Raw genomic sequence first — 230686 nt, 5'->3', positions numbered from 1 at the left:
TACAGACAAATTCCTTTTCATTGACTGTCATATTAAAATCCTTTACGGCAATAATCTCATTGCCGTTTTTAAGTGGGTAACTAATTGAAACTTGATTGGAATGGAGTTTTGCTACTGCAGTCATCTGTTGCCCTCCTCATTTTGTATTAGTGGGGATTTATTTTTTGTATAAGCTCTCAATAAAACCAGACTCGTCTAATTTCTTGACTATACTCATATCTACAATGTCTGATGGTTTCATTTTTCTAACTTCCTCATTGTTTGAGTTATCTAAGAAAAATTGTGCAGATTTATCAGAGACATACGGCTTTTTCGGAATCGTATCAACATTGACATCATACGTTTTTTCAGCCAGCTTCGGATCGTCAATCCCTGTCCATTTGGAAATAGTCTTAATCGTTTCCTCTTTATTGTTAAGTATGAATGCGTTCGCCTCAATTAGTGAAGCAACAAGAATTTCTGCCAACTTCGGATTCTTGTTATAAAAGTCTTTCTTCATTCCAATCCCCGAGCTCAAGACCTCTTTTTGTTTAAAATCATAAATTTGCGGATAACCCATATCATCCATTTTAAAAGACGTTGGAGGCGCAACGACATAGAATGCACCGTCACCTTTTATAAAGGCACCAGTCCGGTCACCTTCTCCAGTCATATAAATAAGTTTTGTATCCTTTTTAGGGGTTAATCCATTATCAGCGATAAATGATTGTGTTAAATAATCATAAAGTGATCCCTCTGCGCCGGTAATAATGGTTTTCCCTTTCAAGGCTTTCGCAAGATCTTTTTTATCAGTACCCTTTTGTCCGTATACGTACATCGCATTTCGGTCTGCTACAGCAGCTATAATAACTGAATCAATTCCGGCAGCTTTTGCCTTTCCTACAGGGTCAATACCAGTTAACCCCACTTCAATACCGCCTGCATTTAAGGTTTCTTGAACTTTAGGTGTTCCAGCGATATAAATCAATTCGGCATCCACACCATATTTCTCAAAAATCCCCTTATCCTTTGCAACCCATAGAGGCAGCATGGATGCCCCCTGTGTTGGATAGCCAAACTTAATTTTCACAGGCTTTTCCAATGGTTTAGGGGCATTTTCAGTTTTAGGAGCCGACGTCGTTTTAGTTGTTTGGCTTGATGCTTCGTCTGATCCACAACCAGTTAAAAAGATACTAAAAACAACTAACAAGGTTAACAGGCATTTCATTTTTCTCATATTACACCTCTTTTAAAGTTTTTTAGGTTAGAGAAATCGCTTACAAAAGAATGACTACTAGTGTCTACTAAATTCCTTTATAACAATTTCCGGGCTAACCCTATTTACAAGTTTAATATAGTATTAAATTTAACATATTGCAAAAATTCTGAAAAATATCTATTTTATACACTATTTAGATGTTAAAAATATAAATAAACCTATACAATGGTAGATAATAGATAAATTCCATTTGAAAGGAAGATCAAATAATGGATATTCGGCACTTGAAATATTTCATTGCCATTGTAGAAGAAGGGAAAATTTCACAAGCTGCCAAACGCCTAAACATGGCTCAGCCCCCATTAAGTCAACAACTAAAGCAATTAGAAAGTGAATTAGGAGTTACTTTGTTTGAGCGACATACCAGAAAACTAATTATTACCGAAGAAGGAATGCTCGTTTATAAACGTGCTAAGGAAATAATAGAATTAATTACAGGTATGACAGAAGAAGTGACAGAACTATCCCAGGGGACAAAAGGGACATTATCGATCGGAACCATTGCCTCACTTGGAGCACAACTTTTGCCGAAGAGAATTCGTGATTTTCAAGTTCACTATCCAGATGTTCAATTTCAAGTATGGGAAGGTGATCCTAATCGGATTATGGAATTAGTCGAAAATAGGATTATAGAACTAGGAATTGTTAGGTTTCCGATTGATAGCAACATTTTTGATATGATTCATTTACCTAATGAACCTATTGTTGTTGTGATGAGTAGAAAATGGTATAGTGACAGCGATAAACCTTATATTAATCTTTCAGAACTTGAGGGAAAGCCATTGATGTTACTGCGTAGACAGCAAGGTACTTCAATGTATAACCAAGATATCTATACGGTAGATGTTGTTAAAACAGCTTGCTTGAACGCCGGGTTTGAACCGAAGATTATTTGTGAAAGCAGTGATATCATGACACTGTTAACTTGGGCTGATCATGATATTGGAATTGCTGTAGTCCCCATATCTGCAATGAACCTTATCCCGAATACACAGCTTATTTTTAAAGAAATTAAACGCCCTTCTATCATGGCGCGGCCGCCAGCATTAATCTGGTTGAAGGGACGGTATCTTTCTTCTATTTCACGAAAATTCATGGAATATTTTACTATTGATCATTCAGCCACATAACTAACATTGATTATTTTGGACGAATAAGTCCATTATAGGCATTAAGAAGACTGATAATGTAACCAAGGTGCAAAAAAGGAGGCCATTCTAAATATAGAATGGCCCCCTTCCCTTTTAAATGAACGGTTTGACACATAAGAACCGTCCCCCTTTACCAAAATTCATAGAGCTATGCTAATATAGGGATAGGGTTTATAGGAGGATGAATATGGAAGAGATAAAAAAAGGTACAACCATCCAATCATTACAAATTGGAATGGGAATTATAGATATGATTGCAAAACAGGGAAGGCCGTTAAAGTTTACTGATATCCAAGACTTAACACAGATTACAAAAAGTAATCTTTATAAATATTTAAATACCTTTACACAATTAGGAATCCTGTATCGTAACAAGGAAACAGGTGAATATGTATTGGGAAGTAAGTTAATTGAATATGGGATGGCTGCCGTAGATCAAGAAAATATTATTGACCGGATTTCCTCTTATCTGCATGAGATAAATGTAAAAAGTACGAGTACTGTTCTATTTTCTAGTTGGACCCAGAACGGTCCCATGATCGTGAAAGATGTTAAAACTAATCGGGGATTTAATATCGGCGCTCAAATAGGCACCCTGCTTCCGATTCGGTCTGCATCAGGGAAGGTGTTTATGGCCTTCATGGATGAACAAATCATTCATGATTGGAAGGAAAAAGAATTTAGTCAAATTTCCCAGGCAGAAGTCAGCCAGCTGGAAGATGAATGTAGATTTGTGAGGGAGAAAGGCATTGCCTTTGCAAGGGAGCCACTTGTTTCGTCCGTCTCCTCTGTATCCTTTCCCGTCTTTAACTATAAGAAAGAACTCCTTGGTACCGTAACGGTTGTAGGCTTTTCGGAGTTAATCCCTACAAATGAGAATGTTGAACTCAGTCAGTATTTAATTCAAATTAGTAAAGAAATTTCAGGCAGTTTCGGGTATAGAGAATAAGAATAGCGGGGGTCACTTCCCCCGCCTTGAGGCAGTTTCTCCATTATCCCCCTTAAAATACTTTGGTAATCTCCAATTAAAGATCACCGAAAGCATCCTTAATAGTACAATTAGAATTAATAAAAGGGTTATTCCAAATGGTCCATGCAGCCAATCAAGGCCAATAATAAGGCCCGTTAATAGCCCCCAGGCAGCGTAAACTTCTGACCGAAAAATCATTGGTTTTCTTCCGGCTAAAATATCCCGTACCATCCCCCCGCCAGCTCCGGTTAAGGTAGCTGCAAGCATAATTGCCCCTAGCGGTGCTCCACTTTGTAAGGCATACCTCGCACCCTGAATGGCAAATGCCGCTAAACCAATTGCATCAAAAAATGTTCCCCACCTATTCCAGAATTTCAGAATGAACGATGGCAATAAAAAAACAATCAGAATGACAAAAAATGCAATATTAAATAAATGGGCTTGAGTCCAAAAAGTCTTAATTGGGATTCCAATTAACAAGTTGCGGACCGCACCGCCACCAAATGCTGTTGTTAATCCCAAGACAAAAATACCAAAGATATCATAATCTTCTTCCATTGCAATAACGGCACCACTTATAGCGAAGGCGATGGTTCCAATAACGCTTAGCACTTCCCATGTCAAAACCTTCACCCCATTTCCACAAAAAATAAGGGTTGTCTCATATAAGACATACCCTAACTTAATCTAATCTAAATCAAAATAACCGCAAACAACATAACCAACTGCCTTTGCTGCCACAAGGAGAGCATCTTCATCGATGTCGAATTTAGGATTATGATTGAAATAAGGCTTTTCCACGCCCTTAGGTGTACAACCGATAAAGAAGAAGCATGAAGGGAATTTTTCAGCATAATAAGCAAAGTCTTCGGATGGCGGCATAGCTGGCCACTCTTCTACTTTTGTAATATCTTGATCATTTGCACTCTTTAGGAATTGAGAAACTTTCTCTGTTAATTCCGGATTGTTATAAAGTGGTGGATAATCATTTTCGTAAGTTAGATCACATGTTACACCAAATTCCACTTCTAGTCCTTTTACAAGACGCTCCACTTCTTTTTCAATGGTTGCTTTTGTTTCAACTGTCATATAACGAATATCGCCTTCAAGCTCTACGCTGTCTTTAATGACATTAAATGTTCCTTTACCATCAAAAGAACCAATCGTAATGACCCCAATATCAAATGGACTTAATCGGCGGCTAATAATCGTTTGAGCCGCTGTAACAAAATGAGCACCAGCTACAATGGCATCATTCGCTAGATGCGGTGAGGATCCATGCCCGCCTGTGCCCTGTATTTTTAATTTCATATAAGCCCTGCCGTTAAAGGAATATCCAGCGTGATACCCAACTACCCCAGCTGGTCCCATTGGCAATAAATGAATACCAAAAACATTATCTAAATCGTCAAGCAAGCCGGATTCTACAATACTCTTTGCTCCACCTGGAGGAACTTCTTCCGCATGTTGATGAATAATTTTTATTGTACCTGGAATATCATCTTTTAATTGAATGAGACAATCTGCTAAGACTAACAAATAGGCGGTATGACCATCATGCCCACACCCATGAAAAACGCCTTCATTTTTTGATTTAAATGGTAAATCTGTTTCTTCGACAATTGGGAGCGCATCAAAATCAGCACGCAATCCTATGATTTTACCTTGCTTGCCACCTTTAATGGTCACGATAATTCCGTTTCCATTCCCTACCTTGGTTTGAACTTCTACGTCCTTGCCTTTATAAAAATCAATGATATATTGTGCTGTCTTTTCTTCTTTAAAAGAAAGCTCTGGATTTTCGTGTAAATGCCTGCGGATTGCAATCATTTCATCCTTACGGGATTCCAGCATATCTATTAATTTACTTTTCATTATTTCTCCACCCTCTCTTTATTCTTGCTCATTATTCTGTAATCGGATTCCGGTTGCTGCCCACAAGTGATTTTTTGGTAACCTTAGTTGTTTTACCAGCATCTCCCGGCACCATAAAGATAATCGATAAAATGGAAAGTATTCCGAAGATAACATTTACAATAATTCCTACAGAAGCCGCTGCTTCTAGATTTCCGATTGCTGCCATTGCCCCATAAACTGCTGCAGAAATCGCAACGCCGAAGGCACTGCCAAGTGAGCTTGCCATTTTATAAACCCCAGCTGCTTCACCGACTTTGTCAGCAGGAGCATTAGATACAGATGTATCAGTCGATGGAGTGGCATATATGCCAAGTCCAAGACCAAATAGGGCAAATCCTATGAAGACGACGATTGTATATGTAAGGTCAGGTAAGAAGGTTAAGCCCATCATGGCTACACCTACTGTCGTAATGAGAGCACCCCAAATCATAGGTGATTTGGCACCAACTCTTTGTAAAATTTTCTCTCCGACACGAATCATTGCAAGTACTGCAACTAAGTAACCCAGTGATAACATACCTGATTGAAATGAATTAAATCCACGACCTACTTGTACATACGTATTGGCTACCACTAGTGTACCAGCAATTGCATTCAGCAAGAAATTGGACATTGTTGCACCCGTATAGGGCTTATTTTTAAATACACCAAAATCAATCAGTACGATCTCTTTACTTTTCTCAACTTTAATGAAAGCAATTAAACCAATGATTGTGACAATGAGTAAACCGATTGTAAGTGGACTTGTCCACCCTAAATCTGAACCGTAATTAATAAAAACATTCAATGCAATCATGGTAATGATAAAAATAATTAAGCCTGTGTAATCGAATTTAAAAACACCTGTAGATTTTTGTTTACTTTCGGGGGTAGCTTTTAGTAAAAACATACCAACAAGAGCAAAAATGATAGAAAAAATGAAAATCCATCTCCAACCCAAGTATGTTGCGATTGCACCACCGGCGAAGGAAGCAATTCCTGATCCACCCCATGAACCGATGGACCAGAAACTAAGTGCACGCTGACGTTCTTTCCCTTCAAAGTACGCTTTCATTAAGGCAATGGTTGAGGGCATAATGCATGCTGCTGAAAGTCCTTGAATAACACGACCAATAATTAACAATGCAGACCCTTGAGCTATAACTAGACAAAATGATCCAATTATACTTAAGATAAACCCAATATTAGCCATTCTTTTACGTCCGATTTTATCGGCAAGTCCACCAGCTGCAACGATAAACATTCCTGAGAATAAAGCCGTTAAACTAATGGCTATGTTCACTGTTCCAAGTGAAATACCCAAATCTTTTTGAACAGCTGGCACCACATTGACCATTGCTTGTGCAAATAGCCAGAATGTAATAACACCAAACACAATCCCTACGATCATTTTATCTGTACCCTTATAAGTTGATTCCATAACGAAAAACCTCCTGATCATTCAAAATACTTCGATTAATAATGTTCCCAGTCTTGGAAAAACTATAATAATAAAGGGCCGTATATAAACTGTTGAAACTTCGATACGGGAGAGCTTTCAAATCTTTTACAAAGGGTAGAGTCTTTTTCCAGGAAAGTATGCATAACCAACAAAAAAGTCCTTCCTAAAAATAAAAAAAGCCATTGAGGACTCATCGCTACAATGGCTTTTTCAAATAATTACTTTTCTAGAATCCAAAAAATGAACAGCATTAATAATTAAATAGGAAGAAAGTGACCTGCCATAACCAATGGTTTCGCCATATCTAGTTGGTGAATTAATGTTTACTTATCAATTAGAATCCGAGTGCTTTCTTCGTTGCCGTTCCCACAATACCATCTGCGGTTAATCGTTTAGCTTTTTGATATTGCCGGACAGCACTTTCTGTGCCAGGTCCAAAAATCCCATCAATCCCATTCGTACTATAGCCAAGGGAAGTCAGCTTGCGTTGAAGCTCTTGAACTTCAGTCCCGTGGCTGCCCCTTTTAAGGATCTGACTATCGGTATTAACAGAAACTACTGGTATACTATTATCCCCTTTTCCTTTATACCCATTAGCAGCTGCAATAACGTCAAAGGATTTCGACGAGGTTGTGATGATCACGGGCGTATTAATTGGCACCTGATTAAATAGCCACTCCACTTGATCATCATACATCCGAATACAGCCGCTGCTTACATATTTGCCAATAGAGCTAGGATTGTTGTTTCCATGAATCGCATAGGTGGTTCCCCATGTACCACGAGCATTCAGTCCAAGCCATCTATTTCCAAGAGGATTTCGGGGATCCCCTCCTGGAATTTTCCCTTTATAATATGGCCGATTCACAATTTTATTAACAATCTTAAACTTTCCCTCTGGTGTTAACGATTGGCTCCTTCCAGTGCCTACTTTAAATTTTTTGATTAACACACCGTTGTTATAGTAGGCCAGTTGATTATTTGCCTTGTTAATGATAATTAATTTTCCACCAGCAGCCGCTGCAGAACTTTTGGGCACATTTACAATAAAACTAGTCAACAAGAGAAGGGTTACCACGAAGAAAGCAAACCATTTTCTTGCCATTTACATCCCTCCATTATGACGTTTAAATGAGTAATCCGTGTATCTTATGCGCAGGGAGGTTTTCCCCATTACTAATTTACTAACAATATGACGGAAACGAGGGAGAAGTTCTCATTCTTTACTGTTATAAATAAACCCCTCTTTCAATCTATTTTTTCTTGTTCTTTTGGTTCGTTTTTTTGGAATTATTGTTTTTACTATTGTTATTCTTTTGAGCTGCGGAGTTTTGTTTGTTTTTGTTCGATTTATTCGCCAATATCATCACCCTCTAAATTTGAAATGGATAGTTCTTTTTACTTATTATAGATTATTCAGCATTAGAAAATAGGACAATGAAAAACGCAGCGATGAAGCGCCTTTTTATGTTATAAGAGTTTTTAAGTTTCATAGAAAATACGGGTGAAAATTTTACGGGACTTGGTATTGCGAAAAGGTCATAAAGGCGATAATAGAGAGAATGAACCAAAATAAGAAAAAGCCAAAGAAGGAATTCATGTTTGAACGAGTGGAACGACTGATTTAGGAAGGTAAAATTGTGTTCTTGGAGGAAAGACAATGACGAAAGAAGAGGTAGTCAAGCTATTAATATTAATTGAATCCGTTTACTCCAACTGCATATTGAAGGATGAAACAGTTCAGCAATGGTTCAAATTTTGTTCGGAAATGGATTATGAGAAGGTGATGACAAAGCTGAAACACCACATTAGAAAAAGTCCTTTTCCTCCAGCGATTGCCGACATTGCCTTATTCCCTTTTGAAGAAAATGATTTTCCAGCACCACTGCAAAAATGGATGAGGGAAGGACATGAAAGAATGGAATGCGAATGGGATCCTGCCAAACGAAATCGACTACTACCTAAATGGCTTGCTGAATATTCAACAAGAAAGCCTGCTAAAGCACAAAATTAGGGCAAGGAATATGTTGCCTTCTCATCATTATCATAGCGTGTAAAAAAAGAATAACCGTACAATCGTTGGCAAATTGTACGGTTATATATGAAAAAAAGATTTGAATAAACAGGACTGTGTGGGAATCAACTCCTGCTGTCCTGCCCTAGGATTAAGTTCTCTTACAATTATGATCCGTATCATTTAAGGAATATGTAGAGATTACCCAAAATAACTATTTAATGTTTGCTGCAAAGTGGCTTTTGTTTCTGCAAAACTAGTAAGATCAATTCCTAAATGCACCATTTTTCTAACAAGTTCTGGCCGTAACCCTGTAATGATAGGTTTAGCCCCCATTAACGTTAAACCAATCAACACTTTTTGAAAATGAGATATGGTTATTTCGTCCATGTCAGAAATTCCTGATAAGTCGATAATGAGTGTTTGAATCCTTAACTTAGATATTTCTGTTAATGCTTTTTCTTCAATAATATTCATTCGATACGAATCAAAAGTACCAATCAACGGCAAGACCGCTACCGTTTGGCTGACAGGGATAATCGGTACAGAGAGATGTTCGACTAATTTCCTTTGGGAAAGGATTAATTCATCTTTATATTGTGAATAGCTAAGGAAAAACGAATTGAGGAACTCATCGATTCCATCATTAACCTTTAGCTCCAAATCGTAAAAATCAGCAGCAAAATTAATATTCTCATGGATTTCATCATAAAGTCTGATAAAATGCCATAGAGCACGTCTGATGGCATGGACCCATTCTACTTTGAACGCTAGTGTTAACGAATGCCTTGCCCATGCAATTCCTTCCTCTTTAGCAAAAGCAATGAGTTCATCTTTTTTATTTTCCACTACATAAACAACTAACCGTTGTGCATTTTTTAATAAATCTATATTACCTTCTCTTAAAATACCTTCAATATTAGAGGCAACATTAACAGCCTCCGATAATAGTTTATTCTGAAATTCTTCCTTATTCTTGGTAATATATTCCGAAATACTTTTAGCATCATAGACCATTTCCAATTTTATTCCTCCTAAGACATTACAAAGGGACTTCTATCTTAATACCCATACCCGTTTTTTTGAATAAATAAACATTCTTTTAGGATAGTTGACCGACAATATAGGTCAAGTCGTCTTTTCCTGTTCTCGCAAAAGTCTCTAAATGGTTGGCCATCTCTTCAATTGAGCATGAAGAACTTACCACTGATTTAATACTGGGAATCGCAAGACCGTCCGTATGAATAATAAATTTTGATCCCTCTTCATAAGAAAACGTTTCGCAACGGTATTTTTGGGGTTTTCCAGATAAATAACCTAGGATAGGAAGTGGATAAATAAACCGACCTGAGGGGCAAGAGAGAACAAATTGAATATTTCCCACCGAGCTATAGGTGAATGTCTTTTGTAAAAAAAAGACCTTTAAAATCGAAATCGTTGCCCCCCGTTTATTCTTGAGAACCTGGTTGCAACGGTTGATTAATACCTCAACCTCTTTATGATGATTTTTTTCCACTTCTTCACGAATCGCGTTTGAGGAATGATAGGCATGCTCCCCACTCCCTAAACCATCGGCTACCGCACAAATAAAGTAATCTTCTGTTACCTTCATAAAATAACTATCCCCGTTAAAAACGTTACCCTCTTTTGGAATTTGATAGGCAATTGCCTGAATGTGTTGGTTCAGGTCAAGTTCAAGCATTTTTTTACCTTGCATTTTACCAAGTGCCTTTCATAAATTATTGTTTGCTTTTCATGTGTCTCATCAAAAACTACCCTATTAAGATAGTTTTAAACTCTTTTTAATATGATTAGCGTAAAATCATCCCTTATCTCAAAATTCTGCAGTCTTTCGATATCACGATATATGTTTTCGACCATTTCTTGTGCGGATAAATGCATATAGGTTTGAATTAAATCGGTAATGACCGACCGTTCAATAAACCCTTTTTCCGTCCTGGATTCAGTTACACCGTCCGATAGCAAAACAATGAGATCTCCAGGTTCCACCTTTTTTTCATATTGCTCATATGTACTATTTTGTTCTACACCCAACACGATCCCTCTAGTTTTAAGATCTTCAAAAGAGTGAGATGAAGAATGATAATAGAATCCTTGTTCATGTCCAGCTGCAGCATATGTAAATGAATGCTCAATAACATTATAAATTCCATAAAACATGGTGATAAACATACTAGAATCCACATTATTTTCTACAACTCTATTTAAATTTGTTAACACATCGGTCGGATTTATTCTCGACATTGGTAAACTATCCATAGCATACTTAATCATCGACATACAAAGTGCCGCAGGTATTCCTTTACCAATTACATCCGCTATAGCAATACTAATACTTTTTTCATCCTGAACAAAGCGGTAAAAATCTCCATTGATCTTTTTTGCGGGTATACTAATGGCGCCAATCTCTACTTCATCCAGCTTCGGAATAGGCGTTTCTAATAAATTTTCTTGGATCCCAGCAGCAATTTCAATTTCCGTTTTAATTTCAAATTGCTTGTTCCTCAAGCTTTGATGCTCTTGATAGGCCAAGCCATAATTCATCATAAATTCGATCAAGAAATCAAACGAAGCTAAAATCTCCTCTTTAATATCGGGAAATAGCTCCTTTAAGACTTTGCAATGGATACTAATAATTTCTTCAGGGGATATTTGCTGTTTAATGGATTTTCTGCTAAACATTTGTGCTTGATACAGTGCTGCTTCGGAAGATTCTTCTATATACCGTCGAAGTATTTCCCGATAACTTGATTCTAAAATTTGTTTGAAATCCATTATTAACCAACCCTCCTATCTCGAAGCCATTTTATTGTACAAATGGTTGTCCCTTCCCCAAGTGTTGTGGTCAGATCAAATTCATCCATTAACCGTTTTACACCGGGCAAACCGGCACCTAAACCGCCAGAAGTCGAAAAACCATCCTCCATCACTTGTCTAATATCTTGAATCCCCGGCCCATTATCAACAGCTGTTATTTTTAACCCTCTTTTTTCAAAATCATTAATTGGCTCAAAATGAATCTCGCCCTGACCGGCATATAAATATATATTACGTGCTAACTCAGAAATGGCAGTGGTGATTCTTGCTTGGTCAACTGTTCCAAAACCCAGTTCCTTGGCAATGTTTCTTCCTAATTGCCTCGCTGCAACGATATCCCATTCTGATAATATTCTTACAAAGGATTCGGTCTCCATACTTAATCCCCCAATTCCCTTTGTAGTGTTTCTAACCCCTTTTCTAGATCTAATGCTGTAAGGACATCTTGGAGGTGAATTCCGAGTTCAACCAATGTAATTGCTACAGCTGGTTGAATACCAGTTAAAACCACTTTTACACCCATCAATTTAGCCATACTAATGACATCACCTAGAACCTTAGCAATAAACGAATCAATCATATCGACAGACGTTAAATCAATCACAACACCTCTAGCACCGGTTTCATGAATTCTTTGAAGCAATAATTCCTGAAATTCTAATGCCGTTTTATCATCAAGCTCCCACTGAATCGAAACAAATAGATAGTTATATAATTTTAGAATGGGTATTCTTGTAGTCATTTTCTTCCTCCATTGATACAATCTTTCGATTTGTCATTTCAAATGCAGCCATAATTCCCTCTTGTAAACTACCTTTTGTCATAACCCGATTTAGATTAATTCCTAAATTAACAATGGTTTGAGCGATCTCGGGCCTAATCCCCACAATTAAGCATTTTGCCCCCACTAACCTTACAGCTTCAGCGGCTTGCATAATATAATGGGCCACCATTGTATCCACTACAGGGACCCCTGTTATATCAATTAAAACAACGTGTGATCTATATTTCACAACACCGTTTAGCAAATTTTCCATGATACTTTTAGCTCTTTCTGTATCAATGGTTCCAATAAGAGGCATGACGGATATATCCTCAAAAATAGGAATAAGGGGTGCAGATAATTCTTCAAGAGCAATTTTTTGTAGTGAGATGGTCTTTTGCCAAGAAGCAGCAAATTGACTTAATAATTGGTTGTTAATTGGACTAATCCACTTATCGTAATCCCAGACAAATTCCATTTTCTTTTTTTCTGAGTCTTTTTTAGTTATTTGGAAAAAAACAATTTTACCAAATTCGGTTAAACCGTCCATTATAAAAGTTAATGACCACCCTAAATCTATTAATTTTTGAGTGAAATCGCTTATTTTGATACTCACTTTTTCCTCGTTGTTATAGTAATAAATCAATAGATTGATATATTCATTACAAATATTGAGGTACCTTTGGTTTGGAAGTAAAGTTGAAACATTTTTTCCATCTAAAGTGTTAAGTTTATCAAACCACTCATGGACCAGATGCTCCCTGTTTTTTTGGATATATTCAAGAATATAATTAGACTCTTCCATTTTTGGATGCCTCCTTTACAATAATTATTACGCTTTTCCTATTATACCAATAATACACATACTAACAAAAGTGTGTGCTCAAGTAGGCTCAGTATTAAAAACTATTACTATTATCAAAATGTCGTTATTCTATTAAGTTACCATATTTGGACTGTCTTTAGTATCTCTTCATACTTTTGCTTATTGGGAAAAATCGGTATAACCATTGGTTGATATGTTTTTAATTTCGCCAAGCGGGTAAACGAATAGTAAAAGATTACAGAAAATTGGAGGTAAACTGATGGCAAATAAAAGTGAACAAAATGACCGTGATCAATTTTTTCAAGAACGCGCAGGGACCGATCATGCAAGGTTCCATGTCGTTCCATATGAAGAGGAGAATTGGGCAGTGAAGGTAGAGGGAGAAGACGAACCCGCCTACACAAGTGATACAAAAAGTGAGGCTATAAAAGAAGCGAAACAGAGGGCAAAGGAAGCCAAAACGATGGCATATATCCATGATGATGACGGTAAAATTGAACAACAGCATAATTACATGGAATGAAATAACCTGACAAGTTAGTAAGTAATATGGTAAAATGAATTTCCTTGGCAGGGGCATCAAAATAGTATGAAGAAGCAGGGAATTTGGGGCATTTCCCGAATTCCCTGCTTCTTCAAAATCTGTTATAAAAGTCTATGTCCTAATAATGTAAACCCGTTCCGGTCGGCCAACAGTTCCATACGACAAATCCGCATCAATCTTTTCCTCGGAAACAAGATGCTCCAGATAGCGTCTTGCTGTGGTCCTGCTTACCCCAATTTCTTTGGCCACTATTTCAGCAGTTAATCCTGGGACTACATTTCCAAGGACATCCATTACTTTATCGAGTGTTAACGGGTCAATTCCTTTCGGGAGGTAAGGTTTAGGAGTCCCGCTGCCGTCAATTTCTTTTCGTAAAAGCTTGTCTACTTGCTGCTGAGTAACATAAACATTTTCTTTTCCGAATTCTACTAATCTTGTGTGGAACTCTTGATATCTTTGCAGTGATTGCTTGAACCGTTCAAAAACGACGGGCTTAATAATATAATCAAATACCCCAATACTGATTGCTTCTTGAACACTTTGAATCTCTTTTGCCGCCGTAATCATGATTACATCCATTTGTTTTTCTTGCTGTTTTGCCTCCTTCAGCAAGTCTAATCCGTTCATATCAGGGAAATACATATCCAGCAAGAGAAGGTCTGGCTGCAATAATTCAATGTAAGTCTTTGCCTCCCGATAGCTTGCGGCAATACCGACCGTCTGAAAACCTTCAATTTGTTCAATAAACCGTTTTTGTATTTCGGCAATCCTTAAATCATCTTCAATAATTAACACTTCGATATCCTGTTTCATCTTCATGCAATATACCCCCTACTTTCGGTATTGCTATCGTAAAAATCGTTCCTTCCCCTGAATTTGATGAAAATGTAATCAAACCATTTAAATCGTCTATTGATTTTTTAACTAGGTTCAACCCAATTCCCGCATTGGTCTGATGGTTTTTTGTTGAAAAGCCTGCCTTGAAAATCTCTTCGTTTGCTGTCGTTTCGATTCCGTTTCCATTATCTTCTACCTCAATAATCAAGTCTTTTCCTAAGTCCGTTAAAAAGAGGGAAACTCTTTTTTCTTCTTTTTCATTATCCCTAACTGCCTCAAAAGCATTGTTGATAATATTTCCAATTATCGTTACAAGCGAATCTCGATTAATTCCTGCAGGTATATCCCGGAAGCTGCTCTCCCGATCTATAGTAAAATTAATTTTCAGCTCACTTGCTAAACTGACCTTGCCTAAAATAAATCCCGCTATGATAGGGTCAGGTATTTCCTTCATTAAAAATTCAATGAACCCCTGAGCTAAATCGACTTCCTTGGAGATAAAATCGATTGCGTCTTTATAAGATCCTAACTGAATCAAGCCTAAGAGTGTATAAAGACGATTAGAATATTCATGTGTCTGCGCCCTCAGTCCCTCCGCATAGGCTTTGATGTGTGACAATTCCTTCAGAAGACTAGTAAGCTCAGATTTATTTCGGAAACTCACCACTGCCCCTATTACTTCTTTCTTATTATTAAAAATAGGGATTTTATTTGCCAGGTACACATCACCAAAAATCATAAATTCCCGATCATACTCGGCTTGACCCGTTCTAACTACCTCTAGAAGCTGCGTATTTGCAATGAAATCATCAATTCTTTTCCCACGCAGCAGAATCTCATTCGGCACCTGAAGAATTTTATGAGCTGTATCATTAACCACCGTCATTCGTCCCTCTGTATCAATTGCAATAATTCCTTCATGAATCGATTCAAGAATAGCGTGTTTCTCTTGGTACATCCAGGCAATCTCCTTAGGTTCAAGTCCGAACATCGCCCTTTTAATATTCAAAGTAATTAATAGGGCAGAAAGCAAACCAGCTACTAAAACAATGAAAGTAACAATAAAGACTTTTTGCCTGACCCTTGAAACTTCTTTTTGAATATCTGTCTGTAGATAACCGACAGAGACGACGCCAATTACCTTTCCATCGCTAGTAAAGATTGGCGCTTTCCCTCTCAATGAGGGCCCGAGTGTTCCGGTGGATTCTGAAATAACTGCTTTACCTTTAAAAGCCTGTCCGTTATCACCGCCAACCATCTTTTGACCGAGGCGTTTTGGATTAGGATGGGAATAGCGAATTTCGTTTCGATTTCCAACTACAATAAATTCAGCTCCCACCTGTTTACGAATACTTTCTGCAATGGGCTGAATGATTGACGCAGGGTTCTCCTCTAAAAAAGCATCTTGAATGGTAGGCATATTGGAAATGGTTTGGGCAACAGATAAGGCCTTCGTACCAATTTCATGTTTAAGGTTGGATTCGATAATATTTTTAAAAGTTAACTCAAAAGAAATACCTATCAATATGATGAGAATAAAAATTCCAAGCATTAATTTTGTATGTAAACGCATGCAGTCACCCCTACTTCTATAATAGTAAAAAAAACCCCTTATAAAAAGGAGTTTTTGAAAAATTAAAAATTTTTAACCTTCAACATTGATCACGACTCGTTTTCCTCTGCTTTTCAACACGAGTGGAACAATTAACCACAAAAGGGTGATTAATAGAAATGCCAGCGAAATGGGACGTGTGACAAAAATACTATAATCTCCATTTGAAATAGTAAGGGCACGGCGCAAATTATTTTCCACCATCGGTCCCAAAACAAGTCCTAGCACAAGCGGGGCAATCGGATAATCGTTTTTGCTTAAAAAGTAACCCAATACACCACATGCAAGTAACAGCAAAAGATCGTACATCGAAACCTGAACTGCATATACCCCAAAAATAGAGATAGCAATAATCATAGGAATTAAGAATTGCTTCGGTGTTTGAATAATTTTTGCAAAAACTTTAACGAGCGGGAGATTGAGAATTAGCAGCATGATGTTGCCGATAAACATACTGGCAATTAATCCCCATGCTACTTGCGGATGATCTTCAAATAATAACGGGCCCGGCTGGACATTATACATCATCAAAGCACCCATTAAAATCGCGGTTGTACCAGATCCAGGTATTCCCAACGTTAATAATGGAATCATGGCTCCACCGGATGCGGCATTATTAGCTGATTCCGGTGCTGCTACCCCTGCAATGGTTCCAGTTCCGAATTTTGAGGGATTTTTTGAAATCTTTTTTTCGAGAATATAAGAAAAGAAGGATGCCAGCGTTGCTCCCGCACCGGGTAAAATCCCGATGAAAAAACCTAGAAGGGACCCACGGGCGATTGGTCCTGCGGATTCCTTAAACTCTTCCTTTGAAGGCAGTAAATTGTTGATTCTTGCCACTTCGCCGTCTTCCTCTTCCTTTTCCAAAATCGTCTTGAATACTTCACCAAGGGCAAACAAGCCAACAGCAATGGTTAAAAATTCTAATCCCTGAAAGAGCCATGGGACTTCGAAGGTGAATCGGGCAATACCGGAAACACTGTCAATGCCAATGGTTCCAAGCAATAAACCGCAAACAGTCATAATCAACGCTTTTGTTACTGATTTTCCTGCTAGTCCACTGACGGCACCCAGTCCTAATAGCATGAGTGAGAAATATTCTGCAGGACCAAATTTTAGAGCCACATTGGATAAGGGTTTGGCTAAAATGATGAGGGCAAGGATGGTGACAACACCACCTACAAATGAGCCAATCGCTGCAATGGATAGTGCACTCCCCGCTCTCCCCTTTTTCGCCATCTGATAACCATCCAATGTCGTCACCACAGACGAGGATTCCCCCGGTGTATTTAATAGAATGGAGGTAGTTGAACCGCCGTACATGGCTCCATAGTAAACACCCGCCAGCAAAATGATCGCGCTGGTCGCTGCTTGTTCAGGAGGAAGCCCCCCCGTTATTGAAGCCGTTACGGGAATAAGCAAAGCGACACCGCTCATCGGACCAATCCCTGGAAGTACTCCAACAGCAGTCCCAATTAAGACCCCGACAAAGGCAAAGATTAAATTATACCAAATAAGTGCTGTCCCAAAACCGTTAAATAAATAGTCAAGTGTACTCATTTTTCGTCCTCCTTTCGATTAGACTTGATTAAAACCAAATTGGCCAGTCTGGAAGTGTGCCTTTTAGCACTTCAACATATAAGTAATAAACGCCCCCCGAAAATAAAGCGGAAATGATCAAGGATTTCAGGATATTGGCACGTTCCATAGTCTGAAAGCAAACAAGCAGAAAAAGAAAGGTAGTAATCACATAGCCAATAGTCTCCAGGGTCAAAATATAAATCAGGGTTGCCGCAAAGATGATTAAAAATGGCTTGTACTCCAATTTTTCTTTCTTCCCTCTTGGTCCACGTGTTAAAAATGTTTCCCAAAATAAGCGAATGCTCAACAATACCAAAATGATTCCTAAAATTAACGGAAAGATATCGGGTCCAACGACACTTCCATACGAGGAACTTGAGATATGCTTGGAGCCGATAATGAACAGGATCCCAACTGCTAAAAACACTACCGATGCAATACGATCAAATTTAATGTCCATTCAGTTTCCTCCTTAGAAAAATAAATGAAGGAAGGAGAATTTTGCTCCTTCCTCCCTTTTTTACTTCTGCATGCCCAATGCAGTTAATAATTGCTGGACTTGTTTATCCTGCTCGCCTAAAAACTTTTTGAAATCCTCACTGTTTTTATATTCTAGTTCCCAACCCTGTGTTTCGACTTCTTTTTTCCATTCTGGAGATTGTACTAGCTTATCGATGGTTTTACCCCAATATGTTTTTGCTTCCTTAGACATTTTTTCAGGTCCAAATACTCCGCGCCAAATGGTGAACTCTGCATCAATTCCTTGTTCTTTTGCTGTAGGAACATCCTTAAAATCACCTGATAAACGCTCTGTTGCCGTAATTGCTAACACACGGATCTTACCAGCTTTTAAAAATTCCTTTACACTGGAGGCATCTGTACCGATGACATCAGCATTTCCTCCCAGCAATGCTGTTATGGCTTCTCCACCGCCGTCGTAGGAAACATATTTTATTTTGGTGGGATCGACTCCGTATTTATAGGCTGGAAGAATTGAAATCAAATGGTCCATTGAACCTGGTGCAGATCCCCCTGCAAAGGTAAGTTTGGTCGGATCCTTCTTCACTTCTTCTAATACAGATTTTAAATCTTTAAATGTTGAATCCGCTTTGACAACAATCGCACCGTAATCCTTTGTCAGCTGTGCTAATGGTGTTGTATTTTTGTATCCGTAGGGGCTGTTTCCTTCTTTTTTCAGATTGTTGATGACAATCGGCGGTGAATTAACGAAAAGCATATCGTTATTAGCGGCATGCTGTGTTGCGTACTCTGCCATAAATACGGCACCGCCTCCGCCCGGTTTATTTTCAACCGTTAAAGGCTGACTGACAAGTTTCGTTTCAGCGAGTACCTTTGTAAATGAACGGGCTGTTAAATCCCACCCTCCACCTGCACCTGATGGGGCAACAACGGTGATGGCTTTGGTTGGATAGCCTGTCGCTTCCTCTTTTTTGCCGGTACTTGCTGTTTCTTTACTACTGCATGCCCCTAAACTTAATGCCAATGCCCCAGCACATACCACTGCTGAAAGTTTTTTCACTGAAAACATTTCTTTTCCCCCTTTGTGAACTTTTTGTAAACGTTTTCTTAATTTTACAAAGAATTTGAAATTTTCATATATTGTGCATTTAAACAGCATTAAAAACTTTGCATCCATTTTGTTCATAAAGTTCACGGGTTATAATAAGGCGGTAACCCCTGTCAACTTCGTATTCCGAACATACAAAATGGAGCTGCCCAGCAGTATGAGCAGCTCCACTAAAAAAATATGTATTTGAATTCTCTAAAATTCCCTTACCACATATTAGACAGTCAATTCTAATAGATTGCCTTCTGGGTCTTCTATCACACTCTCATAATAGCCGTCCCCAGTAACACGAGGCCCATTAACAAGGCGGTACCCATCATTTTGCAGGCGAGCTGTCATTTGGTTGACAGACTCCCTGCTTCCTAGAGAAATGGCAATATGAGCCCAGCCAATCTGATCATCCTGATTTGGCTTATCTATGCCAGACTTACACATAATCTCTAAACGTGCCCCCCCGGCAAACGTAAGAAAATACGATTGAAATTGCTTATCTTTATTATGATACTTGGAGTTGGCGGTCCCATTAAAGTACGTTTCATAAAACTTCTTCATTGCTTCTATGTCTTTGACCCAGACGGCCACATGCTCAATTTTCATTTCAATGTCACTCCTCACATGTTCAGTTAAAGACAAAGGATTCTACAAAACCAAGAGTTATTCAACAAATAATGAGAAGGATTCTACAATTGTTCTCATTACCCCTTATATGCTTTCTGTAATTCCACAAGATCAAATTTCTTCATTTTAAGAAATGCTTTCGTTACGCGGGCAAGTTGCTCAGGTGTCCCCTTGCTCATCATCTCGTTCATCTCACTAGGCACAATCTGCCAGGATACACCAAACTTATCTTTTAGCCAGCCACATTGCTCTGATGCAGGAACCGCAGAGAGTTTTTCCCAATAGTAATCAATCTCTTCTTGTGTGTCGCAGTAAACCATAAAGGAGATTGCCTCGTTAAACCGGAATTTATGATCGTGCGCACTATCCATTGCGGAAAACCACTGATTATCTAAACTGAAATCCGAGAACATGATGGTTCCTTCTTTTTCAGGTTCCATCCCTTTAGGATAGCGCACGATTAGTCCTTGCTTGGAGTTCTTAAAAATGGATAAATAAAAACTAATCGCCGCTTCCGCGTTACCGTATTGATCACCGACAAACAAAAGGGATGGCACGATTGCAGGCCGCTCTTCACCTTCTGGATTAGTTAGCATTAGCTGCCATGACACACCATACTTATCTTGAATCCAGCCAAACCTTTCACTGAATGGATATTTATCAAGTGGCATTAAAACTATCCCACCGTCAGACAAATGATTCCAAACCTCATTTATTTTTTCACTTGCGTCCTTTTCCCGTGATGGATCAAAATTAACAATGAAAGAGACCGACGGATTGATTTTGAAATACGGGCCTGCGCTAATGGCCATAAATTTCTGCCCCCACAGCTCAAATGTGACCATTCTAGAGTCGCCTGAAGGTGTGTCATGGATAGTTGTTCTATCTGTAATTTTCGAGTCTGGGAACACGGTTACGTAAAACTCGGCTGCTTCCCTTGCCTCCTTGTCAAACCATAAATGCGGAACGATTTTTTGCTCTGCCATCGTTATTCCTCCTTAATTTTCTGATCATGTTTATAAGACAAGAATGGACCAAAATTCCAGTCAAGATACTCTAGCAAGTTGTCCAAGCATAAACTTTATGATTACAATCCTTATATTCTTCAACAAAGGGAATAACTCCTTCTTTAGTTCCTGCACATCCTTCAAGCATTCCGAGGCAAGGATGCTTCCTATTTCATGATTTTACCGACCGTATTTTGTTAATAATATAAAAAAGACAGCTAGGGGCTTTGTACAATGCAAGTAATGACGAGCGACCAGTGGGATGAAACGTTATGGCAAAAAGTAAAAAGTATGTATGTTGAGGCATTTGGAAATCATGGCGGCAAGCCGGAGAAAGTTATCCAAAATATGTTTAAAAAGCAACTGTGTTCGCTTCACCTTGCAATCATAGGAAATGATGTAGTGGGGATGGCTTTGACTGGTTTCATTCCAGATTCACGAATTTTACTGATAGATTATCTAACTATCAAAAAGGATGTACGAGGTCAAGGAATCGGGAAAGAGTTTGTACGTAAATTAACAGGGTGGGCTCTTGAAAAGGGCACTTTTGATTTTGTCTTGCTGGAAGCGGAAGCTGAGCCCACGCCTAAAAACATTTCCCGAATTCAGTTCTGGGAGAAGTGTGGATTTAAACGGTTGACCGACTATACACATCAATATATTTGGGTTCCCGAACCCTATACGGCGATGGTGCTTGGCCTCAATACCGGTCTCAATATCCCAGTTTCCGGAAAGGGAATGTTCAGGTACATCGAAAAATTCCATAAAAAATCCTACCAAAAGCAATAATCTACCGTTCCCACGGCAAATTTTCATCAAAAATTCCACTGACCCTTTGCAGAACCTTGGTACTAAGCAATCAGAATCCCCCACTCCATATTGGTACTAATAGAACAGTTCCATTCATATTTTTATAGAAATAAACAATATGAGGGAGTTGAAAGTTAGTTGAAAAAAGTGAAGGTTCGGTTACGGCCCATTGTTAGTAAGATCAATTTACCCACTGTTGTGAAAACAACTATACTTCCCGGTGACTCAATGGAAAGCTTATTTATTGCAACCCAGGTAGGTGAGATCTTTTACATACACAATGGAGTTATACGGACTTTTTTAAATATCGGTGAGCGAATCCTAAAACTAGGCGGTTCAGGCGGCTATGATGAACGGGGATTGCTGGGATTAGCTTTTCATCCCCAATTTTATTATAACGGTCTATTTTATCTTCATTATTCAGCAGCTGGAACACAAGGACCTACTGCTCTTTCTGAACATTTTAAGCCTAACCCGTGTGATCCCAAAACTTTACACATGAAGTGGAACAATAGAGAAACACAATATGATCATATTGATACAGTGGAAGAATGGATGTTACAAGCGAATGGCCAACCTCAAAAACGACGGACCTTACTTAACTTAAGAAGACCCTTTCTGAATCATAATGGTGTCAATAGCTTAAACTTTTCACCTGAAACAGGAAAACTTATTTTAACAACTGGAGATGGCGGGTCAGGATATGATCCATTCAATTTAAGCCAGGATAATATGGAAATAGCCGGAAAAATTATTGAAATTGACCTGATGAAGAATACATCTATCGATACTCCACCAGTTGTCACACGTTTTGATGAACTTCCCGTACCTATTCAGGAAACCCTTACGGTAATAGCCAAAGGTGTTCGCAATATACCAGGTATCTCATTTCAAAAGTTTTATAACCAATATATCAAATATGTCGGAAATGTCGGACAGGATTTGGCAGAGACCATTTTTTCATTCGTTCAATATAAACCCATACCGGTTACGCAGCTCGTTCAAGCCACTTTAAGAAACATCGAACCTGATCAAGAAGGATTTATTAACTTCGGCTGGCGAGGGTGGGAAGGTGCTTTTCCTACTTCGATCATACGTGACTGTTCAGGTAATCCAACTTACGATGAGAAATCCATTGCTTATTTCAACGAAGCAGTAGAATCGTCAGTGAAGCGTCTTCAGCCTTTAACTAGTTATTTTCATAAAGACCTCCGCCCCGATAAATTTGGAGGAACTGCCCTGACTGGAGTACAAGTCTATATGGGGAATGGAATCCCCGCTTTAACTGGAAGCGTTGTGTTTTCCGATCTTGCGAGACATGAAGAATCTCGACCTCCGGTTAGAGGGGTTTTAGCTTACACCAGGGTAAGAAATGATGGGAAACTAAATGATTTTAGTATGATTGAAACCGATGATCATTTTGGTTCTCAATCAGCTTATTATGTTAGTTTGGGAACGAATCTGGATCAAACAAGATTATATTTAGGAGTGCATGGCTCTATGAAAGTGACTGATTTTAACCAAGGAACTGTTTTTGAAGTTGTTCCTTAAGATTCTCCTAACTAAAGTTAGGGGTGTTTCGAATGACAAGACTTAAGTGTCCATTGTTTTTATGTGAGCAAAAAAGAGTAAAAAAATACTGACCCAAAAGAGTCGTCATCCTTGACGACTTTTTGGGTCAGCCTTTGTAAATAATTATTGAAGACTTTGAAGTGTAAAATAATCAAAGGTCATCGGGACTAGCTGCCCGCTTACAGGACTAGCTCCATAAATTCCTACCTTGCTTACATTTATATTTGTTGTAATCGGATCTGCTGCTTTTTGCCATTCCCCATTTGCCCAGAAAAAGGTGGAAATGACATTTCCGGTTTTCTTAATTTTCAAGTAAACCGTGTCATCACCAGGATGTTGAGAAATGTTTTGTGCTTTACTATACTTTGCATTTTCTTCCTTAGCGGTTTCTAGCTTTAAGCCATTATCCCATACGTGACCAAAACGGACATAATTATCTGCATTCTGCCAAATGTATAAACCGCCTTGCTCATGGTTATTTTTTACAGAAGCGTTCAGTTTTGTCGTAATTTCAAAGTCGCCAGAAGGAGCATCCTGAAGGAAAACATTCTTAATGGAATTGTTCCCCTCATGTGAGTCGCCTTGTTGTGCTGTAATCAATAATTTACCTGGATTTTTTGTTAGACTCCATTTCGAAACATCCTCTTGGAAAATCGACCAAGCTTGTGACAATGTAGAGCTATCAAATTGATCCACTTGAGCCCCTGCTTCAATTGGAGGAATAACCATATCCTTAAACTCCGAGAGCTGTTTGGTTAAAGTGTTAACAGCAGCAAATTGCTCCTCAGACGTAGAACGTGGATTGTGGTAAACCTTGTTTGCTGCTTTTATCGAGTCTTTCAAAAACTCAATGGCTTCTTTTGAATATTCTCCAGGCTTATCTCCTTTTTTCGCATTCTTCTTAGTGGCATCAGCATTGTCAATTTTTTCTTTTAATACCACTTTTGCAGATGATAACGCGATTAAGGACTGGTTGGCTTCACGTACCCGGTCTTCATCCATCTTCACAATCTTTCTGTCATAGGTCATTAGCCCATTCAATTCACCTTCTACGTCGGTCGTTTGAGTGTAAACTGCTGCGCTTAGACCATTCGCATACATATAGTGTTTTAACGATTCAATATAATTGACATACGTTTTGGTGACTTCTTCCTTATCCTTCATCATGACGTAATTCCAGCCGGTTGTGCCCCACTCATGTCCTGGTGTTGCTAAACCAAGTCCGCCATATTCCCCAATAACAGCCATTCGTTTTTCTTCTACTTGCGGTGATTTAGGAGCGGTATAGGTATGCCAGTCTAATACATCGCCTGCCCCTGCATCCGTCCAACCGCTGGCATTGGAGACCAGCCGAGTTGGGTCTAGACTCTTCACCCAGTTTGTCATCCGGACCGTATCATATTGGCCCCAGCCCTCATTAAAGACAGTCCATAAGAAAATGGATGGATGATTGTACCTCTCTTGAATCATTTCGTTAAATTCCTTTTCATATTGCTTCCGATCGGCAGCCGTGGCTCTTGCCCCTGCGCCCGAACCTTCCATGCTTGGCATATCCTGCCATACAATCATTCCTAATTTGTCTGCCCAATAGTACCAGCGCTCAGGCTCCACTTTGATATGTTTCCGGATCATATTGAAACCAAGATCTTTCGTCTTTTCAATATCAAATTTTAAGGCCTCATCTGTAGGTGCGGTTAAACCACTTTCCGGCCAGTATCCTTGATCTAATGGCCCCATTTGGAAAATAAATTCACCATTTAACAATGGACGAAGCTGGCCATTTACTTTTCCAAGAGAAATTTCCCTCATTCCGAAATAACTCTTCACCGTATCTAAAACTTTAGTATTCTCCTTTACATGGACTTGCAAATCATATAAATACGGGTCAGTCGTCGTCCATAAGTGTGGATTTGGTACAGAGACAGCAAAGGTTTCCCCCGCTTTCCCAACAGCCGTTCCGACTTTCTTTCCTTTTTGATAGACAACGGCCTCGATTGTTTTGTTTTCCAGGTTCTGACCACCAACCGTTACATTCACTTTATCTTCATGAATATCTGCAGCCGTTTTGATTGATTCAATATGTGCCTTTGCAACCGGTTCTAACCAAACAGATTGCCAGATTCCTGAAGTAGATTCATACCAAATACCTTCCGGGTTCGTTGTTTGCTTTCCTCTTGCCTGCCCGCCGGAAGTCTCGTCATAGACTTCAACGATTAATTCATTGCTGCCTTTTACTAATTGATCGGTAATATCGAAGCTGAAGGAATCATAACCGCCAGTATGCTCCCCTGCCTTTGTTCCATTTACATAGACAACCGCCTTATAATCAACGGCATCAAAATTCAATTTGACTCTATCGCCGTTCCAATTGGATGGTACTGTAAAGCTTCGCTTATACCACATATGTTTCTCTTGCCGGTCAATTCCGGATAACTCAGATTCGGCTGCAAATGGAACCAAAATCGATTCTTTTAGTTGTTTACCGGTCGGAACGGCTTCTCCTGCTGCTGCACGCTGAAACTCCCACTTCCCATTAAGGTTCATCCAATTGTCCCGTACTAACTGGGGACGCGGATATTCCGGCAAGACATTAGCAGTGTCCACTTTTTCCGCCCACGGTGATTCAATGTTAAATTGAGAGAGGTTCTCCGCCCTGTTGATAAATAGAGCTACCTCTTTCCCCTCTTTTGTTACGATTTTGCCTTTGCCATCGTAACTGACTAACACATTATTTGCCGATCTTTGATAAATTGACGCAGTGGTCTGAAGGACAATTGTTTTAGGGTCACCTTGCTTTAATGAAACCTGATCAATTTCCCATGAACGTCCGCTTAGGTTCACTTTAAAATGTTCCTGAAGCCCTTTTGGCAATTCAGCCAGTTCCTCTTTAAAGGCCAATTCCACATGTTTCCCATCTTCTAAAACTTTTATCGTTTGGATATCATCACTTACACTGTACCCATCAGGAAGGTAAAAGGCACTGTTTGGGACAATTTGTTTTTCTGTACTTGGACTGGCCCAATAGAGTCTAAGATTCGAGCCGCCGTAGTTTTCAAAGTATTCCACTTTGATATCGTATTCTTTTCCGGCTTCTAATGAAATAGGTGCACTCTTTTGTTCAAGATCCCATTTATCCTGCCAAAAATCGATGGCTAATTTGCCGTCAATCCAAACCCTGAAACCATTGTCCCCAATCATATAAAATGTGTAATCTTCGGTATGCTCTGGGACAATTTTACCTGTCCACCTAACGTTCACGTCATCCTGTTGACCCGTAAACAAATTTAATGATGGTTCTAAATCTGGAAAATTAATATTGTAATCGACTATAGTGGTTTTTAATTCATTAAAGTCAAATTTTCCAGGACCTGAAGAGGTATAATATTCTCCTTTTAGTCCATGAGCTTTTTCAATTGTTTCTGCGCTTGCTGATGATGCTGGTGACCCACTAAGTCCAACCGCCTGTGAAAGACCAATGGTCATGACAGATAAATAGACTAATAACTTTTTCTTCATTTTCTGCTCTCTACCTCCATTAATAGTAGTTTTAGTGATGAACACGCTTACAAATGATGGTAATAATCTCCCCCTCTTATACTTGTTTACACTAACAACTTTACCAAGAATTTAAAGAAGAGTATTTGCAAATTGACGTTAAGATTTGCAATTTTCTGATATAACTGTTTTTTTGCCCCTGCTTAATATAAACCAGAAAAAAGTAGAAGGAGAACCTTCTACTTCACTCATATACTTAAAACTAGTATTTCTTCTAGACGCTTTTTAACCTCTAACATGGAACGTCCTGAATGATAGCAAGCCTTCCACGGGTTACCTAAGTCTCCAATCAGAATATTCCCTTCCCTATCTACTAATTGATGCCATTCACCCTGTTCCCAATTAATGAGATATTTCTTGGAAAATTCCCATGTTTTCTGAAAAGCTTCAAGGAGTTTCTCATCATGTACGATTACATAAGCATCCAAAAAACCGACTAATACTTCTTGGTTCTGCCAGAATTCTTTATCTTGAATATAGGCGGTGCCCTGATGTGGACCGTCTCTGTATACACCGCCTAATTCGCTATCGTAACCATAGGTTAACGTGTGGCAGGCTATTTTTCTCGTTAGTTCATAAAAATGGTTCGCAGGCAGGCCAAGAACTTCCCCCGCTCTATTCAATAGCCATACTAGCTCTAAATTATGTCCGTAAGAGGTAGTATCTCTTGGTTCTTCTATCGTTTGAGACCCCTGTCTTTCCGCATTCCAAGTCCTTCTAATGGATATGGCAGGTATTGGCTTAAATGTGAGATCGAACTGATTGCGGCCACATCCATCCTCATGATTGATCATATATTTCATGATAAGGTCGATAATTTCTTGTAATTTTCTCTTGTGGTGTTCTTTTTGGGTGCATTGAACCAGCACAGTATACGCCTCAAGGAGGTGCATATGGACATCAAGAGATTTTCGGCCGCCTCCACAAAATCCTTCCGGAGAAACTTGCCAATCATTTTCAAGGTTTTCATAATATCCGCCGTTCAATGTATCGGTACAATAAATTTGTAAAAGATTAAAGGTTTTTTCCGCACACTCAAGCGCTAATGGTTCTTTTGCTGCCTGGTAGTATTGTGATAATGCATAGATAGCAAAACTTTGACCGTAAACTACTTTACCGGGGTCAATAAGTGTACCATCTCTTTTGACCTTCCAATACCAACCTCCATGTGCATGATCCCAAAAATGATCTAAGAGAAAGTTTACTCCCTGCTCGGCAAAATGGAGAAGATTTTTCTCCTCCGGATATAATTGGGAAAATGCTGAAAATCCCCAAATCATCCTGCATTGGGTTACCAAATATTTATCCGTATCCTCACCATATGAGCCTTCTGAATCAAAACAGGTGAAATATCCGCCATATTCTTTGTCGTACCCCCTGTTCAGCCAAAAAGGGATAATGCCATTTTTTAAATGGCCGGTCACTTCATCTACTATTTGTTGAATACCAGTTACGCTAGTCTTCACTTCTGTCATCTCCTTTTTCAGATAAAAGGGACAGCAGTACACCGCTATCCCTCTACATCTATTAATCTTACTTCCTAAACTACTCCCATAAATTGATTAACGACCTTGCGTCTTCATTGAGGATTCGTTTCGCTTCTTCGGTAATGAATTTACTCATCGCTTCATTGTTTAGATGCTTGAGTAAATCGTTCATTTTCTTAATTGCTTGTTGTTTATCTCCCAGCTTCAGCTGATGGGAAGCTTGATCAAGGCTGTTCGTTAATTGGGCGGCCAATGGCTGACTGATGTCTTTCTCCTTTTCGTATCCTTCAACCAGTTGTTTGATAGAATTGATACTGGTGGTTACTTCAACCGTTAGAACGTTCGATTTTACGGTTCGGCCGTTTATTTTTACCTTCACAAAAACCTCAGCAGTCCCTGTATGATGTGCCACCAGCTTTCCTTCCTGGATACTGATGACTTCTTCGTTACTAGAAACATAGTCAATGGAAGCTTTCGTCAAGTCTGCCGACTCCCCATTTCTATACTTGCCGCTTACTTCGAGGATAGCTGTTTGGTTTCGGGTCAAGGTTGTAAGATCTGCTTTCAGGTTAACCGACTCCAGCAGCCATTTGTCCGATGGCATTGGCTGCGGGGTGATGGTCGGGCCCCAAACCTCCATGATGTCTGGTCCATTTACCTGTGGAACAAAATGGACTCGGTCAATCGCCAGTTTTCTCGGTTCTGTCGCTTTCGTACTATTATGTGTATGGTAAACCATAAACAATTCGGTCCCATCTGGTGAATGGATAAACGAGTGATGACCCGCACCCGGTACGATAATGTTCGATTTCATAATCGGGTTGTATTCGTACTTAGTCCATGGTCCCGTTGGCGTTGGGGCGGTCGCATAACCAACCCCATAATCCGGACTTTCAAAGTGATTCCCGGAGTAGGTTAAATAATAGGTACCATTATGCTTGATGACAAACGCTCCTTCATTGATTGAAGCGGAAGGCTGTTTTGGACTCTTTTCCCATTCCTGTGTAGCACGCATCACAAACTTCACGGTATCTTCTTTAATTGATTTCATATCATCATTTAACTCTGCCACATAAATGACATTGCCACCTTCAAAGCGGACAAAATACATATAGCGTTTACCATCATCGTCCGTAAAAATGTGCGCATCGATTTCTGGCGTATTCGGATGAATCGGTTCCATGGTCTCCTGGACAAATGGTCCTAATGGCGAGTCGCTGGTCGCAACCGCTAACCGTTCTTGTACGGCGTAATACATGTAGAATTTTCCGTTTTTCTCTATGACTTCTGGAGCCCAGAATTGTTTTTCTCCCCAGGAATTATCCCGGTGCAGCGCCCATTCATCATGTTCCTTCCAGTTCACCAGATCGGTGGAAGTATATACCTTGATTCCATTTTGCATATTCGGCCAATCCGCCGTATGTGTGCCGTATAGATAATACGTGCCTTCATAATAAAGCACATATGGATCGGCAACTCCTGGCATGACGGAATTCGTATAAGTCGGGCCGGTGATTTTCTCCACATAAGGCGTCACCTTTAAGTTATCGAATGTGGCATCGGCATTAAATGTCCTAAAACCTACTTTTCCCGTACTCAAATGGGTATTGCTGACTAAATCGAATTTAGGATATGGATTCGTATTTAACGGGTTGTCGTTAATAAACGCTTGAATATGCCCTTCAGATAAAACCACTTTCAAGTGGTAGGTTTCATTATATTTAACCGGAATTTTTCTTTGGGCGATCTCCGTCCACTTACCATCCTTGAATTGCCCAAGAACAGCATACTGGTTCTTTGGATTAATTCCGAGGAAATAGCCTTCAAGCGCATCTGCTCCTACAGCCAAATCAGATGCTCTGAAAATCAGTCCTGCCTCCGTCCCGCTTGTAACTTGGACATCAGCTTCTAAAATATAATCCGTGAATTCAGGGTTTTCTAAAACCGCTTTATAGCCTGGGCCGCTTTTCACTGTATATTTTCCTTCATTGACAGACCATGTGCCGCCGTAAGTCTTCCAACCGTCCGCTTCTTGGTCATTAAAATGATCTTCGAATGCAGGCTGCTGTTTTTCACTCGCAACGGTGACCACGACCTCATCCGCATAGGTGCCTGATTCATCTGTTGCCTTAATCACCGTTCTTCCAGGGGCTTTGGCTTGAACCAAACCATTTTCCGATACGGTCGCAATCGAAGGATTTTTCGAACTCCATTTGACCTTTTCACTTGGGCCTGCATTCTTTAATTGCTTTGATTCCGATACGTTTAAAGTAAGCTTATCTTCTTCCAGCTCCACTCCCCCGGTCATGGTCCGGACGGCAAAGTACTCAAATACCGCATCGATTCGGTCATTCGTGGCTACGATATTGTTGGCATAAAAACCGACTTTGATATTTTTTAGGTCGGCTGTTAGGGAATCAGCCGCTTGAATCCATTCATACCCATTCCAATAATAGGTCGTATACAGGCTGCCTACTTTCCTTATTTTCAAGGTCATGGTATTGCCGCCAGGATGGGCCGCAAAGTTACCAGGCTTTTGGTATACCCTCTTGATTTCGTAAGCAGTTTCAATGGTTGGTCCATCCACCCAAACATGGGCAAGCTTGACTAAGTTATCCGCATCCTGCCAAACGAACAGGCCTGCCTGCTGGTGGTTTTTCGCAATCGGAAGTGTCACTTTGGTGACAATCTCAAAATCTTTCCCCTGTTCTATATTTTGGAGAAATACATTGTTCTGGCTGTTATTATCTTGATAAATGTCTGTCGGTGTCGTACGAATTGTCATCTTGCCAGGGTTCTTCGTTAAACTCCAGTCCTGCTTGCTTTCCTGGAAGATGCTCCAGCGATTATCTAAGGTGGTTTGATCAAATTGGTCGACTGTAAAGGCAGATAGATCGGGTTCGCCTGGTTCTCCACGGACCGTTACGGTCAGCTCGGCTGCCACTTTTCCATCGGCTGTTTCTGCCTTAATGACGGCTGTGCCAGCTGCTTCTCCTTTAATGGCCAATGAAACTGTTCCTGTAGCAGAGTCTCTCCCCAATTCGGATACGGTTGCAACCTTCGCATCGGAAGTTGATAGCTTTAGATTTTTATCCGTCCCGGCAATTGGCCGAATGCTGGCTTTAACGGTAACGGTTTCTCCTTTTTTGATAGCAGTTTCTTTATTCGTAAAATTGACGGTTTCGACTGCTGCCTTGGTATCTGTCGTCTCTACTGGCTGCAGGACAATCCGGTCGAGCTCGGCAAAGTTCGTTTTCTTTGAAATCTTGATCGTGTTTTTTCCAGCATTTAAGCTGACATCCATCGATGTTGGATTATAATTCTCCCAGCCATAATTCTGATATTCAATGACTTGAGCGGGTCCGCCGTTGACGATAACATTGTGTTGTGTCGCAGCACCTGCTGCTGTGCCATTGGCTGCCATTACCACAAGTGTGTATAGACCTGAATCGGCCACCTCGACATCAAATTGAACAAAATCGGTTTCATTATCGATTCTGCCAACTACTTTACCGCCTGATGCATTCGCGGAGTTACGCACAAAAGCAATCCCGCCTACTTTTGCGTTTTCTGCTTCGTATTCATACCTTGTTACAGCTGGTGTGCCTGAAGGTTCCAGTATATCCGCTCCATAGGCCGCTGGGGTACCTAGGTTCGGTGTTCCATCCTCATTCCAGGTGAATTTCTGCGCTCTCACACTGCGGTTTCCCCACCCGCCATTGGAATTCTTGAAGGCATGATAAACAATCCAATCTTCTTTCCCATCAGGTGACTTTACAAAACTGTGATGTCCCGGACCAAACACTTCGCCTTGTGGATTCTTCACAAATACCGGTGTTTTTTTCTTGACCCAAGATGCTGGGTTTAACACATTGCCGTCTGTATTGGTTAATTGGCCTAACACATAATCATCCATCCAGCTTGCATTGGCTGAATAAATCAGGTTAATCGTTCCATTCTTGATGATGACTTCCGGTCCTTCCTGGAGCGTCCCTTCCCACGGTTCTGTTGGCGATGAGATTTCCACTCTCGGTCCGCTGATGGTCCAAGGATTGCTCATCGGAGCAATATAGGTGCGCTGCGGCATGCCATCATTGGCGTTACGCCAGCCGGACCAGACAAAATACAACGAACCATCATCCTTCTGGAAGGCCATTCCATCTATCGACCAACTGTCAGTCGGATCGCTGATTTTCCCTTTAAAGGTGTAGGTGCCTTGCGGGTCTTGAGAATTCCCTTCGAGGACATACATGCGATGATTCTCATTTCGCCCATCATCCGCTGCAAAATAGATATACCATTTTCCATTGAGGTATTGTATTTCAGGCGCCCAAATCTCTTTGGAGTACTGGGTCCCGCTTGGCGGCGTGTACACCGTCACACGTGGTGCCGTTCCAATATCTTGGAGCCGTTTGGCCTTTGCCACAATAATCGAGGCATCCTTATTCGATTTCACGTAATAATAATACCCATCCTTATAAACCAGACTTGGGTCAGCCGACCCCCCACTTCCTGAAACCTGTACAATCGGGTTTTTAAAGGTGCTTGGTGTATCCTTTTCCTCGACAGCCGCCGCCCCTGCTTTATCCTGGGATAACGCTGGGAAAATAGTAAAAAGTACGAGGACAAACACCAAAATCCTGTGAAGCATGGATTTTCTTTTTGGCTTTTTTCTTCTCATTGTGAACACTCCCTGTTTTTCAAATGATGAAGCCTATAAAACTATCAACCTTGCAAATTCTTACTCCTCAATCACTCCCCTTAGCTTAATGAAAAAGTTTATTATTATGAATGAGAATCACTCGAAACAGGCTGTGAATGAACAGGTAAGGGAGCAAGCTGTTTTTTTAACCGAATGACTTTCTGTCTTCTTCTTCTCATCACAATCAAACGTTGTAAGAGGATGAATAGAAAAAGCAGAAAACCGACAGCAATCTTAGTCCACCAAGAACTAAGGGTTCCTTGAAACATAATTAATGTTTGGATGATGCCCATACTTAGTACACCCAGTGTCGGTCCTATTAAATAGCCAAATCCACCTGTTAACAAAATCCCGCCAATGACACATGCAGCAATGGCATCCATTTCCATCCCGAGTAAATGTAATCCATATCCTGACAGCATATAAAAGGTAAACACTAGTCCGCCTAAGGCTGCGCAAAAACCTGATAGCGTATAAACCATGATAATCGTCCGTTTTACCGGCAATCCCATTAATTTAGCTGATTTTACATTTCCGCCGATGGCATAGACATTGCGTCCAAATTTTGAAAACTTTGCGATATAAATCGCAATGATTACTACTATAATCGCAACAATGGAACCGATTGAAACATAACTATCTGCTGTGATATAGACTTTTGCCCGAGAAATTGCACTATACGTTTCATTGGTAATGACGATACTATCTGTACTAATCAGAAAGCTTGCCCCTCTCGCTAAAAACATCCCTGCAAGCGTGACAATCCAAGGATGTAAATCAAAACGGTCTATCATATATCCTTGAAAGGCACCAAATATAATCCCGATCAGCAATGTCAGCAGGATGACAATATAGGCATTCACACCCTGCTCCAATAATGATGCGGAAACCATGCTGACAAAGGCTACTAAGGCGCCGACCGATAAATCAATTCCACCTGTAATAATGACAAAAGCTAAACCGGTAGCTACGATTATTAAATAGGCATTATCAATGAAAAGATTGAGAAATACCTGTGTGCTGAAAAATCCGGTAAAGGAAAAGGAACCATATCCATATAACAGGAGAATGAGGACAGTAGTAGCAAGGATAAAAATATGATTCTCCTTCAAACTAAAGGTAAACGGTTTCATGAGAAGGACACCTTCTTTTTATTAAACTTTAAAAATATCTTTCTAAATTCTTGAGATTGGAATAAGCAAACGAGAATGACCACAATTGCTTTTACAATCATCACAATTTGAGGATTAATTCCCACTGAATAAATGGTAGTTGAAAGCGTTTGAATAAATAATGCACCCACTATTGTTCCTCCAAGAAAGAATCGGCCGCCGCGCATGGATGTTCCCCCAATCACAACGGCTAAAATCGCATCTAATTCAATCCACAAACCGGCATTATTCGCATCCGCACTGCTAACATTAGCACTCACGATAATACCCGCAATGGCCGCACAAACGCCGCAAATGCTGTAAACCAATAAGATGATTTTCTTTGGCTGGATTCCTGCAAACTTACTGGCTGTTATGTTGTTTCCAATCGATTCAAGAAAAAGCCCCATTGCTGTCCTTTTCTTTAAATACATCATAATGAGAAATATCACAGCACCGATATAAATAGGAAATGGCAGTCCCAACAGAAATCCTGAGCCGATATATTGATAAAGCTCATTGTCAATGGAAAGAATCTGCCCGCCAGTAATTAATTGGGCAATCCCCCTTCCGACTGTCAAAAGAATCAAAGTTGCTACCATCGGCTGGATTTCAAAGACGGATATTAAGATTCCATTCCAAAAACCACAGATGATTCCGACTGCAACAGCGGCCAACAGTGCTGTCCAAACAGATGAATTTTCCATCATGGAAGAAGCCAGCGCCCCCGAGATTGCTAAGACAGAGCCAACTGAGATATCAATCCCTTCTTTAGCAATGACGAGTGTCATCCCAAGAGAAATGATTAGTAGCGGCATGACCCGATTTAATATGTCGATTAAACTTCCAAATAAATGTCCGTCTTTAATCTTGATCGAAAAAAAACCCGGGATAAAAAAGAAGTTTAATAGAAGGAGGATCCCCAAAGCCACCAGCGGCCAAAATATTTTCATCTGAGAAAACCTGTATATGTTATGTTTCATGGATTAGTTCTCCCTCCGCAATCATATCCATAATTCTTGATTCACTCATCTCAGACCGATCTAATTCCCCGATTTTTTTCCGATCACGCAGTACAATTACTCTGTCACAACAGGCAACCATTTCTTCCAGCTCTGCGGAAATAAACAGAATCGAAATCCCCTTCGCTGCTAAGTCTAGAATCAGCTTACGGATTTCTACCTTTGACCCGACATCAATCCCTCTTGTTGGTTCATCTAAGATTAATAGTTTAGGATTTGTTGCCAGCCATCTTGCAAGGATGACCTTCTGCTGATTTCCGCCACTCAAATTTTCGATTCTTTCTTCCATACTAGGTGTTTTAATACTTAGCAAATCAATGTATTTTTGAGCAATCTCCCTCTGCTCTTTCATGGGAATAAACTTAAATAATCCTCTCTTTGTTTGCAGGCCTAAGATAATATTTTCTCTAATCGATAAATCATTCACAATTCCTTCGACTTTTCGGTCTTCTGGACAAAAGCTTAGTCCATTGTCCACTGCGGCCTTTGGTGTCATGGACCGAATATGCTTGTTATCTATGGTCAGCAACCCTTCGTCGGCTTTTTCTATTCCGAAAAGAACCTTGGCCAGCTCGGTTCTTCCTGAGCCTAATAACCCGGCTAAGCCCAAAATTTCCCCTTTCCTCAAGTTAAAATCAATCGGGTTAATCATCCCTCTTCTTCCTACTTTTTGTGCACTAATTAACACCTGTTGAGGTCCTTTTCTAGCCCTCTTATTCACTTGGTTCGAATCTTCTCCCCATTCCCTGCCGATCATTTTTGAGACAAGTTCGGTTCTTGAAATCTCACTGGTTAAATATTCACCGATTTGTTCCCCGTTTCTCAAAATGGTGATTCTATCCGTAATTTCAAATATTTGATCTAAAAAATGACTAATGAAGACAATTCCCATTCCCTCACTTTTTAAGTTCTTCATTACATCAAACAATTGCTTCACTTCATTTTTATCTAAGCTGGATGTCGGCTCGTCAAGAATCAGCACACCGCTCGATATATCAATCGCCCGTGCAATCGCTACCATTTGTTGAATCGCAGTTGAATATGACGATAATATTTTCGTTACATCAATATTGATTTTCAGCCGTTCGGTTAGGATCGTTTCTGCCCTTCGATTCATTTCTTTCCAATCAATACGTCCACGTTTCTTTGGTTCCCTGCCGATAAAGATATTTTCCGCAACCGAAAGGTTTTCACATAAATTGATTTCTTGATACACAGTACTGATCCCTAAGTGCTGTGCATCTTGGGGTGAGACCGGATTGATGGGTTTGCCATCTAAATAAAACGTGCCCTCATCTTTTTCATATACTCCGGTTAATACCTTTATTAACGTTGATTTCCCTGCCCCATTTTCACCCATGAGTGAGTGAATTTCGCCTCGTCGCAAATTGAAATTTACGTTCGACAATGCTCTTACTCCTGGAAATCTTTTAGAAATCCCTTCCGCCCTTAATAATATTTCAGAACTCATACCCAACACCTGCTTTATCTCAATTTCTTCTCATAACTCCTAGTCAACATAAGCATAGATTTAGTATAAAGATGCTAAATATATATGTATTTAAAATAAAGAGTTTTTTTTTATAATTTTCAGTTAAATGTAAGGAAAGCGGAGGGTGACTAGGCGCTAGGGCGCTGGAGCTGGCCAATTCACAAAGTTAATAAATTTTATGCGATCCTATCTTCGAACAAAAAAAGCCAAGTATTTCGCAATACTTGACTTTTATTCCCCTAATAGTTTCTTTTCTTTATTTCTTTCCTTGCTTCTTCTTGAGTAAACGTTCGTTCTGATGTAATGATTTTCATGGGGATTTCTTTTCCAAGCACTAAGTCTTTTGCCGATTTCATTATCTGCGGTCCTAATAGAGGACTACATTCAACTGAGAAATTTAGTTTACCTGTGCTTAATGCACTAAACGCTTTTTTAGTAGCATCGATGGAAATGATTTTAATATCTACACCAGGCTGCAAACCAAATTCTTCAATTGCTTCAATTGCCCCAATGGCCATGTCGTCATTATGGGCATAAACCACATCAATTTCTTTGCCCCATTTTTCAAGAGCGGTCTTCATCATTTTTTTCCCTTTTTCCATGGTAAAATCCCCTGGCAGTGTTTCAAGGATGGTATAGTTTGTATTTTCAGCAAGCACTTCTTCAAAACCTTGTTTTCTCCCTTCAGCGGGTGCAGAATTCTTCGTTCCCTCTAGTTCGATAATCTGCATAACCTTGTCTGCTGTTTCTTCATTCACTAACCACCTTGCAGCCCTTCTGCCCTCCTCCACAAAATCAGAACCAATAAAGGATGTCCATAATGATGAATCTTTTACATTAATTTCTCGATCTGAAAGAATAACAGGAATTCCAGCGTCCTTTGCTTCTTTCAGAACCTCTTCCCAGCCATGCTCTACTTTCGGGGAAAAAGCAATGACATCTACTTTCTGCTTTATAAACTCCCTAATGATCTCTATTTGCTTTTCTTGATTATTTTCTGCATTTTTCAGAATAAGTTCAACACCTGCATCCTTTGCTGCTTTTATAATGGATTGAGTATTGGCAGAACGAAATTCACTTTCATTCCCTACTTGGGCAAATCCAAGCGTTAGTTTACTATTTTTCTCTTTTGTGGACTTTGTTCCTGCCGCCTTTTTATAGAGATAGTCCATAATATTTTTTTCATTGACTTCATGATTTCTTAAGATGATTTTTTTAGGTATCACTCCTTTTTTTCCGAGGATCTCCATGGCATATTGGATTGCTTCCCTGCCGCCGGTCGGGGTTATGAAGGTCGTTTTAATTTTTTTCTCTTTCACTAATTGTAATCCGCCATTTGGCTTATTAACCCCATCACTTCCTATGATGGTAATGTCATGAAGTCCTAATGATTGGATCGCCCGATATGCTCCGAGAGCCATTGCATCATTATGGGCGTATACCAAGTCAGGCGGGTCTTTTCGACTCTGCAGTACTACCTTTAATTTATCTTCGGCAAAATCTCTTTGCCAGTTAGCTACTAGGACATCTCGAATTTTATACATAGGATTTTTAAGAAGAGACTCTTGAAAGCCTTTACTTCTCTCTTCTGCCTGCAAGGCATTGGTTAGCCCTTGGATTTCAACAATGTCACCACCCTTATTACCCAGAAGATTCATTGCCGCTTCTGCTGCCATTTCTCCAATAAAGTAATAATCCGATCCTATGTAGAGCGAATAATCGTATCCTGTGACACCTCTTCCAAGAACAATGACAGGAATTTCTTTGTACATTTCTGAAATAACGGGTGTTAATTCGGAGGAATTATCAATAGAAACAATTAATAAATCAATCCCAAATGATTTTAACGTTTGAATATCTTTAATTTGTTGTTTTGTACTTTGAGCAGCATCGGTATAAATCACCCGGATATTATCATGTTTAGCCACTTCACTTTTTAATTCTTCATTCATGAGCACCTGCCATGGTTCATGTAAATTGGGCTGTGATACACCAATCACATACTCCACTTCTTTATCGTGGTCAGATGCGCTTCCAATTAAGCTTGTCTGACTGAACATATAGAGGAGGGCAATGCACACACTAGTCCCAATAAATAAGGTTCCGTAGACAATTTTCTTATTCATAACTTTTTGCACCGCTTCTATATACCGTTGGAGAAATACCTGTTACTTTTTTAAAAGTGTTACAAAAATAATGCTGGGTACTATATCCAATCATATCCGCAATTTCATAGATCTTTAAATAGGGGTCTTTCATTAGCATCAATGCTTTATTAATTCGCACTTTTGTTAGATAGTTAATAAATGAAACTCCAAGTTCTATCTTAATTCTCTTGCTTAAATAAGTTGGACTTACCTGAACCTTCTCAGCCACCTCATTCAAAGAGAGACTATGCTCGAAATAATGATGATCAATATAGTCCTTCGCAAGGATCACCATTGGCGATAAACTAATATAAGAAGAAATCTCTTCTCTTAAAACCCTGTAAACAGAATCGAATTCTAAATAATGGGTTATCTTTCTTTCGATACAGATAATCACTTTACCTAAAAATTTTTCCGTGTAATCCTTAATCTCCCTGTTCACACGAATGAGTTCTTCCATTTCAATATTTGGCAGAAGAATGACCATATTCCCCAAAGAATCTTCGAATAACTCCGAGGATGGATGCGCTTTCAAATAATCCCGAATAATATTTTTCAAGGAAAAGGTCATAAGGGCGTCACTCCATGGCTCCTGGGAGCCGCTTTCATCGATTTCTCTAACAATTTTAAATAGGCTGATTCCTACTTGATTGTCTAATTGGATATTTAATAGCAGGCTGCGTTTTTCCACTTCTTCAACTGGAACCTTACCTGCTGCCCATTCTTGCAGGAATTTTTCCTTTAAAATAAGTTTATTATCTTCTAACTGTAAATCTAGCTGTTTACTTCTATTAGTCTTCTCTAGCATCTTGGTTGCATTTTGTACTGTCTTTACCAATTCTTCTTTATTTACTGGCTTTAATAAATAATCGAACGCATCCATTTTAATAGCTTGCTGTGCATAGCTAAATTCATCGTATCCGCTAATCACAATAAATATCGCTTCGGGAAGATGTTCTCTTAACTCTTTCATCAATTCCAGTCCATTTAAAAATGGCATATTAATATCCACAAATAAAATATGCGGCTGATGTTCAATTGCCAATTCTAATGCGACTTCTCCATCTTCCGCCTCACCTACTACCGTAATAGAGTAATCTTCCCAGTTCGCTGCGTACCTAAGCCCTTTTCTTATTGTTGTCTCATCTTCGGCAATCAATAATTTCCACAAGATGAACCCCCCTCAACAAAATTGGAAACACCTTATATTCTTATTACTGGAAGTAACACAATAATTTCTGTTCCTACTTGATATTCACTTTCAACCTGAATGCCAAAATGTGGTCCATGCGTCAACTTAATCCGTTCATTCACATTATATAAACCATAGCCTTTTCTTTGTTCATCTTTCATGGTTGCTAACGAATGATTCAATTGAACTAGTTTTTCATTGTCAATCCCAATCCCTGTATCTTTAACAGATAAGAAAAGCTTATTTTCATCTTCCTGCCAAATCCTTATCGTGATTTTCCCTTTTCCCCGTTTATTCCGAATACCATGGTAAATAGCGTTTTCTACAAGCGGCTGTAATGTTAGTTTCAGAATTTGATAATGTTTCAGTTTGTCATCTACTAGGATTTCATAATCAATTTTCGATTCATAGCGGGTCATCTGAATAATTAGATAGCTTTTCACATGTTCAATTTCTTCTTCTACTGTGATAAATTCGTTTCCTTTATTCAAGCCAATTCGGAATAAAGTTGTCAGTGCATTCACCATTTCTACGATTTTATTAGCTTTGTATTCCTGTGCCATCCATTGAATGGTATCAAGTGTATTGTACAAAAAGTGCGGTTTGATTTGAGCTTGCAATATTTTAAGCTCTGCTTCTCTTTTGCTTTTTTGTTCCTGATAGACCAAATCAATCAGCTTTTCAACCTGCTGGATCATCTTATTGTAACTGTTGCCCAACTGACCTATTTCATCTTTATATTTTGCCTCAAATCTCAGGTCGAACCGGCCTTCCTCCACTTTCTCCATTAAATTCATGAGTTTTTTTACAGGTTTTGTGATGGTACTCGCAAAAAATAATGATACGATGGAACCAATAATCAATGTCACTATGGCAATGATGAATGTGTAGCCTTGAACCTTTGAGACAACCTCCGTTGTTTCGTCCAATGAAAACACACCCACAATCTTCCAATCTATATTAGGTATCGAATTATATATAATTTGGAATTTATGATGATCAATCTCTTTTTCTATTGGCGCTGACTTTTTTTGTGCAATCCAAGAGGGATGAATCCGATATACCGTAGAGTTGACAGGAGAATAGACAACGTTCCCATCTTTGTCTGTAATAAAAATAAACCCACTTTTTCCAATCTTGATGGATTCAATGACGTTTTTAATGAAGTCTAACTTTAAATCAATTAAGATTACCCCAACCACTTCATTGGTTAGTGGATCTTCGACAGCTTTCACAAGTGATAACACATTATTAACTTGATAGTTATTTTGGTTTTTAAGGTTCCTGCCAATCGGGTTACTAATTAAGTGAATTTTTCCAGGTGATTTTACAGCCTTTATGTACCATGACTCTTGTATAAGTGGATCTCTAGAAACACGTATTAATTCATTACTTATAAATTGGTCGTTTTGACTAACTAATATAGTGCCAGCTATTTCAGGATGCCGCTTCTGATAAATCGCAATTTGTTCTTTCACATCCGTAATATTAGTTTCCGTGGTGGTGGGATGTTCCATAAATTGTTGTACAGATTCTTTATTTGCTAAATAATACATAATATTATCATTTTCTTGAATTGTATTTTCTATCGATTTCCATACTTGCTTAAGCATCTGGTCTGTATATGAATTGGCTTCATCTTCCATCGATTGTCTATAAATATTGCCGCCTAAAATACTTAAGGTTGAAACACATAAGATAATAATGACGATAAAGTAGAACAAAAGTTTAAATCGAATACTCACACTTTTTAAATTGGATAGGAGTTTTAATACAATATGTCTCTACCTCTTTTCCATTCATTTATTAATAATATTAACAAAGTTTAAATAAATTTAAAATATTTTTAATATTTTAAAATCTATTAAATAAAAAAATCGAAATTGTGGGTGCACAATTTCGACTTTCCCCATTCTATTAATACTTCCGTGATGGTAACGCTTTTTCTGCGGCGTCTTTTCCAACGAAAACTGTTTCCTCTGTCTTAATCCATCTTTCAATTTCTTTTCCATCTTGTAAATCCTGTGCTGCTTGTGCGAGCTGCGGTCCAAGTAATGGATTACATTCCACAATAATATTTGATTTTCCTGCAGCAACTGCTTCAAAAATAGCTTTAATTCCATCAACTGAAACTACTTTAATATCTTCTCCTGGTTTTAATCCGTATTCCTCGATGGCTTGAATCGCACCTAACGCCATGTCGTCATTATGGGCATAAACTGCATTGATGTTCTCTCCATCTGATTTCAAAAATGCTTCCATTACTTCTTTGCCTTTTGCACGAGTAAAATCGCCGCTTTGAGATTTAAGAATCTTGTAGTTTGGGTTTTCCTTAATGACGTTTGCAAACCCTTCCATACGATCATTTGCTGCACTAGCTCCAACCGTTCCCTGGAGTTCTACGATATTTACTTTTGAATCTTTACCCATGAGATTAATTAATTCTTTGGCAGCATTTTCACCTTCAAGGATAAAATCAGAACCAATAAAGCTTGTATATAATGATTCATCTTTTACATCGATACCGCGGTCTAATAATATAACAGGGATCTTGGCATCCTTAGCTTCCTTTAGTACTGTTTCCCAGCCTGATTCGACCACAGGTGCTAATGCAATAAGATCTACTTTTTGAGCGATGAAACTTCTAAGTGCTTTTATTTGATTTTCTTGTTTTTGCTGTGCGTCAGAGAATTTCAATTCAAATCTTGGATCATTCCCTAGCGTATCTTTGATAGATTCTGTTTCTGCTGTTCTCCAGCCGCTCTCCGCTCCTATTTGCGAGAATCCAACCACAATTTTTTCGTCTTTCTTTCCATCACCTTTACTATTATTACCTGTGCTTGATGATTCACTGTTACATGCAGCAAGTAATAGAATCAGCATGATGGAGGATAATAAGTACATAAGATATCTTTTTGACTTCAACAATTTCTTTTCCCCCCAACTAGTTTTGTCTTCTTAAGAATACAAAGAAAAGAAAAAAATGTATTTATAATAAAACATAATTATTTGCAATTTTCAGTTTTCGTTTTCTGCACATCGACCTACATCCATGCAAAATGAAAGAGTGTACCAAAAGAAACACTTCTGGTACACTCTTTCGAAAAATTACCTGGCTGATGCCGCCGATCCACCTTTATTCCAAAGATTCTAGTAAAGCAACGACATCAGTATTTAGCATTTCCTTCACTTCACTTGTAATATATTTATCCATCGCCTTGTTATTTAAATGTTCGCGGAAATCGATCAATTTCTTAACCGCTTGCTTGTCATGACCTATATCGCGCTGATGCTTGGCTTGTTCTAAATGATTGCTTAATTGACTTGCAAGCGGGTGCTGGATCGCACCGCTTTTTTCATAACCTCGAAGCAGTTGTTCAATGGTTTCCATGCTCGTTGTCACTTCTACTGTAATCGTATTTGAAGTGACGGTTAAACCGTTTAAAGTGACCTTAACATAAACAGCTGCCGTACCTGGATCACGGGCTGTCATTACTCCATCAGCTACAGTGATCACATTGCTGTTACTGCTAACATACTCTATGTCGGCTTGACTTAAATCAGCTGCATTTCCATTACCGTATGTTCCGCTGATCTGCAGGCTGGATTGCTCATTTCGATGCAGTGTTAAATGCTCAGCCTTCAGGGTAATGGAAGCTAAACTTTGTTTTGTTTGAACCGTTACTTTTGAAGACACTTTCAGGCCGTCTATGACTGCGGTGATGGTGGCAGTTCCTTCGCTTTTACCTGTTACAACACCTTTTGAATTCACAATGGCTACATCGGTATTATCTGATTTCCAAATGATTGAATTTGTGAAATTCACGGGTTTTACGTCTACAGTGAGCTGCTTTGTTTCACCTAAATAGACGATTGTTTTTGCATCAAGAGTTATATCGACCGCCTTGACAGATGGAAGTGCAGGATTTGGCCGATCTGCTTTGTACATCGTGATATAGTCCATATTCACATTACCTATGGAGCCTTTATCAATACGGTAACTGATTACATTTTTCCCTTTTTGCAGGTTCAAACGTTCGGAAGCTGTAAACCATTCTTCCCAGCTAATAGCGGTTTTATCTGGCGTAATGGTCTTTACAAAAATTCCATTTACATATACATTGACCTTTGCTCTTGCAGGCAATTGAGTGGTCGGATTATGAGTGGATTCACCATTAACCGCTTCCCCGTATGCGTATCTCATCCCAACGATATAATCACCTGCTTCTTCTGCATTCACAACAAAACTAGCTTCTGCACCGGATGTTTTTGGCAGGTTAATATAACCCTCTCCTTGATAGTTGGCATTCGTATTGCCTTTTGTAGTGTCACCATAGTGAATTGCACCCTCTGCTTGATACATCTCTCCCTGCCCTAAATCTCCTGAAGGCAGTTTCTGCCATTCATAAGGTGAAACAGGCTTACCAAAATTAGGGGTTCCATCTTCATTCCAGCCAAATTTCTTAATATTTACTTGCCGCCACCAGTTACGTCCTGTATCTTTGTAGACGCGTGAATGATAGATCATCCAGTCTTCCTTACCATCAGCCGATTTCACAAAACCTGCTCTGGCAGGCCCAGATACATCGTTAGTAGCCACAAATACATCCTCTGTCCGGCTCCATGAATCTTTGTTTAAAATATCACCATCTGAATTCATAAAATAGGATAAACGATAGCCATTGGATTGGTAGTCACCTTCTGATACAGTGATAAAAACCTTTCCATCTCGTTGTAATACTCGGGGACCTTCCCCGCCTCCGCCTGGCAAAAACGAACGATCTGCTTTAATAGTATAAGGATTAGCCATTGGTGCAATGGCAGGCCCCTCAGGTTCTCCAGAGCCTAATGTTCCCCAAACAGCGTATAATTGTCCGTTATACTCAAAGACTGTAAAATCGTTAGCTTGTTTATACTCCCCTTTTTCTCCTGTATAAAGGGCACCCTTATCCACATATTCACCAAGTGGATCATCGGTAACGGATTCCAAAACCGTTGCCATATGCCGGTAGCCATACTCCTTCAAATCAGCACAGTAATAAATGTACCACTTACCATCAAAGAAGAAGATTTCCGGAGCAAAAATACGCGTTTGTGTTCCTTTCGAATCAAATACCATTACCTTTTCACCCTGATCGGTCAGTGTACGAGATTTGGAGACATAAACTTTATTATTGGAGTCTAAGTTACTCGAGGACACAAAGTAATAGAATCCGTCCTTGTATGTTACAAATGGGTCTTGACCTTGATATAAAGGATTGTTAAATTTTTCAAAGGCAGAAGAGCTTGTGACTCCCATTTCCTTCATAAAATTGGAGCGAGCAATGGATAAGGTTTCCGCCTCGTTTATTAGTACCTCTGCATTCTCCCTAGTGTTTGACTCCTGATCATCCATCGTTTGAAGCAATTCCTCAGCTTTTAATTTTGCTTCATTTATAACATCCATCGCATTTTTTGGTACTTTGTCAGCAAAGTTCCCAGTTAAATAATCTGCCTTTTGGATCTCTGCTGATAAGTCTTCTTTTTTAGCGGTAATCAAACGATCAATAGGCAAGTACAGTGCTGATTCCGGCACCGTTTCTCTTTTCTGGCTTGCACTTTCCCAGTCCATTCGGAGCCAAGAACCGCCCCAGCCTTGTAAATATTCCACTTTAATATCGTAATGTTTTCCAGCTTCTAAAGAAATTGGCGCACTCACCTGTTCGATTTCCCATTTTTGCTGCCAAAAATCAATGATTAGCTTATCATTAATCCAAAGTCTAAAACCGTCATCCCCAATCATGTGGAAGGTATAGTCTTCGCTATATTTCGGTACGATGGTTCCCGTAAAACGGGCCGTATTATAATCCGGCGTACCTGAAAATTCGTTAAAAATGCTTGTAAAAGAATCACCATTTAAATTTCCAATATCTCTTTCTCCTCGAAAGTCATTGAAATTAAATACGTTGATATCTTCCCGATTATCTGGATTCCGCTCCACCTTAAAAAATTCACCCAATAAACCATGGCCATCCATCGTTGGATCGGCTGCATGACTGGCGTTCGGCGGGCTGAACATCGCAGCTAAAAGAAGAATGGTCATAAAGATTCCTATCACTCTTTTCATATCTGTTCCTCCTTAAGATATTAAACTCTCTTAAGCTTACAGACATTGAAAAAAATTGTATTTAGAATAAAACATCCTCTTTTGCAATTTTCAGATTTTCTTAATCACAAGGTTTAGTTCCCCTCAACTTTAAATTAAGCTAGAATTGAAATATCTTTGCTTTCTTTCATTCTTTGTTTTTTAGTTCTTTTAGTTTGTAAGAGGGGTGTTTTGAATATGTGTTATTTCTGCCAAATGGTACTCTCTTGTTTTTCTTTGTTGACTACCAATTTAAAAACATCCGGTCTTGAATAATGACCAACTGGATCAAAGTCAAAGTGGCTGTAAGCAATTTGTTTCAGATCAAGGTCAGCCATTATGATCTCTTCTTTTCCCCAAACAGGTTCAGATATGTATTCACCCAAAGGTCCAACAATTGCACTTCCTCCATTACACATCACTTCGGGAGCAGACTTTAAATCATCATAACAAGCTAAATCTTCAGGATACATATCTTTCGTAACATATTGATTGCAGGACAGGACAAAGCATCTTCCTTCCATTGCAATATGGCGGATGGTTGACTGCCAGGACTCCCTAGCATCGGCAGTTGGAGTAATAAAAAGCTGAACGCCCTGGGCATACATGGCAGCCCTCGCTAATGGCATATAATTTTCCCAACAAATCAATGCACCAATCTTTCCATACGGGGTTTCAAATACAGGGAGTGTACTTCCATCGCCCTCACCCCAAACGATTCGTTCCGCTGCAGTTGGTTTTAATTTACGATGTTTTCCTAAAAGCGATCCATTGGGACCGATGAAAATGACTGAACAATAGAGAGTGCCCCCGCTATTTTCATTATCGCGTTCAATTACCCCCATAATAAGGTAAACGCCAGCCTCCCGTGCGGCTTCCCCAAGTATGTTTGTTGCCTCACCAGGTACAGGAATCGAGTTCTCCCAATATCGATACCAATCTTTCCTTCCGTCTTCCGTACGGCTACCAATAACCGTTCCAAATGATAAGCCTCTCGGATAGGCAGGGATAAAGGCCTCTGGAAAAACAACAATATTGGCTCCTCTTTCACCAGCTTCTCTTATTAATCTTACCGATTTCTCCAGGGTTGCATGAAGGTCCATTAGTACGGGAGCCGCTTGAATAACAGCAACTCTCACACTTTGATTCGTTTTCGTCATATTTAAAACACCTCTAGTAGATTTATATGATTAATTTTTATACATTATGGATATTGAGATTCATAGCTGTTAAGTTTCAAAAAAACCTATCTTACTAGGCGATAGGTTTTTTGGGGATATTAGTTAAAAAATACAATAAAAACTCCCAGTGCAATCAAAGCTGCAGGAATAAAGATGGCATAAATTAAAGTTAAATTAGTAGTGTTTCTTTTTGCCGAACCACTATAGTTTTCGTCCCCTTTTCCCGCAACTAGTAATGTAGCAATAATAGCCATAGCGATTACGAAAATTACCAAAAAGGATAAAATCTTCATATAACACCTCAAATATCTTCTTATTTCCAACATTCATTTTCTAATACTTATATATTAATAACTTCGATACTCAAAGAAAAATACCTGTTTATAGTGTGAACTTTCATTATTAAAAATAGCGTGAAGGGCGAAAATTAAAAAAATCTTCCAAGATGGAAGATGATTTTGCTTTAATATTCACCTTTAATGACAAAATATGAACCCCTAATGGTGCCAGCTAGTTTAGACTTCTGCCTAGCAAACTTAAACTTCCCTTCTAACTCCTTTGGTACCTCCATCCCCTCAGAAAGCTTAAAACCAACAGCCCGCTTTGGCTTAGGGCCATCAACCGTATACAGGACGTTGACCGAAAGACCATCTTCATAAAAGACGTAAGTCCAATCGATATTTTCCACTTGAAAACGCGACGTTTCCAATGGTTTGGCCGCAAACTCAATATTACGTTCTTCTTTCAAAATTCGGTTCACATAATCAAGGGTCTCGCCGGATTCGCTAGCTGGGACAACCGTAAATTCATGCTTGTATTTATTCATAAAATAGCGGGCTTCATTGGCACGTAAACCGGCAAGTGCGTTTGCTACTGGTGAAGACTCTAAACCAACCGTAGACACATTTTTAAAATCAACGATATAAGACATTTCCAACTCTCCTTTTATTTCTTATTTCCCCATATTAATTATTGAGAAATGATCTTCACTGCTTGGATATTTGCAAAATAGGGTGCTCAGCTTACACTCTGACCGAGCGCCTTTATCCCATCTTCATCAAATATAAGCAACCGTATGATTGCTTGTCAAATAGAGTTATGCAGTGTGCGAATAAAAAAATCTTCCTAGAAGGAAGATTTTTACTTTAAATTAGGAAATCCTTGCTGGCGCAAAGCCTCATACACCAATATAGCAGCTGTATTCGAAAGGTTCAGTGAACGAATATTACCACTCATTGGTATTCTCAAAAAGTGATCCTTATTTTTTCTCAGTAAATCTTTAGGTAAACCTGTTGTTTCTTTTCCAAACATAAAATAATGTTCCTTTGATTCATCACTGAAATCAAAGGATGAATGTGCTTTTTCGCCAAACGTCTCAATATAATAAAACTCACCTTGATTTTTTGAAAAAAAGTCATCTAGGGAGTCATAATACGTTATGTTTACAAACTGCCAGTAATCCAACCTTGCTTGTTTGATCATTTTTTCATCTGTCGAAAAGCCAAGGGGGCGAATTAAATGCAAGGCTGTATCAGTTCCTGCACAAGTACGTGCAATATTTGCAGTATTAGCCGGAATTTCTGGTTGATATAATACAACATGTAATGCCAAGAATGGTCACCTCTATCTTTATATTACCATTCCCATTATAGCATAAGAATGTAATGGTTAGAGGCAGGTTCCTTTATCATCGATGTTAATCTACAAGGATTTGATTTCCGTCTGAATTTTCGACGAAGAAATGTGTCGGACCATTCCGTCATTTACTTTTTAGACTTATTACACAACAGTTATTATTTCATCATTTGAATTACTTAATTTGAACTTTTTTATCTCCAATTTGGATATACCATTTACCTTTAGCATATTGGTCTTTAGATATCTCATATACATCTGTGCCTGTTACAGTGATCCCTGGATTTAGGTCAGACATAATCTTTGAATTATCAATTCCAGTTTCTGTTGCATATGCAGCACTAGCATCCACATCCGGATCGTACTTAGTGCCTTTTTCATCGACTAAATTAATGGATGGATAATCAAACGCTCCAACAGGTTTGTCAGATACATTTTTCATTTTATATTGTACAGCCACAAGAGTCGCACCTTCTGAGGCTTTTTTACCGAGAAACTCTGGGTCTCCAATGACATCCTTTTCTTCGGATTTTGTGACTGTTACTTCCAGGTTATCGACTTTAACAACTTGCCCAACATTATAAACTGTTTCTTTTGCTCCTTGATTACTAGTGGAATCTTTAGCTGTATCATTTCCACCCGATAAAGCAGACCCAATAATACCTAATAAAATGATGGCTCCAATAAACGTCATGATCTTGTGTCTCATAAACCAGTTGCGTTGATCTTTACCACAATGAGGGCATTTTTTAACCCCTTTAGCTATTTCCTTACCACATGCTTTACATTTGACTAATTCAGCCATAATGAGATCCTCCTGTTTTGAAAAATCATCTTAGTTCAGACGTTGTTACAAATTAATGTAAGTTATCATATTGCTTTATAGTTTGAAGCAAAGATAGGATTTTATTCTTAAGCATTTCTTTATCAGGCTTTAGGCTTGAAATGAATAATGACAAAAAAATTGATCTCATTTTTTATATTGGATAACAAGTATTGTACAATTAAGAAGAATGCCAAAACTACTGTTCGCATTGAAGTCGGTTTGGTAAAAGGGAGGCAGAATAATGTCCAATAACGGAAGACCTAGGAGAATCATATTAGATTTGGCCGTTACCTTAGATGGTTTTATTGAGGGAAAAAACGGGGAAATTGATTGGTGCATTATGGACTCTGAAATGGGGTTTATTGATTTTTTAAATCAAATTGATACCATTTTTTATGGAAGAAAAAGCTACGATTTATGGGGACAATTTACTCCAGAAAATGAAGACTCTGATAAAGAAATTTGGGAATTAGTTCATAGTAAAGAAAAATATGTATTTTCCAGAACGAAAAAAGGGGCCAATAATAAAGCAATCTTCATCAATGATCATATTCTTGAAGAAGTAACTAAATTAAAGAGTAAGCCTGGTAAAGACATATGGTTATATGGCGGGGCAAGTCTTATAACATCTTTTATCAATTTAGGACTTGTTGATGAATTTAGACTATCTGTTCACCCTGTTATCTTGGGAGAAGGAAAACCGTTGTTTATGGATATAAAACAGAGGATGAATTTAAAATTGGTTAATTCAAGAACGTATTCTTCAGGCGTTGTGCAACTAATTTATCATATGAGTGGTACATAATAATCTAGTGCCTATTAAAGATAAAATGAAATAAATATCATAAGGTTGTACTTGGTGGTAATTGTCATTTTCTCAACGAGTGCTTTAGTTGAGGATGAACTAGAACACCGTAATAAGGAAACGAATGGGGTGGGAAATATAAAAGACTTACATTCAATCAAAGAGGTAGAACATTTCGTAAATGATCACCAGCTTAGTTTTATCTATGTGTTAAAACAGAGTTGAAGCGTTTGTCACGCTTTACTCCCTCAGGTTGAGGAAGTTTTAAATGAGTTTAGTCAAATTCATTTTGGGATTATTGATGCAGGTGAGGTACCAAAAATAGCCGGACACTTTGGAATTTTCACTGTCCCGGTTCTCCTCTTGTTTGTCGATGGAAAAGAATCCTTGAGAGGAGCACGAATGGTCCATCTAGATCTCTTTCAAGAGAAAGTAAAAAGAATTTATGAGTCTGTGCTAAATTAAAATACTTAAACCTTCACTTGTGTTTTTAAATTTGTTTTACGGTGTGAGGCAACGCTTATTGTAATTCGTGCGTTGCCTTTATAACTTTATTTTCGCAACTAGTTCTTCTAATAGATTGGACAAGTGGAGTAACGAGCTGTGAACCTGTATCTTAATCGGTACCCAAGTTGTCATTTGGTACAGTTAGAAAAAAGTGCTCATGATTATGGTTTTAGTCTCAGGAACCCGTAAAATCGTAGCTTACCCCCGTTAACATTTCGGAAACATCCCATAATTTTTTCATCGTTTCCGAATTATATACACCTGTTGCAGGTGTTTCTAACGCTGGGTTGCCTTTGCGGTTTCCCCTTCCGTCTGGACCTATATATTCCCCGCCATTTAGGCTCGTTTCCGTTGCAGCATAGATTGTTGGAAGTGCGCCCATTTCAGCAGGCTGTAAAAATAACTTCATTAATGCTTTTAAATACCCAGGAGCATCTTTCTTACCTAGTTTAAAAAGGTTGGTGGAAGAAATGCCTGGGTGACAAGCGATACTTTTTGTCTCAATTTTGTATTGCTTTAATCGGTTATCCAATTCTTTAGCAAACAACAAATTTGCCAACTTGCTTTGACCGTAGAATTTCATAGCTTTGTAGCCTTTGGTGCCGTCCAAGTTATCAAAAAATATTGCAGCTCCTCTGTGGGCAATACTGCTAAGTGTCACAACACGAGAATGGGGTGTTTTCTTTAGTACCGGCAGCAATAAACCTGTTAAAGCAAAATGGCCTAAATGGTTAGTGCCAAATTGTATTTCAAAGCCATCTTTCGTTTTTTGATATGGCGGACCCATAATGCCTGCGTTATTGATTAAAAAATCTAAGGATTCAAACCGGCTGCAAAAATTTTGCACAAAATTTCTTATGCTGCTTAAATCAGCTAAATTAAGGTCCATTACCTCTACGGAACCCATTGGATTTTCCTTTAAAATGGTTTCTTTGGCCATTTGCCCTTTCTGCTCACTTCGAACTGCTAAAATGACTTCTGCCCCCCTGTGAACGAGAACCTTAGCAGCCTCTAAGCCAATCCCACTATTCGCTCCGGTAATAACGGCTCTTTTACCCGTCAAATCTTGTTCCAGCATTTCGAACACCTCCAACAAATTTTACTGATTTCATTATACATCAATGTGATTTAACGAAACCTACCTTTCATCTATTAGAAGTTGCAAATAAGTATCTAACTTACAAAAGCTGCATTCCTCATCAAGTGGAATGCAGCTTACTTGTTAATTTTGAAATTTTTTTATTAAAATCGGTTAATCTGCCGATTATGACGAAATCGGTTTTAACATCTGAACATGATGTTTGAGAACGGTAATATGACTAGGTGTCTTGGTATACACTTCGCCATCCATATCGGCGTCCATTTCCTTTTCTGTAGAAATGGAGATGGACTTCCCAGTGTAATGGATGATTTCCTGACTTAGCTCATTCGATTGAACCGTAATATCTGTCGTGAAAAGTTCTTTCAACAGCGCCAAATTTGTATGTTTGATAATAAATAGGTCCGCGAGTCCATCATTATACGTAATCGCTTTAAATGGCAGCATATTGGTTCCTATGTAATTCCCATTGGCTGCAATCATCAATAGCGCCTCTCCTTCAAGTCTCTCCCCATCTATATCTAATGTATAGGTAAAGGGATCCATATTTTTCATGGTCCTGATTGCACTGAGAAAATAACTAATCTTCCCTAAATGGTCTTTTTCCGTTTGTCTAATATGATTGGAAGTTTCTGCGATTAGACCGGTGCCCCAAAAGTTTAAAGAGTATTGTTCGTCCACTTTGAGAACATCCACAGGTATACTTTCCCCATGAATGATTTGGTCCGCAGCGCTAGCAATATCCTGGTCAATCAGTAAGGTCCTTGAAAAATCATTACAGGTACCGGCAGGAAGTATCCCAATGACAGGACGATGATCCAGGGTGGACAATCCATTAATACATTCATGGACAGTACCGTCTCCGCCAAGGATAATCACCAAATCAACATCCGCCCCATGAAGCTGACATAGCTCTTTTGCATGGCCGATTTTTTGTGTTGGTACAATCATTAAATTTGAAATATGGGAGGACAATATGGGGACGGCGCCCCCTAGAGCCTGTTTAATATCCTTTTTCCCAGCATTTCCGTTATAAATTAATAAAGCACGTTCGAACCGCATATCAATCACTTCCTAATTAGCATCTTTTTGCTTATATACCCTATCCTCGTGCTACCTTCACCGCCAAATTCTAGTAATCTAAAATTCTTAGGCAATAGGGTACGTTTATTTCCCCATATACAGGGTAAAAAAAGACAAAAGAATGAGGAGTGATTGGATGGAAACGAAAAAGAATAGCGAAAGTTACAAAACTGGTAAAATGGATCATCCTGAACAATATGAAACAACCAATGAAAGCTTATTTGATAAATTTGAAAGTGAAAGAACGGTAGATCCCATTCCGATGGAAGACCTAAATGAAGAAAAACAAGAGGAAAAACATAAGAGGGAAACCAAGAATACTTCTTCTAGTGAAAAAAAGTATGGTGGTGTATAATCTCAGTCTAATCTAAAAAAAGAGACTTTTGAAAGTCTCCTTTTTTATGTTTATATATCTATTTAATTTTCTCATCCAATTCTTTCAACGCACCTGTAAGTTGGTCGTTTAAGGTACCTAATGCTTCTTTATCAAGTGTTGCTGCATCTGATCCAGCTATTGTTGGATCTAAGTATTTTTCAATTTTCTCATATAAATCTTTGTTATCCTTTTTAACATCGTCTTCAAAGGAAGACCATTGATCTTCTAGTTTTGGGCCAACTTCCTTTACCTTTGCTTGGTCTTCATTATCAATAGCTTTTGATAACTGTTCCGTTGTATCTAACATTTCATTTACACCTTCAGACACTTTATTATCAGCGGAACTACAACCCCCTAATACTAATGCACTTCCAAAACCGATAGCTAAGACCATTGCTGTTAACTTTTTCATGATAATTTCCTACTTTCCATCTTATGATTGTTCACCGCAATAAGTTTTTTGTTTTTAGATCTTTTGAATAAAAGTATCATAACTGCACCAAGAACTAGTATTATTTGAGGAATGGTACTTTCCCATGATGGATAGACCGCAAAAAAGTCTATGCTTGGAATGCTTTGGGAATTGGTCGTCTGAATTAATCCAGCTAATTGAAGACTGTGAATCCCCATTCCTGTAAACTTAATACAGAGGTAAAATACGATAATGCTAGATACCGTAAAGAATGGGCGCAGTGGCAATTTCAATCCTACATAAATCATCAAATAGGCTAAGATTCCAAGAATGGCTGCTCCAATGAGGAAACCAATTAATAATGACTGAAGTTTTATTTGACTGGCCATTCCAATATAAAACAATACGGTTTCCGTCCCTTCCCGAAACACTGCAAGAAACGCAAGAACCCCTAACGAAACAAGTTTACCTGTTGTCAAAGCTGTTTGGCTTTTTTCACGAATATATCGATTCCAATCGGCGATATTGGATTGACTATGAAGCCAATAGCTCATATATAATAACATTACTGCAGCAAATACCCCTGTCCATCCGCCAATTAGGGCATTATTATTACCAAACGCTCCTGATGAAATAACAAATTTTACAATGAGTGCAAGTATTACACTAACGCCTAAACCCGATAAAACCCCAGTCCAAATCCAACCTTTTCCCTTACCTTCTCCTGATTTCTTTACAAAAGACAGAAGAGCAATGACTACTAGTAAAGCTTCTAAACCTTCACGAATTAGGATCATTGCTGCATCCCAATAGGTGTACTTGGATTTTCCAGCTAAAGGAGTCAGGTAATTAACCATGTTATCGATAGTTTTATTAGCTTCCTTAAAATCTGGCGGACTTCCTGCAAGCATAGCTTGAACGGTAACCAAATCTCTTTCAGAATCACTATAAACGGAGGCTGATTGTGCAACCACTACTCCTTCTACGCTTAACCAGCTGCTACTTGCCTTTTTAATGCCTTCAAGTGCTTGAGTTTGATTTTGCTCTTTAACTTCCTTTTTTGTTTCTTGAAGAAGGAAGATAAAATCATCTAAAGAAATCTCTTCTTTCTTAAAACCACCTTCTTTTGGGTATCCACCACTTGCAACTTTTTCATTTACAGCCTGTAAATCTTGTAAAGCCTGTAAAACTTGGTCTTGTTTTTTAAGAGTAAAAGCATAAACTACCCTTCCCATATTCGACTCAATATCTCGGTAAGCAGTAGCTGAGTCAGCTTTTATTCCTTCTTCAATTTGTCTCCAGGTTTTGTTAAATTCCTCATAAGACTTTTGAGCATTCGAAAGGTTCCCTTTAGAAGCAAAATCGATGGCTTGATCAATTGATTCTTCAGCTTTCTTCATTTCCTCTTTGGAACTTCCAACTGCTAGTACAGGTTTTTGTATGCCAAGTCCAAATATTAATACAATAATAGATAATATAAACAACAGATTTTTTTTCATAAGGTTCCCCCTGTTGAAGTCAATCAATTGATAATGAATTTCAATATCACTTATATTTATCATTGTATTTTGATTGATAACAATTGTCAATTAGAGATTTTTTTAATTATTAAAAAAAGCCGTTCACACGAACGACTTTTTTGCACATTCTATTTACATATTATGTCCCATCGTTGGCATGTCAGAAACGATGGTTGGATCAATCATTCCTGCTATCATGGCTATGTGGGCGGTAATTAGGAACATACCCACGAAGAACACGTGAACTTTTAGTTTTTCTTCTTCAGATCTATTTTTATAGAGAATATTTAAATCCAAAAGTGCCATGCCAAGCAATGGGACTACTCCTAATAAGTAAAACCCTACTGCCACTACATCGATCCAGCCATGCCATTCGCCTTTTGAGGTTATCGGAATAACAGCATTAAATAATAAGTAGAAGAAAATGCCAGTAAAATAAATCCCAGCAAAAATAGATGTAATTTTGTTCACCAATCTTAAGGTACCATTTAGGTTTCGCGTAAACAAAATGGCTAATTCAGTTATAGCAAGTGTTTCCGCACATATAACCGGAATAGCCATAAAAATAATCAGATTCCATGGCTGATTATCGGCTAGTAAGCCCATATAATGTGTCATGTTCATCGTTTGTTTCCTCCTACATCGTCTTTGTTTTGATACAGCTAGATTGTATGAATAAGATATAAAGATGCGATGAAGAATCTGTGACGGAACCATGACATTATCTCTAGGAACCCGACTATTTGGATAAGCCCCCAGTGATATTTCCATTATTAATTTGCCTGAAATTACCCGGTGAGTCTTGTTCCCCATAAATGTTCTAGAAGAGACAAAAATTTCACTTTTCCCTGATGCTAATGGTCCATACTGGAACTCACAGTGGAACATTCGTCATTTAACTAACAAAGGAAAATCGTTTAATATTGAGACAGGCGGTACGGAAGCAAATGGAAAGGTTACTCAAAAGGCTATATAAAATATCTCGAACAAGGACTGTATTCCATATCTAGATCCAACCTTAAGGAAGTGCAGTATAAGTTATTGAAATAATATCAAAAAGCCGCACTAGTGAACATTCCTATGCGGCTATTAAAACTCATATGCTTCAATCATATCACATATTCGAATTTGAACTAACTAGTCCATAAACTATAAAAATTACCTCTAAAATTCATTTTAAATTATATTTATGTTACTCTTTGCGCCACTTAAGCAAATTCTTTTCCATTCTTTCCATAATAGAAGTTAGTAACATTGCCAATAAAGCTAAAATCAACAGAACAGTAAACACCCCGGTGGTATCAAAAGCTCCAGCAGCACGTGCAAGGACAAATCCTAATCCATATTGTGCAGCTAGCATTTCCCCGACGACGGCTCCTACCAGGGACATCGCAAGCCCTATTTTCATTCCCGAGAAGATCCAAGGCACACACCATGGCAGTATTACTTTTCTTACGATAAGGCTATTACTTCCCCCCATTGTTCGAACGTTATTAACCAGATCCTTATCCACACTTCTTACTCCGGAGTAAGTATTATAAAACAAGATGAAAAAGACGATGGAGATTGATAAGATAACTTTGGACATGATTCCAATTCCAAACCACATAATAAATAAAGGTGCCAAGGCCACCCTTGGCAGACTATATATAGCCGTCAAAAATGGCTCAAGGGCTGTATAAAGCCACTTCCATCTGTAAACTACGAAAGCAAATCCTACCCCTAATACGGTACCAAGAAGAAAACCCAGCAAAGTCTCAACCATGGTAACAGAAGTATGCAACCATAACTCTGAAGTAAGTACATACTCTATAAACTTCTTGACAATTGAAACTGGGCTGCCAATCCAAAACTCTGTTGTCAAGCCCATCCAGAGAACACCTTGCCAACAAATTACTATGAGGAATAAAGCGACTCCCCTTAAGCCCCATATTTCTACAAACTCCTTCTTTGGCATGAGTGTCTTTTCCCCCCCTTAAATAACTATTTGCAAGCTTTTTCGTACTTCCTCTTTAAGACCGCCCCAAATATCCATAAATAATTGATTGAATTTTGCATTATTCATGGCATGTTCCAGCATCCTGGGTCTTGGTAAATCAACTGGAGTAATGGTTTGTACTCGCCCAGGCTTTGCCGATAACAGTACTATCCGATCGGAGAGGGTGATGGACTCCTGTAAATCATGGGTAACAAAAATAACCGTCTTCCTCTCCTTTTCCCAAATCTTTAAGAATTCCTCCTGTATTACTAACTTGGTTTGGGCATCTAAAGCACCAAATGGCTCATCCATTAGCAAGACTTCCGGATTCTGAGCAAGAAGCCTTGCTAACTGAACCCTTTTTCTCATTCCTCCAGAAAGTTCCTTTGGAAAATGATGTTCAAACCCTTGCAGACCAACCATCTCTAGATAATGGAGAGCAATCTCTCGTTTTGCACCTCTTTGGATTTCAAGTGGTAACATAACATTATCCAAAATTGTTAGCCATGGAAGCAAGGTATCCTTTTGAAACATGTACCCAAACTTAGGGTGTATTCCCTTTACTATCTCGCCATCTACATAGATCGTCCCATCGCTAGGATTAATTAGACCAGCTACAATATTGAGTAAGGTAGATTTGCCACAGCCGCTTGCTCCAATTAAGCTGCAGAACTCCCCTTCAAAAATATCTAAATCAATATTTTCGAGGACAGAATGGGATTTGCCCACCCCATTCTGTGCCTCGAAAGTCTTTCCAATCCCTCGAATCGATATTTTAACCTTCAATTCATTCCCTCCAATATTAATATTATTCTGACTCCTTCCATTCCTTATCAAATTCAACAGCCGTAATATCTTTATGTGATAGGTTTTTTGTTACTTCACCTGAAGTTTTCATTGCTTGAATGATATTTTCACTCATATTCTCAGTAATCGCAGCGTGATACATTCCTTTTTCCTTTTCCATAATTGATTGGAGTAGTTTTTCATCAAAATCTTTAAATAGCTTTTTGGCTGAATCTACACCAAGTTGGGGATCCTCACGCATCGCTTTTTGTGCTTTTGCTATTGCTCGAACGACCCTTCGAGTTAACTCTTCATTATTCTGAAGGTATTTATCAGTTGCTTGTAAAGTAGGGAAACTCATGGTTTGTACAGATTTGGGTCCTTCACCATTACGTAAATCTACTACGGATTCAGATATTTCTTTCAAAATTCCCATTGATGTTGCAGGCTCAGCACCCATGCTTGCGTCTACGGCCTTGGACTCCATGGCTGCCATCCCGCTGGTTATTCCTCCTGTTGCTACTATCGATACATCTTTTTCCGGATCCAAACCAGCGTCTCTAAGCAGAGCCCTTAATGCTTGATCCAATCCACCCCCCAAACGTGTTACCCCAATTTTCTTCCCTTTCAAGGCTTTAACATCACCAGGCTTTATGTCTAAGTCAGGTCTGGCGACCAGGGTAAAGGCTAATTTATTTTGCAAGGACATTACATTTTTAGCAGTCATCCCTTTTTCAGCTAGTACTGCTGGACGCTCGGATAATGAACCTCCGAAATCAATACTGCCACCTAACATGGCAGATGTTACTTCTGCTCCACCTTGGAATTCTACAAATTCGGCTTTTACTCCTTCCTCTTCAAAGAAACCGGCTTCTTGTGCCACATAAACAGGAAGAAACAAAAAGGATGGAGTGACCCCAATCTTTACAGTTAACACCTTCTCAGGCTTTGATGATTCAGTTGCTTTCTCCTTATTTGAGGACTGAGTTGTAGCACATCCTGATAAAATTAAAACAATAGCCACCAACCAAAAGGTAACCGCTTTCATTTTGACTAATTGCTTACGTATCATTCACCATTCCCCCTAAAAATGTATTTGACTAGATAATCTGTTGATTCCTGTATTCTTGAATCTCATCATCTAGATATCCTAACTCTTTAAGAATAAATTCTGTATGTTGGCCTAAAAGCGGGGGGTGTGTCACGTCCTGACATACTGTATCTGATAACTTAATTGGATTGGCCGCCATCTTCACTACCCCAGCCTCCGGATGCTCAATTTCCATTATCATATTACGACTAAGTACTTGCGGATGGGTGACAACTTGATTAATTGACTGGATAGGCCCACTAGGAATGCCTGCTTCTTCCAAAAGAATATGCCAATCTTCCGTTGTCTTTTGTAAAAATACTGGTTTGAAAATTTTTTGAAGTTCCTTCCAGTTACTTGTACGATCGGCATTTGTCATGAATCTGTCATTATTAATCTTTTCAATATTTAGTAGTTTACAAAACTTTTTCCACATTGAGTCATTGCCTATAGCTACAATGATATATCCGTTTGATGTAGAAAATGAACAAAAGGGTGTTATCGAAGGATGTCTGTTGCCAATAGGACTTGGTACTTCACCACCCACAAAGTAACGAGATATAGCATTTTCTAGGATGGCAACTTGACTATCGAGCATAGAAATATCCACATGCTGTCCTTCACTCCCCTTCGAGATAGAAGCGAGGGCGCCTAAAGTACCGATAGCAGCAAATAAACCAGCAGTGATATCCCCGATAGAAGCTCCTGCTTTCATCGGAGTCCCTCCTTCCTCGCCTGTGATACTCATCATTCCTCCTAAAGCCTGCACAATAATGTCATAAGCAGGTTTTTGACTAAAAGGACCTGTGTGTCCAAATCCAGAGACCGTTGTATAGACTAGTCCAGGGTTTAATTCTTTTAACACTTCAAAAGGGTAGCCTAGTTTTTCCATTGTACCCGGCCTAAAATTTTCTACTAAAACGTCTGCCTTCTTAACAAGTTTCTCGAAAATCTGCTTTCCCTCATCGGTCTTCAGGTTCAAGGTCATACTTTGTTTATTACGGTTTATACTCATAAAGTAAGCGCTATGCCCATTTTGAAATGGTCCATATCCACGGGAATCATCTCCCGTCCCAGGTACTTCAATCTTAATGACCCTTGCCCCCAAATCCCCTAGAACCATCGTGCAATATGGTCCAGCAAGCACTCTTGTTAGATCCAATACCAAACAACCTTCCAATGACTTCATGATTATCCTCCTTACCAATCCCGCTCTGCAGTCTTTCTCTTCTTAGAAAAGGAAGAGAAGGTCTCGCGTTGGCTTGTGTGTGTCTTTAAGTAAATTGTTGCTTCACCCTCAACCTGCTTTCGGGCTTCCTTGGTCAACCCAACAACATGATTGAGGACTTCCTTTGCCTTCAACACGGGTTGGACTGTATTTTTTAAAATACTTTCTGCATACCTATAGGTAACCGCCTCTAATTCTGTGTCATCAACAAGCTGGTTTAAGAGACCAATTCGGTACGCCTCTTCGGCTTCAACGATACTTGAAGCAAAGAGAAGTTCCTTTGCTTTTGACAGAGAAACAATTGTTGAAAGGGTTGCAGCGCTTAAAACAATACCATATGAAGCCCCTGGAAAGCGGAACTTTGCTTGAGAACTGCCAAAACGAATGTCACAAACACTAGCTAATTCTGCCCCTCCTCCAAAGGCAAAGCCATTGATCATGGCGATGACTGGCGCGGGAAATTGTTCAACAGCAGTTAGCATTTGTGAAAATCTGGTCATATAATTCTCGTATTCACTGTTTTCCATTTTTTCTACTGCAGTAGTATCTGCTCCTACTGTGAATGACCTCCCATTCCCAGTTAGAATGAGTACTCTGCAATCCTCATTTTTTTCAATCAACTCTAAGGCATCCAAAACCTCTTCTGCTAATGTGAAGTTAATTGCATTTAAAACCTTTGGTCTATTAAAAGTAATTTGATAAATACCATTTGTTTGTGTTACTTCAATTTCCTTATACATTTCTATCACTCCTTATATAACTAACTCCTCTTTTAATTGACGAATTTCTGCTTCACTATAGTGAAGTTCTTTCAAAATTTGCTCGTTATGCTGTCCAAGTAATGGAGCAGAAGTTTTGAATTGTGCTGGTGTCTTAGACATTTTTCCAGGGAAGCCCAACATTTTCATAACTCCTCCTCGTGGATGCTTTCCTTCTATAACCATCCCCCTGCTAATAATTTGTTCATTTTGCAGTGCTTCTTCATAGGTGTTAATTGGACCACAGGGAATCCCAACTGATTCTAACTTCTGTAACCAGATTTCAGAACTCTCTTTTGAAAGGATATTTTCAATCAGATGTTCAAGCTCGTTAACGTTTTGGACGCGATCCTTCCCCGTGATAAAGCGATGATCAGTAATCCATTCTTCTTTTTCTACAACATGCTTGCAAAACAATTCCCACAGCTTCTGATTTGCAGCGCCTACAAGGATGTAACCATTTTTGGTTCGAAAGCCTTGATAGGGAGCAATCAATCTATGTCGTGTACCATTTGGTTCTGCTACCTGCCCATTACTAAATAACGCAGCTGCTTCCCATACTGTCCAAGCTAATCCGGATTCTACTAGGGAAATATCGATGTACTGTCCATCCCCTGATTTCAATTTATAAATATAAGCAAGAAGAATATGATAAAGAGCAGTTACAGCTGCAGCAGTATCATGTAAAGCAATACCCACTTTGACTGGTCTTCCGTCTGGCTCACCTGTCATGCTCAAAATTCCTGACATCCCCTGAGCCATAATGTCATACCCTCCCTTCTGGCTATAAGGTCCGGTCTGACCATATCCCGAAATGGAACAATAGATTAATTGAGGGTTTCGTTTCTTTAGTGTTTCATAATCAACTCCTAGTTTCTTTGCTACTCCTGGACGAAAATTCTCAACGAAGACATCTGCTGTCTCCACCAACCTATAAATAATCTCCCTTCCTTTCTCCATGGTTAGATTAACTTTTATTCCTTTTTTATTTCGATTCAACATGTTGAAACCGTAGTTGTCCTTATCGTCAATGCTGCCCATTCTTCTTGTGTCATCACCATTTGGAAACTTCTCTACTTTGATGACTTCTGCCCCCATATCACCAAGCACCATCGTACAATAAGGTCCGGATAAAACCTGAGTTAAATCAATAACCTTTAAACCTGAAAGTGGCTGCACTTCTACCCCTCCTTTTCATAACCAATGATTGCTAAATTGATGCCCCAAATAACACTATCAGTTGAATGTTTTGGAGCTTAATAATGTTAAATGCAATTTCTGTGCCAATTCCTTAACCCAAGTATTTATAGCTTTCCTATAATTGTTATTCTGCAAAGTTGTTTCAATTGAAACAATAAATGTTTAATATGTTTCAAAATATTCAAAATTATGTTATTATTCAACCAATAATATTAAGAATGGAGATTGTTGCATAAATGCTGCCAAAAATTGTTTTACTTGGTTACACAGTCTTTTCTGATTTAGCAAAAAGGGTAATTGAAGGTTTTGATATTCCAACATGGGTAGAGTATGAAATCAGAGAAATCCCTTCACATTTACTAGCAGTTGATTCCGTCCAACACTTACAGTCGGACTTTGAGCCTGCTACTATCGTCATTAGCGGGGATCGAAGTGCTCTAGCGCTAAAGAAATCCTTAAAAAATTTGGTCATCCCAGTTAAAGTAACTGGTTATGAAGTCTTAAAATCAATAAAGGAGTTAGGTTCGAGGGATGTAGTAGTGGTTAATTTTCAAGAAAATATGAAAGAACTCTCCCAGGTATCAAATTTACTTAACGTTCGAATCACTCAATATTCATTCAGAAATAAAGAAGAGGGATATGCTATATTGGAGAAAATCCAGAATAAAGGTTACAGTCATGTAATTGGCGGTAGCTGGATTTGCGCAATGGCACCAAACTATGGATTGAACGGAGTATCTTATTATTCCAATCTTTCAATGAGGGCTGCCTTTCAGGATGCTTTAAATATTTTAATGGCTTATCGAAATGAACTGGAGCAAGCAGTTCTGTTTAAAACAATCGTCGACATGAATCGTAATGGGGTCATTTCCACGGACCGAGACCTTCGTGTTAATGTAATGAGTATGGCTGGAGAAAAATTACTTGGTATGAAACGAACGCAAGTTATCGGAAAGACATTGCACGAGGTCATACCCACACTTGTCAATGAAGAGGATGAAGCCCAATATAATATCATTTTTGAACATAAGCAAAAAAAACTTGTTGCAGATATCGCTCCCGTCATATTAAACGGAGAGAAGATGGGATATATTCTTGCATTAAATGATGTAGACCAGGTGCAAGAGACAGAAAGAAGGATTCGCAAAAAAATTTCACAAAAGCAACTGGTAGCCAATTATTCATTTGACGATATCATTGGGACTTCCCCTCTTATGCAGGAAGCGATTCAAAAAGCTAAAAAATATAGTAAAAGCAACTCTTCTATTCTCATCCATGGTGAGTCCGGAACAGGAAAGGAACTTTTTGCACAAAGCATACATAGGGATAGCCACCGAAGTACTTATCCCTTTGTTGCGGTAAACTGTGCAGCACTTCCTGAGAGTCTTTTGGATAGTGAACTGTTTGGTTATGAAGAAGGAGCCTTTACAGGGGCACGGAAAGGTGGAAAGCCGGGACTTTTTGAGATGGCACACCAGGGGACCATTTTTTTAGATGAAATCAGTGAACTTCCCCTCCATCTTCAATCAAGGCTTTTGCGTGTTCTCCAAGAGAAGGAAATAATGCGAATTGGCGGTGATCAAGTCATCCCAATAGATATAAGGATTATCGCAGCCTCCAATAAAAATCTAATGGAAGCTGTAAAAAAGGGTATATTCAGAGAGGATTTATATTTTCGAATTAATGTTTTGCAGCTATTCATTCCACCTTTACGGAACCGGAAAGAAGATATTTCCTTATTATTTAAGTATTTTATCAATAATGAAGTTCATCTTTTGAAAATTCTTACACAGGATCAGCTTGAATGTTTACAGTATCATTCCTGGCCGGGCAACGTGAGAGAATTAGAGAATGTTGCTGAACGTTTTACTGTTTTAATTAAAGGAGAAAAAATTACCCAGAACTCTATCCAAAGTCTTCTTCAACAAGCCCTTTATCCCGAATATGAAAGACCTGCTGAAGATAAAGAACTGACGGAATCACAACTAATTCAACAAGCATTAGACAAATTTAGCGGAAATAGAAATATGGCCGCAAAGTTTTTAGGAATCAGTAGAACAACACTTTGGAGGAAAATTAACGAAACACAATAGGGGCAATTTTTATTATTGCCCCTTCTAATTAATCAAAGATGGTTATTTATGTGGCAGAATATTTTATTTCACAGCTTACTTACCACATTTTGCAATGTGCTTCATTTTTACAGTACAGGTGCAGTATATTTTATCGTAGTATAATGGAAGTAAATTTGTACTCAAGGAATTGGCTATCCCCCTCTTTTAATAAAGTCTTCCTATTTGGAAAGGGAATCTACTTTATAAGAATGGTATTATGGGTGGGGAATGCCTTTGCAGATATCCCCACTCTCTTTTTTTATTAGTCTTAGTTATCAACCATAACCTTTTGCGCACCGATGTATTCAATCTGCGTTTACTTTGTTATATTCCTCATCTGATACTGGTTCCAACCATTCAGGCGTACCTGCAGTGATTGCTATGTGCTCAAACCAACTGTCTTTTGCAGCACCATGCCAGTGTTTTACACCATCATGGGTGACAATGACATCACCAGCTTTTAAGAATTGAGCAGGTTTTCCATCTTCTTGGTACCAACCTTCGCCACCAGTTACTAATAAAATTTGAAATCCATCACGATGGATATGCCAGTTATTTCGACATCCTGGTTCGAAGGTCACATTCCCAACACCGACATTCACTTTAGGATCAGCAACTAATCCTTTAAGATAACTCTGTCCCACGAAAAATTGGGCATATGCTTCATTCTTCTCGCCCACTGGGAAAATAACGCCATTTTTTACTTCTTCATGTTTTGCCATTTGAATTCCTCCGGTAAACTATATTTTTAAAATTTGAACCAAACTTGAACGGTTGTGGATAATCATATCATTGTTCCAATTACCTGTTTATTTTAACTTACCGCCAAATACCGGGAAGAAGCTATGCTCACCATAATTCTGAAGGTGCTCTACATTTCTCAAAATCTCCATATCTGTATCTAGAATTACAAAATCAAGTTCTGCATTGTTTCTCATGTGGTCCGGATTTGCTGTCTTAGGAATGACGACAAGACCAAGCTGTAAGCAATAACGCAGGCAAAGCTGGGCAACAGATACTCCATACTTAACCGCTATTCCCTTTATCTCTGCATGATTGAGAACTGCACCGTGTGCAATGGGTGAATATGCTTCTACCAAAATGTCATTCTTCTGGCAGAAATCAATTAGTTCAAAAGGGGTATTGCTCACGTGTGCCAATACCTGATTTACCATAGGCTTGATCTCACAGTTCGCAAGAATATTCTCAACATCATCCTGAAGGAAGTTAGAAAGACCGATTGCCTTTACCTTGCCTGCCTTATAGGCATCCTCCATTGCTTTCCATGCTTCTTTGTTTTCCTCGAAGTAACGGTTCTCCTCACGGAATTCCATCCAAGGCTGTGGGCTGTGAATGATCAGAAGATCAATGTAAGCAAGTCCCAACTTTGCTAAAGACTCATCAATAGACCGTGCAGCTGCATCATAGGTCTTGGCTTCTGCAGCAACCTTTGTCGTAATGAAGAGTTCTTCTCTTGCAACACCGCACGAACGGATTGCTTCGCCGACACCAGCTTCATTCATATATGCCTGAGCAGTATCAATATGACGATATCCGATCGATATTGCATCACGCACGGCCTGTGCTGCCTGCGCATCGTCAAGCAGCCAAGTACCAAGACCTAATTTGGGAATTTCTACACCATTTGATAATTTGAAAGTTTCGTTAAACATACTTTTGTCTCCTTTTCTTATTCTTTCTTTTGTTCTTCATTCCTGCCAGATCAATGTTTTATACAATTATGTGGCATCCCCTATTCTACTTCCTTAATTTTCAGGAATAACTTCATTAACACAAGCTAATGCGTTCAGTGTTCTCGGGAAGCCCATATATGGGAGGCAGTGAGTGATGGCACTAATCAAGGTTTCCTTGTCATTGCCCACATTTTTGTTACCCGATACATGTGATTTTACTTGGCTTTCACAACCGCCAAGCGTACTGATTATACAAAGTGTTAACAATTCCCGTGTTTTCAAATCAAGTCCCTCGCGAGTATAGATATCTCCGAAGCAAAAAGCGGATAGATATTCCTGTATATGCTTTTGATTTGCTGGGGCACCCTCTTGCATTTTTGCAATCACATCACCAAAAATCTCTACCTGTACGGACAGTCCCTTCTCAAAGCGATTTTCTTCATCTACCGTTTTTTGGCTTTCTATTGGTAAAGCGATATTCTTTGCTTTGAAAACCTCGTTGACCCCATTGATAGCATTTAATGTTTTGGGAAATCCAATGTATGGAGCACACTGGTAAACAGCCTCTTTAATTTCTACGGGTGTCAGTCCAACGTTTAATGCAGCAATTACATGTGCTTTTAGCTGAGGCAACGTTTGGTTAGTAGTAAGTACAACCAAAGTGATAAGTTCACGTTGTTTATCATCCAGGTTTCCCTGATAGAAAACTTCTCCAAAAATAAAGCGGCTAAGGATGTCCTGAAAATCAGGATCGGTTGCGTATGCGGCAGGTACTCCATTTCCAAATAGCTGTTTGTATTTTTCCTCGCTCTTTTCCACACGGTCCATAAATAAGCCCCCTGTTTGAGTTTTTTTATTTTTCCTAAATTTTGTTAAAGGTGCTGCTTTCAAAATTAATATTGATTGATTAATCAACATCTGTTTATAATTATAAAAAAGCCCTTGATACTTTCAATGGTTAAATGAATTCAATTCGTTGATTACTCAACAAATCTAGTAAAATTGTTGATTATCTTTAGGAGAATGGTGAAATAAGATGTCTAAAGTAGATAGAAGAATAGCCAAAAGCCAAGCGGCAATAAAAAATGCAGTAACTGAATTGATGTCAGAAAAAAGCTTTGATGATATTACCATTCAGGATATTGCGGATAGAGCAGATGTGAATCGAGGAACCATTTATCTTCATTACACGGATAAATACGACCTTTTGGATAAGATGATTGAAGAACATATGGACAATCTCCGAGAATTATGCCAATCCGCAGCTGAGATGACGTTTGAAGAAGGAAATTATGTCTGGTACGAATACTTTGAGCAGCATTATTTATTTTTTTCAACGATGTTAGCAAGTAAAGGGGCACCCTCTTTCCGCAGTCGTTTTCTTGAGTTAGTCATTCAAGAGTTTAAACAAGAGGTGGTAATAACCGAGGGAAAAAATCAAGGATTAAGCGAAGAGGTTATTCTTCAGTTTTTTGGTTCAGCGGTCGTTGGCGCTGTAGAATGGTGGTTCAAGAATGGAATGCCGTTGCCGGCCCGTGATATGGCAGGACAAACGGGTGCATTGTTAGATAGGAACCTAGAATAGTTGAACAAACAATTTTAAAGAAATGAAATAACCTGAGTCTCCCATTCTAGTGGACTCAGGTTATTCTAGTTTTTATCTATTAAGAATCTCATTTTTACTAATTACCAGAGGGCAAGCCTTTGTTTTGATTGAGGTTTTCTGAAGACAGAGTCAATTTTAGAGAGCTCCAATTCATTTAAAGTAATATTGACAGAATCAGCATTTTCTTTCATATGCTGGGAATTTCCCGATTTCGGGATGGAAATAGTATGACCGTCCCGCATTGTCCAGGCCAATAAAATCTGAAAAATACTTGTTTGATGATGATTTGCGATTTCCTCCAAAATGGCTTTTTTCTTATGATTCAAATCCGAAACATTTCCTTTTAAAATGGGGGAATATGCTATAAGCGGCATATTCATGTTTTTCATAAATGGAATTAAATCATATTCTATCCCGCGGTCAGTAACATTATATTTTACTTGATTAGCCGCACAATTTTTTCCGAAAGGCAGTTCCAGTAGTCTTTTTAAGTCGTTTGTGTCAAAGTTTGAAACACCCCAAGCTTTAATTTTACCGATTTTTTTCATCTCTTCCATTGCCATAACCGTCTCTTCTATTGGAACACTGCCCTGCCAATGCAATAAATACAAATCGATCTGATCCACTTGAAGTCTCTTAAGTGTTTGATCCAAGCTTATTGGTAATTTATCTCTTGATGCATTCTCGGGTAGTACTTTTGAGATTAAAAATAGGTTTTCACGTGGGAAATTTTTAATTGTTTTTCCTACTAGAAGTTCCGATTTTCCATCTCCGTACATTTCCGCGGTGTCAATAACGTGAACCCCTTTATTTAGACCTAATGTTATTGCATCCATTTCCATTTTCTCAATTTGGGCATCATTGCCAATATTCCAAGTCCCCATTCCAAGAGGTGATACTTTCCTTCCAGCGATATCTACTAATTTCAAATCATCAGCCCCTATTCTGTCTGAATTATTTAATTCCCTCATGTATGCTTAAATTCCAGCAGTATTTCTTAATTTTAGAATCATTTCAATACTTATGCACTAAAAGAACTTTTTCATCTCGATTTTTTATAATTATAAATAGAAATACACTGCTTACAATCGTTAAATTCGCGCAATTTGTTGTTTACTCAACAAATCAATCTAAATTGTTGATTAAATAAAAAAACCGCATGAGTGAAATATCCACCCTTGCGGTTAAATAATTATTTTGTGAATTAAATGGTTTCGTGGGATTAGAGCCCACCAATCAATTACCATCATACACCAGCAGGAATCCAGATCACAAATTATATATGTCAGGTTTTAAATCCCGAAGAAATGGATTTCTTATTCTATATTCGTTTACCAATTCCAAATCAATTTCTTCAATTTGTAACTCTTCTTTATTCATATTACCTTCTAAAAGAATCTCTCCATTCGGATTTACAAGTTTATTATTCCCAAAGAGCTGTTTTCCAACACAATTGACAGAAGCAACGAAACAGGCATTTTCTAAGGCACGCGATTTAAAATAAATGTCCCACATATGTTTATCCCTATTAGGGAAGGCTGAGGGGCATAAAATTAGTTCTGCACCATTAAGTGCTAAAGTTCGGGAAACCTCCGGAAATCCCCCATCGTAGCAAATCATAACACCAATTCTACCAAAATCTAAATTAAATACAGGTATTTCAGTTCCCTCTTTGAAGAAAAACTTCTCCCCTGCCCATAGGTGAGTTTTATGATATACTCCATTCAATTCACCGTTTCGATTTATCACTACAGCACTATTATAAATCACTCCTGGTACTCCCCCATGAGTGGCTATTGGTGCCACAATGTTAATATTGTGCTGACGAGCCTGTTCCTGAAAAGTAGAAACAGTTCGCTCTGTTAATCCCTCTGCTAATTTATAATATTGATTTCCGATCAAATCTAGATCATAGCCTGTTGAAAATAATTCTGGAAACAAAATCAGGTCTGCCTTCTGTTCTGCAGCTTGTTTAATAAATTGAAGTGCTTTGGAAATGTTATATTCGACATCTGATATTTTGCTTTCAAATTGTACCAACGCTATTTTTATATTTCTCATCTTCCCTAGTCCCCTTTCACTCAAAGCGAACAGTGAAATATCAGTTACCTATAAGATGGTAAATCTTAAACAATAGTATCCAACTCACTTGGCTATGATTTCTGTCTTTTTTTCAAAAAGAGGACTCCACCTAGATAATAGATTAGACCAGATACAACCAATGAATTCAGTGATGTAATACCCCAATGTATAAATTGTCCGGCTAAAACACCACCAATCCATGCAACAATGCAAACAGGATTCCAGCGTTCTGTCACACTTGGCAGAACACCCTTCTGGCGCGATTCATCCAGTAAACTACGTTGGCGACGTAGTATGAAGTAATCAACAATCATAATGCTGGCAATTGGTGGAATGCATACACTTAACAAACTTAAAAATCCAATAAAGTGGTCCAAAATACCTAATGCTGAGAAAAGAACACCAAGTCCTCCAATGATTAAAGTGATTAGTTTTCTACTAGGTTTTTTTCCAGTGATAATCTCTACTGAGTTGATGACACCCAAAGTACTATTATAGAGATTCCAGTCATTAATTTTCACAGTAGATGCAATTAATATAATTGTGCCAATAATTCCACTGGTTGATAGAACTATGCTGATCACGTCTGCTGTTTTAATCGCATGTGCCAATAAAACACCAATTAAACCAACAGCGTACTCACCCAAGGTAATGCCAATTAAAGTTTGCCTGACAACATCACCAGCAGAACGATTGAATCGAGTCATATCTGGAGTTACTGCTCCACCGACTATAAACGCTCCAGCAACCAGTGTTGCGCCGGCTGTAATACTTAAATGAGGACCGGGGGCTGAACTGGCAATTAATTCTCCTAATGAATGTCCTGACAAAGCCTCCCCTATGGAATAAAAACAGACTATCAGGAATAAAGGAACCGTGATATAGGCTACTAGCCCCATCGAAGAAACACCGAAGTAAACAATGGCTATAACTAGGGCCCCCGAAATAATTGCCCATACCCAAAATGGCAGAACACCAATCATTTGTTCAAGACCTGAGGCAAATACTGCATTTTGCACCCCAAACCAGCCAACATTAGAAATCCCAATTATTAACCCAAGAATTGCAGAACCGAAATAACCAAACCCAGTCCAGCGAGATAATAGTGACGTCTGCAAACCTTCTTTCATGCCTATAATTCCCACTAAAATCATTACGGCTTCGAGCACAACTGCACCTAATGTAAGTGCCCAAAATGCGTCCCAAAAGGTCATTCCAAACCCTAAAGTTGCACCCAAAAGGAATTGAGATAACGCTGACATCTGCCCAAACCGAATTACGGTAATCGTCAGCCAGTGATATCGTTTTTCAAAAGGTACTCTTTCTGATGCAAAGTCGTCCCCTTTATCTTGCTTTGATCGATTCAAAGTTTCCGCCATGTAATTATCCCCCCGTATTGTTTAATCAAAAACGAGCTGTCCACGACTAGTATTTTTTGATTATCGAAATAAACGTCAAGATGTTCTACCCATATCCTCTCCAAGCAAGCAGTACCCTTTACCCCATCACTCACTCTATTAATTCTTTACCATTTAGATAACGTGCAGATCGACCATTTTCTAATTTACCGCCCTTCTACAATATAATTTCAGAAATGAGTTTAGCTATAATAGCATTAGAAAGAATTACAGGAGTTTTAGTAATTTCTTTCAATGAATTCCTCATTTCCTCCATATATCCCATGCAATCCATCAAGATAATCTCTACATTTTCTTTTTTCATTTGCTCAGCTGCCTCTTGCAAACGTTTATAATCAAAATCATAGGGAGATACTGAAGCACAAATTGGTTTGAGTGAGACATTTGACCATTTATCCGCCAAGTCCCTTTCTTGCTCTGCCAAAGGGACAATTAAACCAAACTTGCGATTTCCAACTAATGCGTTTACGGATGGTGGTATCACATGATCTGGTTCAATTAAACGTGCATTTTTTGTATAAAGGCCAGGAAAAACACCAGTACAAAGCAAAAGTATAAGCTCATACCCATTCTCTTCTAACTCGTTTATTTTTTGCTGTAAAATTGGGGTAATTTTTTTTCTCGACAAAACAACAGAGTCCTCAGATAATAAACGTGTTGTTAGTACATAATCATCTCTTTCTGGATAAAGTGACCTTTCGATGTATTCCTTCGTCATCCCATCTAACACACCCACTTGTTTTATTTCCACATGATTCCCAATATATTTTTCAAGAATGGGACTGACATCACTTCGAGGTGCCTGACCAATGGTTATGACTCCAAGTTTTTTCAAGAGATACTCACTCCCGACGTTTGTAAGTGTTTTAATGAACCATACAATGATACCAAGAGATTAAACTCTCTTCGATTAAAAAACTGCATTTTTCCATCCCCAAATAACTTGGCAACTTCTACAGAAAACCGAGCAGCTGCCTCTACATCTTGAAGCCTTGAAGAACCAGTTGCACACCCAGCAACAACAGCTCCAGCAGTAATTGCAATTCCTACAACTGGGGCTGAAGTCGCTATACACGGCTGCAAGATGCTATTTAAATGATAAATCCCATTTCCGTAGGGAGTAATATCTTGTGTAGTAATAGGTAGTACAACAGGCAGATTCCCTGTTACATTTTGTAAAACACCGAGAAGGTCTTCACTAACACGTAAAATATAGCCCTCTTTTACAGTTGGGGTAATAGCCACCCCCGTATGATTGACAATCCGATTTCCTTTAGTTGTATCAATAGAAAGGATGGCATCCATTTCTTTATCTACCTCGTACAGGTTCATCGTTTTAATATCAACAACTGAGTCCATAAATGGAACGGGCTCATGTGGTAATGTCGGTGCATCAGGATCTATGTGGGTACAAACAATAACATCTCCCTGGAGCTTATCCCCTTTTAAATTCATATCAACAATTTTCAATCCAGCAGAAAGTGCAGCTAATGCTCCATCGCCATCAGAAACAAAACTGACCATTTCAGGACGTGCTCCAATTCCACCTAAGCGACCAATAATACCAAGTGTAGGAGCGTTTCCACCTTTTCTTTTTCCATTTATACCTGGAATAACCAACTTGATAAAATCAGTGCTCCCTCGATCCTCTTTAACTGTTTCAATATCAACATTAGAGAAACCAGTACTTTCAAAGTGTTTTTTCACACTTCTTCCACTCGCATTAGGCCTATCCAACAGTTCAAATAATTCTAACACCTGTTTATTCAACATAAATTAACCTCCAACGTTTAAATCAGAATGATAGATAATTATTTTGCTAATAAACTATGGGACCGCCACATACTATCATTTTATCAATACGATATTTTTTAATATTTTCTTGTATTTCCTCCCCTCTTTTTTGAACTTTTCCAAGTACAGAGGGAACCTTACTACTTGGTAAGCGATATTCTGGTGCTCCCAATGTCAGGGATCCTATAATATCTCCTTTATAATCAAAAATTGGAACTGCAATTCCTACCACATTTTCGCTATATTCTCCTACAGAATAGGACCATCCATTCTTTTTAATTTGTTCGAGATTGGTCCAGAGGGTTTCAGGTTTGGTAATCGTTTTATTTGTCCATTTTACTAAACCTCTTTCTAATATTGTTTGCTGCTTCTGTTCCGCTAAAAAAGCCATAATGGCCTTTGCAGAAGCACCGGCATACAAAGGGGTTCGGCTGCCCAAAGTTACCTGGCATTTTATATTTTGAGGACTTTCAAAAATGGATACACAAATCCCTTCGAGATTGTCTAACCATGTTAAATAAATAGATTCTCCTGTTTCATCTCTTAACTTTTCCATTACCGGATTAATAATTTCAGAGATACGAAGTTTTTCTTGGACAATTAATCCATATTCTAGGCATTTAAGCCCTAAAACATATTTATTCGTTTGTTCATCTTTTTTTAAGAAACCATGTTGTTCAAAGGTTGATAGTATTCGGTAAACAATAGAGTGATTAATTCCTATTTCTTTCGCTAACTCACGAACCCCCCATTCAGATTTTTCTTTTGTAAAATAATTAAAAACTTCTAACGAATTATCCAACGTTTTTAGAGCCATTTATTTTCCCCCCTTCAATATTGTTTCTATATTAGAACCACTATCTCTATATTTGAATTTATTTATACTTATTTAGAAAATTCGAAAAAAATACTACTTCAAAACAATAAAATTAATATCACTTTTAAAAGCTGCGGAGGGACAAACTTCCACTTGGTATATTCTTAGTCTAATGACAAAATACTAACTCCATCCAAAAATCACCAGAGTTATACCGCAAGGATATTGTTAATCTCCGCCAATCTTTCCTGTCAAAAAACGATTGATGGATAGGAATGAGGGGTATTAAAATATAGAATTTTAAATGCGAAGAGGAGGATTTTATGTTTCGACACCAAAAGCAATTACAGTTTGAGGTTAAAGTAGAACGACCAGATCCAATGCTCGCCCGACGAGTACAGGAAGTACTTGGCGGTCAATTTGGAGAAATGACGGTTATGATGCAGTATCTTTTCCAAGGGTTTAATTGTCGTGGTGAAGAAAAGTATAAAGACATGTTGATGGATATTGGGACAGAGGAAATAGGGCATGTTGAAATGCTCTGCTCCTTAATCAGTCAATTGCTGGATGGGGCTTCTCCAGATGATCAGGCGGAAGCAGCAAAAGACCCTGCTACTGCTGCCATCATGGGCGGGATTGATCCACAGCATTTGCTCGTTAGTGGTCTTGGCGGGCTGCCGACTAATTCAAATGGAGTCCCTTGGAACGGTGCATACATTGTGGCAAGTGGAAATTTACTAGCAGATATGCGTTCTAATTTACACGCAGAAAGTCAAGGCAGGCTTCAAGTAGCTCGTCTCTACCATATGACAACTGATGAAGGGGTACGTGCAACATTTCGCAAAATGCTTGCTCGTGACCGATACCACCAATATCAATGGATGGCTGCCATCGCAGAGCTGGAAGAGAAAAATGGTGTGGTTGTGCCAGCTTCCTTCCCTCCTGAAGCTGAAAAGGAAGCCCAGCCTCATGCCTACGAGTTTTGGAATCTCTCAGAAGGCAGTGAATCTTCTGAAGGTCTTTGGGCAAAAGGAAGTGCACCAGATGGCACGGGAGATTTTATGTTTATTGAAGAGCCAATTGCACAAGGTCAAGTACCGAATCCAACTATTCCCTCTGAAAAAGTACATCATGACTTAGATACCACTAAGTTAACTAATAGATACTAATGACTTAACAGAGCTATTGCAGATACTGCGCACAAAGGGCGGTGACACACTGCTGTCATCGCCCTTTTTTTTGCATATCATCATCCCAGCTATATACAACTCGCGTCCACTACCTGACCGGATACCGCCATAAGTTCATTGATGTTCACCCATCCTCCAATATTTTGAGATTGGTCAACATCTTGTATGGTAAAAGTTAGTCGAATACTATTGGAGAGTGACAAAGTGGATCTTTTGCCTATGCATGTCTGTGCTTTTTGCAATGAATCCACCCTTCCACCTTCACACGAAATGGTATACCTTTGCATCGGTACATAAATTAATACTCCCCTTGAAAGGTCATAGGTTTTAATAAACCCTTCAGCAGTGGTGCCATCTCGGAAAGATAATCGGATCCATCGCTTTTGCTGATAACAAGCAAATATTTTTTGAAATAGCCCTTGTCTGTAGTCATAGTATGGATAGAAAGGCTGAAACGGATTATTTGGATACAGTGCAGCCTCCCCCTTTCTTTCATCACTAAATCCTTTCATGTATATGAGAAAAAAAAGGGTTGGTGCTTGTCATCACCTGGTGTGGTTATAAGAATGAATTACATTCTTTCTATAGTTCCCTTAACGAGTTTGATAAACTTATCTCTTACCAAAGCAGCCACTTCAATGACTTCATCATGACTTAATGGCTGATCTAGAATCCCACAAGCCATATTGGTTAAACAAGAAATACCTAGTACTTTCATTCCTCCGTGAATCGCTACAATCGCCTCCGGGACTGTTGACATACCAACAGCATCTGCTCCTAATGTGCGAATCATACGGATTTCAGCTGGAGTTTCGTAAGCTGGTCCGCTCCACCAAGCATAAACGCCCTGTTGTAAGGTAATGTTTTGTTCGTTTGCTACATCAGCGGCAATAGTTCGTAATTCACGATTATATACTTGAGAAACATCAGGGAACCGGGTTCCTAATTCAGGATTATTGGGTCCAATCAATGGATTGGTACCGACTAAATTGATATGATCAGTAATTAACATTAAATCTCCTGGGTTAAAGCTTGTATTGATTGCACCGCATGCATTGGTGATGAGTAGATTCTCAACGCCGAGGGCCTTCAAAACACGTACTGGAAAAGTAACTTCATCTAACGTAAATCCTTCATAATAATGAAAACGTCCCTTCATTGCCACTACTGATTTTCCCATTAATTCCCCAATTACTAATTCATTCGCATGGCCGATTGCTTCAGATTTTGCGAAGTGAGGAATCTCGCTATAAGGTATGGTAACTGGGTTCGCAATTTCATCTGCAAGAGTTCCTAATCCGGATCCTAAAATCATCCCAATCGTTGGACGATGGTCAGTCTTACTTAAAATGAAATCTCTAGTTTCTAAAATATCTTGCATTTTATGCATAAATTATATCTCCTTTTTTTTAACAGTTTTATAAAGTAAGTGTAATAGATATTGTACCTATTGTAAATCACTAAAAACCAATTTGAAAAAAAGTATCTTAAAAAATCTTCAAATAAACTACTAATTACTATTAATCAGGTTTCTTTTTTTCAAAAATAGAATAAAGTTCGTTATATTACCTACTCCTTTATGAATGAATCAGCTAAAATATATAAATAACCCTTATTCATTTTGGAGGAAGTATATGTTAAAGCAATTTGCAGGCTTACCATCACCTAAAACAAAGAGCCTAAAACTTTTATATAGCCTTGTTCGTAAGCTAGGACCAGTCAGAATTAATACACTTACTGAGATAACTGGATACAAACATGTAACATGTAAACGATTACTGGACGAGCTTGTTCAAGAAGGACTTATCTACGATAGTGGAATTGGGGAGTCTAGTGGAGGACGTAAACCATTGATGTATGTCATCAAGCCTGATGCTTATTATGTCATTGGCGTAGAAATTACCAACTTATACACTACCGTGCTTCTCCTTGATCTAAACTTAGACATCCTAGACGTTGAAAAATTAAGAATGGATTCACAATGTACGGGAGAATACACATTAAATTTTGTATCCCGGTGTGTTGATGAATTACTGGCAAAACACAAAATTCAAAGAGATAAATTCCTGGGAATTGGCATTGGGGTTCTTGATTCAATTGACAAAGAAACTGGATTTTTCATAAACCCACAACTGTTCCCTGCAGGTGGCTGGGACACCCTAAACATTGTCGACTATTTACAAAAAAGTAATCATACTTATGTATTCATCGATAATGGAACCAATCTAGCAGCCTTAGCCGAATACCGTAAAAACTATTGGAAAGAAACAGATAATTTGGTTTTTGTCTCAAGTGATATGGGAATTCGTTGCGGTACTATCTTACAAGGTAGATTGGTTCGTAATAACATGGAGATGGATGATGCTCTGGGACATATGGTAGTGGATCTGCACGGACGGCGTTGCTCATGCGGATCGTATGGTTGTCTGCAAGCCTATAGCAGCTTGCCTGCTATCCGTAACGAAGTCGTCCGTCGGATGAAGCGTGGTTATGTTTCTATCCTTCGAAAAAGTATTAATGATGTAGAAGATATCGATTTTCATCATATATTAAATGCTATAGAGCAAGAAGACCCTCTTTGCCTTGAGGTAGTAAAGGATGCAGCTTATTATTTTGGCATCGGACTGAGTAATCTTATTTTACTTTTGCGACCGGATATTGTGATCTGTGGAGGAACATTGGTGCCAAAACCTCTATTTTACGAAGCGGTCTCTGAAACCGCACAGAGCCGACTCTTGCACTACCCTAAAAGTCATGTTCAGATTATAAAGTCAACTGCAGCCTACAACATCGCAGCTCAGGGAGCTGGGTGTATGGTTCTGGATTATTTCACTGAAGAGAACCTGCCTTGAAAAATTGTTGATTGACATTCATGGTGAATCATTTTAGAATAAACCAAGTAATATGGAACCAAAAAAAACTTGTTTGTGGACTTTTCTAGAGATATCTCTATTTTCGCCACACAGCTAATAATAGCTGTGTGGCTTTTTATGTTTTATAGAATGAAAGGGGTAGAAGAAATGAAAACTTGGCAATACGCACTACTTGTATTATTGGGGGGATGCAGTTACGGTGCCTTATCGACTTTTGTAAAGTTAGCTTATGCTGCTGGTTTTACCAGCGCAGCGGTGACAGGAAGTCAATTCTTAATGGGGACTCTCTTAATCTGGATCGTAGCTCTCTTTTCGAAAAAGAAAAAACTTACACTGCCGAAAATAGGTAAATTACTTTTATCGGGAATTCCACTCGGATTAACGAGTCTATTTTATTACCAATCACTTCAATCACTAAACGCTTCCCTTGCAATCATCTTTTTATTCCAATTTGTCTGGATTGGCAGCTTATTTGAATGGATCTTCTATAAAAAGAAGCCAACAACGGGGAAGGTCGTTTCCATTGGTATTCTGGTGATTGGTTCCATACTTGCTTCAGGAATTATGGCCGAAGGCAGCGGGGAAATGACGTGGCAAGGTACCATTTGGGGAATGCTTTCTGCACTAACCTATACCACTTTTATCTTCCTTAGCAGCAGTGTGGAGAAAGATACACCGGTTGTGCAAAAAAGTGCACTATTTACCACTGGGGGGATGATTACCGTTTTCCTCCTCAGTCCGCCAACAGAGTTACTCCATTTACCAGTTTTAATGGAAATTGCACCGTATGGTTTGTATCTTGGTTTATTAGGAGTGGTCTTGCCCCCAATCTTATTTACCATCGGCATGCCGCACATCGGACCAGGTCTCGGGACCATTTTAACCTCATCTGAACTTCCGATTGCTGTTATCTTATCATCGCTAGTCTTAACAGAACATGTAAGTATGTCCCAATGGATCGGAGTGGTTTTCATTTTAGGCGGAATTCTTGCAGGAAATCTGAAGAAATCCAAGACTAAAATAAAGCCTTCCTATGTGGAAAGGGAATCTACTTTATAAGAATAGTATTATGGGTGGGGGTTTTCTTTGCAGAAACCCCCACCCACTTTTTTATTAGTCTTAGTTTGCGCACTGATCTATACAATGTGCGTTCGCAATCCTAGTCAGAGGGTTTCAAGCAGTCCCTGTCTGTAGTCATATCAAACAAAATCTTCCCGCTGCGGTGTAAATACGTCTAATATAATCGAATTGTCTTCAAGGGCTTTTACCCCATGCAATGAATTTGAGGGAACGTATATGCTGTCTCCTTTTACCACTCGTTGGGTCTTTCCATCCAAACGAAACTCAAAACTTCCTTGAACAATATAACTAACCTGTTCATGAGGGTGAGAGTGAATGGCACCAATTGCATCCTTCTGAAAACTCACCTCTGCCATCATGAGGCTGCCGCCTCTTCCTAAAAGTTTCCTTTTAACACCTTCTCCAGCATTAACGATTTCCTCTTTCTTTCCAAAGAAAAACAAGTCCATTACCTCTTTTCAATTAATCTATCAAATTAGTTAATCCACAACGTTTACTCTAATGATTACTGCAATCCCCGCTTTTTTCTTTTTTATCATTTTAATTCTTTAGAACCCTCTTACGGTATTTAGATGGAGTTACTCCAATTTTACGTTTAAACATGTTACTAAAATAGGCGATATCGGAATAACCAAGCCTGTCAGCTATTTCACTAACTCTTAAGGAGGTCGATACTAGCAGGCGCATTGCTTCGTTCATACGCATTTCAAGAACGAAATCTACAAAGTTCTGCTCTGTTTTGTCTTTAAAAAGCTTACTTAAGTAACTTGGATTCAAATTGACGTAGTTAGCAGCTTCCGTTAATGTAACTTCACCTGGAACCTTGCTTTTGATATAGTGAATAACTCGCTCGACAGTGGATAATTCAGAGGGATCTGACTCTTTTACCAAACTGTTTGTTGAACGTTTACTTTTTTCTTGGTGATGAGTCACCCAGTTCTCCAGGCATTCCTTTAGTTCTTCCAATTCTACAGGCTTAAGCAGATAGTCAAATATACCTGAACGAAGGCCATGCTGTACATACTTAAAATCATCGTACCCGCTGACCATGATACAATCTGACTGATATCCACCGTCTGCCAATGCAGTTACAAACGATAACCCGTCCATCACGGTCATCCTCACATCTGTCATGACCAAATCAACAGATTGTTCCTTTAAAAAATCCAAAGCTTCTAATCCATTGGAGCATTCACCAATTACCTTAAAGGAGAGTCCTGTTTTAACTATCGTATGCAGAAGTGCAGTTCGAACCCATTTCTCATCATCGACCAGAAGTATCGTGTACATGCTATCACTTCCCAATAAAGCAATAATTTTTAAACTGCCATCGCGAATATTCCATTTGTCATGAACCGGCTTGTCCAATGTGCCTTATTAACGGCAGGCGAATGGTAATAGTGGCTCCGATTCCCGGACTGCTATGTACGCTGATTCCATACTCTGCTCCGAAAAGGTTTACAATTCTTCGGTGTACATTCACCATGCCAATCCCTGGTCCCCCTTCCATTACATCCTTCTGACATAAATTTCGCCGAATTTCTTCCAACTTGTCTGGAGAAATTCCTATCCCATTGTCCTGAATTTTAATAATATAAGCATCAACCGAAATCTGCATTGCCGATATACTGATTTTAGAAACTCCACCTGAAGGTTCAATCCCATGCTTAAAGGAGTTTTCAACAATCGGCTGAATCGAGAATTTGGCAATCGTTTGTTTTTTCGCCCATTCTGGTATTAAGAATTCATACTCCAATTTATCATCAAAACGGTATTTCTGTATTCGAAGATATACATTCGTATGGTAAATTTCTTCCGCCAGAAAAAGAGTTTGAGAGTTATTATTTATATTATAACGTAATAACTTTGCCAATGATGCGGATATATCTGATATGTCGTCCACTCCGTATTCCAAGGCCATTCCACGAATGGTTTCAAGGGAATTAAACAAAAAATGTGGATTGATTTGTGCCTGCAATGCCTTAAGTTCAATTTCTTTTTGACGGAACATCATTTCCGTTTCCCTAATTTTCGAAAAATAAACTTCATTTACAAGTTCTTTTAAGCGTAACAACATTTTATTAAACCCCTGGGTCAGTTCCCCAATTTCATCCTTCGATAATACCTCGACTTGTCCGTTGAAATCACCTTTTTCCACACGTTTCATCATTCCTTGCAGCCTTTTTATCGGCTTAATAATACTGCTTGACAAACCTACTCCAAGAATGAAGGCGATCAACAAGGTAAAGAGAATGGTAATAAAAATAGTGTTTCTGATATAAATTGAACTTTTGATTAATTCGTTATAGGGGATGGATGTAATGACTGTCCATCCGAGGAATCCAGAATGGGTGTAAGTGAGCAGATCTTTGTCCTCTCCACTTGTTACAAATGACCCGCTTTCCCCAAAAAGAACCTCTTTCATATTTTCAAGTGAGGCTTTTTTTCCTAATTGGGAGAAATTTGGATTATAGACGTAATTCCCTTGTGAATCAACGATATACATAAATCCCGAATTACCGATATTTACCTGGCTGGCTATTTCCTTAAAGCGCTTAAAGTTTACATCCATCACTATATACCCAATTGGTTTGAGAGTCTTCGGGCTAAACAATCTTCGGGCAATCGATATAACATAATCCTTGTTCTCACCGTCAGAAAGTGTCCGAGTGAAAATAACAGGCTGAGCGTTCTCCGGAAGTATTTTTTGAAAGAATTTCGGATCAAAAGACTCTGATGGCTGGAAACGATTGTATCGGATATCGAGAGCATCGATTGTGGCTACATTGTTGACCGATATAGTAATATTCGCTATATCCGATCTGGAATAGGCCGCATTTTGCAGCATTCTCTTGATGGTATCCTCCATTCCACTAGATTCAGATTCCTCATGGGTATCCATTTGAAGGAATTGATTAAGGGTTTGATGGTTTAAAATCTTTAATATATCAATCTCAAAATCGCCCACATAGTACTCGATATTCGTGTTTACTTGCCTTATAATCTGCCAGCTGTAGGAGCGTGCTTCATTTTCAAGCACATTAACAGATTTTTGATAGAAAAAAAAACCAATAAAACCAATTGGGACAACAACAAGCAGTGCAGAAAAAAAACAAACAGCTTTCCAACCAGTGACAAATCTTTCATTAGTAGTATGTTCGATAGCCGTTCAAAAGCATTTCTTCCAAACCGTTGCATAATTCACCTAATTCCTTTATGTAAGATAAAAAGAAAGACCATGCTTTAATGATATCATTCCCAGCATAGTCCTTCCTGTTATTTTCCTTTTGGGTCCCAAGATAATTTATTTTCTTGCCTTATCGATTGCATCAAGAATGTCGCCATAATCAGAGCGATACTTATCGATTACAGGTTTAACTTTTTTCTGCCAAGGCTTAAGATCCTTCACTTCGACAATAGTTACCCCAGCCTCTTTAATTTTCTTCTCGGATTCTTTCTCCATACTATCCCATTCTTTACGTTCTGTTTCTACAGATTCTTTAGCGGCTTCTCGAATAATCTTTTTATCTTTGTCGCTTAATTTATCCCAAATAGCCTTACTTGCAAGCAGAGCTTCAGGCACACGCTGGTGGCCATCAAGTACTAAATTCTTTGCTACTTGATAATGGTTTGCAGAAACGTAACTTGGCGTATTGTTTTCCGCTGCATCGATAACACCCGTCTGTAGGGAACTAAAAACTTCCCCGTACGCCATAGGAGTGGCGTTGGCACCAAGTGCTCCCATCAAGTCTATATTAATCTGATTTTGTTGAACGCGGATTTTTTGTCCTTTTAAATCTTCGACACTCTTTACAGGTTTAGTAGAATAGAAGCTTCGGGCGCCAGAATCATAATAGGCAAGTCCAACCATTTTTGATGCTTCTAAGTCTTTTAACAATTGTTGGCCTTTTTCACTATTCAAGAAATTCCATTCGTGTTCGGAATTGTCGAAGATATATGGCAGACTGAATACACCTAGAGGCTTACTAAATTCAGCCAGAGGTCCTGTACTAACACGTGTGAATTCAACTGCTCCCAATTGTACTTGTTCAATGACAGATTTCTCATCGCCCAACTGACTATTTGGAAATACAGTAATTTTAATACGGCCATCTGATTTTTCGTTAACTAGCTCTGCAAATTTCTTATCTCCCAATACAGTAGGATAATTGTCCGGATGTGTATCAGCTAAACGAAATGACAAGGTTTTTCCTTCCGATTTTGAACCTTTTTCAACAGAAGTATTAGCTGTTTTCCCGCCTCCGCATGCGCCAAGAATTAAACTTGACCCAAGGATTGCACTTAACACAAAAGATAAACGTTTTTTTGATTTTTTCATCATAATCCTCTTCCCCCAATTAAAAATTTGATTTAATTTATTTAATATTACTTTCATAACGACTGTTTAGTTACCTATTAAGCGAGGCAGCCACATCGTAATAGAAGGAATATAGGTTAAAACTAGCAACGCTGCAACGAGTATCAATCCAAACGGCGCCATTGCCTTTGCACCTTTCATAATAGGGATGTCGCTGAGCGCACAGCCAATGAATAGAACTGTTCCAACAGGGGGGGTTAAAAGTCCGATCCCCAAGTTCAACATTAAAATGATTCCAAAATGGACTGGATCCATGCCTAGTGATTGGACAACCGGAAGTAGGATTGGCGTCATAATTAAAATCAACGGGGCCATATCCATTCCACATCCAAGGATGAGGAGCAAAACGTTGATAATCAATAAAACAATAATCGGATTATCAGAGAACGTTAACAATGCATTTGTCACCATTGATGGGATTTGCAGGTATGCCAGTAAATAACTTAACGCGTTTGAAGCCGCAATTAGGAATAAGACCATGGAAACCGTCCGGAATGTCCGGAGCATAATGCCCCCCATCCGACTGAATGGAATTTCCTTAAAGTAGAAGAATGTAACAATAACTGCATATAATACAGCGATTGCGCCTGATTCGGATGCCGTAAACCAGCCTGAGAAAATTCCACCCAGGATGATCACAACCGGCATAAGCGAAATGATTCCTTCTTTGATTACCTTGGGAACATCTTTTTTGTCAACGACCTGAATTTGAGTGTACCCTTGGCGAATAGCCATGATACGGCTTGCAATCATGAGAGCGATACAGATTAGAATTCCTGGTACCACCCCTGCCATAAATAACGTGGCAATCGATACACCGCCAGAAGCAAGAGAATATAAAATTAAGTTGTGACTTGGCGGAACAACAACACCTTGAATAGCTGCTGCAGTTGTTAAACCTGTGGCAAATTCCTTGCTGTATCCTTTTTTCCTCATCATTGGAATCATAACGGATCCAATCGACGATACGTCTGCTGCTGCAGATCCAGAGATATTTCCAAACAGCAGGCAGGCGAGGACGTTGACCATGGCCAATCCGCCGCGAATCCGGCCTACTACCAACATAGCAAGGTTAATTAAACGAATGGCCAAACCGCCCTCATTCATCAACTGTCCTGCCAAAATGAAAAATGGAATCGTTAATAGTGCGAAAGAGTTAACTCCTTGAATCATCCGTTGTCCAACCACTTCAAGTGGAATGTTCAGATACAGTATAGTGAGAATGGTAGAGCCTGCTAAGGAAAGGGCTACCGGGAACCGGAATACTAACATGAGGACAAAGCTTGCCAGTAGAATAATTATAGCGATCATTGATGTATCCATCGTTAGTGCCCACTCCCTTCAATTTTATGCCGTTTTGTATCAATGCCAATTAACTGCAAGAAGGCATAAATCATAATCATGAATCCAGTAATCGGCATAACTGCATATGCCCAGCTATTTGATAATTTGGTTGCTGGCAGAGTGGAATCCTTCATCAAAACAGTAAAATCCCAGCCGTATTTCAGTAAATAGAGCCCAAAGGCTATCGTCGCAAGCAGCACTACTTTATCAATCACCTTAATGGCCGCAGGAGGCAGTTTTGAGGTAAAGGATTCAATCGACAAATGTAGCTTTTCACGAATGCCAATAGCAATTCCCATAAAAGAAAACCAGCAAAGCAATAATAGAGTTACTTCTTCGGACCAAGAAATAACATAATTAAATAATTTACGAGTAAAGACTTGAAGAGTTACGATTAAAATCATGACGATTAGTGAGCCTAAAGCAACTTTTTCAAAAATAGTATCCAGGAGTAAAAAAAATCGTTTCAGCACTTTCACAAGTAAATCCTCCCCCTTTTTTATCTTTTCTAAATTTTCAGTTTTGTAAGTGCTTTCTAAATCTTATTGTAAGGGTTTTCATTCATTTAGAAAACCGTGCTGATTTTAGGTTTTTTTATATTTTTTTTAGGTTGGCCTATTAATTTATCAAAAAACAAAAAAATGGGAAATATCAGATTCCCCCCCATTTCACTTTATATCCTTTTCATCCATTTTGCATGACGCGATAATTTCACAATTTATAAGTGCCTCGTCAAAAGATGTCGCAATACCTGTGATTCTTGCCGATCCATAAAATTTGCGGCCAAATTCTCTGGCTATTAATTTTAATTCTTCATTCTCAGGATCTTTTTCTAATTCTTCTAAGGCACTATAGTAATTGGATTTGCTTCTTAGAATTATGGGATTTTTATAGCGAAAAAAGCCGCCAAATACGATAAACGCCGTAATGAATGGTGTAGCATAATAAAGTAATTGAACCATTCCATTTCTCCTTTTTTGTTAGTGTTTGGAGCTGCATTTATGGTTGGATTTTTTTTAGGTTGACCATTTTTAGTATGTACCAAATTCAACTTTTTCTGCCTCAACTTTAAATATCAAAAGGAAAAAGCTCCCACTTCATAAAAAAAGGGGAGCAAAATATGTCTGTTACCTAATCTAGTTTTCTTTTATTTTTCTGACTCATCATGAGGTACCCGTACAATAACAGTAGTGACTGACTGGTTGCCTGCCTTATCCAATGCTTTATACGTTATGCTATAGGTAAGATCAGCCTTTTTTCTCGCTTTTTTAGCGAGCAATGTAAACGTCTGATCTAGCGTACCGTACATAGCATCTCCCACCAATGGTTCTGACTCGTCTTCAAGTTCACTTGGAATTATCGAGGACAGCATAACGGAATCAACCCCCGACAAACTGTCACTTGAATCAACGACAGCCGTTACTGAAACAGGTTTATTGTTGGCAATCCTGAGTATCGATTGATCCAAATCGACCTGAAGCGATGGTGCGGTTTTATCCAAATAAATGGAAACTGTTTTTTTCTCCTCCACATTACTGGCGTTATCAACACACCAATATGTAAGGCTATGAATGCCTTCCGCAGTAATTGTAACCGATTCGCCCGTTTGTGGAGCCCCGTTATCAATCATGTAATACGTTGCTTCGACACCTGAATCCATATCCCTGGCAATAAAGTTTACCGTTACATCTTTATTGACCCAGCCATTCGGCGCATCGTCCGTGGTTACGGGTGCCGTCTTATCAATGTTATTGACGGTAGCAATAACACTTCCTGCATTCCCCGCCGCGTCTTCAAACGTAAAAGTAAAGCTTCCATTTTGACTAAAAGTGTACTGACCTAGCCCATTATTGTTCGTTACCGTAACAGGCTCACTTGGTATAACCGTCACAATCACATCTTTGTTGGTCGGATTGACAGCACTATAGCTGATTGTCGCTGTTGGAGCAACGGTATCTGTTGGTTCTGATGCTCCCTTTAAAGCTACTTCCATATAAAATAGATTTGCAACATCCGTTTTTCTAATGGTATGTGAACCCGGTGCAAGCGGCACCGTTACAATGCCATCTGTCATTGCAAAACTGGTTCCATCTATGTTGATTTTCGATGTGTCTCCTGTATTAAACACTAAGGTTAAGGTTGAATCTACAGTAGTCGTAAAGCTAACGCTGGTTGCACTCTCCATTTTTAAAGCTTGAGTTAAGGTTAGACCATTATAAACCACTGTTCCCTTACTTGTTGAAAGGTTCCCTTGAATCGTGAAGAAGTTGCTTTCTTTTCCATCTGTGGTAAAGTTTTGTACATTTACTTCAGTTGGTCCAGTGGGATCCGTTGGGTCGGTTGGATCGGTTGGATCGGTTGAGTCTGTGGGAATTGTATTACCCCCTACAGATACAAGTTTGGTTTTGTAATTTTTTATTTTAGACATCAATGCTGTATTAATGCTAGACGATTTATCATCAACCGCATCATCAAATTCCCATGTAAAGTCTCCATTATTTAGGCGTCCGGCTTTTGCAGAAACAAATTGTCCCACAAGGCTTGCATCATCAATATCAGATGCAGTTACTCCCAAATTGATGCGAGTATCAAAGTTATTATAAGTTGTTCCGCCTACTAAGGTTTTGTAAGAGCTTGGAACGGTTTCACTTCTTGACGAAGCTAAGTAAGCATCAAATGATGCAGTATTAGCTGGAGTTGTTCCTCCATCGGAATTAGCATAGATAAGACTTGCAGCATCAACTATTATATTGTTGTACGCTTTAATCATTCCTCCATCTTCATCTGAGAATGTACCTTCTCCTAAAGCATCAGTACCTTGCAAGGAACTCATCATTGGATATTTCGCATTTCTAAAATAGTTTGATTCTACAAAGGATGAACTTCCTGTTGTTACACCCACACCATATTTCGAAATTCCATCAAAGAAATTATTATATACATGAACAGTTCCTGTTCTTATGCGTGGATGACGAGAGTCTGAATGATCAAACCAGTTATGGTGAAGGGTTACAAAAAATTCTGATGATTCATTCAAACCGATTAAAGAACTTTTTCCAGAATCCCAGTAATGATTGTAAGAGAGTGTAATATAGGTGGATCCACCTTTCAGGTCAGTGGAACCGTCACCTTTTGCCTGGTCGGCATCTCCTCCTGCAGTTCCATAGAAAATATCATTATTATGAATCCAAACGTTAACATTGCCAGTATCCATTGAAATGCCATCATCAGGGAATAACGCCATACCTAAGTTTCTTACTTCTACATTACCGACATATCTAAGCAGGATTCCCCATCCATAAGCATAAGCATCTTCCCCGATGCCTTCTAATGTCATATTCATTTCCGAATAATTGGATTTACCTTTTACTTGAAGATATCCGCTGCTGTTAAGCTGGCCATACATGTCAGCATCTGTAATTTTTCCAATAAATCTGATTGCAAGCGGTGTTTTATCATAGCCTTTTTGTCTCAGGTTCAGAATATTACCTATACCCACACCTGTTGTTACAGCTCCTGAGCTGCTGGTTATTACATCATGAGTTACGGTTTGTGCATTCTTTGATGTTACATAAATAACCTGAGCGCTAGCCTTAAGTGTTCCATCATTATTATAAGCACCTGAACCTGTGCCGTATGTGGAGTTTGATGCAAAAGCAAATCCAGATCGGTCATGTGCCGTTACTGGCAGCGTATTAGAAACCATACTTTCTATCGAATTATCTGACAGTACTGCTTCAACTTTCATGATATAATTTCCAGCTGCAAGCCCTACAGCATCAGCTCTCCAATACGATCCGTAGCTTCGAATTAATTCCGTATCAATTTGTTTGTATTGAGAATCTGGTGCACTCGCAGATTTAACATAAACGTTATATCCTACCGCATCACCTACAGACGACCATTCTATATAGGCAGATTCATTCCAACCTCCACTATTGATTATTGAAGGGCTAGCTGCTTGTACCGTAGTGTTTGCGAATCCACCTGTTAGTAAAGATAGTACAAGAGAACACATAAAATAAATTCTTAATATTTTTTTTCCAACCATCTGTTCCTCCCTAGTCAATTTGTCATAGGTAATTTGAAACCGCTTACAATTCTTATTTTGGTTTATGCAGCAACCTAGATTATTTAGTTGCTACAACGTCCCCCTTTCACCCCCTGCAACGAAGATCTTTATTATTAGAAAGAGATAATCCATTTGACCTCCATACCTCTTTTAATAATCCGTATTTTGAAATTACTTTGATAAATGACTTCTCCTTCTTTTGAAAAAAAACGCGCATTTACCATGACATTCGACAGAAAGCCAAGAAGTTTTTTATGTTCTTCCATGTTAAGGAAACCGAACAAGATGGCATAGGGGTTTTTCCAACATTTATAATAATCTGAAATATCTGATAAAGATATATAAAAACTTACTCTTTTTGTTTAATATTTTTAGGAAAAAAAGATTAAGTGATCGTATTTCGTTAGCGTCAAATAGCCCACACCTTAAGATAAGATGAGGGCTGAGTTATGCTTATTTAATACGGCAAGGAAGGTTACCATGAAACCATTATGCTCAGTGTTTCTCAATCGAAAGAATCGGTGAGCTGAGGCCCCTCACGAAATCCAAATAATTAGTGTTAAATATTTAAATTTCGTGAACATTGCTTAGATGATTTCTCTTTAGGTACTCATATAACTTGCCCCCTAACAATATACTTCATTATAATGGAAATATAGGCAGATTCTGAAAACACCTTTTTCATCCATTTCCATTCTATCTTCCAATTATTCTTCTTACATTTTACTCACTATACACCTATGAAACTTCAAAACTCTGTATTCCATTTCAACAGCATTCTCCCTCTTCTTGTCACTTTAAATATTTTTTTGCCCATTTTTATAGACTTTTTATTTTTAATAATTTATTATAACGTCTAGATAATAATTATTATAAATACTATTTAATAATTATTATAATTATAGTGTCTAAGTTTTTTACTAGATACATAATTATATATAAATAAATTTTACATAAAAGGAGAGATAAAAAATATGGATGCTAAGCAAAATGGCAACATCGAGGGATGCCCGTTTCATGGCGGTGCAACTAGTGTTAAATCTAGTGGTACGACAAATCGGGAATGGTGGCCCAACGCGTTAAACCTGAATATACTCCGTCAGCATGACAGAAAATCAAACCCAATGGGAGAAGACTTTGATTATACAGAGGAATTTAAAAAGCTAGACTATCCTGCGCTTAAGCAGGATCTTCGTGATCTGATGACAACCAGTCAGGATTGGTGGCCTGCGGACTATGGCCATTATGGTCCTTTCTTTATCCGTATGTCCTGGCACGCTGCTGGTACATACCGTTCTGGGGACGGCCGCGGCGGCGGCGGAACTGGCAACCAGCGTTTTGCTCCACTTAACAGCTGGCCTGACAATGCCAGCCTGGATAAAGCTCGACGACTTCTTTGGCCAATTAAACAAAAGTATGGTAACAAGATCTCATGGGCCGATTTGCTTGTTCTAGCTGGTAATGTTGCGATTGAAGATATGGGTGGTCCGACAATTGGTTTTGGAGCAGGACGCGCAGACATTTGGCATCCGGAAGAAGATATTTATTGGGGTACTGAAACGGAATGGCTCGGGGATAATCGTTACACAGGCGATCGTGACCTTGAAAATCCACTTGCTGCAGTTCAAATGGGGCTTATCTATGTGAACCCGGAAGGTCCAAATGGTAAACCAGACCCGGTGGCAAGTGCCAAGGACATCCGTGAAACCTTTGCCCGCATGGGAATGAACGATGAAGAGACAGTGGCCCTCATTGCCGGCGGTCACACTTTCGGTAAGGCACATGGTGCAGGTGATGCTGCTCATGTTGGTCGAGAGCCGGAAGCAGCTCCAATTGAAGAACAAGGCTTAGGCTGGGTCAACTCCTACGGTTCCGGTAAAGGCCGTGACACGATCACAAGCGGTATTGAAGGAGCTTGGACCGCGAACCCAACACAGTGGGATAATGGTTACTTTGAGCTATTATATGGTTATGAATGGTGGCTGACTAAGAGTCCTGCAGGGGCATGGCAGTGGCTGATTGTCGACCCTGCTGAGGAGCATCTTGCCCCAGACGCAGAAGATTCATCGATTAAAGTGCCAACGATGATGACCACGGCTGATATGGCTTTGCGTCATGACCCTATCTATGAGAAGATTGGTCGTCGTTTCTACGAGAACCCGAATGAATTTGCTGATACATTCGCCCGCGCCTGGTTCAAACTGTTACACCGTGACATGGGTCCTAAAGCAAGATATCTTGGTCCGGAGGTTCCGGAAGAAGATTTCCTCTGGCAGGATCCGGTTCCGACCGGTAATTATGATTTATCAGATGCAGATATTGCCGAGCTTAAAGCAAAAATCTTAGACTCAGGATTGACCGTTAGCAAGCTCGTAACCACGGCATGGGCTTCTGCAAGTACCTACCGCGGCTCAGACCACCGCGGCGGTGCCAATGGCGCCCGTATCCGTCTTGCACCACAGAAGGATTGGGAAGTCAATCAGCCAAAACAACTGGCCCAAGTCCTTCAGGTACTGGAAGGCATTCAAAAGGAATTCGAAAAAGAAGTCAGCCTGGCCGATTTAATTGTCCTTGGCGGTTGTGCCGCAATCGAGAAAGCAGCCAAAGATGCAGGCTATGAGGTAAGAGTTCCGTTTGCTCCTGGGCGTGGTGATGCAACCCAAGAACAAACAGATGCAGAAAGCTTTGATGTACTTGAACCTGTCGCTGATGGTTTCCGCAACTATCAAAAGCAGCAGTTCAGTGTAAGTCCGGAAGAGCTGTTAATCGATAAAGCTCAACTGTTAAATCTTACTGCACCGGAATTGACCGTTCTAATTGGCGGTCTGCGTGTACTAGGTACCAACTATAGCGGCACGGCACATGGCGTATTCACCGACTCTGTCGGTCAACTCACGAATGATTTCTTTGTGAACTTGCTTGACATGGGTGTGGCGTGGAAGCCTGTCGATGGAGTGGTCTATGAAGGACGCAATCGCAAAACAGGTGAAGTGGTTCGTACGGCTACTCGAGTGGACCTCGTGTTTGGTTCAAACTCCGTCCTCCGTGCCATTGCAGAAGTATATGCGCAAGAGGATAACAAAGAGAAGTTTGTTCGTGACTTTATTGCTGCTTGGGTGAAGGTGATGAATGCTGACCGCTTTGATCTAAAGGCAGTTGAACAGAAAAAAGCTCAATTAGCAGGTAAGTAAGTTTTAAGAAGAAAACCGCCGTTGATGTAACGGCGGTTTTTTGGCTTTGGTGCCAGGCACCCTCCAAAAAAACATGTTGCCTACCTGCATATGTCTAGCAAACGGGAAAAACTCATATATTTAGGAAAACCTTTCTCATTCCTAAAAAAATCCATGAACAAAGTACAAATGGCATTGTTAAAGCAGGTATTCCATACGGAGATAGTAATGTATTGATACCTGCAGTGATTGGTATTGTTAAACAAGCTGCGAATAGACCCAATAATAGTGCAAAACGATTATGATTATTAAAAACTACTGAAACAGCTAAAATGGTTAGTATCGCATTATATCCATAAAGTCCTGCTGTTATTAAATGGTGTTCTCCTCCTAGAGCATATGAAAAAATAACAGCAGCAATACACCCAATAACTGCATAGCATCCTAGTTTTCTACCTGCTAAAAACACTGCAATAAATAATAATGTCCCAGATATTTTGCCCTTTAAGAAAACTATTTGGCCAATCCCGTTAAATAGTGAATCTATGAAATTGACATCTTCTATATTATTTATTTTCAAATTTGATAAATCATGTGGGATGAATCCGGAGACCATGGTAATATTTCCTAAATGATAAGTAGATAACAATATAAGCCACGTTAATACGATAAAGGGAAAAGTAAGAATAGGAATTTCTGTTTTTTTCATAAAATGGATTAAGGAAGCTGTGAAACATGCTGCTATTACAGCCCCCACTAAAGCAATAAGCCAAACAAAAGGTCCTTGTAAAAATAGTGCGAGAGCCATTCCCGTTACAACCGAGTTATATCCGAATAAACCTTGATTGATACTATTTTCATCAGCCCCACCAAGTTTCGCAGCTAAAGTTCCTATAAAAGAAGATAATAAAGCAATCATCCCTAAATAAAAAGAAGATAGTGTAATTGCTGCAAGAATGAGTAAACCAGTAGTGACCTTTTCAATTAAGAATACTTGAGAAATTCCTTTTAAAGAGGCCGATATAAAAGAGAAAAACTCAGCCTTAATTCGTCTATATTTTTCCATAATAATCACCTTTAAAGTATTCAAATAGTTAGGTGTTCTTCTCAAAAAAACACCTTCAAGAACCACGAACATCTAAATAACATTCGTATTTATGAAGGTGTTTAAATTTGATTTTAAGTAATAACCCCACTAAGGAGATGTATTCTTTACTGATTTGGTAAACCCTTTATATTTTTGAACTTTTGCAGAATACCTGTTTCAATCAAATAGTTGTTAGGTTCCTGCAATTCTGGTAGATTTACAGGCTTATATCCACCGTTGAAATATTCTTCTACGTTTTCTTTTGTCAGAATAGTCTGAGGGGACAAGGTAACTTTAGGCGGTTGAGTGCCATTTAACATGGCTACCCCCATTGCCATAATATACTGCCCCCAGTTTCCTCCAAAGAAACTTCCTTCAGCAACCCAATTCGGATTTTTCCGTAACTCATCCAATCCCTGCTGCGTTCCGCCCAATCCTGCAGTCAGTGCTTTCTCTGAGCGGTTAGCGTCTTGAATGGCGCGCCATGCTCCGATCGTAGCATCATCGTTGATGGAATAAAGAAGAATGTGGCGATCTTTTGGAATCGATTGAAGCGCATTTTTTACGACTTGGTAGCTTGACTCCATCGTAGCTTCGGAATCAACTTGCACTAAATGCTTCCCAATCGTTGTCGTCATCGGGGTAATATCTTTCGGCTTAACAGCCTGCATGCCCATTTCTTCCGCTACAGTGGCATAGAAATAGCGGACACAACTGTTCAATTCCTCGCCTGCTTTGGAACTTTGCACAATAAGTACGGTAGTATCATCAGCCGTCCACCCTTTTTTCTTTGCGGCATTTGCGACTATTTTACCAGTATCGATACCAAAATCTTTGTTGCTCAGATTAAAAAATGCACTTCCGGGAACTGGAATGTTTACAGCAATGGTCGGAATACCAGACTTTTTAAACTCGGCTTGAAGCGCCTTTCCGATTCCTTCTTCAGGACTATACTCAATGATTAAATCCGGTTTGTCCTGAACCATGAGTTTTGCATTTTGCAGGGTCGTTTTTGTATCAAAGTTATTATTGTATGTTTTCAGTTTAACGCCTGCTACTTCCGCAGCCTTTTTGACGCCATTGCCCACTTCCACAAATAATGGACCCGATTCCGTTACATTTGCAAATGTGAATAGATATTCTTTATTTCCTTGTTTGGTTTGGGTTTGTTTTTCCGTGCTGTTCGCGCTTTTCGATGTACTATTTCCACCACATGCTGCCAATAAAACAATCATGGCGATCAGAATAAGAACAGATAACTTCCTAATAATAAATTTCATAGGTTTCTCTCCTTTTAAAATTAAAGTCTCCATCTTATTTGTCATTCCGAAGGCGACTGGAAATGACAGCAATTAATAGCACGATTCCTGTTACAATTTGTTGATAGAATGCTTGAACCTGAATGATCGCCATTCCATTTGATAGTGTTCCAAGAAATAAAACGCCTACAAGGGTTCCAATAATTCCGCCAGTTCCACCTGCCAATGATCCTCCACCCAAAATGACCGCCGTAATAGATAATAAGTTTGTATCAATTCCCATCGTCCCTGATCCAGCCATCAATTGGCTCGCGACAACAATTCCTGATAAGGCAGCCAATATACCACAAATTACATAGACTAATATTGTGATTAAATCAGTTCGGATTCCAGCAAGCCTGGTAGCTTCTCGATTTCCCCCAAGAGCATAAAGAGCGCGGCCGAACAATGTATATCGCAGTGTAACAAACCCCAAAACACTTAGTACTAGTAAGAGCCAAACATAATAAGAAATTCCACCTATTGAACTGCCGGCAAGAAATGCAGCATTCGGATTGTTTAAAGTGGTTGTCAACCCGCCAGTAATAACATTCGCCAAACCTGCCGTGATTGAAAAAGTACCGAGCGTCGTAATTAATGGATTAATACCTAATTTACCGATCAATAATCCATTGATTAAACCTACGATTCCGCCTATCGCAAGTACAATTATGATTGCAAGGGGTAAACTAACTCCCGCATTAGTAACGCTTGCATACACAACAGCCCCCAAAGGCACGATCCCGCCTACTGAAAAGTCGAAGCCTCCCGAAACGATAGCAAATGCTTGACCAATTGCGACAATTCCAAGAACAGCTATGTTATCAAGAATATTTAATGAATTGGAAAAGCTTAAAAAAGAATCGGTATAGGCCATAAAAAAAATGATAATGATCGCATAAAAGAGGATCAGCAAGGTAACATCGTTTAACCATTGTTTCTTCTTCTTAACCGACTGTTTCGTTACGACGATGGATTCTGAATTAGCCTTTATTTCCATAAGTAATTCTCCATTCTATTTAAGAATTTCCCGCGGCAAATCGAAGAACTGCTTCTTGTGTGATATTTGACCCTATTAATTCGGCAACTAAGACACCGTCCCGCATAACCAGTAAACGATCACTTATAATCACAGCCTCCTCTACATCGGAGGTGACAACAAGAATAGCCGTACCTTCAGAAGCAAACTCTCTGATTTGCCTGTGAATTTCCAAACGTGCTTCAATATCTACTCCACGTGAGGGTTCTTGGAGAATCAGCACTTTTGGATTTAAAGCAAATCTTCCAGCTAAAAGAACTTTCTGCTGGTTCCCTCCACTCAGCTCCGATACCTTTTGTGAAACACTCTGACATTTTGTATTAAAACGCGAAGTGTATTCTACAGCTGCTTTACGTTCTTCCAAAGAGTTCATGAATCCTAATTGGGATAAAGATTTAAGGATAGGAAGCGTGGCATTATTTTTGATTGACAAATCCAATACCAAACCTTGTTTCTTCCTATCGGCAGGTACATAGGCAATGTTAGCCTTTTTAGCTTCTAAAGGTTTACGAAACAGCTTGTGTTTTTCCCCTCCTACGGCTATCTCTCCTTCAATTTCTTTTCGGAGTCCTGCAAGTCCCTCAGCAACAAGTTCTGCCCCACATCCACGGACCCCAAAAATACTGACGATTTCTTTTTCCTTTACATCAAATGTCACATTCGACAAACTGGGTAATCCTTGGCTAGACCAATTTATTATGGAAACAGCAGCTGGGGTAGTTGAAGATTCTGCTTTCTCAAAGGTAAGCTTTTCTCTCTTTTTTCCCAGCATATAGGAAATTAACTTTTCGTGATCACTCTCTGCTGTCAATTCGGAGGCAACAAGCCTTCCATTTCTAAAAACATCTATCCGATCACTAAATTTAAATACCTCTTCCATTCGATGAGAAATATAAACGATACCGACATTTTCTTCTCTCGCAAGCTTCCCGATAATTGAGAAAAGATTTTTACTTTCATTATCAGATAACGAGGCTGTAGGCTCATCCAGTAAAATGACACTGGCTTTTCTAGATAAGGCCTTAAGAATTTCTACGATTTGCTTGTCTGCTAATTTTAATGAGGACATCTTACAATTTGGGTCGATATTCAATCCAAAACGCGCCGCCTCTAGTGTCGTTTGTTTAACAATCTCTCTATGAGATATAAAGCCTTTACGATGTGGGAGACGTCCTAACATGACATTTTCAGCCACGGTGAGTTCTGGCACATAAGCGAGCTCTTGTGGGATAAAGGCAATCCCATTTTTAAGAGCATTTCTTGGAGGAAATAATGTCGTAGTGCGGCCTTTTACATAAATTTCACCTTCATCGGGTTGGATGGAACCTGCAATAATTTTTGCAAAAGTAGATTTACCTGCTCCATTTTGTCCGATCACTGCTACAGTTTCTCCTGGTGCTAACGCGAAATTAACATCCGATAGAGCCTGATAGGATCCATATTTTTTCGATACTGATTTCACTTCAAGCAAATAATCCTGATTTAATGACACTTCCCACCCTCCCATTTTCAGCTTATCTATTCATTCATCTACTATTAACCTGAGTGGATATCCTAATTCGGTATCCATTAGATTAGTAACAGTGCCAAGCAATATAAGTTCCTATTAAACAATCAGCGAGGATTAATCGGGGTGACAACCTCTGAGTGAGCTTCGATAATTTCAGCAGCTTCAAATAAGGTGTCCTCACGGAACCGCCTGCCAAGAAGCTGGACTCCTACAGGCACTCCATCTACAACTTTGGTCGGTAAGGAAAGAGCCGGGAAACCTAATACAGGTATTGCTACCATTGACCACTGTGCTGCCGTAACTCTGCGCATACTCTCTTCACTTTTTATATCGGCATTCTGTTCAAAAGCTTGTTCAGCTGAAACGGGAAGCAATAATAGCGGATAATCCTGTAAAAATTGTTGTAACTGATTAATCAGTGTTCCCCGACGTGCATAGCCGTTCATATAATCTTCCAGACTAGGAGAAGGTCCCCACCAATCCTCTGAAACCGCATAATAGTGTTTTGCCGCTAGCTTCATACCTTGATCCCCAATTTGTTCCACAAGAGGCATCAACTGGCGGAACTCCTCCATACACAATAAAAACCAAAGCCTATAAGCCTCATCAAACAGGGGCAGCTCTACCTCCTCTACTACATAACCTGCATCACGTAATTGCTTTGCAGCAGTATCTAAGCCCTGGTTAACCGCAGGGGTCGGTTCAGCAATGCCTACGCCCCGCAATAGCCCGACACGAATTGGCTTTTGTAGAGGCTCACCCACTAAAGGAACCGGTGCATAGAAAGGATCACGCGGATCAAAGTCGCACATAGCGGAAAGTCCCAGCCGGAGATCGGCTACTGTACGTGCCAAAGGACCTTGAACTAACATTAATTGATTTGATAAAACCTGATCTAAACCTCCCAAATCGTTCCATTGCGGCACTCTTCCAGATGTAGGACGTATTCCCGTTACTCCGCATGCATAGGCCGGGTACCTAATCGAACCACCACTGTCATTCCCATGGGCAATCGGTACCATTCCTGTTGCAACAGCTGCGGCTGCTCCTCCGCTTGAACCACCTGGGGTTCGTGAGACATCCCAAGGATTAAGTGTTTGACCATGCAAATCATTATTTGTGAACCATCTAAAATTGAAGGCTGGAGTGTTGCTCCTTCCAATAAAAACAGCCCCCGCTTTTCTTAAGTTATGAACTGGCGGACTATCCTCACGAGCAATATTGTTTTTATAGGCAACAACACCGTTAGTGGTTGCATGATCTGCCTGATCAGTATTTACCTTAATGGAGATTGGCACCCCATGGAGCGGACCCAGTTGTTCCCCATTCGAGACGGCCCGATCGGCTGCATCAGCCGCTGATAAGGCCTCTTCTGCTGAAATCTCCACAAGTGCATTCACCAGTGGATTTACCTCCTCGATTCGCTTTAAGCAGCTTGTCACTGCTTCACGAGAAGATATACGTTTCGTTCGGATTCCATAAGCCATTTCTGTTGAAGTCCAACGCCACAATTCAACTTCAGTCAATTTTAAATCCCACCTTTGCGAAATTATTGCAAAAACAAAATATTGATAATATTATTAATATTATCAATATTTTTAATATTATCGATATTATAGAACTAGAAACCGTTTACAACAATGACCCAAATATGTGATTTATAAATGAAAAAGGTACATGAACTAGTACCTATTCTAAAAGGGGGACTATCCTATGCTTACTAAAGTCAACTTACCTAAATCGGATTATGAGCGTCTTTTAAAATTTAGTTCCGCTTTAACGGCTAATGTAAAAAACGGGACTCATGGATTGCAGGATATGTTGGCCCAACATTTCGGTTATAGATCGTCCATTCTTTGGAAGATTGATCAAGAAGGCAATTTATCTAACCCAAGCAATCACTTTCTCAGTGATTATTTAGTAGAAGACTATGTTAGTGATTTTCATAACTATGATTATTTGCACCCCAAAAACCACTTAGATTTATACCGTGAAAAAGTTGCGTTAAGATTGGAAGACATAATTTCCTTAAATGAATACGATTATTCCGTTTATTATAAAGATTTTATGAAAAAGCACGGACAATACCATAAAATGACTGTGACATTTTATTCCCATGATAAGTTTGTAGGCGTCATTGGTATAGCCAAACCCTTGTCAGAAAATGGATTCACTAAGGCTGATCTTAATAAATGCCAACTCTTGGCTCCGATTGTGTCCAATATTTTATATCTGGAAAGTGAATATGAGGAACTGCGTCAAGAGCATAAGATATTAGAGTCTTTTGCTTCTAAAAGTGATACGGGCTTTATACTGCTTGACCAGAATCATGAAGTTATTTATATGAATCGGGCAGTATGGGATATTTATAATGAAACTGCTGTTTATAAAAATATTGAAGGATTAGTAGAAGATGCAATTTCAGCCTTGTTAACTCGATCTTCCCGTTCATCTAAGCTGAAGCTATTAGGATATAAAATTAATGTTATTGGTCACCAGGAACTTTTCTTATCAAAGGTAAGCCGTTTTGCTATTCTGATAGAAAGACATAAAGGAGAATCCTTACAGGACAATGAAAACTTTAAAAATCTTACGGTACGTGAAATGGAGGTTTATCGCTATTTAAAAAAGGGGAATACGTATAAGGAAATTGCTGAAAAACTGTTTATCAGTATCAATACAGTAAATAAGCACATTAAAAACATTTATCGGAAGTTAGGGGTCAACAGTAGATCCTCATTACAAGCTCAGCTATTTTTGAACGAATCTTGCAGCAAGGGTAAGTAACATCTGCTACAAGATATAGTTAAACCGCCTGTTAATTGAGAAGTTGGCAGTTGTATTTACACCTATAGTAAAAAACGCTTGAATCTTTTTTGATTCAAGCGTTTTTACTGATTATTTGATTTTCTGTTAATCTACTGGGCGGTCTTCGAAATTGTATTCCACTGACGCTGGATGTACATGGGCACGCTCAAGAGCCGGCGTTTCTGGACGAACAATTTGATAGGCTGATGCTCCAATGATGGATGCAGCTTGTTGTAGCTTTTCCTTACTGATATGTTCAATCGTATCTGTTGGCTTGTGATACTGAGGCTCAACCGGTGAATGAATAAATAAAGCAGAAGGAATACCCACGTCATGGAATGGTTGATGGTCACTTCTTCCCAACTGCCCGTACGGCACTGCTACATCATACATTCTAGATGAGGCTGACGCTCCTAAGTCTGTAACAAGATTCTTCTGACCATCAATGGTATACATGATCAGTCCGCCTAAAGGATGATTCTCTCCTGCTTCTGCCCCGCCAATCATATCCATTTGGAAGTGAGCAACCATACGGTCAATATCACTTTTTGGAAGCTGTGATACATAATAGGATGAGCCCACCATCCCTCTTTCTTCAGAACCGAATGTAAGGAAGCGAACTTCTGTATCAATCGGCGTATTCACAAGAATTCTTGCCAGCTCCAATACGGCTGAGACTCCGGAAGCATCATCATTTGCTCCTGGTCCATTCTGAACAGAGTCATGGTGTGCACCGATTGTGACAATCTGTCCTGTGTCCTTGTTCTTGTTAGGCTTTAATTTGGCCTCAACCACATATGATGTCTTCTCGATTTTTTGGATATCAACATCTAAGGTTGCACAAACTTTTTCTCCGTTATTTAATCTTTCAACTAATTTGAGGCCTTGGTCGCGTGTAATTCCTACAGCTGGAATCTCACCGTTGGCTTGGCCAGTAAATGATCCAGAAACACTGTTATACATAAGTACCCCTGCTGCGCCTTTAGCAAATACATTTTTCACTTTATCAACAAACGCAATGTCTCCCCGCTCAATTAAAGCAATTTTCCCTTGCACATCATCAGGAACCGTACCCGCTAATGCTTTTCCAACATTAACGAGCTCTGCGGTCACCTTCCCGCTTCCACTGCCGCTAAAGGCCCGCCCGTTTAAATTGACTCCGTCAACTTCAGCCAATTGACGATTTGTCTTATAATCATAGATGGGGAACGGGATTCTTCTAGTTTCAAGACCTAAGCTTTTAAATTGGCCTTCTATGTACTCAACCCCACGAACCTCTCCCTCGGTACCCGCTTCCCGAGGGACTGCCGAAAGATATTTAATCGTATTGTACATATTCTCTGCATTAATTTTTTTGATAACCTTGTTGTCAAAAGCTGTGTCTGCTTGTGCATTTGGGGCACCATTTGTCTGAGCATATACCACCCCTGATGATAAAAGCATACCTGTTGCTAGAACCGTGATCATAGATTTACGACTAAACATGAAATTCCCCCTTTGATAAAGTTTTACTCTTTCAGTATTCCAATATTAGGAATAATAGTAAATAGTAAATAAGAACCTTTTTCCGAACATTCTAAAATTTCTAATATCATTCGCTAATGCTAAACATCGAATCTATTTGTTATTTTGCAAGCATCATGACCTAAGGGATTTCCCGAATCAAGATCAAATAAAAGTCGCAACTTGAAAATTTATACAAACAAAGAGCATCGAAAATAAAAGCGATGCTCCTTGTACTTGCTATTTTAAAGTTATTTTTGTTTTTTATCTTTTAATCCCATTGCTTGTTGTAGTACATCAAAGATGAGAGTATTCTCATAAGTCCCTTTAAAACATAAGCATTCGAAGATTATTTGTGTTAAAATAAGTAGTCTTTTGGATAGAAAATGAGAGGAATAGATATGAATCAAATGCAAACTAAAACACCTAAGAATTTCTATAAAAACCTAATCAGCCTTATTAAAGGGAAAGTCTTTGTTATCAATGTACTTCCTGTATTGGCAGGGTATTTTTTATCTTCGCATATCAATCATCTTCCACTTGCTGAACATATTGCCTCTTTCTTTATTACATTAATAGGAAGTGCCTTTGTCATTGCAGGTGCTTTAATGTTGAATAATTGGTACGAAGCCGATTTAGATAAACTAATGGAGCGGACTAAAAATAGACCGAGTGCTAATGGGGAGTTCAACAAGAGGTTTGTTTTAACTTTAGGAGTTACAACAAGCATCATAGGATTTTTAATATTGCTTTTTACAAATGCCGAAGTATTACTTTTTTCATTCATTGGTTGGTTTTTTTATGTGGTCTTGTACACATTTTGGAGCAAACAAAACTACTCATGGAACACAATTATTGGTGCCGTATCAGGATGTGTAACACCGTTAATCGGGTGGTCAGTGTTATCTAGCAGTTTTCAACTAATTCCTATGATGATGGCACTCATCGTATTCATTTGGCAAATGCCCCATACTTATTCCATCGCCATACGAAGATTTGATGATTACAAACGGGCAGGATTTGCCATGTTACCTGTAGTATCAGGCATAAAGAAAACGAAAATCCATATTCTATTTTATCTAATCTGTTTGATTCCAATACCATTCTTCATGAAATCTCTTGGTTTGTTTTTCATCGGATTTATAACACTTTTAACTATCGGATGGATCATTTTATCTATAAGCGGATTTGGAACACAAAACGAAGCACATTGGGCGAAACGGATGTTTAGATACTCCGTTATTCATATGATGTTATTTCTTATCTCTATTATCGTGGTGTCAATTTAAAAAAGAACCCTTGTTCAAGGGTTCTTTTTATTTCGACTTTCTACATCGTGAACCTCTCTCCAATTAATTGGAGAGCTTCTCGTTTCATTGAGTCGACTATTGCCGTCCTCTCCACGAAGGCTAGTTCCTAGCCCCGAACATTTTATGATCATCATTCCATTGCTCGATGGAGTATATTGATGCTTGCGTTTACATCTCTGTCACATTGGAAACCGCAAAAAGGGCAGTCATGAACCCGTTCACTCAATGGCTTGGTCACTATTTCATGACAGTTGGAGCATTCCTGGCTTGTGTTTTTGGGATCCACCAACACCACCCGCTTACCAGCACTTTCAGCCTTGTAAGTCGTATAGTTAATCAGTCGATTCCAACCAGCGTCACCAATGCTTTTGGCCAAATTGTGATTTTTTAACATATTCTTGATTTTCAAATCTTCAAAGGCAATTACATCATATTGATTCACCAATTGTCTGCTTACTTGATGAGCATTATTCTTTCGCTGGTTTGCAATATATTCATGCTTTTTAGCCAATAACCCCACTGCTTTTTTCCGGCGATTCGAACCTTTTTTACGTTTAGATACGATTCGCTGCAGGCGTTTCAATTGATGTTCAGATTTTCTTAAAAATTTGGGTGAGGGAAAGAAATGACCATCTGATGTTGTAGCTAGATTCTTAATTCCCAGGTCCACTCCTACCATTTTTGTATGTTTTAGGCACTCCTGCGATTGTTCCTCACAGGATAGACAAACAAAATATTTTCCGTTTTTAGATACAACCGTACAGGTTTTGATTTTCCCGATTATCTGGCGATGCAGTTTGATTCGAATATTCCCGATTTTGGATAGTTTTACATATTTGCCATGAAGAGAGAAGCCGCTTTGAGGGTAAGTGAAGCTATGATAACGATTAGAGCCTTTGAATCTGGGGAAACCTGTTTTCTTTTCCCCTTTTAAGATTCGTTGAAAAAAAGACTGAAAGGCTTTATCAAGACGCTCAACCACATTTTGGAGTACTTGAGAATAGACGGTTTTATATTCTGGACAAGTGGTTTTCAATGGAGGCAATTCTTTTTTTTGTGTGTAATAAGAAAGGGAAACCCTGCCCCTTTTGTAAACGATGATCCGCTGTTCTAAGCAAGCGTTATACAGCCATCTGCAATACATGAGAGTTTCTTCGATTTTTTGTCGCTGGTCTTTGGTCGGTTCGATGCGAAATTTGTAGGTACGCATCATAGACTTAACCGCCTTTCTTTTGGTTTTCAATATACTTTTTGATGGCATCTTCAGAAATGGAGCCAATGGTTTCAAGATAAAAACTACCATTCCAAAGATGTCCACCCCATAAATGCTTTTTCAGTTCTGGAAACTTCATAAACAGCTTGCGTGCGGAAATGCCTTTTAGCATCTTAACGATATACGAAGGAGCCACTTTAGGATGAGCAGAAGCAAATACATGGATGTGGTCACCTTCACCCACTTCTGCCAAAACCACCTCAAACTCTTTCTCCTTTCCGATTTCTTGTAATAAATCCTTTAGGTAATGTTCAATTTCAACGGTCAGTACCTTCTTTCGATATTTTACGGACCAAACGATATGATAGTTGACATTATATACACAAGTACGAGCATGTTTGATAGTGGACTTATTCATACATATAGTATACCAAAAACATCCATTAATTACGAATTTTACAAGTTAGTTTTAACAACATATAGTAATGAAATATGATAGTCCGCGTTTCCTAAAGTTTGTTCATTGACTAAAATAAAAGATGGTTTTTATAAAACAAACTCCCTCCCTAATTTTGTTATTTGATTCATAAAGGAATTGATTAACGTGTATTTTGAAATATCAATATATTAGAAAATAAACTAACTTATAAGTTTATATTTGTATATTGAAATTGTAGAATAAAGGAAGCACGATAAAACGAATTAACGGAAGGAAGTGCTCGCTTTGGATCAAAAGAAAGCAGGTCATACTTTGTTTCAATCTATACAGTTTGGAAATGAAAGGTTGGCAAGCCGGCTGGTAATGGCTCCCATGACAAGAATGTTTTCGCCAGGTGGTGTTCCAGGGGAAAATGTTGCTCAATATTACCGCAAGCGTGCAGAGAATGGGGTTGGACTCATCATAACGGAAGGGACAGCAATCAATCACCCAGCTGCAGTAATGAGCCCCGACATTCCCCGGTTTTATGGTGACGACGCCTTAAATGGGTGGGCAAATGTAGTGAAGGAAGTCCACGAAGCAGGCGGCAAAATCATTCCACAATTATGGCATGTAGGTGCAGCACGAAGAGCAGGCAGTGAACCAAATATAGACTCCCCTCCTGTGAGTCCATCTGGATTTACTTTAAGGGGCCAAAGAAATGAGAAAATAAAGGCCTTAACGAAAGATGAAGTCACAGAAATGATTGATACATACGCCGAGGCTGCAGCAAATGCCAAGCGCATCGGCTTTGACGGAATTGAATTGCATGGAGCGCATGGATACTTAATTGATCAATTTTTCTGGGAAGTAACGAACAAGCGTAATGATGAGTATGGAGGGGATCTTGGCGAGCGAACAAAATTTGCGGCCGATGTTGTTCGGGCTTGCCGAAAAGCAGTCGGTCCTGATTTTCCAATTGTCCTTCGTTATTCACAATGGAAAGGAACCGATTATCAAGCTAAATTAGCTAAGAACTCTAATGAGCTTGAACAATTGCTCACTCCATTGGTTGAAGCAGGTGTAGATATTTTCCATTGCTCGACAAGACGAATATGGGAAGCTGAGTTTAAAGATGAAGATCCATACTTAAACTTAGCCGGCTGGACTAAAAGAATTACTAAAAAGCCAACGATTGCGGTCGGTTCTGTCGGAATTAACCGTGCTTATCTGAGCAAGCAGGATAATGATCTTGTAACAATTGAAGACAATCTTAAAATTATCGATGAAAAAATTAACGCAGGCGAATTTGATTATGTAGCAATTGGCCGTGCACTCCTAGCTGATCCAGAATGGGCAGTAAAACTCAAAAATGGTAAACTTGATCAAGTATTGCATTATACAAAGGAATCCGAGAAACAACTGATTTAATTACATGTAAAGTCTGTGCGTTTTTTCAGTTTGCAATTAACATCTTTCAAAGAAGTGTTTGTATATTTGATATTAACCCCGATTAATGGAACCTATTTAAAATGGGTACCATAATCGGGGTTTACTATATTCTCTGAAAGAAAAACCGTAATAATAAACTGTCTTCTTGAAGAGTTACCTTTGCATCAGTTCAGATTGAAAAAGCGTACTCTATCATTCTGACATTAAGATCGGTTTAAGTTGACACAAAGAGATGCTCCTGTTGACCCGAGCAATACCATAGATTACTTCATAAAGTACTTCAGAGATTTCTTCAGAGAGAAAATAATATGTCCTTCTTCTTCCGCTTCCGAACTCTCAGAAAAATATTTATGGCACGCAGGCCTTAAGCAAGTTTGCTGGCACCTGCTTTTCTGATATCTTGATATATCCTCAACTACTAATAAGTCAAGCTTTCTTACTTTCTAGTGTTATCTTGTGAATTGTCATTTAAAAATTGGGGCACCAAGCATGTCACCATCCCCCCCATTTTTATCTTTGATATAAAAAAGCAACCCTTTTATTAGTATTTTTAAGGTGAGGGGTGAAAATTTCTAAGAACGGTGTCGTTCTTTATCGAGAAGTTTCAATTTCCAAAAGGTGGATGGTATATTAAAATGAATCTGTTAGACAAATTATTAGGAGGTTATACTATTGAAAAAAAGAAACAAAGGTATGGCTATCGTTGCCAGCAGTATCTTAGCACTCTCCCTATCATCTTTTAATCTGCACACATCTGCAACTTCACCAGCTAAAAGCTACCTCATTGCTTACACCCAGTCATCATTACCTAAAACCTATCAGACAGACATTATAAATGCCGGAGGAGAAGTGGTAAATGCCATTCCGGAAATCGGCGGATTAGAAGTACGCTCATCAAATCCTAATTTTCTAAACAATTTAAAATCCAATTCTAGTATTATTGCGGCAAACGTAGAAATACACTATAAGCTAGACGACGAGCAACCAGCAGCAGCTGACGGTAAGCCTGTAACACTTCACCCTGATCCAGATGGTACATATTGGGGTTCACAATGGGATATTCGTCATTTAACCAATGAAGGAACATCCTTTAAAATTCAGTCTGGCGGTACGGCAGCAAATGGAAAGGTTACCCATAAGGCTGTAGTCGGTGTTATCGACACAGGCATTGATGCCAATCATCCTGACCTTAAAGCCAACTATGTTGGCGGTCAAAGTTTCGTTCCGGCAGGAGGATATTCTGGAAATGACAAAACTGAAACAGGCAACCCCAAGGATGTACTGGATCGTGAAGGTCATGGGACACACGTAGCTGGTTCCATTGCGGGTAATGGAAAAATAAAAGGTGTCGGTCCAGATCTAGGAATCATGGCTTACCGTATATTTGACAGTTCTGGAAGCGCCCCAACTACACCAATTGTTAAAGCAATGATTCAAGCAGCTAAAGATAAAGTAGACGTTGTGAATATGTCCATTGGCGGCTATGACAATTTAAAATATGAATACAATGGTACTAAGTATAGTGACATTGCAGATGTTCTCCTTTGGAAACGGGCGGTAAAATATGCAGTGAATAATAATGTAACCATTGTGGCCTCTGCTGGTAATGAGTCGTTAAACTACGCTGATAAAAAATCATTAACGGATTATTTAAATGCCAATTATGGTGATACGAACCTTATTTTTAAAGGCGTCACCATTGAAACACCGGGTGGACTTCCAGGTGTCATTACAGTATCTTCCTCAAATCAATGGTCAAAGGATCAATTGGCATTCTATTCAAACTATGGAAATAGCTTTATTACGGTAGCAGCTCCCGGAGGGGACAACGGTCCTAAATATGCTTCAACGGGGAATTTAGATGATCGTGACTTTACTTACCGTGCGTTGTCAACATGGCCAACTTACTTAGATCCTTATTTCACAACAAATGCAAAAGGATATGCATACCTCCACGGAACCTCCATGGCTTCGCCAAAGGTTGCCGGTATCGCTGGAGTCATTAAAGCTGCGCATCCAGACTACAAACCTGCTCAAGTGGAGGCACTTATTGAAAAGACTGCATTAGATTATGGAAAACCAGGTCATGATCAATACTTTGGTACCGGTGAAGCAAATGCTTACTCGGCTTTAACAGGTAAATAGTATAAAGTAAGAGGCTGACCCAAAAGATCGTTGAATAACAACTCTTTTGGGTCAGTTTTTTTATTTTCTTTCCTTTTTAGGGATAATTTGAATATTAGGATGGTATGAGAGGGTATTTCCGCTCTATATTTTTAATTGTTTTTGGGAAGTGGATTTCCACTTCATTAAATTATGCGTAACACAAATAAGACCCCGAATCTATGGTATTTTTGGAAAGGCCGCTTAACCCAACTCTTGAACATCTAATTGTGTTTAATTTGTCCAAATTTTCTATCGTGAAATTGCGACCGATATTTGGAATTGTAAGGAATGGACTGCGAAAGTTTTTTAAATAAAGTTTAAGGGATACCCAGCTAAAACATGAGAACCCAAAAAGGCCTAACTAGCACCAACCTGCTAATCAAGCCCTTTTTTGCATAAAACTTCCGATTGTCCCCTATAAGAACCGTTCCTCTGTTTTCTAAATACTATTTTTTATAACAACTTCCGTTACATTGAGATTTTTTCGAGACTTTATGTTGTCGATGATGATATCTGCCACATCATCCGGATCCATCATATGTTTAATTTCTTCCTCTGAATAAACTCCATCCCAGAATGCAGTCTTCATTCCGCCCATATAAGCCGCATACACTTGTACAGCACTATCTTTTAATTCCATTAGTAAACTTTCTGTAAAACCACGAACACCAAATTTACTAGCACAATAGACGGATTCCGTTATCTTTCCTTCAATGCCGGCCGTAGAAATAACGTTAGCAATTTTGCCTTGATTTCTGCTCTTCATATCAAGAAGAACGGCTTGAGTACAAAAGATTGTGCCTTTTAAATTAATATCAATCATCTGATGAATGGATTCTTCATCGATATTTTCGGCAAGATCAAAAACACCTAATCCCGCATTATTTATTAATAAATCTATTGAACCTACCTCTTCCTTAATGGATTGAAATACTTTATCCACCTCGTTTTTGGACGTAACATCCAATTCGTAAATAGAATGGTCATTGACTAACGTATCAGCAGTCCGTTCCAAGTTCGTTTTAGTTCGTCCAAGTAAACATACGTGGGTTCCCAGCTCTGAATACTTCTTAGCCAATGAAGCACCCAGCCCACTGCCTGCACCTGTAATAACCACAACTTTTCTTTTCATAATGTTAACACCCTTTCCCATAGTTTGTTAAAAAGACACAATCACTAATACCGATTGTGCCTTACTAAAAATACAAAGTTTTAACCCTAATTTACTTCAGTTGTAAAATTAGTTCTTCTTTTCTGGCTTTGGAGCAATTAACAAGCTCGAGATCAATGCTAGGACTGTGATGGCAACAGAGAGCCAGAAGCCTGTAGTAAAGCTGCCCTTGGCAACAAATGGTGCTACAAATCCAATACCTAAGGAGGCGCCGATACCAAATGCCGCTCCGTTAAGTCCTGGTAATGCGGAAGGAGCATCATCTGGTGATTGGATAACTCCAAGCCCATTGATGGTAGTAAGAATCAATCCATTATAGGTGAAACCCATTGCGATAACACACGCGAACACGATCCATTGATTTTGCCAAAATAGTGCAAGCACAACAAGGATTGCGATGTTCAATACTATGCCAATGTGCATGATACGAGTCCAGCCTACTTTACCGGCCAGCCAGCCAGATAGTGGTGCGCTAAATATACCTATGATCGCACCTGGCATGAGGAACATTAAACCAGTCGTAGCGGCACTCAGTCCGAATCCAACCTCTTGATTCTGACTAAGCAACACAATCGTAAAATTGATTACCGCAAAAACACCACTCAAAGTCAGCACTGTGGTCGTAATCACAGGCCAAACCTGACGAGAACGGAGATGTTCCACTGGAAACAGCGGGGATTCACTCTTCTTCTCAATCAACCAGAAGGCGATCATAGAGGCAATGGTGCCTGCAAGGTAAAGAAGTGGGATTGTAGCAAACCATCCGGTTGCGGAAGCTAGTGTTAGGTAGTTCGTCAAACAAATCAATACAATCGAAATGGTCAAACCACCCCACCAATCCATCTTACCTGCCGTGTCACCTTTCGTTTCAGGAACGGCAGCCTTGACACCCAAGAAGGCAATAATACCGACAACTAAAATGGCGACGAAAACGGCACGGAAACCAAAATGATCAGTGAGCAAGCCGCCAAGGTATCCATCAATACCAGCAATTCCTCCATTTGCGGCCGTAACGATCCCGAGAAAGGTTCCGAACTTCTTAGGACTCACGGTCTCTTTCAGAATTACGTAACAAAGTTGGAACGCTGCACCAGTGGCTCCCTGGAATACCCGGCCAATCATTAGAACTGTGAAGTTTGGAGCAATCATACAAAGAATTGTTCCAATTGCCATCAAGGCGATAATGAGATAAAGGGCACGACGTCTGCCAATGAAATCACTCCAACGAGCAAGAATAACACCAGCGATCGATGAAACAAGTAAGAGCACGCTTGAAACTTGCGAAACCTGGTCAATCCCGACATCCAAAGATGCAGCGATGTTAGGAAGCGCCGGGGTGACCATACTTAAATTGAATTGATAAGTCAAAATACAAATTATCAAGGTTACCGTCAAAGCCGCGATACCTTTAGGTGCAATCACATTTGTATTTTCTGATTGAGCTTGAACTTGGGCTCCCATAGGAATCCCTCCTTTTACTTGTTATGAAATAGGGATAATAGCGTTTCATTTAAATGGTTTACTAAGCTTTTCGAATCTACCCCAATACAAACCTTTACATTTGGATTCGGATCTCTTAATTTATTTGGATCTCCAATCGTTCTGCCTTCTGCTTCTCCTTCGGTAACAACAGTCAAATGTATCGGCAGCACCGTAAAATATTCAGGATGGACAGCATTGATTGCAGCAGACGGGTCATGAAGATAACAGCCCTCGACACCCAAGTTTTCATTGATATAGTAATCTACCATATCTGCGTATGTCTTACCTGATATACTTCCTGTCTCTCTCCACTTTTGTGTATCAGCGTTGGTTAGCGTCGACCGCGTTGTTACATCTAAACCAACCATCGTAACATCTAAACCGCTTTCAAAAACAAACTTAGCCGCCTCTGGATCTTGTGATATATTAGCTTCCGTATATTGATTGACATTCCCAGGAACGGTTAAGGCTCCTCCCATAATGACCACTCTGCCCATCATGTCTTTAATCTCTGGAGCTTTTTTTAGTGCCATCGCAAGGTTTGTTTGAGGGCCCGTAGCCACAATGACTAATTCCTTCCCATATTTCTTTACAGATTCAATCAGAAAATCGACTGCACTTTTCGTTTCTTTTTCCTTTGGCGAGGTTTCCATTTCCACTTGCCCAACACCATTTTCGCCATGGATACGTGCACTCACTTCTAATCTAGTAAAATTGTCTTGAGTTAGAGAATGGCTTTCCCCGGCAAATACCGGGATAGCGCTCGCATTACACATATGCAAAATTTTTAACACATTTTGTACCCCATCTTCTGTATAAACATTTCCAAATGTACCTGTCACACCAATCAAATCAATCTCTTTACTCCCAAGAGCATAAGCGATAGCCATGCCATCATCGATACCCGTATCTACATCCAAAATCATCTTAATCATCCTAATTTCCCCTTCCTATAAATGCTTTTTTATTTTTTCTAGTGAAGGCATTCCGCTTTGTGCGCCTAAGGCCGTTATTGATAAAGAAGCGCCGATACCTGCAATCGTTACCGCTTCTCGTAATTTCATTTCCTCTGCAAGGGCGTATGATAAGATTCCATTAAAGGTATCACCTGCGCCTGTCGTATCTACGACATCCACCTTCATACAGGGAACGGTATAAACGCTTTCATTTTCAATATAAGAGGAGCCTCTAGACCCTCTAGTAACAATTAAATTCACTTTATTGTTTTTACTCCATTGGAGCATTTCATTTTTGAAGTCTTCCGTATTCTCCAATTTCTTTCCAACCATACTCTCAAATTCCGTCTCGTTTGGGGTGAGGTAATCAATATATTCTAACAACCCTGTTGGTAATTGTTTATATGGAGCAGGGTTTAGTATCGTTTTCACACCAAATTCCTTCGATTTTTTTAAAGCGTATACAATCGTTTCCATAGGGATTTCTAGTTGGGTTAGTAACACGTCTGCTTGCTTAATAATATCGATATTTTCATCCACTACTTGTTGGTCGCAGCACTCATTCGCCCCAGGGATCACCACAATGGCATTTTCGCCTTTCATGTTAAAAACGCTTGCAATTCCTGTGAAAATATTTTCTTCCATTTTCACAGCTGAAATGTCTAGGTTCTCTTCAGATAAATGTTTTACTATCTTCTCACCAAATGTATCATTTCCTACACACCCGATTAAGGATGTTGAAATTCCCATACGAGATGCTGCTACAGCCTGATTGGCTCCTTTTCCGCCCAGCATATAGTGAATACGATTTCCGTGGATAGTTTCGCCGATTAGCGGCAATCTCTCTGTGGTCAACATCATATCCATATTTAAGCTCCCTAATACAACGATCCTCTTCATTCCATCACCGCCTTCAATCATTTTAAACATACATTGTATACTTGTATGTATTGCTGTATGTTTTATACAATTATAGTACACCCGACTGCAAACGCTGTCAACATTTTGTTTTTACTTACAAAATAAAAAACTTCCTGGTTTGATTTCTCAAATCCAGGAAGTTTTCATTCCTTTAAACTATTTAATTATTTCTGAACACCTTAAAAACGGCCCTTTCAAAAGGGATATAGTATTTATTATAGGCGATAATGTTTCCATTTTTATCCACTATATGCTCAGCAATCATTTGATAATACTTAGAAGGATTCCCCTGGCTTGCTGTCTTGATCACTTCTGTAGCTGAGACGATGCGAATTTCAAGCTTAGAGGAAAGTCCATTTTCGTAAACCTTATTTTCTAGAAAATCTAATACTTCATTCTGATTATTTAAATCAATTGATTTGATATAATCAAAATCAGTCGCTACATGAGAAAAACAGTAGCCCTTTACACTATTTTTTTCTTTATAATACCTGTAAATGGCAAGCACTACTGGGGTTTTCCTGTTAAAAATCCGTTCAACATGCTCACTTGATACTTCAATTTTCATTTCTAGTTCAACATTGTCAATATGATCGATGCAGCTTTTATAGAATGGATTTCCCATTCTTTCAATCCCAACATTGTCTACATTTAGCGTTTTACGAACAAAGTTTCCTATTCCCTTTTTAGCTTCTAAAATGCCATCTTCCTGTAATAACCCTAATGCTTGTCTTAGGGTTGACCTACTTACACCTAACTGCTCTGCCAATAATGGCTCAGAAGGTAACTTACTATCCTCAGGATATAATCCATCTTGTATCATTTTTAAAATTTGATTATATGTAGTAGCATATCTTGTTGCTTTTTTAAATAGCTCATTATTTTTGATTATTTTCCCCTCCCTTAACTCTCTCTTATGGCTTATTTCTATCCATGAAAATCATCATTTACTTGATCAAAAATAGCATGATCAAAGTGCATTACTTAAATATTTTTTAATAAAACAGCTATTGTTATATACTTGACATTTTCTCTCATCACTAAAAAATTATACATCTCCTGTCTTTTTTAAACAAGCAAATCTAAAAAAGAGTGCCTGGCACCACCCGAATTTTGTCGAGGAAAATTCGACAAATAGCGGGTAGTGACAGGCACAGTATAATAATCCGCTCAATCAGCGGCTCATCAACGTACTAAACGCCAGTAGCAGGAAAATGATCAATTACTACATAAAATAAAAACAAAAGTAACCCATCAAAACCTGATAAAATTAATAGTGTAGGGTTACTTTTTTAAAAGGGTCAGTTAATTATTTCTCCCAGGCTTGTAGTAATATGGATTACCTTTATGATTATCTACTTCATTATTATCTATAAATAACTTTCCATTTTCTAAAAAAGTCGCTAATGTAATATTCTCGATATTTTCCCTCGCTTCCTCAAGCTCGTTCATTAGCCATCCTTGGTCTAATTGTAGATACTTTAGATTATGGTAGATTATTTGACCATCCATTATCAGCGGTATAGGAATATATTCTTTTTTCACTTTTAAATTTAAATCGTTAGGTTCAACTGGGCGGTATTCTGACTTAGGGATAACACTTAGATTACCTGTTTCTTCCATCACCGCGATAGCAATAGTTTTAATATCTGTATACCCTTTTACTCTTAAATGTGATAATAATTCATTCATTGGCATACGTGCCTTTTTTAACCCTTTTCTATCAATATCCCCATTACGAATTAATACCGTTGGATTTTCATATAGAATCCATCTTAATTTATTATGTAATGATAAACGTATGAAAATTTTATATAAAATTACAGTAATTACAGCATAAATTAAAGCTTTTCCTAAATGATCATCCTCCACGGGAGAACTGATAATATTAGTAAGGATAAAAATATACAATAAATCAAAAGTGTGCATCTGGGATACTGCTTTTTTTCCTGTCACCCTTAAAAGCAAATATCCTGCCATAAAAACAATTATTGTACGGTAAATCGTATCCAATAGTGCATCTCCCCTAACACTAACATTGCTAACTAGAAAGAAATATCTTTAGTATTAGAAGTTTCATTAATGTTTAAACCCACTGAAAGTACGGCAAGGCATATATTAAAAGTCCCATTGGTTATTAGTGCATAAAAAACACACAGATTTTTAGGAAATACCTGTGTGTTTTGGTTACTATACTTTTTTATCAGAAATTTTCACCTTAAACTCATAATCAGTTTCCTATCTGTTTCCTGGAGCAGGGTGATCAACGCCTTTTACATGATGCCGATGTCCATCATTTTCCGTGGTATAAAAATCATAATAATGGACATGCATGCCATTACCAACTGGTATAGCTGGGCCAGAATACGCCTTATAATAATGGTTATGACCGTCTTCAAACATCACATATCCTTCTGTATAATGGATGTGGTTTCCATCCTGAGTTTGGATTGGAGGAGAAGTTATATCTAAACATTGATGAACATGCCTATCCGCTATCGAAGTATAATCTACAGACCCATGATTATGATGTGGTACAAAACCGTTTACAAAATCATCTTTGCCTACCTTTGCCATAACCACATTCCCCCTTTAACGATGTTCACTTATCCGCAAATGATTATGGTCCAACTAACATCTGGTTAATCTGATTCATGCTAACATGACCTGGAAGATTATTTTGAATACTTATCCCTCCCTTTTCTCCGCCTCCTTAACATGATACTTACTTCGTTTTTCAATTATGTTATGAATATGAGGTAAATTACACAAAGTTCCAAATAAAGTTCTCAAATAATTTCACTCTATTTTTACATTAAAAGGGTCTTTGTCCTCGGTAACTTGTCCACTCCATAGCACATTTAAGGAATACACTGCTTAATAGAGGGACTTCAATGTTACTTCATTTGGAATAATTTGTGAAACTCTTCTTTTCAAAATATCTTCTAGGTAAAAAAGATAAATAAAGAGGGAATGGTAGTATGAAAAATAGTTCAATGAACAAATTTGATTATATTGTTGTTGGGACTGGTCCCGCTGGTGCTGTTATAGCTAAGACACTCACCGATGATAAAAAAACTTCAGTCTTAGTCTTGGAGGCGGGAGAAAATAATGATAAGGATCAACCGATTAGTGATTCGAGATTCGCCCCTGAACTAGAGGAAGAGTTTTTTCCACAATATTTTTGGCAAGGAGAAGGTGTACCTCAACCAAAATTGGATAACCGAACCTTTGAATGGACAACTGGTCGGCTTTCTGGTGGAGGGTCATCGATTAATGGTGAACAATATGTAAGACCTACACCTGCTGTTTTAAGAGAATGGGAACTGTTATTAGGTTCACTGTGGTCACCAGAACAAGCTATAAAAGCCTTTAAACAGTTAGAAAATTTCCATGGAAAAACAAATAGCCCAGAATTTCATGGATTTAATGGTCGATTGAATATTAGACAAACACCAAGAACCCCCCCACTTATGACCCAGAAACTAGTTTCTGCCATGGAACAGGCAACTGGTTTCAAAAGAATACTTGATTATAATGACCCAAAAACCCCTCTTGGTCCATTCACTCGGTGGCAACTATTTCAGAAAATCAATGGACAGCGTGAGAGCTCCTCGACAGCGTTTTTGTCTTCTGACATTATGACTCCAGAAGGAATTGGTGTGAACGGTCGTAAACTAAAAGTTTTATTTAAGTCAACTGCACTTCGTATTTTATTTAATGATAATATCGCAGCTGGTATTGAGTTTCTTAAGGAAGGGAAAAAAGTTAGAGCTTTCGCCCGCAAAAAAGTAATTATTTCAGCAGGGATTAACAGTGCCCAGCTATTAATGATGTCTGGAATTGGACCTGCAAATAATCTAATGGAGGTTGGCATTCCTGTTATTTCTGATAATCCAAATGTAGGAGTATTTTTAACTAATCACACATTAAATACTGCTACATTCACGGTAAATAAGAGAGATATTCCAGCGATGCAAAACGACCCATTCTCTCTTTACAATGGAGGTGCTTTTTTACCTACTCCCCTAAACGGAAATAATGATCGGCGTCGTGGTGTTCAATTAATAGGTATATTTTCAGAAGGCAACTTAAATATTGCCATTTTATTCTTAAAGCCTAAAAGTCGAGGGAAAATAGAAATACAAAGCAATGATCCATTAAAAATTGTACTGGCGGATGAGGGCTTTCTTACTAACAGATATGATATGGAGGCAGTTAAAGCCATATATAGAACTTACATTAAAGAAATTGCAGTGAAACTTTCCAGCATCGATCCGAAGTATCAACTTATTAATCCAACAATGGATACAATTGAAAACGATGAAGAACTAGAAAACTATATTAAGGATAACTTCGATCATAACCACCATCAGCAAAGTTCACTACGAATGGCACCTCTTAATCAAGGTGGAGTAGTTGTTCGTTTGGGCAATGTACATGGAGTTAACAATTTAATTGTTGCAGATGCATCTATTATTCCCTTTACAGTTGATGGGAACACATCTGCATCTGCGTACCTAATAGGTTATACAATTGCAAAACACCTAAATCAGTAAAATAGAATTCGTTTTTCACTTTGGTAACGGAAACAGTCTTGAAGCTGCTAAAGAAGTTGGTTTATTTTAAAATACACGCCATTTGTGATGTATTCAATTTCATAAATGGCTTTTTAAAATACTGCTTAATTTTAATTATTATTACAAAAAAAAGATTCAAAAGATAAAAGATTGTACTTACTATAAAGCAGGGGACTCCAAATACCCATACTTCGTTTTTCTTTTAAGACATACTTCGCAACTATTTTTGAATAGTTGCTTGTTTTATGTTTTCTATTCCATAATTATTTCCTTTGTAAGTTTCCACCATTATGATACCGCGAAAATAATAAAAGAAAATAAGCTGACTACTGGAGGAGCACGTGCGCTGAACATTTGCGGGGAATAACTAATGGCTTATGTAGCTAAGAGATGATTCCTATATTGAATAACGATATTCTCTTAATACATCAAAAAGTGCCGCTTTAATCATCAAGCTCTCCCCACATTAGGGCTTTACATTCGGATCTTTTTATTATTCTTTTAAGAATATATCCTTTGCTTATTGTACGAATTTCAAAGCTGTATCCAAACTTTTCTCCTGGTGTATCTCTTGGCAAGTCCCCTTATTTTTTGCTTTAGCCTCTTCTTTTGTCCGCACAGTTAGTCCGACCACTTTTGTCACTGGCATATCGAATTCAATTTTTGAGACATTAAATGCATTTACTAGTTTTAGAATTCTTCCTGAAGAATGTTTTGTGAACTTTGCATCAGTTCAAATTGAAAAAGCTAATCTATCATTCTGACGTTAAGATCAGTTTAAGATGACACAAAGAGCTACTCCCGTTGACCCAAGCAATACCATAGAGTACTTCATAAAGTACTTCAAAGATTTCTTCATAGAAAAAATAATATGTCCTTCTTCTTCCGCTACCAAACTCCGTTTTTCATCACCTAACCTTTTTTCCTTTAAATATATATATAAGAGGTATAAGGAACATGAGCCAATCGGTTGGCTTAAATCATCTTAAGAATGGTTCAAGGTTCCTTTACATAAAAGCTTAAAGGAGAGGTACAGATGAGCAGGTTGTTGATTGAAGAAAGTCCCCTTATGATTATCCCTAGTTTAGCTGTGAAGATTGGTCTAAATGAAGCTGTAGTGCTGCAGCAAATTCCTTATTGGCTTGGAATTAGTAAGCACAAGATAGATGGGAGAACCTAGGTGTATAACACGTATGAGGAGTGGCGGAAGCAGCTTCCCTTTTGGTCGATCAGTACCATTAAGCGGACGATTCTTTCATTAGAGACAAAGGGGTTACTTCTGTCTGCTAATTTTAATGCAATGAAAATGGACAGACGAAATGGTACAGCATTGACTACGATAAACTGCAAGAGTATGAAAACAATATTGAACGTCCCTCTAGTCCTGTTGAGGATATTTCATCTGAGGAAGTGGCGGGGTCAACGAAGGAAATGGCTGTCAATCCATCAGTGAAAAAGATCATTCCATTTGCTGAAATTATTCAATATTTAAATGAAAAGACGGGAAAGAACTTTAAAGCAGACTCGATTAAAACAAAGGAATTGATTTATGCCAGATATGGAGAAGGGTTTGCGCTCGAGGATTTTAACTTTGACGGCTAAAAAAGAGATTTTCTCACTATTGAAATTAATCGAGGTCTATTACGACTGTATAGAACAATTTTATTAAATAGGCTGAAAGGCTATCTTGGCGGGACTGCGTGGGAATCGAACCCACCAGACCTGGCACGCAGGTCTCAAGCAGTTTTGAAGACTGTGGGGATTAATTACGGTGTTTTATAACGGTCAAATCACCGTTAAATCAAGGTTCTTAAAGCGTGGACACCTGTATTTATATTGAATAATCACTAGTATTTACGTTAAATCCTTACAGTCTATTATACAGAAATACTAATAGTTTACAAGTGTCTTATTTCCAGTTCCTTCATTTTAGTTATTAAAAAAGAACCAGTACATTTAGCACCAGTTCCAACTATCTATCAGTGTATAAAGCTTTCCTTTTGCATTTGCAACAGCTTTTTATATTCACGTTCAACATCCCTTACCTTACGTTCAATTTCATGTGCTTTCCTATCCAATTTAACAGTAAGTGCAAGTGATTTTTCAAAGTGTGCTGCTTCTTCATTTTCACCGTTTGCAAGTGCAAGTTTCAGTGCTTCTGATAAGTATTCCCTGAAGATTCCTTTCTTTTCATCTGAACCTTCTGCACTTAGTTGTTGTTGCCCATATCTTTCAGTTAATTCCCTTCTTTGTTTTGAATATATAGTGTCTAATATCATTTTATAATCCACCCTTTTCAGTTTGTTTTTACATTCCTTTAACAACCACGGATGGATATTCAGACTCAGTGATCCAAATTATATTTTTAGGTGTTGCTTAAGTTGATTGTACGGCATTTATCTTTTGTTATCTGAACAATGTACCGTTCACTTTAATTAAGCTTCATTTTCAAAACAAAAAATAAGCCAGTACTATAAGCACCAGCTTCAAAAAAGGTTTTTAGGTGAAAGGGTGGAAACAGTGAATTAACCACCTTAACCCCTTTAGCACACAACTGTAATAGTTTAAGCAACAAATGTAATTAATGTATAGGAAGATTGATTTTTGTAACTTTATAGTTTAATTCTTTAAATAAATAATCATTGTTTTCTGTTATATCTTCAATAATAATCAGTTCAGGGTTGTCTGAGAGTATCCTTTTTACAAAATAAACAAGGTATATTAACCCTTCTTCTTTCATTCTTTTTGCAGTATTCCATTCGTTATTTGATAAATAAAAGCTATCTACTGAACCTGTAGTTGTCTTTACTTCAATATGCAAGGGTTTTCCTTCACGTGTATATGAAAGAATATCAAAACCATTTTCAGGGTCTAAAGCAATTCTTTCATTAATTTTATTTATGTATTTTGTTCCCCTTAACTTTTTACATTCGTATTCATAAACATATGCTTCACCAAGTTCACCAATTTCAATTTGTAATTTATGTAGATTTAAAAAGTCTATTGGCTTTAGTTGAATTTTTCGTTTTAAATCGGCATATGCGTAAAGTATCGACAAATCATCCTTATCATTTTCATGCAGGTCAGTATTTTCAATATCCAAAATATCAATTTCAAAATTCAGTTTTTTTTTAATTCTTCCGCACAATTCAAACATACAATACGATTGTTTACAGACCGCCAATTATTTGAAAGATTAGTATATTCTTTACCACAGTTACCACAAGTGACCATATAACCTTTTCGTGTAAGCTTTACCATAACCGGTAATAGCTTTCTATCCAATTTTGCAAGCTGACCAAGATTTTCAAATAAATCATTAATTGTTGCAAAACCGTTATTATCACCTCGTTCACTCAACATTTCAAACATATAATGGTATTTTTCGGGTAATTTTAATGAACCTTCTTTTGTAGTCAATATCCCATCTGAAAAACTTTCACTTGTAATGTTCAATTTTAATTCATCAACTTCAAAACCAAGTTCAAAGATAGCGTACCAACAGAATTGAATTTTTAAAGTTTCAAGCCTTGTCGATTCTGTATCAATAACCTTTTGAATTTTGGCTAATTCTTCGATAGTTAATGTTTTTCTTGGTTTAACAATTTTTTCTTTTACTTTACGTTGTTCCATTTTAAGGAACTGCTTTTTTTCTTTTTCCTTAATCCATACAGTTTCAAAACCAAATGGATTTTCTAAATGGTCAAACACATAAAGAAATCTGAAAAAGCTATGTCTGTAACTCTCTTGCGTAGTTAGTTTTCTGTCATCATTAGGGAAGGTTTTTGTATAATCAGCAAAATTCACCTTTGTTACATCATCTTTTATTAACTCATTATATAAAAGCCTGTAAACTCCACTTCTCATATTTGCTTGGGATCCTGATCCATAAAAAGTTAAGAACCGTTCGATAGCCTGTTTGCTATCTTCTGTTAACAATGCTTCTATATCTTCAGAATTAAGAATATCCCTTAATGCCATTTAATCACCCCTTATTGAAATCTATAAGTCTTTTGGACTATTTTACCATATATTGCATATTCCCATCTAGTGTTCTCTTATATACCCTGTTTTTCAAGTCCTTCTAATTCAATAGCCCATTCAATCAACTGCTTCTTTAGAATTTCCATTCTGTTTGCTTCGTTTGAAAGATAGAAGTCAAAAATATAACCATCTGCTATCTCGTCATCAGGTAAAAATCCACAATATTCAAGTATATTACTAGTATAGGAACTACTTTGAATCGATACCCCTAATTTTTCCAAACAGCTTTCCAATTCACTGGTGTCATCAATTCTGTCGTACAACCAAGTAATGCTTTCATTAATTTTCAGTAGAACAATCGGCAGCACATCCCTATCCAATTTAGAGATGCTATCAATAATTTGCATTGTTTTCATTTCCATAATTCATCACCTCAACAACCAATTATATAGTAAAAAACCTTAAACAATTTTGCTTAATTTTACAAAATTGGTAATTTGATATTTTTGCTAATTTGATGAAACAGGCAAAAAAAAAGAAGCACCCTGAACCCATGAAAGAAGGGAACAAGATGCTTTTTTCTATGATTCAATTTTGAATATTAATTTTCAATAATGCCTTTATCTTTCGCATCTTTAACAACCTGAAGAAGCTGGTTAGGAAGTTTCCCATATCGTAAAGCACCATCCACTTCATGAAGCTGAACTGTTAAAGGTTCATATCCAGCACCGACTGACACCATACTTAATGATTCAAAAGCATCACCAATATAACTATTTTGCTTAATGCCAAGATTAATTTTTAATCTGTCCAGCTTTCTGTCAGGGGCAACCAGTTCACTATATTTTTCCCTTGCTTCTGCTTGCTTTTGTAAATATACAAGTTTAGCTTCCAGCAGTTCCATTTGAAGCTTCTTTAATTCCTTTTGGTGGTTTTGCATTACTTTCTTTCTTTCAGCTTCCAATTCTTCAATAACTGCTTTAGTATCTTCAACTTTATACACCTGAATTAAAGATATTTCCTTTTTGAGTTCCTTAACTTGTTCCTGAAACTTCTCAACCCCTTCAGCTTGTTCTTTATAGGTTGCTTCACTTACATCACCCAATAGCTTCATTTTGTGAATATCTTTCAGCATGGAATTCTTTTCCTGAAGTTCTGCTTGCAACTGGATCAATTCTTCTTGCTTTTCTTCCAATGCCTTTTCATAACGTGCTTCTGTTTGGTCTGCCTTGCTAAAAAGATTCTCCATACCCTTTAATAGTTTATTCATTTTCTTCTTCCCCTTCCATTTTTGCATCAAGTTTAGTTAGTGCTTCATCAGGTTTGTTACTACCTTTTAAACGTTGAAGCAGTACGGCTTTTCTTTCTTCAACTGTTTTTGCTGAAGTACTTGCACTTGAACCAACATTTACTGTTAAACCTAATTTTTCAGCTTCCATACGGTTTGATGCATCAATAATTGGTTTGAACATGTTGTAAAACTGGTTCATTTCATCCTTACTCATTGATTCCTTTTCAACAAACTGCATCACTTTTATCCTGAATTTTTCAACTGCTGATAGTACATCAGAAGGTATAAGAATTTCATTTAGTGCTTCCACATATTCATTAAAAGATTCTGTTTCCTTCCATTGATAGTAAGTCTTTGTACTGATACTATTTCGTGAACATAAATCAGCAACTGTAAAACCATCTTGCAATCTTGTAACCACTAAATCTTGTGCAACTCTTACTTGTCTTTCATCCAGTCCATATGGAATGGGTACATCTATAAATGTTTTGTTTTCTTTAGTCATGTTTCATCACCCTTATTTTGCATACATTATTTCTGTCTTGGTTGTTCCACGTGGATTTACGTTTACCCACTTATTGATTAATTCCTGTACATCCATAGTATTCAAATTAGTATCAAGCATACGGTTTACTAGAACCAACGAACGCTTCACATTCACATTCTTTCTTGATAGCTGGAATTGTAATTCCTGCATATCCACCAGTAATTCATTTCTTGATTTCTTGATACGCTGGATATATGCACCCCTATGTGATAAATGTTTTTCACTATCATATTTCATTTCATAGTTGAAAGAAGTTTTGCTGATAGATTCAAGAGTTTCAGCAACAAGTACATTTAATATAGGTTGTTGTTGTCTGTAAGTATCAGTAAGTAATGCTTGTCTGATATATTCAAGGTTGTTTAATATGTAGTTCACGTTCGTTATCATTTCCCCTTATTCCCTTCCTTTTAGTACATCATGTAATAAAACAATTTCTTGTTGACCAATACCGTTTTTACCTAATACTTGTATAGCTTTCACTTGTAATTTTGGTGTGAATGTTGCAACACCTTTTTCAATCTTGCAAATTAATGATTCTGTGACACCAATTTCTTTTGCTAATTGGTTTTGTGTAAGCTTTGCTAGTTGTCTGCAATGCCTTAATAGTTTGTAATCCAGCATAGGATAAGCACCTTCTTTTTAGTTTTGTATTTTAGTAGATTCGTGCAAGTTCAGTTTTCTTGATTAAATGGTATAAAAAAAAGGATGCTGGACACCCAACACCCTGAACCTTTCACACACAAAAGGGGTTTAAAATATAGGCAACAGTTGTTTAAGTGCTAACATCAAAAACAACTTTGTACTTTTGTACACTATTAGGTACTTGAAAACACTGAAATGTAAGACATGTTTTCATAACTTTTTCAATTTAACTGAAGAATATTAAGTACTTACTGCCCTGAAATACTTCAGCACCATCTTTTAATAATTAATGGTTATTGTTTCATGGTTATTGTTCAGTGGGTTATTGTTAAGTGCAATATTCTTTAACGGTGTTTGTTCAGAAATTTTAAACAGACTTGTACAAGATTCTTTAACAGGAAATGATACACGTTAAAAAAATTTTACTATGTATATCTGAAGCAAAATCCTTAATCGCAGTTGGTGAAAAGATGGATACCCCACCCACCAGTAAATTCCAGGGGTTAAAAATTAGTGCTTATATACTTAAAATGCTAACTTTACAGGCACTCGTACCCCTTCCCCCGTTGGATGGGTGTAACCTTTTTTTGTTATCAAGCAGCTTGAAATATGCTTATTGATTATGTGTATGTGAATCTGAATATGCAGTTGAATATTAATAATCAATTAATCTTTCATTCATATCAGCAACAATACAAGCTGAATCAGAATCAGGAACACAATCATATAAACCTTTTGATATAAACAGGAACACGAACTTATAAACCTTCTGATTCAAAAGGGAATACGAACTTCTTCAACGTAACAATGCTGGTTTGTACTGTATCAGCATCTGATTATATTCGTGTTCCTTAAAGGAATATGAACATGCTGAAGTAGTGGGAAGCATACACCAATTGATACAGGATCATCATTACTGATTGATAACCGAATAAGAAGCTGGTGAATGGTAGGGAATGGTAGTGTAGGGTACTGGTTAAACGTGGATAGGGTACACTAGCTTTAAAGGATAGGGTACACCCTTTTTTAATTAAAGTACCTACTCCTACCAATGTAAGAATTTATTTAAAAACATACATTCAAAACTTTGATATTATTGAAGTTCCCTAAATTCAATGTTAAAATAGCAATATCTTAAAAAAACATACATTCAAAACATTGATATTACTGAAGGGAAAGATACTATTGAATAGCAACCCAAACCAAATAAAAGATGTACAACCTATCAGAAGTAAGGAACAAATTGAAGATATGAAGTTTGCATTGAAGCGTTTTTGTGGTGAACGTGATTACATATTATTCCTAATTGGCATTAACACTGGTTTAAGAATCGGTGACTTGCTGAAGCTTAAAGTGAAGGATGTAAGGAAGAAGAAGAAGCTGGTTATCAAGGAAGGGAAAACTTCTAAACCAAGAACAATCTATCTTGAAGGTATTTATCAGGAAGTACAAGCCTATGCTTCTGAAATTGATTCAGAATGGTTGTTTCCTTCTCGTAAAGGGGATAAGCCTATAACACCAACACAAGCTTATAGGCAACTGAATAAAGCTGCTGAAATGGTAGATTTAACTGAAGGTATTGGAACACACACATTAAGGAAAACATTTGGATACTGGCACTATAAACAGTTTAAAGATGTTGCTGAACTTCAGCAGATATTAAACCATTCACACCCTTCCATAACATTAAGGTATATTGGTATTACTGAAGAACAAATTGAAAATAATCTGAAGCAGTTTACATTGTAAAGAATCAGCTTAGAAGCTGGTTCTTTTTTTATTGCTGAAATGTTGATCCTGATAAAGATGCATTGAATATTAATGTTCAAAATCTAATTGAGAAAAGAATGAGAATAGATTTTAGTTTCCATGCACCAGCTTCATATCATGGGTAATTTACACCGTTCAAAATACGTACATTTTCTGTTATTCCCCTGTTATCGTTCACCCTTTTGACACACTCATACAGAAATTCAAAAAAATACCTAGACATAAAGAAAAGCACCAGCTTCCACCAGTGCCCACAGTAATTGATCTCTTATTCTTAAAATACCCCTAGAAAATCTAAAATTATTAAAATGATAATAGTGATTCCCCAAAACCACATTCTAAATCGAAACTTTTTCTTTTCAACCTGAATTTTACTACAAACAAACCAATCGAATAAGCTTATCAAAATTAAAATACCGAATATCCAATAGAAAGCCTTCATTCTATCCCACCATCCACTTTAGCCAATATCTATTTCAATTATAAACCATTACCTAAATATTGGGATAAACAATCTTTAAAGTAAATTCTTTGTACTGATACATTGTACAAACTTTATATCTATCCACATGTCAGCTAATTGATTGTAAGCCCCTTTTTATAACCGTTCTTTGTGCTTCGCACTTGTTCAGGTGGAAAAGCACCACCTGAACAAGAAAATACTAACTATAGTAATTTAATCATGTTTATTTACCCTGACAAATAGCACTATGTTCAGATACCCTTTCAGATTAATCTTTATGGGTTTTTCTTTTGTTTGGGAAGGTGATTTTTCCTTCCCTTGCCTTTAGGCAAATATAACTGTTAAAAATGCCATGTATTATATTGTTCAGAACCTTGTTCAGGGTGTCATGTACCTTGTAAAGAATAAGAAGGGTAGAATTATTAAAAAGTGCCATGAACCTATGTGTATCAAGGGTTTTAGCATTCTTACCATTCTAACTTTTTTTCGCATATTTTGGGGTATTCACTAACCTTTTTTCGCACGTTTTTTGTCTGCATTGATACCTTTTGTTGTTAAAGGTTTGTAATCACATTACAACAGAAGGGAATGGTGTGGGTGAACACTATAAGCAAGGATATTAACACTGATGTTTACACTGGAAACTTTGTAAATCTTGATACTGGTGAACGGTTGGAAAATGTAAAAGTCATTACTGAACCACTTGGATATGATGTAATTCCAAAAGGTAGGATAGAACAAAAAAAGGAATTTGCTGAACGTAAAAAAAGAACTGATTTATATAATGAACTTGTTGATGGTTTTACATGGTCTTATATCAGCAAATTATCAGAACTGCATCAAGATCAACTGTTTACTGATGATGAAAAAACAAGAATCATGTATTTAGGTACTTATGTATCTTATTCAGATAAAGGAAGTTTTCTAGCCTTTCCAAATGGTAGATTAATCAGGAAGAAGCACCTGAAAGGGTTGCTGGATATATCAAAGGATAATAAATTCTATTCCTTCTACAATAAACTGCTGGATGCTGGAATTATTACAGAAGTACATGATTGTGAAGGTGGTAAAAAGTTAAAGTGGTCTGAACAATATCATTTCAAGGGGAAACTACCAAAAGGTTCAGGTGCTGAAGCTGGGATTTTAAAAACCTATGATAAACAGATTCAAGAACTGTACAAGGCAACAAATGATAAGGGTAAACCAATCAATTCACCCAAACAACTGTACACCGTTTTTATGATGCTTCCTTTTGTCCATTATGAAACAAATATCATTTGTAAGAATCCAAATGTACCATTTGAACAAGCTGAACCTTTAAGTATTGAAGAACTTGCAAAAGGTTTAGGTTTTAGTCGTTCCAATGATTTAAAAAGAAAGATGCTGCAAATTGAACTTTTAGATCAACCAGTGTTCAGCTTTATCCAAAACAAAAAAGCAACACACGTTACAGTGAATCCTTTTGTGGTTTGGAGACAAAATCAAATGCCAAACAAAACACTAATGTTACATTTCTTTGATACTGCAAAAAGGATTGCTGAAGAAAAAGGTTTAAAGATTTCATTGCAAGATTTAATTAAATTAGAAGGGGTTAATAAAAACACAAACTGGTGAGTAGTTCACTGGTTTTTTGTCAGATTTCCCCTTCGCTTCAGGGTGACTTTTATTGGTTAACAATTATAACTTAATCCAATCACGAATTTCTTTTAATCCTTTGTATGTCTTTGCTAATGCACTGTTTTCTTCTAGATAATCAAGTCCATCAAATGTAATTTTTGCCTTTGAATACCAAACATAAATAAACTTGTTTCCAATTCCAGCACGGTCATAAGAAATGTTTTTTGCAAGACCTTTATCAGTTATTATTTCAGCAATTTCACCCCATTGTTCAAGTTCAAGTCCATAATCTTCACGTCTGGGTTCATTGCCTTGTTCAAGTTCTTTTAGGATACTATAAATCAACTTTTTCCTATCCATTTGTATCACCACCTTTCAACACTATATTTCGATAAAAGGTGATAAAATCCCTTCGATTCTTGAAATTTTATTCTATTCTAAGAGTAAAAGCTGGATATGTACTATTCACTAAATCTAACAACTTATTGCATAGTACTTTAGCATCTTCAGTAACATCATTAAACATTGGTTTTTCTATTTTAGGTATTCTATGAAGTCTATGCATAGGATTCCCACAAGTTTCAAAAGTAGTATTTCTTACTGCAGCCCATTGACCATGTGCAAATCCAGAAGTCCAATCATAAAACGAATTGTATACATCTTTAACCCCAGCTGTCTCACTCATTTTTCTTAAATTGGTGTTTTCCCAATGTCCAAGATTAATTTCAACAAATTCTTCCCATTGATCTTCTCCAGCTAATGCTTTAAGAGTATCTGTGTCAACATACTTTGGTTTAGATTCTAGTTCATCCAGCTTTAAAAATGCTAATTTCGCTTGACCTGAACCATATACTCTATATGTTTGCCATAAATCATCATTATTTTGATGGCATAAATATGCTAAGGTAATATAGCTTTCCGCTATAGTTCTTAATCCAATCCTACTCAATACTGATGTATTATTTTGGTCTTTAAGTAACTCATGAAGTATATCTAAACAATAAAATGATAGTCCAAAAACAGCATCATGCTTTGCGTCAACACCAGTCGAAATATTTGTTTTAAAGAAATGTTCTTTTAATGAATTTTCCACTGACTCAAACTTTGATTTGTCCACTTTTTTCTCATCATCTTGTTTATTACCCATTTCCAGTTTCCAACAAGGTGTATCTTTCAAACCCTGTTCCCAAAAGTCATTACTCCAAATATAATCAGGTGTTGACCCATCTGGTAACATATTCAAAGTCATTTCAGTACTTCTTATAAGAGGTCTTACAGAACGCATATCACCTTCGTATGGATAATTAATGATTGGTGATGCCATTTCCCTTGGTAAAGACAACTTTCCAATTGCAAAAAAATAATATAATTTAGCCCATCTGCAATCGGTAGCTTCTTGTGATTGATGGTCAAAACACTTTGAAACCGTAATAAAAAGCTTTTCCCATTCTTTTTCCGGTACTTCAATATTTAGATATTCTCTCCATTTTTCTTTACTTGGCATTTTATCAAATAAAGCTAAAGGTAAAAGTGTTTCTTTCAAATCAAGTTCATTAATAATAAAATTTAAAAACCTATCCAAAATATTCTCATCTAGTTTTGCCAAACTCCAGATAGAAAGGTCTGCTGGCCTGTGTTCCTCTTTTAAATCAAAAAAGAATTTAGTTACCCTTTTTATTATATGAATTGCTTCTTCTCTATCATGAAGAGAGACAATTAATGCCAGCCAAATGGATTCAGGTAATCTATCGTTAGCCCATGAAACTTTTTTTAACTTTTCAAATTGCATAAAAGGCGGAATTAGTTTTTTTCCTTGCCTACTATGTTCTGAGATTGATGTATGCTGGCTTTCTCTTCTTTCTTTCTTTTCTCTACTTTTTCTTCCCATAAAGATACCTCCAACTAATTACTTTCTGCTTAAAAAGTCCTACAAATCAAGTTGAATTTTCATGTTTAGTTCTATCACTTCTTCCAGTTGTTTCAGGATATTTAGCTTCTTCATACAACTAGTTTCCTAATTATATTTCGACAAAAAGTGAGAAATTCCTTTATTTCTGGAAAATTATTCATACTCACCTAAAGTTATGCTGTGATAACAACCTTCTGACTTTTTATTTCTTATTAAAATATAAATGGATTTAATACACACCCATCTCATTCAATTCTTCTGAAGTTGAAAATGCTTGTATTGATTCCGTTAACACTGGGATAAAAGCAGGGAAAACAGGTTCTTCATGTTTGTAATATTCATCAAACAATTTCATTAACATCTTCTCCATAGTACCGTAAAAGAACGCAAGCACATTCTTCTTTACCTTATTTACCTTCAGTGCTTTAACTGTTTCCCTTATCGATTCAAGTGATACATCAAGTAGATCAAAATCAGTTACTTTATATCCAGCTTTTCTTTCTGCTATTTTCACCATTTTCCAAAATTCTTCTACCGTCTGAAAATCACCATAAAAACATGATACAAGGTTTACAAATTCTTCAGGTACATCAGTACTTACAAATTCCTTACCAAGTTTTTTATTCTTTATGATTTTGAAATTGTCGTTCTCTATACGTTTATTAATATTTTTATTGCTAGTTTCAAGAAGATTACTGGTTTTAGGGTGGTTCAATTTTTCGTTTTTAGGTGGTTCAACTGATGTTTCAAAAGAAGGTTCAGCACTTTTTTCAACTGAAGTATTTGCTGATACATAACGATTGAATACATAAACATTTGATGATTGTGATCCATTTTTTCTTTCAGTTTCATTAACCAATAACAAGCCAAACTGTTTTGCTTTTGTAATCATTCTTTTGAAAGTGCTTCTGCTAATACCCACATTGTTATTTTCGTGTGTTGCTGAAACAAGTGTACCTATCTTTGCATTACATACACCAAAAACCTTTGCACTGTATCTGACTAACCTTTTTAATGCTACTAGTTCAGATTTGGTAAACTTACTTTTAATATCAACCATCCATTGTTCAATTTGATTATTGAAATCATTAATATCTTTAAATTGTGATAAGTTCCTGAAGTTTTCAATCATACCCTGTTTCATTATTCCTGTTTCCCCTTATGTATCGGAAAGCAGCAACCACCCCTTCTAAAATTGGCATCACTAAAGACACCTTGCATCAATCTATTTTTTTCGATAAAATGAAGGTTAGTATACGTTATTCCGTTTGTATTTGGTGTGGTGTAGCGTACTTGGGGAATGTGTTCCAGCACATCCCCTTTTCTTTTGCCTAAATATAGCTTCTTCTTTCAGCCAATGCCCTTCTATTCAATTCCTTTTTCCACTGTACACCCCTTATAATTTTTTCTTAAATACCATGTTCCAAGGTGAAAAGGTGTTGTGCTGCCTTTTAACATCTGTATCAGTCATCTGAATATATTTCCGTACCATTGACATATCAGTGTGACCAAGAATCTTTTGTAATGAGAAAGGATCACCACCGTTCATTACATAAAACAAAGCACCAGTGTGTCTGAAAGTATGTGGTGAAACACGTTTATTTGATATTCCAGCCATTTCTCCCAATTCTGTTAATCTTCTTCGCCATGTATTGCTTAAAATTGGTCTGCCATCATAAGTAACAAATAAAATATCATTTTCAAATTCTTTAGTTTCAGCCATATATTCTTTCAACAACTTTACAGTTTTAGTTGAAATAGGAACTGTTCTTGCACGTTTGGTTTTTGTTTTGTGTGGTTCAAGCTTTATGTGTCCAGCTTTCAAATCAACATTGTGCCTTTTGAGATTAAGCAGTTCTGAAATTCTTACCATTGTATCTAGTAAGGTGTAAATCATGACTTTATCACGAAAACCAACATATCTTGAATCATCAATTTGATTTAATAGTGCTTTTATTTCTGCTGGTGTAAATGATTCAATTGTATCTTCAGGTGTTTTAATAGGTTTAAACCTTTCATGTATTGGTGCATCAATCCATCCTTCCTGAAAGCAGTACCTTAAAAAGGCACGTATATTTCTGATTCTTGTATTTACAGTTGTCGGTTGTAACTTCTTTTCATGAATCATATAAGCAATGTATTGAAGGAACTTATCAACTTTCATTTCTTCATTTGATATATCACCATTGAAAAATTCAGTAAGGTATCGAAAGTTTTCGTAATATGCAAGAATAGTTGGTTCAGCCAAACCTTCAGTAAGCTTGTAATTCATGTATTGTTCAAACATTTCATGCAAGGTAAATTTCTGTTCTACTGATTTAGTACGGTTTAAATCACAGTAACTTCTTGAACCTTTTCTGTTAGTTTTTTGATTAATAAGCATAAAAAAATCCACCTTTCTTAATTGAAAAAGTGGATTTAACGCACCAGTACACCTTAAAAAATGTACCGTATATTATGTAATTTTCAGTATAAATACAGGTGTATGTTTAGAAGGAAATCACGGTTCAAATCACGGTTTTAATCACTGTCAAAAACCGTCTGAACCATTGATATCACTGAAAAAATTTGGCGGGACTGCGTGGGAATCGAACCCACCAGACCTGGCACGCAGGTCTCAAGCAGTTTTGAAGACTGTGGAGGACACCAGTACCCCATTCAGCCCCATGATATTGAAAATATTAATGACAGGCTATTAACTGGATTCCAGCATTTTGCTAACCTATCATTTGTACTCATATTACAATGGAATATAGTATTAATCAATCATTTTAGCGTATTTGTCATTTTTTCGACACGGTTTTCACCGACCGCTTATCAAAGGCAAAATCCCTATGGAATCTATAACGACAACCAAAATTATGGCGAAAACTTGTCATTTTTCCTTAAAACAGACTATAATAAGGAATAATATCGTATTTTGTAGGTGAATGATATGCAGCTTTCAGGTTGGTTTTTATGGTTTATTCTGTTCTGGGTCGTTTTTCTCATTACCATGTTTTCGATTGGCGGCTTCTTTATGTTCCGGAAGTTTCTGAAAAAGATGCCGAAGGATGATGGCAAGTCCGTCATGGATTGGGAAGAGTATTATGTAAATGAATCTCGCCACTTATGGGGCGATGAAGAAAAAGCCCTTTTGGAGGATTTAGTCAGCCCCGTTCCAGAATTGTTCCGCGATGTCGCCCGGCATAAAATAGCTGGGAAGATCGGCGAACTGGCCCTGAATGAACAGGCTCCAAAAATTACACAGGAACTCGTCATTCGTGGCTATATACAGGCAACACCGAAACGAGATCATAAATTTTTACGCAAAAAGCTTTTTCAAAATCAGATTGATGTGGCCCCATTTGAGCATTTATTTTAAACCGTCTCGTGAGACGGTTTTTTATTTTTGCCTAAAAGAAAAACACTGACTCAAACGAATCAGTGTTTTCATCAATTATGCCCTTTTTCCATGTAACTCCCGGTAGAGTTTCATATAGGAACGATACATGGCGACACGCCACGGGACAATCATACTATACGCAAGCAAGAAGAACATGCCGCTTAATTGTCCAATATCAATCGTACTGCTTAGGATTCCTTTAAGGACAAGCCGGACGATTAATAAACCTACTAATATAAAAATGAACGCCTTAGACCGTTTTAAATAGATATCATTTTCACGAATTTCAAACTTAGACGTTTTGATGAGAAGGATGGAAAACAGCATCCCTACAATCACGGCCTCTAGAATTTCCATTGACGTTAATCTAAATTCGGGTACCACATACATTAATGCCCCGCTCGACATAAAGATCGGAGGCAGGATTATCTTTTTCACATTTGTCGGTTTCTTTGCGGCTTTCATGCGGACAAACAGAACAAAAAAGCCCATAAAAACAGCACCGATAGAAGAAACAACAACGTAGTTCATTGGATCAATCGTCCCTTATCTAATTATTTTCTCACCCATTATAACGCAAAAGATGTATTTTGAGAAAAATATTTCACTGTATTTATGTTACTAATATTGGAATACCTAGACATTCCCCTCCTAAAGAAGTAAAACTCTAAGAAATTACCAACCTATTTTACAACAAAATTAAAACCCCGTAAATCCGCCAAACATACCTGAGAAAATCGTAATAATCTTGGTCATCCAGTCAAAGAAGAGGACAATCCCCATCACAATCATCAGGTAACCGCCGATTTTCATAATGTGATTGCTGTACTTTTTAATCCACTTCATGCGGCCGATAAAGAAAGATAAAATTAAGAACGGAATCGCAAATCCGAGGATATAAGCAATCATGTAGACTAGTCCGGAACCCGGGTTTGTTGCAGCTAAACTGATGACCATTCCTAAAATAGGACCTGTACATGGTGTCCAGCCGGCAGCAAAGGCAATCCCGATTAAAACCGAGCCCAAATAACCGGTAGGGCGATTTTTGAATTCAAACCGACGTTCCTTCATTAAAAACTCGGGTTTGAAGATCCCGACAATCACTAACCCAAAGATGACAATAAAAATGGCACCCAGCTGACGAATTAAATCCTTGTATTCACTAAAGAAACTGCCAATGAAAAACTTTGTTCCAAAGCCGATCGCGATAAAAATAATCGAGAAACCTAAAAGGAAACACAAGGTGTGGAAGAGACTCCGCTTTTGAAGGAGCGCATTTTCACTTTTCAATTCCCCTACTGACATTCCGGTTATGTAAGATAAAAAGGCCGGGTACAGCGGCAAGCAGCATGGTGATATAAAGCTCAAGATACCTGCAGCAAATGCCCAAAAAATATTTAAATCAGAGATGTTTACATCAAACATATTAACACTCCCACTATAGTCGATACCCCTACATTCTAACAAAACTTGAGCCTAAAAGATAATGATTACCATGAATTTTTTGTGTCTAGGGTTTCTAAATTCAAAAACCGTTCACTTATTCCCATTAGAATTGGAAGGGTTGGATATTTTTTTACATATTACTTTGAAGTTATTTACAATATAGGTTATACTAGTAAAACAGTTTCAAAATTTGCTAGTTTTTTATTCTATTATTTTTTTCAAATTTGGGAGTTACTCCGGAAAGGAAATCGGCCGTGCTTAAACAAGATTTAATTACCTTAATTGAAAAGAAACGTGCTGAATTAATCCAAGTCGCATCCACCAATGGCTTGACCTCCTCCGTTGCAATTCATTACAGTCAGGAACTTGATAAATTGTTAAACGAATATAATAAAATCTATATAAAAAAAGCATCCTCAGCATTTTAGGGATCCCTAGCAATAGAAAAAGTCTGGCACCGGTGGACTTACACCCGTCAAGTAGACAGCTCTAAAAAAGACTATGCAGCCATCGTGATCCGATATTCAACTGGAGCACGGTGGTTTAGTCGTTTTTGGAATCTCTTATAATTGTACTCATACATAAATGTCTCTATTGCTTGTATTAATTCTTCCTCTGTTTTACAATCGGTTTGATACAACATTTCTGTTTTAAAGTGGGAAAAGAACGATTCAACACAGGCGTTATCTAGGCAGTTTCCTTTGCGAGAGTGGCTGCCCTTAATGCCATATTTATTTAATCGTTTGTTGTATTTCTTAGACGTGTACTGGAATCCTTGATCCGAATGGAGAATGGTTCCGTGCACGATTCTTTTTTTATTTAGGTCCTCCACAGTATCCAATACCAGTTTCATGTTATTCCTGTCTGATAACTTCCAAGAAACAATTTCATTATTATATAGATCCTGAATAACTGATAGGTAATAAAAACGGTTTTGGAAAGGTATGTAAGTTATGTCTGTTACTAGGACTTCATTTTCTTTTCTCTCTTTAAATTCCCTGTTAACCAAGTTAGGGAACACTTTGGAACCTTTTTTACCAAAGTATCTCCATTTCTTTCTTATTACCGACTGAATTTCCATCTCCTTCATTAAACGGTAAACCTTCTTATGGTTTACCTCAAATCCTTCCTCCTTCAGGGCTACTACCATTCTAGGATAGCCATATTCCTTATGTTTGAGGTGGATGGAAAGCATTAGATCCATTAACCCCTGATCCTTTTCCTTTTTCTTTTCACGAATCTCAATGGTTTTTACCCATTTGTAATAGCCAGATCTCTGCACTTCAGCAATTTCAGTTAACCAGGTAATGGGGTATATACCTTTTAGCTCATGTATAATCTCAAACCTTATTGATTTTCTGATTTCACCTCCCCGTGAAGATTTGGATACTGCTTTTTTAAGTATTCAACCTGAGCCTTATAGTAATCACGTTCTTCTTCTACATTTTTGAACTTTGTTTTTTGTCGCCCTTTAAGGGGGTTATCAGTAGAAGTTTTTCCCCTTTGATCGGTAAGTTGATTGCCTTCCTCAAACTTTCTTACCCAAGTTTTTAATTGGGTTGGGCTACGTAATCCCAACTCCTCAGAAAGAGTTTGGTAACTACCATCACCATTAATATATCTTTCAATTGCTAAACGTTTAAATTCTTCTGTATAGGATTGAAATTTCGTCCCCTTTTTTGCCATAAAAAATCCCCTCCAAGTAGTAGTGTATCATTCCCACGTTATTAGCGGGCTTTTTACACTGTCTACTTAAAGGGGATAATATCACCGGTTGCCAGACTTTTTCTATTAATTCACGATATCTTCAAACCGTTCAACTACACCATTTTGCAGCAGGAACATCTTGTGATATAAACCGCCGAGTGAAAGCAGTTCTTGATGCGTCCCTCTCTCGACAATCTCCCCTTGATGCAGGACTAAAATCAAATCCGCATCCTGAATGGTCGACAAGCGGTGGGCAATCGCAATCGTGGTGCGCCCTTTCCGCATTTTCGCGAGCGCCGTTTGAATCGCTTCTTCCGTTTCAGTATCAATATTGGCGGTCGCTTCATCCAATACCAATATCTTGGGATTGGCGGCAATCGTCCTTGCAAATGCAATCAACTGCCGTTGACCGCTTGAGAAGGTCGCCCCTCTTTCGACGACTTTATGATCAAACCCATCCTCCAGCCTCTCGATAAAGGTATGGGCTTGCACAAACCTTGCCGCCTCTTCCACTTGTTCATCCGTCATCTCTTCGTTATGGAGGCGGATATTGTCCTTGACCGTCCCGTAAAACAAAAACGGATCTTGGAGGACGAGTCCCATTTTTTCGCGCAGCTCCGGTTTGGTATAATTCCGAATCGATTGGCCATCAATCAATATTTCCCCACGTTCGTATTCATAAAAACGCATCATTAAATTAATGATGGAGCTCTTTCCGCTGCCCGTATGACCGACAAGGGCGACCGTTTCCCCGGGGTTCGCTGTAAAGGAAATATTTTTTAACACATCCCGTTCCCCATCATAGGAAAAGCTTAAATTTTTAAATTCAATTTTTCCTTCTCCAATGGATAGAATCTCTTCCTCTTTCTGAGCGGGGGCCAATTCCTCTTCATCCAATAGTTTAAACACACGAGAACCGGCAACGATGGCTTGCTGGTATAACGATAGTCGCATCATCATTTGATTTACGGGTTCAAAGAACCGATCTAAGTAATTGATAAACGCATAGATGACCCCGATTTCTACACTATGCTGGAAGGAAGTGATCCCGAAATAGCTTAGGACAATAATTAAGGCAAAAATATAAATTAAATCAATCGCAGGTCTCAACAGTAATCCATCAATTTTGATATTTTTCATGCCTGCATTGTAATGCTGCTCGTTGATGTCACCAAACTCGTTCCTCAGACGTTTTTGCTGACGAAACACTTGAATAATCGCCATACCTGAGAGTGACTCCGCTAATTTGGCATTCAACTGACTAAGTCTCTCCCGCATATCAAGGTAAAAGCGGGAACTCATTTTTCGGTATAGGTTCATCACAAATAGTAAAATTGGGATGATAATGACGCAGAACAACGCTAGTTTTACGTTTAATATAAACATCGCGATGAAAATCCCCGTTAGTAAAAATCCCCCTTGAATGAACGTCGCAATCACGGTGACGAACATATCCTTAATCGCTTCCGTATCATTCGTTACCCTAGAGACGATACTGCCCGCAGGTGTTTTATCAAAATATTTTAACCCAAGCGACTGGACCTTGGAAAACACATCAATCCGCAGCTGCTGAATGATATAGAGGGCAATCTCTTGAAATTTAACAAATTGAAAAAACATCAAGATGGCTTTAACGACTTGAATCCCCATATACAAGGATCCGAGCATCATTAACGGCTGAAACGCAAGCTTTCCTGGGGTCAAATAGTCATCAATAAAGATTTTTACTAATAACGGCAGAACGATGTCACCAATGGTGGTTAAAATCAATAGAACAAAAGCCACTGTAATCATCTTTTTATGAGGCTTTGTATAGGAAAGCAAACGGAAAAGGACCTTTTTTTGTTCACGGTCTGATAGTTGTAATTTTTCTTCCATGTTATTGCCCTCCATGCTCAACCAGCTCTTCTAACTGCTGGTGTAAATACATTTCCTTATACCATCCGTCACCCTCCATCAATTCCTCATGAGTCCCTCTTTCGATGATGCTGCCATCTTCGAGGACAAGAATGAGATTTGCATGCTGAATAGCACTTAGGCGATGGGAGGTGATAATCGTCGTTTTCCCTTCGCGATTTTGGCGAAGTGATGACAGGATTGCTTCTTCTGTTTTGGCATCGACCGCTGACAGGGAATCATCCAGGACCAATACCTCTGGGTTCATTAACAGGGCACGGGCAATCGAAATTCTTTGCTTTTGTCCACCTGATAAGGAAACACCCCGTTCGCCTACAATGGTTTTATAACCATCCGTAAATTGGAGAATATCCTCATGAATATTCGCTAATTTTGCAGCGTGCTCAATTTCCTCCATGGTGGAAGATGGCGCGGTAAAAGCAATATTTTCCGCCACTGTAGCGGAAAAGAGGAAATGATCTTGTGGTACATAGCCAATTGCTTCTCGTAATTTATCTAGTTGATAGTCTTGCAGCTTTCTTCCTCCGAAACGAATTTCCCCTTGTTCCCCTTCAAACTCACGAATCAACAGTTTTAACAAGGTGGTTTTACCGGAACCCGTTTTACCGACGATTCCGAGTGTTTCACCTTGATGAAGCGAAAAACAAACATCCTTTAACATCGGCCGTTCATCGCCTGGATAAGTGAATTCAGCGATTCGGAACTCGATATCACCGGCTGGGACCGCGTCTAGTGCATCCTCTTGGTCGATGATTTCGACCTTTTCTCTTAGCAGGGCAGCCACACGGTCATAGGAGGCGCGCCCGCGTTCCACAATGTTAAACAGCCAGCCAAAGGCGAGCATCGGCCAAATTAACAAGCCTAAATAAGTAGTAAACGAGATTAATTCCCCAATGGTTAACTCCCCATTTAGTACGAATCTGGCTCCAAAGGCAATCGATAAGAAAAAGGATATCCCTACGATAATCGAGATCGTTGGATCATAGAGTGAGTCAATTTTTGCGACGACAATGTTTTTTTGGACAACATCGTTCGAAAGCTTGCGAAAATCCTCGATATCCTCCTTTTCCTGTCCAAAGGTTTTAATGACTTTAATGCCAGAGATACTTTCCTGTGTTTTATCATTTAAAGAAGAAAAAGCCTCCTGTGCTTTGTAGAAGCTCTTATGTAGCATCGTCCCAAACCAGCTCGTTAGCATCGCCATAAACGGCAGTGGAATCAAACAAATCAAGGTTAGCTTCCAGCTGATCGTAAACGTCATCGCAAGAATAACAAACCCGCCTGTAGAAAGAGAGTCTACAAGTGTTAACACGCCTGCCCCCGCCGTCTGCTGGATAGCGGATAAGTCGTTGGTCGCATGAGCCATCAGGTCTCCAATCCGGCTTTTTTGATAAAACGCGGGAGACATGTTGGTAAAATGATGGAACAAGCGATTCCGTAAGATTTTACTAAGCTTGACCGATGAACCAAAAATCATAATTCTCCAATAATATCGAAGGACATACATCGCCAGCCCCGTACCAATGAGAACGATGATCCACTCAACAAGCATTCCTTTTGTGATGGTTCCTTCATTAATATGGTCGGCAATAATCCCGATCACTTTAGGCGGAATCAATTGCAGCAGTGCTACGACTAATAAAATCAAAACCCCTGATATGTACGCTTTTTTCTCTTGTTTAAAAAACCAGCCTAACTCTAAAAATACTTTCAAACATACATCCCCCCAAAAACCAAGATATTCAATTGTCAAAAAGAAATTCTCGCATTACATACTGAGAATCCATTTTATCAAATATTTTCAAAATAATAAAGATTAAGAAATCGTTGGATATGTGCATCAAAAAAGCACTCATTGTCATATGAGTGCTTGTCCATTTATTTGCCTTGCTGCTTATTCATAGCAGACATCATTTGGTTGATCTTCTTTTGCGAAGGTTTCATACCCATTTGCATCATCATCATTTTTAACATTTGTTCGTTGATTGGCGGATTTTTCTTTAAGTAGCTCATCATGTATTTACGAGCAATGAAAAATCCTAGTGCTACACCGACAGCTAAAGCCAGTATACCAACTAGAATGTAATATCCCATTATACTTCCTCCTTCATGTTGTTCACATTACAGTGTACTAAATAAAGTGGAATAAAACAATATCTCGTTTTAGATATATTTTCTTTCTTTAATCGGTTTTAACCAGCCAACCCGCTCGTGTTCCAGATCAATCGCTAAAAAGGAAGCTTCCACTTTTCTGAGCACTTCAAAAAAAGCTGTCTCCGCCTCATAGCTGCCCTCAGCCTCCACTGAAATTAAGTCTTGATATACTTCGACCCGTGCCGTGCTTAGTTTTCCGCTCAATTCAATCGTGTAGGCACCATGATCTGCTTTAAATCCTTTATTTTTACCGAGTTGTTTCTGAATCAACTGATGAATCTTTAACACTTCGACCCGTTTTGTTATATAGGAAATTTGCTTTTGTGTTATAAATTTTAGCTCGCCGTCAGCCGTTTGATGTTCTTTAAAAAGCTGAAAAAATATTCGCTCTCTTCCGAAGTAATGGGCGGCAAATTCATCTTCTATTAAATAAAGCTGATATTTTCTCACCACTGCTCTCTCCTTCGTTGAAACCCTTTTTACTATTATAAGAAAATTCTAACAAAACTTTTGTCTTTCGGCGGCAAAAACTTTCACTTTTTTTGTCGATTACCATATTTCTAAACAATTTAACTATGAATTCGGTAGTTTTATGGAACAATCCTTTCCATTAGCCACTTGTTCAAAAAATTGTAAGAATTCTAATAAACAAGTTAACACTATACAAACCCCATTTCTTCCATTTCAAACGTAGAACAAATAAATTTTTCTCATTAAAAACAAGGCTTGCTTATTATGTAAACAATGACATGGATACGCGCTTTTTTTCATACTATATGTTGGGGGTGGAAATATGCCAAGAGCTAATTACCGAAGTTCAGACGTTGACTTAATGGCACGGATGATGAGAGCGGAAGCCGAAGGTGAAGGAAAACAAGGTATGTTATATGTAGGAAATGTCATTGTGAATCGTCTTGTCGCAAACTGTTCAGACTTTAAGGGGTTAAGAACTGTTCGACAAGTCATTTTTCAAGTACAAGGAGGAAATTATTCCTTTGAAGCAGTCCAAAAAGGGAATGTTTTTTATCAAAGAGCAAGAACTGCTGAAAGAAGATTAGCCAAACAGAATTTGGATTATTGGAGAGACCATCCAGCCAAATATGCACTTTGGTATTTTAATCCACATGCTCCATGCCCTCCAACATGGTTCGGTCAACCTCACACAGGTCAATTTAAAGAACATTGTTTTTATGAACCAAAACCTGGAACATGTGATAGTGTTTATAGCGGTTAATCTAGCTTATATACAGTAGAGCAAGTCGTAGTTATTTAAAGTAGATAAAGTTAAAAGCTTGGGGTTTCTTTAGAAAACCCCAAGCTTTTTTTTGTTAAGCCCTACTTCCATTTACCAGTTAATACCTGTGTTAGATCCGTTGCGGGTGACGGTGCCCATGAATCTCTGTCAACCCGTTATGGTGAATAACCAATTTTGAATTTATCAGAATTTGAAATCTTATTAGATTCTAAAAGATAACCCTTCTTCCTTCAATGCAGACCTAAGTTTCGGTAAAGAAGCTGGACCTATATCGTGAAATTTTAAAATCTCTTTCTCACTATATTTTGATAACTGTTGTAAAGAAACTATACCATTGTTTTCTATGGCTCGTCTTGCTGGTGCGGATAGTAATGCAAGAAATCCATTTTTCGGTTTGCGTTCTTGCTCGCAAATCGGACAAGTTGGACAATCGCTACTTACAACTGCTTTCATACTCAGTCCTCCTTTCCCTACTTATTCAGGAGACCCTCCTTGGTTAAGAAGTCTCTTGCCACATCTTCCGCTTTCTTCCCTTTCACACCTACCTCATAGTTCATTGTTTGCATTTGGCTGTCGGTAATTTTTCCGGCAAGTTTGTTCAATGCCGGGACAATCTCGGGGTATTTGTCGATCGTTTCTTGCCGTAATAAAGGTGAACCCTGATATGGCGGGAAGAAATGTTTATCATCTTCGAGAACAACGAGATGGTATTTTTGTAGTTCTCCATCTGTGGAATAGGCATTCATCAGGTTTACTTTGCCTTTTTGAATGGCATGATACCTTACAGACGGATCCATGGTAACCACTTTAAAATTCAAACCATATTCCTTAGCCAACCCTGGATATCCATCTGGTATGTCGGCAAACTCTGGATTAAAACCGGCTGTTACAAGCTGCTCGACTTTTACGAGGTCAGAAATCTTTTTCAGATTATACTTTTTAGCAAAATCCTCTGGGACCGCTATCGCATAGGTATCATTAAATTTCATAGGAGCTAACAATGCCATCTTATATTTTTTTGCCATGCCTACTTTTGCTTGTGAGTATACTTCTGCACCGTTAGTACTTACGGGGTTCTCTTTTAAGAAATTGACAATGGCGGTTCCCGAAAACTCAGGATAAATATCAACATCCTTCGACTTTAAGGCATTAAAAACAAAAGTCGTATCGCCTAACCCCGTTCTTAACTTCACTTTCAAGTCTGTATTTTCTTCGATTAGTAATTTATACATATGGTCCAAAATTTCCGGTTCCGGACCCAACTTGCCAGCAATCACAATCTGCTTTTGCTCATTTTGAAGAAGGTTCGGAGCTATCATAGAACCAATGATTAACACGGTAACCAGCGCAAGAGCACCAGAGGCGACCATGATTTTTTTAAAGGGAACTCTTTCCAACCCACGAAGCAGAAGGTCAAAAATAATCGCTAAAAGTGCGGACGGCACAGCTCCGAGGACAATTAGTGAATAATCATTTCGGGATATTCCAAGTAGAATAATATCCCCTAATCCACCTGCTCCAATCAAGGATGCAATCGTGGCCGTTCCGATAATAAAAATGGTAGCCGTTCGAATACCCGCCATGATGACAGGCATGGCTAAAGGAAGCTCAACTTTTAGCAGCCTTTTTCTCCTGTTCATCCCCATCGCGCTTGCGGCTTCTAATAATGAAGGTTCTACCTCTTTAATTCCCGTGTATGTATTCCGTAATAGAGGAAGGAGAGCATAAGCGATTAGCGCAATGACAGCAGGGACCGTTCCTATTCCAAACAGTGGAATCAAAAGGCCTAACAAAGCTAAAGATGGAATGGTTTGCAGCACTCCAGTAACGCCAATGATATATTCTGCTATTCTTTGTTTTCGTGTTAAATAAATTCCGAGTGGAATCGCAATAATTAATGAGAAAAAAAGGGCAATTAACGATATTTCTAGATGTTGCAAAAGAGCGTTCAAGAGCTGAGATTTCCGATCTGACAAGACACCTATCATATTACTCAAGACTTTGCCCTCCTTCCCTCAAATATCGTGACATTACCTTCATCGTATTTTGCCGACTGATCAATCCAACAGTTGTTCCATTTTTCTCAACAATAATTTGTTCATATGATGCAAGATGCTCTAATACCTCATCTACTGTAGTTGATAAGGGGATATTTTTCTTCTCGGAGATGATTACTTGTTTTTCTGTAATGGGAATGATCAGGTCCTCTATTTGAATCGATAGTTTTTTGTTTCCTACAAATTCACGAACAAAATCATTCACAGGATTGGTTAAAAATTCGTGGGGGGTACCAATCTGAACGATTTCACCATCTTTCATCAGACAAATACGGTCTCCTAGCTTTAAAGCTTCTTGCATATCATGTGTGACAAATACAATTGTTTTCTTCAGTTTTCGTTGAATTTCCAGCATATCATCCTGCAACTTTTCACGGCTAAATGGATCAAGTGCACTAAAAGGCTCGTCCATCAAGATGATTTCAGGGTCGGCAGCTAACGCTCTAATTACACCTACTCGCTGCTGTTGTCCACCCGAAAGTTCACTAGGTTTTCGATTTCGATATTCTTTTGGATCAAGACCTACCATGTTGAGCAATTCATCAACACGGGCATCGGTCTTTTCTTTGTTCCAATTTTTCAGTTCCGGAACAACCGCAATGTTTTCCTCGATGGTCATATGTGGAAACAGGGCTATTTGCTGAAGAACATACCCGATATTCCAACGAAGTTCATTGATATCATAGTCACTAATTTTCTTTCCATTAATCCAAACCCAACCTTTTGTAAGTTCGATCAGGCGGTTGACCATTTTTAATGTGGTGGTTTTCCCCGAGCCGCTGGGACCGATTAATACAAAAAATTCGCCTTTCTTTATTTCGAAATCTAAAGATTTTACGGCAAAGGTCCCATTCGGAAATTGTTTCGATACCTGTTCAAATCGAATCATTTTACCGCTCCTTTCTTTTACTAGCTTACCCCATTATTCCACGTATCAAGCTGGGATACCGTTCTTGACTACTAGGATGGATATCCCTTAGATGGTGAGTTGTTTTGCAGGACTATGAATATAATTTCGTAGTAAAATAGTGACCAAACCTAGGATCAACGATAAGATTCCCACTAATACGACATATGGTGTTCCCATTTCTGTTATAAATACCCCGCCTATCGCTGCACCAATGGTTGTTCCAATATTACAAGAGGATAAAAATAAACCATTGGCGAAATCAGGTGCTTCGGGAGCTGCAGTTGAAAGCAAATATTGATTGATATTGCCCCCTACTCCACCTAATATCCCCCAAATTAAAGTAATGATTGCCATTGGTATGGTAAACTGTCCAAAAAAGAATAATAGGATGTAAACGAGCCCTAATACAAAAGGAAAAGCTGCGACAATCTTGTTCGCTTTTTTAGTTAGTAGTTTCCCTGCTAGTATATTTCCAATAATATTGGCTCCGCCATATACGAATAATATTAAACTAATGGTGTTCGAGGGCATATGGGTAACAGTTTTCAGATAATCAGCTAGATAACTAAAAACCCCAAATACGCTCGAGTTTAATAAAATGACAGTCACAATGGAAAGCCATGTTATTGATTTTTTTAAGACGGAAAATTGTGTACCATAAGAAAGTCTTTCTCTAACTGGCATAGATGGGACAAAAATCAATGTAGCAATAAATACGATAGCATTTACAATTGCAAAAAAGGCCATTGCCATTTCAAACGAAACGGCATTAGAGAGAAAACTCGCGATTGGTACGCCGACTACCATACCGGCTGATACTCCTACAAATACTTTTGAAACAGCCTTTGGAGCTTCCTCTTTACTAACTGATGCAGCAGCTACAGTAAATGCCAAAGAACAATAAATAGGATGAAAAAAGGCTGGAATGATACGAGCAATTAATAGAATGGTAAAGTTAGAGGTAACTATCGATACGATGTTACCCACAACGAAAACACCTAAAACAAGTAACATGACCTTCTTCCGATTAATCCCCGAGAACATTAACGGCATGGTTGGACCAGATATGGCAACAACAAGGGCAAAAAGACTCACGAGCCATCCTGCTTTAGATATACTGACATGGAAGTGCTCAGAGATGGCAGGTAAGATTCCAATTACCCCCATTTCGGTATTTAAAATGCCGAAGACACCTATGGTTAATATAATAATCAGCAAATTATTTCGTCTAGTCAAATAAACAACTCCTATCTTCTAGTTCAGTCAATAAGTTTCCACACTATTTATTCTAGCAGTGCCCTTCTTATATGCCCAATACTTATATCTCATATCAAGATATGCTTGATGGGCATTTCTAAATTGTATATACTAATACCTTATAAAGGAGGAGTGTCCTTTGGAATTAAGAGTTTTGCGATATTTTCTTACTGTAGCAAGAGAAGGAAGCATTACGGGTGCTGCTGATTTTTTGCATGTGACACAGCCAACCTTGTCAAGACAATTAAAAGACCTTGAACAAGATTTGGGAAAAAAACTATTTACTCGCAGCAGTCACAGGATTATTCTCACAGATGAAGGACTGCTCCTGAGAAAGAGAGCAGAAGAAATCGTTGAGATGGTTGATAAATTAGAGGCCGAGTTTCATTCCATGGAAGAAACCATGAGTGGTGATATTTACATAGGCGGCGGGGAAACGGACGCCATGAAACAGATTGCACGGGTAGGTAAAGGCTTACAGGTAAGTTATCCAAATATTCGCTATCACCTATACAGTGGAAACGAAGACGATGTGACTGAACGGCTTGACAAGGGATTGCTTGATTTTGGTATTTTAATTCAACCAGCTGATTTGTCAAAATACAATTATATCAATATCCCCGCCAAAGATGTTTGGGGAGTTGTAATGAGGAAAGACAGTCCTCTTGCTTTTAAAGATACCATTCTAGCAGCGGATTTATTAAATGTGCCGCTAATCTGCTCCCGGCAGGTTATGAAACAAACCTTTTCGAAAAATGAATTTGCGGATTGGTTTGGCGAAGATTTTGATAAATTAAACATCGTGACGACATACAATCTTGCCTATAATGCTTCCATTATGGTGGAAGAAGGCATTGGTTATGCAGTAACCATTGATAAAATAGTGAATACATCTAGTGATAGTAACCTTTGTTTTAGGCCGTTAGAGCCGAGGCTGGAATCTGGCTTAAATATGGTTTGGAAAAAGCATCAGGTTTTTTCCGCTGCTGCTGAAATGTTTTTACATGCCATTCAGGCGAAATTTTCACGATCCACAAATTGAATTTCCATCAAGTAAAGAGGCACGCTGTTAGGCGTGCCCCTAGTGGTTTACCCTAACTTACATCGCTTGTTCCTCTACACGTACTTTATCTCTCATTTTTCTCGAAAATAAATCCCTTAGTACAACAGGAAGTGCGATTGCATTTTTAAAGCTGCCTTTGTGGATGCTTTTGAAATGATCATTATAATTTTTCATTCACACAACCTACATTGTACTGATATCAATCACGAATCGATACTTAACATCTGAAGCTAAGACACGCTCGTAGGCTTCATCAATTTGGTCAGCCGAAATGACTTCAATCTTAGGAACAATATTATGTTCTGCACAGAAGTCTAACATTTCCTGAGTCTGGCGGATGCCTCCAATCATTGAACCTGCAAATGAACGGCGGTGACCGATTAAATTTATTACGCTTAGTGATAACGGTTCTGCAGGAGCACCAACGTTAACCAGTGTTCCGTCAAGAGTAAGCAGCCCTAAATAAGCATTCAGGTCAAGTTTTGCACTTACCGTGTTAAGAATGAAGTCAAAGGATCCAGCAAGTTTCTCGAAAGTATCTGGATCGCTTGTAGCGTAGTAGTGGTCTGCGCCAAGTTGCAAACCATCTTCCTTTTTCTTCAAGGTTTGGGACAGTACAGTGACCTCGGCACCCATGGCATGTGCAATTTGGACGGCCATGTGGCCAAGGCCACCCATACCAACAACCGCTACTTTCTGACCAGGTCCGACTCCCCAGTGGTTTAGTGGAGAAAACGTCGTAATGCCTGCACAAAGTAATGGTGCTGCGACGTCAAACCCGATACCATCAGGTATTCTGAGTACGAAGTCCTCCGTTACGACAATATGGGTAGAATAGCCACCTTGTGTGGGCTCACCGTACTTGTCAACACCGGCATAGGTAGGGATATTTCCATTGAGACAGTATTGTTCTTCTCCTTTACGGCAGTTCTCACACTCGCCACAGGAATCAACCATACAACCGACCCCAACTCGGTCGCCTACTTTATACTTTGTCACCTCGGCTCCAACCTCAGTGACAATTCCCGCGATTTCGTGGCCTGGTACAAGAGGATAGTTCACGGGACCCCACTCGCCATGTGCAGTGTGGATGTCAGAGTGACAGATGCCTGCATATTTAATTTCAATTAAAACATCATGTAAATCAAGGTCACGTCTGTTAATTTCAGCAATCCGAAATGGTTTATCTGGACCGTCGACTGCACGCGCTTTAGCTGTTATCATTTGTTATACCTCCAAATTAATATGATTTTCAAGAGAGTGACTTGTAGCGGGTTTGATACTTAACTACCCTTATTCTCTTGCAAAAACTAGAATAATCCCTAGAGTTAACTCTAGGTCAAGCAAAAAAGCTTATTTGCGGAATCATTACTTGATTTAGTTAATCTTTGACGGTATTACATATAGCATGATAAAATGCTATGAAAACATAGAGTTAACTCGAGGTCTATATCAATAGAAAAGGAAATAAATGATCATGACATATTCAATTAGTGAAGTGGCAGAAGAATTAAATCTCACCGTATATACCTTACGTTACTACGACAAAGAGGGCCTCATCCCTTTTGTAGAACGGACCCCTAGTGGAACGCGTTTATTTAAAGAATCCGATATTGAAGCATTAAAAATTATCCAATGTCTAAAGTCTACTGGGATGCCTATTAAGGAAATTAAAGGGTTCATCGAATGGTGTTCTGAGGGCGATTCCACCTTGCAGCAAAGATATGATATGTTCTTGGAGCGAAAAGCTGCTGTAGAAGCACAGTTGGAAGAACTGAAGAAGACAATGGAACTCATTAATCACAAATGCAATTACTATATGACGGCATTGGATGCAGGAACGGAAGATATCCATAAAAAAGATAAAATAGGGAGTTTTTAACTAACAAAAAGCCATCTGTCCTTTATCTAAACTAAAGGATAGGTGGCTCATTTAATAAATTTCTTACATAGAAAAAGAAAGAAGAGTCATCTAGCTTTTTATCTGAGAAAAGCCTCATTTTTTGAAATCCGTATGATGTCACGAGGAAGATACTTTTCAAAATGCCTGGCGGTCATTTGATGCAAGTTTGATTGATACCACTTCGATAATTCATGTGCCTGAAATAGCGCAGGCATTCCCAATCTCTCAGAACGCTTTCCCATCGCCCCATCGCCAATGCTTAAAGTATCGATCCAAATATGGTCCACTATTCCTTCCAAGACTTTAGGAAAGTCAGGAGTAAAAGGTAAAACCGGAGAGATTGACGCTTGCGTGGATATTCCTGCATCGTGCAGTTCCTTTAAGGCCTTTACCCGCAATTTAATCCCAGGTGCATACGGAGCAAAAATTTGCTTTATATCTTCCCTGTCGGTCTCAACTGTTACCGATACAAGAACCTCACATTTATCTTTTAACTGTGCAATTAAATCAATATCCCGTGTAACAAGTGGGCTTCGTGTTTGAATTTGCAGAAAATCAGGCGGATTTTCAATCATTTCTTCTAAAATTCCTCGTGTAATTCTAGCTTTACGTTCCATGGGCTGGTACGGATCGGTTGCGGAGGACATAAAAATATTTACAGGTCTGTTTTTCTTACGAAGTTTCAACATTTCATTTCGATAATTTGCAGCTGCATTTGTTTTTATGTCCAACCATTCTCCCCACGGGATATCCTTGAATTTTTGAATGGGCATTTCCCTTACATAGCAATACCTGCAGCCAAACCCACAGCCACTATATGGATTTAGTGAATGGGTAAATCCGACATCCAAATATCCTTTTGCTTCAGTAAGAATTTTCTTGGCTAGTATTTCTCTTGTTTCCATCCCCATATTTTCCACTCCTCTCTTTTTATTCTTTTTTGCCTAAAACCATGAAAAATGACCAACAATAAAAATTTGTTGGTCATTTTATATTTAACGATATTTGTGATAGGTTATTTTATTTTTGTAAGAGCGCCTTTACGCGTGCAACTACGTTTTCTACAGTAAAGCCGTATTCTTCCATAATCTTTTCACCAGGTGCTGAAGCCCCGAACTTGTCAATCGCTAATACGTCGCCTTCATCACCAGTGTACTTGTGCCAGCCAAAGGAAGCACCTACTTCAATACCAAGGCGTTTTTTCACACTCTTTGGTAATACGGAGTCTTTGTATTCTTGAGATTGCTGTTCAAAGCGATCCCATGATGGCATGCTGACAACAGACACATGAACGCCTTCGCCGGCAAGAGCTTGTTGCGCTTCAACAGCAAGGCTAACCTCTGAACCCGTTGCTAACAATAAAGCATCAGGTGTTTCTCTTTCAGATGGAGAAACGACGTATGCCCCTTTTGACACTCCATCGTATGCACGTGTGTCTGTACCTTTTAATGTAGGTAAATCTTGACGAGTCAAGATAAGTGCGGTTGGTTTGTTGGTTGATTCCACAGCAAGTTTCCATGCAGCGGCAGTTTCGTTACCATCTGCTGGGCGAATAATTGATAAACCTGGCATTGCTCTTAATGCAGCTAGTTGTTCAACTGGCTCATGGGTTGGTCCATCTTCACCAACAGCAATACTATCATGCGTAAATACATATGTGACAGGTAAGCCCATTAAGGCAGCCAGACGAATAGCTGGGCGTAAGTAATCAGAGAAAACAAAGAATGTGCCCCCGAATACTTTTACTCCACCATGCAGGGTAATACCGTTCATGGCAGCACCCATTGCAAATTCACGGACACCAAACCAGAAGTTGCGGCCCTCGTATGAACCTGGCATGTAATCAGCCGATCCTTTAATCATCGTTTTATTCGAGCCGGCAAGGTCTGCTGAACCACCAATAAAAATAGGCAGGTTTTTCGCAATCGCATTTAACACTTCTCCTGATGAAGCACGGCTAGCCAAACTCTTTCCTTCTGGATAAACTGGAATATCTTTGTCCCACCCCTCAGGAAGTTCGTGGTTTAATGCCTGTACTAACTGCAATGCTAATTCTGGATATTCTTTTTTATAATCAGCGAAAAGGTCATTCCATTCTTTTTCCTTTTTCTCGCCATTTTCAACGATTAGCTTGCGGAAGTTTTCATATACTTCTTCTGGTACATGGAAGTCTTCTTCAAATGTCCATTTATAAGCTTCTTTTGTAAGCTTTAACTCGTCAGCACCAAGCGGCGCACCGTGTACACCAGATGTACCGGCACGGTTTGGTGAACCATAGCCAATGATTGTTCTAACTTCTATTATGGTTGGACGGTCAAGATCACTCTTTGCTGCCTCTAGGGCATTAGCGATTTCTTCAAGGTTATTACCATCTTCAACACGAAGATATTGCCAGCCATACGATTGGAAACGACCTTTAACACTTTCGGAGAATGATTTATTTAAATCACCGTCTAGTGAAATGTCATTAGAATCATAAAGAACTACCAAACGTCCTAATTTTAAGTGTCCAGCCAGTGATGCTGCCTCTGCTGAAACACCTTCCATCAAGTCCCCATCTCCACAGATGCTATATGTAAAATGGTTCACAAGTTCAAATTTATCTTTATTATAAACACTTGCCACATGGCGCTCTGCCATTGCCATTCCGACAGCCATGGCAATTCCTTGGCCAAGCGGACCAGTTGTTGCTTCTACACCTTCAGTGTGGCCGTACTCAGGGTGTCCTGGAGTCTTACTGCCCCATTGACGGAATTGTTTAATTTCATCCATACTCAAATCGTAGCCTGATAAGTGAAGCATGCTGTATAACAAGGCGGAACCGTGTCCTGCTGATAAAACAAAACGATCACGGTTAAACCAATGAGGGTTCTTTGGATTATGATTCATAAATCTTGTCCATAATGTATAAGTCATTGGTGCTGCACCCATTGGCAATCCGGGATGCCCAGAATTTGCTTTCTCGATTGCATCAATGGAAAGCGTGCGAATCGATGTTACGGATAAATCATCAATTGGATTAAACATGAATTACATCCTTTCTTTAAAACGGATACTAAATACATCCTTTATATTATATTGCAACCGAATTTAATTCAACAAATAGCCCTGAAATTAGAAATAAAAGTCACTTTGTTTGTTAGTCTGACACAGAAATCGTCTAACTATGTAAGCGAAAATCGAAAAGCTCGCCTAAGTGACGAGCTGACTTTTAGTTATGTCCAAGAAATCTCCATAACCATTAATGAAGTCTGTTTTTCTTTCTGGCTTTAATTTTTTCAGGTGTTACATCATTTCCTAATGGATCAACGATTTTTGTATTTGTTAATGTATCGAGCATGCTTGCTCGGAAAGTAGCCAAATATTCACTTCTTAGAGATGATTGCTCTTTTGCTTCTGATTCTGTTAAACCAGACGATTTAGCTTTTTTAGCTAGTTCGTTAATACGCGCCATTTTTTCTTTTGAAAGCATTAAGTACCATCCTTTCTAACAGGTTAAGACACTTGATTTTACTAAAAAATAGACCTCCTGACAAGGCAGAAGGTCTAGGGGTACAAATATTAAATTCTTTCTTACTCACCGGTTTCAGCAAAAAGCTTAATGCGGTCACCTATTTCGTCACGGACACGTTGGAAGAATGCCCACTTTTCTTCTTCAGAGCCTTGAGCTTTTGCCGGGTCATCAAATCCCCAATGAACTCGTTTTACACTTGGAGGTGTTACAGGACATTTATCAGCTGCATCACCACAGAGGGTTACAACTAAATCAGCACTATTTAAATATGCAGGATCGATAAGATCTGAAGTATGATTTGAAATATCAATTCCTTCTTCTTTCATCGCTTTTAAAGCATTTGGATTCAACCCATGTGTTTCAATACCCGCACTGCGTACTTCCCATTCATCACCTAAATGCTTCTTTGCCCAACCTTCTGCCATTTGGCTGCGGCAAGAGTTCCCTGTACATAAAAAGTATATTTTCTTTTTGTTTTCCATGTTGAATTCCACCTTTTAGATTAGAATTAGGCTGCATTTTCTTTAAAATATTTTCGTTTAAACCATAATGCCACGTTAACCAATGCAATCATGACAGGTACTTCCACAAGCGGCCCAATTACGGCCGCAAATGCTGCCCCGGAATGGATCCCAAATACACCAACAGCCACAGCAATCGCTAATTCAAAGTTATTACTTCCAGCTGTAAAAGCAAGCGTTGTTGTCACAGGGTAGTTCGCTCCAATTTTCCTTCCCATGAAAAAGGAAACAAAGAACATTATTACAAAGTAAATTAATAAAGGAATGGCGATACGTACTACATCTAGTGGCAGGCTTACAATAGCGTCCCCTTTTAGTGAGAACATTACGATAATCGTAAACAGTAGGGCAACTAGCGTAATAGGACTAATTTTAGGTATAAACACTTTCTCATACCATTGTCTGCCTTTTGCTTTTACCAATGTAAACCGTGTGATCATTCCAGCAATAAAAGGTATTCCAAGGTAGATGAAAACTGATTTTGCTACTTCAATCATCGTAATGTTTACCACTGCCCCTTGGATTCCTATCCATTCAGGAATAATGGTTACAAACACATACGCATAAACGGAGAAGAATAACATTTGAAAAATAGAATTAAATGCTACTAACCCAGCTGCGTATTCTGTATCCCCTTTTGCAAGATCATTCCATACAATAACCATTGCAATGCAACGAGCTAAACCAATCATAATGAGACCCACCATATACTCTGGTTTATCAGGAAGAAAGATAATCGCTAATAAAAACATAAGAATGGGTCCTATGATCCAATTTTGTACTAGTGATAAAACCAAGACTTTTACATCTTTAAATACTCTTCCAATTTCCTCATAGCGAACTTTTGCAAGAGGAGGATACATCATTAAAATTAAACCGATCGCAAGCGGAATCGATGTTGTGCCAACTTGCAATTTATTCATTCCTTCTACAAAGCCTGGAAAAATGAAACCCAAGCCAATACCGACTGCCATTGCTAGAAAGATCCAAAGTGTTAGGTATCGATCCAAAAACGATAACCGTTTTTTCCCTGTATTACTCATATTTACACACCCTTTTGTTTTCAGTTAACAACCACAACGAAGCGTAGGATTGCTTTTTTCTATCTGTTTGATCTTTTCCGTCTGAACTGGTACATGCTCTAAAATGTCCTCTATGAGTGCATACAAATCACTTTGTGAATTCAATGAATAATAAATCCACTGACCCCTGCGGTCCTCTTTTATTAACCCTAAGTCCTTCAATTTACGAAGATGCTGGCTGATTGAGGGCTGACTCATATCAAACACTTCTTGAAATTCACATACACAACATTCTCGTTGTTTTAAAATGGTCACAATGGTTAAGCGGGTTTTATCCCCTAATAACTTTAAAACGTTCGCTGCACGTTCTATATCGACAATTGATTTCACCAAAATAGTCACTTCCTTTTATATAAGTAAATAATCATATTCCTATTTGTATTTCTGAAATATGTAATAGTCTAATTTTCTGTAAGCACAGGGAATTTATACATATATGAATGTCTAATTCAATTAAATTAACATATAACTATTTGCTTATATATTAAAACTAAGTTGAATTTATTTCAAGAAATCAATTGTAAAGTTAATGTAAATAAATAAGATTGATAGCCGCAGCTACCAATCTTATTTTTAACGTTTAAACTATTTGTTTTCAACATGAATACACAACTTATAAATCTTTTCATATATCAATAGTGTTAGTTTCTATCTTTCCTTCACGCTCATCCATATATTCTTTATACCTTCTATGTACTGTTGCTTTACTTACGTCATATCCCAATCCTCTTAAGGTTGCGGCAATTTCATGAAAGGTAAGTTTCTTTTTCCGAAGATTTATTATCTCTTCAACAGGAATCTCTTTTTTATCTCTGCCGCCCAAGTGAATATTGGATAAGTTCTTATATGGGTCGAAGCCATCCTTTATAGCCCTTGCCATTCCCCTGCTGATTCTATATTTTGCAATCCGACTTTGAAACTCTTCAACCGCACTTAAAATTTCTAAAACCATTAAATCTGCATCTGATAAAAAAATCTCACCCTGATCCTGTATGGTAAAAACTTTTATATTCATTTTTCGCAGTTCATGTATAAGTGCAATTTTAGAATGTCCCCTTCCTAAACGGGTATCATCCTGAATAAGTAAAACATCAGCTTGCTTTTCTTTAAATAATGCTAATGCTTCAATAATTCCATCTCGCTCTACATCAAATCCACTATGTCTTTCTTCAATTGTTTTTATGACATCAAATTGGTTAACTTCGGCGAATTCTTGGAGTTCTTCCTTTTGTCTCTTTAATGATGTATCTTGTGTGTTTTTTTCCGTGCTTACACGGCAGTATATAATTGCTTTCATTGATCAGCCTTCCTATTCTTCTTCAGGAGCACTAGCTAATATGGTGGTAGTGGAGTCAGCCTTTTTACTAACGGGAATGATAATTTCTTCACCAGGAAAGATTTGATCACTCATATCTTCGTTATGCTTTTTGACCCAGCTGACGAACTCATCATTTGATAAGGAATGCTGATCTGCATATTGGTTTGAAATCTTCCAGAGTGAGTCGCCTTCAGAAATAGTTACTTTTAAATATTCTTGTTGATCAATTTCATGATTCTTTATTGATAATATAAATGCCAGTGAGCAGCTTAAGATTATGAGAGTAATAGCATACGAGTATTTTTTCCATAAGTTTTTCATATAAATGCACCTCGATAAGAATATATGTTCCCTTTTGCTGTTTTTATTATATTCCGAACATCTGTTTGTTGTCAACCATTTTTTCGAACTTATGTTTGTATAAGATGGAAGAACATGCTATAATAAAGACAACATTAACCAGGCGAGGTGCATTATCATGGTAAAGATATCTAAACGGCAGCAGGATATCCTCGATTTCATTAAAGATGAGGTCAGAAGTAAAGGGTATCCTCCTTCAGTCAGGGAAATTGGCGAAGCAGTTGGACTTGCTTCCAGCTCTACTGTTCACGGTCACTTAGCAAGGTTGGAAAGTAAAGGACTTATTAGGAGAGATCCTACTAAACCTAGAGCTATAGAAATTTTGGATGCAGATGAAGCAGCCAGCATTCCAAGAAATAAAGTTGTAAACGTACCAGTCGTTGGGAAAGTTACGGCCGGGATTCCGATAACAGCTATTGAAAATGTAGAAGAGTACTTCCCTCTTCCTGAAAGTCTTGCTCCGTCAGATGAACAAGTATTTATGCTAGAAATCATGGGTGAAAGTATGATAGAAGCAGGTATCCTTGATGGGGACTATGTTATTGTAAAACAGCAGCAAACTGCTAATAACGGTGACATTGTAGTAGCCATGACCGAGGAAGATGAAGCAACATGTAAAAGATTTTTTAAGGAAAAGGACTATATTCGTCTGCAGCCGGAAAACTCTACCATGGATCCTATCATTTTACGAAATGTAGCCATTCTGGGAAAAGTCATCGGAGTCTATCGACATATACATTAGGATAAAAAGAGCTGCGATCAGCTCTTTTTTATTTGGGAAAATTTCTTTAAATAAATAGCAATCATGAATAAATACTAAAAACTCAGTATTTTTACTCATGCTCATGTTGTTAATCTTTCATATAATAGTAGTACACCAAGATTTACCTTAGGTCCCAAAAATAATAGGCTTAAGGAGTGTGAGAAACAGTGTTAATGGACATTATTTTCTCGTTAGTGATTGGTGGGTCGGTTGGAATTCTTGGGCATGTTCGGAAGCATGGAAAAATCATTATGCCTCGAAGAACAAAAAAGTTCCTTTATCTCGGTTTTCTGGAAGAAGTACTTCTAGGTGCAATTGCCTCTCTTCTCCTCGTCCTGTATACAGCTCCTAATTCTTTTGTGGAGATTCTTATTTTCTCTATTATTGCAGGAATTACGGGTGATACCGTTCTGTATCAATTTAGAATAGTGAAACATGACGGAGAGAAATAATAGGTTTAGTTTCCCCAGTATGGATGCCTCCTTACTGGGGTTTATTTTTTTATTAATATGAAATAAAAAAAAGCTGTATAAAAACAGCTTTTAATTCCTTGCCAACACGCCCATTTCAGTAAAAACATCTCGAATTTGGTGTGTATATTCGCCAAATTTCTGCGTTTCTCTTAAACTCCAGTGCCTTGGGCGCGGAAAATCAATCTTTATTTCCTTTGTCACTTCACAAGGACGATTCGAGAGAATTAATACTCGGTCAGATAACATGACTGCTTCTTCTATGTCATGGGTAATTAAAAAACAGGTTTTTTTATGCTTCATCCATAGGTGTTCAATATCAGAACCAGTCCGCTCCCTTGTCAGGGCATCCAAAGCGCCAAAAGGTTCATCCATGAGAAGGATTTGAGGATCATGCAAGAGCGCTCTACAAATAGCTACCCGTTGCTGCATCCCTCCCGAAAGTTCTTTAGGATATTTATTCTCAAACCCTTCTAGTCCCACCAATTTCATTAATTCCGCTGCTTTTACTCTGTATTCCTTCAATGGTAATTTTCGAATTTCCGCCTGAAGTAAAATATTATCTATAATGGTCCGCCATTCTAATAGTAATGGTTTTTGAAAGATGATCCCTACATCCGTTCTAGGCTCATTCACCTCTTTCCCCTTTACCCTCACTCTGCCTTGTGTTTGTTTTACTAGTCCAGAAATAATCATCAGTAACGTGCTCTTACCACAACCGCTTGGGCCTAAAAGTGAAACAAACTCACCATCTTGCACGTTAAAATGGAGATCCTTTACTGCTTGCACTTCTCCATTTCTTGTTTGATACGTCTTTCCAATATGTTCAATTTCGATTAATGGCTTGGTAGCAATCTCTATTGTCAAAAGAATTCTCCTTCCCTGGATGAGCGTCACCGGGGCTGAATAAAGCCCCGGGTACCGCTTTTATTCTGGATTTAACTCATTTGTAAAGTAATCAGCAATTTCTTTACTTCCACCCATATCACTATATTTTTGAAGCGTATCAATAGTAGATTGTTGGTCTTTCGGAGCCATCCAGCCGAGTGGCTTACCTTCACTATTTTTAGTTTGTAAGCTCGTAATCATTTGTTCTACCTGTTTAGAGACAATCTCTTTATTGAGTTTAGGAGCATTTTTCAAGAAAATATCGATTGCCTCTTGCGGATTTTCTTTCGTAAATTCCCATCCTTTATTTGTAGCCTTGATAAATTTCTTTAGCATCTCAGGATTGTTTTTAATGGTGTCATTATGAACAACCAGACCTGTTGCATACATGGTAATCCCGAAATCTGCATATTTCACATAGTCTAAATCAAGCTTTTCATTTACTTCAATTCTAGGGGCTTGGTCATGATAGAAGCCAATAAATGCATCTGCTTTATCTGTTAACATGGCTGCTTCTTTTGCTGCAGGTGTTCCGACAGATAACTTTTTAACCTTTGATTGATCCACATTATTTACTTCTAACAACGCATCAAATACCTGACTTGGTGCATCACCTTGTGTCAATGCAATTGTTTTCCCAATAAGATCTTGAGGCGTCTTAAAGCCTTTTTCTTTTTTAAAGATAATCGAACTTGGGTTGACCTGCATATAGGCACCAACCATTTTAACCGGCATTCCATTTACAATTCCCTTTGACGAAGCAGATGCATCCGCATAACCAATATCAACTGATTTATTTGCTACTAGTTTAACGGTAGATGCTGAGCCATCGCCCTCTTGAATTTCAACGTCTAATCCCGCTTCTTTGTAATAGCCTTTTTCTAATGCAACAAAGAATGGAGCATGTTCACCATATAGGACCCAGTTGACGCGAAGCTTCACTTTTTCTAGCTTTTTATTGGCTGTGGTGGTTGATTTTTTCTCACCTTTACTTGATGTTTTCTCGCTGGTGCTGCCGCAAGCAGCTAATAAGACCAAGCTAAGGACAATTGCCAACGTCATTGAAAAAAACTTTTTCATCTTATTTCCCCCTTATTCCTAGTGAAAGTTTCATTATTTATCTTCTTCCATATTCTTGTTCCATGGAATAATCTTTTTTTCTAACCATTCAACAAGGTAAAAGAATAATAGTCCAATAACCGTTAAGATAATTAGTGCAGCAAATAAAAAGGTAGTGTCCATATTTCCATTTGCTACTAACAGTAAGTATCCTAACCCTTTATCCGCTCCAACAAATTCACCGACAATAGCCCCAACAACGGCTAATGTAATGGCAACCTTCAGTCCACTGAAGATATGCGGCAGAGCATTCGGGAATTGGATTTTTCTTAGGATTTCTAATCGGGTGGCCCCCATTGATCTGGCCAGCGAAATCATATCTGGATTTATGGAGCGCAGCCCGGCCACGGTGTCAATGACAATTGGGAAAAATGCCATGGAAAAAGCAACCAATACTTTAGGCAATGTCCCAATTCCAAACCAAACAATAAATAATGGAGCAATGGCAATTTTCGGAACGGTTTGCATGAAGACTAAAATAGGATAAATCGTTCTTTCAAAAATGGAAGAATACACAATTAATACAGCACAAGGAATTCCCACTATTATGGCTAGAAGGTAGCCTCCCAGTAATTCATACGTAGTGACCCACCCTTCTTTTAAAAGCGTTTGGTATTCCACAAACGTTTCCTTTATAATGACGGAAGGTGCCGGCAAGATATAATTTGGGATAGAAGTAACCTTCGTTATGATTTCCCATATAACCATCAGTAGAATAATAGTGATCACTGGCAGGTATTGTTTACTTCGATTTTTAATAGACTTTGAATTTGATTTTTTCAAAACATAACGTTTGTTTAAATTCTGCAATTCCAGCTCATTGGTGTCCTTCAAACGAATCCCCCCTTATTGTATTAACTTAAAAAATGTTGCCGTCTTTAATTTCAACCATCTCGAAGATGCCTTTCCACTAAAAAAAACTAATACCATATAAGCGCTTACAAAAACTTCCGAATTCAGTTCAATGATAAACAATATCTTTTAATTTAATCGAGAGCATTAGAAAATGAATGTTTACTCTTTTACCTCCTCATGCTTTACCTTCGCTTTATCTACTCCCTATTTTGAATATTTCGTTAATTAATGTCTTACGATATTAGGAGAAAAATTCTTAATTTAGGAGAAACATATATGAAAAGCTTGGGAAAATTCTTTTCCGAAAAGACCTATTATTAGAAAAGGAAGTGACTCTCTACATCACTTCCTTTTCATTGTTAAACATGTTTCAAATAGCTTTCCTTCATCTGATATAGGGTTTCGTCTCCAGGCTGACTCCAAATTTGGTCATTGAAAATTTCCACTTCAATTGGCCCATTATAGCCCGTTTGCTCTACAGCTTGACGAATACGGTTGATTTCAATTACTCCATCCCCCATCATCCCGCGTCCCTTTAACATGTCTGGAGTGGGGACAAGCCAATCGGAAACATGGAAACCAAGGATGCGCCCTTTCGCACGATTAATTTGGTTATATAAATCCGGATCCCACCAAACGTGGAAAACATCCACGACTACTCCAACTTGATCAGGCCGATAAGCTTCCGCGAGTGTATTCGCTAAATCCATCGATACAACCACCGAACGTTCAGCAGCATACATGGGATGTAAGGGTTCGATACCCAATTTCACACCATACGATTCAGCAAATGGCACCAATTGAGCAATTCCTTCAGCGACCATTTGACGGGCAGACACGATGTCCCGGTTGGGTGAAGGGCCGCACACTAACACCAACACATCTGTCCCAATCTCGGCCGCTTCTTCAACCGCCCTTTTGTTATCATCGATCCGTTTTTGCCGTTCGAGAGCTGTTTCAGCCGGAAACATGCCGCCTCTGCATAAACTTGAAACCTTAATTCCGGCATCGTTGATTAACTTTTTGCTTTTACTTAAACCTAGTTCTTGTACCCTATGGCGCCATGGGGCTATCCATGGAATTTCTGCACGTGCACAGCCTTCAATCGCTTCAGCCAGTGTCCAGTTATCGGTCGTAATTTGGTTTAAACTCAATTTCTCAAAGTTTTCCACTATATAGTTCCTCCTGACGAATACCGGCTAAATTTAAAACTAGTTTCATTCTTTCAGCAGCAAGATCTGGATCTGTAAGTAAGCCTGCCTTGTCAGCCAACACAAATAATTCTGAGAGGTGCACGATGGATCGTGAACTTTCCGCACCGCCAATCATCCGAAAATGGGATTGATGCCCATTTAAATAGGCCATAAACACAATCCCGGTTTTGTAAGAATACGTGGGTGCTTGGAAAATATGGCGTGCTAGAGGGACAGTTTTTTCTAATAACTGACTGTATTGATTTAGATTTCCATCATCAAGTGCATGCATTGCTGCCGCTGCCGCAGGAGCGATTGCATCAAAGATTCCTAACAAGGCATGGCTATAGCCTTGATGGTCCCCTTTAATTAGTTCTGGATAGTTAAAGTCATCGCCGGTGTACATCTTCACTCCTGGAGGAAGAAGACGGCGCATCTCAATTTCCCGGGAGGCATCCAGCAAAGAAATTTTGATTCCATCTACTTTTTCTTTGTTATCCCAAATAACGTTTAAGCAGACTTCCATTGCATTATCCAAGTCCTTGTAGCCCCAATAGCCTGTAAGTGCAGGATCAAACATGTCTCCTAACCAATGGAGAATGACGGGCTTCGAAACCTGGCGTAAGATATTGGCATACACTCTTTCATATTCGTCCGGGCCTTGAGCACACTCTGCCAGTGCCCTGCTCGCCATTAAAATAATTTGTGCATTATTCTTCTCGACAAATTCACATTGCTCCTCATAGGCAGCCTGCACATCTGCTAATGTGACCGAAGGACCTGGGAGAAGATGGTCAGTCCCAGCTCCACAAGCGATTCTTCCCCCGACCGTCTTGGCCTCAGCAGCGGACTTGCGAATCAGCTCTTTAGCCATTTCCCAATTTAAGCCCATGCCTCGTTGGGCAGTATCCATTGCCTCAGCGACCGAGAGCCCAAGCGACCAAAGATGATGCCGATAAGCTAAAGTGTTTTCCCAATCAATCTTTGAATGTAAGAGGGGATCCACATCGGCAAACGGATCACACACCACATGTGCAGCTGAAAAGGCAATCCTGCTTTTAAATGGGCCTTCCGGGATGGAAAAGGAACCTGCTTCTCCTGCAAGATAATTAAATGTCCCTCCATTCTTACTTGCCAGCGTTAACAGTTTCCCCATTCGCTCTCACCCCCAAGCTAAGTTCTGGCACATCAATCCAGCGGCGCTCATCCCATGATTTAAGTCCTAATTCTGCCAATTGGGTTCCTTTCGCACCTTCTAACAAATCCCAAACAAACGGCTCATCTGCCACCACGTGTTTTAGGAATAACTCCCATTGCACCTTAAAACCATTATCAAAGAGTTGATTATCTGGAACGGTCTGCCATTGTTCAGTAAATTGGAATGGGTTTTCAATATCAGGATTCCACACCGGTTTCGGTGTATTGACCCGGTGTTGAATCTTACAATCTCTTAATCCAGCAACCGCACTTCCTTCTGTACCATCTACTTGAATTGTTAATAGATCTTCACGATTTACTCTAACTGTCCAAGAAGAATTTACTTGTGCAATAATGCCGCCTTCAAGTTCAAAAGTCGCATAGGCAGCATCATCTGCCGTGCACTCATATGGTTTGCCTTGTTCATCAATCCGTTTTGGTATATGGGTTACTCCTAGGCATGACACCGCTTTCACGTTTCCGAACAAGTTGTCAAGGACATAACGCCAGTGGGCGAACATATCGACAATGATTCCGCCGCCGTCCTCTTTACGATAATTCCAGGAAGGACGTTGGCCGGCCTGCCAGTCTCCCTCAAAGACCCAATATCCAAATTCCATTTGCACAGACAAAATTTTTCCGAAGAAACCCGAATCTACCAACCTTTTTAATTTTAAGAGCCCAGGTAAAAATAATTTATCTTGAACGACTCCATTTTTTACCCCAGCCTCATAAGCCAATTGTGCTAACTCCAATGATTCTTCTACACTAGTAGCTGTTGGTTTTTCACAATAAATATGCTTGCCCGCTTTAATCGCTTTTCGGATTGCATCTGCTCTCCTCACGGTGGTTTGTGCATCAAAATAGATGACGTTATAAGGGTCCGCTAGACACTCATCAAGATTTGTGCTCCAGCGGGAGATCTGATACTTTTCCGCTAAAGCCTGGAGCTTCTCTTCATTCCTGCCGACTAAAATCGGATCTGGCATAATTAGATCCCCATTTAATAGTGCCACGCCGCCTTGCTCACGAATAGCCACAATAGACCGGACTAAATGCTGATTGGTTCCCATTCTTCCTGTTACACCGTTCATAATTAACCCAACATGTTTGACTGCCATTTGTTATCCTCCTTAATTCTGACTTTTGAAGTCAAAATATGTTTACTAACTTACTGTTATTTTAAAAAATTCAGAAAGTATTTTCTCATCTATATCGGAAGGTTTTTTGCAATATCGGAGATGAATCGTAAAATGGTCGTTTTCCTCGAATTCTCAGCGGTCTACATGAAACCACCTCTTCCGGCATTCCCGGAAGAGGTGGTTTGATTAGGAAACTGTCTCATTTATGTCTGCTGATGACTGACCGGATAAACGAAATTTGTTAGGCGAAATGCCAACTAAATTTCTAAATGTACGATAGAAGGTTGATAAGGTTTCATAGCCAACCTCAAAGCAAATCGACACAATATCTTGGTCCGTTTTCAAAAGAAGCTCCTTCGCTTGATTGATTCTTACTTTTTGAAGGTATTGTAATGGGGTATCATTAAATTTTGTTTTAAAAATATCATTCATGTACCTTGTAGAAATCCCAAAAAGGGTAGATAGACTCTCTGCTGATATATTTTCAAAATAATGCCGATCAATATATTCCTTCATTTGGATGGAGCGAATATCATTCGCATCTTGTACATAAGCAAAATCTTGTTGACGCAGCAGCAAAATGATAATTTCAAGCAGGTAAACAGGCATGAGCAGCTTCCTAAAAATATCACCTTTTTTTTGTTCATAAAGCATTTTTCTAAATAATGGTCTAATCTCACTTGCCGTAAAAATATCAAGTTCAAAATGTTTGGATTCCCGCTCGATTAAAGAAAGTAATTCCTCCTGTACAGAAACTTTTAAAGCAGGAACTAAAAATGCTAAAACGAGTACGGTCAATTTGGTTGTTGCTTGAATCGAATGGATACAATCGGGATTAATTAGGACGACTTTGTCTTTGGAAAAATCATAAGTCTTTCCATCAAGGGTAATTTCCCCCTCCCCCTCCAAAGCATAAAGAATTTGAAAATGATCATGATAATGTTCCGAAACAAACTTTCCTTTAAGATGATTACTTTCATAAAGATGGATACCTGTATCCGAGAAGTCAAATCTTCTAATAAGCTCCTGACCCATTTTTAGTTTCCTCCTGTTTTTTAACCATTTACCTTATTAATTATGTATTTATAGTAAATATTCGTTAAACAGGAAGGTTTTCCTTTTAAAACGGTGAATAAAACTCGAAATAAAAGCCTTGACGCGATACGCGCCAAGGCTCTTGTAAGAATTAATATACGCTCATATACTGATCGCGTTCCCATTGGTGAACGACAGTTCTAAACATATCCCATTCAATTTCTTTTGCTTCAATAAAGTGTTCTAGGATATGCTCGCCAAGACCATCCATGATTACTTCATCCGCTTGAAGTTTTTCTAATGCAGCGGCAAGGGTTGCTGGAAGATCAACGATTCCTTCTTCGATTCTTTCTTCTTTGCTCATAACATAGATGTTACGGTCAATTGGTGCTGGAGGAGTTAATTTATTTTTAATTCCATCTAAACCTGCTTTTAATAGAACAGCCATTGCAAGGTATGGATTTGCAGCTGGGTCAACACTACGTACTTCTACACGTGTGCTTAATCCACGAGATGCTGGGATTCTGATTAATGGTGAACGGTTCATTGCAGACCATGCAACATAACAAGGTGCTTCATAGCCAGGTACTAAACGCTTATATGAGTTTACAGTAGGGTTTGTTACCGCTGTAAAGGCTTCAGCGTGTTTAAGGATACCAGCAATGAATTGACGAGCTTCATCGCTCATTTCTAAGTCGCCAGTAGGCTCATAGAATGCATTTTGACCACCCTTGAATAATGAAAGGTTCATGTGCATACCTGATCCATTTACACCGAATAATGGTTTTGGCATAAAGGTAGCGTGTAAGCCGTGCTTACGGGCAATCGTTTTAACAACAAGCTTAAATGTTTGGATTTGGTCACATGCTGTTAAAGCATCTGCATATTTGAAATCAATTTCGTGTTGTCCTGGCGCTACTTCATGGTGAGATGCTTCAATTTCAAAGCCCATTTCTTCTAGTTCAAGAACGATATCACGGCGGCAGTTTTCCCCTAAATCAGTTGGGGCTAAATCGAAATATCCGCCTTGGTCATTTAATTCAAGTGTTGGTTCGCCTTTTTCATCTAATTTGAATAAGAAGAATTCTGGCTCAGGTCCAAGATTAAAGTTAGTAAATCCTAGCTCTTCCATTTCCCTTAACACTCTTCTTAGGTTATTACGGGGATCTCCAGCAAATGGTTTTCTATCTGGAGTATAGATATCACAAATTAAACGAGCTACTTTCCCTTTTTCAGCTGTCCAAGGGAATACTACCCATGTATCAAGGTCTGGGTAAAGAAGCATATCAGATTCTTCAATCCGAACAAAACCTTCGATAGAGGAACCATCAAACATCATTTTGTTATCGAGTGCTTTTTCCAATTGACTGACCGGAATCTCAACATTTTTAATTGTTCCAAGAATGTCAGTGAATTGAAGACGAATAAATTTTACATTCTCCTCTTTAGCTAAACGTTGGATATCTTCTCTTGAATACTTTGCCATTTCTTAATTCCCCCTATTTTTTAAATAGAATCATCATGTTTAATGGAAAAATCGAGACATATCGCCTTGGCGTAATGTGGATCGATTGTTTCTACCAGTGTGCATTAATTCGTTGCGTAACAATTTTCGTAGTTGTTCATCGGTTAATTCTTGTTTCACATTTTTAGTCGGCTCTTCGTTTTTCATTTCTTGCTTTTCTTTCATCATGAATAGCTGTTTAATTCCAGCCATGTTCACGCCTTGATCAATTAAATCTTTAATCTCTAGTAGTCTATCAATATCATTTAGACTATACATACGTCTATTACCATCGGTTCTTGCTGGAGAAATCAATTGGTGTTCTTCATAGTAACGGATTTGCCTTGCGGTTAATTCAGTTAACTTCATGACAGTTCCAATCGGAAACAGCGGCATAGAACGACGAATTTCTTTTCCACTCACCAAATTTCTCCTCTCTTTTTGTAAATCATATTGTCATTATATTGTGTGTTAGAAAAGATGTCAATCTTATGTTAGGTTTTCTCACATGGATTTTTTAAATAACAAAAACAGGATTACCTTTTACCGTAATCCTGTTTTCATTTTAATCAATCGAGAACGATTAATCCCTTATCTAGTAATTCATCGATTGCCAAACATATCGCCATTTTTACATGGGAATAGGTCAAACCGCCTTGGACATAGGCAACGTAGGGCGGTCTTAAAGGGCCATCCGCGGTTAATTCAATACTGGCACCTTGAATAAAGGTTCCTGCTGCCATAATCACATCATCTTCATATCCTGGCATATAACTTGGATGGGGAGTGACATATGAATTTATTGGTGAGGCAAATTGAATTGCCTGGCAAAACGCCACCATTTTATCTCTGTCATCAAATTGGACCGATTGGATTAAATCTGTCCGTTTCGTATCCCACTTTGGTGATGAGTTCATTCCTAATTTCTCTAATATGGCAGCCGTAAATACTGCACCCTTTAAGGCCTGTCCCACCACGTGCGGGGCAAGGAAGAACCCTTGGTACATTTCCTGAAGGCTGTAAAGAGATGCCCCTGCCTCAGCCCCGATACCTGGGGAGGTCATTCTGTACGAGCATGCCTCGACCCATTGTTTCTTTCCTACGATGTAGCCGCCTGTCTTTGCCAGTCCACCCCCAGGGTTTTTGATGAGAGAGCCCGCCATTAAATCTGCGCCCACATGACAAGGTTCTACCTCTTCGACAAATTCCCCATAACAGTTATCCACAAAGACAACCACGTCTTGTTTTATTTCTTTGACAAAAGAGATCATTGCTCCTATTTCTTCAACCGTAAATGATGGTCTTGTCGCATAGCCTTTCGAGCGCTGGATTCCAATCATTTTCGTATTGGGTTTAATCTTTTCCGCCACTTGATCCCAATTGATCGCACCCTCATCGGTCAAGTCAACACTGTCATAGGAGATGCCAAATTCTTTCAAAGAGCCTACCCCATTGCCGCGAATCCCAACTATTTCCTCGAGCGTATCATATGGTTTACCGGTAATATAAAGCAGTTCATCACCAGGACGGAGCACACCAAACAAGGCAATTGAAATCGCATGCGTGCCCGAAATAATCTGCGGGCGAACGAGCCCTGCTTCTCCCCCGAAAACATCTGCATAAATTAATTCCAAAGTATCCCTGCCAATATCATCATATCCATATCCTGTGGACGGGATAAAATGAGAATCACTGACACGATGCTTTTGATAGCTTTTTAATACTCTAAATTGATTCGTTTCGATTCTTTCGTCGATTTCCTTATGTACCTCAGCTATTTGTTGTTCCACTTCTTTTACAATCTGCTGAAGTTTTTCCCCATTTTTCAACTGTTGAAACATGTTGTAACTCCTATCTACTTGGTAAATTTCTGTAATTGCCCTGTTATTTGATGGTCCTTGAGGGAGTATCCTTTGCAACGATAAAATTGCTCCTCTTCATCAAATACGAGTGCTCTTAAGATGGTTTCATTTTTTAATTGTGACAGCAGTTTTCCCTCAGTGGATGGTATTTGAACTTCGTAGGGATCCATCATCTCTATGACGACCTTTTCCATTTGCTCTTTCAAGGCATGACGGTCTCCCTCTTCAAAGGCACTAATAAAAACAGTTGGTGTATCTGCTGTAGGGACAAAATCTGAGTGCTGAATATCTTTCTTATTATACACGGTAATTTGCGGAATCTCTTTTACTTCCAAATCATCAAGCAGCTTTTTGACCGTTTTTTCGTGTTGGAAATAATCCGGATTTGACATATCGACCACGTGAAGCAGCAAATCCGCTTCCTTTACTTCTTCTAATGTAGACCGGAAGGCAGCAATTAAGGTAGTTGGCAGATCCTGAATAAATCCAACTGTATCGGTAATTAACGCTAAAAATCCGCTAGGTAAAATTAATTTTCGTGTCATTGGGTCGAGAGTAGCAAACAATTGATTTTCCTCATACGACTCTGCTTCCGATAATCGATTGAAAAGTGTAGATTTTCCGGCATTGGTATAGCCGACAATCGCCACTTGGAAGGTCTTATTTTTCTTTCTTCTTTCCCGATAGCGATCGCGGTGCTGAACAATAACGGAAAGCTGACTTTTAATATCATCAATTCTTCTGCGGATATGACGGCGGTCCGATTCTAATTTTGTTTCCCCCGGACCCCTTGTTCCGATTCCAGCGCCAAGACGTGAAAGGGCAGTACCTTGTCCAGCCAGTCTTGGCAGTATGTATTGCAGCTGGGCTAGTTCCACCTGCAGTTTCCCTTCTTTAGAGCGGGCTCTTTGGGCAAAAATGTCTAGTATCAGCTGGGTGCGGTCAATAATCCGCGCATTTATATCAGACGCCAGATTTCTTTTTTGACTGGGAGAAAGTTCATCATTAAAAATGACAATATCTGCTTCCAGTTCCTCCACAAGCGCATTCAATTCTTCCACTTTTCCTTTACCGATATAGGTAGCCGGATGAACCCGATCCCGTTTTTGGACTAAAGTCATGACTACTTCACCTTGTGCGGTTTCAGTTAAAGCTCCTAATTCCTCCATTGAATATTGGAAGCGCGAATCCTCATCTCCATTGGTTTGACAGCCAACGAGAATCGCTTTCTCTTTTGTATCCTTTTGTTCCATCTACAACACTTCCTTCCCTTTAATGCTCTGTTCTTCATCATAACAAAAAATGCTTGGATAGTACTAATTTCCCCATTTATTCATAAAAAAACAGCTGGTTTTTAAACCAGCCGATCCCAATATTAATCTTCCTCAAAAACAAGGTCATTACTCCTTAATGTCATCAATTCATGTTTGTCATAACTATTTAGCATTAACAACCTCATCGCCTGTGCCCGAACGGATTTTTCAATCACATTACGGACATATCGGCCGTTTGAAAAACTGTTCGGATTTAACACGGCCTTTACCCAGATTAAATGATCTCTTAATTTTTTTTCAGCCTCATGGCTCAGTGTGTACTCTCTCTCAATCAACATTCTGCCGGCAATATCCATTAGTTGATCGATATTGTAATCCGGGAAATCAATCACTAGTGGAAAGCGAGAGTGAAGACCTGGATTTAGTGTTAAAAAATAGTCCATTTCTCGTGAATACCCTGCAAGAATGAGGATAAATTCATGCTGCTTATCCTCCATATGCTTGACAAGTGTATCAATAGCTTCCTTCCCAAAATCCTTTTCACCGCCACGCCCTAACGAATAAGCTTCATCAATAAAAAGAATACCACCTTGTGCCTTCTTAATTAAATCTCTTGTTTTTTGCGCAGTGTGGCCGATATACTCCCCAACGAGGTCTGCCCGCTCGGCCTCAATCAAATGCCCTTTGGTGAGCACACTCATTTTTTGAAAGAGTTTTCCAATTAATCGCGCCACTGTGGTTTTTCCTGTTCCAGGATTCCCTTTAAACATCATATGCAGGGCTTGTTTTCTTGCCTTCAATCCCATCTCTTCCCGCTTCTTATTGACATAAATCCATGCATAAATTTCTTTTATCATTTTTTTCATTTCATCCATGCCAACCAGAGACCCTAGTTCCTCTTCAATTTCTTTAAGGGCCGTGTGCTCAGGGGGAATGACCTTTGGAACAACTTGAAAATCTGGTACCTCTTTTCGTAATGTTTTTCTTTCTTGTGAGTTGAGTACCACCCTTATTTGACCGTTGCTTTTCATACGACTCTGTTGGTCCAAAGCTATCACCTCTCATTCTGCAAACAGTATACGTAAGGCAGCCAGATACAGGCTGCGCAGAATTGTTTTAGGGTAGGCATATTCCTTCACTCTATGTGTATTCACACTTCTTGGAAATCATTAAAAAAAGATTTTAGCATAAATAAAAAGAGCCCATTAATAATGGGCTCGATTTAACTAAAGTATTTTATTGCTGATCCAATTCAAGTTGAACGTTACGTTGTGGAGCAAAGGTTGAAATCGCATGCTTGAATACTAACTGCTGCTTCCCTTCTGATTCAAAAAGAACGGTAAAATTATCAAAGCCCTTGATCTGGCCTCTTAATTGAAAACCATTTAGAAGGAATACCGTAACGTTCATGTTGTCCTTACGGCACTGGTTTAAAAATTGGTCTTGAATATTAATGGTTGTTTTCATTTGTATTTCCTCCTCTTTTATCTCTACTAATATGTATTCGATTTTACTTGAAGCTTTCCTTCAACATATTGTGAAATTTCCGCTATTTTTTTTGCGAAGTTCTTCACATCTGTCATATCAAACCATTTTACATCCATTTTGTTCCGAAACCAAGTTAATTGTCTTTTAGCATATCTTCTAGAATTTTGTTTTAAATGTTCGACAGCTTCATCGACTGTCACTTTACCATCTAAGTAGTCATAAATTTCTTTGTAACCGATGGCTTGGATCGATTGACAATCCCGTAACCCTTGATCATATAAGGATTTTACCTCTGCAAGGAGCCCTTCTTCGATCATACCATCCACACGTTGATTAATTCGCTCATACAGATTTTCTCTTTCCATCGTTAAACCTATAAGTGCTGTTTGATACAAAAGATCTGGCTGCTGGGTAGATTGAACTTCTTGCATCGTTTTCCCCGTCGTATGGAATATTTCCAAGGCACGAATGACCCTGCGAACATTATTCGGATGGATGTGTGCAGCACTGCTTGGATCGACCTCGACTAATTCTTTGTACAGAGCTTCATTACCTATTTCCTTTACTCTTTCTTCAAGATGATGCCGAAACGACTCATCTCCAGGAACATCAGAAAATTGATAATCATAAATAACAGATTGTATATATAGTCCCGTTCCGCCGACTATAATGGGAAGCTTTCCCGACTTCGCAATCTCACTTATTTTTGCACGGACAAGCTGTTGAAACTCAGCTACCGAGAACGATTCAGAGGGCTCTTTAATATCAATCAAATGATGGGGAATTCCCTCCATTTCATTTGTCGTTATTTTAGCCGTTCCAATATCCATTCCACGATAAATTTGCATAGAATCGCCGCTAATGATTTCACCATTATAGCGTTTGGCCATCTCAATGCTCAATTTTGTTTTCCCAACTGCGGTGGGACCAATTATGACCAATAATTTTTGTTTTGAATCCAATATTTTCACACTGCCTTATCCCATTTTCAGTGAAAGTAGTAATGACCAATGCACTTTCACCCCTACATCGTACCACACTTTTAAAAAGCAGTTGAACATCAAACTAGTATAAACAAAAAATACCGTTTCTATGCGCCTCATCAGGGGTAAATTTTTTTCTATTTCACTTCCATAGATGGTAATTATTTCATGCAAGTTTACAAAACCATAACGGTTCATTTACAAACCGCTTTCCACCCCCAAATTCATGGTACCCTTATTCGTAGGTTATGTTGTATTAAAACTTGAGGAATAAGGTGAAAAAAATGCTTTCGAATTTTGACATTGGAATTGATCTAGGAACTGCTAATATATTGGTTTATAGTAAAAACAAAGGAATCGCGTATAATGAGCCCTCAGTAGTTGCCATTGATACAGGTACAAAAAATATTGTCGCTGTCGGTCACGAAGCAAAAGAAATGGTCGGGAAGACACCAGAAAAAATCATTGCCATCCGCCCTTTAAAAGAAGGAGTGATTGCTGATTTTGACGTGACCACTGATATGTTAAAATATGTGTTGAAAAAGGCCGCTAAAAAAATGGGTTTTGGCCTTCGTAAGCCAAATGTGGTGGTCTGCATTCCATCGGGTTCTAATAGTGTGGAACGAAGAGCGATTGAAGATGCTGTAAGAAATGCCGGCGCTAAGAAAATCGCCTTGATTGAGGAACCAGTAGCAGCGGCTATCGGGGCAGGTTTACCCGTGGATGAACCAGTTGCCAACGTGGTCGTAGATATCGGTGGCGGCAGCACAGAAGTTGCGATTATATCTTTTGGCGGAGTGGTGGCGTGCCATTCAATTAAAATTGGCGGTGATCGCCTGGATGACGATATTATTCAATATGTTCGGAAAGAATACAACGTATTGATTGGTGAACGAACTGCTGAAAAAATTAAAATGGAAATCGGGTATGCACTTGTCGACCATGAAGAACTTTTCATGGAAGTCCGTGGACGTGATCTCGTGACAGGTTTGCCAAAAACTATTTCCCTTTCATCCTATGAAATTCGTACTGCCATGAAGGAAGCCCTATTGCACATTTTAGAAGCTGTCAGAGCAACGCTTGAAGACTGCCCTGCCGAACTTAGCGGTGACATTGTCGATCGAGGCGTTATTTTAACAGGCGGCGGCGCTTTATTAAATGGAATGGAGCAATGGCTGAGCGAGGAAATCTTCGTTCCTGTTCAACAAGCACCAAACCCGCTTGAATCCGTAGTTATAGGTACTGGACAGGCACTTGCGTTTATGAACAAGGTGCATGCGGCAGTGAAATAAGACGTTTGCAATATAATAAGAAGAGGCTGCAGGTTTTGAACCTGCAGCCTCTTCTTTGGTTTGTGACAAGTTTTGTTTTTTTGTGACTGTAATTCGGTTTTTTCGCTTGCATGGGTACAATTTTCTATTTTTGTGACCGTGAGCCTTGTTTTTTCTCTTTCGCGGTCACAATTACCTTTTTTTATGACCGCAGGCCTTCTTTTTTCTATACCACGGTCACAATAACTTACATGACTCGTTTAAACATTTTTTCCATCTCATAAATAGAGTAATGGACGATAATCGGCCTGCCGTGCGGACAAGTAAAGGGATCTGAGGCTTTGCGCAAGTCATCGAGCAATGCTTGAATTTCATCGTTTCGCAAATGGCGATTGGCTTTAATCGACGCTTTACAGCTCATCATAATAGCAGCTTCTTCACGCAGCTTTTTAATATCGACTTTCTTCATCGATAAAAGCTGTTCAATCATATCCTCGATAATTTGTTTTTCTTCCCCTTTAGGAAACCATTGAGGATGATTCCGGACAATGAAACTGTTTAAGCCAAATTCCTCAAGAAAGACGCCGACCTTTTCTAGTTCACTTAAATTTTCCGATATTTTCACAAATTCATCTGTTGAATATTCGAAGGTCAAAGGGACAAGCATTTCCTGCAGTTCCGAATAAACTTGTCCTACTTTTTCCCGAAAGTACTCATACTTGAGCCGTTCTTGGGCGGCATGCTGGTCGATAATATATAAGCCATTCTCATTCTGCGCAAAAATATAGGTGCCATGCATTTGCCCAATCGGATAAAGACGCGGAATCCTGCTAGAGCTTTCATCGACAGGATCAACCTTCGTATCCCTATATGGATTACCTTGGGAAGCATCCACACTTGAAAAGTCCTCCGTACTACTCGTCTCGTAGGCAATTTGACTAGTTTTCCAGGCAGGTTGGTCCTCCATTTTTTCAGGTTGAACAAACCTATTTTCAAATGACGGTGCTGAAACAGGTCTAGAATCAGACATGATAGGCTGAGCAGCAGTCCATTCCCATTTGGTAGTCTGTTGGGTATTCGTAACCGGTGTACCTTCATCAAGAATTAACACCGTTTGCTCCTCTTTCGCTTCTTCCTTTTTCACCTGTGTATAGGCGGTTGGGATTAATATTTTGGATTTAAACGTTTCTTTAATAATATTTGTGACAAGTTCATCTAATTCTGCTTCTTTACTGATTCTGACCTCCATTTTCGATGGGTGGACATTGACATCCACTAACAATGGATCCATTTGAATATTGAGCAGGACAATCGGAAAGCGGCCAATTGGAAGCAACGTATGATATCCTTCTTGAATCGCTTTTGCCAATGGGTAGTTTTTAATAAATCGTCCATTAATCATCGTTGAAATATAATTTCTGGAGGCCCTTGTTACTTCCGGCATCGACGCAAATCCGCTGATGGTATAATCAAGCGACGTCCCGGATATTGGAACGAGCTGCTTCGCGATCGCCAGCCCGTAGATGGCAGCAAGAACTTGGCGAACATCTCCGTTTCCAGTCGTATGAAGCAATTTCCGCTCATTATGGATCAAACGAAAGGCTACCTCTGGATGTGACAAAGCGAGCCGGTTGACCACATCGGTAATATTACCAAGTTCGGTATGAATGGTTTTCATGTACTTTAAGCGGGCGGGAGTGTTATAAAATAAATCCGTAATCGTGATATCTGTGCCGCGTCGTGCTGAAGCTTTTTCAAACGTTACGACTTTCCCGCCTTCAATAATGATCTTGTTTCCCGCACCTTCGCCAGTTGATGTCTGCATCTCGAGACGGGAGACAGAGGCAATACTAGGCAGGGCCTCACCACGGAAACCCAGTGTCCGAATTCGGAATAGATCATTTTCATTCTTGATTTTACTGGTGGCATGGCGTTGAAAAGCGAGTAAAACATCTTCTTCCTCAATGCCATACCCGTTATCGGTAATGCGGATTTTCGCAAGTCCCGCTTCTTCTACCTCTATTTCAATCACGGTGCTGCCAGCATCAATGGCATTTTCCACGAGTTCTTTTACAACAGAGGCGGGCCGTTCGACCACCTCGCCGGCAGCTATTTTGTTAGACAGGGCGTCATCTAATTGAATAATCTTCCCCATATCTGGCACCCCCTACTTTAACTTTTTCTGGAGCTCATACAGCAGGTTAATCGCCTGAAGTGGTGTAACATCTAATAACTCTAACTCTTTTATTTTCTCTAACACCCGTTTTTCTTTCGCAGTGGGTTCTACTTTTTTCGGTTCTACCGGCTCATCAAAGAAAGATAATTGGGCCGGTTGTTCTTCAACTACGACTGGAGCTTTTTTCTGAGGAGTCGGTTCGACGTCTGTTTGCTCCAGAGTAGTTAAAATCTCACTGGCCCGACGGATTAATTCGGCAGGCAACTCGGCCAGCTGGGCCACATGAATTCCATAACTTTTATCGGCTGGACCTTCTTTTATTTTATGAAGGAACACTACCTTGCCCTGATGTTCAATCGCACTGACATGAATATTTTTTAACTTCGACAATTCCTCATCCAATACAGTTAGTTCATGATAGTGTGTAGAAAATAACGTCTTAGCACCAATCCGCTCATGAATATATTCAATGATTGCCTGGGCCAGCGCCATTCCGTCATAGGTGGAAGTACCGCGGCCAATTTCATCAAACAAGATTAAACTATTTTGCGTGGCATTGGTAATCGCATTTTTGGCTTCAAGCATTTCGACCATAAACGTACTTTGACCGGAAATGAGATCATCTGCTGCCCCAATGCGGGTAAATACCTGGTCAAAAATGGGTAAGACCGCTTCTGAAGCAGGAACATAACAGCCAATTTGCGCTAAGATTGCAATCAACGCAATTTGCCGCATATACGTACTTTTACCCGACATATTCGGACCTGTGATTAACAGAACTTCGCGGTCACTGTCCATCATGCAGTCATTTGGAACATATTCCTGGGCGTTTAAGACCTTTTCCACCACAGGATGGCGTCCATCCTTAATCACTACCCGGCGTTCCCTCGAAAATTGAGGTTTTACATAACGGCGCTCTTCACTGACTTGAGCAAAGCACTGCAAGACATCCAGTGCACTGACCGTTTTAGCCAAAGCTTGCAAACGCGGTATTTGTTCTTTTACGATCTCTCGGATTTCGGTAAACAACTCATATTCCAGCTCACCGCATTTTTCTTCCGCTTGTAAAATTAACGCCTCTTTTTCCTTTAAGGCTGGTGTAATAAAGCGTTCTGCATTCGTTAAGGTCTGCTTCCGTTCATACTGCCCTTCCGTTAACAGGTGCAAATTGGCCCGAGTAACCTCGATATAATAGCCAAAGACACGATTATAGCCGACCTTCAACGACTTGATCCCAGTTTTCTCGCGTTCTTCCCGCTCAAGCTGGGCAATCCAGGACTTCCCATTCCTGCTGGCATCGCGATATTGGTCCAATTGGTCATGATAGCCATCCCGAATAATATTGCCTTCTTTTAACGATAGCGGTGGATTTTCCACAATCGCCTGCTCTAATAGATCGGTTACTTCTTCACAGGGATCCAGCTGCTCGACAATTTTATTCATTTGTTCGTTCTGCATGCCCGCAAGGATTTGTTTTAAAAATGGGATTTGCATTAAGGAACGCTTCAACTGAACTAAATCGCGGGCGTTAACATTCCCAAAGGCAACCCGGCCTGCTAATCTCTCTAAATCATAGACTTCTTTTAATTTTTCCCGAAGCTCCTGCCGTTCGAAATAATGATGTATTAACACATCCACTAGTGTATGACGATACTCAATGTCATTTTGGGTAATTAAGGGTCTGTCGATCCAGTGTTTTAACAGCCTGCCCCCCATTGCTGTTTTCGTTTCATCCAACAGCCATAATAGGGAGCCTTTTTTCCCTTTAGAACGGATTGTCTCCGTTAATTCCAAATTGCGTTTGGAATAGTAATCAATTTTCATATATTGATGGATTTGATAGGTCGTCACCGGCTGAAGATGGTCAAGACTACGTTTTTGCGACCGGAATAAATAGTTAAAAAGTCTTGCTACTGTCTGTTTCAATTTATCTTGGTTAAGTCCTTCGAGCAAATGAGAAAAGTTCATCTCTATTGAACTATTATCCTCAAATGAAATGGCGAGTACATCTCGTTCGCGCATTTTCTTCTGCAGCTCTCCGTCAAAATTGCTGGCGACAACAACCTCTTTTGCACTTAAAACGGCCAGTTCATTGAGTACTTCATCAAAATTACTTGAAAGCAAAGTAACCCGGCTTTCACCAGTTGAAATATCATTGTAGGCAAAACCGTATGTTTGATCATCAAATTTGGTTATGGATGCTAAGTAGTTGTTCTCTTTATCGGCTAATCCTTTGCCATCCATAACGGTACCCGGCGTGATGAGTTGAACCACTTCCCGTTTGACCATCCCTTTTGTTTGTCTAGGATCTTCCATCTGCTCACAAATTGCCACTTTATAGCCTTTTGAAATAAGCTGTTCAATATAATTGGCAGCTGCGTGATACGGAACTCCGCACATCGGAATTCTATCTTCCGAGCCACCTTCCCGGCTTGTGAGTGTAATCTCCAATTCTTGTGATGCTTTAATTGCATCGTCAAAAAACATTTCATAAAAATCGCCTAAGCGAAAAAATAAAAAGGCATCTTGATAATCTGCCTTAACGGTTAAATATTGTTGTATCATCGGCGTATAACCAGCCATAATGACCTCCACGTTATTCTTCATTTATTAGATTTGTCTGTGGCTGTTGAGTTTGTTTAGCGACTAGTTACTTCGTTAAACTTGCTCCTCCACTACTATTCATTCGATTTACTTCGACAAACTATTATATCACATACAGTTGGTGTCAGGCACCCGATGAAATTTTGGCAAATTGATAGTTATTTATTCTATTTCATAGAAACATACAATTTTTAAAATATTCTAATTTTCGACTTACTCCTTAATAAAACCGTGTTACTATTGAAGTAAGGGTGGTGCATTTATGGATTGGTTTGGGCGCAGCAATAAAAATTATGACTTTGAAATGTATTCAGTCAGCCATTTTGTTATCATTGCCATTTTATTGATCGTCGTTATTGCTATATTTTTATACCGTGAAAAGATGAAGACGAAGAAATGGCGAGGTATTGAAATCGGGGCAGCTATTTCATTGATTTTAATGGAAACAACTTATCATAGTTGGATGTTAGTCAATGGCAGCTGGAATGTCAGCCACGCGATCCCACTAGAGTTGTGCAGTATCAGTCTTATCTTAACGGTCTTATTATTACTGACAAAGAAAAAAGTTATTTATGAAATATTATTATTTACGGCCTTACTTGGGGCTTCACAAGCTATATTTACACCTTTATTAAACTATGACTTCCCGCACTTTCGATTCTTTCATTTCTTTTATACTCATTTGATGAGCATTTGGGTGCCGCTTTATTTCACCTGGGTCAAAGGGTACCGGCCAACCATTTGGTCTGTAGTAAAATTGTTTATCTTTTTGAATGTCCTGATGCCGATTATTATGTTTATCAATCATCTTGTCGGCGGTAATTATATGTTCTTAAGTCATAAGCCAGAAAGTGCAAGTTTATTGGATGTACTTGGACCATACCCGAGGTATATTCTATCGTTAGAAGGGTTATTAATAATTTTAAGTTTAATCGTTTGGTCTATTTTCCGAAATAAAACTGGTAAAAAAAAGAATGTGGTCAATACCCAGACTAATTTATGATTTGAACTTTTTATTGACCTTTTTCGATTAACTTATTATAATTAGTAACGTTCCTATTTTAAGTCTCAGTAGCTCAGTAGGATAGAGCAACAGTTTCCTAAACTGTAGGTCGAAGGTTCGAATCCTTTCTGGGACATCAAAAAACCTTGATTATTCAAGGTTTTTTTTATATATAAAATGAATAGATTAGTGCGCTTTCCCCCAGTGAATAATACTAACCCTCATATTTGAAGGATCACAGAGCGAGTATGGGAGAACATTCGCGTTTCTTAGAGTACGGTTCGAGTGCTTCTTTAAATTAACCTATTCGCCATGTTCTTTTGCTCTTCGAACAGCTTCTTCGGCTGCAATATCCAGTGGATCAACCTTTATAAATTCTGAGTCAAAATAGCGAAGAAGCAAAGAAAGTTCTGTACAGCCTGCAAGAACGACGGTAACATTTTCTTTTTTGTATTTCCTTAAAATTGTATTTATTTCTGCTATCTTTGGATTATTGTAAAGCAACCCAGTCTTCACATCTTTTATGGCCGTATTAATAACTTTCTGTTCTTCTGTATTTGGCACTATGACGTCTACGCCTTTACTGGAAAATTCTTTTTCATATATCCCTGCTTTTATTGTCGCTTCAGTTGCAAATAAAAGTATTTTACTGGAATGATAAGTTTGAATAACATAGCTCACTGTCCCTCTTATCATGTTATAAACCGGTATATTCACGCTTTCAGCTATTTCCTGGAACCAGTAATGTGCGGTGTTGCAAGGTATGAGTATATAGTCTGCGCCTGCATTTTCCAATACTTTTGCAGATTCCTGAAGCATGTTTAACGGGCTTTCTGCACCATTTAAAATGGCATCTATTCTAGATGGGATTTTGGGATTATTAAAAATGATAATCGGAATATGATCCTGATCCATTTTAGCCGGGGTCTTTTTTATAATCTGCTTAACCAATTCAATAGTTGCTTCTGGCCCCATCCCACCTAGAATCCCTAATGTAAAACCCATGTTTTTTGCCCCCCTATTCCTTCTAAACATCAAATGAATCCTGCTATTTTCTTTGCATACAGCAGATTTGTTAGTTTTACTTCCTCGGTCACTTCGGGTTGACCGGCTAAAGCAAAAATATCGTCGTTAGGGTGGCGGTTATTTACTTCTACAATCCAAAACTGCCTATTTGAATCTATTGCCAAGTCTAGTGCGAGCCTGCCGAAATGTAACCCTGACATGTCCAGTTTTTCACCAACTTTTATTGCAAGGTTCTTTATTTGCTGCTCCCATGAATCCAATTCTTCCTTATTTAATAAGAATGCCTGCCGCAGCATTTCCCTTCCAGGCAACACGCTTCCCCCGCTTGATCGATTGCTGACGACGCTGCCGCTTCGCCCCCGCCTTGCCACGAAACCGGCCACCACCCAGTTTCCATCCTGGTTTTTATTAATGGGAATCCTAAGGTCTGCTACACAATCATTGAGTATTTTTAGATTTAAACAGGCCTGTACAATAAATGAATTCGTCTTGAACATTTTTGAAAACTCGACCTGGGGATTATGAATAAGCAATGTAATAGGCTTATTGTTTTTTACCGTTTCAACTTTTAATAGATTTTTTTCATACGAGGCCTTTACAACATTTTTGCCTTTATATCCCTTTATCGGTTTAACGTAAGCACATCCGTGTTGCTTTAAAAAATCCAGCAATTGCTCCGGATTCTGGTAAAGAACTGTCTTCGGAAGAAACGGCTTGATTTCATTGAAACTACTTAAATGATTATATACCTGCCATTTATGCAGGTTCTTCTCATTGAAAAATCCTACCTTTAGATTCTGTTTAAAAAACTTCCTGTAGCTAGCCGGTAGGGCGATCAATGAAAATATAGCATCAGGAATATAGAAAGTTCCTTTCACCCAGGACTTTGAAAAAGGGTTATACCTATATCCCTCCACCGTTTGATTTTCTTGATTGATACCTTCCAATGAAAAAACAATCAAACAGCCTTTTACGTTCTTATAATGCCGTGCATAGGCGTTAAATGTTCCAATCCTTCTATCAAGTCTTCTCTTTTTTCTAGCAGCAAGAATCCCGATTACCGGACCTATCCTAAGCGCAGAATCTCTGACAATGATTTCATATCTTGCTTTTACAGGCAGCCTTAATGCAGTAATGCAATCGGAAGATAACCGCCATTCGTTTAGGGGCATTTTATTCGTACAGACTATTTTAACCGCGCACATCCCCTTGCCAAAATGGAGGAATCGTTCCATCCCGTCCTCTAGCTTTAATTCCTCAGCGTGCTGGCGATTTATAGTTAATGTTGTTGATTTCGACTTATCACTTTTAATTAACAAGTCCTTTATCACTACCATCCCTTCTTTCATCTCCTGCCTCCAATTAATCTATGCTTCCAAATAAATCATGTATAGGCTTCTAAGATGGTCATTAAAACCATTTATTAAAAATTTTCAAAAGGCGATCGCCCGAGTTTTTGCCCATTTTCTAATTAACAGGCAAAAGAACAAGCCTTCCCCCCCTGTCTTTCATACATTGCAAACAAGATATCACAAAGGATGTGAAGTACGTTGCCTAAAAAGTTGTTATTGGGTAGCAAGTGGCATAAGCACCTTGCTGTTTTAAAATGCAAAGAATTGGCCCCGCACCTGCCTGAAACCCGGCGCTACTCTAAAACTGCACTATGGAACATGCTAGAACACTTTCCCGCTGTTATTATAAAGCCTTCAAGAGGTTCTTTAGGAAAAGGAATTACCAAGATCTCGCGTGATTCAGAAGGTTTTTATGTAGTCTCTGCGGGGAAACACAGGAACCATTTTGAAAATAAATACGAGCTGGAGAGATATTTGAGGAAAAACCAGAGAAACAGGAAGCTTTACCTCATCCAGCAGTATATCGACCTAGCCGACGCAAACGGAGGTTTAATTGACTTTCGATACATGATACAACGGGAAGTGGGGTCTAAGGAGTGGGAAATAACCTATCAATTTGCCAAAATAGCCCAAAAGGGAAACATCACAACAAATGTTGTCGGAGGGGCTAAACGATACATGGTCCGGGATGCATTGGAAAAGTCCTCTGTCCAAACTCTCAATATAGAAAGCATTCTTTCAGAGATGAATCGTGTCACAAATGATTTCACCCATTGTCTGACGGCATCGTACCCGGAGCATACCATTTGGGGCTTTGATCTTGGTGTTGATAAATCAGGACAAGTCTGGGTTATTGAAGCCAATAGCCGGCCGGTACTGCATGGACTGGCAGACTTTTCGCCTCAAATGTTTCAAAGAATTAAGCACTATCTACTATTTAATGAAAAAGCGGGTTTTGCAACAAGCAGGAGGTACACAGAAACGGTACTGCGTAAACAAGGTCTTATTGGTTAGCCTGTAAATTTGCGGATATAGGAGGAGTGACATAATCATCTCTTTCAAAATTCATTTATTAAAGGAAGTGTTTAAAAATGACAAAGAAACCTAGGAGAAATAGTAAATGGCATAAGCATCAGTTTGCAATCAAAAACGAAGAGCTTGCCCCCTATCTTCCCGAAACCAAGCGTTATAATAAATCGGTTCTTTGGAATATGCTCGAGCGGCATCAGGCAGTCATTGTTAAGCCTTCATTAGGGACGAAGGGCAAAGGAATCCTTAAAGTCGAATCATCTGGAGAGGGTCTGTATTCCGTATCATGGGACCATTCCAAACAGGATTTTCATCATAAAACCGAGTTAGAGGGTTTTTTAGCGGAAAATATAAAGAAAAACAAGCTTTATCTGATTCAGCAATATATTCAGTTAGCTGATATAGATGGAAAATTAATGGATATCCGCTATTTAATCCAAAGGATAGCGGGGGAAAAGGATTGGGAAATAACTTTTAAATATGCAAAAGTGGCTAAACCTGGTTCCCTTACAACGAATGTAGCCGGCGGGGCACAACGATCTCTTATTCAGGAAGCTCTCGAACAATCATCAGTATGTGACTTAAATATACAAGCCATTCAGGACGAGATGGACCGGGTTGCTTTGGTTTACTCCGATATTTTATTGAAGCAATTCCAAAAGCAGACCATTTGGGGACTTGATCTTGCTGTTGATAAAAATGGACAGATTTGGATCATTGAAGCCAATCCTTTCCCCGCCATAAAAAAAATCGCCAAATTTAATCCGGAAATGTATAAGAGAGTAGTTTATTATTTACTTAAGAATCGCAAAAAGAAATTCTAATGATACAAATTCATTATGATACTGACCATTTGGATGCCTGGAGTCAGTACCCAAAAAGGCGGGGCAGTCCGTTAAGTCCCTAAAATAAAGCAAGTGGAGAATTAACAGCAAAGATTAATCATCTTCTATCCGGACAAGCATAGGATGAAATATCTATGTTTTTTGAAGGGATGCTCAGAGATGAATTATACGAAATCGAAGTTTGCTGCCTCTATGTATGCGTTGATGTCGATTAGTTTTTGGGGTGTTTCATTTGTGTCGACAAAGGTTGTCCTCGTAAAGCTTGACCCCTATTCGTTACTCGTTCTTCGTTTTGGAATTGGCGCCCTTTTTTTGCTTATTCTATTACTATTGCAGCGTAAACGGCTATCTGTCTCTATTAAATACCTCCCCCATTTAATGATATTGGGTATCCTTGGTGTATTTGTCCACCAGGTGCTCCAGGCAACCGCATTACTGACCTTTGATGCTTCATCTGCTGGATGGCTCATTTCGTTCTCCCCTATTTTTACAGTAATCCTGTCTGTCCTTTTTTTGCATGAAAAGATGAGCTTCATAAAGGTTACTGGTATGGTGCTGGCCATATCTGGTGTTCTTCTGGTCATAACAACAAGAAGTGGACAATCCTTCCAACTTACCTTGAACCTGGGTTTCATACTGATGTTCTTAAGCACGTTAAACTGGGCTGTTTATTCAATACTTTTAAAAAACTTAAAAATCCCCTATCCCCCGCTTGTAGTCACATTTTATATGTGTTTATTAGGATTAATCCTGACTACCCCTTTTATTATCCGAAACAAAGGCTGGGAGACCCTTTCCCTGTTGAACCATTCAGAGTGGGCTCATTTGTTGTTTCTTGGAGTCTTTGTATCGGGCATCGCTTATTGGTATTGGGCTAAGGCCCTTGATGTATTAGAAGCTTCAAAGGTTTCGATGTTCCTTTATTTGGAGCCACTTGCAACATTAATTGCCGCGGTCATATTCTTACAGGAAAAAGTTTTTCTCATAAGTGTTACAGGTGGAGTCATAATTATAATGGGAGTAATTATTGTGAACGGTCAGCTTGTACCTATGTTGTTCAACTTCTTTAAGAAAAAACGACTATAGGAGGAAAGCATTATGACTTTGTTAAATAGGATTGAAAATGTTTTAAATCCTTTAAAAAGCCCATCTAAAGCTGTGTTGAAAGATGCTTTAGTACAACTCAATCTAACACTTGATGATTTGGCTGACTTACCAGAACCATCTGCAGGAAAGCCGTATAACCGCAAGCTTCTTTTTAAAAATAAAGAGGTGGAATTGCTCGTGATGAACTGGTCACAGTTAGAATGTGCTCCACATGATCACGGCCATTCCCACGGCTGGATCCAAGTCCTCTCCGGTACTTCCCTTAACTCTGTTTATGAAGTAAACAGGAATGGTTTGCCTACAGAATTATTTCATAAGTACTATCATCAAGGTAACTATTTTTTTGCACCGAAAAAAGCCATCCATAAAATGAAGGCTTCCAACAATAAAGAAATGGTTACCCTCCATCTTTATTCCCCGCCCATTACCGGAATGATAGTTTATGACTTGGAAAAATGTGCTGCTTGTGTCGTATCGGATGATTGCGGGGCATGGTGGCCAGACGAACAATATCAAAAAGTAAAAGAGATAAAACTTAAGATGAATTAAGTCACAGCAAGACAGAAGGCAGCTACCTCTTGTAAAGGGGTAGCTGCCTTCTATATAGCCAACAAAACTAGAAATTTTGGGAACGACCTAAGTTTTTAAAATTATTTAGAAATGATAAATCGAGATCACCTAATTATCTTAATTTCTTTATTTTTATCTAAGGTAATCACGATGTCGGTCATTCCGACAAATAAGCCATTATCTACAATACCCGGTACAAGATTAAGGTCTCTCTCCAAATCTTCAGGATTCATGATCTCTTTGAAGACACAATCAAAAATATAATTTCCGTTATCTGTTTGATAAGGAATCCCGTTATTTTGTCTTAACCTTGGAGATACCCCGAGCTCTTGAATATATTTACTTGTCATCTCAAAACCAAATGGCACTACTTCTACTGGAAGCGGAAAGGTTCCTAATTTCCCCACCATTTTGTTCGAGTCGGCGACGACTATAAAAATGTTCGCGGCTTTTGCAATGATTTTCTCTCTTAGAAGGGCACCCCCGCCACCTTTAATAAGATTTAAATCAGGGTCTACTTCATCAGCACCATCTATTGCCACATCAATTTTGTCTATTTCATTAAAGGAAATGAGTGGAATCCCAAGTTTGCGGGCCAACTTTTCTGTTTGTTTTGAAGTTGGGATTCCTTTAATAGATAATCCTTGTTGGACTAATTCCCCAAGCTTTGAAATGGTATAAAAAACTGTGGAACCAGTACCTAGTCCAACTACCATTCCTTCCTTCACAAAATCTACAGCTTTCTCACCGACTAATTTTTTTTCATTCAAGTCCTGCCCCCCCTTTCATGAAAGACCTGAAAATTTCACTATGTAAAATACCCATTGTTACATAGAATACGCCTTAAGGTTCACTTTGTTAAAATCATATTGTCAGCTAACGCTGGCCTTGGAGAGGAATCCCACTTCCGCCAAATTCAATTGGAAATTTATTACCAGTATCGTTTGTTTTCTCTTTTCTTATTCATCCACACTTGAAACAAATAGAAAGATGCCCTGCTCATTTATAAAGCAAAGCACCATCAGCTAAAAAGGACTAAATTATAAATTGAGTTCTCTTCCCTTTATCCCACACCTCCCCTTATTCTAAATTGTCTTCATTACTCCGATATTCTAAAATATCTCCAGGCTGACAATCTAAAGCCTTACAAATCCCTTCTAATGTTGAAAAACGAACCGCTTTTGCTTTCCCATTTTTCAGTATAGAAAGGTTCGCCATCGTAATCCCAACCTTCTCCGAAAGCTCTGTTACGCTCATTTTCCTTTTGGCCAACATCACATCAATATTAATAATTATCGCCATATCCGCCACCTCAGACCGTTAAGTCATTTTCCGATTTTATATCAATTGCCTCTTTTAAAAGCTTTTGAAGAACAGCAGCAAAGACGGCAATCACCATAGAAGCAAATGGAAAAATCAATCCAACAAAGATGACTCCTGGGGCGTCGTCTGCATCCGCAAAGAGATAGAAGAGCGGCAAGACAAGCAGATGCAAGAAACTAATTGTAATGGCAGATTGTTTGATTCTCTTTAAAGCATTCACAGAAAGCTGCGAAAAAGCCTCATTTTTATCAATATAGCGTAAAAGTTTGAAGGCCTGGTACAATGCAAAGTAAAAAGGTAGCGCCGATGCATCAAAAATGATGTAAACAAGATATTTTATAAAAGCAAAATCTGGAAGCAATTGTGCTGCAAGGTCCCCTAACTCAGGAACCAAAAAAATGCACAATGCTAGAATCGGTATCCCCATAAGAATAACAGCTAACTTCAGAAAGAGTGTTGATCCTCTTTTCATAAAAAGCACCTCACTTATTTATTGTAATTTGATTTTATAACGTTATTTATTGAATTTCAATAAAAACTTATTGAATTATATGTCTTTTTTATTGAATACAAATCTCCTTAATCAAAAAAGGCCGTTCTCATATTGGAGAATCGACCAACATTCTTTGCTATGTAGTTTTTTCCATCTATTTAAACACTGAAAAAGGAATATCAAAAATTTGCCATAAAAAAATAATAAACATGACAGATAACGCCAATGCCACTAAGGGAGTTTTGAAATGGATTCTAAGCAACACAAATATAACCGTATTAAACAAAATAGACCACCAGATGCTCCATCCATTATAATATTTGATTAAATCTGTTTTTATATCAATTATTTCATTAACGAGATATATTAGGACCCAACAAAGAATATATGTTACTTCTTTTAGTTTGTTGTATTGTGGTAATTTTGCTAAATATATTAGGACTGTGGCAGGATACTTAATTATGATAATAGATAAAGATACTATTTTATTGGTCATCCCTATTTTCTCATCAATATTAGGCGGGTTGTACCTCCACATCGGATATAGGTCTGATAGTAAAAATAAATAAAGTAAATCCCCTAGAATAAAGAAGAGAATGGTTGGATAATATTTTCTCCAATTCCGCCAATCCCCCCATTTCAAGGCTGCCCCAAGCCAAATGAGGGCATATATTCCATTGATCATTATTAATCTCCTTACCAAAACATCTAATTGGAAATTTATTTCCAGTATTGTTTATTTTCTCCTTTCTTATTCATTAACAAATGAATATGATAAGAAGGTCGTCTGCCATCATGTCTGGCACATAGAAATAAACCTTGTCAAATCGGTATTTTGACAAGGTCCTTTTTTAGGCGACAATATTTACAGCAATTCCACTTAGATTGTTAATCAAGTAACTTAGCAATCATACCTGCTATTATTACAACAATGATGGCACCAATCAGTGCAGGAACTAACGAAAATCCCGCTACGATTGGACCCCATGTCCCAAAAAGGAGCGGACCTATCCAAGCTCCAATAAAACCAGCCACTATCGCTCCTGCCCAGCCTCCTGGCATATTCACAGGTGATAATTTATCCGCAACCGTCCCTATAACCATTGCCATGATTACAGAAAGAATAAATGTTACCAAACTCATTCAAACAACCCCTTTTTGTTATCTTATTCTGGCGGGGTTTACTGCGTGTTTGAATGCTAAATAATTTTAACACCTTCTTAAACAACCTTTAATTTCACTGACCTGAAAGTTTTTCCCGATCATCAGTTAATGGCACTTGTTCCGCCCACTTATGTTTAATCATAAGCTTATACCCATCTTTCAAGAACTCAGTAAGCTCCATCAAAAGTCTGAAGAAATTTGAACTTAAATCATACCGCTGACATGTAGCAATCGCGGTTCCATACAGTCCTACTTGAGAAGAACCCATTATCAATTTATGGTAAATCATAAGACGGTCAGAAAAAGGTGGAACTGTTGAATTAGTAATTTCGGCATCTTCTGATTTTGGTGAAGGTAGTTGGTCATGGGACAGTAATGTTTCAAGAATTTCAACATGCTTTCCGGCTATCTTTACTCCACGCCATATCATATCTTTAACCTCTTGTAATTTTGCAACTTGAGCAAATGCCATACACATCGATTTGTCCAACTGTGCCTTTTTCAAATCCCAATAGATATTACTAATCTCAATGCAATTTAAAGTCCTTTCTCCCCCAAAAAATCCTTTCAGGAAGCTCTTTGTCTCCACAAACTCATAACTCTTGGGAGGGTTTATAAATGGTGGTCTTGAGACAATTCCTTTTTCTAGAAGCAAATCAAGGGAACGATTAAAAAGTTCCATGGTTTCATTTTGACATTGAACATAGTAATCACGTATATCACGTCGCATATTAGTAGTAAGTGCAGCAGCATATCCCGCTAAACCATGAACACTCATTATGTAGGTATAGGTCAAACAAAATTCGTCCGAAAATAAACGTGGAGCATCTAAATTTACATCGTCCTTTGTAAATCCATGTGGAATAGGAAATTTTTCTGTTTTAAAATATTCCTTAATCTTTGGAATGTGATAATCCGCCAGGCTCAAGGCTAATTTTAATATTGGTCGAATAGATTCATTCTCTACAATCTTCAACATATAGGTGTAAACACATATAGCCATTGTGTCATTTTGAAACTGTGTCCAAATATTTGCTATTTCTGGCGCTGTAAGCCGAACGTTATGGGATGTTTGGCTATTCACTACTACCAGTCCCTTCAAAAACTCGCTGATTATTGTATTATTTCTTTCTTGACCTTTATCCTTCCATCAATATGTAAAAATATGTAATATTTTTAAGCGATTTTTTTTAAAAGGATCCTTTTTCTGCAAAAAAAACACCAGAGATTCTCTCTGGTGTTTATTCTTCCTATCAAATCTCCTCGACAGTAATACTTGCCCTCTTTCGGGCCTTTAAAAATTTGACGACATTTAAGACAATTGTTTTTGATACTGCATAGGTTGGGACAGCTAATACCATTCCAAGTACACCCGCTAAGTTTCCAGCTGCCAATAAAATAATGATGATGGTAGCTGGATGGGTATCCAGACTCTTTCCAAGGATCATCGGAGACAAAAAATTCCCTTCTATTTGCTGGGCAATTAATATTACCACCACCACAAGCAGGGCTTTTGTTGGTGAATCGAAAAGAGCAATCAGGACGGCAGGTGCACCGCCTATAATCGGGCCGACATAGGGAATAATATTCGTAAAGGCTACAATCAAGGCAAGTACCAAGGCATAAGGCATGTCAATGATCAAATAGCCAATTAAGGTCAGAGTCCCTACCGCCAACGCAACGGTCACCTGACCTTGTATATAGGCGGAAAGTGTTTCACCCGTCTCTTTTAAAATCGACATCCCTTCTTCCCTATATTCAGCCGGGATAAACTTACCGACCGCTTTTGGGAAGTTATGTCCGTCCTTAAACATGTAAAATAATAAAAAAGGAACGGTCACTAATATAATAGCAATATTTGTGATGACGCCAATAATATTCCCAAGGCCACGTGTAATATTGTCTGGCAGGGTGTTAGCGAACTCGACAAGCCTTTGTTGAATGCTATCGATTAAATCACCTTGTTCGTCCATAAACCGGTTCAAATCTGATGATTGGGCCATTTTGTCAAAAAACTCCATCGTCTTATCAGCATACACCGGAATTTCGTTGGCCAGAGCGGTGACTTGTTTGGTTATGGCCGGAACCAAATTCCCAATAGCCAGTACAAGAATCCCTGCAAAAACCACATAAATGATTAAGATGGCCACTATTCTTGGCAATTTTCGGCGTTCGAGAAAATTCACAACCGGATTGAGCAAGAAAAACAAGAATCCTGTAATCAAAATCGGAAAGAAAATAGTGGAGAAAAAAATGCCGATTGGCTGGAACAAAAACGAAATTTTTGTTGCCACAAATAGAATGGTTAAAATAAGTAAAATTTGGATGAGCCAGTACTGAAATTTTGACTTTGGCAAAGTATGTACCTCTTATTCTTTTTTTACTTAAAGTATATCAAACAAAGTGTTTTCCGGACAATTCTTTCAGTTCTTATTTTAAACAGATTTAACAAACCTTGTTGACAATAAGATTTAACATAGTTTATACGTTCAATATGCCGGTTCACAGGCCCATTTATCTTGATCACGATCATGCCTTGCCTCATATGCAGGATGTGTGGAGGGAACACCCTTTGGATAAACCTTTCTCATTTCCGTACAATTTTTAAACGACTCTCCTCCTCTTTTAGAAGGACCTCCAGATTGATTTCCACTCGATGAAGAAGGAACGCGTTCTGAATCTAAATCACCTTTTGTTGTTCCTTGTTCCCCAAAGGCCCATAAACCTCTGTTATTTTCCCTTGCCTCTCTAGCAAACTTTACAAAGAAAGTACTATATTTTACATCGGGTGGATAGGTAGATGGTTCTGCAAAACCATTTAAGACCAGTTCAGCATTGTACATTTTCGAACGAATTTCATTTTCATCCCGGTCATCTGACGGAACGCTTAGCCATATAACTCTCAGCAAACGGCTGTAGCGATCCGTTTCTGAGACATCTTTTTGCATCCATACCTGTTTTCCATTCAATTTGGTCGTTGTATAATTGCTCGCTTCTTTGCCGTATTGTTCATGTCTTGTGGTTGATTCTGGCGTATTAACCCCAACCAAACGCACTTTTCTTCCATCGGAGGTCACAAAGGTATCACCATCAACCACTCTAGCAACGGTGACAAGCTCTAAGCCCATATTCTTTGCTAATTCTTCTTGAGAAGGTTTTGCGGCTTGCTGTTTCTCCTGTTCCATTTTTTCTGCTTCAGCTCTCTCGACTGCTATACGCTTTTCTTCTTCCGCTTGTTCTGCCGCTTTACGCTGTTCTTCCGCCTTTTCTTGTTCTACTTCCTCCCTTTTTGCTGCCTCTTGCTTTTCCTTATTTATAGACGATCCAGCCTTTTTTTGTTTTATCGCCCTCTGCGGCTCAGGAGGTTCTGAAAACACCAGGGCTAATACAAATGATAAAATGAGTCCACCCGCAATAAGCCATCTCGATTTGGCAAAGCGAACCATTCTTTTTTTATATTGGTTATTGAAAAACAACCCTATTAAAAAAATAGCCATCCCGATGAATGCTACAGGAGCGATGATGCCCATGATCAACATAAACAATAGGGCCAGTACAATAAGAATCCCTTTAATAATTTTCACAATCCAAAATCTCCTTTTTTCAATCTATTTCTTATTATACCTATTAGCAATTTACTTTTATTACTAATTATGAAATCATAAAAAATACTGAAGCCAATATTAAAAGGACCTTATATCATTAAGGTCCTCCTCCATCAGTATCTGTTTTTACTTTTACCCTTAAATTCTTATACTTTCTTTCGCTGCTAATTTTGATAATAATGGGCGGCCATTCTCCCAATACACCTTCACAGGAAGATTAAAATATTGGCTGAGCTTTTCACTGTCTATCATTTCTTTGGTATTTCCGGCTGCAAAAACTTGTCCCTTCCTCAGTAATAGAGTCTTACTGAAAACAGGTAAAATTTCTTCCACATGGTGGGTAACATAAATGATTGCTGGTGGATTCGCGTTTTGCCCAATCCTTTCTATTGATTCTAATAACTGTTCACGAGCAATAAAATCCAATCCATTTGTTGGTTCATCCAGAATCAATAAGGCTGGATCGGCCATTAAAGCACGTGCAATTAAAACCCGCTGCTTTTCTCCTTGAGATAATGTATGATAGTCTCGGTTTGCATAATCAATATATCCAAGCTCATCAAGATGTGTGATCGCCTTTTTCCTCATTTCATCTGTTGGCGTTTCATAGAGACCGATGGATGCATATGCACCACTTAAGACAACCTCAAACGCATTATCACCAGGATGAAATTTTTCTTGGAGTGAGGACGAAACGAAGCCAATTTGCTTTCGGAGCTTCTCACCAAGATACGTTTTCCCAAATTCCAATCCCAAAACAGTAATTTTCCCTTTTGTCGGAAAATAGTAGGCATTTAGTAAATTTAATAGAGCTGTTTTTCCTGAGCCATTTAAACCAAAAAGAACCCAGTTTTCACCTTTCTTAATTTGCCAATTAATATCTTCTAAGATCCATTTTCCTTCTCGAATTAAAGAGACCTTTTCTAGTTGAACAACCAATCAAATTACTCCTCTCAAACCAATTTATACTATAATAATATCAAAATTTTCAGATTTAATCACAGAAAAAGAAAAGGAACCCATTTGGATTCCAATTATTTTTAAATATATTTTTATTCCTATAATGTCTTTAAAAATTCCCTCACTTGGTCAGCAGTCTTCGCATAAGCACTATGTAAATGTGCAAGCTTTTCACCATTTTTAAAAACTAGTAATGATGGAATTCCCATTACAGTTTGCTCTTCTGCAATTTCAGGGAACTCATCTTTGTCGATTTTAAACCATTGCTTATCTTGGTTTTCTTCTGTAATTTCATCAATAAACATGTTAAGACGTTTGCAGTCCGGACACCAAGTAGTGGTAAAGATTCCAACTGTTAGTTGCTCATTTGTAATTTGATCCCGATATTCTTGTTCTGTTTTAATCTCTTTCATGTCTAATCCCCCTTGTATATCATGCTTTCTTATTATACAAGATTAACTCTCTTCCCAAAAATTTTTTGATTGGGATTAATTTTTTTCCAAAGAAATTCGTTATCCTACTCACCGTAACTTTGAATTAAATTAGCCATATGGGCGTATGCCCCACCAGCTAGTAATGCCGAAGCAACCAAAATTGCTTCCGATAATTCTTCATTTGCAGCACCCGCTTTGGCTGCATTCTTCGTGTGGACATCAATACAATAGGGACATTGAGTGGCATGGGCAACTGCTACAGCAATAATTTCTTTAAACTTTCCACTTAATTTGCCCTCTTTCATGGCTGCTGCACTGAACTCAGAATACCCTTTAAAGCCGTCAGGTGCGTTGATTCTTAATTTCCGAAGCTTTTTGAGGTTTGATCTTGCATAGAGTATATCCGCAGCTTCTGGGTCTAATGCATTTTGTACATGTGTACTATGGGTCACTGCTCCTCCTGCTTCTACTGCTGCTACAACAAATACAGCCTCTACTAATTCTTCAAGAGAGGCTCCTTCGGCTTTGGCGCTCCGTGTATGGGAATCGATACAATAGGGACATTCTGTTACATGTGCTATTGCTACAGCAATGATTTCCTTTTCTTTTCTTGTAAGTGTACCTTCTTTAAGGACCGCACTGTTAAATTCCGAAAATGCTTTTAATTGATCAGGAACTAGATTTTTAAGTTGATTTAAATTCTTCAAATTCTCTTTATGGTATAAACAGTTTTCCATATAAAAGACTCCTTTCATTTAGTATACTAACTAACGAATGTAATCAAATTATGCTTTTGAAACAAATGCCATTCTTCCATTCACTATTTGCTGTGGGCTTTTCAACTGAAAGCTATTCACTGCTTCCGAAAAATCAATGATTAATTCCTCATCAAAATAAATGAGTTGTGATTTCTCCATTAAAACGGGACCATTGTTTGTTTCAACTAAAATATCATCCGTTTCATCTATTGAAGGGACAAATGTCAAGGTTGGTACACCTGCACCACAAGTTCCGCCGACCATTTCGTTCTGGATTTTCAAAAATCCTTTTTGTTCTCCAATTTTTTCAGTTAGAACTTTTACGGCCTTCTCAGTAATCGTAATATTCATTTTCTATACCTCCCTATCATTGTTATTCCCTTTATATTTATTTCTTATCATCTTTCTATTTATTACTCTACTTTTAATTCTTCTTCCATCTGCGATACATTCTGTATCCCTTTCGAACTCCGTCAACAATAAAAAACGGGATGGGTGGATGAAATTTATACAGAAAGCGTTGATAAATTTTATAATAAGCTTTTTTCAAATCATCCCATTTATGACAATAGCCCTGTTTATAAAAGTCAGAAACGTCAACAATGTACCCTCTTCCTTCAAACATAACAACGTTTTTGCCATGAACATCAAAAGGGTTTAAACCAATGTACCGAGCATACTCTAAGCCAGCATCAATATCCTCAATCACCCGATTAGGGATTTGCATCCCTTTTATAACTGCGTCAAATAAGGTGATTCCCTCCAGTTTTTTTAAAACTAAATAGGTTTCACCATAGGCAATCAGTTTTGAAAAGGATTTGTGAGTTCCTAATGTTTGATAAACCGCAATTTCCTTTTTTAGTTCTTCCGGACTGCGTCCATATACTTTCACTACCCAATCCGGGCAGGCGGAATGGGAGAACACTCCCGCGTAATTGCCACAGCCAATTGTTGTCCATGTATGGGAGCGATTATGGACAACAATTGGCTCAAAGAGGCTTTGAACAGTTAAATCTATATTAGGTAACAACTCAGTTTCTATTAAATTTACATACTCAGATATTTTCATTTATACACCTTCTTAAAAATGGACCCTCATCAATCTATTGATAGGATCCTTCAATCGTACATCCCTTTTGGAAATTATACACTATAAAGCAATTAATGAGATGAAGTTGTAAAATAACATAGAAATTTCTATACTCCCAATATACAATAAAAGAAATAATCTAATCCGTAATTGCATGCGAAAAAGTTCACACGGTATATAGAGAGGAGCTCACATGACGTTTCCTAACTTAGAAACTAAACGATTAAAGTTAATCGAACTTACTCATCAGCATGTTAATCCGCTGTTTGAGATATTATCATTAGATGAAGTGACGCGGTTTTATGGAACCAATTCCTTTACTTTACAGGCAGAAGCCTCTAGATTAATAGACGTATTTCACAAGAATTTTCTTGAGAAAAGGGGAATTCGCTGGGGAATCAAGTTAAAAGAGAATCAAAGAATTATTGGAACAGTGGGTTTGAATGGATTACATCTGTCCAATAGCCGTGCTGAGATCGGCTATGAGCTCCATCCATTATATTGGAAAATGGGATTAGCTACGGAAGCGGTCAAAGAGGTCTTATCCTTTAGCTTTGCTAAATTGGATTTAAATCGAGTCGGGGCTGTAGTATATCCTGAAAACACAGCATCTTTAGAGCTATTGTCTAAACTAGGATTTTCCAAAGAAGGTTTGCTGCGCGGCTATATTAGACAAAATAATCATTTTCATGATACCTATGTTTTATCGCTATTACAGTCAGAGTGGACAAAAAGCCAGGAAGATTAATTCCTGGCCCTTTTTACTCTTCAAAGTAATTTTTCAATGCCTTTGGGTTTGTGGCATTTTTTTCTTGATAATAAGGATTATTTTCTTCAGAATCTTTTGGGTCAAGATTTGTTTTGATCACAAGCATGGGTGTTGACGGACTTTCAGCAATGATTCGGTCGTTTAATTGATCAAAATCAGGCATATTCCTATTTCCAGGTTGTCTTGGCTCCATTTTGGAACACCTCCTAGAAATAGCTTGCTGAGTTTTCAGGGCATTCATTCATAATAAATACCATTCCCTTTGGAACTTTAATGTTATCAAGTCTCACCCCTGACTGATTCTAGAATTTGATCCTATATCATACAATAAAAGGAAAAGAAAAAAACTAGGAAGTATTACCTTCCTAGTGTTCTTATTCCTCTTCTCCACCGACTAAGAAATCCGGATTTAGTTCCTCAAACTCCTCGTCATCTACATCCAATCCCCAATCGTCATCATGGTCCTTGCAGGCTTCAGAGCTGACCTTAACACATACCTTTGTCTCGCCAATCACTTCTACTAGGAACTCCCTTTCAACATGGACGATAATGCGGTTACCATTAGGGGAAATGACAGCTTCGCAGCAGTTAGGCTGTTGCAGTACTCGAGCACAAATTTCATTGTCATCTAGGCAGTCATGGTCTCGATACTTTAACTTGATGACATCTGTATATTGTACACGTTCAGTTACTACTTCTGTTTTGGTATTATCATTAAATGAGTACCAAACATTGATATCATAGGAGCCATGTATTTCTACAGTCTTGCCAACCTTTTTCGCGTTGTATTTATGGTTGATGATCCAACAGCCAAGAATACTTGTTGGACTATGCGCCGGGCTAATTGTATGATTGGACTGGGTGAATTTACGCCCTTTCGCTACTACGGCCTTTGTAATTATCTCTCTATATTCTCCCATTTCGCGCGAACCCTCCTCATTCATTTTCATTTCATCGTATGCAATTCTTTAGACTAGTGTGATATATATTTTTACGAATACTGGTTAAAAGTTTAGTCATAGTTCATTTTATGCGGGATTTATAGGTGTGTGCCTTTAAAGCCTGTACTTAAAAAAGAAGATTGCCCTAGGAGGATTTTGTTCGAAAGGACCGTTTAAGCGGAATTGGGACAAGTAAAAACCAGACTCCTATGGGAAGTCTGGTTTACATTTTAATGTTCGTGATCGTGGTCGTCGTGGTTGTCACAAGCCCCGCCGCCATTTTTTATGCTTGAACCTGTTTCACCTAATAAGACGTCTCCGCCTGTTGAAATAATAATTTCATCGGTAACCGTATTAGAAATCGTGGAAGCAATCAACTGAAGTAATTCATTTACTTCTAATTGAGATTGTTTGAAATCTCTAACTACAGGTATCCCATCCAATTCTTGTTCTATGGAAGTAATTTTGTCTTCCACCTTTTTTAATGCTTCCGGTTTTCCGTAATGCTGTAGGTTTACTGCCTGTTTTTGTAGACCCTTAATGTCGGCAATCATGGTATGCACTTTATTATTTTCATTCAATTGCGCTTCGGCCCGCTTGAAAAAATCAACCTCTTCTGTTTCTGCAATCATACGAGCTAATTCTGTTGCACGAGCGACGATATCGTCTTTTGTATACTTCGCCACTTTATTTCACCTCAACTGGTTCTAATTCTTCCACCATTTCTCCGTTTAATGACCATGTTCTTGCTTCAGTAATTTTAACTTTAATGATTTTGCCGATTACTGATTTTGGTGCGACAAAGTTAACAAGTTTATTCTTACTTGTATAGCCAGCTAAAACATCTGGATTGTTCTTGCTTTCCCCTTCAACCAATACATCAACAACCTGTCCTTCGTATTTCTTCATTGCTTCTAATGAAAGCTCATTTACAAGTGCATTTAAACGCTGTAAGCGGGCTTTCTTCACTTCCATTGGTACATTATCCTCCATTTTTGCTGCAGGTGTACCCTCACGTGGAGAATAAATAAAGGTATAGGCTAACTCATAACCCACTTCACGATATAATGACATCGTTTCTTCAAACTGTTCGTCGGTTTCGTTTGGATAGCCGACAATAATATCTGTTGTTAATGCCACATTTGGGATCGCAGCTTTAATTTTTCTTACAAGCTCTAAATATTGTTCTCTTGTATACTTCCGAGCCATTATTTTCAGAACGTCCGTTGAGCCTGATTGAACGGGTAAATGAATATGATCCATTAAATTGCCGCCTTTGGCTAGCACTTCAATGAGATGGTCATCAAAGTCACGTGGGTGACTTGTGGTAAAACGAATCCGTGGAATATCAATCTTACGTAATTCCTCCATAAGATCGCCTAGTCCATAATGTAACCCTTCTAAATCCTTACCATATGCATTCACATTTTGTCCAAGTAAGGTTACTTCTTGGTAGCCCTGGGCTGCTAAATGGCGGACTTCTTGAATAATTTCTTCAGGACGACGGCTTCGCTCTTTACCCCGAGTAAATGGTACAATACAGTACGTACAGAATTTATCACAACCGTACATGATGTTAACCCAGGCTTTTATTTTTCCTCGACGAACTTTAGGAAGGTTTTCAATTACATCGCCTTCCTTTGACCATACTTCCACAACCATTTCTTTAGACATGTATGCTTCATGGAGAATATTTGGTAAACGGTGGATATTATGGGTACCGAAAATCATATCGACTTGGTTATAGGTTTTGAGAATCTTATTAACGACGGATTCTTCCTGTGACATGCATCCACAAACACCGATAAGTAAGTCTGGCTTTTCAAGCTTCAAATGTTTTAAATGGCCCAGTTCACCGAAAACCTTGTTTTCAGCATTTTCACGAATCGCACAGGTATTCAAAAGAATGACATTTGCATCCTCTGTATTGTCGGTTGGCTCATAACCTAATGCTAAAAAGATACCTGCCATGACCTCCGTATCGTGTTCGTTCATTTGGCAGCCATACGTACGGATATAGAACTTTCTGCCCTCACCCATGCCGCGAAATTCTTGGGGAATAGCAAAGTCATTATGATATTTCACTTCTTCTTTACCACGTTTTTTCGCTTCTTTTAGAGAAGGTGCCGTGATAACTTGTTCGAAGTATTTGCTGTAATCCTTGGCGGATTTTTTGTCCGAAGAATTAGCCGCTTTCACTTGCTGACCTTCTAATCTTTGATTTTCATTCATTTGTTGAACCCCTTTCCTGTAAAATTACATCAGGTGTCTACTAAATTTCTTTTTGTCATTTTTTTCCTGATTCAAGAATAGTGCATGAGCTGCACATTATTATAGTATAAAGGTTTACTTAATTGAAAACAATAGAAATCCCTGTAAACACGCATGCTCACGGGATGTTTCTTTTAAAAAAATGCCCTCTTCTTCATTCAAAAACCCCGTGGAATAAATTCCACGGGGTAACTGATCAATCATTACATAAACTCAGCAACTAATTTATCAAAGTGTGCTTGGTCAAGGCTTAAATCTGCCTCTACTAATGGTTCTTCAGAGTATCCTGTCAGTAGTTCCTGATAGGAAGGACGTTCTGTATTTTGATAAATAAGTCCAGTAACCAAACCATTATGTTCCATGATGGTCTGCATCGCCATTTCACGATTAGAAGGATCATATCCTTCAACATTACTAAGTTTTGTTAGATTTTCCTTAAACCAGTCATAGGTGTTGACCTTATTATAGGTTACACATGGGCTGAATACGTTAATAAGTGAGAATCCTTTATGCTTGATTCCAGCCTCAATCAATGCTGTTAGGTCTTTTAAGTCAGTAGAAAAGCTTTGTGCAACAAATGTTGCTCCTACAGACAACGCCATCTCCATCGGTGAAATCGCCTGTTCAATCGAACCCATCGGTGTTGATTTTGTTTTAAAGCCTACTGCAGAACGAGGTGAAGTTTGACCCTTTGTTAAACCATAAATTTGGTTATCCATTACAATGTAAGTGATATCCACATTACGGCGAATCGCATGAACGGTGTGACCCATACCAATTGCGTAACCATCACCGTCACCACCAGAGGCGATTACAGTTAAGTCACGATTGGCCATCTTAACACCTTGTGCAATTGGTAGTGAACGACCATGGATACCATGGAAACCGTAAGAATTAATATAACCAGAGATCCGTCCAGAACAGCCAATCCCCGAAATTACTGCTAAATTTTCTGGCTGCAAACCAACATTAGCTGCCGCACGCTGCATTGCCGCTTGTACTGAGAAGTCGCCACAGCCTGGGCACCAGTTCGGTTTTACATCATTTCGAAAGTCTTTAAAAGTGGCCATTTAGAACAACTCCTTACATTTTGAATGTACTTCGTGTGGCAGGAATGGATTTCCATCATATTTAACATATTTCGTAATTTTCTCAGCATGGCCAACATTCATTTTCATAATATTAGCTAATTGTCCCGTTGCATTGTTTTCTACAACGAGGACTTTCTTAGCTGACTTTACTAATTGCAGTACTTCATCTGTAGGGAATGGATGAATCAAACGAATTTGCGCATGATTTACTTTCAAACCATCCTTTTCAATCCGTCCCATTGCTTCTTCAATTACACCACGAGTAGAGTTAAACCCTACAATTAAAAGATCAGCATCTTCATGTGGTGCATTTTTATAAACAGGTGTATTAAAGCGGATATTTTCAACTTTGCGTAACCGTTTATCCATTTGCGCAATTCGATTCGGCGCTGATTCAGATGGTTTACCAGTTTCAGCATGTTCAACACCTGTGACATGGTGGATACCATTTTTCATTCCAGGAATGGTACGTGGTGAAACACCATCTTCGGTTACTTCATAGCGTTTGAAATAGCCCTTATTTTCGATCTCTGGAAGCTCTTCTGTAACTAGCTTACCACGTCTAACTTCTACTTTTGAGTAGTCAAGCGGTTCAACCGTTTGTTTTCCAAGAGATAATTGCAGGTCAGATAAAACGATAACTGGACATTGATATTCTTCAGCAAGGTTAAAAGCTTCAGCCGTATCATAGAATGCTTCTTCTACCGTACTTGGAGCCATAACGATTTTTGGAATTTCACCATGTGTCCCATAAATCATCGCCATTAAATCTGATTGTTCTTGTTTTGTTGGCAGCCCTGTTGATGGACCTCCACGTTGAGTATCAACAATAACAAGCGGTGTTTCTGTAATACCTGCTAGTCCAATTGCTTCCATCTTTAGTGACAATCCAGGACCTGATGAGGCTGTAATCGCACGAACACCACCATAGCTTGCTCCGATTGTCATCGTACATGCAGCAATCTCATCCTCAGTTTGGATAACTGTTCCGCCGACTGCAGGTAATTTCTTAATTAAATACTCCATGATATCTGAAGCAGGAGTAATTGGATACGCAGCCATGAAGCGGCAGCCGCCTGCAAGTGCACCTAGCGCGATCGCATCGTTACCTATCATAAACATACGGTGTTTGCCATCTGCTTTTTCAAGGACCATGGTTGGTACATTAGCATCCATTTTTTCTTTCATATAATCAAAACCGGCTTGGATGGCATCCATATTTTTAGCTACCACTTTGTCGCCTTTTTTACCGAAAATTTCACGAACCACTACTTCAAAAACATGAATATCCAAATCTAAGACTGCAGATGTGGCACCAATGGCAACCATATTTTTCATGAGGGAAGTCCCTAATTCTGTAGCGATTTCCGTGAATGGAACCGCATACAATGAAGCCTCGGTATCTTCTGGCTTAGTAGGATTAAATTTTGAATCAGCTAGGATTACACCTCTGCTGTGAAGCTCTTTGTAATTAACATCAATGGTCTCTTGGTCAAATGCTACAAGGATATCAAGGTCATCAGAAATAGAGCGAACCTCTGTTGTGCTTACTCTGATTTTATTATTTGTATGACCGCCTTTAATTCGTGATGAAAAGTGACGATAACCATACAAGTAATAGCCCAGGCGATTCAATGCGATTGCAAAGATTTCCCCAGTACTTTCAATACCTTCCCCTTGTTGTCCGCCAACTTTCCATGAAAGTTGATTGATCATTTCCTTACACCCCTTTGGATATGTAAAAGATAAGTAGATTAAACATTTATTAGAGTAGCACTTTTCCAAAAGTTCCAAATTTTAGTCATTATTTTGTGCAGAAGACTAAAAAATCAGAATTAAGGATATGTACTAAACGCTTACAATTCTAGACCTTAAGTCTGAAAAATGCAACCCTTTGGCTCGAAATATTGTCTAAAATATGAATATTTTTTTATTATTTGAAATTTACTATTTATCAAGAAGGCAAATTTATACAAAAAAAATAGACTAAACCTTAATTTCCCTGAATTTTGTTATACTTATAATAATATTAATTGATTTTTCTTCGTATATCAGAATAATATCTTTTTAGATAAATATTATTCTCAACCTATATTTTTTTAAAAAAAAGAAACAAAAAACCTGCTTGAAATGTTCCCAAGCAGGTAAATATGGTACTTTTATTTCTCCGGAAAATAGTCTATCTCTTTCAACGTGGTTCGACGATAAGTTTAATAGCCGTGCGTTCTTCCCCGTCAATTAAAATATCGGTAAACGCTGGAATACAGATCAAATCCACTCCGCTAGGTGCTACAAATCCTCGTGCAATCGCTACTGCCTTTACGGCTTGATTTAATGCACCTGCACCAATTGCCTGTATTTCTGCTGCACCTCTTTCACGCAGAACTCCAGCAAGTGCACCAGCTACAGAATTAGGATTAGATTTTGCTGAAACTTTTAATATTTCCATTCCTAGCTCCCCCTTAGAAAATCCCGATCCCGCATGAGCAGTTTCATGAACAAATCAGGTTATAACATTCCACTGCTACTATATTCAGTTGTGAAAAGACATATTCCGGCTTGGACAAAAAAAGTCAAGATATTTGCGTTTCAGATTCTTTCGTATAGCATCGTCCAAGGATAAAACTCCTTTTGAACTTATTAATACAAATTCCCACAACCATTGGCTTATCTAGTTACTCGTCAATGGTTGTGGGAGCATAAGAAAAAGCGGTGCAATCGCACCGCTTTATTTTGCGTATTCAACAGCCCGAGTTTCACGGATTACTGTCACCTTAATATGTCCTGGATAATCAAGTTCTTCTTCAATTCGCTTGCGAATATCTCGTGCTAAGCGATGAGCAGAAAGATCGTCAACGGCATCTGGTCTTACGATGATCCGCACTTCACGGCCTGCTTGAATAGCAAAAGACTTTTCAACGCCTTCATAGGACTCTGATATTTCTTCGAGTTTTTCAAGACGGCGAATGTAGTTTTCAAGTGTCTCACTTCGTGCACCAGGTCTTGCAGCAGATAATGCATCTGCAGCTGCAACAAGAACAGCAATGATTGAAGTTGGTTCTGTGTCGCCATGGTGTGAGGCAATACTATTGATGACTACTGGATGTTCCTTGTATTTCGTCGCAAGTTCTACCCCAATTTCCACATGGCTTCCTTCCACTTCATGGTCAATTGCTTTACCGATATCATGGAGTAAGCCAGCTCGACGAGCAAGTGTTTCATCTTGACCAAGTTCAGCAGCAAGTAACCCAGAAAGCTGTGCTACTTCAACTGAATGCTTTAATACGTTTTGACCGTAACTTGTACGGAACTTCAAACGGCCAAGAATTTTGATAAGATCTGGATGGAGACCATGAACACCCACTTCAAATGTGGTTTGTTCTCCAACTTCGCGAATATACTCATCGACTTCACGACGAGACTTTTCTACCATTTCCTCAATACGTGCTGGGTGAATACGTCCATCTTGGACTAGCTTTTCAAGTGCTAAACGAGCCGTTTCTCTCCGTATTGGATCGAAACCTGATAAAATAACAGCTTCTGGAGTATCATCAATAATCAAGTCAATTCCCGTTAGGGTTTCAAGTGTACGGATGTTACGTCCTTCACGGCCAATAATACGGCCCTTCATTTCGTCATTTGGAAGATTGACGACAGAGACAGTCGTTTCAGCAACATGATCAGCAGCGCAACGCTGGATTGCGAGCGATAGAATTTCCTTCGCCTTTTTGTCAGCTTCTTCTTTCGCGCGGTTTTCACTTTCTTTAATCATTATGGCAGTGTCATGGCTTAATTCTTGTTCCATTCTGTCAATAATGATGGTTTTTGCTTCTTCACGTGTTAAGCTTGATATTCGTTCGAGTTCAGTTTGTTGTTTTCGTACCAACTCGTCCACTTTGCTTTCCATCTCTTCAATATGCTGTTGTCTTAGGTTTAGAGAATCATCCTTCTTTTCTAAAAGATTTTCACGCTTATTTAACGTATCGTCTTTTCGATCTAAATTCTCTTCTCTTTGCAGTAAACGGTTTTCTTGTTTTTGCATTTCATTTCTTCGTTCACGAACCTCACGTTCAGCTTCTGTTCGAAGCTTGTGAATTTCATCCTTTGCTTCTAGCAAAGCTTCTTTTTTCAATGAATCAGCATCACGTTTCGCATCTTCAAGAATCTGATCTGCAGCATTCTTTGCACCTGCTACTTTTGCATCAGCAATGGATTTATGAACAAAATAGCCAACAACGGCACCGACGATAAGGCCAAGCAAAATGGAGATGATAGTAATAGAGTCCAATCGTTACACCTCCTCTTGCTATGAACTTTTGTTACAATTTTTTAAGTGTCGGCATGTACATTGTTTAGAACTAACATACAGCAAGCACCAAGGCTTTTCGCAATGTAATATTTCCAAAAAAGTAAAATATACATGTTAATTGTAAATGTGTGAATATTTATTGTCAAGGCTTAGTCCGATTAGCTTTTCAAAGTATTTAGACTTTTATATAACCTATTCACTCGTTTAACAAAATATTTGAATAATTATACAAAAAAATTAATTTTTATTCATATTTGTAAAAAAAAGCAAAACCACTTTTGGGCTTTGCTCTGTGAACACTAATCTAGTAAATTAAATTGCTCATCCTCTTCTTCAGGTGCTTCAGTTACCATTTTTTCTCCGTCCAAACCAAAATGCGCACGGATTTTTTGTTGAATTTCCAAACGAATGCTAGGATTCTCTTTCAAAAATAGCTTCGCATTTTCACGGCCTTGTCCGAGTCTCTCTCCGTTATATGAATACCAAGAGCCGCTTTTTTCAACTACATCAATTTCAGAGCCAATATCGATGATCTCGCCCTCTTTTGAAATCCCTTCTCCATACATAATATCAACTTCAGCTGTACGGAAAGGAGGAGCCACTTTATTCTTTACAACCTTTATTTTTGTCTTATTTCCGACAATATCATTACCTTGCTTTAGCGCTTCTGCACGGCGTACTTCAATACGGACAGTGGAGTAAAATTTTAATGCTCGTCCGCCTGGTGTCGTCTCAGGGTTTCCGAACATGACTCCAATTTTTTCACGAACTTGGTTAATGAAAATGGCAATCGTCTTCGATTTATTGATAGCACCAGATAGTTTACGAAGGGCTTGGGACATCAAACGGGCTTGTAAACCCATGTGTGAATCGCCCATTTCGCCTTCAATTTCTGCTTTTGGAACAAGAGCTGCTACTGAGTCGACTACGATAATATCAATAGCACCGCTTCGAACAAGGGCCTCTGCAATTTCGAGTGCCTGCTCACCGGTATCTGGCTGTGATAATAGTAATTCATCAATGTTTACTCCCAATTTTTGAGCATACGCTGGATCAAGTGCATGCTCTGCGTCGATAAAGGCAGCCTGCCCGCCATTAGCTTGTACTTCTGCAATCGCATGAAGGGCAACAGTTGTTTTACCCGAACTCTCAGGGCCATATACTTCGATAATACGGCCTCTCGGATATCCACCTACCCCAAGGGCTGCATCAAGTGCTAAGGAACCACTCGGACTCGTATGAATCTGCGTATCTGTTTTCTCTCCCATCTTCATGACGGATCCTTTACCAAATTGCTTTTCTATTTGTTTAAGCGCCATTTCTAAGGCGGCCTTTCTATCACTCACAAATAGTTCCTCCTTTTATTATAAAAAAAATTATGATTTGTTTTTTAATCTATCAAAAGTTAACCTATTACTAATATAACCTCTTTTTTGCTATTTGTCGAGAAAAAAAGCGAACATTTATTCGACCCTTTTTTAACCATTCATACCTGAAAAACAACCATATCCCCATGATTTATTGCATTGTACTACTCTATCGCCTTTGAAATCGAAGAAATTGCCTATTAACAGAAAATTATAGATAATAAAAGAATCACAGAGGCTAATTAGCATTCTGTGATTCTTTTAATTTTTGCAAAATGAAATAGCAGCCATATTTCACGGAGCGATTTCGATTTGCTTCTCTTGATCCGGCAAGGGTAAGCTTTTCAACCATAGTGGGTCTTCCCTTAACCGCGATTCCCACATAAACAGTCCCTGCTGGTTTGCCTTCCAATTCGTCAGGACCGGCAACACCTGTGAAGCTTATCCCAATATCACTAGGCACAAGCATGGAGACATTTTCCGCTAATTCTCTAGCACATTCTTCGCTGACAGCACCATATTTTTCAAGAGTTTCCTTTTTCACTTGTAAAACCTGTTGTTTTACTTCATTGGAATAACACACAATGCCGCCATTAAACACTTTACTTGCCCCAGAAACTGACGTTATCTCTTGCTGAAACAATCCCCCAGTTAAACTCTCAGCCGCTGTAATGGTTAGGTTTCTTTCATTTAGGACTTTCATTAATGTTTCTAATAAAGATGTATGATCATATCCATATAAAAACTTACCAACACGTTGCTTAATGGCTTGTTCTACTTCATCAAGCATCGACTGTGCTGCCTTTTCATCCACATGTTTTGCTGTCAGTCTTAACGTAACCTCACCATCACCTGCCAGCGGCGCAATCGTCGGATTAGACTGGGTATCAATTAGATCCATAATTTCCGTTTCCAATGCGGCTTCGCCAATTCCAAAGAAGCGTAAAACCCGTGAGACAATTTTGTCTTGGGAGGTATTTTTAGAAATCAGTGCCTGACACCCATATTCCCTAAACATCGGTTCCATTTCTTTAGGTGGTCCTGGTAAGAGCATATAGGTATGACTCCCCGTTTCCAAAACCATACCTGGTGCCATTCCATGATTGTTAGGTAATATAAGAGAACCTTCCAGCACAAGTGCCTGCTTGCGATTATTTTCAGTCATAACACGGTTAGTCCGTTCGAAAAACAGCTCAATCGATTCTAATGCGACTTGGTCCAAAACAAGTTTTGTCCCAAGATGACTAGCGATGGTTTCTTTTGTTAAATCGTCTTTTGTTGGTCCAAGTCCGCCCGTAAAGATAATGATATTGGCACGTTTCTCTGCTATATCAATCGCTGCCTGCAAGCGCTCTGGATTATCCCCAACAACCGTATGAAAAAAGACATTGATCCCAATAGAAGCTAATTGCTGTGATATAAATCGAGCATTCGTGTTCACAATTTGCCCAAGCAATAATTCAGAACCCACTGCTATAATCTCCGCATTCACCCATACTCACCCCACTAATTCACAGAAATTATTTTGAATTCTTTAACACATGACTATTTTTCGCGAAATAATCCCAGCCAGACCAAATGGTGAAAATTAAGGCAACCCACAATGCTACTACATCAAAACGAAATGGAATCATGGCAAAAATAATGTTATGTAACAAGAGTGATGAAATGGCAATTATTTGTGTCCAAGTCTTAATTTTGCCAAGCATATTAGCTGCTACAACCTCCCCTTCGCCTGCTAACAAGAGACGAAGACCGGTTACAGCGAATTCTCTGCTGATAATCACAATAACGATCCATGATGGAGCATACACATCATTCAATTCGACTAGTACAATGAGAGCGGCAGAGACAAGTAATTTGTCGGCAAGCGGGTCAAGAAATTTACCCATGTTTGTAACAAGGTTATATTTACGGGCATAATGACCATCTACCCAATCTGTCGTTGATGCTAATATAAAAATAAGCGCTCCTACAAAATGTGTAACAGGCATATCAGCACCTAGGAGAGTCATGTTCCCCCAATCAAAAGGAACTAGCATAATAATCAAGAATAATGGGATTAATAATATTCTTGATACGGTGATTTTATTTGGAATATTCATAATTGCCCTCCGAGTCTATAATAAAAGTGAAAAATAGCCATCAACAGATGACTATTCAGTCTTCAGAACATTTTGAATCGTGATATTCTGAACATTTGCTGTTGCTGGTATTGCATATTCTAGCTTTTGATCATTCACATAAATTTCTGTATCAGCGGCATTTCCAACCCTGATAACAGCCATATTTTCTGCAGATAAGTCCTGGGTTTGGCTATCCGTACCGCCTGTTTTTAATGTGCCTTGAAAAAAGGTTTTCCCTTTTCCGTTTTTTATACTCACCCATGTTTGTCCTTTAGAAACTAATTTCACTACAAATTTATCTGCATTTTTCAAATCATAAGTGGAGGAATTCCCACTGCTGGTAACGACTGATAACTCTTGCTTAGGAGTTTCGGCCACAGGTGTTTTTTGTTCTTCCTGTTTCGCAGTATCCTCTTTTTTCGTGTCGTTCGCCTTTTCTTTTGCTGTTTCATCCGCCTTTACTTTTTCAAGGCTTTCAGATTTTTCAATTTTTGTCTGTCCATTATTCTTACTAAGAGACTCCTTCGTTTCATTGCCTGTATGAGTCGCAAAAAAATAGTAGACCAGGCTGGCAACCCCAATGACGAATACACCAATTAATATTTTAGGCAGAATATCAAAAACTTTTGAACTTCCTCCTGAAATAGCTTTATGCGTTTTCACTCTTGATAATTGCTGCGGTAAATCCTCATTATAGGATGCAGGTATTTCGCCTTTATAGGTTTCAAAGATTTCATCTGAATTTAAGTCTAGCGCTTCGGCATATTGTTTAATAAAAGCACGCACATAAAAATTCCCCGGCATACTGGTATAATTGCCTTCTTCAATCCCGATTAAATACCTTTTTTGAATTTTAGTCATAGTTTGTAAATCATCTAAGCTTAAACCTTTGGCTAATCGAGCTTCTTTTAGTCGATTCCCTAATTCTGTCACGTATAACACCTTCCAACGTATTAAAAATCAAAATCCCCAAAATCAGATCCGGAGAACATATTATGTTGATCAACGACATCGTATGTAATTTCTTCTTCTGCATCATTTCTTAATTCAATAATATAATCAAAGTCATCTAGCGTGTACTCTGAATTTTGCACGAAGATATCAGGATGCTCTATTACCTTAACGGCTGGCAGTCGCATGATTTCTCGGACAAGCTGCCAATGGCGCTCGTTTGCCCGTCTTGTTGACACAATCCCATCAAGGATAAACAAATTATTTTCATTGTATTCATCTTCAATTAGTTGATTGCGGATGGTTTGTTTTAAGAGTGTCGATGAAACGAATAACCAACGTTTATTTGCACAGACACTTGCAGCAACTAGTGATTCGGTCTTACCAACACGAGGCATTCCACGAATACCGATTAGCTTATGCCCCTCCTGCTTAAATAATTCTGCCATAAAATCAACTAATAATCCAAGTTCATCTCTTACAAACCGGAAAGTTTTTTTATCATCTGCGTCTCTTTGAATATAGCGGCCATGTCTAACAGCAAGTCTGTCACGCAATTTAGGCTCTCTTAGTTTGATTAATTTTATTGTGTCCATTGTATGTAAAATTGACTCAAGTCGTTTTATTTGATCATCATCTTTTGCTAAGATCAGTAACCCCCGCCTACCTTCATCAACACCATTAATGGTGACAATGTTGATAGCCAGCATTCCTAATAGTGATGAGATGTCTCCCAATAGACCTGGGCGGTTTTTTTGAATCTCATATTCTAAGTACCATTCTTTTTTCATAAAAAAACCCCCTAAAAGAAGTTTCGACAAATTTTTCACTGCTTTATGTCTATCCCTTATAATAAATGATTTTGATAGAAGATGAAAGGAAAAACAAAGAGATTAGCTTATTTATCCAAAAACTTCTGTTTAGCAGCAAAAAATTGCAAAAAGAGAGACCCCCGTGGGCCCCTCTCTCTTAGCGGTTTCCGTTATTTGAAACTAGTTTTACCATTATATTTGCAATGGCTTGTTGTTCTTGTTTGTCAGCCACTGACCAAAGATCTGCAAGAATTCTTTCTTGTTCATTTTTTGGTTCAACTTGGTTGGCTAAATAGTCTCCGATTTGATAAGCAAGGTCGGTTATTGCCCCTTCACTGATTCCTTCATTTTGTGCATGATGAAGACGGTCAGCTAAAAAGTCTTCCCATTGTTTCCAATTATCTAAAACAGACATGATATTCCCTCCTTTAGAATGGTACCTGGTTATTTTGCGACGAAGGAACAGGAACTATACCATTAACGTGTAAATTTTATTAGTTATGTGTACCATCCGCCATTAACTGCAATCACTTGTCCTGTGATATAGGAGGCATCATCTGATAACAAGAAAGCCACACTCGCAGCAATTTCTTTAGGATACCCAATTCTCCCCATTGGAATGTCAAAGCTAATCTGTTCTGTTTCCTCTGAACTAAACCCTGCCATCATCGGTGTCTCAACCGCTCCAGGTGCGATTGCATTTACGCGAATGCCATTTAGGGCCACCTCTTTGCTTAGTGCTTTTACAAAAGCAATCTGGGCCCCTTTAGCAGCGGAATACGCCACTTCACAAGCGGCACCCGTTTGTCCCCAAATCGAGCTGATCACAATGATATTACCAGAACGCTTTCTGATTAATTTAGGCAGTAGTTCCTTCGTGAGTAATAATGGATTTAAAACATGAATATTTAATAATGCCTCCACTTCTTCTTGCTCGATATCCACTAGAAGGCCATATTGACCTTTTCCCCCACAATGGATGATAGCATCTAGGGAAAAGATATGTGAAAGGATGGACTTATATCCATTTGGATCCGAAAAATCAGCCCTTACGGGTATATATTCTCCACCATACGGGACCAACTTTTCCAATAAATCCTCGATTATTTGTTGATTTTGATTATAATGCAGGTATAAGTGATATCCTCTTGCAGCTAAATCTAGAGCAATCGCTTGTCCGATTCCCCCGCTTGCTCCTGTTAAAAGTACGTATTTTTTCATGTAAACTCACTCTCTCATTAAAACGGCGAAAAAGCGTCGAACAAACGACGCTTCTGGCCTTATTTCTTCTTAGGCACCACTTGACACACGGAGAACCGTTCCTCTGATATCACTTCAGCTGCTAATTCTTTAATATCCTCTAGTGTAATCTTTTCAAGCGTTGGGACAACATCAAATAAATTCATATCATTAAAGGCGTACCTTGTGAATTGATTGGCTATATATTCTGGTGAATTAACTGCGCGTAAAAACGCACCAATTTTTTTCTTTTTCGCTCTTTCCAACTGTTGTTCTGTAAAGATGGTTCCAGTTTTGGCTGCTAGAAGCATCTTCTCAAGTTTGTCTGTTAGTTTATCAGGTTCTCCTGTATCTCCTCCGACCATCGCAAACCCAAAACCTTGTTCTTGCGTGTAATCATAGGAAAATGTCTCATCAATTAAGCCTTCATCATATAGCTGATTATAATTAACCGAGCTTTTTCCAAACAATAAATCGAGCAGAACATTCATGGTTAATTCGTTTTTCAGCAGCACATCACCCGTTTGATCGACATGAAGGGCTTTAATGCCAACAAGTGCTTTAGATGTTTGAACATTCATTTCCAGTACTTGTTTCTTTTCGGCAGCTTGAGCAGGCTCCTCTTCAAACTTTCGTTTGATTTCAGGCATATCTTTGTAATCCTTTTTTGCTTGGTTATCTCTTATTTGTGTCATTATTTTTTCAGGATCTACTGGACCGACAATAAACAAGAGCATGTTGCTTGGATGATAGAAGGTATTATAACACTCATACAGCCAATCTTTGTTAATCTCAGCAATCGAATCAATCGTCCCCGCTATATCAATCTTAACAGGGTGATTTTGATATAAATTTTGAATTAAACCAAAATATAAGCGCCAATCAGGATTATCATCATACATCGTAATTTCCTGACCGATGATTCCTTTTTCTTTTTCAACCGTTTTTTCTGAAAAATAAGGACTTTGAACAAAGTCAATTAAGGTTTCTAAGTTTTTTTCCACATCAGACGTGCTCGAAAACAAATAGGCGGTACGGGTAAAGGACGTAAATGCATTTGCAGAGGCACCTTGCCGGCTAAACTGCTGAAACACATCACCATCTTCTTTTTCAAACAGCTTATGCTCCAAAAAATGGGCAATCCCATCAGGAACCTTTACATATTCATCTTTTCCCAGTGGCACAAACGTATTATCCACTGACCCATACTTAGTTGTAAATGTAGCAAAAGTTTTATTAAAACCTTTTTTTGGCAAAATATAAACATTTAACCCATTCGACATTTTTTCATGAAAAAGCTCTTCCTGAAGCTGGTCAAAAGTAATTTTCTCCATTATTTGCCCGCCTCCGTTCCCGTTAAGAAGTAAATCGTATCAAGTTCAATTTTATTTGCTACCGCAACAATTTCCTCTTTCGTGGCCTTTTGCATTTCTGACAGCCATGTATCGAGGCTAATATCCGCATGCGCGACCACATTATGATAAAGCATCTCAGTCAAACCCCGAGCAGTATCAACAGTTTCCATAATTTGATTTTGAATGACAGCCTTTGTTTGCTCCAACTCAGAATCAGTAAAATCACCTTTTTTCATGGCATCCATTTGCTCATGGATGATCCCGACAGCTTTGTCATAGTTCTTTAAGTCGATTCCTGACATGACCATCATTAAGCCCTTGTGACTTTCAAGACGACTGGCAGCATAATAAGCAAGACTTGCTTTTTCACGCACATTGATAAACAACTTAGAATGTGAAAAACCGCCAAACACCCCGTTGAAAACTTGAAGAGCAAAATAATCTGGGTCACCATACACAATATTGGTACGATAGCCCATATTTAATTTCCCTTGTTTTACATCCTGCTCTTCTTTTACTTCATTAACTTCAGATTTTGTATTTCTTTTCTCCGCCGCTGCCTTTTTCGGGGTACGGTTTTCAAAATGAAGCAGGTCAGAAGCAAGATTTTTTACCTTTTCTTCTTCCACATCACCAATCACATATAGGTCCATTTCATCTTCTAGAAAGGCGGTTTTAAAATAATCGTATAAAATTTCCGGCGTGATGGCATCCACATCAGCTGCTTCTCCATTTACTTGCAAGGCATAAGGTTCACCCTTACACATTTCTTCTAACAGCCGAACATTTGAATAGCGCATTTTATCATCATAAACCGATTGGATTCTCGATTTGAGCGTACGTTTCTCCCTGTCAACTGTATCCTTGTCAAAGGCATTACCAGAAATATTAGGGTTCGTCAAAATGTCTGCAAGCAGTTCAAATCCTTGTTTCATTAACGGAGTTGAATCACTAAGAAACTTTTCATTGGCGATTTCTAAAGAAAAGCTGATAATATGGTATTCCCCTTTTTTAGCCAAATCCACATAAAGTGTTGCCCCATATAGTTCATCCAAATAGGATCGCAATGCTGTAGTAGTATTATATTTAGCCGAGCTGCTCTGCAAAACATGTGGAAGCAAGGCCCTTTTTGTAACGTACTCCTTTGTTAATGGTGCTTTCATTCTCCATACAAATGTATTGGTCTTGTATTTTTCTGTTTTAATAACATGTAACTTATATCCATGCATTTCGGTTATTTTTTCAGCTGTTGCAGTTGCATCCATTTATTTTCCTCCTTTTTGTAAAGGGTACTACTATAAGAATATGTAGACATTTTTCTTTATATCTTTTCCTTTTACATAAAACCTATACTTCTTACTATAATTTGCCAGGCATGTTCAATACAAGCGATATGGAAACTTAAGCAAAAAAAAGACCGACTTTTACTTAAAGTCAGCCTTTTTCTCTTTAGTATTTAAATTTATCGTTTAGCTGAATCGAATGTTTCCCCTGCGGCTTTCGGTGCCCGAGACGATTTTGAAAATAGTACTAAGGCAATCAGGGTTACAACATAAGGGAAGATCTTAAGGATAATTGGCGGAAATACTGCCAATTCCGGAACAACTTGCGATACGTTTGCAATTGTGCTGGCGAAACCAAAGAAAAGGGTTGCTCCCAAAATTCCAAATGGCCGCCATTGACCAAAGATCAAGGATGCAAGTGCCAAGAAACCAAGACCTGCAACAGTACCAGTAAATTCACCCGCATAGGTCAAGATAATAATGGCTCCCCCTAAACCGGAAAAAGCTCCTGAAATCATGACACCCATATAGCGGATGCCCCTGACATTTACCCCCGCTGCTTCAGCTGCCTGCGGAAACTCTCCACAAGATCTTAACCGCAAACCAAATTTGGTTTTATAAAGCAGGAATGTAAATACAAGTAAAACCGCTAAAATAAACCACGTGGTCGGATACGTTTTGGTAAAGAACAAATCACCGATAATTGGAATTTTTGATAATCCAGGTACGTCGGATGGTGAGAAACCGCTGGTAATCCGAATATTACCGCTGCCAGTTAAAGTTCTAGCCAAGAACACTGTCAATGCACCAGCAATCATGTTAATCGCGGTACCACTGATAACCTGGTCTGCACTCAGGTTGATACTTGCGAAAGCATGAAGTAAAGAAAACAACACCCCGCTAAGCAAGGCAACTAATAAACCAACCCAAAGGACCCAAGTACTTTGGGGATGGCCCTTCTGCAGAAAATTAACAGTTAAAGCTCCTGTAAAGGCCCCAATGACCATCAATCCTTCGAGACCGATATTGACAATCCCGCTCCGTTCACTAAACAAGCCGCCTAATGCTGTTATCAGAAGGGGAATGGTAAATACGATTGCATAAGGAAATATTTGCTCAATGATTGTCCACATTTTATGCTTCCCCCTTCTTTACTTCTGATGCACTTGGAGAATTGGAATCAGATCCCGCTTTGTGTTTTTTCTTAAGCAAGCGTTCAATTAATACACTTGTTGCCGCAAAATAGATAATGATAGCAATAATAGTATTGGCAAGTTCCGGCGGAATTTCTGTCATTGCATTCATAAATCCTGTACCGGAATAAAGTACTCCAAAAAGAATAGCGGCAAAAAATACGCCAAACGGATTATTGGCACCAAGTAATGCTACAGCAATCCCGTCATAGCCCTGTGATGGAAGGATCCCAATTTGAATAACATTAGCATTACCGGCATAAAGTGCTACCCCGCCCAACCCAGCAAGAGCGCCAGAAATAAGCATGGATAAAATAATATTGCGATTTACCCGCATGCCGGCATATTCAGCTGCATGACGGTTAAAACCGACGGCCTTTAATTCAAAGCCCAGAGTGGTTTTTTCAATGATAAATGCAATAATTAAAACAGCAATAATCGCTAAAAATATTCCCATATTAATATACGAACCGCCAAAGATATCTGACAGAAGGGAAGACTTCAATGTTGCTTTATCAGGAAGTGCACGTGATTCAGTTTCAAGGAATTTCCCTTTGAAGTAACCAGGAATAACATAATAGGCTGTCCAGTAAGCAACCCAGTTCATCATAATGGTCGAAACAACCTCATGAACATTAAACTTTGCCTTTAGAAGCCCCGGGATAAATGCCCATAAAGCTCCACCTACTAAACCAGCAAGAATCATAACAAGTAATAATACAGGCTTTGAAAAGTCGTAGGTCAACCCAACCATTGTAGCGCAAAGACCGCCAATCAACATCTGCCCGGAGGCTCCGATGTTGAAAAGACCGGTACGGAAAGAGAACGCTACCGCTAGTCCTGTAAAAATCAAGGGAGTTGCCGTTGCTAACGTGTTACCCACTCTTTCAATATTCTGTAATGCACCGTTTATCAGATAGGTATACCCCTCAATCGGGTTGCTTCCAATTAGAAGCATTAATATACCACCCGCAATTAGCCCTAACACAACTGCTATTAGTGACACTATTGTTTGTCTCATACGTTACTCTCCTTACCTACTCCTGCCATCATGAGTCCTACTTCATTTTCATTGGTTTCGGCTGCATTTAAGACGCCAATTAGATCCCCATTGTTTACGATGGCAATTCGATCTGACAGTTGTAATACTTCATCAAGTTCAAGTGACACAAGGAGAACAGCCTTGCCGCTATCGCGGTGCTGGATTAACCTTTTATGGATGTACTCGATTGAGCCGACATCCAATCCACGGGTAGGCTGAACGGCAATCAATAAATCAGGATTTAGTTCAATTTCCCTCCCTATAATTGCCTTCTGCTGGTTACCACCTGAAAGTGTCCTGGCGATTGAAGCAGTGCCTTCTCCTGAACGTACATCAAAGTTATCCATAATATTTTTGGCATACTCTTTAATTTTACCAAAGTTGAGCAATCCACTTTTGGCAAAAGGAGGCCGATTGTACACTTCCAACACCATGTTGGAATCCATTGGATAATCCAGAACGAGACCGCGTTTATGCCTGTCCTCTGGGATATGGCCAATACCGCTTTCGATTCGTTTACGGATTGGATAGTTTGTAATATCTTCACCGTTAATAAAAACTTTTCCTGCTTCTGCTTTTCTTAACCCTGTAATAACCTCTACCAGTTCTGATTGTCCATTTCCTTCAACACCAGCCACACCAACTATTTCCCCTCTTCTAACCTCAAGGGAAAAGTTTTTAAGACCCATAACTTTTCGGTTATTTTTTGCAGATACATTATCTATTTTTAGTACAACATCACCTGTTGTACTTTCTTTCTTGTCCACTTTAAAATTAACATGCCGCCCTACCATCATTTCTGCTAAACTAGCTTCACTAGCCTCGGCAACATCTACTGTCCCAATAGATTTACCGCGCCGGATTACGGTACAGCGGTCTGCGACAGCTTTAATTTCTTTCAATTTATGAGTAATAATAATGATAGATTTTCCTTCATTTATCAGGTTGCGCATGATTTTCATTAATTCTTCAATTTCATGAGGGGTCAAAACGGCTGTAGGTTCATCAAAAATAAGTACTTCAGCTTCACGGTATAACATTTTCATAATTTCGACTCTTTGTTGCATACCAACAGAAATATCTTCAATCTTTGCATAAGGATCAACATTTAAACCATAGTGCTTGGATAATTCAGCGATTTTTTTTGCAGCACTTTCCGTATCAAGGACAATCCCCTTCAAAGGTTCACTACCTAGAATAATATTCTCGGTTACTGTAAAGTTTTCAACAAGTTTGAAATGTTGATGGACCATACCAATTCCAAGATGATTTGCTACATTAGGGCTTGTTATGCGTTCTTCCTTGCCGCGAATCTTGATTACCCCTTTTTCCGGTTGGTACATTCCAAACAAAACACCCATCAGAGTTGATTTTCCAGCTCCATTTTCACCTAATAAGGCATGAATTTCACCTTTTTTTAAGGAAAGGGAAATATTATCATTAGCCACAATACCGGGAAACTCTTTCCTGATATTCAACATTTCCACGACATAACTCATATTAGCACTCACCTTTTTGTTATTCTCTGCTTCCCTATAACACACTTTGAATCACCCTAATTACCAACAAAATACATGATTGGCTTTTAAACGAATAATGGCTATAAGAAAGATCAGTTCATGGCAAGAACTCCCATTTATCTACTTTTTAGACATAAAAGAGACGGAAACACACACCGTCTCTTTTATGCACTAGTCTTACTTAAATAGTGAGCCCTGTTCAGCTGCTACTTTAATTTCACCAGATTTAATTTTTCCATAAACTTCTTTAACCTTGTTAACTGTCTCGTCGCTTAGGTTTGGATTCTTATCTGGAATACCAACACCGTCGTTTTTAGTGTCAAAAGTCAAGGTTTGACCGCCAGGGAATTTACCGTCAAGCTCTTGTTGGATCATGTCGTATGAAGCATGATTAATTTTCTTCATAGCTGATGTTAAGATAACGGATTTGTCGCCTTCATATTTACCATCATCATATTGGTCAACGTCAACACCGACGATCCATGCTGTCTTTCCAGCTTTAGCACGGGTTTTTGCTTCGTTAATAGCACCAACGCCAACGCCGCCAGCAGCTGTAAAGATAACATTTACGCCACGGTCATACATTTGAGCAGCGATTTGTCCGCCAGCTGCAGAGTTATCAAATGAACCTTGATAAACAACGTTTTCAGCTTTTAAGCTTAAAGCAGTGCCTAGGTTTTCATTAGCATATTTAACACCTTGCTGGAAGCCCCAGTTGAATTTTTGAACGGCAGGAATTTCCATACCGCCGATAAATCCTGCTTCACCCTTTTTCAATTCAAGGGCAGCAGCTGCACCTGCAAGGAATCCAGATTCATGTTCTGCGAAGAAAATTGCAACTGTGTTATCCTTTACAACTGGTTTAAAGTCACCGTTGTGTGGATTTCCATCAATGATAACAAATTTTGCATCTTTGTATTTATCTTGTGCCTTGAAAACTGCAGTCTCAAATTTGAAACCAGGAGTTACAACAAATTTATAGCCTGCATCAACAAGGTTCCCAATTTCTTTTAAGTAATCTGCTTCAGTACTTCCAGTTGGCTTAAGGTATTTTGAATCAACGCCAAGCTCATCTTTAGCTTGAAGGATACCTTCCCAAGTGCCTTGGTTGAATGATTTGTCATCAATTGTACCCGAGTCAGTTACCATACCAACCTTAATAGACTTTTTATTGTCTCCCTTGCCCTTACCACCAGCATCATCATTGCTGCCACAAGCACCCAATAATGTACCTGCTGCCAAAACCATTGACATGATCAAGCCAAATTTTCGCTTTTTCAAGGTATTGTCCCCCTATGAATGTTGTTTGATTTAGTAGAAATGTTTGAAAAGCATGACTGATTGCGTTTTCATAGAATAATAAAAAATATTAGACTCTTTTTCTTAAAACATGAAAACTAAACTTATCAGCTTTAAAATAATTTACCGAGAAGAGGACAGGTTCATCCGTTTCATCAAAATGCATTTGTTTTAAAACAAACAAAGCAGTCTCAGGATCACATTCTAAAATAGGAGATATTTTTTCATGATAGCCGAGTGGCTCAATTTGAGCGACCGCATAGGTTATCCTGCGATTTGCCTCTTCTTCTAAAATATGAAAAATAGATTCTTCTTCATGGGAAAACGTTTCAGGCAAAATACTTTCAGGTACCTTGTCAATACAATAGACGACAGGCTCCCCATTGGCAGTTCTTACCCTCTCCATGACAAAAATATCATCATTTGCAGAACATGAGAAACGACGAATATCTTCTTCGGTCGGACCTTGTGTTGATGAACTTAGGAAAATGGTTCCTGGTTTCATGCCAGCCTGTTTAATCATGTCTGTGACACTATTAAGTTGTTCAATCCCGGAAGTGAACATGGGCTTTGCGTGAACAAAGGTACCAACACCGTGGCGCCTAATAATAACGTTTTCTTCCTCAAGGATGCGTAATGCTTCCCTAAGTGTAGCCCTGCTAACTCCAAGTTGTTTAGCAAGATCAAATTCAGAGGGTAACTTTTCTTTTTCTTTGTATAACCCTTTTTCAATATCTTGCTTCAACCTGTCAATTACCTGTAAATATAAATGCCGGCTATCTGACTTAATAGACATGCTGTTTCCTCCAGCCTTTTTACCTAAGACATCAGACATCTGATATCATTCCTACTAATCGGATTTATATTAACATTTTTTTATTGATAAATAAATAGAAATTCAAAAAATCGTCGAAAAAGGTTGGAAGATATTCAATTTCAGAAGGTTATTGAAGTTTTCACCAATAAAATCTGTTATAATTTATAGTTGAAAAAGAAAATTAAGGAAATTTGTAGGAAATTAGCAGACCTTGAAGTCCGGTTCCCTATTACTATAGTATTAATTTTTTATAAAAATTAGTATAAAAAAAAGAGCCGATTGGCTCTTTTTTTTTAAAAGATAGGGACTTTTAACTGTTGTCTTTGAGAATTGTCCAGCTCCAGCGCCCTAGCGGCTAGTGTCCTTCGCACTCCGCCCTACGATAAGTCAACATCGAATCGCCTCCGGCTCTTCGTGTTTCCTTTATCGCGTTTAACGGGCAGTAGATTCTCAACTGCCCGTAAGAACCCGATCGGTTCAACTAACAATCAGCGAGAAGAACGTTCGCTGATTGTTAGTTGAACCTTATCTCAGTTGGAGTACTCCAGGCCATACGCCGCTGACCAGGGCGCTTCCGCTTTTCTTGTCACTAGGAACTTTGTTCCTCATTTGGTTTTGTTTGGAGAACTGTTCTTGGTTTACTTCCCTCATATGGTCCTACTACTCCGCGGGCTTCCATTTCATCTATTAAGCGTGCCGCTCTGGTATAACCGATTCGGAACCGGCGCTGTAGCATCGAAACTGAAGCTGTTTGCATTTCAATAATTAAATCGACTGCCTCTTCATATAAATCGTCATCGACCGCACCTGTTACTTCAGGAATATCATCGGGAATCATTTCTTCTTGGTATTGTGCCTTTTGCTGTCCAATGACAAATTCAACTGTATCCTCAACCTCTTGGTCTGAAAGGAAAGCGCCTTGAACACGAACAGGTTTGGATGCGCCCACGGGCAGGAATAACATGTCCCCACGGCCAAGCAGTTTCTCCGCACCACCCATATCTAAAATAGTTCTTGAATCGGTTGAACTTGAGACCGCAAAGGCAATTCGGGATGGAATATTAGCCTTAATGACACCTGTTATGACATCAACAGATGGACGCTGCGTTGCAATAATTAAATGAATACCAGCAGCACGCGCCATTTGAGCTAAACGAGTGATTGAATCTTCCACATCCGAAGAAGCGACCATCATTAAGTCGGCTAACTCATCGACAATCACTACAATGTATGGTAGTAAAGGCTGTTTATCATTTTCTTCGAGATTATGTTTTCTGACATGGTCGTTATATCCTTCAATATTCCGTGTACCAGTATGAGAAAATAATTCATAACGTCTTTCCATTTCACTAACGACTTTCTTTAATGCTTGTGAGGCTTTTTTAGGATCAGTTACTACAGGTGCCAACAAATGAGGAATACCATTATATACATTCAGCTCCACCATTTTTGGGTCAATCATCATTAATTTCACTTCATGTGGTTTTGCCCTCATAAGCAGGCTCGTAATAATGCCGTTTATACATACACTCTTACCACTCCCGGTTGCCCCGGCAACAAGTAAATGCGGCATTTTATTTAATTCAGCAAGGACTGCTTCCCCTGTAATATCTCTGCCAAGACCGATTAATAATTTGGCATCAGGTTTATTATTTTGTGTTGCTTCAAGTACTTCCCTTAAAGAAACCATAGCGACTTCTGAGTTTGGCACCTCAATCCCAATAGCCGATTTTCCCGGGATGGGTGCTTCAATTCGAATCCCTTTTGCAGCAAGTGCTAAAGCAATATCGTCACTAAGGCTGACGATTTTACTAACTTTTACCCCTACATCAGGATGTACCTCATATTTAGTAACCGCAGGTCCTAAATGCACTTGTGTTACTCTTGCTTTTACACCAAAGGATTGAAAGGTCCGTTCTAGTTTAGCAGCATTGGCATGGATTAATTCATATTCTCCACTTTGGTCCGTTTTCTTGGGCATCATCAACAGTTTTAACGGTGGTAATTCATATGCGGCATTTTCAACTTCAGTAAACTTGATTGGCGGGGTATTATCGATTTCTTCTTCGTCTTCTTTCGTTTTCCTTTTTCGTTCCTTCGGTTGTTCTTTTGGCTGTTTGTCAGTTGCTGCCCCTTCAGCATATGCCCTGTCTGCAAAACTTGAAATAAGGGGCTCTGGAATCGTTTCTTCCATTTCTGGAGGCTGTTGATTATGGATCACAGGAACTGGCACGGTTTCGGTTTGTTGATTTTCTCTTTCTTGTTGCCGTTGAGTGTTTCGATCATTTTTCCGCTCTATTTGTTTTTGTCTCCAATCAGACATATCACTTTTAAATGCGTCCCATTGATTTTTTGAAAAATCATAAAGAGTAATAACCATCTTCCCAACAAGATCACCAAATGATTTTCCTGTAATTAAAATAACTCCTATGATGATAAAAATAAATGCGATAATTTTAGTACCCGTATCTGCGAATAAATAGTGAAAAAGAGCATATAGTACTGCTCCGATCAGCCCTCCGCCGGGATCAGCTGTCGATGTTTCACCATTATGTTCCATGATTAATACTTCCCATGTATTTTTTATAATACTAGGATTAGAAAAATTACCATTATTCGTGAGCAAATGAAAGTTTGTTTCATGGCTTAGGAGTAGGATAGATGAGGTAATTAAATAACACCCAATTAACTTTGTATTAAAAAAATGAGGGATTTGACGTTTCCACATTAAATAAACACTTAATGGAATTAGTGCAATAATCCCCAGCATGTCCCATCTTCCCATTAAAAAATGAAAAAATAAGACAACTCCTTTTCCTACTTTTCCGAGACTTGCTATTGCAAGAATGGCTAATGCTAATATAGCCAAAGCCGTTAATTCATATTTTAACGTTTGTTTTAAATGATTATCTCTCTTTTTTGGTTGTCTTCTCTTCTTTTTCGCCATTTAATCACCTTGTACATTATTGTTATGCAGTATATTTCAAACCCAATTCGCCGACTTACTTGTAAGGATGGGATTATAAAAATGAAAGCAGCCAGATTGGCTGCTCTTTCATATTTATCATAATTATACCATATTCTACTTAGACAGTGCCGATATTCATCCAAGGTTAGAAAAAGAAATTTTACTGCCAGGGCAAATCTCTTCATTCATATAATGCTGAGGGTCACTGCTTAGGATGCGAATCACTTGAACATGATGTTGGTCTGTGTACTCTACTAAAAGTGGTATTCCTTGATAAGTGATCATTTGTTGTTTGCTTATTTGTGCTTGTTCCTCAGGAAATATGAGTTCATTAGGCATCATCGTATATAAAATCATTGAATCATCCTCTCAGTTTCTCCTTTTTGAAGATCAATCAATTCATTTAATTTCTTCATTGCAGGGCCAAGACCCCCGACTTCATCTATTAAACCTGACTTTACGGCATCTACACCAATTACATTAGTACCAATATCTCGCGTTAAGTTACCCTTTGCAAACATTAAATCCTTAAAAGTATCCTCAGTGATTTTGGAATGTTTGGTTACAAAATTAACCACCCGCTCCTGCATTTTATCTAAATATTCAAAGGTTGCAGGGACTCCGATAACTAAACCTGTTAACCGAATAGGATGAATGGTCATCGTAGCCGTTTCAGCAATGAAAGAGTAATCACATGATACGGCAATTGGAACACCAATGGAATGTCCTCCCCCCAAAACAATCGAGACGGTTGGTTTAGAAATGGATGCAATCATTTCAGAGATCGCCAGCCCTGCTTCAACATCACCGCCTACAGTATTTAAGATGATCAATACTCCTTCAATCTTTGGGTTTTGTTCAATAGCAACTAGTTGCGGCAGCAGGTGTTCATATTTTGTCGTTTTGTTTTGCGGCGGCAGGGCTAAATGACCCTCGATTTGGCCAATTATGGTTAAACAATGAATTCTAGAATCACTGGATAACTGGGGTACATTCGTTTGACCTAACTGTTGAATTTTCTCTATTAGAGTAGAAGAAGGTTTTTCCTCTTTTTGAGGTTCTTGTCCTTCATTGTTATTTTGAAAGTTGTTATTCATCCTTTTACTCCCTTCAAGCATGATATCTTTTAGTATTGACCTATGAGATAATTTCATGCTTTCACAATGCAAAAAGGTACCAGGAGCAATCCTGATACCTTTTTGTCTTATTATTTATGCTTCCATGATAATTGGTAGAATCATTGGTCTTCTTTTTGTTTTTTCAAATAAGTAGCGATTTAATTCGTCTCTTATTTCTTGTTTTAATGTTGACCATTCAAAAGAACTTTTTGCTGTATTTCTTTCCACAATATCGTGAACTAATTTAGTGGAATCATCCATTAATTTTTCCGATTCCCGCACATAAACAAAACCTCTTGAAATGATCTCAGGACCTGCAGCAATTTTCTTTTCTTTTTTGGTTAACGTGACAACCACTATCAAAATCCCGTCTTGTGATAATAGTTTTCGATCTCGTAAGACAATGTTGCCAACATCTCCTACTCCAATTCCATCGATTAGAACATTGCCAGATGGGACCTTTCGAGTAATCGAAAAAGTCTCTTCTTTCCATTCCACTACATCGCCCCGCTCAGGAATTAGAATCTGTTTATCAAGAAGTCCACAGTCCAAGGCTACTTTCCGGTGTGCTTTCAGCATTCGATATTCTCCATGAACTGGAATGAAAAACTTTGGCTTCATTAAATTGATCATAAACTTCAATTCTTCTTGACTGCCATGGCTGGAAACATGGATGGTTCGTTTTCCATAGACAACATTGGCACCTGCTCTGAACAGCATATCTACTGTCTTTGCTAGAAATACTTCACTGCCCCTTAATGGCGATGCCGCAATTAACACCGTATCACCCTTCTGGATATTTAACAGCCTATGTGTTTGCTTTGCCATATTTTGCAGTGCTTCAATAGGTTCCCCTTGACTCCCAGTCATCAAAATAACAATTTCTTTATCTTGATAATTTCTAATCTCACTGACAGGGATAATGACATCTTCAGCAACTTCTAGGTATCCTAAATCAAGAGCTATATGGTAGATTCGTTCAAGGCTTTTCCCTACCACTGCTACTTTCCGATTATTCTCACTTGCAGCATCAAAAATATGCTGAATCCGGTTTATGTCTGAAGCAAAACATGCGGCAATAATGCGGCCTGGTGCATAATAAAAAGCATTAGACATTTCACGTTCAACAATTGCTTCTGATGTGGTGTACCCCGGTTTTTCAGCTTCAGTACTATCAGATAATAAACATAACACTCCTTGTTCACCAATCGCTGCCATCTTTCCAATTTCAGGTTTATAAAGTCTTGTTGCTGCCTGGTCAAATTTGAAGTCACCTGTGTAAACTATGATTCCCTCTGATGTATGGATACAAATACCGACTGAATCAGGAATACTATGATTGGTTCTAAAAAAACTAACCTGGACGGCTTCTAATTCTACAATGGTTGAAGAATCAACTTCAATAGAATTGATTGGACCAAAATACTCTTGCTCTTTTAACTTTGCTTTAGCAAGTGCAAGTGTTAACTTTGTTCCATAAACCGGAGCATCAACTTGACTAAGCACATATGAAAGGGCACCGATATGATCTTCATGGCCATGAGTTAAGAAAATTGCTTTAACCCGTTCCTTATTATCACGCAAATACGTTATATCTGGAATGACAATATCGATACCCAGCATTTCTTCCTCGGGGAACATTAAGCCGGCATCAATGATAAATATGTCCTCGTCCACCTCTATAAGGTACATATTTTTTCCGATTTCTCCTAGACCACCAAGAGCAATAAACTTGATGGAAGTATTTTTTTTCTTAATCAATTTCCGTTTCCTCCTACGTTGATTATCATATTAACTTTTTGACTTCGAAAATGTCCAGTTCAGCAGCCTGTACCTCCTGTATTGCATAATAGCCGCTTCCACTTTTCTATCCGATCGAGATCAGTTATGACTATTATACTTGATTCCAGAAAACCTTTACAACCAATAAAAGATTTTTTACGATAAACCCTCAAAATCTAGAGCAAAAAAAAGGCTAACCGGACAATTCGGTTAGCCTTTTTAGAGTACTATCATATATTTTTTAATAACGAATTTAATGTAGTTCGTTCCTGTTCTGTTAAACCGACAAGCGGCAGCCTCACAGAACCCACATCCAAGCCTTTAAACTGTAAGGCCGTTTTAACCGGTGCAGGGCTTGGAGCAGCGAAAAGGCCCTGCATGAGTGGCAACAGTTGTTGATGTAATTTTGCAGCCTTGCTAGTCTCTCCTGCAAAAAATGCATTAACCATTTCCTTCATTTCATTCCCAATTACATGTGATGCAACCGAGATCACACCTGCTCCGCCAACTGATAAAACTGGGAGTGTTAAACTATCATCCCCACTGTATAAGACAAAATCATCTGGCGTATTGGCAACTATATGGGCCACAGCGTTTAAATCCCCACTTGCTTCCTTAACAGCTACAATATTAGGGATTTGTGATAAACGAATGATGGTCTCTGCTTGAATATTCACAACCGACCTGCTTGGTATATTATATACCATTACTGGAAGATTCGTTGCATATGCTATTGTTTTGAAATGCTGATACAAGCCTTCTTGATTCGGTTTATTATAATAGGGAGCCACAAGCATGATGGCATCTACCCCAAGTTGTTCTGCTTTCTTGGTTAACTCAATTGAGGCATACGTATTATTACTCCCAGTACCTGCAACAACTGGAATGCGATTTTTCACAGTTTTTACAACATGGTCAAATAAGGCCAGTTTTTCTTCTTTAGATAAAGTTGGTGATTCTCCAGTTGTTCCAGCAATGACAAGGGAGTCGGTTCCATTTTCTATTAAGTAATTCACCAATTGTGTTGTCTTTGCAAAGTCGATATGACCTTTTTTATCGAATGGTGTTACCATTGCTGTCGAGACACGCCCGAACTGAACCATATTCCTACTCCTTTCAATACAAACCATTCATGTTAAATGATCTGTATCGTTTCATTCCATTTCCTATTTTCAGCCATAACTTCTTCGTTGATTAATCGAAAAAATTAAATTCTAATGATTCATCTTCTAATCGGAAGGCGTCATGCAGGGCGTTAACAGACTTAACTAGGTCATCTTGTTTGACAAGTACCCAAATGGTGGTATGACTGTCTGCTGATTGCAAAATACGAATTCCTTGGTCTGATAAGGCTGAAACAATTTTAGAGGTAACTCCCGGGACACCTGCTATGCCTGCACCAACAACAGATACCTTTGCACAGTAACGTTCGACCACAGGGTCATGACCTAATTCCTTTAAAATGGATATAGCCCGATCTGTCATTTCGTCCGTGACAGTATAGACCACACCATTAGGTGATATATTGATAAAATCAACACTAATTTTTTCATTGGCCATGGCTTTAAATACTTCTGCTTGCAAGTTGTATTGGTCTTTCTTGGCAAATACCTTTATTTGTGTAACGTTAGAAACATGAGCAATTCCTGTGACTATTCGTTCCATTATATCGCTGCCACGATTTTCTTCATTGAGTGTTGTCACTAATGTTCCCAAACCATCAGAATAAGTGGAGCGAATGCGAATTGGTACTTTAGCCTGCATAGCAATCTCTACCGCCCTTGGATGAATCACTTTTGCGCCCTGGTAGGCCATATTGCAAACCTCTGTATAAGTAACAACTGAAAGTGGTCTAGCATTTTCAGCAATGCGGGGATCGGCTGTCATGATCCCTTCTACATCTGTAAAAATATCAATCCATTCAGCATTTAGAGCTGCCCCTAAAGCGGCGGCTGAAGTGTCACTGCCTCCACGTCCCAGCGTAGTCACATCACCATTTTTTGCCGCACCTTGAAATCCTGCTACCACAACCACATCGGTATTTTCTAACTCTCGTAATAGCCTCTCACATTTCATTTCACTAATTTTTGCATTGGTATGATCATTATTAGTACGGAATCCCGCTTGAGCACCGGTTAATGCTGTTGCTTTAATACCGCTCTCTAAAAGCATATTCGTAAAAATGACACTCGAAATAACCTCGCCACAGGACAATAGTAAATCATGTTCCCGCTTGGAGATTTTGCTTAAATTACCGCCAACTAAGGATAACAGCGTATCTGTCGCATAAGGGTCGCCTTTTCTGCCCATAGCAGATACAACCACTACTACCTTGTATCCATCTGCTAGTGCTTTCTCTATATGACCTTGAGCCTGCTTCCTGCTTTTTTCATCTTTAACGGATGTACCGCCAAATTTTTGTACAATAATTTTCATGGTGATACTAAACCTGCCTTCGTAAAACAACAATTTTCATTAATTGGTATATTTATTTGACTAAACCTAGGTCCACTAATCTTTCGGCAATTTGAACTGAATTCCAAGCTGCTCCTTTTAGCAGATTATCTGAAACCACCCACATATGGAAGCCGCGGCCTTCATCGATGTCTTTTCTAATCCGTCCTACAAAGACATCATTCTTCCCGACACAATTTGCAGGCATTGGGTAGATTTGATTTTCAGGATCATCCTGTAACACAATTCCTGGAGCATCCTTTAGTAATGCTTTTATTTCACTTGCGCTTACACCGTCCGCCTCAATTTCAAAATAAACTGATTCGGAGTGTCCCACTGCAACTGGTAGTCTAACACATGTTGCTGATACTTGTAATTCCGGCATATGCATGATTTTTTTTGTCTCATTAATCATTTTCATTTCTTCAAATGTATAGCCATTTTCTTGGAATTTATCAATTTGTGGAATGGCATTAAAAGCAATCTGATAATGGTTATTATCAGATTTCACAGGTAAAATTCTAGGCTCGGCCGCTTCTCCTGCTAGGATTGATTTGGTTTGTTCCATTAATTCTTCAACTGCTGAGGCACCTGCCCCGGAAACAGCTTGATAGGTAGAAACAATGACCTTTTTCAGACCAAATTTTTGGCGAATTGGTTCAAGGGCCACCACCATTTGAATGGTGGAACAATTTGGATTGGCAATAATTCCATTATGGTGATGCAGGTCTGCTTCATTTACTTCTGGAACCACTAGCACTTTATCTGCATCCATTCTAAATGCACTTGTATTATCAACAACAATGGCACCGCGTTTAACAGCTTCAGGGGCAAGTTCTTTGGAAACATTTCCGCCTGCACTAAATAAAGCAATATCCACACCTTCAAAGCTCTCAGGTTTTGCCTCTTCTATTGTAATTTGCTGGCCATTAACTTCGACTATTTTCCCTGCCGACCGTGCCGAGGAAAGGAGGGTCAATTTACTAATTGGAAATTCCTCTTTTACTAATGTTTGTATCATTTGTCGTCCAACCGCTCCGGTTGCTCCAACTACGGCCACATGAAATCCTTTTTGCTGAGTCATTTTTGGTTCCCCTTTCATACTCTCCACTATATATACTGGTTATTTCATGATTAATTTACCATCAGAAGGGTCATGCCCTTCTGATGAAGATTAATTTATTTTATCATATTCTTATCAAGAAATAATCTTTTTTACTGAAAGAGTGGGGGAATTTTTAATCTAAATCTTTATATTTTTCTACTAAGACCGGTTGGAGTTGCTTTCCTTCAATAGCTGCTTCAACTGTTTCAGGTAACAAGGTCATTCTTGCAACCATCGAATTTGGTTTATTAATAGGGTCATCTTGACCATATGGAATAAAAAATATATTTTTGGTGGCCATTAATCTCATAAGGTTCATTCCATTTAAACCAAGTGCATCATTTGTTGATATTCCCAGAACCACTGGCTTTGAATTTCTTAGAGTTGCCTTTGCAGCCATTAATACAGGGCTATCGTTGATAGCATTGGCAAATTTACTCATTGATACACCCGTTAATGGTGCAATAACCATACAATCAAGCGGAATTTTCGGTCCTAGCGGCTCAGCTTTCACAATCGAATCAATTACTTTATTCCCCGTTAAATCTTCAATTCTCTTAATCCAATCTTCACCTTTGCCAAAACGTGTTTCTGTATTTTTTACTGTAAAAGTCACAACCGGCAGAACCTCAGCTCCAGCCTGAACTAATTTTTCTATTTCAGGAAATACAGCATCATACGTACAATGTGAGCCGGTTAGACCAAAGCCTATCCTTTTTCCATTAAAACTCATTTTACTTTCCCCTTTCGCTTTCTTACATCATCCTTCAGCAGTTGGGCTAAGACATTGGCCAAAATTTGGCCAGCTGTTTTTGGTGCTACTATTCCCGGCAGACCTGGAGCAAGCAATGCCTTTATTCCTCTTTTTTCTGCGTATCTAAAATCAGTTCCACCAGGCTTTGAGGCGAGATCAATAATGAGCGTATGGGTAGGTAATTTAGAAATCACCATGGCTGTAACAATTAAATGTGGAGCTGTATTGATGAGAATATCGGTATCCTTTACTTCATTGATTAAATTATTTAAATGGAAAGGGGTTAACCCCATTTCCGTAATTCTTGCTAAATGCTCACTTTTTCTTGCTCCAACCTTTACCTTAGCTCCAAGTGCAGCAAATGTCCTAGCTACACTCATCCCCACTCTGCCTAATCCTAAGACAGTTATATTTGATCCGTGAATGGTAAAATCGGTGTGTTGGATCGCCATCATGATGGTTCCTTCCACAGTGGGAATGGAATTGTAAATGGCCACATCATCTCTTTCGAATAATTGGATGAGCGTCCGCCCCGTTTCCTTCGTTATTCCATTTAAATAGGCATTGCTAATTCCCGAATAAATGGAACAATGGTCAGGTGTTTTACTGAGTATGTCGCCCGTTAATATAACTTTTTCATTCGAAAAGATGGTTTCCACCTGTCCCTCTAAATTGGTACCTGGTACCGGTAAGATAATGGCGTCAATTGTAGAAAAATCAACGTCCTCCAATTTTTCTTTTACCGCACCTGTGAAAGCATGATCTAGCTGTTCAAAACCAATAAGCGATAATCTCGCGTCTAGTTCGGTTAACCTACGGATGATTTCCAGCTGTCTGGCATCCCCGCCAATTACGGCTATCTGCATCCCTGTCAGCATGAAAACATTCACCTTCTTTTTAGAAATCCATTTTGTTTGGTCTCTCTTTTTCTGTTTATCACTCCAACATCTTATGTAAGTTTGCTTCAATCGGTGAGTTTTCCACAAAAGGAAATAAAAAAAGCCCAAGCAAATGGTTTTTTTGCTTGGGCGTTTTCATAACTTCTTACTCCTCTTCAGGAACATCAATAATAATCATGTCAGAACCAATTTTTTTAATATGCTGCCACGGTACTCGTACTTCTTCTCCTTGTTTTCGAAAACCAAACCATTTTAATGAAGGAATGAGTAATGCTTGAATTTGTCCCGTCCCCTCATTAATTTCTAAATCTGTTTGTCCTAGTACACCAAGACGTTCCGCCTTTTTTACATCCACAATTTCTTTTCCGCTTAGTTCACTTAACCTCATGACAAAAGCCCCCTTCACTCCCTCTTTCTATTAGTTTATAGACGAAAGCTGCCATTTAGACTAAAAGAAAAGAGGTACCACAAATGTGGTACACAGGCTGTCGAAAAACTTTCGATGTCCTTTTATTTTTTTCATAACCTTTAGCAATTCACCGCATTAATTTGTTATATTAATATTAATACATAGACTTTTGAACTCGGTCTGTTGATTTGCGCTCCAGGCGCTTCGCTTTCCGCGGTCATGCCGGGGAGCGGAAATCAACAGGCCGCTTAGCATGAACTATCTTTAAAGTTGATATAAAATTACGTATTTGATTCAAATAAAAAAAATTGCCGAGAAAAATACTCTTTCTCGACAATCTGAGTCCCGCAAATGTGGGTACCTCGTTCCATTAAGCTAAACTAGTTGGAAATTCTCCATCAGGACTGATTAGAGTGACGGAATATTTATCTGTAAATACAGATCTTGCCATGTCATTTACACTACTTTTCGTCACAGCATCGATTTGTTCAATAATTTCATCAAGAGAACGATGACGTTTTAGAAGAAGTTCATTTTTACCGTTTCTGCTCATCCGGCTATTTGTACTTTCTAAACTCAGCATTAGGCTGCCTTTTAGCTGTTCCTTACTGTTTGTCAATTCTTTCTCTGTAATACCATTTTGCTTCAATTTATCAAGAGTCTCTTGAATGGTTTCAAATAAAACATTAAGCTGCTTTGCACCCGTTCCACCATACACAGTTACAATCCCGCTATCCTGATAGGCAGAATGGTAGGAAAATACTGAGTAGGCTAAGCCCCTTTGTTCACGGACCTCCTGAAATAACCGAGAACTCATGCTGCCGCCTAAAATATTATTTAGAGTAATTAAGCTGTAAACATCCTCATGTCCCACCTGCAAACCTTCGAAACCGATACATAAGTGAGCT

Annotated in this window: 215 protein-coding genes, 2 tRNA genes and 2 pseudogenes (2 of these 219 only partly in view); 40 read left to right on the top strand and 179 right to left on the bottom strand. The window is 38.6% G+C overall.

What is annotated here, in order from left to right:
- Together AC4E8C_RS09410 and AC4E8C_RS09405 are read right to left on the bottom strand one after the other, a co-directional pair.
- A protein-coding gene (locus AC4E8C_RS09410) for an ABC transporter ATP-binding protein (RefSeq protein WP_490211844.1) crosses the window boundary here: on the bottom strand, positions 1 to 124 show its 5' portion. Its footprint begins 662 nt before the window's first position; the window shows 124 of its 786 coding nt (coding positions 1-124); it begins with the start codon at positions 122 to 124; the stop codon falls past the left edge of the window.
- A gap of 33 nt (positions 125 to 157) precedes the next feature.
- On the bottom strand, positions 158 to 1216 hold the full coding sequence (locus AC4E8C_RS09405) for an ABC transporter substrate-binding protein (RefSeq protein ID WP_490211843.1): 1059 nt from the start codon (positions 1214 to 1216) through the stop codon (positions 158 to 160).
- 251 nt (positions 1217 to 1467) lie between these two features.
- On the opposite strand from AC4E8C_RS09405, the gene AC4E8C_RS09400 reads away from it, so the two are divergent.
- Entirely contained in the window at positions 1468 to 2388 is a 921-nt protein-coding gene (locus tag AC4E8C_RS09400) for a LysR family transcriptional regulator (protein WP_490211842.1), read from the top strand.
- A 208-nt stretch (positions 2389 to 2596) separates the two neighbouring features.
- Positions 2597 to 3358, top strand: a complete 762-nt coding sequence (locus AC4E8C_RS09395) for an IclR family transcriptional regulator (protein WP_490211841.1) — start codon at positions 2597 to 2599, stop codon at positions 3356 to 3358.
- A 12-nt stretch (positions 3359 to 3370) separates the two neighbouring features.
- On the opposite strand, the gene AC4E8C_RS09390 is transcribed toward AC4E8C_RS09395, so the two are convergent.
- From AC4E8C_RS09390 to AC4E8C_RS09375, 4 genes are all read right to left on the bottom strand, one after another.
- Complete coding sequence (locus AC4E8C_RS09390; protein ID WP_490211840.1) at positions 3371 to 4003, bottom strand: trimeric intracellular cation channel family protein; 633 nt, start codon at positions 4001 to 4003, stop codon at positions 3371 to 3373.
- Positions 4004 to 4066: 63 nt separating this feature from the next.
- The gene (locus AC4E8C_RS09385) at positions 4067 to 5254 is read right to left on the bottom strand and encodes an amidohydrolase (protein WP_490211839.1); all 1188 of its coding nucleotides are present in this window, start codon (positions 5252 to 5254) and stop codon (positions 4067 to 4069) included.
- Between the two features lie 31 nt (positions 5255 to 5285).
- A complete protein-coding gene (locus tag AC4E8C_RS09380) occupies positions 5286 to 6716 on the bottom strand; it encodes an MFS transporter (RefSeq protein ID WP_490211838.1) in 1431 nt (476 codons plus the stop codon).
- Between the two features lie 355 nt (positions 6717 to 7071).
- The gene (locus AC4E8C_RS09375; RefSeq protein ID WP_490211837.1) at positions 7072 to 7842 is read right to left on the bottom strand and encodes a L,D-transpeptidase family protein; all 771 of its coding nucleotides are present in this window, start codon (positions 7840 to 7842) and stop codon (positions 7072 to 7074) included.
- 555 nt (positions 7843 to 8397) lie between these two features.
- Here AC4E8C_RS09375 and AC4E8C_RS09370 point away from each other — a divergent pair.
- The gene (locus tag AC4E8C_RS09370) at positions 8398 to 8751 is read left to right on the top strand and encodes a replicative helicase loader/inhibitor (RefSeq protein ID WP_490211836.1); all 354 of its coding nucleotides are present in this window, start codon (positions 8398 to 8400) and stop codon (positions 8749 to 8751) included.
- A gap of 201 nt (positions 8752 to 8952) precedes the next feature.
- Here AC4E8C_RS09370 and AC4E8C_RS09365 read toward each other — a convergent pair whose 3' ends face one another.
- The 6 genes from AC4E8C_RS09365 to AC4E8C_RS09340 all read right to left on the bottom strand — a co-directional run bounded on the left by AC4E8C_RS09365 (position 8953) and on the right by AC4E8C_RS09340 (position 13157).
- A complete protein-coding gene (locus AC4E8C_RS09365; RefSeq protein WP_490212515.1) occupies positions 8953 to 9768 on the bottom strand; it encodes an STAS domain-containing protein in 816 nt (271 codons plus the stop codon).
- An 85-nt stretch (positions 9769 to 9853) separates the two neighbouring features.
- Positions 9854 to 10453 (bottom strand): PP2C family serine/threonine-protein phosphatase, encoded by a 600-nt coding sequence (locus AC4E8C_RS09360; protein ID WP_490212514.1) that lies wholly within the window; start codon positions 10451 to 10453, stop codon positions 9854 to 9856.
- Between the two features lie 89 nt (positions 10454 to 10542).
- Positions 10543 to 11547: a PP2C family protein-serine/threonine phosphatase gene (locus AC4E8C_RS09355; protein ID WP_490211835.1), complete on the bottom strand. Its 1005-nt coding sequence runs from the start codon at positions 11545 to 11547 to the stop codon at positions 10543 to 10545.
- A 2-nt stretch (positions 11548 to 11549) separates the two neighbouring features.
- Complete coding sequence (locus AC4E8C_RS09350; protein ID WP_490211834.1) at positions 11550 to 11966, bottom strand: anti-sigma regulatory factor; 417 nt, start codon at positions 11964 to 11966, stop codon at positions 11550 to 11552.
- A 2-nt stretch (positions 11967 to 11968) separates the two neighbouring features.
- The gene (locus tag AC4E8C_RS09345) at positions 11969 to 12331 is read right to left on the bottom strand and encodes an STAS domain-containing protein (protein WP_490211833.1); all 363 of its coding nucleotides are present in this window, start codon (positions 12329 to 12331) and stop codon (positions 11969 to 11971) included.
- Positions 12297 to 13157 (bottom strand): STAS domain-containing protein, encoded by an 861-nt coding sequence (locus AC4E8C_RS09340; protein ID WP_490211832.1) that lies wholly within the window; start codon positions 13155 to 13157, stop codon positions 12297 to 12299. The genes AC4E8C_RS09345 and AC4E8C_RS09340 overlap by 35 nt, the downstream gene beginning before the upstream one ends.
- Positions 13158 to 13437: 280 nt before the next feature.
- Between AC4E8C_RS09340 and AC4E8C_RS09335 the strand changes: the two genes are divergently transcribed.
- Positions 13438 to 13701 carry a DUF2188 domain-containing protein gene (locus AC4E8C_RS09335; RefSeq protein WP_490211831.1) on the top strand — a complete coding sequence of 88 codons (264 nt, stop codon included), beginning with the start codon at positions 13438 to 13440 and terminating at the stop codon, positions 13699 to 13701.
- A gap of 132 nt (positions 13702 to 13833) precedes the next feature.
- Here AC4E8C_RS09335 and AC4E8C_RS09330 read toward each other — a convergent pair whose 3' ends face one another.
- The 7 genes from AC4E8C_RS09330 to AC4E8C_RS09300 all read right to left on the bottom strand — a co-directional run bounded on the left by AC4E8C_RS09330 (position 13834) and on the right by AC4E8C_RS09300 (position 20944).
- Positions 13834 to 14541, bottom strand: a complete 708-nt coding sequence (locus AC4E8C_RS09330; RefSeq protein ID WP_490211830.1) for a response regulator — start codon at positions 14539 to 14541, stop codon at positions 13834 to 13836.
- Positions 14504 to 16132: an ATP-binding protein gene (locus tag AC4E8C_RS09325; protein WP_490211829.1), complete on the bottom strand. Its 1629-nt coding sequence runs from the start codon at positions 16130 to 16132 to the stop codon at positions 14504 to 14506. The genes AC4E8C_RS09330 and AC4E8C_RS09325 overlap by 38 nt, the downstream gene beginning before the upstream one ends.
- A gap of 72 nt (positions 16133 to 16204) precedes the next feature.
- A complete protein-coding gene (locus AC4E8C_RS09320; RefSeq protein ID WP_490211828.1) occupies positions 16205 to 17731 on the bottom strand; it encodes a tripartite tricarboxylate transporter permease in 1527 nt (508 codons plus the stop codon).
- Positions 17732 to 17759: 28 nt separating this feature from the next.
- Complete coding sequence (locus AC4E8C_RS09315; protein ID WP_490211827.1) at positions 17760 to 18212, bottom strand: tripartite tricarboxylate transporter TctB family protein; 453 nt, start codon at positions 18210 to 18212, stop codon at positions 17760 to 17762.
- Positions 18213 to 18272: 60 nt separating this feature from the next.
- Positions 18273 to 19301, bottom strand: a complete 1029-nt coding sequence (locus AC4E8C_RS09310) for a Bug family tripartite tricarboxylate transporter substrate binding protein (RefSeq protein ID WP_490211826.1) — start codon at positions 19299 to 19301, stop codon at positions 18273 to 18275.
- Positions 19302 to 19556: 255 nt separating this feature from the next.
- Complete coding sequence (locus AC4E8C_RS09305) at positions 19557 to 19937, bottom strand: VOC family protein (protein ID WP_490211825.1); 381 nt, start codon at positions 19935 to 19937, stop codon at positions 19557 to 19559.
- Between the two features lie 98 nt (positions 19938 to 20035).
- Positions 20036 to 20944 (bottom strand): VOC family protein, encoded by a 909-nt coding sequence (locus AC4E8C_RS09300; RefSeq protein ID WP_490211824.1) that lies wholly within the window; start codon positions 20942 to 20944, stop codon positions 20036 to 20038.
- A gap of 255 nt (positions 20945 to 21199) precedes the next feature.
- Here AC4E8C_RS09300 and AC4E8C_RS09295 point away from each other — a divergent pair, with 255 nt between their 5' ends.
- Together AC4E8C_RS09295 and AC4E8C_RS09290 are read left to right on the top strand one after the other, a co-directional pair.
- Complete coding sequence (locus AC4E8C_RS09295) at positions 21200 to 21754, top strand: GNAT family N-acetyltransferase (protein WP_490211823.1); 555 nt, start codon at positions 21200 to 21202, stop codon at positions 21752 to 21754.
- Between the two features lie 159 nt (positions 21755 to 21913).
- Positions 21914 to 23326, top strand: coding sequence for a PQQ-dependent sugar dehydrogenase (locus tag AC4E8C_RS09290; RefSeq protein ID WP_490211822.1), 1413 nt, complete (start codon positions 21914 to 21916; stop codon positions 23324 to 23326).
- Between the two features lie 144 nt (positions 23327 to 23470).
- On the opposite strand, the gene AC4E8C_RS09285 is transcribed toward AC4E8C_RS09290, so the two are convergent.
- The 16 genes from AC4E8C_RS09285 to AC4E8C_RS09210 form a co-directional block, all read right to left on the bottom strand.
- Entirely contained in the window at positions 23471 to 26863 is a 3393-nt protein-coding gene (locus tag AC4E8C_RS09285; RefSeq protein ID WP_490211821.1) for a PA14 domain-containing protein, read from the bottom strand.
- 227 nt (positions 26864 to 27090) lie between these two features.
- The gene (locus AC4E8C_RS09280) at positions 27091 to 28368 is read right to left on the bottom strand and encodes an AGE family epimerase/isomerase (protein WP_490211820.1); all 1278 of its coding nucleotides are present in this window, start codon (positions 28366 to 28368) and stop codon (positions 27091 to 27093) included.
- A 79-nt stretch (positions 28369 to 28447) separates the two neighbouring features.
- Positions 28448 to 33070 carry a family 43 glycosylhydrolase gene (locus tag AC4E8C_RS09275; protein WP_490211819.1) on the bottom strand — a complete coding sequence of 1541 codons (4623 nt, stop codon included), beginning with the start codon at positions 33068 to 33070 and terminating at the stop codon, positions 28448 to 28450.
- 104 nt (positions 33071 to 33174) lie between these two features.
- Positions 33175 to 34224, bottom strand: coding sequence for a galactofuranose ABC transporter, permease protein YjfF (gene yjfF, locus AC4E8C_RS09270; RefSeq protein WP_490211818.1), 1050 nt, complete (start codon positions 34222 to 34224; stop codon positions 33175 to 33177).
- Positions 34221 to 35225, bottom strand: coding sequence for an ABC transporter permease (locus AC4E8C_RS09265; protein WP_490211817.1), 1005 nt, complete (start codon positions 35223 to 35225; stop codon positions 34221 to 34223). The genes yjfF and AC4E8C_RS09265 overlap by 4 nt, the downstream gene beginning before the upstream one ends.
- Positions 35215 to 36672 carry a sugar ABC transporter ATP-binding protein gene (locus AC4E8C_RS09260; protein WP_490211816.1) on the bottom strand — a complete coding sequence of 486 codons (1458 nt, stop codon included), beginning with the start codon at positions 36670 to 36672 and terminating at the stop codon, positions 35215 to 35217. The genes AC4E8C_RS09265 and AC4E8C_RS09260 overlap by 11 nt, the downstream gene beginning before the upstream one ends.
- Before the next feature lie 323 nt (positions 36673 to 36995).
- Positions 36996 to 38882, bottom strand: coding sequence for a substrate-binding domain-containing protein (locus AC4E8C_RS09255; RefSeq protein ID WP_490211815.1), 1887 nt, complete (start codon positions 38880 to 38882; stop codon positions 36996 to 36998).
- Entirely contained in the window at positions 38875 to 40074 is a 1200-nt protein-coding gene (locus AC4E8C_RS09250; RefSeq protein WP_490211814.1) for a response regulator transcription factor, read from the bottom strand. The genes AC4E8C_RS09255 and AC4E8C_RS09250 overlap by 8 nt, the downstream gene beginning before the upstream one ends.
- 32 nt (positions 40075 to 40106) lie before the next feature.
- Positions 40107 to 41840 (bottom strand): cache domain-containing sensor histidine kinase, encoded by a 1734-nt coding sequence (locus tag AC4E8C_RS09245; RefSeq protein WP_490211813.1) that lies wholly within the window; start codon positions 41838 to 41840, stop codon positions 40107 to 40109.
- Between the two features lie 172 nt (positions 41841 to 42012).
- On the bottom strand, positions 42013 to 43023 hold the full coding sequence (locus AC4E8C_RS09240; RefSeq protein ID WP_490211812.1) for an ABC transporter substrate-binding protein: 1011 nt from the start codon (positions 43021 to 43023) through the stop codon (positions 42013 to 42015).
- A gap of 208 nt (positions 43024 to 43231) precedes the next feature.
- Positions 43232 to 46201: a family 43 glycosylhydrolase gene (locus tag AC4E8C_RS09235; protein WP_490211811.1), complete on the bottom strand. Its 2970-nt coding sequence runs from the start codon at positions 46199 to 46201 to the stop codon at positions 43232 to 43234.
- Between the two features lie 221 nt (positions 46202 to 46422).
- The gene (locus AC4E8C_RS09230; RefSeq protein WP_490211810.1) at positions 46423 to 47379 is read right to left on the bottom strand and encodes a carbon-nitrogen hydrolase family protein; all 957 of its coding nucleotides are present in this window, start codon (positions 47377 to 47379) and stop codon (positions 46423 to 46425) included.
- A gap of 119 nt (positions 47380 to 47498) precedes the next feature.
- Positions 47499 to 47693: a hypothetical protein gene (locus AC4E8C_RS09225; protein WP_490211809.1), complete on the bottom strand. Its 195-nt coding sequence runs from the start codon at positions 47691 to 47693 to the stop codon at positions 47499 to 47501.
- Positions 47694 to 47863: 170 nt separating this feature from the next.
- Positions 47864 to 48331: a DUF8821 family protein gene (locus tag AC4E8C_RS09220; protein ID WP_490211808.1), complete on the bottom strand. Its 468-nt coding sequence runs from the start codon at positions 48329 to 48331 to the stop codon at positions 47864 to 47866.
- Positions 48332 to 48540: 209 nt separating this feature from the next.
- Positions 48541 to 49011 carry a tRNA (uridine(34)/cytosine(34)/5-carboxymethylaminomethyluridine(34)-2'-O)-methyltransferase TrmL gene (gene trmL / locus AC4E8C_RS09215; RefSeq protein WP_490211807.1) on the bottom strand — a complete coding sequence of 157 codons (471 nt, stop codon included), beginning with the start codon at positions 49009 to 49011 and terminating at the stop codon, positions 48541 to 48543.
- A gap of 199 nt (positions 49012 to 49210) precedes the next feature.
- Positions 49211 to 49843 carry a DUF4352 domain-containing protein gene (locus AC4E8C_RS09210; RefSeq protein ID WP_490212513.1) on the bottom strand — a complete coding sequence of 211 codons (633 nt, stop codon included), beginning with the start codon at positions 49841 to 49843 and terminating at the stop codon, positions 49211 to 49213.
- 259 nt (positions 49844 to 50102) lie between these two features.
- Here AC4E8C_RS09210 and AC4E8C_RS09205 point away from each other — a divergent pair, with 259 nt between their 5' ends.
- From AC4E8C_RS09205 to AC4E8C_RS09195, 3 genes and pseudogenes are all read left to right on the top strand, one after another.
- Positions 50103 to 50666 (top strand): dihydrofolate reductase family protein, encoded by a 564-nt coding sequence (locus tag AC4E8C_RS09205; protein WP_490211806.1) that lies wholly within the window; start codon positions 50103 to 50105, stop codon positions 50664 to 50666.
- Positions 50667 to 50720: 54 nt separating this feature from the next.
- On the top strand, positions 50721 to 50891 hold the full coding sequence (locus AC4E8C_RS09200; protein ID WP_490211805.1) for a hypothetical protein: 171 nt from the start codon (positions 50721 to 50723) through the stop codon (positions 50889 to 50891).
- 18 nt (positions 50892 to 50909) lie between these two features.
- Positions 50910 to 51131, top strand: a pseudogene (locus AC4E8C_RS09195) (thioredoxin family protein); the annotation flags it as partial.
- A 217-nt stretch (positions 51132 to 51348) separates the two neighbouring features.
- Here the strand turns inward: AC4E8C_RS09195 and AC4E8C_RS09190 are convergent.
- Together AC4E8C_RS09190 and AC4E8C_RS09185 are read right to left on the bottom strand one after the other, a co-directional pair.
- A complete protein-coding gene (locus AC4E8C_RS09190; RefSeq protein WP_490211804.1) occupies positions 51349 to 52251 on the bottom strand; it encodes an oxidoreductase in 903 nt (300 codons plus the stop codon).
- Positions 52252 to 52437: 186 nt separating this feature from the next.
- On the bottom strand, positions 52438 to 53334 hold the full coding sequence (locus AC4E8C_RS09185; RefSeq protein ID WP_490211803.1) for a diacylglycerol/lipid kinase family protein: 897 nt from the start codon (positions 53332 to 53334) through the stop codon (positions 52438 to 52440).
- Between the two features lie 157 nt (positions 53335 to 53491).
- Between AC4E8C_RS09185 and AC4E8C_RS09180 the strand changes: the two genes are divergently transcribed.
- Positions 53492 to 53710: a hypothetical protein gene (locus tag AC4E8C_RS09180; RefSeq protein WP_490211802.1), complete on the top strand. Its 219-nt coding sequence runs from the start codon at positions 53492 to 53494 to the stop codon at positions 53708 to 53710.
- Between the two features lie 58 nt (positions 53711 to 53768).
- Here AC4E8C_RS09180 and AC4E8C_RS09175 read toward each other — a convergent pair whose 3' ends face one another.
- The 9 genes from AC4E8C_RS09175 to AC4E8C_RS09135 form a co-directional block, all read right to left on the bottom strand.
- Positions 53769 to 54143 (bottom strand): hypothetical protein, encoded by a 375-nt coding sequence (locus tag AC4E8C_RS09175; RefSeq protein WP_490211801.1) that lies wholly within the window; start codon positions 54141 to 54143, stop codon positions 53769 to 53771.
- Positions 54140 to 55642 carry an FTR1 family iron permease gene (locus tag AC4E8C_RS09170; protein WP_490211800.1) on the bottom strand — a complete coding sequence of 501 codons (1503 nt, stop codon included), beginning with the start codon at positions 55640 to 55642 and terminating at the stop codon, positions 54140 to 54142. Before AC4E8C_RS09170 ends, AC4E8C_RS09175 begins: the two co-directional genes overlap by 4 nt.
- A 153-nt stretch (positions 55643 to 55795) precedes the next feature.
- The gene (locus AC4E8C_RS09165; RefSeq protein ID WP_490211799.1) at positions 55796 to 56287 is read right to left on the bottom strand and encodes a DUF6803 family protein; all 492 of its coding nucleotides are present in this window, start codon (positions 56285 to 56287) and stop codon (positions 55796 to 55798) included.
- 568 nt (positions 56288 to 56855) lie between these two features.
- The gene (locus tag AC4E8C_RS09160) at positions 56856 to 57620 is read right to left on the bottom strand and encodes an ABC transporter permease (RefSeq protein WP_490211798.1); all 765 of its coding nucleotides are present in this window, start codon (positions 57618 to 57620) and stop codon (positions 56856 to 56858) included.
- A gap of 18 nt (positions 57621 to 57638) precedes the next feature.
- Complete coding sequence (locus tag AC4E8C_RS09155) at positions 57639 to 58427, bottom strand: ABC transporter ATP-binding protein (protein WP_490211797.1); 789 nt, start codon at positions 58425 to 58427, stop codon at positions 57639 to 57641.
- 22 nt (positions 58428 to 58449) lie between these two features.
- Positions 58450 to 59499, bottom strand: a complete 1050-nt coding sequence (locus tag AC4E8C_RS09150) for an ABC transporter substrate-binding protein (protein ID WP_490211796.1) — start codon at positions 59497 to 59499, stop codon at positions 58450 to 58452.
- A gap of 28 nt (positions 59500 to 59527) precedes the next feature.
- Positions 59528 to 60706, bottom strand: coding sequence for a CaiB/BaiF CoA transferase family protein (locus AC4E8C_RS09145; RefSeq protein ID WP_490211795.1), 1179 nt, complete (start codon positions 60704 to 60706; stop codon positions 59528 to 59530).
- An 11-nt stretch (positions 60707 to 60717) separates the two neighbouring features.
- On the bottom strand, positions 60718 to 61485 hold the full coding sequence (locus AC4E8C_RS09140) for an enoyl-CoA hydratase/isomerase family protein (RefSeq protein WP_490211794.1): 768 nt from the start codon (positions 61483 to 61485) through the stop codon (positions 60718 to 60720).
- 12 nt (positions 61486 to 61497) lie between these two features.
- A complete protein-coding gene (locus AC4E8C_RS09135) occupies positions 61498 to 62682 on the bottom strand; it encodes a CaiB/BaiF CoA transferase family protein (protein ID WP_490211793.1) in 1185 nt (394 codons plus the stop codon).
- A gap of 257 nt (positions 62683 to 62939) precedes the next feature.
- On the opposite strand from AC4E8C_RS09135, the gene AC4E8C_RS09130 reads away from it, so the two are divergent.
- Positions 62940 to 64796: a sigma 54-interacting transcriptional regulator gene (locus tag AC4E8C_RS09130; RefSeq protein WP_490211792.1), complete on the top strand. Its 1857-nt coding sequence runs from the start codon at positions 62940 to 62942 to the stop codon at positions 64794 to 64796.
- Between the two features lie 326 nt (positions 64797 to 65122).
- Here AC4E8C_RS09130 and AC4E8C_RS09125 read toward each other — a convergent pair whose 3' ends face one another.
- The 3 genes from AC4E8C_RS09125 to AC4E8C_RS09115 form a co-directional block, all read right to left on the bottom strand.
- Complete coding sequence (locus AC4E8C_RS09125; RefSeq protein WP_490211791.1) at positions 65123 to 65539, bottom strand: cupin domain-containing protein; 417 nt, start codon at positions 65537 to 65539, stop codon at positions 65123 to 65125.
- 87 nt (positions 65540 to 65626) lie between these two features.
- Positions 65627 to 66490 (bottom strand): aldo/keto reductase, encoded by an 864-nt coding sequence (locus tag AC4E8C_RS09120; RefSeq protein ID WP_490211790.1) that lies wholly within the window; start codon positions 66488 to 66490, stop codon positions 65627 to 65629.
- Between the two features lie 93 nt (positions 66491 to 66583).
- Complete coding sequence (locus AC4E8C_RS09115) at positions 66584 to 67339, bottom strand: carboxymuconolactone decarboxylase family protein (RefSeq protein ID WP_490211789.1); 756 nt, start codon at positions 67337 to 67339, stop codon at positions 66584 to 66586.
- Between the two features lie 208 nt (positions 67340 to 67547).
- Between AC4E8C_RS09115 and AC4E8C_RS09110 the strand changes: the two genes are divergently transcribed.
- Positions 67548 to 68096: a TetR/AcrR family transcriptional regulator gene (locus AC4E8C_RS09110; protein WP_490211788.1), complete on the top strand. Its 549-nt coding sequence runs from the start codon at positions 67548 to 67550 to the stop codon at positions 68094 to 68096.
- A 101-nt stretch (positions 68097 to 68197) separates the two neighbouring features.
- Here the strand turns inward: AC4E8C_RS09110 and AC4E8C_RS09105 are convergent, their stop codons facing one another.
- The 6 genes from AC4E8C_RS09105 to AC4E8C_RS09080 all read right to left on the bottom strand — a co-directional run bounded on the left by AC4E8C_RS09105 (position 68198) and on the right by AC4E8C_RS09080 (position 74228).
- Entirely contained in the window at positions 68198 to 69046 is an 849-nt protein-coding gene (locus tag AC4E8C_RS09105) for an aldo/keto reductase (RefSeq protein WP_490211787.1), read from the bottom strand.
- 340 nt (positions 69047 to 69386) lie between these two features.
- Positions 69387 to 70178, bottom strand: a complete 792-nt coding sequence (locus AC4E8C_RS09100; protein ID WP_490211786.1) for a nitrilase-related carbon-nitrogen hydrolase — start codon at positions 70176 to 70178, stop codon at positions 69387 to 69389.
- A 92-nt stretch (positions 70179 to 70270) separates the two neighbouring features.
- The gene (locus tag AC4E8C_RS09095) at positions 70271 to 71578 is read right to left on the bottom strand and encodes a purine-cytosine permease family protein (protein WP_490211785.1); all 1308 of its coding nucleotides are present in this window, start codon (positions 71576 to 71578) and stop codon (positions 70271 to 70273) included.
- 196 nt (positions 71579 to 71774) lie between these two features.
- The gene (locus tag AC4E8C_RS09090) at positions 71775 to 72452 is read right to left on the bottom strand and encodes an AroM family protein (protein WP_490211784.1); all 678 of its coding nucleotides are present in this window, start codon (positions 72450 to 72452) and stop codon (positions 71775 to 71777) included.
- Positions 72449 to 73390: a DUF1177 domain-containing protein gene (locus AC4E8C_RS09085; RefSeq protein ID WP_490211782.1), complete on the bottom strand. Its 942-nt coding sequence runs from the start codon at positions 73388 to 73390 to the stop codon at positions 72449 to 72451. Before AC4E8C_RS09085 ends, AC4E8C_RS09090 begins: the two co-directional genes overlap by 4 nt.
- Before the next feature lie 46 nt (positions 73391 to 73436).
- The gene (locus AC4E8C_RS09080) at positions 73437 to 74228 is read right to left on the bottom strand and encodes an IclR family transcriptional regulator (RefSeq protein ID WP_490211781.1); all 792 of its coding nucleotides are present in this window, start codon (positions 74226 to 74228) and stop codon (positions 73437 to 73439) included.
- Between the two features lie 323 nt (positions 74229 to 74551).
- On the opposite strand from AC4E8C_RS09080, the gene AC4E8C_RS09075 reads away from it, so the two are divergent.
- Positions 74552 to 75397: a manganese catalase gene (locus AC4E8C_RS09075; RefSeq protein ID WP_490211779.1), complete on the top strand. Its 846-nt coding sequence runs from the start codon at positions 74552 to 74554 to the stop codon at positions 75395 to 75397.
- Between the two features lie 592 nt (positions 75398 to 75989).
- On the opposite strand, the gene AC4E8C_RS09070 is transcribed toward AC4E8C_RS09075, so the two are convergent.
- Positions 75990 to 76808 carry a purine-nucleoside phosphorylase gene (locus tag AC4E8C_RS09070; RefSeq protein WP_490211778.1) on the bottom strand — a complete coding sequence of 273 codons (819 nt, stop codon included), beginning with the start codon at positions 76806 to 76808 and terminating at the stop codon, positions 75990 to 75992.
- Positions 76809 to 77052: 244 nt separating this feature from the next.
- Here AC4E8C_RS09070 and AC4E8C_RS09065 point away from each other — a divergent pair, with 244 nt between their 5' ends.
- On the top strand, positions 77053 to 78270 hold the full coding sequence (locus tag AC4E8C_RS09065; RefSeq protein WP_490211777.1) for an ROK family protein: 1218 nt from the start codon (positions 77053 to 77055) through the stop codon (positions 78268 to 78270).
- A 168-nt stretch (positions 78271 to 78438) separates the two neighbouring features.
- The gene (locus AC4E8C_RS09060; RefSeq protein WP_490211776.1) at positions 78439 to 79350 is read left to right on the top strand and encodes an EamA family transporter; all 912 of its coding nucleotides are present in this window, start codon (positions 78439 to 78441) and stop codon (positions 79348 to 79350) included.
- Between the two features lie 140 nt (positions 79351 to 79490).
- Here AC4E8C_RS09060 and AC4E8C_RS09055 read toward each other — a convergent pair whose 3' ends face one another.
- The 9 genes and pseudogenes from AC4E8C_RS09055 to AC4E8C_RS09015 form a co-directional block, all read right to left on the bottom strand.
- The gene (locus AC4E8C_RS09055; protein WP_490211775.1) at positions 79491 to 79814 is read right to left on the bottom strand and encodes a cupin domain-containing protein; all 324 of its coding nucleotides are present in this window, start codon (positions 79812 to 79814) and stop codon (positions 79491 to 79493) included.
- A 97-nt stretch (positions 79815 to 79911) separates the two neighbouring features.
- The gene (locus AC4E8C_RS09050; protein ID WP_490211774.1) at positions 79912 to 80661 is read right to left on the bottom strand and encodes a response regulator transcription factor; all 750 of its coding nucleotides are present in this window, start codon (positions 80659 to 80661) and stop codon (positions 79912 to 79914) included.
- 58 nt (positions 80662 to 80719) lie between these two features.
- Entirely contained in the window at positions 80720 to 82411 is a 1692-nt protein-coding gene (locus AC4E8C_RS09045; RefSeq protein ID WP_490211773.1) for a sensor histidine kinase, read from the bottom strand.
- Between the two features lie 264 nt (positions 82412 to 82675).
- Complete coding sequence (locus tag AC4E8C_RS09040; RefSeq protein WP_490211772.1) at positions 82676 to 83713, bottom strand: TRAP transporter substrate-binding protein; 1038 nt, start codon at positions 83711 to 83713, stop codon at positions 82676 to 82678.
- Positions 83714 to 83776: 63 nt separating this feature from the next.
- On the bottom strand, positions 83777 to 85072 hold the full coding sequence (locus AC4E8C_RS09035; protein WP_490211771.1) for a TRAP transporter large permease: 1296 nt from the start codon (positions 85070 to 85072) through the stop codon (positions 83777 to 83779).
- Between the two features lie 2 nt (positions 85073 to 85074).
- The gene (locus tag AC4E8C_RS09030) at positions 85075 to 85572 is read right to left on the bottom strand and encodes a TRAP transporter small permease (protein WP_490211770.1); all 498 of its coding nucleotides are present in this window, start codon (positions 85570 to 85572) and stop codon (positions 85075 to 85077) included.
- Positions 85573 to 85761: 189 nt separating this feature from the next.
- Entirely contained in the window at positions 85762 to 86055 is a 294-nt protein-coding gene (locus tag AC4E8C_RS09025; protein WP_490211769.1) for a hypothetical protein, read from the bottom strand.
- 185 nt (positions 86056 to 86240) lie between these two features.
- The gene (locus tag AC4E8C_RS09020) at positions 86241 to 87086 is read right to left on the bottom strand and encodes an OmpL47-type beta-barrel domain-containing protein (RefSeq protein WP_490212512.1); all 846 of its coding nucleotides are present in this window, start codon (positions 87084 to 87086) and stop codon (positions 86241 to 86243) included.
- Positions 87078 to 89111 (bottom strand): annotated as a pseudogene (locus AC4E8C_RS09015) (pectate lyase family protein); the annotation flags it as partial. The pseudogene AC4E8C_RS09015 and the gene AC4E8C_RS09020, both read right to left, overlap by 9 nt.
- Positions 89112 to 90139: 1028 nt before the next feature.
- On the opposite strand from AC4E8C_RS09015, the gene katG reads away from it, so the two are divergent.
- On the top strand, positions 90140 to 92356 hold the full coding sequence (gene katG / locus AC4E8C_RS09010; protein WP_490211768.1) for a catalase/peroxidase HPI: 2217 nt from the start codon (positions 90140 to 90142) through the stop codon (positions 92354 to 92356).
- A gap of 112 nt (positions 92357 to 92468) precedes the next feature.
- On the opposite strand, the gene AC4E8C_RS09005 is transcribed toward katG, so the two are convergent.
- The 5 genes from AC4E8C_RS09005 to AC4E8C_RS08985 form a co-directional block, all read right to left on the bottom strand.
- Entirely contained in the window at positions 92469 to 93401 is a 933-nt protein-coding gene (locus AC4E8C_RS09005; RefSeq protein WP_490211767.1) for an urea transporter, read from the bottom strand.
- A gap of 146 nt (positions 93402 to 93547) precedes the next feature.
- On the bottom strand, positions 93548 to 94702 hold the full coding sequence (locus AC4E8C_RS09000; RefSeq protein WP_490211766.1) for a sugar ABC transporter substrate-binding protein: 1155 nt from the start codon (positions 94700 to 94702) through the stop codon (positions 93548 to 93550).
- A gap of 34 nt (positions 94703 to 94736) precedes the next feature.
- Complete coding sequence (locus AC4E8C_RS08995; RefSeq protein WP_490211765.1) at positions 94737 to 95720, bottom strand: ABC transporter permease; 984 nt, start codon at positions 95718 to 95720, stop codon at positions 94737 to 94739.
- Positions 95721 to 95739: 19 nt separating this feature from the next.
- Positions 95740 to 97251: a sugar ABC transporter ATP-binding protein gene (locus AC4E8C_RS08990; protein WP_490211764.1), complete on the bottom strand. Its 1512-nt coding sequence runs from the start codon at positions 97249 to 97251 to the stop codon at positions 95740 to 95742.
- 122 nt (positions 97252 to 97373) lie between these two features.
- The gene (locus AC4E8C_RS08985; protein ID WP_490211763.1) at positions 97374 to 98795 is read right to left on the bottom strand and encodes an amidase family protein; all 1422 of its coding nucleotides are present in this window, start codon (positions 98793 to 98795) and stop codon (positions 97374 to 97376) included.
- Positions 98796 to 98982: 187 nt separating this feature from the next.
- Between AC4E8C_RS08985 and AC4E8C_RS08980 the strand changes: the two genes are divergently transcribed.
- The gene (locus tag AC4E8C_RS08980) at positions 98983 to 100056 is read left to right on the top strand and encodes a LuxR C-terminal-related transcriptional regulator (protein ID WP_490211762.1); all 1074 of its coding nucleotides are present in this window, start codon (positions 98983 to 98985) and stop codon (positions 100054 to 100056) included.
- Positions 100057 to 100182: 126 nt separating this feature from the next.
- Here AC4E8C_RS08980 and AC4E8C_RS08975 read toward each other — a convergent pair whose 3' ends face one another.
- Entirely contained in the window at positions 100183 to 101562 is a 1380-nt protein-coding gene (locus tag AC4E8C_RS08975; protein ID WP_490211761.1) for a M28 family peptidase, read from the bottom strand.
- 419 nt (positions 101563 to 101981) lie between these two features.
- On the opposite strand from AC4E8C_RS08975, the gene cyoE reads away from it, so the two are divergent.
- Positions 101982 to 102869: a heme o synthase gene (gene cyoE, locus AC4E8C_RS08970; RefSeq protein ID WP_490211760.1), complete on the top strand. Its 888-nt coding sequence runs from the start codon at positions 101982 to 101984 to the stop codon at positions 102867 to 102869.
- Between the two features lie 151 nt (positions 102870 to 103020).
- On the opposite strand, the gene AC4E8C_RS08965 is transcribed toward cyoE, so the two are convergent.
- Together AC4E8C_RS08965 and tnpA are read right to left on the bottom strand one after the other, a co-directional pair.
- The gene (locus AC4E8C_RS08965; RefSeq protein WP_490211759.1) at positions 103021 to 104103 is read right to left on the bottom strand and encodes an RNA-guided endonuclease InsQ/TnpB family protein; all 1083 of its coding nucleotides are present in this window, start codon (positions 104101 to 104103) and stop codon (positions 103021 to 103023) included.
- A 4-nt stretch (positions 104104 to 104107) separates the two neighbouring features.
- On the bottom strand, positions 104108 to 104521 hold the full coding sequence (tnpA, locus tag AC4E8C_RS08960) for an IS200/IS605 family transposase (RefSeq protein ID WP_490211757.1): 414 nt from the start codon (positions 104519 to 104521) through the stop codon (positions 104108 to 104110).
- Positions 104522 to 104827: 306 nt separating this feature from the next.
- On the opposite strand from tnpA, the gene AC4E8C_RS08955 reads away from it, so the two are divergent.
- Both AC4E8C_RS08955 and AC4E8C_RS08950 read left to right on the top strand, forming a co-directional pair.
- Positions 104828 to 105952, top strand: coding sequence for an NADH:flavin oxidoreductase (locus AC4E8C_RS08955; protein WP_490211756.1), 1125 nt, complete (start codon positions 104828 to 104830; stop codon positions 105950 to 105952).
- 693 nt (positions 105953 to 106645) lie between these two features.
- Positions 106646 to 108118 carry a S8 family peptidase gene (locus AC4E8C_RS08950; RefSeq protein WP_490211755.1) on the top strand — a complete coding sequence of 491 codons (1473 nt, stop codon included), beginning with the start codon at positions 106646 to 106648 and terminating at the stop codon, positions 108116 to 108118.
- 460 nt (positions 108119 to 108578) lie between these two features.
- Here AC4E8C_RS08950 and AC4E8C_RS08945 read toward each other — a convergent pair whose 3' ends face one another.
- From AC4E8C_RS08945 to AC4E8C_RS08915, 7 genes are all read right to left on the bottom strand, one after another.
- Positions 108579 to 109271, bottom strand: a complete 693-nt coding sequence (locus AC4E8C_RS08945) for an SDR family oxidoreductase (RefSeq protein ID WP_490211754.1) — start codon at positions 109269 to 109271, stop codon at positions 108579 to 108581.
- Positions 109272 to 109379: 108 nt separating this feature from the next.
- Entirely contained in the window at positions 109380 to 110771 is a 1392-nt protein-coding gene (locus AC4E8C_RS08940) for an MFS transporter (protein WP_490211753.1), read from the bottom strand.
- A 14-nt stretch (positions 110772 to 110785) separates the two neighbouring features.
- Positions 110786 to 111727 (bottom strand): nucleoside hydrolase, encoded by a 942-nt coding sequence (locus AC4E8C_RS08935; RefSeq protein WP_490211752.1) that lies wholly within the window; start codon positions 111725 to 111727, stop codon positions 110786 to 110788.
- Between the two features lie 15 nt (positions 111728 to 111742).
- Positions 111743 to 112648: a ribokinase gene (rbsK, locus tag AC4E8C_RS08930; RefSeq protein WP_490211751.1), complete on the bottom strand. Its 906-nt coding sequence runs from the start codon at positions 112646 to 112648 to the stop codon at positions 111743 to 111745.
- Between the two features lie 181 nt (positions 112649 to 112829).
- Positions 112830 to 113558 carry a GntR family transcriptional regulator gene (locus AC4E8C_RS08925; protein WP_490212511.1) on the bottom strand — a complete coding sequence of 243 codons (729 nt, stop codon included), beginning with the start codon at positions 113556 to 113558 and terminating at the stop codon, positions 112830 to 112832.
- A gap of 416 nt (positions 113559 to 113974) precedes the next feature.
- Positions 113975 to 114682 carry a DUF421 domain-containing protein gene (locus AC4E8C_RS08920; protein ID WP_490211750.1) on the bottom strand — a complete coding sequence of 236 codons (708 nt, stop codon included), beginning with the start codon at positions 114680 to 114682 and terminating at the stop codon, positions 113975 to 113977.
- 225 nt (positions 114683 to 114907) lie between these two features.
- A complete protein-coding gene (locus tag AC4E8C_RS08915) occupies positions 114908 to 115246 on the bottom strand; it encodes a YmaF family protein (RefSeq protein WP_490211749.1) in 339 nt (112 codons plus the stop codon).
- Between the two features lie 404 nt (positions 115247 to 115650).
- On the opposite strand from AC4E8C_RS08915, the gene AC4E8C_RS08910 reads away from it, so the two are divergent.
- From AC4E8C_RS08910 to AC4E8C_RS08900, 3 genes are all read left to right on the top strand, one after another.
- Positions 115651 to 117228, top strand: coding sequence for a GMC family oxidoreductase (locus tag AC4E8C_RS08910; RefSeq protein WP_490211748.1), 1578 nt, complete (start codon positions 115651 to 115653; stop codon positions 117226 to 117228).
- 1057 nt (positions 117229 to 118285) lie between these two features.
- Positions 118286 to 118429 carry a hypothetical protein gene (locus AC4E8C_RS08905; RefSeq protein ID WP_490211747.1) on the top strand — a complete coding sequence of 48 codons (144 nt, stop codon included), beginning with the start codon at positions 118286 to 118288 and terminating at the stop codon, positions 118427 to 118429.
- A 230-nt stretch (positions 118430 to 118659) separates the two neighbouring features.
- On the top strand, positions 118660 to 118851 hold the full coding sequence (locus tag AC4E8C_RS08900; protein ID WP_490211746.1) for a conserved phage C-terminal domain-containing protein: 192 nt from the start codon (positions 118660 to 118662) through the stop codon (positions 118849 to 118851).
- A gap of 377 nt (positions 118852 to 119228) precedes the next feature.
- Here AC4E8C_RS08900 and AC4E8C_RS08895 read toward each other — a convergent pair whose 3' ends face one another.
- The 8 genes from AC4E8C_RS08895 to AC4E8C_RS08860 all read right to left on the bottom strand — a co-directional run bounded on the left by AC4E8C_RS08895 (position 119229) and on the right by AC4E8C_RS08860 (position 123692).
- Positions 119229 to 119528, bottom strand: a complete 300-nt coding sequence (locus AC4E8C_RS08895; RefSeq protein ID WP_490211745.1) for a hypothetical protein — start codon at positions 119526 to 119528, stop codon at positions 119229 to 119231.
- 302 nt (positions 119529 to 119830) lie between these two features.
- Positions 119831 to 120352: a protein NO VEIN domain-containing protein gene (locus AC4E8C_RS08890; RefSeq protein ID WP_490211744.1), complete on the bottom strand. Its 522-nt coding sequence runs from the start codon at positions 120350 to 120352 to the stop codon at positions 119831 to 119833.
- Between the two features lie 17 nt (positions 120353 to 120369).
- Positions 120370 to 121230 carry a hypothetical protein gene (locus AC4E8C_RS08885; RefSeq protein ID WP_490211743.1) on the bottom strand — a complete coding sequence of 287 codons (861 nt, stop codon included), beginning with the start codon at positions 121228 to 121230 and terminating at the stop codon, positions 120370 to 120372.
- A gap of 77 nt (positions 121231 to 121307) precedes the next feature.
- Positions 121308 to 121655: a hypothetical protein gene (locus AC4E8C_RS08880; RefSeq protein WP_490211742.1), complete on the bottom strand. Its 348-nt coding sequence runs from the start codon at positions 121653 to 121655 to the stop codon at positions 121308 to 121310.
- Between the two features lie 179 nt (positions 121656 to 121834).
- Positions 121835 to 122503, bottom strand: a complete 669-nt coding sequence (locus AC4E8C_RS08875) for a hypothetical protein (protein ID WP_490211741.1) — start codon at positions 122501 to 122503, stop codon at positions 121835 to 121837.
- Positions 122496 to 123029, bottom strand: a complete 534-nt coding sequence (locus AC4E8C_RS08870; RefSeq protein WP_490211740.1) for a hypothetical protein — start codon at positions 123027 to 123029, stop codon at positions 122496 to 122498. The genes AC4E8C_RS08875 and AC4E8C_RS08870 overlap by 8 nt, the downstream gene beginning before the upstream one ends.
- 12 nt (positions 123030 to 123041) lie before the next feature.
- Positions 123042 to 123446, bottom strand: a complete 405-nt coding sequence (locus AC4E8C_RS08865) for a hypothetical protein (protein WP_490211739.1) — start codon at positions 123444 to 123446, stop codon at positions 123042 to 123044.
- Between the two features lie 18 nt (positions 123447 to 123464).
- A complete protein-coding gene (locus tag AC4E8C_RS08860) occupies positions 123465 to 123692 on the bottom strand; it encodes a helix-turn-helix domain-containing protein (protein WP_490211738.1) in 228 nt (75 codons plus the stop codon).
- A 1206-nt stretch (positions 123693 to 124898) separates the two neighbouring features.
- Here AC4E8C_RS08860 and AC4E8C_RS08855 point away from each other — a divergent pair.
- Together AC4E8C_RS08855 and AC4E8C_RS08850 are read left to right on the top strand one after the other, a co-directional pair.
- Positions 124899 to 125462: a tyrosine-type recombinase/integrase gene (locus AC4E8C_RS08855; RefSeq protein ID WP_490211737.1), complete on the top strand. Its 564-nt coding sequence runs from the start codon at positions 124899 to 124901 to the stop codon at positions 125460 to 125462.
- Between the two features lie 1156 nt (positions 125463 to 126618).
- Complete coding sequence (locus AC4E8C_RS08850) at positions 126619 to 127560, top strand: hypothetical protein (protein ID WP_490211736.1); 942 nt, start codon at positions 126619 to 126621, stop codon at positions 127558 to 127560.
- A 63-nt stretch (positions 127561 to 127623) separates the two neighbouring features.
- On the opposite strand, the gene AC4E8C_RS08845 is transcribed toward AC4E8C_RS08850, so the two are convergent.
- The 5 genes from AC4E8C_RS08845 to AC4E8C_RS08825 all read right to left on the bottom strand — a co-directional run bounded on the left by AC4E8C_RS08845 (position 127624) and on the right by AC4E8C_RS08825 (position 132138).
- The gene (locus AC4E8C_RS08845) at positions 127624 to 127923 is read right to left on the bottom strand and encodes a YjcQ family protein (RefSeq protein WP_490211735.1); all 300 of its coding nucleotides are present in this window, start codon (positions 127921 to 127923) and stop codon (positions 127624 to 127626) included.
- Between the two features lie 67 nt (positions 127924 to 127990).
- Positions 127991 to 129451 (bottom strand): DUF5677 domain-containing protein, encoded by a 1461-nt coding sequence (locus tag AC4E8C_RS08840; RefSeq protein ID WP_490211734.1) that lies wholly within the window; start codon positions 129449 to 129451, stop codon positions 127991 to 127993.
- Between the two features lie 250 nt (positions 129452 to 129701).
- A complete protein-coding gene (locus AC4E8C_RS08835; RefSeq protein ID WP_490211733.1) occupies positions 129702 to 130616 on the bottom strand; it encodes a hypothetical protein in 915 nt (304 codons plus the stop codon).
- Between the two features lie 252 nt (positions 130617 to 130868).
- On the bottom strand, positions 130869 to 131855 hold the full coding sequence (locus AC4E8C_RS08830; RefSeq protein WP_490211732.1) for a tyrosine-type recombinase/integrase: 987 nt from the start codon (positions 131853 to 131855) through the stop codon (positions 130869 to 130871).
- A gap of 186 nt (positions 131856 to 132041) precedes the next feature.
- Positions 132042 to 132138 (bottom strand) — tRNA-Sec (locus AC4E8C_RS08825).
- A gap of 269 nt (positions 132139 to 132407) precedes the next feature.
- Between AC4E8C_RS08825 and AC4E8C_RS08820 the strand changes: the two genes are divergently transcribed.
- A complete protein-coding gene (locus tag AC4E8C_RS08820; RefSeq protein ID WP_490211731.1) occupies positions 132408 to 132836 on the top strand; it encodes a DUF2621 domain-containing protein in 429 nt (142 codons plus the stop codon).
- 75 nt (positions 132837 to 132911) lie between these two features.
- On the opposite strand, the gene AC4E8C_RS08815 is transcribed toward AC4E8C_RS08820, so the two are convergent.
- Together AC4E8C_RS08815 and AC4E8C_RS08810 are read right to left on the bottom strand one after the other, a co-directional pair.
- Positions 132912 to 133388 carry a CcdC family protein gene (locus tag AC4E8C_RS08815; protein WP_490211730.1) on the bottom strand — a complete coding sequence of 159 codons (477 nt, stop codon included), beginning with the start codon at positions 133386 to 133388 and terminating at the stop codon, positions 132912 to 132914.
- Positions 133389 to 133556: 168 nt separating this feature from the next.
- A complete protein-coding gene (locus tag AC4E8C_RS08810) occupies positions 133557 to 134282 on the bottom strand; it encodes a cytochrome c biogenesis CcdA family protein (protein ID WP_490211729.1) in 726 nt (241 codons plus the stop codon).
- 275 nt (positions 134283 to 134557) lie between these two features.
- On the opposite strand from AC4E8C_RS08810, the gene AC4E8C_RS08805 reads away from it, so the two are divergent.
- A complete protein-coding gene (locus AC4E8C_RS08805) occupies positions 134558 to 134731 on the top strand; it encodes a Spo0E family sporulation regulatory protein-aspartic acid phosphatase (protein ID WP_490211728.1) in 174 nt (57 codons plus the stop codon).
- Between the two features lie 71 nt (positions 134732 to 134802).
- Here AC4E8C_RS08805 and AC4E8C_RS08800 read toward each other — a convergent pair whose 3' ends face one another.
- From AC4E8C_RS08800 to sirA, 6 genes are all read right to left on the bottom strand, one after another.
- Positions 134803 to 135654, bottom strand: a complete 852-nt coding sequence (locus AC4E8C_RS08800) for an IS3 family transposase (RefSeq protein WP_490212510.1) — start codon at positions 135652 to 135654, stop codon at positions 134803 to 134805.
- Entirely contained in the window at positions 135651 to 135989 is a 339-nt protein-coding gene (locus AC4E8C_RS08795) for a transposase (protein WP_490207782.1), read from the bottom strand. The genes AC4E8C_RS08800 and AC4E8C_RS08795 overlap by 4 nt, the downstream gene beginning before the upstream one ends.
- Before the next feature lie 105 nt (positions 135990 to 136094).
- Positions 136095 to 137888, bottom strand: a complete 1794-nt coding sequence (locus AC4E8C_RS08790) for an ABC transporter ATP-binding protein (RefSeq protein ID WP_490211727.1) — start codon at positions 137886 to 137888, stop codon at positions 136095 to 136097.
- Position 137889: 1 nt separating this feature from the next.
- On the bottom strand, positions 137890 to 139641 hold the full coding sequence (locus tag AC4E8C_RS08785; RefSeq protein ID WP_490211725.1) for an ABC transporter transmembrane domain-containing protein: 1752 nt from the start codon (positions 139639 to 139641) through the stop codon (positions 137890 to 137892).
- Between the two features lie 164 nt (positions 139642 to 139805).
- Entirely contained in the window at positions 139806 to 140021 is a 216-nt protein-coding gene (locus AC4E8C_RS08780) for a YneF family protein (RefSeq protein WP_488328923.1), read from the bottom strand.
- Positions 140022 to 140090: 69 nt separating this feature from the next.
- Positions 140091 to 140531: a sporulation inhibitor of replication protein SirA gene (sirA, locus tag AC4E8C_RS08775; protein WP_490211724.1), complete on the bottom strand. Its 441-nt coding sequence runs from the start codon at positions 140529 to 140531 to the stop codon at positions 140091 to 140093.
- A 343-nt stretch (positions 140532 to 140874) separates the two neighbouring features.
- Here sirA and AC4E8C_RS08770 point away from each other — a divergent pair, with 343 nt between their 5' ends.
- The gene (locus AC4E8C_RS08770; RefSeq protein ID WP_490211723.1) at positions 140875 to 141315 is read left to right on the top strand and encodes a cell wall hydrolase; all 441 of its coding nucleotides are present in this window, start codon (positions 140875 to 140877) and stop codon (positions 141313 to 141315) included.
- 222 nt (positions 141316 to 141537) lie between these two features.
- On the opposite strand, the gene AC4E8C_RS08765 is transcribed toward AC4E8C_RS08770, so the two are convergent.
- The 4 genes from AC4E8C_RS08765 to AC4E8C_RS08750 form a co-directional block, all read right to left on the bottom strand.
- Positions 141538 to 141789 carry an RNA polymerase alpha subunit C-terminal domain-containing protein gene (locus tag AC4E8C_RS08765; RefSeq protein ID WP_490211722.1) on the bottom strand — a complete coding sequence of 84 codons (252 nt, stop codon included), beginning with the start codon at positions 141787 to 141789 and terminating at the stop codon, positions 141538 to 141540.
- 17 nt (positions 141790 to 141806) lie between these two features.
- Positions 141807 to 143324 (bottom strand): osmoprotectant update ABC transporter permease/substrate-binding subunit OpuFB, encoded by a 1518-nt coding sequence (gene opuFB, locus AC4E8C_RS08760; RefSeq protein ID WP_490212509.1) that lies wholly within the window; start codon positions 143322 to 143324, stop codon positions 141807 to 141809.
- Position 143325: 1 nt separating this feature from the next.
- Positions 143326 to 144282, bottom strand: a complete 957-nt coding sequence (gene opuFA / locus AC4E8C_RS08755; protein ID WP_490211721.1) for an osmoprotectant update ABC transporter ATP-binding subunit OpuFA — start codon at positions 144280 to 144282, stop codon at positions 143326 to 143328.
- Between the two features lie 87 nt (positions 144283 to 144369).
- Complete coding sequence (locus AC4E8C_RS08750; protein ID WP_490211720.1) at positions 144370 to 145539, bottom strand: MFS transporter; 1170 nt, start codon at positions 145537 to 145539, stop codon at positions 144370 to 144372.
- A gap of 160 nt (positions 145540 to 145699) precedes the next feature.
- Between AC4E8C_RS08750 and AC4E8C_RS08745 the strand changes: the two genes are divergently transcribed.
- The gene (locus AC4E8C_RS08745) at positions 145700 to 146602 is read left to right on the top strand and encodes a LysR family transcriptional regulator (RefSeq protein ID WP_490211719.1); all 903 of its coding nucleotides are present in this window, start codon (positions 145700 to 145702) and stop codon (positions 146600 to 146602) included.
- A gap of 57 nt (positions 146603 to 146659) precedes the next feature.
- Here the strand turns inward: AC4E8C_RS08745 and AC4E8C_RS08740 are convergent, their stop codons facing one another.
- Positions 146660 to 146797, bottom strand: coding sequence for a hypothetical protein (locus AC4E8C_RS08740; protein WP_490211718.1), 138 nt, complete (start codon positions 146795 to 146797; stop codon positions 146660 to 146662).
- 9 nt (positions 146798 to 146806) lie between these two features.
- Positions 146807 to 147847, bottom strand: coding sequence for an NAD(P)-dependent alcohol dehydrogenase (locus AC4E8C_RS08735; RefSeq protein WP_490211717.1), 1041 nt, complete (start codon positions 147845 to 147847; stop codon positions 146807 to 146809).
- Between the two features lie 250 nt (positions 147848 to 148097).
- On the opposite strand from AC4E8C_RS08735, the gene AC4E8C_RS08730 reads away from it, so the two are divergent.
- Positions 148098 to 148505, top strand: a complete 408-nt coding sequence (locus tag AC4E8C_RS08730; protein ID WP_490212508.1) for a MerR family transcriptional regulator — start codon at positions 148098 to 148100, stop codon at positions 148503 to 148505.
- Between the two features lie 98 nt (positions 148506 to 148603).
- Here the strand turns inward: AC4E8C_RS08730 and AC4E8C_RS08725 are convergent, their stop codons facing one another.
- The 8 genes from AC4E8C_RS08725 to yneA all read right to left on the bottom strand — a co-directional run bounded on the left by AC4E8C_RS08725 (position 148604) and on the right by yneA (position 155282).
- A complete protein-coding gene (locus AC4E8C_RS08725; protein WP_490211716.1) occupies positions 148604 to 149437 on the bottom strand; it encodes an SPL family radical SAM protein in 834 nt (277 codons plus the stop codon).
- A 109-nt stretch (positions 149438 to 149546) separates the two neighbouring features.
- On the bottom strand, positions 149547 to 151553 hold the full coding sequence (gene tkt / locus AC4E8C_RS08720; protein ID WP_490211715.1) for a transketolase: 2007 nt from the start codon (positions 151551 to 151553) through the stop codon (positions 149547 to 149549).
- Positions 151554 to 151767: 214 nt separating this feature from the next.
- Positions 151768 to 151998, bottom strand: coding sequence for a DUF896 domain-containing protein (locus AC4E8C_RS08715; protein WP_490211714.1), 231 nt, complete (start codon positions 151996 to 151998; stop codon positions 151768 to 151770).
- A gap of 101 nt (positions 151999 to 152099) precedes the next feature.
- Positions 152100 to 152522, bottom strand: a complete 423-nt coding sequence (gene arsC / locus AC4E8C_RS08710) for an arsenate reductase (thioredoxin) (protein ID WP_490211713.1) — start codon at positions 152520 to 152522, stop codon at positions 152100 to 152102.
- Between the two features lie 26 nt (positions 152523 to 152548).
- Positions 152549 to 153604, bottom strand: coding sequence for an ACR3 family arsenite efflux transporter (arsB, locus tag AC4E8C_RS08705; protein WP_490211712.1), 1056 nt, complete (start codon positions 153602 to 153604; stop codon positions 152549 to 152551).
- 24 nt (positions 153605 to 153628) lie between these two features.
- On the bottom strand, positions 153629 to 153976 hold the full coding sequence (locus AC4E8C_RS08700) for an ArsR/SmtB family transcription factor (protein ID WP_490211711.1): 348 nt from the start codon (positions 153974 to 153976) through the stop codon (positions 153629 to 153631).
- 292 nt (positions 153977 to 154268) lie between these two features.
- A complete protein-coding gene (locus AC4E8C_RS08695; RefSeq protein WP_490211710.1) occupies positions 154269 to 154940 on the bottom strand; it encodes a YneB family resolvase-like protein in 672 nt (223 codons plus the stop codon).
- A gap of 12 nt (positions 154941 to 154952) precedes the next feature.
- Positions 154953 to 155282 carry a cell division suppressor protein YneA gene (yneA, locus tag AC4E8C_RS08690; protein WP_490211709.1) on the bottom strand — a complete coding sequence of 110 codons (330 nt, stop codon included), beginning with the start codon at positions 155280 to 155282 and terminating at the stop codon, positions 154953 to 154955.
- A gap of 157 nt (positions 155283 to 155439) precedes the next feature.
- Here yneA and lexA point away from each other — a divergent pair, with 157 nt between their 5' ends.
- Positions 155440 to 156063, top strand: coding sequence for a transcriptional repressor LexA (gene lexA / locus AC4E8C_RS08685; protein WP_490211708.1), 624 nt, complete (start codon positions 155440 to 155442; stop codon positions 156061 to 156063).
- A gap of 194 nt (positions 156064 to 156257) precedes the next feature.
- Positions 156258 to 156536 carry a DUF4257 domain-containing protein gene (locus AC4E8C_RS08680; protein WP_490212507.1) on the top strand — a complete coding sequence of 93 codons (279 nt, stop codon included), beginning with the start codon at positions 156258 to 156260 and terminating at the stop codon, positions 156534 to 156536.
- A gap of 90 nt (positions 156537 to 156626) precedes the next feature.
- On the opposite strand, the gene AC4E8C_RS08675 is transcribed toward AC4E8C_RS08680, so the two are convergent.
- The 14 genes from AC4E8C_RS08675 to miaA all read right to left on the bottom strand — a co-directional run bounded on the left by AC4E8C_RS08675 (position 156627) and on the right by miaA (position 171073).
- A complete protein-coding gene (locus AC4E8C_RS08675) occupies positions 156627 to 157421 on the bottom strand; it encodes an ABC transporter ATP-binding protein (protein ID WP_490211707.1) in 795 nt (264 codons plus the stop codon).
- A 60-nt stretch (positions 157422 to 157481) separates the two neighbouring features.
- The gene (locus tag AC4E8C_RS08670) at positions 157482 to 158522 is read right to left on the bottom strand and encodes an ABC transporter substrate-binding protein (protein WP_490211706.1); all 1041 of its coding nucleotides are present in this window, start codon (positions 158520 to 158522) and stop codon (positions 157482 to 157484) included.
- Between the two features lie 33 nt (positions 158523 to 158555).
- Complete coding sequence (locus tag AC4E8C_RS08665; RefSeq protein ID WP_490211705.1) at positions 158556 to 159395, bottom strand: ABC transporter permease; 840 nt, start codon at positions 159393 to 159395, stop codon at positions 158556 to 158558.
- A 380-nt stretch (positions 159396 to 159775) separates the two neighbouring features.
- Positions 159776 to 160588 carry a sugar phosphate isomerase/epimerase family protein gene (locus AC4E8C_RS08660; RefSeq protein WP_490211704.1) on the bottom strand — a complete coding sequence of 271 codons (813 nt, stop codon included), beginning with the start codon at positions 160586 to 160588 and terminating at the stop codon, positions 159776 to 159778.
- Complete coding sequence (locus tag AC4E8C_RS08655; RefSeq protein ID WP_490211703.1) at positions 160575 to 161765, bottom strand: dihydrodipicolinate synthase family protein; 1191 nt, start codon at positions 161763 to 161765, stop codon at positions 160575 to 160577. Before AC4E8C_RS08655 ends, AC4E8C_RS08660 begins: the two co-directional genes overlap by 14 nt.
- Positions 161737 to 162927 carry a Gfo/Idh/MocA family protein gene (locus tag AC4E8C_RS08650; RefSeq protein ID WP_490211702.1) on the bottom strand — a complete coding sequence of 397 codons (1191 nt, stop codon included), beginning with the start codon at positions 162925 to 162927 and terminating at the stop codon, positions 161737 to 161739. Before AC4E8C_RS08650 ends, AC4E8C_RS08655 begins: the two co-directional genes overlap by 29 nt.
- A 207-nt stretch (positions 162928 to 163134) precedes the next feature.
- The gene (locus AC4E8C_RS08645) at positions 163135 to 163983 is read right to left on the bottom strand and encodes a helix-turn-helix domain-containing protein (protein ID WP_490211701.1); all 849 of its coding nucleotides are present in this window, start codon (positions 163981 to 163983) and stop codon (positions 163135 to 163137) included.
- A gap of 151 nt (positions 163984 to 164134) precedes the next feature.
- Positions 164135 to 165469, bottom strand: a complete 1335-nt coding sequence (gene glnA / locus AC4E8C_RS08640) for a type I glutamate--ammonia ligase (RefSeq protein WP_490211700.1) — start codon at positions 165467 to 165469, stop codon at positions 164135 to 164137.
- 39 nt (positions 165470 to 165508) lie between these two features.
- Entirely contained in the window at positions 165509 to 165910 is a 402-nt protein-coding gene (locus AC4E8C_RS08635) for a MerR family transcriptional regulator (RefSeq protein WP_490212506.1), read from the bottom strand.
- Positions 165911 to 166056: 146 nt separating this feature from the next.
- A complete protein-coding gene (locus AC4E8C_RS08630) occupies positions 166057 to 167328 on the bottom strand; it encodes a methionine gamma-lyase family protein (protein ID WP_490211699.1) in 1272 nt (423 codons plus the stop codon).
- Positions 167329 to 167342: 14 nt separating this feature from the next.
- Positions 167343 to 168602 carry a GTPase HflX gene (gene hflX / locus AC4E8C_RS08625; protein ID WP_490211698.1) on the bottom strand — a complete coding sequence of 420 codons (1260 nt, stop codon included), beginning with the start codon at positions 168600 to 168602 and terminating at the stop codon, positions 167343 to 167345.
- A 122-nt stretch (positions 168603 to 168724) separates the two neighbouring features.
- Entirely contained in the window at positions 168725 to 169672 is a 948-nt protein-coding gene (gene spoVK / locus AC4E8C_RS08620) for a stage V sporulation protein K (RefSeq protein ID WP_490211697.1), read from the bottom strand.
- A 187-nt stretch (positions 169673 to 169859) separates the two neighbouring features.
- Positions 169860 to 170090 carry an RNA chaperone Hfq gene (gene hfq / locus AC4E8C_RS08615; RefSeq protein WP_490211696.1) on the bottom strand — a complete coding sequence of 77 codons (231 nt, stop codon included), beginning with the start codon at positions 170088 to 170090 and terminating at the stop codon, positions 169860 to 169862.
- Positions 170091 to 170116: 26 nt separating this feature from the next.
- Positions 170117 to 171073 (bottom strand): tRNA (adenosine(37)-N6)-dimethylallyltransferase MiaA, encoded by a 957-nt coding sequence (miaA, locus tag AC4E8C_RS08610; RefSeq protein WP_490212505.1) that lies wholly within the window; start codon positions 171071 to 171073, stop codon positions 170117 to 170119.
- 305 nt (positions 171074 to 171378) lie between these two features.
- Here miaA and mreBH point away from each other — a divergent pair, with 305 nt between their 5' ends.
- Complete coding sequence (gene mreBH, locus AC4E8C_RS08605; protein WP_490211695.1) at positions 171379 to 172386, top strand: rod-share determining protein MreBH; 1008 nt, start codon at positions 171379 to 171381, stop codon at positions 172384 to 172386.
- Between the two features lie 226 nt (positions 172387 to 172612).
- On the opposite strand, the gene mutL is transcribed toward mreBH, so the two are convergent.
- Together mutL and mutS are read right to left on the bottom strand one after the other, a co-directional pair.
- Entirely contained in the window at positions 172613 to 174520 is a 1908-nt protein-coding gene (mutL, locus tag AC4E8C_RS08600) for a DNA mismatch repair endonuclease MutL (protein ID WP_490211694.1), read from the bottom strand.
- Between the two features lie 12 nt (positions 174521 to 174532).
- Positions 174533 to 177124, bottom strand: a complete 2592-nt coding sequence (mutS, locus tag AC4E8C_RS08595; protein ID WP_490211693.1) for a DNA mismatch repair protein MutS — start codon at positions 177122 to 177124, stop codon at positions 174533 to 174535.
- Positions 177125 to 177407: 283 nt separating this feature from the next.
- On the opposite strand from mutS, the gene AC4E8C_RS08590 reads away from it, so the two are divergent.
- Together AC4E8C_RS08590 and AC4E8C_RS08585 are read left to right on the top strand one after the other, a co-directional pair.
- The gene (locus AC4E8C_RS08590) at positions 177408 to 178148 is read left to right on the top strand and encodes a YwaF family protein (protein WP_490211692.1); all 741 of its coding nucleotides are present in this window, start codon (positions 177408 to 177410) and stop codon (positions 178146 to 178148) included.
- A 62-nt stretch (positions 178149 to 178210) separates the two neighbouring features.
- Positions 178211 to 178284, top strand: a tRNA-Arg gene (locus AC4E8C_RS08585).
- Between the two features lie 167 nt (positions 178285 to 178451).
- Here the strand turns inward: AC4E8C_RS08585 and cuyB are convergent.
- Together cuyB and AC4E8C_RS08575 are read right to left on the bottom strand one after the other, a co-directional pair.
- On the bottom strand, positions 178452 to 179153 hold the full coding sequence (cuyB, locus tag AC4E8C_RS08580) for a cysteate racemase (protein ID WP_490211691.1): 702 nt from the start codon (positions 179151 to 179153) through the stop codon (positions 178452 to 178454).
- Positions 179154 to 179182: 29 nt separating this feature from the next.
- Positions 179183 to 180523, bottom strand: coding sequence for a YheC/YheD family endospore coat-associated protein (locus AC4E8C_RS08575; RefSeq protein ID WP_490211690.1), 1341 nt, complete (start codon positions 180521 to 180523; stop codon positions 179183 to 179185).
- A 201-nt stretch (positions 180524 to 180724) separates the two neighbouring features.
- Between AC4E8C_RS08575 and AC4E8C_RS08570 the strand changes: the two genes are divergently transcribed.
- The 4 genes from AC4E8C_RS08570 (at position 180725) to AC4E8C_RS08555 (ending at position 184056) form a co-directional block, all read left to right on the top strand.
- Positions 180725 to 181540 (top strand): YheC/YheD family protein, encoded by an 816-nt coding sequence (locus AC4E8C_RS08570; RefSeq protein WP_490211689.1) that lies wholly within the window; start codon positions 180725 to 180727, stop codon positions 181538 to 181540.
- Between the two features lie 77 nt (positions 181541 to 181617).
- A complete protein-coding gene (locus AC4E8C_RS08565) occupies positions 181618 to 182379 on the top strand; it encodes a YheC/YheD family protein (protein ID WP_490211688.1) in 762 nt (253 codons plus the stop codon).
- Positions 182380 to 182559: 180 nt separating this feature from the next.
- The gene (locus tag AC4E8C_RS08560; protein ID WP_490211687.1) at positions 182560 to 183486 is read left to right on the top strand and encodes a DMT family transporter; all 927 of its coding nucleotides are present in this window, start codon (positions 182560 to 182562) and stop codon (positions 183484 to 183486) included.
- Positions 183487 to 183498: 12 nt separating this feature from the next.
- Complete coding sequence (locus AC4E8C_RS08555) at positions 183499 to 184056, top strand: cysteine dioxygenase (RefSeq protein WP_490211686.1); 558 nt, start codon at positions 183499 to 183501, stop codon at positions 184054 to 184056.
- 125 nt (positions 184057 to 184181) lie between these two features.
- Here AC4E8C_RS08555 and rpiA read toward each other — a convergent pair whose 3' ends face one another.
- From rpiA to AC4E8C_RS08490, 13 genes are all read right to left on the bottom strand, one after another.
- Positions 184182 to 184847, bottom strand: a complete 666-nt coding sequence (gene rpiA / locus AC4E8C_RS08550) for a ribose-5-phosphate isomerase RpiA (protein ID WP_490211685.1) — start codon at positions 184845 to 184847, stop codon at positions 184182 to 184184.
- 310 nt (positions 184848 to 185157) lie between these two features.
- Positions 185158 to 185379, bottom strand: coding sequence for a helix-turn-helix domain-containing protein (locus AC4E8C_RS08545; RefSeq protein ID WP_490211684.1), 222 nt, complete (start codon positions 185377 to 185379; stop codon positions 185158 to 185160).
- A 10-nt stretch (positions 185380 to 185389) separates the two neighbouring features.
- A complete protein-coding gene (locus tag AC4E8C_RS08540; RefSeq protein ID WP_490211683.1) occupies positions 185390 to 185872 on the bottom strand; it encodes a DUF2975 domain-containing protein in 483 nt (160 codons plus the stop codon).
- 175 nt (positions 185873 to 186047) lie between these two features.
- Positions 186048 to 186578, bottom strand: coding sequence for a CBO0543 family protein (locus tag AC4E8C_RS08535; protein WP_490211682.1), 531 nt, complete (start codon positions 186576 to 186578; stop codon positions 186048 to 186050).
- Between the two features lie 203 nt (positions 186579 to 186781).
- Positions 186782 to 187036 carry a GlsB/YeaQ/YmgE family stress response membrane protein gene (locus AC4E8C_RS08530; protein WP_490211681.1) on the bottom strand — a complete coding sequence of 85 codons (255 nt, stop codon included), beginning with the start codon at positions 187034 to 187036 and terminating at the stop codon, positions 186782 to 186784.
- Between the two features lie 94 nt (positions 187037 to 187130).
- Positions 187131 to 188141 carry a DUF3231 family protein gene (locus tag AC4E8C_RS08525; RefSeq protein WP_490211680.1) on the bottom strand — a complete coding sequence of 337 codons (1011 nt, stop codon included), beginning with the start codon at positions 188139 to 188141 and terminating at the stop codon, positions 187131 to 187133.
- 169 nt (positions 188142 to 188310) lie between these two features.
- A complete protein-coding gene (locus AC4E8C_RS08520) occupies positions 188311 to 189414 on the bottom strand; it encodes an AI-2E family transporter (RefSeq protein ID WP_490211679.1) in 1104 nt (367 codons plus the stop codon).
- A gap of 132 nt (positions 189415 to 189546) precedes the next feature.
- A complete protein-coding gene (locus AC4E8C_RS08515) occupies positions 189547 to 190641 on the bottom strand; it encodes a thermonuclease family protein (RefSeq protein WP_490211678.1) in 1095 nt (364 codons plus the stop codon).
- A gap of 159 nt (positions 190642 to 190800) precedes the next feature.
- The gene (locus tag AC4E8C_RS08510) at positions 190801 to 191601 is read right to left on the bottom strand and encodes an ABC transporter ATP-binding protein (protein WP_490211677.1); all 801 of its coding nucleotides are present in this window, start codon (positions 191599 to 191601) and stop codon (positions 190801 to 190803) included.
- A 119-nt stretch (positions 191602 to 191720) separates the two neighbouring features.
- Positions 191721 to 192035 (bottom strand): thioredoxin family protein, encoded by a 315-nt coding sequence (locus AC4E8C_RS08505; RefSeq protein ID WP_490211676.1) that lies wholly within the window; start codon positions 192033 to 192035, stop codon positions 191721 to 191723.
- Positions 192036 to 192139: 104 nt separating this feature from the next.
- Positions 192140 to 192793, bottom strand: a complete 654-nt coding sequence (locus tag AC4E8C_RS08500) for a carboxymuconolactone decarboxylase family protein (RefSeq protein WP_490211675.1) — start codon at positions 192791 to 192793, stop codon at positions 192140 to 192142.
- A gap of 48 nt (positions 192794 to 192841) precedes the next feature.
- On the bottom strand, positions 192842 to 193165 hold the full coding sequence (locus AC4E8C_RS08495) for an iron-sulfur cluster biosynthesis family protein (protein ID WP_490211674.1): 324 nt from the start codon (positions 193163 to 193165) through the stop codon (positions 192842 to 192844).
- A 73-nt stretch (positions 193166 to 193238) separates the two neighbouring features.
- Entirely contained in the window at positions 193239 to 193883 is a 645-nt protein-coding gene (locus AC4E8C_RS08490) for a protein kinase family protein (RefSeq protein WP_490211673.1), read from the bottom strand.
- A gap of 214 nt (positions 193884 to 194097) precedes the next feature.
- On the opposite strand from AC4E8C_RS08490, the gene AC4E8C_RS08485 reads away from it, so the two are divergent.
- On the top strand, positions 194098 to 194652 hold the full coding sequence (locus tag AC4E8C_RS08485) for a GNAT family N-acetyltransferase (protein WP_490211672.1): 555 nt from the start codon (positions 194098 to 194100) through the stop codon (positions 194650 to 194652).
- A 13-nt stretch (positions 194653 to 194665) separates the two neighbouring features.
- Here AC4E8C_RS08485 and AC4E8C_RS08480 read toward each other — a convergent pair whose 3' ends face one another.
- From AC4E8C_RS08480 to AC4E8C_RS08320, 33 genes are all read right to left on the bottom strand, one after another.
- The gene (locus AC4E8C_RS08480; protein WP_490211671.1) at positions 194666 to 194866 is read right to left on the bottom strand and encodes a hypothetical protein; all 201 of its coding nucleotides are present in this window, start codon (positions 194864 to 194866) and stop codon (positions 194666 to 194668) included.
- A 181-nt stretch (positions 194867 to 195047) separates the two neighbouring features.
- A complete protein-coding gene (locus AC4E8C_RS08475) occupies positions 195048 to 195593 on the bottom strand; it encodes an outer spore coat protein CotE (protein ID WP_490211670.1) in 546 nt (181 codons plus the stop codon).
- Positions 195594 to 195844: 251 nt separating this feature from the next.
- Entirely contained in the window at positions 195845 to 196300 is a 456-nt protein-coding gene (locus AC4E8C_RS08470; protein ID WP_490211669.1) for a YlbF/YmcA family competence regulator, read from the bottom strand.
- 1 nt (position 196301) lies between these two features.
- Entirely contained in the window at positions 196302 to 197846 is a 1545-nt protein-coding gene (gene miaB, locus AC4E8C_RS08465; RefSeq protein WP_490211668.1) for a tRNA (N6-isopentenyl adenosine(37)-C2)-methylthiotransferase MiaB, read from the bottom strand.
- A gap of 242 nt (positions 197847 to 198088) precedes the next feature.
- On the bottom strand, positions 198089 to 198955 hold the full coding sequence (locus tag AC4E8C_RS08460) for a 2-oxoacid:ferredoxin oxidoreductase subunit beta (RefSeq protein WP_490211667.1): 867 nt from the start codon (positions 198953 to 198955) through the stop codon (positions 198089 to 198091).
- Positions 198956 to 200692, bottom strand: coding sequence for a 2-oxoacid:acceptor oxidoreductase subunit alpha (locus tag AC4E8C_RS08455; protein ID WP_490211666.1), 1737 nt, complete (start codon positions 200690 to 200692; stop codon positions 198956 to 198958).
- 472 nt (positions 200693 to 201164) lie between these two features.
- Positions 201165 to 201425: a stage V sporulation protein SpoVS gene (spoVS, locus tag AC4E8C_RS08450; RefSeq protein WP_003211281.1), complete on the bottom strand. Its 261-nt coding sequence runs from the start codon at positions 201423 to 201425 to the stop codon at positions 201165 to 201167.
- 279 nt (positions 201426 to 201704) lie between these two features.
- The gene (rny, locus tag AC4E8C_RS08445; protein WP_490211665.1) at positions 201705 to 203264 is read right to left on the bottom strand and encodes a ribonuclease Y; all 1560 of its coding nucleotides are present in this window, start codon (positions 203262 to 203264) and stop codon (positions 201705 to 201707) included.
- A 320-nt stretch (positions 203265 to 203584) separates the two neighbouring features.
- Positions 203585 to 204631 (bottom strand): recombinase RecA, encoded by a 1047-nt coding sequence (gene recA / locus AC4E8C_RS08440; RefSeq protein WP_490211664.1) that lies wholly within the window; start codon positions 204629 to 204631, stop codon positions 203585 to 203587.
- Between the two features lie 259 nt (positions 204632 to 204890).
- Entirely contained in the window at positions 204891 to 206144 is a 1254-nt protein-coding gene (locus AC4E8C_RS08435) for a competence/damage-inducible protein A (protein WP_490211663.1), read from the bottom strand.
- 28 nt (positions 206145 to 206172) lie between these two features.
- A complete protein-coding gene (pgsA, locus tag AC4E8C_RS08430) occupies positions 206173 to 206757 on the bottom strand; it encodes a CDP-diacylglycerol--glycerol-3-phosphate 3-phosphatidyltransferase (protein ID WP_490211662.1) in 585 nt (194 codons plus the stop codon).
- A 51-nt stretch (positions 206758 to 206808) separates the two neighbouring features.
- Positions 206809 to 207711 carry a helix-turn-helix domain-containing protein gene (locus AC4E8C_RS08425; protein ID WP_490211661.1) on the bottom strand — a complete coding sequence of 301 codons (903 nt, stop codon included), beginning with the start codon at positions 207709 to 207711 and terminating at the stop codon, positions 206809 to 206811.
- A 20-nt stretch (positions 207712 to 207731) separates the two neighbouring features.
- A complete protein-coding gene (locus AC4E8C_RS08420; protein ID WP_490211660.1) occupies positions 207732 to 208520 on the bottom strand; it encodes a DUF3388 domain-containing protein in 789 nt (262 codons plus the stop codon).
- A 178-nt stretch (positions 208521 to 208698) separates the two neighbouring features.
- Positions 208699 to 208956: a DUF3243 domain-containing protein gene (locus tag AC4E8C_RS08415; RefSeq protein ID WP_490211659.1), complete on the bottom strand. Its 258-nt coding sequence runs from the start codon at positions 208954 to 208956 to the stop codon at positions 208699 to 208701.
- An 83-nt stretch (positions 208957 to 209039) separates the two neighbouring features.
- The gene (ymfI, locus tag AC4E8C_RS08410) at positions 209040 to 209762 is read right to left on the bottom strand and encodes an elongation factor P 5-aminopentanone reductase (protein ID WP_490211658.1); all 723 of its coding nucleotides are present in this window, start codon (positions 209760 to 209762) and stop codon (positions 209040 to 209042) included.
- A gap of 59 nt (positions 209763 to 209821) precedes the next feature.
- A complete protein-coding gene (yfmH, locus tag AC4E8C_RS08405) occupies positions 209822 to 211114 on the bottom strand; it encodes an EF-P 5-aminopentanol modification-associated protein YfmH (protein WP_490211657.1) in 1293 nt (430 codons plus the stop codon).
- On the bottom strand, positions 211114 to 212400 hold the full coding sequence (gene yfmF / locus AC4E8C_RS08400; RefSeq protein WP_490211656.1) for an EF-P 5-aminopentanol modification-associated protein YfmF: 1287 nt from the start codon (positions 212398 to 212400) through the stop codon (positions 211114 to 211116). The genes yfmH and yfmF overlap by 1 nt, the downstream gene beginning before the upstream one ends.
- 197 nt (positions 212401 to 212597) lie before the next feature.
- Entirely contained in the window at positions 212598 to 213551 is a 954-nt protein-coding gene (locus tag AC4E8C_RS08395; RefSeq protein WP_490211655.1) for an ABC transporter permease, read from the bottom strand.
- A 1-nt stretch (position 213552) separates the two neighbouring features.
- Entirely contained in the window at positions 213553 to 214632 is a 1080-nt protein-coding gene (locus tag AC4E8C_RS08390; protein WP_490211654.1) for an ABC transporter permease, read from the bottom strand.
- On the bottom strand, positions 214629 to 216152 hold the full coding sequence (locus AC4E8C_RS08385) for an ABC transporter ATP-binding protein (protein WP_490211653.1): 1524 nt from the start codon (positions 216150 to 216152) through the stop codon (positions 214629 to 214631). The genes AC4E8C_RS08390 and AC4E8C_RS08385 overlap by 4 nt, the downstream gene beginning before the upstream one ends.
- Positions 216153 to 216350: 198 nt before the next feature.
- Positions 216351 to 217427, bottom strand: coding sequence for a BMP family lipoprotein (locus tag AC4E8C_RS08380; protein ID WP_490212504.1), 1077 nt, complete (start codon positions 217425 to 217427; stop codon positions 216351 to 216353).
- Between the two features lie 115 nt (positions 217428 to 217542).
- Positions 217543 to 218268, bottom strand: a complete 726-nt coding sequence (locus AC4E8C_RS08375) for a GntR family transcriptional regulator (RefSeq protein WP_490211652.1) — start codon at positions 218266 to 218268, stop codon at positions 217543 to 217545.
- Between the two features lie 610 nt (positions 218269 to 218878).
- Positions 218879 to 221236 (bottom strand): DNA translocase FtsK, encoded by a 2358-nt coding sequence (locus AC4E8C_RS08370; protein ID WP_490211651.1) that lies wholly within the window; start codon positions 221234 to 221236, stop codon positions 218879 to 218881.
- Between the two features lie 156 nt (positions 221237 to 221392).
- Positions 221393 to 221614: a YlzJ-like family protein gene (locus AC4E8C_RS08365; protein ID WP_490211650.1), complete on the bottom strand. Its 222-nt coding sequence runs from the start codon at positions 221612 to 221614 to the stop codon at positions 221393 to 221395.
- Positions 221611 to 222354, bottom strand: coding sequence for a ClpP family protease (locus AC4E8C_RS08360; RefSeq protein ID WP_490211649.1), 744 nt, complete (start codon positions 222352 to 222354; stop codon positions 221611 to 221613). Before AC4E8C_RS08360 ends, AC4E8C_RS08365 begins: the two co-directional genes overlap by 4 nt.
- A 114-nt stretch (positions 222355 to 222468) precedes the next feature.
- The gene (locus AC4E8C_RS08355; RefSeq protein WP_490211648.1) at positions 222469 to 224136 is read right to left on the bottom strand and encodes a ribonuclease J; all 1668 of its coding nucleotides are present in this window, start codon (positions 224134 to 224136) and stop codon (positions 222469 to 222471) included.
- A gap of 251 nt (positions 224137 to 224387) precedes the next feature.
- On the bottom strand, positions 224388 to 225260 hold the full coding sequence (gene dapA / locus AC4E8C_RS08350; RefSeq protein ID WP_490211647.1) for a 4-hydroxy-tetrahydrodipicolinate synthase: 873 nt from the start codon (positions 225258 to 225260) through the stop codon (positions 224388 to 224390).
- Between the two features lie 91 nt (positions 225261 to 225351).
- The gene (dapG, locus tag AC4E8C_RS08345) at positions 225352 to 226593 is read right to left on the bottom strand and encodes an aspartate kinase (RefSeq protein ID WP_490211646.1); all 1242 of its coding nucleotides are present in this window, start codon (positions 226591 to 226593) and stop codon (positions 225352 to 225354) included.
- A gap of 52 nt (positions 226594 to 226645) precedes the next feature.
- Positions 226646 to 227695, bottom strand: coding sequence for an aspartate-semialdehyde dehydrogenase (asd, locus tag AC4E8C_RS08340; RefSeq protein WP_490211645.1), 1050 nt, complete (start codon positions 227693 to 227695; stop codon positions 226646 to 226648).
- Between the two features lie 154 nt (positions 227696 to 227849).
- Entirely contained in the window at positions 227850 to 228449 is a 600-nt protein-coding gene (gene dpaB, locus AC4E8C_RS08335) for a dipicolinate synthase subunit B (RefSeq protein WP_490211644.1), read from the bottom strand.
- Positions 228446 to 229348 (bottom strand): dipicolinic acid synthetase subunit A, encoded by a 903-nt coding sequence (dpaA, locus tag AC4E8C_RS08330; RefSeq protein ID WP_490211643.1) that lies wholly within the window; start codon positions 229346 to 229348, stop codon positions 228446 to 228448. Before dpaA ends, dpaB begins: the two co-directional genes overlap by 4 nt.
- Before the next feature lie 166 nt (positions 229349 to 229514).
- Positions 229515 to 229757, bottom strand: coding sequence for a YlmC/YmxH family sporulation protein (locus tag AC4E8C_RS08325; RefSeq protein WP_490211642.1), 243 nt, complete (start codon positions 229755 to 229757; stop codon positions 229515 to 229517).
- 391 nt (positions 229758 to 230148) lie between these two features.
- Positions 230149 to 230686: the 3' portion of a M16 family metallopeptidase gene (locus tag AC4E8C_RS08320; protein ID WP_490211641.1), read on the bottom strand. The gene runs 701 nt beyond the window's last position; only the last 538 of its 1239 coding nucleotides appear in the window; its start codon lies beyond the right edge, outside the window — the gene reads right to left on this strand; the stop codon is at positions 230149 to 230151.

This window comes from Neobacillus sp. SRL179 (assembly GCF_984799095.1).
The sequence above is the reverse complement of the archived record's forward strand: the minus strand, read 5'-3'. Positions and strand labels throughout refer to the sequence as shown.

Bases quoted from the DNA above. Each gene is read 5' to 3' on its own strand.
- AC4E8C_RS09350 (WP_490211834.1), bottom strand. From the start codon at position 11,966: ATGGAGACCGAATCCTTTGTAAGAATATTATCAGAATGGGATATCGTT.
- AC4E8C_RS09140 (WP_490211794.1), bottom strand. From the start codon at position 61,485: ATGTATAAGGAAATTGAAGTAACACAAACAAATGGTATTTATCAAATT.
- AC4E8C_RS09070 (WP_490211778.1), bottom strand. From the start codon at position 76,808: ATGCATAAAATGCAAGATATTTTAGAAACTAGAGATTTCATTTTAAGT.
- AC4E8C_RS08495 (WP_490211674.1), bottom strand. From the start codon at position 193,165: ATGAATATTACGATTACTGAGAAGGCCGTAAAAGTTCTAACTGAAAAA.
- AC4E8C_RS09360 (WP_490212514.1), bottom strand. From the start codon at position 10,453: ATGCTTGAACTTGACCTGAACCAACACATTCAGGCAATTGCCTATCAA.
- AC4E8C_RS08725 (WP_490211716.1), bottom strand. From the start codon at position 149,437: ATGGGGATGGAAACAAGAGAAATACTAGCCAAGAAAATTCTTACTGAA.
- AC4E8C_RS08500 (WP_490211675.1), bottom strand. From the start codon at position 192,793: ATGGAAAACTGTTTATACCATAAAGAGAATTTGAAGAATTTAAATCAA.
- AC4E8C_RS08815 (WP_490211730.1), bottom strand. From the start codon at position 133,388: ATGAACTACGTTGTTGTTTCTTCTATCGGTGCTGTTTTTATGGGCTTT.
- dpaA (WP_490211643.1), bottom strand. From the start codon at position 229,348: ATGCTGACAGGGATGCAGATAGCCGTAATTGGCGGGGATGCCAGACAG.
- AC4E8C_RS08715 (WP_490211714.1), bottom strand. From the start codon at position 151,998: ATGCTTTCAAAAGAAAAAATGGCGCGTATTAACGAACTAGCTAAAAAA.
- AC4E8C_RS08415 (WP_490211659.1), bottom strand. From the start codon at position 208,956: ATGTCTGTTTTAGATAATTGGAAACAATGGGAAGACTTTTTAGCTGAC.
- AC4E8C_RS08905 (WP_490211747.1), top strand. From the start codon at position 118,286: ATGAGCAGGTTGTTGATTGAAGAAAGTCCCCTTATGATTATCCCTAGT.
- AC4E8C_RS08540 (WP_490211683.1), bottom strand. From the start codon at position 185,872: ATGAAAAGAGGATCAACACTCTTTCTGAAGTTAGCTGTTATTCTTATG.
- AC4E8C_RS08590 (WP_490211692.1), top strand. From the start codon at position 177,408: ATGGATTGGTTTGGGCGCAGCAATAAAAATTATGACTTTGAAATGTAT.
- yfmF (WP_490211656.1), bottom strand. From the start codon at position 212,400: ATGGATGCAACTGCAACAGCTGAAAAAATAACCGAAATGCATGGATAT.
- spoVS (WP_003211281.1), bottom strand. From the start codon at position 201,425: ATGGAAATATTAAAAGTTTCAGCAAAATCTAATCCTAATTCTGTAGCT.
- AC4E8C_RS09340 (WP_490211832.1), bottom strand. From the start codon at position 13,157: ATGGAAGAGTCTAATTATATTCTTGAATATATCCAAAAAAACAGGGAG.
- AC4E8C_RS09115 (WP_490211789.1), bottom strand. From the start codon at position 67,339: ATGGACCGTGTGGAAAAGAGCGAGGAAAAATACAAACAGCTATTTGGA.
- cyoE (WP_490211760.1), top strand. From the start codon at position 101,982: ATGAATCAAATGCAAACTAAAACACCTAAGAATTTCTATAAAAACCTA.
- AC4E8C_RS08385 (WP_490211653.1), bottom strand. From the start codon at position 216,152: ATGAGTTATGTCGTGGAAATGTTGAATATCAGGAAAGAGTTTCCCGGT.
- AC4E8C_RS09205 (WP_490211806.1), top strand. From the start codon at position 50,103: ATGTCCAATAACGGAAGACCTAGGAGAATCATATTAGATTTGGCCGTT.
- AC4E8C_RS09220 (WP_490211808.1), bottom strand. From the start codon at position 48,331: ATGTCTTATATCGTTGATTTTAAAAATGTGTCTACGGTTGGTTTAGAG.
- AC4E8C_RS09050 (WP_490211774.1), bottom strand. From the start codon at position 80,661: ATGTACACGATACTTCTGGTCGATGATGAGAAATGGGTTCGAACTGCA.
- AC4E8C_RS08795 (WP_490207782.1), bottom strand. From the start codon at position 135,989: ATGGCAAAAAAGGGGACGAAATTTCAATCCTATACAGAAGAATTTAAA.
- mutS (WP_490211693.1), bottom strand. From the start codon at position 177,124: ATGGCTGGTTATACGCCGATGATACAACAATATTTAACCGTTAAGGCA.
- AC4E8C_RS08940 (WP_490211753.1), bottom strand. From the start codon at position 110,771: ATGGGAGCCCAAGTTCAAGCTCAATCAGAAAATACAAATGTGATTGCA.
- AC4E8C_RS08560 (WP_490211687.1), top strand. From the start codon at position 182,560: ATGAATTATACGAAATCGAAGTTTGCTGCCTCTATGTATGCGTTGATG.
- AC4E8C_RS09145 (WP_490211795.1), bottom strand. From the start codon at position 60,706: ATGAAGTCATTGGAAGGTTGTTTGGTATTGGATCTAACAAGAGTGCTT.
- AC4E8C_RS09190 (WP_490211804.1), bottom strand. From the start codon at position 52,251: ATGCTGGAACAAGATTTGACGGGTAAAAGAGCCGTTATTACCGGAGCG.
- AC4E8C_RS09130 (WP_490211792.1), top strand. From the start codon at position 62,940: ATGCTGCCAAAAATTGTTTTACTTGGTTACACAGTCTTTTCTGATTTA.
- AC4E8C_RS08880 (WP_490211742.1), bottom strand. From the start codon at position 121,655: ATGGAAATGAAAACAATGCAAATTATTGATAGCATCTCTAAATTGGAT.
- AC4E8C_RS08535 (WP_490211682.1), bottom strand. From the start codon at position 186,578: ATGATCAATGGAATATATGCCCTCATTTGGCTTGGGGCAGCCTTGAAA.
- AC4E8C_RS08325 (WP_490211642.1), bottom strand. From the start codon at position 229,757: ATGAGGTTAAGTGAACTAAGCGGAAAAGAAATTGTGGATGTAAAAAAG.
- AC4E8C_RS09020 (WP_490212512.1), bottom strand. From the start codon at position 87,086: ATGGAAGTAGCTTTAAAGGGAGCATCAGAACCAACAGATACCGTTGCT.
- AC4E8C_RS08655 (WP_490211703.1), bottom strand. From the start codon at position 161,765: ATGGGGAAACTGTTAACGCTGGCAAGTAAGAATGGAGGGACATTTAAT.
- AC4E8C_RS08420 (WP_490211660.1), bottom strand. From the start codon at position 208,520: ATGAAAAAAGAATGGTACTTAGAATATGAGATTCAAAAAAACCGCCCA.
- AC4E8C_RS09100 (WP_490211786.1), bottom strand. From the start codon at position 70,178: ATGAGAAATATAAAAATAGCGTTGGTACAATTTGAAAGCAAAATATCA.
- AC4E8C_RS08860 (WP_490211738.1), bottom strand. From the start codon at position 123,692: ATGCTGGATTACAAACTATTAAGGCATTGCAGACAACTAGCAAAGCTT.
- yfmH (WP_490211657.1), bottom strand. From the start codon at position 211,114: ATGGAGAAAATTACTTTTGACCAGCTTCAGGAAGAGCTTTTTCATGAA.
- dpaB (WP_490211644.1), bottom strand. From the start codon at position 228,449: ATGAGTTTTAATGGAAAAAGGATAGGCTTTGGTCTAACCGGCTCACAT.
- AC4E8C_RS09315 (WP_490211827.1), bottom strand. From the start codon at position 18,212: ATGGACATTAAATTTGATCGTATTGCATCGGTAGTGTTTTTAGCAGTT.
- AC4E8C_RS09255 (WP_490211815.1), bottom strand. From the start codon at position 38,882: ATGAATAAGAAAATTGTCTACGGAACCTTATTTATTGGGACTAGTGTG.
- AC4E8C_RS09085 (WP_490211782.1), bottom strand. From the start codon at position 73,390: ATGTTGAATAAACAGGTGTTAGAATTATTTGAACTGTTGGATAGGCCT.
- yneA (WP_490211709.1), bottom strand. From the start codon at position 155,282: ATGAAAAACTTATGGAAAAAATACTCGTATGCTATTACTCTCATAATC.
- AC4E8C_RS09180 (WP_490211802.1), top strand. From the start codon at position 53,492: ATGGAAACGAAAAAGAATAGCGAAAGTTACAAAACTGGTAAAATGGAT.
- AC4E8C_RS08565 (WP_490211688.1), top strand. From the start codon at position 181,618: ATGACAAAGAAACCTAGGAGAAATAGTAAATGGCATAAGCATCAGTTT.
- AC4E8C_RS09320 (WP_490211828.1), bottom strand. From the start codon at position 17,731: ATGAGTACACTTGACTATTTATTTAACGGTTTTGGGACAGCACTTATT.
- AC4E8C_RS08365 (WP_490211650.1), bottom strand. From the start codon at position 221,614: ATGATTTTATATACGATGATGCCTAATGAACTCATATTTCCTGAGGAA.
- AC4E8C_RS08555 (WP_490211686.1), top strand. From the start codon at position 183,499: ATGACTTTGTTAAATAGGATTGAAAATGTTTTAAATCCTTTAAAAAGC.
- AC4E8C_RS08840 (WP_490211734.1), bottom strand. From the start codon at position 129,451: ATGGGAAGAAAAAGTAGAGAAAAGAAAGAAAGAAGAGAAAGCCAGCAT.
- AC4E8C_RS09300 (WP_490211824.1), bottom strand. From the start codon at position 20,944: ATGGCAGAGCAAAAAATCGTTCCGCATTTATGGTTTGACAAGGAGGCA.
- lexA (WP_490211708.1), top strand. From the start codon at position 155,440: ATGGTAAAGATATCTAAACGGCAGCAGGATATCCTCGATTTCATTAAA.
- AC4E8C_RS08765 (WP_490211722.1), bottom strand. From the start codon at position 141,789: ATGAAAGCAGTTGTAAGTAGCGATTGTCCAACTTGTCCGATTTGCGAG.
- mreBH (WP_490211695.1), top strand. From the start codon at position 171,379: ATGCTTTCGAATTTTGACATTGGAATTGATCTAGGAACTGCTAATATA.
- AC4E8C_RS09325 (WP_490211829.1), bottom strand. From the start codon at position 16,132: ATGCGTTTACATACAAAATTAATGCTTGGAATTTTTATTCTCATCATA.
- AC4E8C_RS09310 (WP_490211826.1), bottom strand. From the start codon at position 19,301: ATGTTTTCAGTGAAAAAACTTTCAGCAGTGGTATGTGCTGGGGCATTG.
- AC4E8C_RS09120 (WP_490211790.1), bottom strand. From the start codon at position 66,490: ATGTTTAACGAAACTTTCAAATTATCAAATGGTGTAGAAATTCCCAAA.
- AC4E8C_RS09040 (WP_490211772.1), bottom strand. From the start codon at position 83,713: ATGATGAAAAAATCAAAAAAACGTTTATCTTTTGTGTTAAGTGCAATC.
- AC4E8C_RS09345 (WP_490211833.1), bottom strand. From the start codon at position 12,331: ATGACTACAAGAATACCCATTCTAAAATTATATAACTATCTATTTGTT.
- AC4E8C_RS09110 (WP_490211788.1), top strand. From the start codon at position 67,548: ATGTCTAAAGTAGATAGAAGAATAGCCAAAAGCCAAGCGGCAATAAAA.
- AC4E8C_RS09285 (WP_490211821.1), bottom strand. From the start codon at position 26,863: ATGAAGAAAAAGTTATTAGTCTATTTATCTGTCATGACCATTGGTCTT.
- hflX (WP_490211698.1), bottom strand. From the start codon at position 168,602: ATGGAACAAAAGGATACAAAAGAGAAAGCGATTCTCGTTGGCTGTCAA.
- AC4E8C_RS08670 (WP_490211706.1), bottom strand. From the start codon at position 158,522: ATGAAAAAGTTTTTTTCAATGACGTTGGCAATTGTCCTTAGCTTGGTC.
- AC4E8C_RS08975 (WP_490211761.1), bottom strand. From the start codon at position 101,562: ATGTTTAGTCGTAAATCTATGATCACGGTTCTAGCAACAGGTATGCTT.
- miaB (WP_490211668.1), bottom strand. From the start codon at position 197,846: ATGAATGAAAATCAAAGATTAGAAGGTCAGCAAGTGAAAGCGGCTAAT.
- AC4E8C_RS08375 (WP_490211652.1), bottom strand. From the start codon at position 218,268: ATGTCTATTAAGTCAGATAGCCGGCATTTATATTTACAGGTAATTGAC.
- tnpA (WP_490211757.1), bottom strand. From the start codon at position 104,521: ATGAATAAGTCCACTATCAAACATGCTCGTACTTGTGTATATAATGTC.
- AC4E8C_RS08915 (WP_490211749.1), bottom strand. From the start codon at position 115,246: ATGGCAAAGGTAGGCAAAGATGATTTTGTAAACGGTTTTGTACCACAT.
- ymfI (WP_490211658.1), bottom strand. From the start codon at position 209,762: ATGAAAAAATACGTACTTTTAACAGGAGCAAGCGGGGGAATCGGACAA.
- AC4E8C_RS08895 (WP_490211745.1), bottom strand. From the start codon at position 119,528: ATGATATTAGACACTATATATTCAAAACAAAGAAGGGAATTAACTGAA.
- AC4E8C_RS08475 (WP_490211670.1), bottom strand. From the start codon at position 195,593: ATGGGAGAATATAGAGAGATAATTACAAAGGCCGTAGTAGCGAAAGGG.
- AC4E8C_RS09170 (WP_490211800.1), bottom strand. From the start codon at position 55,642: ATGAAAAAAAATCTGTTGTTTATATTATCTATTATTGTATTAATATTT.
- AC4E8C_RS08830 (WP_490211732.1), bottom strand. From the start codon at position 131,855: ATGCTTATTAATCAAAAAACTAACAGAAAAGGTTCAAGAAGTTACTGT.
- AC4E8C_RS08485 (WP_490211672.1), top strand. From the start codon at position 194,098: ATGACGTTTCCTAACTTAGAAACTAAACGATTAAAGTTAATCGAACTT.
- glnA (WP_490211700.1), bottom strand. From the start codon at position 165,469: ATGGCAAAGTATTCAAGAGAAGATATCCAACGTTTAGCTAAAGAGGAG.
- AC4E8C_RS08645 (WP_490211701.1), bottom strand. From the start codon at position 163,983: ATGGGTCAGGAGCTTATTAGAAGATTTGACTTCTCGGATACAGGTATC.
- AC4E8C_RS08980 (WP_490211762.1), top strand. From the start codon at position 98,983: ATGCTTACTAAAGTCAACTTACCTAAATCGGATTATGAGCGTCTTTTA.
- AC4E8C_RS09375 (WP_490211837.1), bottom strand. From the start codon at position 7,842: ATGGCAAGAAAATGGTTTGCTTTCTTCGTGGTAACCCTTCTCTTGTTG.
- AC4E8C_RS09095 (WP_490211785.1), bottom strand. From the start codon at position 71,578: ATGGCGGAAACTTTGAATCGATCAAAGCAAGATAAAGGGGACGACTTT.
- AC4E8C_RS09060 (WP_490211776.1), top strand. From the start codon at position 78,439: ATGAAAACTTGGCAATACGCACTACTTGTATTATTGGGGGGATGCAGT.
- dapG (WP_490211646.1), bottom strand. From the start codon at position 226,593: ATGAAAATTATTGTACAAAAATTTGGCGGTACATCCGTTAAAGATGAA.
- AC4E8C_RS09305 (WP_490211825.1), bottom strand. From the start codon at position 19,937: ATGAAAATTGAGCATGTGGCCGTCTGGGTCAAAGACATAGAAGCAATG.
- hfq (WP_490211696.1), bottom strand. From the start codon at position 170,090: ATGAAAACAACCATTAATATTCAAGACCAATTTTTAAACCAGTGCCGT.
- cuyB (WP_490211691.1), bottom strand. From the start codon at position 179,153: ATGGGTTTTACATTAGGGATTCTAGGTGGGATGGGGCCAGAAGCAACT.
- AC4E8C_RS08490 (WP_490211673.1), bottom strand. From the start codon at position 193,883: ATGAAAATATCTGAGTATGTAAATTTAATAGAAACTGAGTTGTTACCT.
- AC4E8C_RS09035 (WP_490211771.1), bottom strand. From the start codon at position 85,072: ATGGATACATCAATGATCGCTATAATTATTCTACTGGCAAGCTTTGTC.
- AC4E8C_RS09225 (WP_490211809.1), bottom strand. From the start codon at position 47,693: ATGAAGATTTTATCCTTTTTGGTAATTTTCGTAATCGCTATGGCTATT.
- AC4E8C_RS08650 (WP_490211702.1), bottom strand. From the start codon at position 162,927: ATGGCAGTCAAACATGTTGGGTTAATTATGAACGGTGTAACAGGAAGA.
- asd (WP_490211645.1), bottom strand. From the start codon at position 227,695: ATGACTCAGCAAAAAGGATTTCATGTGGCCGTAGTTGGAGCAACCGGA.
- AC4E8C_RS08835 (WP_490211733.1), bottom strand. From the start codon at position 130,616: ATGAAACAGGGTATGATTGAAAACTTCAGGAACTTATCACAATTTAAA.
- AC4E8C_RS08395 (WP_490211655.1), bottom strand. From the start codon at position 213,551: ATGTGGACAATCATTGAGCAAATATTTCCTTATGCAATCGTATTTACC.
- AC4E8C_RS08530 (WP_490211681.1), bottom strand. From the start codon at position 187,036: ATGAGTTTGGTAACATTTATTCTTTCTGTAATCATGGCAATGGTTATA.
- AC4E8C_RS08455 (WP_490211666.1), bottom strand. From the start codon at position 200,692: ATGATCAATCAACTTTCATGGAAAGTTGGCGGACAACAAGGGGAAGGT.
- AC4E8C_RS08935 (WP_490211752.1), bottom strand. From the start codon at position 111,727: ATGATTAAGATGATTTTGGATGTAGATACGGGTATCGATGATGGCATG.
- AC4E8C_RS08995 (WP_490211765.1), bottom strand. From the start codon at position 95,720: ATGGAAATAAAGGCTAATTCAGAATCCATCGTCGTAACGAAACAGTCG.
- AC4E8C_RS08780 (WP_488328923.1), bottom strand. From the start codon at position 140,021: ATGGGATATTACATTCTAGTTGGTATACTGGCTTTAGCTGTCGGTGTA.
- AC4E8C_RS08945 (WP_490211754.1), bottom strand. From the start codon at position 109,271: ATGAAAAGAAAAGTTGTGGTTATTACAGGTGCAGGCAGTGGGCTGGGT.
- AC4E8C_RS09400 (WP_490211842.1), top strand. From the start codon at position 1,468: ATGGATATTCGGCACTTGAAATATTTCATTGCCATTGTAGAAGAAGGG.
- arsC (WP_490211713.1), bottom strand. From the start codon at position 152,522: ATGGAAAACAAAAAGAAAATATACTTTTTATGTACAGGGAACTCTTGC.
- AC4E8C_RS09025 (WP_490211769.1), bottom strand. From the start codon at position 86,055: ATGGTTCAATTACTTTATTATGCTACACCATTCATTACGGCGTTTATC.
- yjfF (WP_490211818.1), bottom strand. From the start codon at position 34,224: ATGAAACCGTTTACCTTTAGTTTGAAGGAGAATCATATTTTTATCCTT.
- AC4E8C_RS08360 (WP_490211649.1), bottom strand. From the start codon at position 222,354: ATGAATAACAACTTTCAAAATAACAATGAAGGACAAGAACCTCAAAAA.
- AC4E8C_RS08770 (WP_490211723.1), top strand. From the start codon at position 140,875: ATGCCAAGAGCTAATTACCGAAGTTCAGACGTTGACTTAATGGCACGG.
- pgsA (WP_490211662.1), bottom strand. From the start codon at position 206,757: ATGAATATTCCAAATAAAATCACCGTATCAAGAATATTATTAATCCCA.
- AC4E8C_RS08790 (WP_490211727.1), bottom strand. From the start codon at position 137,888: ATGGAAGAAAAATTACAACTATCAGACCGTGAACAAAAAAAGGTCCTT.
- AC4E8C_RS08545 (WP_490211684.1), bottom strand. From the start codon at position 185,379: ATGGCGATAATTATTAATATTGATGTGATGTTGGCCAAAAGGAAAATG.
- AC4E8C_RS08910 (WP_490211748.1), top strand. From the start codon at position 115,651: ATGAAAAATAGTTCAATGAACAAATTTGATTATATTGTTGTTGGGACT.
- AC4E8C_RS09330 (WP_490211830.1), bottom strand. From the start codon at position 14,541: ATGAAGATGAAACAGGATATCGAAGTGTTAATTATTGAAGATGATTTA.
- AC4E8C_RS08505 (WP_490211676.1), bottom strand. From the start codon at position 192,035: ATGAAAGAGATTAAAACAGAACAAGAATATCGGGATCAAATTACAAAT.
- AC4E8C_RS09295 (WP_490211823.1), top strand. From the start codon at position 21,200: ATGCAAGTAATGACGAGCGACCAGTGGGATGAAACGTTATGGCAAAAA.
- AC4E8C_RS09355 (WP_490211835.1), bottom strand. From the start codon at position 11,547: ATGGATTTCAAACAAATTTTAGAATCAAGTTATCGGGAAATACTTCGA.
- AC4E8C_RS09370 (WP_490211836.1), top strand. From the start codon at position 8,398: ATGACGAAAGAAGAGGTAGTCAAGCTATTAATATTAATTGAATCCGTT.
- AC4E8C_RS09165 (WP_490211799.1), bottom strand. From the start codon at position 56,287: ATGAACATGACACATTATATGGGCTTACTAGCCGATAATCAGCCATGG.
- AC4E8C_RS09125 (WP_490211791.1), bottom strand. From the start codon at position 65,539: ATGGCAAAACATGAAGAAGTAAAAAATGGCGTTATTTTCCCAGTGGGC.
- mutL (WP_490211694.1), bottom strand. From the start codon at position 174,520: ATGGGGAAGATTATTCAATTAGATGACGCCCTGTCTAACAAAATAGCT.
- AC4E8C_RS09065 (WP_490211777.1), top strand. From the start codon at position 77,053: ATGTTAAAGCAATTTGCAGGCTTACCATCACCTAAAACAAAGAGCCTA.
- AC4E8C_RS09075 (WP_490211779.1), top strand. From the start codon at position 74,552: ATGTTTCGACACCAAAAGCAATTACAGTTTGAGGTTAAAGTAGAACGA.
- rbsK (WP_490211751.1), bottom strand. From the start codon at position 112,648: ATGAAGAGGATCGTTGTATTAGGGAGCTTAAATATGGATATGATGTTG.
- opuFA (WP_490211721.1), bottom strand. From the start codon at position 144,282: ATGATTCGATTTGAACAGGTATCGAAACAATTTCCGAATGGGACCTTT.
- AC4E8C_RS09000 (WP_490211766.1), bottom strand. From the start codon at position 94,702: ATGAAATTTATTATTAGGAAGTTATCTGTTCTTATTCTGATCGCCATG.
- katG (WP_490211768.1), top strand. From the start codon at position 90,140: ATGGATGCTAAGCAAAATGGCAACATCGAGGGATGCCCGTTTCATGGC.
- AC4E8C_RS09080 (WP_490211781.1), bottom strand. From the start codon at position 74,228: ATGGCTCTAAAAACGTTGGATAATTCGTTAGAAGTTTTTAATTATTTT.
- AC4E8C_RS08380 (WP_490212504.1), bottom strand. From the start codon at position 217,427: ATGTCAATGGTTTTGGCAGCAGGTACATTATTGGGTGCTTGTGGCAGC.
- AC4E8C_RS08740 (WP_490211718.1), bottom strand. From the start codon at position 146,797: ATGAAAAATTATAATGATCATTTCAAAAGCATCCACAAAGGCAGCTTT.
- AC4E8C_RS08630 (WP_490211699.1), bottom strand. From the start codon at position 167,328: ATGTTTCAACAGTTGAAAAATGGGGAAAAACTTCAGCAGATTGTAAAA.
- AC4E8C_RS08810 (WP_490211729.1), bottom strand. From the start codon at position 134,282: ATGTTTGATGTAAACATCTCTGATTTAAATATTTTTTGGGCATTTGCT.
- AC4E8C_RS09405 (WP_490211843.1), bottom strand. From the start codon at position 1,216: ATGAGAAAAATGAAATGCCTGTTAACCTTGTTAGTTGTTTTTAGTATC.
- AC4E8C_RS09365 (WP_490212515.1), bottom strand. From the start codon at position 9,768: ATGGTCTATGATGCTAAAAGTATTTCGGAATATATTACCAAGAATAAG.
- AC4E8C_RS09395 (WP_490211841.1), top strand. From the start codon at position 2,597: ATGGAAGAGATAAAAAAAGGTACAACCATCCAATCATTACAAATTGGA.
- tkt (WP_490211715.1), bottom strand. From the start codon at position 151,553: ATGTTTAATCCAATTGATGATTTATCCGTAACATCGATTCGCACGCTT.
- AC4E8C_RS09265 (WP_490211817.1), bottom strand. From the start codon at position 35,225: ATGAAACATAACATATACAGGTTTTCTCAGATGAAAATATTTTGGCCG.
- AC4E8C_RS09385 (WP_490211839.1), bottom strand. From the start codon at position 5,254: ATGAAAAGTAAATTAATAGATATGCTGGAATCCCGTAAGGATGAAATG.
- AC4E8C_RS08965 (WP_490211759.1), bottom strand. From the start codon at position 104,103: ATGATGCGTACCTACAAATTTCGCATCGAACCGACCAAAGACCAGCGA.
- AC4E8C_RS08885 (WP_490211743.1), bottom strand. From the start codon at position 121,230: ATGGCATTAAGGGATATTCTTAATTCTGAAGATATAGAAGCATTGTTA.
- AC4E8C_RS09150 (WP_490211796.1), bottom strand. From the start codon at position 59,499: ATGATACGTAAGCAATTAGTCAAAATGAAAGCGGTTACCTTTTGGTTG.
- dapA (WP_490211647.1), bottom strand. From the start codon at position 225,260: ATGGTTCAGTTCGGGCGTGTCTCGACAGCAATGGTAACACCATTCGAT.
- AC4E8C_RS09185 (WP_490211803.1), bottom strand. From the start codon at position 53,334: ATGCGGTTCGAACGTGCTTTATTAATTTATAACGGAAATGCTGGGAAA.
- AC4E8C_RS08680 (WP_490212507.1), top strand. From the start codon at position 156,258: ATGGACATTATTTTCTCGTTAGTGATTGGTGGGTCGGTTGGAATTCTT.
- AC4E8C_RS09175 (WP_490211801.1), bottom strand. From the start codon at position 54,143: ATGAAAAAGTTAACAGCAATGGTCTTAGCTATCGGTTTTGGAAGTGCA.
- AC4E8C_RS08870 (WP_490211740.1), bottom strand. From the start codon at position 123,029: ATGACTAAAGAAAACAAAACATTTATAGATGTACCCATTCCATATGGA.
- AC4E8C_RS08390 (WP_490211654.1), bottom strand. From the start codon at position 214,632: ATGAGACAAACAATAGTGTCACTAATAGCAGTTGTGTTAGGGCTAATT.
- AC4E8C_RS09380 (WP_490211838.1), bottom strand. From the start codon at position 6,716: ATGGAATCAACTTATAAGGGTACAGATAAAATGATCGTAGGGATTGTG.
- AC4E8C_RS08460 (WP_490211667.1), bottom strand. From the start codon at position 198,955: ATGGCCACTTTTAAAGACTTTCGAAATGATGTAAAACCGAACTGGTGC.
- AC4E8C_RS09335 (WP_490211831.1), top strand. From the start codon at position 13,438: ATGGCAAATAAAAGTGAACAAAATGACCGTGATCAATTTTTTCAAGAA.
- AC4E8C_RS08820 (WP_490211731.1), top strand. From the start codon at position 132,408: ATGCAGCTTTCAGGTTGGTTTTTATGGTTTATTCTGTTCTGGGTCGTT.
- AC4E8C_RS09005 (WP_490211767.1), bottom strand. From the start codon at position 93,401: ATGGAAAAATATAGACGAATTAAGGCTGAGTTTTTCTCTTTTATATCG.
- AC4E8C_RS08480 (WP_490211671.1), bottom strand. From the start codon at position 194,866: ATGGAGCCAAGACAACCTGGAAATAGGAATATGCCTGATTTTGATCAA.
- AC4E8C_RS09235 (WP_490211811.1), bottom strand. From the start codon at position 46,201: ATGAAAAGAGTGATAGGAATCTTTATGACCATTCTTCTTTTAGCTGCG.
- arsB (WP_490211712.1), bottom strand. From the start codon at position 153,604: ATGAGTAATACAGGGAAAAAACGGTTATCGTTTTTGGATCGATACCTA.
- opuFB (WP_490212509.1), bottom strand. From the start codon at position 143,324: ATGATAGGTGTCTTGTCAGATCGGAAATCTCAGCTCTTGAACGCTCTT.
- AC4E8C_RS08845 (WP_490211735.1), bottom strand. From the start codon at position 127,923: ATGGATAGGAAAAAGTTGATTTATAGTATCCTAAAAGAACTTGAACAA.
- AC4E8C_RS08735 (WP_490211717.1), bottom strand. From the start codon at position 147,847: ATGATAACAGCTAAAGCGCGTGCAGTCGACGGTCCAGATAAACCATTT.
- AC4E8C_RS08875 (WP_490211741.1), bottom strand. From the start codon at position 122,503: ATGAATAAACTATTAAAGGGTATGGAGAATCTTTTTAGCAAGGCAGAC.
- AC4E8C_RS08370 (WP_490211651.1), bottom strand. From the start codon at position 221,236: ATGGCGAAAAAGAAGAGAAGACAACCAAAAAAGAGAGATAATCATTTA.
- AC4E8C_RS08575 (WP_490211690.1), bottom strand. From the start codon at position 180,523: ATGAAAGAAGGGATGGTAGTGATAAAGGACTTGTTAATTAAAAGTGAT.
- AC4E8C_RS09160 (WP_490211798.1), bottom strand. From the start codon at position 57,620: ATGCCAAAGAAGGAGTTTGTAGAAATATGGGGCTTAAGGGGAGTCGCT.
- AC4E8C_RS09275 (WP_490211819.1), bottom strand. From the start codon at position 33,070: ATGAGAAGAAAAAAGCCAAAAAGAAAATCCATGCTTCACAGGATTTTG.
- AC4E8C_RS08695 (WP_490211710.1), bottom strand. From the start codon at position 154,940: ATGAAAGCAATTATATACTGCCGTGTAAGCACGGAAAAAAACACACAA.
- AC4E8C_RS09230 (WP_490211810.1), bottom strand. From the start codon at position 47,379: ATGACGAAAACGAATCAAAGTGTGAGAGTTGCTGTTATTCAAGCGGCT.